This window comes from Thalassotalea castellviae (assembly GCF_031846185.1).
GTDB lineage: Bacteria > Pseudomonadota > Gammaproteobacteria > Enterobacterales > Alteromonadaceae > Thalassotalea_H > Thalassotalea_H castellviae.
Genome location: NZ_JAVRIF010000008.1, coordinates 1 through 190,265, shown reverse-complemented (window position 1 = coordinate 190,265; position 190,265 = coordinate 1). Strand labels below are relative to the sequence as shown.

Annotated in this window: 170 protein-coding genes, 1 tRNA gene and 5 pseudogenes; 80 read left to right on the top strand and 96 right to left on the bottom strand. The window is 37.0% G+C overall.

What is annotated here, in order from left to right; all coding sequences use genetic code 11:
- Window positions 1-184: hypothetical protein (locus tag RM573_RS14255; protein ID WP_311583452.1), on the top strand; the 184-nt coding region annotated here is incomplete at its 5' end.
- Window positions 185-286: 102 nt separating this feature from the next.
- On the opposite strand, the gene pssA is transcribed toward RM573_RS14255, so the two are convergent.
- Window positions 287-1,111, bottom strand: coding sequence for a CDP-diacylglycerol--serine O-phosphatidyltransferase (gene pssA, locus RM573_RS14250; protein WP_311583450.1), 825 nt, complete (start codon window positions 1,109-1,111; stop codon window positions 287-289).
- Between the two features lie 180 nt (window positions 1,112-1,291).
- Here pssA and RM573_RS14245 point away from each other — a divergent pair, with 180 nt between their 5' ends.
- A complete protein-coding gene (locus tag RM573_RS14245) occupies window positions 1,292-1,702 on the top strand; it encodes a DUF4124 domain-containing protein (RefSeq protein ID WP_311583447.1) in 411 nt (136 codons plus the stop codon).
- 61 nt (window positions 1,703-1,763) lie between these two features.
- Here RM573_RS14245 and rpsO read toward each other — a convergent pair whose 3' ends face one another.
- The 6 genes from rpsO to rimP form a co-directional block, all read right to left on the bottom strand.
- A complete protein-coding gene (gene rpsO / locus RM573_RS14240) occupies window positions 1,764-2,033 on the bottom strand; it encodes a 30S ribosomal protein S15 (RefSeq protein WP_303452325.1) in 270 nt (89 codons plus the stop codon).
- Window positions 2,034-2,165: 132 nt separating this feature from the next.
- Window positions 2,166-3,113: a tRNA pseudouridine(55) synthase TruB gene (truB, locus tag RM573_RS14235; protein ID WP_311583442.1), complete on the bottom strand. Its 948-nt coding sequence runs from the start codon at window positions 3,111-3,113 to the stop codon at window positions 2,166-2,168.
- 4 nt (window positions 3,114-3,117) lie between these two features.
- A complete protein-coding gene (rbfA, locus tag RM573_RS14230) occupies window positions 3,118-3,519 on the bottom strand; it encodes a 30S ribosome-binding factor RbfA (RefSeq protein ID WP_311583439.1) in 402 nt (133 codons plus the stop codon).
- Between the two features lie 169 nt (window positions 3,520-3,688).
- The gene (infB, locus tag RM573_RS14225; RefSeq protein WP_311583436.1) at window positions 3,689-6,370 is read right to left on the bottom strand and encodes a translation initiation factor IF-2; all 2,682 of its coding nucleotides are present in this window, start codon (window positions 6,368-6,370) and stop codon (window positions 3,689-3,691) included.
- Between the two features lie 22 nt (window positions 6,371-6,392).
- Window positions 6,393-7,886: a transcription termination factor NusA gene (gene nusA / locus RM573_RS14220; protein WP_311583433.1), complete on the bottom strand. Its 1,494-nt coding sequence runs from the start codon at window positions 7,884-7,886 to the stop codon at window positions 6,393-6,395.
- A 37-nt stretch (window positions 7,887-7,923) separates the two neighbouring features.
- Window positions 7,924-8,385 (bottom strand): ribosome maturation factor RimP, encoded by a 462-nt coding sequence (gene rimP / locus RM573_RS14215; protein WP_311583431.1) that lies wholly within the window; start codon window positions 8,383-8,385, stop codon window positions 7,924-7,926.
- A 556-nt stretch (window positions 8,386-8,941) separates the two neighbouring features.
- Here rimP and RM573_RS14210 point away from each other — a divergent pair.
- The 8 genes from RM573_RS14210 (at window position 8,942) to nth (ending at window position 17,493) form a co-directional block, all read left to right on the top strand.
- Window positions 8,942-10,813, top strand: a complete 1,872-nt coding sequence (locus RM573_RS14210; RefSeq protein WP_311583428.1) for an EAL domain-containing protein — start codon at window positions 8,942-8,944, stop codon at window positions 10,811-10,813.
- Window positions 10,814-11,139: 326 nt separating this feature from the next.
- Entirely contained in the window at window positions 11,140-11,721 is a 582-nt protein-coding gene (gene rsxA / locus RM573_RS14205; RefSeq protein WP_311583425.1) for an electron transport complex subunit RsxA, read from the top strand.
- Complete coding sequence (gene rsxB / locus RM573_RS14200) at window positions 11,721-12,299, top strand: electron transport complex subunit RsxB (RefSeq protein WP_311583422.1); 579 nt, start codon at window positions 11,721-11,723, stop codon at window positions 12,297-12,299. The genes rsxA and rsxB overlap by 1 nt, the downstream gene beginning before the upstream one ends.
- Window positions 12,300-14,393 carry an electron transport complex subunit RsxC gene (rsxC, locus tag RM573_RS14195; protein WP_311583419.1) on the top strand — a complete coding sequence of 698 codons (2,094 nt, stop codon included), beginning with the start codon at window positions 12,300-12,302 and terminating at the stop codon, window positions 14,391-14,393.
- Between the two features lie 2 nt (window positions 14,394-14,395).
- The gene (gene rsxD, locus RM573_RS14190) at window positions 14,396-15,445 is read left to right on the top strand and encodes an electron transport complex subunit RsxD (RefSeq protein ID WP_311583416.1); all 1,050 of its coding nucleotides are present in this window, start codon (window positions 14,396-14,398) and stop codon (window positions 15,443-15,445) included.
- 8 nt (window positions 15,446-15,453) lie between these two features.
- A complete protein-coding gene (gene rsxG / locus RM573_RS14185; RefSeq protein ID WP_311583472.1) occupies window positions 15,454-16,092 on the top strand; it encodes an electron transport complex subunit RsxG in 639 nt (212 codons plus the stop codon).
- Between the two features lie 3 nt (window positions 16,093-16,095).
- Window positions 16,096-16,800, top strand: a complete 705-nt coding sequence (locus tag RM573_RS14180; protein ID WP_311583413.1) for an electron transport complex subunit E — start codon at window positions 16,096-16,098, stop codon at window positions 16,798-16,800.
- Between the two features lie 60 nt (window positions 16,801-16,860).
- The gene (gene nth, locus RM573_RS14175) at window positions 16,861-17,493 is read left to right on the top strand and encodes an endonuclease III (protein ID WP_311583409.1); all 633 of its coding nucleotides are present in this window, start codon (window positions 16,861-16,863) and stop codon (window positions 17,491-17,493) included.
- Between the two features lie 90 nt (window positions 17,494-17,583).
- Here the strand turns inward: nth and map are convergent, their stop codons facing one another.
- Both map and RM573_RS14165 read right to left on the bottom strand, forming a co-directional pair.
- Window positions 17,584-18,357 carry a type I methionyl aminopeptidase gene (gene map / locus RM573_RS14170; protein WP_311583406.1) on the bottom strand — a complete coding sequence of 258 codons (774 nt, stop codon included), beginning with the start codon at window positions 18,355-18,357 and terminating at the stop codon, window positions 17,584-17,586.
- The gene (locus tag RM573_RS14165; protein ID WP_311583403.1) at window positions 18,350-18,556 is read right to left on the bottom strand and encodes a ParD-like family protein; all 207 of its coding nucleotides are present in this window, start codon (window positions 18,554-18,556) and stop codon (window positions 18,350-18,352) included. The genes map and RM573_RS14165 overlap by 8 nt, the downstream gene beginning before the upstream one ends.
- 140 nt (window positions 18,557-18,696) lie before the next feature.
- Between RM573_RS14165 and RM573_RS14160 the strand changes: the two are divergent.
- Window positions 18,697-18,933: pseudogene (locus tag RM573_RS14160) on the top strand (endonuclease III); the annotation flags it as partial.
- A gap of 87 nt (window positions 18,934-19,020) precedes the next feature.
- Here the strand turns inward: RM573_RS14160 and RM573_RS14155 are convergent.
- Window positions 19,021-21,339, bottom strand: coding sequence for a CocE/NonD family hydrolase (locus tag RM573_RS14155; protein WP_311583400.1), 2,319 nt, complete (start codon window positions 21,337-21,339; stop codon window positions 19,021-19,023).
- 145 nt (window positions 21,340-21,484) lie between these two features.
- On the opposite strand from RM573_RS14155, the gene RM573_RS14150 reads away from it, so the two are divergent.
- Both RM573_RS14150 and RM573_RS14145 read left to right on the top strand, forming a co-directional pair.
- Window positions 21,485-23,536, top strand: coding sequence for a winged helix-turn-helix domain-containing protein (locus RM573_RS14150; protein ID WP_311583397.1), 2,052 nt, complete (start codon window positions 21,485-21,487; stop codon window positions 23,534-23,536).
- Between the two features lie 38 nt (window positions 23,537-23,574).
- A pseudogene (locus tag RM573_RS14145) lies at window positions 23,575-23,811 on the top strand (endonuclease III); the annotation flags it as partial.
- Window positions 23,812-23,877: 66 nt separating this feature from the next.
- Here the strand turns inward: RM573_RS14145 and RM573_RS14140 are convergent.
- From RM573_RS14140 to RM573_RS14125, 4 genes are all read right to left on the bottom strand, one after another.
- On the bottom strand, window positions 23,878-24,675 hold the full coding sequence (locus RM573_RS14140; RefSeq protein ID WP_311583394.1) for a formyl transferase: 798 nt from the start codon (window positions 24,673-24,675) through the stop codon (window positions 23,878-23,880).
- Between the two features lie 323 nt (window positions 24,676-24,998).
- Window positions 24,999-25,295, bottom strand: a complete 297-nt coding sequence (locus RM573_RS14135; protein ID WP_311583391.1) for a hypothetical protein — start codon at window positions 25,293-25,295, stop codon at window positions 24,999-25,001.
- Window positions 25,296-25,330: 35 nt separating this feature from the next.
- The gene (locus tag RM573_RS14130) at window positions 25,331-25,861 is read right to left on the bottom strand and encodes an RNA polymerase sigma factor (protein WP_311583389.1); all 531 of its coding nucleotides are present in this window, start codon (window positions 25,859-25,861) and stop codon (window positions 25,331-25,333) included.
- 15 nt (window positions 25,862-25,876) lie between these two features.
- On the bottom strand, window positions 25,877-26,227 hold the full coding sequence (locus RM573_RS14125) for a DUF6249 domain-containing protein (protein ID WP_311583386.1): 351 nt from the start codon (window positions 26,225-26,227) through the stop codon (window positions 25,877-25,879).
- A 247-nt stretch (window positions 26,228-26,474) separates the two neighbouring features.
- Here RM573_RS14125 and RM573_RS14120 point away from each other — a divergent pair, with 247 nt between their 5' ends.
- The gene (locus RM573_RS14120) at window positions 26,475-27,548 is read left to right on the top strand and encodes a serine hydrolase domain-containing protein (RefSeq protein WP_311583383.1); all 1,074 of its coding nucleotides are present in this window, start codon (window positions 26,475-26,477) and stop codon (window positions 27,546-27,548) included.
- A gap of 398 nt (window positions 27,549-27,946) precedes the next feature.
- Here RM573_RS14120 and RM573_RS14115 read toward each other — a convergent pair whose 3' ends face one another.
- The gene (locus RM573_RS14115; RefSeq protein WP_311583380.1) at window positions 27,947-29,143 is read right to left on the bottom strand and encodes an alpha/beta hydrolase; all 1,197 of its coding nucleotides are present in this window, start codon (window positions 29,141-29,143) and stop codon (window positions 27,947-27,949) included.
- Window positions 29,144-29,328: 185 nt separating this feature from the next.
- Here RM573_RS14115 and RM573_RS14110 point away from each other — a divergent pair.
- Window positions 29,329-29,497 (top strand): annotated as a pseudogene (locus tag RM573_RS14110) (endonuclease III); the annotation flags it as partial.
- 91 nt (window positions 29,498-29,588) lie between these two features.
- Here RM573_RS14110 and RM573_RS14105 read toward each other — a convergent pair.
- Both RM573_RS14105 and RM573_RS14100 read right to left on the bottom strand, forming a co-directional pair.
- The gene (locus tag RM573_RS14105) at window positions 29,589-31,802 is read right to left on the bottom strand and encodes a prolyl oligopeptidase family serine peptidase (protein WP_311583377.1); all 2,214 of its coding nucleotides are present in this window, start codon (window positions 31,800-31,802) and stop codon (window positions 29,589-29,591) included.
- A 638-nt stretch (window positions 31,803-32,440) separates the two neighbouring features.
- Complete coding sequence (locus tag RM573_RS14100) at window positions 32,441-34,510, bottom strand: S9 family peptidase (RefSeq protein WP_311583374.1); 2,070 nt, start codon at window positions 34,508-34,510, stop codon at window positions 32,441-32,443.
- A gap of 344 nt (window positions 34,511-34,854) precedes the next feature.
- Here RM573_RS14100 and RM573_RS14095 point away from each other — a divergent pair, with 344 nt between their 5' ends.
- Window positions 34,855-35,913: a helix-turn-helix domain-containing protein gene (locus tag RM573_RS14095; protein WP_311583372.1), complete on the top strand. Its 1,059-nt coding sequence runs from the start codon at window positions 34,855-34,857 to the stop codon at window positions 35,911-35,913.
- A gap of 84 nt (window positions 35,914-35,997) precedes the next feature.
- Complete coding sequence (locus RM573_RS14090; RefSeq protein WP_311583370.1) at window positions 35,998-37,275, top strand: serine hydrolase domain-containing protein; 1,278 nt, start codon at window positions 35,998-36,000, stop codon at window positions 37,273-37,275.
- Window positions 37,276-37,693: 418 nt separating this feature from the next.
- Here the strand turns inward: RM573_RS14090 and RM573_RS14085 are convergent, their stop codons facing one another.
- The 3 genes from RM573_RS14085 to RM573_RS14075 form a co-directional block, all read right to left on the bottom strand.
- Window positions 37,694-38,500 (bottom strand): SDR family NAD(P)-dependent oxidoreductase, encoded by an 807-nt coding sequence (locus tag RM573_RS14085; protein ID WP_311583367.1) that lies wholly within the window; start codon window positions 38,498-38,500, stop codon window positions 37,694-37,696.
- A gap of 124 nt (window positions 38,501-38,624) precedes the next feature.
- Complete coding sequence (locus RM573_RS14080) at window positions 38,625-39,344, bottom strand: DUF4437 domain-containing protein (RefSeq protein ID WP_432280244.1); 720 nt, start codon at window positions 39,342-39,344, stop codon at window positions 38,625-38,627.
- Window positions 39,345-39,533: 189 nt separating this feature from the next.
- Entirely contained in the window at window positions 39,534-40,520 is a 987-nt protein-coding gene (locus RM573_RS14075) for a zinc-dependent alcohol dehydrogenase family protein (RefSeq protein WP_311583365.1), read from the bottom strand.
- 111 nt (window positions 40,521-40,631) lie between these two features.
- Between RM573_RS14075 and RM573_RS14070 the strand changes: the two genes are divergently transcribed.
- From RM573_RS14070 to RM573_RS14060, 3 genes and pseudogenes are all read left to right on the top strand, one after another.
- The gene (locus RM573_RS14070; RefSeq protein WP_311583363.1) at window positions 40,632-41,546 is read left to right on the top strand and encodes a LysR family transcriptional regulator; all 915 of its coding nucleotides are present in this window, start codon (window positions 40,632-40,634) and stop codon (window positions 41,544-41,546) included.
- A gap of 188 nt (window positions 41,547-41,734) precedes the next feature.
- A pseudogene (locus RM573_RS14065) lies at window positions 41,735-41,869 on the top strand (hypothetical protein); the annotation flags it as partial.
- 202 nt (window positions 41,870-42,071) lie between these two features.
- Window positions 42,072-43,178, top strand: coding sequence for an SPM autocatalytic domain-containing protein (locus RM573_RS14060; RefSeq protein WP_311583361.1), 1,107 nt, complete (start codon window positions 42,072-42,074; stop codon window positions 43,176-43,178).
- Between the two features lie 70 nt (window positions 43,179-43,248).
- Here RM573_RS14060 and RM573_RS14055 read toward each other — a convergent pair whose 3' ends face one another.
- Complete coding sequence (locus RM573_RS14055) at window positions 43,249-44,145, bottom strand: LysR family transcriptional regulator ArgP (RefSeq protein WP_311583359.1); 897 nt, start codon at window positions 44,143-44,145, stop codon at window positions 43,249-43,251.
- Between the two features lie 128 nt (window positions 44,146-44,273).
- Between RM573_RS14055 and RM573_RS14050 the strand changes: the two genes are divergently transcribed.
- Entirely contained in the window at window positions 44,274-44,870 is a 597-nt protein-coding gene (locus tag RM573_RS14050) for a LysE/ArgO family amino acid transporter (RefSeq protein ID WP_311583356.1), read from the top strand.
- Between the two features lie 343 nt (window positions 44,871-45,213).
- On the opposite strand, the gene RM573_RS14045 is transcribed toward RM573_RS14050, so the two are convergent.
- A complete protein-coding gene (locus RM573_RS14045) occupies window positions 45,214-45,846 on the bottom strand; it encodes a hypothetical protein (RefSeq protein ID WP_311583351.1) in 633 nt (210 codons plus the stop codon).
- Between the two features lie 386 nt (window positions 45,847-46,232).
- Here RM573_RS14045 and RM573_RS14040 point away from each other — a divergent pair, with 386 nt between their 5' ends.
- From RM573_RS14040 to RM573_RS14010, 7 genes are all read left to right on the top strand, one after another.
- Window positions 46,233-46,718 (top strand): Hsp20 family protein, encoded by a 486-nt coding sequence (locus tag RM573_RS14040; protein WP_311583467.1) that lies wholly within the window; start codon window positions 46,233-46,235, stop codon window positions 46,716-46,718.
- A gap of 312 nt (window positions 46,719-47,030) precedes the next feature.
- Window positions 47,031-47,981 (top strand): ABC transporter ATP-binding protein, encoded by a 951-nt coding sequence (locus tag RM573_RS14035; protein WP_311583348.1) that lies wholly within the window; start codon window positions 47,031-47,033, stop codon window positions 47,979-47,981.
- Entirely contained in the window at window positions 47,971-50,880 is a 2,910-nt protein-coding gene (locus RM573_RS14030; RefSeq protein ID WP_311583345.1) for a Gldg family protein, read from the top strand. Before RM573_RS14035 ends, RM573_RS14030 begins: the two co-directional genes overlap by 11 nt.
- 12 nt (window positions 50,881-50,892) lie before the next feature.
- Window positions 50,893-51,825, top strand: a complete 933-nt coding sequence (locus RM573_RS14025) for a DUF4340 domain-containing protein (protein WP_311583342.1) — start codon at window positions 50,893-50,895, stop codon at window positions 51,823-51,825.
- Window positions 51,826-51,960: 135 nt separating this feature from the next.
- Window positions 51,961-52,245, top strand: coding sequence for a hypothetical protein (locus RM573_RS14020; protein ID WP_311583339.1), 285 nt, complete (start codon window positions 51,961-51,963; stop codon window positions 52,243-52,245).
- Window positions 52,246-52,262: 17 nt separating this feature from the next.
- Window positions 52,263-53,120 carry an RNA polymerase factor sigma-32 gene (locus RM573_RS14015; protein ID WP_311583336.1) on the top strand — a complete coding sequence of 286 codons (858 nt, stop codon included), beginning with the start codon at window positions 52,263-52,265 and terminating at the stop codon, window positions 53,118-53,120.
- A 242-nt stretch (window positions 53,121-53,362) separates the two neighbouring features.
- Window positions 53,363-53,782 (top strand): VOC family protein, encoded by a 420-nt coding sequence (locus tag RM573_RS14010; protein WP_311583465.1) that lies wholly within the window; start codon window positions 53,363-53,365, stop codon window positions 53,780-53,782.
- Between the two features lie 265 nt (window positions 53,783-54,047).
- Here RM573_RS14010 and RM573_RS14005 read toward each other — a convergent pair whose 3' ends face one another.
- Entirely contained in the window at window positions 54,048-56,135 is a 2,088-nt protein-coding gene (locus tag RM573_RS14005) for a fused MFS/spermidine synthase (RefSeq protein WP_311583333.1), read from the bottom strand.
- A gap of 229 nt (window positions 56,136-56,364) precedes the next feature.
- On the opposite strand from RM573_RS14005, the gene RM573_RS14000 reads away from it, so the two are divergent.
- Window positions 56,365-56,604 carry an RNA recognition motif domain-containing protein gene (locus RM573_RS14000; protein ID WP_311583330.1) on the top strand — a complete coding sequence of 80 codons (240 nt, stop codon included), beginning with the start codon at window positions 56,365-56,367 and terminating at the stop codon, window positions 56,602-56,604.
- 104 nt (window positions 56,605-56,708) lie between these two features.
- Here the strand turns inward: RM573_RS14000 and RM573_RS13995 are convergent, their stop codons facing one another.
- From RM573_RS13995 to RM573_RS13975, 5 genes are all read right to left on the bottom strand, one after another.
- On the bottom strand, window positions 56,709-57,041 hold the full coding sequence (locus tag RM573_RS13995; RefSeq protein ID WP_311583328.1) for a PBPRA1643 family SWIM/SEC-C metal-binding motif protein: 333 nt from the start codon (window positions 57,039-57,041) through the stop codon (window positions 56,709-56,711).
- 125 nt (window positions 57,042-57,166) lie between these two features.
- Complete coding sequence (locus tag RM573_RS13990) at window positions 57,167-58,129, bottom strand: adenosylmethionine decarboxylase (RefSeq protein ID WP_311583326.1); 963 nt, start codon at window positions 58,127-58,129, stop codon at window positions 57,167-57,169.
- Window positions 58,130-58,404: 275 nt separating this feature from the next.
- Window positions 58,405-58,530, bottom strand: coding sequence for a hypothetical protein (locus tag RM573_RS13985; protein ID WP_311583324.1), 126 nt, complete (start codon window positions 58,528-58,530; stop codon window positions 58,405-58,407).
- 142 nt (window positions 58,531-58,672) lie between these two features.
- A complete protein-coding gene (locus RM573_RS13980; RefSeq protein ID WP_311583322.1) occupies window positions 58,673-59,578 on the bottom strand; it encodes a hydrogen peroxide-inducible genes activator in 906 nt (301 codons plus the stop codon).
- Window positions 59,579-59,816: 238 nt separating this feature from the next.
- A complete protein-coding gene (locus tag RM573_RS13975; protein ID WP_311583320.1) occupies window positions 59,817-61,250 on the bottom strand; it encodes a catalase in 1,434 nt (477 codons plus the stop codon).
- Window positions 61,251-61,523: 273 nt separating this feature from the next.
- Here RM573_RS13975 and ahpC point away from each other — a divergent pair, with 273 nt between their 5' ends.
- A complete protein-coding gene (ahpC, locus tag RM573_RS13970) occupies window positions 61,524-62,087 on the top strand; it encodes an alkyl hydroperoxide reductase subunit C (RefSeq protein WP_311583318.1) in 564 nt (187 codons plus the stop codon).
- 108 nt (window positions 62,088-62,195) lie between these two features.
- Window positions 62,196-63,761, top strand: coding sequence for an alkyl hydroperoxide reductase subunit F (gene ahpF / locus RM573_RS13965; protein WP_311583315.1), 1,566 nt, complete (start codon window positions 62,196-62,198; stop codon window positions 63,759-63,761).
- A gap of 282 nt (window positions 63,762-64,043) precedes the next feature.
- Here the strand turns inward: ahpF and RM573_RS13960 are convergent, their stop codons facing one another.
- Window positions 64,044-66,110: a winged helix-turn-helix domain-containing protein gene (locus RM573_RS13960; RefSeq protein WP_311583312.1), complete on the bottom strand. Its 2,067-nt coding sequence runs from the start codon at window positions 66,108-66,110 to the stop codon at window positions 64,044-64,046.
- A gap of 118 nt (window positions 66,111-66,228) precedes the next feature.
- Here RM573_RS13960 and RM573_RS13955 point away from each other — a divergent pair, with 118 nt between their 5' ends.
- The gene (locus tag RM573_RS13955) at window positions 66,229-67,575 is read left to right on the top strand and encodes an FG-GAP repeat domain-containing protein (protein WP_311583309.1); all 1,347 of its coding nucleotides are present in this window, start codon (window positions 66,229-66,231) and stop codon (window positions 67,573-67,575) included.
- Window positions 67,576-67,741: 166 nt separating this feature from the next.
- On the opposite strand, the gene RM573_RS13950 is transcribed toward RM573_RS13955, so the two are convergent.
- Complete coding sequence (locus RM573_RS13950) at window positions 67,742-68,326, bottom strand: helix-turn-helix domain-containing protein (RefSeq protein ID WP_311583462.1); 585 nt, start codon at window positions 68,324-68,326, stop codon at window positions 67,742-67,744.
- A gap of 576 nt (window positions 68,327-68,902) precedes the next feature.
- On the opposite strand from RM573_RS13950, the gene RM573_RS13945 reads away from it, so the two are divergent.
- Both RM573_RS13945 and RM573_RS13940 read left to right on the top strand, forming a co-directional pair.
- The gene (locus RM573_RS13945; RefSeq protein ID WP_311583306.1) at window positions 68,903-71,701 is read left to right on the top strand and encodes a TonB-dependent receptor; all 2,799 of its coding nucleotides are present in this window, start codon (window positions 68,903-68,905) and stop codon (window positions 71,699-71,701) included.
- Window positions 71,702-71,757: 56 nt separating this feature from the next.
- The gene (locus tag RM573_RS13940; protein WP_311583303.1) at window positions 71,758-73,092 is read left to right on the top strand and encodes a metallophosphoesterase; all 1,335 of its coding nucleotides are present in this window, start codon (window positions 71,758-71,760) and stop codon (window positions 73,090-73,092) included.
- 106 nt (window positions 73,093-73,198) lie between these two features.
- Here the strand turns inward: RM573_RS13940 and fdx are convergent, their stop codons facing one another.
- The 13 genes and pseudogenes from fdx to trmJ form a co-directional block, all read right to left on the bottom strand.
- Complete coding sequence (gene fdx, locus RM573_RS13935) at window positions 73,199-73,537, bottom strand: ISC system 2Fe-2S type ferredoxin (protein WP_303452445.1); 339 nt, start codon at window positions 73,535-73,537, stop codon at window positions 73,199-73,201.
- 53 nt (window positions 73,538-73,590) lie between these two features.
- The gene (gene hscA, locus RM573_RS13930; RefSeq protein WP_311583300.1) at window positions 73,591-75,465 is read right to left on the bottom strand and encodes a Fe-S protein assembly chaperone HscA; all 1,875 of its coding nucleotides are present in this window, start codon (window positions 75,463-75,465) and stop codon (window positions 73,591-73,593) included.
- 34 nt (window positions 75,466-75,499) lie between these two features.
- Complete coding sequence (gene hscB / locus RM573_RS13925; protein WP_311583297.1) at window positions 75,500-76,027, bottom strand: co-chaperone HscB; 528 nt, start codon at window positions 76,025-76,027, stop codon at window positions 75,500-75,502.
- A 46-nt stretch (window positions 76,028-76,073) separates the two neighbouring features.
- The gene (iscA, locus tag RM573_RS13920; protein ID WP_311583294.1) at window positions 76,074-76,397 is read right to left on the bottom strand and encodes an iron-sulfur cluster assembly protein IscA; all 324 of its coding nucleotides are present in this window, start codon (window positions 76,395-76,397) and stop codon (window positions 76,074-76,076) included.
- 12 nt (window positions 76,398-76,409) lie between these two features.
- Window positions 76,410-76,793: a Fe-S cluster assembly scaffold IscU gene (gene iscU, locus RM573_RS13915; RefSeq protein ID WP_311583291.1), complete on the bottom strand. Its 384-nt coding sequence runs from the start codon at window positions 76,791-76,793 to the stop codon at window positions 76,410-76,412.
- A gap of 87 nt (window positions 76,794-76,880) precedes the next feature.
- On the bottom strand, window positions 76,881-78,095 hold the full coding sequence (locus RM573_RS13910) for an IscS subfamily cysteine desulfurase (protein ID WP_311583289.1): 1,215 nt from the start codon (window positions 78,093-78,095) through the stop codon (window positions 76,881-76,883).
- Window positions 78,096-78,131: 36 nt separating this feature from the next.
- Window positions 78,132-78,638 carry a Fe-S cluster assembly transcriptional regulator IscR gene (iscR, locus tag RM573_RS13905; RefSeq protein WP_303452458.1) on the bottom strand — a complete coding sequence of 169 codons (507 nt, stop codon included), beginning with the start codon at window positions 78,636-78,638 and terminating at the stop codon, window positions 78,132-78,134.
- Window positions 78,639-78,791: 153 nt separating this feature from the next.
- Window positions 78,792-79,835, bottom strand: a complete 1,044-nt coding sequence (locus RM573_RS13900; protein WP_311583285.1) for a 2Fe-2S iron-sulfur cluster-binding protein — start codon at window positions 79,833-79,835, stop codon at window positions 78,792-78,794.
- Window positions 79,835-80,566: a PepSY domain-containing protein gene (locus RM573_RS13895; protein ID WP_311583282.1), complete on the bottom strand. Its 732-nt coding sequence runs from the start codon at window positions 80,564-80,566 to the stop codon at window positions 79,835-79,837. Before RM573_RS13895 ends, RM573_RS13900 begins: the two co-directional genes overlap by 1 nt.
- Before the next feature lie 68 nt (window positions 80,567-80,634).
- Window positions 80,635-82,248 (bottom strand): annotated as a pseudogene (locus tag RM573_RS13890) (efflux RND transporter permease subunit); the annotation flags it as partial.
- Window positions 82,249-82,382: 134 nt separating this feature from the next.
- The gene (locus tag RM573_RS13885) at window positions 82,383-82,832 is read right to left on the bottom strand and encodes a hypothetical protein (protein WP_311583279.1); all 450 of its coding nucleotides are present in this window, start codon (window positions 82,830-82,832) and stop codon (window positions 82,383-82,385) included.
- Between the two features lie 182 nt (window positions 82,833-83,014).
- Window positions 83,015-83,824: a serine O-acetyltransferase gene (gene cysE, locus RM573_RS13880; protein ID WP_311583277.1), complete on the bottom strand. Its 810-nt coding sequence runs from the start codon at window positions 83,822-83,824 to the stop codon at window positions 83,015-83,017.
- 15 nt (window positions 83,825-83,839) lie between these two features.
- Window positions 83,840-84,601 carry a tRNA (cytosine(32)/uridine(32)-2'-O)-methyltransferase TrmJ gene (trmJ, locus tag RM573_RS13875; protein WP_311583275.1) on the bottom strand — a complete coding sequence of 254 codons (762 nt, stop codon included), beginning with the start codon at window positions 84,599-84,601 and terminating at the stop codon, window positions 83,840-83,842.
- Between the two features lie 379 nt (window positions 84,602-84,980).
- Here trmJ and suhB point away from each other — a divergent pair, with 379 nt between their 5' ends.
- The 5 genes from suhB to RM573_RS13850 all read left to right on the top strand — a co-directional run bounded on the left by suhB (window position 84,981) and on the right by RM573_RS13850 (window position 89,349).
- A complete protein-coding gene (gene suhB / locus RM573_RS13870) occupies window positions 84,981-85,784 on the top strand; it encodes an inositol-1-monophosphatase (protein ID WP_311583273.1) in 804 nt (267 codons plus the stop codon).
- 250 nt (window positions 85,785-86,034) lie between these two features.
- Complete coding sequence (gene cobA / locus RM573_RS13865) at window positions 86,035-86,826, top strand: uroporphyrinogen-III C-methyltransferase (RefSeq protein WP_311583271.1); 792 nt, start codon at window positions 86,035-86,037, stop codon at window positions 86,824-86,826.
- 198 nt (window positions 86,827-87,024) lie between these two features.
- Window positions 87,025-87,750, top strand: coding sequence for an SDR family NAD(P)-dependent oxidoreductase (locus RM573_RS13860; RefSeq protein ID WP_311583269.1), 726 nt, complete (start codon window positions 87,025-87,027; stop codon window positions 87,748-87,750).
- A gap of 22 nt (window positions 87,751-87,772) precedes the next feature.
- On the top strand, window positions 87,773-88,687 hold the full coding sequence (locus tag RM573_RS13855) for an amidohydrolase family protein (protein WP_311583267.1): 915 nt from the start codon (window positions 87,773-87,775) through the stop codon (window positions 88,685-88,687).
- A 203-nt stretch (window positions 88,688-88,890) separates the two neighbouring features.
- Complete coding sequence (locus tag RM573_RS13850; protein WP_311583265.1) at window positions 88,891-89,349, top strand: Lrp/AsnC family transcriptional regulator; 459 nt, start codon at window positions 88,891-88,893, stop codon at window positions 89,347-89,349.
- Window positions 89,350-89,525: 176 nt separating this feature from the next.
- Here the strand turns inward: RM573_RS13850 and RM573_RS13845 are convergent, their stop codons facing one another.
- The 3 genes from RM573_RS13845 to RM573_RS13835 form a co-directional block, all read right to left on the bottom strand.
- Entirely contained in the window at window positions 89,526-90,710 is a 1,185-nt protein-coding gene (locus RM573_RS13845; protein WP_311583263.1) for a mandelate racemase/muconate lactonizing enzyme family protein, read from the bottom strand.
- Window positions 90,711-90,775: 65 nt separating this feature from the next.
- Entirely contained in the window at window positions 90,776-91,546 is a 771-nt protein-coding gene (locus RM573_RS13840; RefSeq protein WP_311583261.1) for a class II aldolase/adducin family protein, read from the bottom strand.
- Window positions 91,547-91,691: 145 nt separating this feature from the next.
- Complete coding sequence (locus RM573_RS13835; protein WP_311583259.1) at window positions 91,692-91,868, bottom strand: hypothetical protein; 177 nt, start codon at window positions 91,866-91,868, stop codon at window positions 91,692-91,694.
- Between the two features lie 98 nt (window positions 91,869-91,966).
- On the opposite strand from RM573_RS13835, the gene RM573_RS13830 reads away from it, so the two are divergent.
- From RM573_RS13830 to RM573_RS13820, 3 genes are read left to right on the top strand one after another with little or no spacing between them, the layout of a single operon-like run.
- Window positions 91,967-93,196 carry a threonine/serine exporter family protein gene (locus tag RM573_RS13830; RefSeq protein ID WP_311583257.1) on the top strand — a complete coding sequence of 410 codons (1,230 nt, stop codon included), beginning with the start codon at window positions 91,967-91,969 and terminating at the stop codon, window positions 93,194-93,196.
- A gap of 8 nt (window positions 93,197-93,204) precedes the next feature.
- Complete coding sequence (locus RM573_RS13825) at window positions 93,205-93,852, top strand: TetR/AcrR family transcriptional regulator (RefSeq protein ID WP_311583252.1); 648 nt, start codon at window positions 93,205-93,207, stop codon at window positions 93,850-93,852.
- A gap of 21 nt (window positions 93,853-93,873) precedes the next feature.
- Window positions 93,874-94,482, top strand: coding sequence for a PilZ domain-containing protein (locus RM573_RS13820; RefSeq protein WP_311583249.1), 609 nt, complete (start codon window positions 93,874-93,876; stop codon window positions 94,480-94,482).
- 74 nt (window positions 94,483-94,556) lie between these two features.
- Here RM573_RS13820 and RM573_RS13815 read toward each other — a convergent pair whose 3' ends face one another.
- Window positions 94,557-95,723, bottom strand: a complete 1,167-nt coding sequence (locus tag RM573_RS13815) for a methyl-accepting chemotaxis protein (RefSeq protein WP_311583246.1) — start codon at window positions 95,721-95,723, stop codon at window positions 94,557-94,559.
- 286 nt (window positions 95,724-96,009) lie between these two features.
- Between RM573_RS13815 and RM573_RS13810 the strand changes: the two genes are divergently transcribed.
- Both RM573_RS13810 and RM573_RS13805 read left to right on the top strand, forming a co-directional pair.
- Entirely contained in the window at window positions 96,010-96,177 is a 168-nt protein-coding gene (locus tag RM573_RS13810; protein WP_311583244.1) for a DUF2897 family protein, read from the top strand.
- Window positions 96,178-96,746: 569 nt separating this feature from the next.
- Window positions 96,747-99,725 (top strand): TonB-dependent receptor, encoded by a 2,979-nt coding sequence (locus tag RM573_RS13805; RefSeq protein ID WP_311583241.1) that lies wholly within the window; start codon window positions 96,747-96,749, stop codon window positions 99,723-99,725.
- A 132-nt stretch (window positions 99,726-99,857) separates the two neighbouring features.
- Here the strand turns inward: RM573_RS13805 and RM573_RS13800 are convergent, their stop codons facing one another.
- A complete protein-coding gene (locus RM573_RS13800) occupies window positions 99,858-100,136 on the bottom strand; it encodes a peptidylprolyl isomerase (protein ID WP_311583239.1) in 279 nt (92 codons plus the stop codon).
- A 161-nt stretch (window positions 100,137-100,297) separates the two neighbouring features.
- Here RM573_RS13800 and can point away from each other — a divergent pair, with 161 nt between their 5' ends.
- The gene (gene can, locus RM573_RS13795) at window positions 100,298-100,900 is read left to right on the top strand and encodes a carbonate dehydratase (protein ID WP_311583236.1); all 603 of its coding nucleotides are present in this window, start codon (window positions 100,298-100,300) and stop codon (window positions 100,898-100,900) included.
- A gap of 95 nt (window positions 100,901-100,995) precedes the next feature.
- Here can and hppD read toward each other — a convergent pair whose 3' ends face one another.
- From hppD to RM573_RS13775, 4 genes are all read right to left on the bottom strand, one after another.
- Complete coding sequence (gene hppD, locus RM573_RS13790) at window positions 100,996-102,039, bottom strand: 4-hydroxyphenylpyruvate dioxygenase (protein WP_311583234.1); 1,044 nt, start codon at window positions 102,037-102,039, stop codon at window positions 100,996-100,998.
- Between the two features lie 213 nt (window positions 102,040-102,252).
- Window positions 102,253-103,995 carry a Na+/H+ antiporter NhaC family protein gene (locus tag RM573_RS13785; protein ID WP_311583231.1) on the bottom strand — a complete coding sequence of 581 codons (1,743 nt, stop codon included), beginning with the start codon at window positions 103,993-103,995 and terminating at the stop codon, window positions 102,253-102,255.
- Between the two features lie 87 nt (window positions 103,996-104,082).
- Window positions 104,083-104,589, bottom strand: a complete 507-nt coding sequence (locus RM573_RS13780; protein ID WP_311583228.1) for a permease prefix domain 1-containing protein — start codon at window positions 104,587-104,589, stop codon at window positions 104,083-104,085.
- Window positions 104,579-104,917, bottom strand: coding sequence for a PadR family transcriptional regulator (locus RM573_RS13775; RefSeq protein WP_311583226.1), 339 nt, complete (start codon window positions 104,915-104,917; stop codon window positions 104,579-104,581). Before RM573_RS13775 ends, RM573_RS13780 begins: the two co-directional genes overlap by 11 nt.
- A 202-nt stretch (window positions 104,918-105,119) precedes the next feature.
- Between RM573_RS13775 and RM573_RS13770 the strand changes: the two genes are divergently transcribed.
- On the top strand, window positions 105,120-105,851 hold the full coding sequence (locus tag RM573_RS13770; protein ID WP_311583223.1) for a transporter substrate-binding domain-containing protein: 732 nt from the start codon (window positions 105,120-105,122) through the stop codon (window positions 105,849-105,851).
- Window positions 105,852-105,889: 38 nt separating this feature from the next.
- A complete protein-coding gene (locus tag RM573_RS13765; protein WP_311583220.1) occupies window positions 105,890-106,528 on the top strand; it encodes a sulfotransferase in 639 nt (212 codons plus the stop codon).
- Window positions 106,529-106,550: 22 nt separating this feature from the next.
- Here RM573_RS13765 and RM573_RS13760 read toward each other — a convergent pair whose 3' ends face one another.
- The 3 genes from RM573_RS13760 to RM573_RS13750 form a co-directional block, all read right to left on the bottom strand.
- Complete coding sequence (locus tag RM573_RS13760) at window positions 106,551-107,522, bottom strand: magnesium transporter CorA family protein (RefSeq protein ID WP_311583217.1); 972 nt, start codon at window positions 107,520-107,522, stop codon at window positions 106,551-106,553.
- Window positions 107,523-107,670: 148 nt separating this feature from the next.
- Window positions 107,671-109,017: a M24 family metallopeptidase gene (locus RM573_RS13755; RefSeq protein ID WP_311583214.1), complete on the bottom strand. Its 1,347-nt coding sequence runs from the start codon at window positions 109,015-109,017 to the stop codon at window positions 107,671-107,673.
- Window positions 109,018-109,070: 53 nt separating this feature from the next.
- Window positions 109,071-109,697, bottom strand: coding sequence for a hypothetical protein (locus RM573_RS13750; protein WP_311583212.1), 627 nt, complete (start codon window positions 109,695-109,697; stop codon window positions 109,071-109,073).
- Window positions 109,698-109,890: 193 nt separating this feature from the next.
- Here RM573_RS13750 and RM573_RS13745 point away from each other — a divergent pair, with 193 nt between their 5' ends.
- Complete coding sequence (locus tag RM573_RS13745) at window positions 109,891-111,066, top strand: HD-GYP domain-containing protein (protein ID WP_311583210.1); 1,176 nt, start codon at window positions 109,891-109,893, stop codon at window positions 111,064-111,066.
- 97 nt (window positions 111,067-111,163) lie between these two features.
- On the opposite strand, the gene secF is transcribed toward RM573_RS13745, so the two are convergent.
- The 5 genes from secF to queA form a co-directional block, all read right to left on the bottom strand.
- Window positions 111,164-112,111 carry a protein translocase subunit SecF gene (secF, locus tag RM573_RS13740; protein WP_311583208.1) on the bottom strand — a complete coding sequence of 316 codons (948 nt, stop codon included), beginning with the start codon at window positions 112,109-112,111 and terminating at the stop codon, window positions 111,164-111,166.
- An 11-nt stretch (window positions 112,112-112,122) separates the two neighbouring features.
- On the bottom strand, window positions 112,123-113,970 hold the full coding sequence (secD, locus tag RM573_RS13735) for a protein translocase subunit SecD (protein WP_311583206.1): 1,848 nt from the start codon (window positions 113,968-113,970) through the stop codon (window positions 112,123-112,125).
- Between the two features lie 85 nt (window positions 113,971-114,055).
- Window positions 114,056-114,391 carry a preprotein translocase subunit YajC gene (gene yajC, locus RM573_RS13730; RefSeq protein ID WP_311583203.1) on the bottom strand — a complete coding sequence of 112 codons (336 nt, stop codon included), beginning with the start codon at window positions 114,389-114,391 and terminating at the stop codon, window positions 114,056-114,058.
- 74 nt (window positions 114,392-114,465) lie between these two features.
- Window positions 114,466-115,599, bottom strand: a complete 1,134-nt coding sequence (gene tgt, locus RM573_RS13725; RefSeq protein WP_311583458.1) for a tRNA guanosine(34) transglycosylase Tgt — start codon at window positions 115,597-115,599, stop codon at window positions 114,466-114,468.
- Window positions 115,600-115,683: 84 nt separating this feature from the next.
- Window positions 115,684-116,730: a tRNA preQ1(34) S-adenosylmethionine ribosyltransferase-isomerase QueA gene (queA, locus tag RM573_RS13720; protein WP_311583200.1), complete on the bottom strand. Its 1,047-nt coding sequence runs from the start codon at window positions 116,728-116,730 to the stop codon at window positions 115,684-115,686.
- A 346-nt stretch (window positions 116,731-117,076) separates the two neighbouring features.
- Here queA and aceK point away from each other — a divergent pair, with 346 nt between their 5' ends.
- The 4 genes from aceK (at window position 117,077) to rimI (ending at window position 120,021) form a co-directional block, all read left to right on the top strand.
- Entirely contained in the window at window positions 117,077-118,825 is a 1,749-nt protein-coding gene (gene aceK, locus RM573_RS13715) for a bifunctional isocitrate dehydrogenase kinase/phosphatase (RefSeq protein ID WP_311583197.1), read from the top strand.
- Window positions 118,826-118,910: 85 nt separating this feature from the next.
- Window positions 118,911-118,987: transfer RNA gene (locus tag RM573_RS13710), tRNA-Trp, on the top strand.
- A gap of 202 nt (window positions 118,988-119,189) precedes the next feature.
- A complete protein-coding gene (locus RM573_RS13705; RefSeq protein ID WP_311583194.1) occupies window positions 119,190-119,570 on the top strand; it encodes a DNA polymerase III subunit psi in 381 nt (126 codons plus the stop codon).
- A 7-nt stretch (window positions 119,571-119,577) separates the two neighbouring features.
- A complete protein-coding gene (gene rimI / locus RM573_RS13700) occupies window positions 119,578-120,021 on the top strand; it encodes a ribosomal protein S18-alanine N-acetyltransferase (RefSeq protein WP_311583191.1) in 444 nt (147 codons plus the stop codon).
- A 74-nt stretch (window positions 120,022-120,095) separates the two neighbouring features.
- Here rimI and RM573_RS13695 read toward each other — a convergent pair whose 3' ends face one another.
- The gene (locus RM573_RS13695; protein WP_311583188.1) at window positions 120,096-121,352 is read right to left on the bottom strand and encodes a M56 family metallopeptidase; all 1,257 of its coding nucleotides are present in this window, start codon (window positions 121,350-121,352) and stop codon (window positions 120,096-120,098) included.
- Complete coding sequence (locus RM573_RS13690; RefSeq protein WP_311583186.1) at window positions 121,345-121,743, bottom strand: BlaI/MecI/CopY family transcriptional regulator; 399 nt, start codon at window positions 121,741-121,743, stop codon at window positions 121,345-121,347. Before RM573_RS13690 ends, RM573_RS13695 begins: the two co-directional genes overlap by 8 nt.
- A 245-nt stretch (window positions 121,744-121,988) precedes the next feature.
- Between RM573_RS13690 and prfC the strand changes: the two genes are divergently transcribed.
- From prfC to RM573_RS13670, 4 genes are all read left to right on the top strand, one after another.
- Window positions 121,989-123,569 (top strand): peptide chain release factor 3, encoded by a 1,581-nt coding sequence (gene prfC / locus RM573_RS13685; protein ID WP_311583183.1) that lies wholly within the window; start codon window positions 121,989-121,991, stop codon window positions 123,567-123,569.
- A gap of 222 nt (window positions 123,570-123,791) precedes the next feature.
- Window positions 123,792-125,546 (top strand): arginine--tRNA ligase, encoded by a 1,755-nt coding sequence (gene argS, locus RM573_RS13680; protein ID WP_311583181.1) that lies wholly within the window; start codon window positions 123,792-123,794, stop codon window positions 125,544-125,546.
- A gap of 268 nt (window positions 125,547-125,814) precedes the next feature.
- Window positions 125,815-126,933 carry an HDOD domain-containing protein gene (locus RM573_RS13675; protein ID WP_311583178.1) on the top strand — a complete coding sequence of 373 codons (1,119 nt, stop codon included), beginning with the start codon at window positions 125,815-125,817 and terminating at the stop codon, window positions 126,931-126,933.
- Between the two features lie 86 nt (window positions 126,934-127,019).
- Window positions 127,020-127,817: a TatD family hydrolase gene (locus RM573_RS13670; RefSeq protein WP_311583176.1), complete on the top strand. Its 798-nt coding sequence runs from the start codon at window positions 127,020-127,022 to the stop codon at window positions 127,815-127,817.
- Here RM573_RS13670 and RM573_RS13665 read toward each other — a convergent pair.
- A complete protein-coding gene (locus RM573_RS13665; protein WP_311583173.1) occupies window positions 127,806-128,429 on the bottom strand; it encodes an AhpA/YtjB family protein in 624 nt (207 codons plus the stop codon). The two genes, RM573_RS13670 and RM573_RS13665, sit on opposite strands and share 12 nt — an antisense overlap.
- A 129-nt stretch (window positions 128,430-128,558) precedes the next feature.
- Here RM573_RS13665 and serB point away from each other — a divergent pair, with 129 nt between their 5' ends.
- Window positions 128,559-129,620 carry a phosphoserine phosphatase SerB gene (gene serB / locus RM573_RS13660; RefSeq protein WP_311583170.1) on the top strand — a complete coding sequence of 354 codons (1,062 nt, stop codon included), beginning with the start codon at window positions 128,559-128,561 and terminating at the stop codon, window positions 129,618-129,620.
- 54 nt (window positions 129,621-129,674) lie between these two features.
- Here serB and RM573_RS13655 read toward each other — a convergent pair whose 3' ends face one another.
- On the bottom strand, window positions 129,675-132,128 hold the full coding sequence (locus tag RM573_RS13655; protein WP_311583167.1) for a PilZ domain-containing protein: 2,454 nt from the start codon (window positions 132,126-132,128) through the stop codon (window positions 129,675-129,677).
- 141 nt (window positions 132,129-132,269) lie between these two features.
- Here RM573_RS13655 and radA point away from each other — a divergent pair, with 141 nt between their 5' ends.
- Window positions 132,270-133,631: a DNA repair protein RadA gene (gene radA, locus RM573_RS13650; protein WP_311583164.1), complete on the top strand. Its 1,362-nt coding sequence runs from the start codon at window positions 132,270-132,272 to the stop codon at window positions 133,629-133,631.
- A 34-nt stretch (window positions 133,632-133,665) separates the two neighbouring features.
- Here the strand turns inward: radA and metH are convergent, their stop codons facing one another.
- From metH to recA, 3 genes are all read right to left on the bottom strand, one after another.
- Window positions 133,666-137,364 carry a methionine synthase gene (metH, locus tag RM573_RS13645; RefSeq protein ID WP_311583161.1) on the bottom strand — a complete coding sequence of 1,233 codons (3,699 nt, stop codon included), beginning with the start codon at window positions 137,362-137,364 and terminating at the stop codon, window positions 133,666-133,668.
- Between the two features lie 57 nt (window positions 137,365-137,421).
- A complete protein-coding gene (locus RM573_RS13640; protein WP_311583158.1) occupies window positions 137,422-138,369 on the bottom strand; it encodes a homoserine O-succinyltransferase in 948 nt (315 codons plus the stop codon).
- A gap of 320 nt (window positions 138,370-138,689) precedes the next feature.
- Window positions 138,690-139,718 (bottom strand): recombinase RecA, encoded by a 1,029-nt coding sequence (gene recA / locus RM573_RS13635; protein ID WP_311583155.1) that lies wholly within the window; start codon window positions 139,716-139,718, stop codon window positions 138,690-138,692.
- 463 nt (window positions 139,719-140,181) lie between these two features.
- Between recA and RM573_RS13630 the strand changes: the two genes are divergently transcribed.
- Together RM573_RS13630 and RM573_RS13625 are read left to right on the top strand one after the other, a co-directional pair.
- The gene (locus RM573_RS13630) at window positions 140,182-140,820 is read left to right on the top strand and encodes an MlaC/ttg2D family ABC transporter substrate-binding protein (RefSeq protein ID WP_311583152.1); all 639 of its coding nucleotides are present in this window, start codon (window positions 140,182-140,184) and stop codon (window positions 140,818-140,820) included.
- A 9-nt stretch (window positions 140,821-140,829) separates the two neighbouring features.
- The gene (locus RM573_RS13625; RefSeq protein ID WP_311583149.1) at window positions 140,830-141,684 is read left to right on the top strand and encodes a mechanosensitive ion channel family protein; all 855 of its coding nucleotides are present in this window, start codon (window positions 140,830-140,832) and stop codon (window positions 141,682-141,684) included.
- A gap of 82 nt (window positions 141,685-141,766) precedes the next feature.
- Here the strand turns inward: RM573_RS13625 and RM573_RS13620 are convergent, their stop codons facing one another.
- The 4 genes from RM573_RS13620 to rimK are packed head-to-tail and all read right to left on the bottom strand — an operon-like array spanning window position 141,767 to window position 145,052.
- Window positions 141,767-142,645 (bottom strand): mechanosensitive ion channel family protein, encoded by an 879-nt coding sequence (locus RM573_RS13620; protein ID WP_311583145.1) that lies wholly within the window; start codon window positions 142,643-142,645, stop codon window positions 141,767-141,769.
- Between the two features lie 12 nt (window positions 142,646-142,657).
- Window positions 142,658-143,095, bottom strand: coding sequence for an ATP-dependent zinc protease family protein (locus RM573_RS13615; protein ID WP_311583142.1), 438 nt, complete (start codon window positions 143,093-143,095; stop codon window positions 142,658-142,660).
- 8 nt (window positions 143,096-143,103) lie between these two features.
- Window positions 143,104-144,129 carry a succinylglutamate desuccinylase/aspartoacylase family protein gene (locus RM573_RS13610; protein ID WP_311583139.1) on the bottom strand — a complete coding sequence of 342 codons (1,026 nt, stop codon included), beginning with the start codon at window positions 144,127-144,129 and terminating at the stop codon, window positions 143,104-143,106.
- A 17-nt stretch (window positions 144,130-144,146) separates the two neighbouring features.
- Entirely contained in the window at window positions 144,147-145,052 is a 906-nt protein-coding gene (rimK, locus tag RM573_RS13605; RefSeq protein WP_311583133.1) for a 30S ribosomal protein S6--L-glutamate ligase, read from the bottom strand.
- Window positions 145,053-145,202: 150 nt separating this feature from the next.
- Here rimK and RM573_RS13600 point away from each other — a divergent pair, with 150 nt between their 5' ends.
- Complete coding sequence (locus RM573_RS13600) at window positions 145,203-146,051, top strand: LysR family transcriptional regulator (protein ID WP_311583127.1); 849 nt, start codon at window positions 145,203-145,205, stop codon at window positions 146,049-146,051.
- Between the two features lie 659 nt (window positions 146,052-146,710).
- Here the strand turns inward: RM573_RS13600 and RM573_RS13595 are convergent.
- Window positions 146,711-147,007, bottom strand: coding sequence for a hypothetical protein (locus RM573_RS13595; protein WP_311583121.1), 297 nt, complete (start codon window positions 147,005-147,007; stop codon window positions 146,711-146,713).
- A gap of 3 nt (window positions 147,008-147,010) precedes the next feature.
- Window positions 147,011-147,226 carry a hypothetical protein gene (locus RM573_RS13590; protein WP_311583118.1) on the bottom strand — a complete coding sequence of 72 codons (216 nt, stop codon included), beginning with the start codon at window positions 147,224-147,226 and terminating at the stop codon, window positions 147,011-147,013.
- Between the two features lie 457 nt (window positions 147,227-147,683).
- On the opposite strand from RM573_RS13590, the gene mutS reads away from it, so the two are divergent.
- Window positions 147,684-150,236, top strand: a complete 2,553-nt coding sequence (mutS, locus tag RM573_RS13585) for a DNA mismatch repair protein MutS (protein WP_311583455.1) — start codon at window positions 147,684-147,686, stop codon at window positions 150,234-150,236.
- 108 nt (window positions 150,237-150,344) lie between these two features.
- Here mutS and rpoS read toward each other — a convergent pair whose 3' ends face one another.
- The 10 genes from rpoS to RM573_RS13535 form a co-directional block, all read right to left on the bottom strand.
- A complete protein-coding gene (gene rpoS, locus RM573_RS13580) occupies window positions 150,345-151,265 on the bottom strand; it encodes an RNA polymerase sigma factor RpoS (RefSeq protein ID WP_311583112.1) in 921 nt (306 codons plus the stop codon).
- Window positions 151,266-151,344: 79 nt separating this feature from the next.
- Window positions 151,345-152,166 (bottom strand): peptidoglycan DD-metalloendopeptidase family protein, encoded by an 822-nt coding sequence (locus tag RM573_RS13575; protein WP_311583105.1) that lies wholly within the window; start codon window positions 152,164-152,166, stop codon window positions 151,345-151,347.
- Between the two features lie 38 nt (window positions 152,167-152,204).
- Window positions 152,205-152,783 (bottom strand): YqaA family protein, encoded by a 579-nt coding sequence (locus RM573_RS13570; RefSeq protein ID WP_311583099.1) that lies wholly within the window; start codon window positions 152,781-152,783, stop codon window positions 152,205-152,207.
- Window positions 152,780-153,442 (bottom strand): protein-L-isoaspartate(D-aspartate) O-methyltransferase, encoded by a 663-nt coding sequence (locus RM573_RS13565; protein ID WP_311583092.1) that lies wholly within the window; start codon window positions 153,440-153,442, stop codon window positions 152,780-152,782. Before RM573_RS13565 ends, RM573_RS13570 begins: the two co-directional genes overlap by 4 nt.
- Before the next feature lie 10 nt (window positions 153,443-153,452).
- Complete coding sequence (gene surE / locus RM573_RS13560; RefSeq protein WP_311583086.1) at window positions 153,453-154,205, bottom strand: 5'/3'-nucleotidase SurE; 753 nt, start codon at window positions 154,203-154,205, stop codon at window positions 153,453-153,455.
- Between the two features lie 3 nt (window positions 154,206-154,208).
- A complete protein-coding gene (truD, locus tag RM573_RS13555; RefSeq protein ID WP_311583082.1) occupies window positions 154,209-155,258 on the bottom strand; it encodes a tRNA pseudouridine(13) synthase TruD in 1,050 nt (349 codons plus the stop codon).
- Window position 155,259: 1 nt separating this feature from the next.
- Entirely contained in the window at window positions 155,260-155,781 is a 522-nt protein-coding gene (gene ispF / locus RM573_RS13550) for a 2-C-methyl-D-erythritol 2,4-cyclodiphosphate synthase (protein ID WP_311583079.1), read from the bottom strand.
- Window positions 155,778-156,503, bottom strand: a complete 726-nt coding sequence (gene ispD, locus RM573_RS13545; protein WP_311583076.1) for a 2-C-methyl-D-erythritol 4-phosphate cytidylyltransferase — start codon at window positions 156,501-156,503, stop codon at window positions 155,778-155,780. The genes ispF and ispD overlap by 4 nt, the downstream gene beginning before the upstream one ends.
- Window positions 156,504-156,512: 9 nt before the next feature.
- Window positions 156,513-156,806 carry a cell division protein FtsB gene (ftsB, locus tag RM573_RS13540; protein WP_311583073.1) on the bottom strand — a complete coding sequence of 98 codons (294 nt, stop codon included), beginning with the start codon at window positions 156,804-156,806 and terminating at the stop codon, window positions 156,513-156,515.
- 102 nt (window positions 156,807-156,908) lie between these two features.
- Window positions 156,909-157,538, bottom strand: coding sequence for a hypothetical protein (locus RM573_RS13535; protein ID WP_311583070.1), 630 nt, complete (start codon window positions 157,536-157,538; stop codon window positions 156,909-156,911).
- A 207-nt stretch (window positions 157,539-157,745) separates the two neighbouring features.
- Here RM573_RS13535 and RM573_RS13530 point away from each other — a divergent pair, with 207 nt between their 5' ends.
- Window positions 157,746-158,645, top strand: coding sequence for a mechanosensitive ion channel family protein (locus RM573_RS13530; protein WP_311583067.1), 900 nt, complete (start codon window positions 157,746-157,748; stop codon window positions 158,643-158,645).
- A 229-nt stretch (window positions 158,646-158,874) separates the two neighbouring features.
- Here the strand turns inward: RM573_RS13530 and eno are convergent, their stop codons facing one another.
- Together eno and pyrG are read right to left on the bottom strand one after the other, a co-directional pair.
- Window positions 158,875-160,173, bottom strand: coding sequence for a phosphopyruvate hydratase (gene eno / locus RM573_RS13525; protein WP_311583064.1), 1,299 nt, complete (start codon window positions 160,171-160,173; stop codon window positions 158,875-158,877).
- A 95-nt stretch (window positions 160,174-160,268) separates the two neighbouring features.
- On the bottom strand, window positions 160,269-161,906 hold the full coding sequence (gene pyrG / locus RM573_RS13520; protein ID WP_311583062.1) for a CTP synthase: 1,638 nt from the start codon (window positions 161,904-161,906) through the stop codon (window positions 160,269-160,271).
- Window positions 161,907-162,165: 259 nt separating this feature from the next.
- Between pyrG and RM573_RS13515 the strand changes: the two genes are divergently transcribed.
- Window positions 162,166-162,759: a DUF4202 domain-containing protein gene (locus tag RM573_RS13515; RefSeq protein ID WP_311583058.1), complete on the top strand. Its 594-nt coding sequence runs from the start codon at window positions 162,166-162,168 to the stop codon at window positions 162,757-162,759.
- A 65-nt stretch (window positions 162,760-162,824) separates the two neighbouring features.
- On the opposite strand, the gene RM573_RS13510 is transcribed toward RM573_RS13515, so the two are convergent.
- From RM573_RS13510 to RM573_RS13500, 3 genes are all read right to left on the bottom strand, one after another.
- Complete coding sequence (locus RM573_RS13510; protein ID WP_311583055.1) at window positions 162,825-163,184, bottom strand: YbaN family protein; 360 nt, start codon at window positions 163,182-163,184, stop codon at window positions 162,825-162,827.
- A 151-nt stretch (window positions 163,185-163,335) separates the two neighbouring features.
- On the bottom strand, window positions 163,336-164,481 hold the full coding sequence (locus RM573_RS13505; protein ID WP_311583052.1) for a metallophosphoesterase: 1,146 nt from the start codon (window positions 164,479-164,481) through the stop codon (window positions 163,336-163,338).
- Between the two features lie 76 nt (window positions 164,482-164,557).
- Window positions 164,558-167,611, bottom strand: a complete 3,054-nt coding sequence (locus RM573_RS13500; protein WP_311583049.1) for a TonB-dependent receptor domain-containing protein — start codon at window positions 167,609-167,611, stop codon at window positions 164,558-164,560.
- Window positions 167,612-168,056: 445 nt separating this feature from the next.
- Between RM573_RS13500 and RM573_RS13495 the strand changes: the two genes are divergently transcribed.
- The gene (locus RM573_RS13495) at window positions 168,057-170,165 is read left to right on the top strand and encodes a winged helix-turn-helix domain-containing protein (RefSeq protein WP_311583047.1); all 2,109 of its coding nucleotides are present in this window, start codon (window positions 168,057-168,059) and stop codon (window positions 170,163-170,165) included.
- A 128-nt stretch (window positions 170,166-170,293) separates the two neighbouring features.
- On the opposite strand, the gene RM573_RS13490 is transcribed toward RM573_RS13495, so the two are convergent.
- Window positions 170,294-171,298 (bottom strand): ABC transporter permease, encoded by a 1,005-nt coding sequence (locus RM573_RS13490; protein ID WP_311583044.1) that lies wholly within the window; start codon window positions 171,296-171,298, stop codon window positions 170,294-170,296.
- Window position 171,299: 1 nt separating this feature from the next.
- A complete protein-coding gene (locus tag RM573_RS13485) occupies window positions 171,300-172,184 on the bottom strand; it encodes an ABC transporter ATP-binding protein (RefSeq protein WP_311583041.1) in 885 nt (294 codons plus the stop codon).
- Window positions 172,185-172,463: 279 nt separating this feature from the next.
- On the opposite strand from RM573_RS13485, the gene RM573_RS13480 reads away from it, so the two are divergent.
- Both RM573_RS13480 and RM573_RS13475 read left to right on the top strand, forming a co-directional pair.
- A complete protein-coding gene (locus RM573_RS13480) occupies window positions 172,464-172,646 on the top strand; it encodes a hypothetical protein (RefSeq protein WP_311583039.1) in 183 nt (60 codons plus the stop codon).
- A 17-nt stretch (window positions 172,647-172,663) separates the two neighbouring features.
- Window positions 172,664-172,873, top strand: coding sequence for a hypothetical protein (locus RM573_RS13475; protein WP_311583037.1), 210 nt, complete (start codon window positions 172,664-172,666; stop codon window positions 172,871-172,873).
- Between the two features lie 57 nt (window positions 172,874-172,930).
- Here RM573_RS13475 and RM573_RS13470 read toward each other — a convergent pair whose 3' ends face one another.
- A complete protein-coding gene (locus RM573_RS13470) occupies window positions 172,931-175,165 on the bottom strand; it encodes a tRNA(Met) cytidine acetyltransferase TmcA domain-containing protein (RefSeq protein ID WP_311583034.1) in 2,235 nt (744 codons plus the stop codon).
- A 190-nt stretch (window positions 175,166-175,355) separates the two neighbouring features.
- Between RM573_RS13470 and napE the strand changes: the two genes are divergently transcribed.
- The 11 genes from napE (at window position 175,356) to rnk (ending at window position 182,989) form a co-directional block, all read left to right on the top strand.
- Entirely contained in the window at window positions 175,356-175,517 is a 162-nt protein-coding gene (gene napE, locus RM573_RS13465) for a periplasmic nitrate reductase, NapE protein (protein ID WP_311583032.1), read from the top strand.
- Between the two features lie 27 nt (window positions 175,518-175,544).
- On the top strand, window positions 175,545-176,081 hold the full coding sequence (napF, locus tag RM573_RS13460) for a ferredoxin-type protein NapF (protein ID WP_311583029.1): 537 nt from the start codon (window positions 175,545-175,547) through the stop codon (window positions 176,079-176,081).
- Entirely contained in the window at window positions 176,074-176,370 is a 297-nt protein-coding gene (locus RM573_RS13455) for a chaperone NapD (RefSeq protein WP_311583027.1), read from the top strand. Before napF ends, RM573_RS13455 begins: the two co-directional genes overlap by 8 nt.
- A gap of 11 nt (window positions 176,371-176,381) precedes the next feature.
- Window positions 176,382-178,880 (top strand): nitrate reductase catalytic subunit NapA, encoded by a 2,499-nt coding sequence (napA, locus tag RM573_RS13450; RefSeq protein ID WP_311583024.1) that lies wholly within the window; start codon window positions 176,382-176,384, stop codon window positions 178,878-178,880.
- 9 nt (window positions 178,881-178,889) lie between these two features.
- Window positions 178,890-179,369, top strand: a complete 480-nt coding sequence (locus RM573_RS13445) for a nitrate reductase cytochrome c-type subunit (RefSeq protein WP_311583020.1) — start codon at window positions 178,890-178,892, stop codon at window positions 179,367-179,369.
- 9 nt (window positions 179,370-179,378) lie between these two features.
- Window positions 179,379-179,966 (top strand): cytochrome c3 family protein, encoded by a 588-nt coding sequence (locus RM573_RS13440; protein ID WP_311583017.1) that lies wholly within the window; start codon window positions 179,379-179,381, stop codon window positions 179,964-179,966.
- A gap of 134 nt (window positions 179,967-180,100) precedes the next feature.
- The gene (locus RM573_RS13435; protein WP_311583014.1) at window positions 180,101-180,274 is read left to right on the top strand and encodes a PA3496 family putative envelope integrity protein; all 174 of its coding nucleotides are present in this window, start codon (window positions 180,101-180,103) and stop codon (window positions 180,272-180,274) included.
- Between the two features lie 177 nt (window positions 180,275-180,451).
- Window positions 180,452-181,105, top strand: a complete 654-nt coding sequence (pdxH, locus tag RM573_RS13430) for a pyridoxamine 5'-phosphate oxidase (RefSeq protein WP_311583012.1) — start codon at window positions 180,452-180,454, stop codon at window positions 181,103-181,105.
- A 97-nt stretch (window positions 181,106-181,202) separates the two neighbouring features.
- A complete protein-coding gene (locus RM573_RS13425; RefSeq protein WP_311583009.1) occupies window positions 181,203-181,946 on the top strand; it encodes a transporter substrate-binding domain-containing protein in 744 nt (247 codons plus the stop codon).
- Window positions 181,947-182,354: 408 nt separating this feature from the next.
- Window positions 182,355-182,582: a hypothetical protein gene (locus RM573_RS13420; protein WP_311583007.1), complete on the top strand. Its 228-nt coding sequence runs from the start codon at window positions 182,355-182,357 to the stop codon at window positions 182,580-182,582.
- A 38-nt stretch (window positions 182,583-182,620) separates the two neighbouring features.
- Entirely contained in the window at window positions 182,621-182,989 is a 369-nt protein-coding gene (gene rnk, locus RM573_RS13415; protein ID WP_311583004.1) for a nucleoside diphosphate kinase regulator, read from the top strand.
- 85 nt (window positions 182,990-183,074) lie between these two features.
- Here rnk and RM573_RS13410 read toward each other — a convergent pair whose 3' ends face one another.
- Complete coding sequence (locus RM573_RS13410) at window positions 183,075-183,914, bottom strand: LysR family transcriptional regulator (protein WP_311583001.1); 840 nt, start codon at window positions 183,912-183,914, stop codon at window positions 183,075-183,077.
- A gap of 154 nt (window positions 183,915-184,068) precedes the next feature.
- Here RM573_RS13410 and RM573_RS13405 point away from each other — a divergent pair, with 154 nt between their 5' ends.
- Entirely contained in the window at window positions 184,069-184,296 is a 228-nt protein-coding gene (locus RM573_RS13405) for a hypothetical protein (RefSeq protein WP_311582999.1), read from the top strand.
- Window positions 184,293-185,246, top strand: coding sequence for an HPP family protein (locus RM573_RS13400; RefSeq protein WP_311582996.1), 954 nt, complete (start codon window positions 184,293-184,295; stop codon window positions 185,244-185,246). Before RM573_RS13405 ends, RM573_RS13400 begins: the two co-directional genes overlap by 4 nt.
- A 108-nt stretch (window positions 185,247-185,354) precedes the next feature.
- Here the strand turns inward: RM573_RS13400 and RM573_RS13395 are convergent, their stop codons facing one another.
- The 4 genes from RM573_RS13395 to RM573_RS13380 form a co-directional block, all read right to left on the bottom strand.
- On the bottom strand, window positions 185,355-186,485 hold the full coding sequence (locus tag RM573_RS13395; protein WP_311582994.1) for a sodium ion-translocating decarboxylase subunit beta: 1,131 nt from the start codon (window positions 186,483-186,485) through the stop codon (window positions 185,355-185,357).
- Between the two features lie 9 nt (window positions 186,486-186,494).
- Entirely contained in the window at window positions 186,495-188,267 is a 1,773-nt protein-coding gene (oadA, locus tag RM573_RS13390) for a sodium-extruding oxaloacetate decarboxylase subunit alpha (protein ID WP_311582991.1), read from the bottom strand.
- Window positions 188,268-188,279: 12 nt separating this feature from the next.
- On the bottom strand, window positions 188,280-188,552 hold the full coding sequence (locus RM573_RS13385) for an OadG family transporter subunit (protein ID WP_311582989.1): 273 nt from the start codon (window positions 188,550-188,552) through the stop codon (window positions 188,280-188,282).
- A gap of 520 nt (window positions 188,553-189,072) precedes the next feature.
- Window positions 189,073-189,495 carry a BLUF domain-containing protein gene (locus RM573_RS13380; protein ID WP_311582986.1) on the bottom strand — a complete coding sequence of 141 codons (423 nt, stop codon included), beginning with the start codon at window positions 189,493-189,495 and terminating at the stop codon, window positions 189,073-189,075.
- Window positions 189,496-190,265: the final 770 nt, after the last annotated feature.

The window sequence follows — 190,265 nt, the reverse complement described above, 5'->3', positions numbered from 1 at the left end:
TCTGATTTTCTCAAAAATGTTTTTAAACGTTATGTTCAAGGTTTTGCTATCAAACGTGACAACCAAACCACTTAAAACTCGCTTCTCAGGTCTCCCTGAAGAAGTGGAGCGCATTTTAGGGATTTCTGCGCTCAGGTCAAGCCTTTTTTTGTCGATTATTGAAAAGAAAAGGTTGAATGATTAAAAATAGTACAATTTGTGTTTTTTTACTAATTTAAAAATGAAAAAAGAGTACTTATTAGTACTCTTTTTTCGATATAACCTGAGAGAAGAATAGTAAGTAATATTATTTTTCTTTTTCTGAATCTATTTTATCTACATTCTCTTCATTTTTTGTTGACGTAAATTCTGCATCTTCATCATCGCCTACTACATGTTCCAGCTTTAACTTTTTAACCGTCCTTATTGTTGTAAATGGACCTGAAGATGCATATAGAACAAAAATGACAGTTAATAGTTCCGCTGGACTAGCAGCAACAATAACGAACACTAACACAATCAATAATACGACGATAAAATTAACCTTACCTTTCCAATCTACATCCTTAAAGCTGTTATATCTAAAATTGCTCACCATTAATAAGCCACTTACAATGGTAATAACGCCCATTACGATACCAAAATCTTGGCCATTTAATTGATATTCAGTTCCTAGCCAAACTAAGCTTGCAATAACACCAGCTGCTGCCGGACTTGCTAATCCTTGGAAATACCTTTTATCTGCAACGCCAACTTGGGTATTAAATCTTGCAAGCCTTAACGCCGCTGCCGCAACAAACACAAATGCCGCCAACCAACCAAATTTTCCCATACCAGATAAAGCCCAATTATAAACGACAAGTCCTGGGGCTATGCCAAATGAAACCATATCAGCCATACTGTCGTATTCTGCACCGAATTCACTTTGAGTGTTTGTCATTCTTGCTACGCGACCATCAAGTCCATCAAATATCATCGCAATAAAAATGGCGATTGAAGCACTTTCAAAATGACCATTCATTGATGATACAACAGCAAAAAAACCAGAGAATAAACCAGCTGTTGTTAATAAGTTAGGCAATAAATAAATACCGCGTGTAGGTGTTTGCTCAGATGAGTTTTTATTTAGCATATAAGAATTTTTTCGTAAAAATAAAGGCGTAATCTATCATACCTATTATTAGTTCGCATATAAAAAGTGATGTAATCATCATGAAATCAATCAGAATATTTGTAAACTTGCAATTGACTTGTTATAAGTTCTATATAGGTAATTATTTTCAATAATGAAAATTACAATCAGGTAATTTGTATGATGATTCAAAAATTTACATTAGGATTTTTTCTGTTTAGCTCGTTCGCTTATAGTATGGCAGAAAATGTTATCGTTTACCGATGGGTTGATAGTAATAATGTTGTTCACTTTAGTCAGCATCAACCAAAACATGATAACTATACCGAAATCTCTATGTCAAATACGGTTAAAGCTAAAACAGACGAAAAAGCTGATTCAGCCGATGAGAAGCCTGAGGCACCTATTGAGATCGCTGCAACGCCAAATAAATGTGAAGAAGCAAAAGCCAATGTCGAAACATTAAAAGGCTTCGATAAAATTCAATACACCAATGCGAAGGGTGAATTACAAGTATTGACCGCTCAAGAAAAAGTACAACAGTTAGCAATTAATGAAAAACAAGTAGAAGTATTTTGTGGGGTTAATTAGTTTTCAATCTTTATAACGAAAAAAAGAGCCGAAAGGCTCTTTTTTTTTAGGAAACTATCGATTAACGACGTAAGCCTAATTTACCGATTAACGTTGTGTAACGCTCAACGTTTTTACCTTTCAAGTAATCAAGTAATTTACGACGTTGACTTACCATGCGTAATAAACCACGACGTGAGTGATGATCATGGATGTGCTCTTGGAAGTGACCTTGAAGGTGATTAATTTGCGTAGTTAATAAAGCAACTTGTACTTCAGGTGAACCTGTATCACCTTCTTTTTGAGCGTATTCTGCAACGATTGCAGCTTTTTCTGTAGCATTTAAAGACATTTTTTAATCCTTAGTGTGAAATACCTAATTGGTATTAATAATAATCCCATCTGCCAAACACTAATTCAGCGAGGATGGTAAAAGAGCGCGTATTCTAGCAACATATCTAACGAATGCAATAGATTTATAGATTTATTGTGCATCTACTACCGTTATACGTTTGGGAGCAACAAGTCCATCATCATCAATCATACCGACACCGATAAAATCATCACTATCCATATCGCCGATATACACTTGTACCATGCCTTCTAACGGTGAGTTTTCAGCCTTAACAGGATTACCGTGTCGTAAAAAGTTCGCTGACATCTCATCTACATATACTTTAGGAATACCATCACATGCGGTATTCATAGGTAATAATAACGGGTCTAATAATGTTGAGGGTGAAATATTTTGCTCATTTGCTTGTTCAAGTAAAGCTTCAAGTCGCTCCATAGTCACCATTTTATCAGTTGGATAATTTCCAACTGCGCTTCGGTGTAGTTGAGCAACATATGCGCCACAGCCAAGTAATTCACCTAAATCATCAACGATAGTACGAATATAGGTGCCTTTAGAGACGTGAATATCTAAATCTACTTCATCATTTTCAAATCGTAACAAGCTAAGGTGATAAACCGTAATATCTCTAGACTCTCTTGGAACTTCGATACCTTCCCGAGCATATTTATATAAAGGCTGTCCCTGATATTTTAACGCCGAATACATTGAAGGTACTTGTTTTGTCGTACCTCGAAAGTGTTCCAGTGCATCCGCTAATTGTTCAGCTGAAATATTAACGGGTTTATTACTAACAACTTCACCATCAGCATCGCTAGTGGTCGTTCTAATCCCCAACTTGGCCGTCACGAGGTAGCGCTTATCTGTATCGAGTAAAAATTGAGAAAACTTGGTTCCTTCGCCCAAGCAAATTGGAAGCATGCCGGTGGCTAACGGATCTAAAGCACCTGTATGTCCTGCTTTTTGGGCAAAATAAAGCCTTTTTACTTTTTGTAAGGCACTATTTGACGACATTTCATATGGCTTATCTAATAATAAAACGCCATTAATTGGACGACCTTTTCTACGCTTAGCCATTTACTTATTCTGCTCCTGGCTCTACATCAACGTCGCTTTCATGATTTTTCTCATCTTCAGCAATCGCTTTATCTACTAAGTTACCCATTCGGACACCTTCAACCATCGATTTGTCATACACAAAACGTAACTCAGGCATAATTCGAGCTTTAATACGCTTGGCTAATAACGTACGTATATAACTTGCAGCGTCATTTAAAATTTTAACTGACTCATCAACATTTTGACCTTCTAAGGTAAAAAAAGTAACAAATATTTTGGCGTAAGCTAAATCACGAGTAATCTCTACAGCATTAACCGTCACCATACCTAAACGAGGATCTTTCACTTCACGCTGAATGATCATCGCTATTTCTTTTTGGATTTCTTGACCGACTCTGTCGGTACGAGCAAATTCTCTTGCCATTTATTTCTCCTAACAAAAACGGAGGCCAAGCCTCCATTTCTAATATTCTTCTGATCCTGTTGTGCTGATTTAAAATAAGTAACTTGAAATTAAAGCTGGTTTTACAAAGTCTTATAGACTGACTTTGTTCAACCAACAATAAATTAAAGTCAAATACACTAAATAGAACTTACAGTGAGCGCTGAACTTCTACCGTTTCGAAAACTTCGATTTGGTCACCAACGCGAACATCATTATAGTTCTTAACGCCGATACCACACTCAGTATCTTTACGCACTTCTTGAACATCATCTTTAAAGCGACGTAATGACTCAAGTTCACCTTCATAAATAACCACGTTTTCACGTAGAACACGAATAGGTGCAGAACGTTTGATAATACCTTCAGTAACCATACAACCAGCGATAGCACCAATTTTCGGAGACTTAAACACATCACGTACTTGAGCAAGACCAATAATTTCTTGTTTAAACTCAGGCGCAAGCATACCACTCATTGCTTGTTTAACTTCATCAATCAAAGCATAGATAACGCTGTAGTAACGTAAATCAATTTTCTCTGATTCGATAATTTTACGAGCAGCAGCATCAGCACGCACATTAAAACCAACCACAATAGCATTTGAAGCGGCCGCTAATGTAGCGTCTGTTTCAGTAATTCCACCAACACCTGAACCGATAATTTTAACTTTAACTTCATCCGTTGAAAGTTTAACTAACGAATCAGAAATCGCTTCTAAAGAACCTTGAACATCTGATTTAAGTACAACATTTACTTCAGAAATATCGCCTTCAGCCATGTTTGCAAACATGTTTTCAAGTTTAGACTTCTGCTGACGAGCAAGTTTAACATCGCGGAATTTACCTTGACGATATAAAGCTACTTCGCGCGCTTTCTTCTCATCTTTAACAACTGTCGCTTCATCACCTGATTGTGGTACACCACTTAATCCAAGGATTTCAACTGGAATTGAAGGGCCTGCAGATTGAATCGCTTTACCATTTTCATCACGCATGGCACGAACACGACCATATTCTAATCCACAAAGTACGATATCACCTTGATTCAACGTACCTTCTTGAACAAGTACCGTTGCAACCGGACCACGACCTTTATCTAATTTAGATTCAACAACAACACCACTTGCCATTTTATCAACAACAGCAGTAAGCTCTAGTACTTCTGATTGTAATAAAATTGAGTCAAGTAACTCGTCAATACCTAAACCAGTTTTCGCTGAAACGTGACAGAATTGAACATCACCGCCCCAGTCTTCTGGGATAACATCATGTTGAGATAATTCAGTTTTAACACGATCTGGGTCTGCCGTTTCTTTATCCATTTTGTTAACAGCAATAATAATTGGTGCTTCAGATGCTTTTGCATGTTGAATCGCTTCAATTGTTTGCGGCATAACACCATCGTCAGCAGCAACAACAATGATTACAATATCTGTTGCTTTAGCACCACGAGAACGCATAGCGGTAAACGCAGCATGGCCTGGAGTATCTAAGAAAGTGATCATGCCATGACCTGTTTCTACATGGTAAGCACCAATATGCTGTGTAATACCACCCGCTTCGCCATCAGCAACTTTTGCTTTACGAATATGGTCAAGTAATGATGTTTTACCATGATCAACGTGACCCATGATAGTTACAACAGGCGCACGAGTGATAGCATCACCGGCATCGCCGCGATCAGAAAGTACCGCTTCTTCTAGCGCATTTTCTTTCACTAACACCACTTCACGACCCATTTCCTCAGCAACGAGTGCAGCGGTTTCTTGGTCAATAACTTGGTTAATAGTCGCCATAGCGCCCATTTTGAACATAGTTTTTACAACTTCAGCGCCTTTTACAGACATTTTATTAGCTAATTCAGCCACTGAAATTGTTTCGCCGATGCGAACTTCATTCATCTTCGCTTCTACAGGTTTAGTAAAACCATGTTTTAAGCTTTGCGGAGCAGATAATGTTTGTTTACCTTTACCACCACGACCGCCTTTAGCATTGCGATCTTGTTGATTATTCTTTTTCTTACGACGGCGACGTCCACCTTCATCGGCAGAGTCAACTTTATCTTCCGCTTCTTGAGCGTATTTAGAAGACGTTAAATGAACAACTTCTTTTTCTTTCGCTTTACGTTCCGCTTCTTGTGCTTTCCAACGAGCTTCGTTTTCTTCGGCAAGTTTGCGTGCAGCTTCAGCAGATTCTTTCGCTTCTGCCTCAATTTTTGCAGCCGCTTCTGCTTCTTGTTGAAGGCGTAAAGCTTTTGCTTCATCACTTTCCGCAGCTTTCACTGGTGTTTGTTGAGCTTCTTCAATATTTTTAGCTTTCGCTTGAGCAGCTTGTTTTGCTTTAGCTTCAGCTTCTGCTTTAGCCTGAGCTTTACGCTCTGCTTCGGCTTCGGCTCTTGCTGCAGCAGCAGCTTTTGCATTCTCGGCTTCTTTTGCTTCTGCAATGGCTTTAGCTTCGGCTTCAGCTTTCGCTTTTGCTGCGGCTTCTTCTGCGGCTTTCGCTTCAGCTTCGGCCATTTGTTGCTCTTCTAATTCACTACGTTTAACGTAAGTACGTTTTTTACGCACTTCTACTTGAACTGATTTAGCTTTACTTCCACTACCCATAGTCAACGTAGATTTTTTCTTCCGGCTTAACGTCATCTTGCTTGGTTTAGCAGATGAGTCATCACCGTGTTGTTTTTTAAGATGTTCAAGAAGAGACTCTTTCTCTTCTTGCGATACAGAATCCGATGCACTTTTCGTTACACCAATATCTGCCAATTGCCCAACCAATCTATCGACCGGTGCGCCTATTTCATTGGCAAGTTCTTCTACTGTTACAGATGCCATCTATTTTGTACTCCCGGTGCTATTACTCTTCATTAAACCAACATATATTACGCGCAGCCATAATAAGCTCGCCTGCTTTGGTTTCATCTAACTCTTCAATATCTGAAATTTCATCAACACCTTGCTCAGCTAAATCTTCGAGAGTAATAACTCCTCGACTTGCTAAAACAAATGCCAAATGTCGCTCTAAACCTTCTAAATTTAATAAATCTTCAGCAGGTTCGGCGTTCTCTAATGATTCTTCACTTGCTAATGCTTTAGTGGTTAATGCTGCTTTTGCACGTTCACGAAGCTCTTCAACAATATCTTCATCCATACCATCAATATCTAATAATTCAGATGCAGGTACGTAAGCTATTTCTTCAAGTGAAGTAAATCCTTCTTCGGCTAGCAATAAGGCAAAGTCTTCATCGATATCTAATTTTTCCGTAAATAACGATAAAACTTTGTCATTTTCAGCTTGATGTTTTTCATTCATATCAGCAACAGTCATAACGTTTAGTTCCCAGCCAGTTAATTGACTAGCTAAACGAACGTTTTGACCACTACGGCCGATCGCCATAGCAAGGTTGCCTTCTTCAACAGCAATATCCATAGTGCCTTTGTCTTCATCAACGATGATTGAAGCAACTTCAGCTGGTGCCATTGCATTGATAACATATTGTGCTGGATTATCATCATATAAAACGATATCTACACGCTCGCCACCTAATTCTCCTGATACAGCTTGTACGCGAGAACCTCGCATACCAACACAAGCGCCTACAGGATCAATGCGTTTGTCGTTTGATTTCACGGCAATTTTCGCTCTAGAACCTGGGTCACGTGCTGCACCTTTGATTTCTAGCATTTCTTCGCCAATCTCTGGAACTTCAACACGAAATAGCTCAATCAGCATTTCTGGTTTTGTACGAGACACAAACAATTGCGCGCCGCGTGCTTCTGGCTTAATCACATAAAGCAAACCACGTACACGATCACCTGGTCGGAATACTTCACGTGGTAATAAATCATCACGATAAATAATTGCTTCCGCATTATTGCCTAGATCAAGAATGACACTTTCACGGCTCGCTTTTTTCACAACACCAGTGATTAATTCACCAACTTGATCTTGATAAGCATCAATTATTAATGCACGTTCGGCTTCGCGTATTTTTTGTACAATTACTTGTTTTGCCGTTTGCGTGGTTACACGGTCAAATTTAACCGATTCAATTTGTTCTTCAACATAATCACCAACCACTAAATCAGGTTGATCATATTGAGCAGCCGATAAACTCATTTCTGCAAATGGGTTTTCTGTTTCAGCATCATCGGCAACCACTAACCAACGTCTAAACGTATCAAATTCGCCTGTTTTACGGTCAATACAAACACGTACAACAATATCCCCTTCATACTTCTTCTTCGTGGCAGTTTCTAATGCAGTTTCCATCGCTTCAAAAATACTTTCACGAGGTAATGCTTTTTCGTTAGATACAGCATCTACTACCAGTAATATTTCCTTACTCATGCTACTTAGCCTTTAATATTCGTTATAATTCAATACACTATTTTTCAAAATTATGAACAAGATTGCCCTTGTCAACATTACTGAAAACAAGTTCATATTCTTCATTATCTACCGTTACTATTAACATATCGTTTTCAACAGCATTTAATATGCCTTTGAATTTGCGACGTCCATTTAACGGTAGAGATAATCTGATGTTCACTGTTTCACCTACCACTGCTTGATAGTGAGCTAGAGAGAATAGAGGTCTGTCTAAACCAGGAGATGAAACTTCTAAATTGTATTCAGTACTAATTGGATCTTCTACATCAAGCAGTGCACTTACTTGACGACTAACCTCAGCACAATTATCAACATCAATGCCATTTTCATGGTCGATAAAAAGACGAAGTATCGAGTGTTTACCCGCACTAACGAACTCTATACCTAATAATTCAACACCAACCTCTTCTACAGCTGGTCGTAACATGTCTGTTAATTTATGTTCAAATTTAGCCAATCAACTTCTCCAATTCCAATATATCTGGATACAAAAAAAGGGCATATAGCCCAGCGAAAACACATGCTGTCAGGTACCTTTTCAAGGTACAAAAAAACCCCATATCGGGGCCTATTTTCACTGAACCCGCAATGTGTATTATTTCAAATAACAATGTATTTAATTTGAAATAATGAACCGAAACAATAATAAGAGACTACAAATCTTTGTAATAACTTTCAGTGAAATACTGCCACGGAATAAAACGAGTAAATTATATAGCGCTAAGACAAGAATCGCAAGTACCTATCTACGATTACTTCGTTTAATTAGGTTACAAAAAACAGAAAAACAAGCCTTCGTTTGTAAATAGATTGATTAAGAAGATAAATTACGAATTAACAGTTGCTTAGTATTGCTATTTTATTCATGCTATAGCATTGATTAATGATTTATTAACCTAACATCTCAATTATTCTAGTAAGCTGTTATTTACAACACATCGACTATAATTGATTGAGTAATAGATAAGTTTGTCTCATCTATTAGTATGTTTTAATTAGTTTTAGGGTTTTTTATGTATACATACTCGCAGTTGATCTCACGAAATATGATCAGCACCGCAATTTTAAGTATTATTTTTATTGTCGTTGCTTTTTTCATTACTTCTGAGCAAGTTTTACTTCAACAAAAAAAACAGCATGACTTAATTAAGCTCTATTTAGCCCATAGTTCTGCTGAGAATATAGAGTCACTCTCGAAAAAAATAATGCAAAATCAACGATTTTCATTTTTTAAAGTGACTAATGCTGAAAATAACATTATTTTTGAGTCTACCTCTAAAAGCGATATTATATCCAACTTGCTTACCCCTAAAGCGACAACACAAAAAATATCACCGCAAGGTTTTATCGTTTCTTTGCAAACCAATGCATCAAATTATGCACATTATTTACTTGTCGTTTGTGCAACCATGTTAATTTTATCGTTAATTTTTGTCTTTATCGCCGGTAAATTTAGTATTAACCGTTATAAAAACATTATCAGTAGTATTAATAAGCAAATTAAAAATGAACTCACTCATGTATTAAATAATACCGATAAAACTGAAGACGAAGATATTTTTGACTTACCTGAATTAAATGCAGGTATCAGTGAAATTAAAAACCAAATAAATAGTCATATCTCCGATGCTGGCGCTTTAGAAAAAGAAGCATTTATTGAACCACTTACTCAATTAGAAAATCGTTCTCGATTCGTTCAATTTTTTGAAACTAAAAGTGAATCAATTGATTTTGGTGTCCTTACAATAACCCGTTGTTCTGAACTACAAACGATTAATCAAATTCATGGCTATACCGAAGGTGATAATTATATTTGTAAAGTCGCAGATATAATGAAAACAGCTTCGGCAAAATTTCAAGCTGCAAAGATTTTTAGATTAAACAGTTCAGATTTTGCTACGGTTTTACCCAATACAACCTTAAAAGATGCAGAAAATTACGCAAAAGAATTAACGAATCAATTTAATAAGTATCAACAATCATCAGACCTAGATTCTGTAGGTTATACGGGTTTAGTTAGTTTTAAGAGTGACAATCCGCTTGGTGAGTTATTAGCATTAGCAGATACTGGTATTAGTGTGGCGCAAACCCAACAAATAAACTCTTGGTACTCTCAAACTGATAGTAGTATTTTAGAAAGTTCTAGCGCTAGCTATGGTAATCAAAACTGGCGCCAAGAAATTGATAATGTAATAAAATACAACCGTTTAACTTTACTTATTCAACACATTAAACCAACCAGTAGAAACACTAAAACCTATAATGAAGTGCTAGCAAGGTTTTTAAACGTTAATGACGAGATGCTACCGACTGCCTCGTTCATTGCTATGGCCGAAAAACTAGACAAAATAGTTGCCATTGATCGGATGATCATTGAAAAAGTGATCGCTGAAATAAAAGATAAAAACTTACATGATCAGCAATTTGGAATTAATGTCAGTTCGCGTACTATTCATGATGAACAGTTCTTAATTTGGTTAGAAAGAAAATTATTGCGTGATCCTGCAATTAGCAAAAACCTTATCTTTGAAATTACTGAGTTTGGCTTACAACAAAATATTAAAACCAGTAAACGCTTTATCGATATGATCCATCGTGCTGGTTCAAGAGTCACGGTAGAACGATTTGGTGTAGGTTTAACCTCATTTAAATTTTTCAGGGATCTAAAACCTGATTACATAAAAATGGACAGCACTTATACTCGAGATATTGATGAAGATAAAAACAATCAATACTTTTTACGCTTAATGGTAGATTTAGCGCATAGATTAAGTATTACTGTATTAGCTGAAAGTGTTGAAAGTCAGGAAGAAATTTTTACTTTAGAAAAACTATTTATAGATGGTTGCCAAGGTTTTCATATTGGTAAACCAGAACCCTTGTAAAACATAACAATGGTTCAAATATCGAAAGTTTCGATCTATAAAGAAACGTAAGTGCACTAATCATAATCCCTTACGTTTCTTTTCAATTAACCTCAAATATATCTTTCCCAGTCAATCGACACATCAATCAAACAAAACTGAGCTATACACTGTTTAAACTCAGTAATAGCAAACAATTCGATGATGATTCGTAAAACAATCATGACAAAGGCTCACTCACAGCGATACTTGTTGCATATGCAATAATAATTTTTCAATAGATCGGTTGTTATCTTGCGAATAAAATCGGATAATAAGGCTAACTTATTCATTATTATTAAATTAGCATGACTGATTACCTATTATTATTAGTGGGCACAGTATTAGTTAACAACTTCGTGCTTGTGAAGTTTCTCGGTTTATGCCCGTTCATGGGTGTGTCCTCTAAAACAGAAACCGCCATAGGCATGTCATATGCAACTACGTTTGTTATGACCTTAGCTTCACTATTAAGCTACCTAGTAAAAACCTACGTTCTATCCCCTTTAGGGCTTGATTACCTAACTACAATGACATTTATTTTAGTCATTGCTGTTGTTGTACAATTTACTGAGATGGTCGTGCATAAAACTAGCGCAAACTTATATCGTTCACTGGGAATATTTTTACCGCTAATTACGACAAATTGTGCTGTGTTAGGTGTCGCTTTGTTAAACATGTATGAACAACATAACTTTTTAGAATCCATTATTTATGGCTTCAGCGCCGCACTTGGCTTTTCGTTAGTATTAATCATGTTTTCAGCTATGCGCGAAAAGCTCGCGAATACAGACGTACCTACGCCATTTAAAGGGTCGGCAATCGCGATGATCACAGCAGGTTTAATGTCTCTTGCATTTATGGGCTTCACTGGGTTGGTTAAGTTTTAATGACAATAATTATTGCTATTTTAGTTATCGGCGCTATCGGTTTAGTCTTTGGTGCCTTACTTGGTTATGCATCAGTAAGGTTTAAAGTGGAAGGCGACCCGCTAGCTGAACAAATTGACGCTTTGTTGCCACAGACACAATGTGGCCAATGTGGATACCCAGGCTGCAAACCATATGCAGAAGCGGTTGCAAATGGCGAAGCCATCAATAAATGCGCGCCTGGTGGTGATGACACGATTAAAAAAATCGCTGATTTGATGGGAGTTGAAGTGCAACCATTAGATGGCAATCACGAAACAGATAACACCCCGAAAGTCGCCTTTATCATTGAGGAAGACTGTATCGGCTGTACGAAATGCATTCAAGCCTGTCCGGTAGATGCCATTATCGGCGCAACAAAACAAATGCATACAGTAATTATTGATGAGTGCACAGGTTGTGATTTATGTGTAGCACCTTGCCCTGTTGATTGTATTGAAATGCGTCCTATTCGCCAAACAACTCGAAATTGGCAATGGGATTTAAATACTATTCCTGTCGTAGAATTAGATGCAACACCACAAGGGAAAGAGGTTTAAGTGGAATCTGTCATTGAACGCATAGAAAAAGGGCAATTTTGGAAGTTTCATGGTGGCATTCACCCCCCTGAAATGAAATTTCTCACATCTAATAAACCGATTCTCCAACTTCCGATCCCTGAAAAACTCGTAATACCGATTCAACAACACATTGGTGAAGCGGGCGAATTACTGGTAAACGTGGGCGACATTGTACTCAAAGGACAAGCCCTTACACGTTCGACCCTTCCCTTATCGGTACCTGTACATGCACCAACAAGTGGGAAAATTGCAGCCATCGAAAATGCTACCATTGCCCACCCATCTGGTTTAGAAGAGTTATGTATAACATTAATTCCTGACGGTGAAGACAAATGGCGTGAACGTACTATATGTCCTGAGTATCAACAATTATCAAAACCTGACATTATTGAAAAAATCAGTAATGCAGGAATTTCAGGGATGGGAGGCGCAGGCTTTCCTACACATATAAAAGTAAGCACTAAATCGCAAATCAATTATTTAATTATTAACGCCTCTGAATGTGAACCTTACATTACAGCAGATGACTTGTTAGTTAGAGAACATAGTTCAGCGATTCTTGACGGGATAAACATTCTTGATCACTTACTTGAACCGGCCTTTATCCTCATTGGTATTGAAGATAATAAACCAGAGGCTATACAAGCACTACAAAACGCGACTAAAGACATTGATAAAATAAAAGTCTGTGTTTTACCCACTCAATACCCTGTAGGCGGTGAAAAACAATTAATCATGGCATTAACAGGTACCGAAGTTCCATCAGGTGTACTACCAACAACCTTAGGTATTGTGATGCAAAATATAGCAACTTGCTTTGCCATTGCCGATGCCGTGATTCATGACACTCCACTCATAAAACGAGTAGTCACAGTGAGTGGTCAAGCATTAGCAAAACCTCAAAATGTTTGGGCATTATTAGGAACTCCCGTAGAATTTTTGTTGGATGAGTGTGGTTATCCGCAACAAGCAAAGAAGCATATTATTATGGGCGGCCCTATGATGGGATTTAGCCTGCCAAATAATCAAGTGCCGATTGTAAAAACCACTAATTGTATTTTAGCGCCGAGTGAAGAAGAAATTCCTAATGACAACCAAGAAGTAGAGTGTATTCGTTGCGGGCAATGTGCAGAAGTGTGTCCTAGCCAGTTGCTACCTCAAGAGCTGCAATGGAGTGCTAAAGCGAAAGATCATCAACAACTTAATACATTAAACTTATTTGATTGCATTGAATGCGGTGCATGTGCGTATGTATGTCCAAGCCATATCCCGTTAGTACATTATTATCGTGTTGCAAAGGCTGAAATTCGTCAGCAACATTTACTTGATTTAAAAGCAGAAAAAGCAAAAGTTCGTTTTGAAGCGCGTAAATTACGATTAGAACGAGAAAAATTAGCGCGAGAAGAAAAACATAAGAAAGCGGCTGCAGCGCGCAAAGCTCGCATGAATTCCGGTACCCCAGAAGCAAATAATGAAAAGTCGGCAGTTGCTGCAGCCTTAGCTAGGGTGAAAGCGAAAAAAGCGCAAGCAAATGCCCAGCCCGCTAACGAAAATGTTGAAAACTCAACCGACAGTTCAGAAAAAAAATCTCAAGTGGCCGCGGCCATAGCTAGGGCAAAAGCGAAAAAGCAAGCAGCAAAAAATAATCTTTCTGTCTCTGAAACACTACCCGATGAAATTAAAGCGGATACCGTTGTAGGTAATAGTGAAGATAAGAGTGATATAGACCCTGTAGAAGCGAAAAAAGCTAAAATTGCCGCTGCAGTTGCTAAAGCAAAAGCCAAAAAATTAGCCGTAGACCAAACAACAGTGACTACATCAAAGTCAGATAATACGGTTGATGTATCTCCCGCGGAAGCTAAAAAAGCTAAAATTGCCGCTGCGGTTGCCAAAGCGAAAGCCAAAAAACAACAAGCCGAGCTAAAAAGTGAATCATTAGCTCCAGCAAATAACACGTTAAAAAATGCCAAACAAGATGAATCAGTAAATGATGCAGCTACTGATAAAAAAGCCCGTATAGCCGCAGCAGTTGCCAAAGCTAAAGCCAAAAAACAACAAGCAGAGTCAAAATAAAAATGGCCTATTGGATCGCAAGTTCTCCTCATAATCACCTGCAAAGCAAAACATCAGCATTAATGCGTTTGGTGATATATGCCACTATTCCCGGCATCCTTACTCAATGGTATTTTTTTGGGTGGGGCAACATTATCCATATCAGTTTGGCCATTGCGACAGCTTTGCTAACAGAATTTACCGTTTTATCATTAAGAGAAAAAAAGGTTAGTGAGCAGCTCTTTGATGGTAGCGCTATTTTAACGGCTATATTGCTCGGCATCAGTTTGCCAGCTCTAGCACCATGGTGGATTTCGGTCATTGGAAGTATATTTGCCATTGCAATCGTGAAACAGCTTTATGGCGGTATTGGTTTAAACCCGTTTAACCCTGCAATGGCAGGATATGTCATGCTATTAATATCTTTCCCTGTTCAAATGACCTCTTGGCAACCTCCACTTGAATTAATGTCTGTGCCTTTAGATTTCATCAATACTTTATCGGTTATTTTTACTAACTATACCTACGATGGTTATTCAGTCGAACAGTTACGCACTCATATCGATGGTCATACGATGGCAACGCCATTGGATACTGTAAAAACGAGTTTGACCTTAGGGTTAACGATCAATGAAAGCATGAATAATATTGTTATTGGCGAATATTTTGGTGTCGGCTGGCAGTCAATCAATTTAGCGTTTTTACTCGGTGGTATCTTTTTATTATTTAAAAAAGCGATTCCGTTAGTTACGCCATTGAGTTTTTTAGGTAGCTTATTTATTTGTTCATTTATTGCTTTTTTAATTAGCCCTGATAGTAACGCATCAACACTATTTCACTGGTTTAATGGGGCATGTATGTTAGGCGCCTTTTTTATTCTTACCGATCCTGTTTCAGGGGCAACCAGTGTTAAAGGTCGTATAATTTTTGGCGCGTTAGCTGGCTTCTTGGTCTTTATCATTCGCAAATTTGGTGGTTATCCGGATGCCGTCGCCTTTGCTGTATTGTTATGTAATATGTCGGCGCCTTTAATCGATCAATACACTCGACCTCGCACTTACGGACATAAATAGGAATCATGATGCGAAATACTATTGAAAAGAACGCCAAATTACTCGCTCTTTTTGCCGTAGCCTGTACTGCGCTGATTGCTTTTGTCAATTTTTTAACAAAAGACAAAATTAAAGAACAAGAACAACAGCAACTTATTTCTACTTTATCCAGTATTATTGATCCAAACAGTCATAATAATTCCATTAGTCAAACATGTATTATTATTAAAGATACGCAATTAGGTGAAGAGCCACAAAAAGCCTATTTAGCAACAAATAATAATACCCCTATCGCCGCAGCAATAACTACGACTGCGCCTGATGGATACAACGGTAATATATTTTTATTAGTCGCCATAAACATAGACGGTTCAATTAGTGGTGTTCGTACCATTAAACATCAAGAAACCCCAGGCTTAGGTGATAAAGTGGAATTACGAAAAAGTCAGTGGATTTTAAGTTTTAACGGTAAACAGATCCTCGACGAAAATGATAACCGTTGGGGAGTAGCTAAAGACGGCGGCATGTTTGATCAATTTACCGGTGCCACAATTACCCCACGTGCCGTAGTGAATGCCGTGAAAAGAACCACCAACTATTTTAACCAACATAAAGCTGAGCTGTTTAACACCGCAGCAAATTGTTCAGCAAATGCTGAGATCGGATAAGTCATGAAACTATCAGACGAATACAAAGAACTCACCTGGCAGGGATTATGGAAAAACAATCCCGGCTTAGTGCAACTATTAGGTTTGTGTCCATTACTTGCAGTGACTTCAACAGTTACAAACGCATTAGGCTTAGGTCTTGCGACTATGTTTGTCTTAGTTTGCTCAAATGCTACCGTGTCAGCTATTCAACAATGGGTACCTAAAGAAATACGTATTCCTATTTTTGTTTTAATTATTGCCGCTTTTGTTACCTGTGTTCAATTATTGATGAATGCATTTACTTATGGGCTTTATCAATCTTTAGGCATTTTCCTCCCCCTTATCGTTACCAATTGCGCTATCATTGGTCGTGCAGAAGCCTATGCCTCTAAAAACCCTTTAAAACAGGCGAGTTTTGACGGTTTTATGATGGGTTTAGGTTTTTTATTAGTACTAATAGTATTAGGCGGTATTCGAGAAATATTAGGGCAAGGAACGCTATTTGACGGCGCAGACTTATTACTCGGCGAGTGGGCAAGTGTATTAAGAATCGAAGTATTTCAATTAGATAATCAATTTTTATTAGCCATACTCCCCCCTGGTGCATTTATCGCGATGGGCTTTTTGATTGCAGCTAAAAATAAAATTGATGCTAAATTAGCAGAAAAAGCCCCCAAACAAGCAGACGCTCAAATAGAGCGTGTTCGAGTAAACTTTGACAGTTAAGTGGTTATAACAAGTAAAGAAATTATATAACTGCCTAACTTAATTAATAAAAAAATAAAAATGAATAAAGAAAAACGCTTAGAAATATTAACTCGCTTACGCGATGATAATCCGCATCCAACGACTGAATTAAACTTTTCAAGTCCCTTTGAATTACTCATTGCGGTATTATTATCCGCCCAAGCAACCGATGTGGGTGTTAATAAAGCTACGGCTAAACTTTATCCTGTTGCCAATACCCCTCAAGCTATACTTGATTTAGGTTTAGACGGATTAAAATCTTATATCAAAACAATAGGTTTATTTAACACCAAAGCTGTTAATACGATAAAAACCTGCCAAATGTTAGTCGACTTACATGGTGGTGAAGTCCCAGAAGATAGAGCAGCACTAGAAGCATTACCTGGCGTAGGCCGAAAAACCGCAAACGTTGTACTGAATACCGCTTTTGGCTGGCCCACCATAGCCGTTGACACTCATATATTCCGTGTAAGCAACCGCACTAAATTAGCCATGGGCAAAAACGTTGATCTAGTAGAGCAAAAACTTTTAAAAGTAGTACCTGCTGAATTCAAAGTAGACGTGCATCACTGGCTTATTCTTCATGGTCGTTATACTTGTGTTGCCCGTAAACCTCGTTGTGGTGCCTGTATCATTGAAGACTTGTGTGAGTTCAAGGATAAAACTGAATAGCCAAACGCAACTATTTAGTAACAACTAACTCTAACGATAACTATGACAACCATTCAGACTTTAATTATTGTCTGTATTTAAAATCAAACGTCAAAAGCGTTCATTATCTCTAAGTGTAAGCACTTCAAAGCCGTCAGAGGTAACCAAAACTGTATGTTCCCATTGAGCAGATAACTTTTTGTCTCGAGTAACCACTGTCCAGCCATCTTTTTTGGTTTTGGTTTTGTAAGATCCTTGATTGATCATCGGCTCAATAGTAAAAGTCATACCTTCTTTTAAGGTAATTCCAGAATCAGGTTTACCATAATGTAAAATTTGAGGCGCTTCATGCATTTCCCTACCAATACCATGCCCACAATAATCTTTTACGACACTGTAACCATGCTTTTCAACGTGACTCTGTATAGCATGCCCAATATCCCCTATTGTTGAGTTAGGTTTTACTGTCTGTATACCCTTCCACATAGCTTCATAAGTAACATCGACCAATTTTTTAGCGATAGGCGCTACCTTACCAATACAATACATTTTACTACTATCAGATATAAATCCATTCTTTTCTAAAGTGACATCAATATTAACAATATCGCCGTTCTTTAGTTTTTTCGCAACAGAAGGTACGCCATGGCAAACAACCTCATTTATTGATGAATTTAAAACGTATTGGTAACCATATTGTCCTTTGCTTGCTGGTCGAGCGTTCAACTTACTAACAATTATGTCTTCGACAAAATCATTAATTTCAAGCGTTGATTTACCAACTTCAACAAATCTGTCTAACTCATCAAAAACAGCCGCGAGTAATCGGCCAGATTCACGCATGAGCGAAATTTCTTCCCCTGTTTTAATATTGATATTATTCATTGATAAGTTTCATGGTTTCAATATTTTGATTTTTCTTTTCTCGTTCAATAATTTGCTCGTATGTCATCGTTGGATTTTGCTCTGCAACCCGGCCAATCTTCATCCAAAACTCTGCTTGAGAGTTGATTGAACGTTCCATTACTGTGCTGTTTTTCCGAACTTCCTCATGAAGTTCATCTGAAATTTTTACTATGCCCATAGCTAACCCCTAAAGATATATTTCATTACATTTTATAGCATATCATAACAAAACATACACAATAAAGTTTTCTGAATAGCAAGTTGAATAAAACACATTAATTGTGGCTATTCTATCTACCTTAATTATCTATTGACTAGCCTACCATCGCCGTGGACACCCACATTTTTAGAGTTTCCAACCGTACTAAACTAGCCATGGGTAAAAACGTTGATCTAGTAGAAAAAAAGCTACTAAAAGTAGTACCTGCTGAATTTAAGGTTGACGTGCACCATTGGCTAATTCTTCACGGTCGCTATACTTGTGTTGCCCGCAAGCCCCGTTGTGGGGCTTGTATTATTGAATATTTGTGTGAGTTCAAGGATAAAACTGAATAAAAACGAGAATATGTTAGTTCATGCTAACCGAATGAGTTTATTCAGTTAGCAGGATTTTCACATTTAACACAGATCAAACGTGATTGTTTAAATTTCTTTAACCCAAGGTTTTAGGGGTAAATTAATTTGTGACGATAAATACCATTTCAATTTCATTGGTTTGCCGACATCTAACAGTGTTTCATGGTTAACCAGTTTTCCAGAGCCTAAGTTAACTTGCGCTTCGACATTCTTATTTACATTTAATACAAGGACTATTTTACTGCCCTTTTCAATCAGCTTAGACGTAAAGCGTGCATTAACTATTGGAACACGTCGTTTAACATTTGGCGTTAATAAACGTCTTGTACTCATATCGTCAGCATAACTCGCTCGACTTCGATAATTGTTTAAGTGGAAAGCATTTCCATCCGCGGTGACTTCATAGAAATTAAACCCGATATCCACGTCTTTCTTATTGACGGCTATGTCAAAAAAACCTGAAATTGCTCCGGTGAGTTCCATATCTTGTTTAAACACTGGCGTTTCTATTTGAATACCTCCTTGTTTGTTTATTTGCTCACTAATTACCGGCCATTGCGAGCGGTTACGTTGTTCACTTCTGTCGCTCATATCTACCGTTTGCTCTATGTAATGATTCGCGTGTGAAGAAGGCGTTTGTGCTAACAAATAATTTTGCGCTGTGTCCGGTTTATTTGTTTGAATATAAAAGCTTAAGTGTCGTTGGTTGAGCACTTGTAACGAGTCTGAAAAACGCCATTCGTTTGCCCCCATGATTTGATAGTTCACTTTATTTTGCACTAGCTTGGGTTTTGTTTTGCCTTTCAAAATATGATCAAACCATGCAAATGTAATTTCTTCAGTGTCTTTTTCTAAAGCGACAGGATCAAGTTCATAGTTACTGTGATGAGAACGAGGTTTCCCTTGTGCTGACCCATGATTATAAGGACCAATTAACAGTGCGTGATTAGCATTTTCATTATATTTATAGTGCTCATGCATATAATGTAAGGCTGAGATCTGGCCTCCTTCAAAATAGCCAGTAATGCTTAGTACAGGTATGTTGATGTGTTTGTAGTCGTCCTGATGAGGAACCATTTTTTGATAGTAAGGAGCGTCTTCTGGGTGTGCTAACCATTTTTGCAGCCACGGACTTGGTTTATTGGCTATTTTGTCAATATCGACGAAAGGACGGCCGCTACTATAGAGTTCATTGATAATGTTATTTGTTCTTTGCCAGTCACTATAAATGCTGTTATCAACGGTTTTGTTGTTGGTAACATACAATGGCCACTCGAAATTTCCAGTCAATGCAATGTTGTTTTCATAAGGGAGGCCGGTTATCAAATTTGCAGCGACATATGGCGCCATTGCTTTTAGACCTTTCGGCATATGTTTTGCCGTCGCCCATTGCGTAAAACCGTTATAGCTGCCACCGTACATAACAACGTTACCATCGCTCCAAACTTGCTCAGTGATCCAATTGATCAGTTGTGATGCATCTTCTCCTTCGTGCTCCCACGGCACGATGTCGTTATTGCTCGAACGCTTTCCTCGAGAATTGGCAACTATACCAATATAACCATGTGCAGCGGCATGCATGGCAGCTTTGATGTGTGCGGTTTCATCTGCATAGATGGTGTATTGCAAGGCGGTACTGTTAGGCTTGGTTTGACCTCGACTTCTGACAATCGTAGTAGAAATTTCAATACCATTTTTTAATTTCACAAGTACATCCGGTTGAATGACAAATCGGTCCTGTTGTTCCAATTGTACAATGTCGTTCACAATAGGAATGATGGCGTCGAGGACCTGATATAAGTGATAATTAACCGCAAGGTTTATCATGTCACCTCGAGTCAACAATGATTTTTTTTGCAGCTGTTTAAAGATGTTTAAAACATATTCTTTGGCGTTCGAAACCGACCAACCAAGTGCAAGCGACAATTGAACAAACCCTTCATCATTCAAATGTTCAAACTTACTTTTAATTAAATCATTGGCTTTATTTACAAAACTTTCTTTAGTTGACTTTTGACCATTTAAGGCAAGGCGAGTTTGATGAAAAAATTGGTAATGAGAATATTCCAACGTATTTTGTTGTCGCCTAATAGCACTCGATATTTTGTCAACATCTTCTCGTAGTGAAAACAATGCAATTTTGCTAAACATGCTTTGTTGGTTTATTTCTTTCTCTTTTAGGCTTTGTGCAAAAGACGATAAATCGCTCTTAATGTCATCAGATGTCAAAAGTGCAAGTTGTCCAGATTCGCTGCTTAAATCAGCCTTGGAAATAATGTTGGAGATAGGGTATGTCTGTTCATCTGCTGCATAGGTATTTGGCATAAATTTTAGTAATATAATAACTGAATAAATCGCTATAGATGTTAAACTTATTTTTTTCATTTGTGCTTCCTTTGTATAGTTTTCATCGCGGATGGTTTCACTCTATAGAGGCAAAAAGATAAAGTCCTGACAAAGAGGTGAATCGTTATGACTTTTTGTGACAACCTTTATTTTAAAGGGCTACGTAATAGGTATATGGATAGGTATGCGTTGGAAAATTGAAGGTTTTGAGTTTAGCGAACAGCATCAAACGTTACACAATGAACAAAATATGGTTCGAATAGAACCTATGGTGGGTGAGCTTTTAACTTATTTTTGCCGCCATCCATATCAAGTTATTAGTAAACAACAGCTATTAGATAATGTTTGGCATGGTCGCTACGTCAGTGACAATACAGTAAGTAAATTGATCACTAAACTGAGAAAAGTACTACAAGATGACGCTCGAAACCCTCAATTTATTGTAACAATACCTAAACGGGGCTACCGATTTATAGCGTCTGCCACGCAATTAACAGATTCTACTGACTTTCTTACCAAACAAGATATTTCTTATCCTAAGAGATGGTTTGACAAGCGAGTCCAACTTTTATTATTACCCTTAATTTTTGCTTCATTATTTTGGTTTTATTTTTCAGACCACTCTCCCACTAATACTTTTATTTCAGCCAAGGCCGTCACAACAGATATCGGCAGCGAGTATTTTCCTAGCTTTGCGCAGGACGGTATTCGCTTCGCTTATATGAATAATGATGGGGAAAAATTTAAACTGTTCGTAAAAAACATCTTTTCTGGTGAGCAAGTTGAAATCAATCACGGAGAAGAAAACGGAGTCGGCCCAGGCAGTTGGAATGATAAAGGCACAAAACTTGTTTATCTGGTTGGTTCCCCCGAAAAATGTCAGTATTTTATTCGCGAGTTTGATGGTTTAGTAATGTCTAAACCTACATTAATACATACCTGCAAAGCTGGCAGCTATGGCGCTATAAAATTCACCCATGACGATAATATTGTCATTTTCTCTGAATCTCCAGGGTTGAATAAACCTTACTCGCTTTATTCACTGGATATTAATTCCGGTCAAACTCGATGGTTGCCGCAGCCCGATTTACATTTAAATGGTAACAGTCAATTTGACCTTCATCCTACTGAGAACAAACTGCTTATATCATCGCCGAATCAACAACAATGGGAGGGGTTTTATCAACTCGACTTAGAGACACAGCAATTAACCTTATTGTTCAAACTAAATGCCTATATTTGTTGTGGTATCTGGTCGCATGATGGCAAACACGTTGTCATGATGGGTGAACATCCAGCTCGTGAAATTGTGCAATATTCTCTAAACGGCAGCGATAAAACAATTCTGTTTACGAGTTCACAACAATTACATCGGCCAGAAAGACACAGTAATGGTGTTGATTATGCGTTTTCAGTATTTGAGCATGATGTAAATGTTGATGAATATAAGATCTCTGAAGATAAAACACAGTCCATACTAAATGATACCTTCGATGAAAGACTCGCAGTATTATCACCTAGCACAAAACAAGTGGCATATATCAGCTTAACCACAGGTAACGAAGAGCTTTGGTTGTATGATCGTGAGACAAAAAAGAAGAAAAAAATCACCCAGTTTGCTGATGGTCGACACTATATCGATTTAACTTGGTCCCCAAAGGAACAAAGCATTGCTGGAGTTACTTTAAATTCTATTCACGTAATTAACACAACCACTGGTGAGACAAAAGTACTGCCGTTACCAGAAAAAGAATTTAGAGGTGTATCTTTTAAATCCCTCAACATAATAAGCTTTAGCATAAAACTCGATTCAAACTGGCAAGTGGTTGAATTTAATTTAGACGACAATTCAATGAAACGAATTGACTCGAAATGGCGAAGCATTCAATACACTTCTACAACAGACAATTGGCTTTGGAATGATCAAGACGGAAATTGGTATCATGGCGAAGATGCAACACCTTTATTGTTGCCTAAACATAACGTAAATCCTTTTTATGGAAGGCAATTTAACGTCAAAAAAAGTGAAAATCGCGTTGCGTTTTACGACCCTATCGAGAGCAAAATAAATATTTACGATATCGAGTCTGATAAGACTGTCACCACTTTATATAACCAAGTTGGGCATTTTTCACTTGTTGGTGATGTTGTTTTATTTAGTAAAAATTCGTCAAAAATTAACGAGAGTGATATTTATCAAACCTATAACAATAGCCCTAAACAAACATGGAATTAATAGAAAAGGTTGATCTACCTTTATTATCTTTTAGCTGACCTACCATCGCCGTGGACACCCATATTTTTAGAGTTTCCAACCGTACTAAACTAGCCATGGGTAAAAACGTTGATCTAGTAGAAAAAAAGCTACTAAAAGTAGTACCTGCTGAATTTAAGGTTGACGTGCACCATTGGCTAATTCTTCACGGTCGCTATACTTGTGGTGCTCGCAAGCCCCGTTGTGGTGCTTGTATTATTGAAGACTTGTGTGAGTTTAAGGATAAGACTAAATAATTTTAAGTCACTGCTGAGCGAATTAAAGTGGCATGACTAACTCGGCTTGATCGTGAGTTAATAAGCTTACAAATAGTTTTTTCTTATAAAACATAGCAGTTCTTGCTCATCAACCAATTTCAAACCTTGCTGTTCAAATACGGTTAACTCTTCGTTTGTAGGGAAGGTAAAATAAGCATTATCTTTAGGTTGAGCTAACTTCAACACTTTCTTATCCTGCGCAATAGATGTAATTGTATCAAAGACATCGACAACGCCCTGTTTATATAACTCAAGGACATGCCAAAGATAGGATTTATTGGACTGTACATCTAACGTTGAAATTTTTATTATTTTCCCAGTATCAATACTTCCATCATCGATTGTGTGTAGTGTGGTTCCTATTTTTTCATCGCCATTAAGCAAAGCCCAAAAAGTGGCCATAACCCCACGATATTGAGGCAAAATTCCCGAGTGAAGATTTAACACCCCTTTAATTGGAATATTAATACAGTCCTCTTTTAAAATTCCTCCATAACGGATTGAAACGATTAAATCAGGGGCAAGATCTTTTATTCTCGAGATAGTTTTTGGTGTATTTATGTCATTGACTTCAAGTAACTCGGAAGCTAAGTAAGGTTGAAAACTTTCAAACCCTTTCAACTTATCGATTTTTTTACCTGAAAACAATGGGCTTAATAATTGATTAAATAAATCTTGTTCAAAAAACTTAAGTCGACTCAATTGTTCAGGTAAAACACGCTTTTTACCAACTTTCCCTGAAAGCCAAAGATGTACTTTATGCGCACCGATTAATTTAGGTATTAATAAATTTAATGCAAAATTGCTTGCTAAGTCTCTATTTGAAAGAATTAATATGTTCAATGATTGATACCTAATTTAAGTACAGTTAACTTAAAACAATTGTTTTAAATTGACACTAATATTTTCAATAGTTCGCGTAAACACAAAGAGGAATGCAGCGAAATTATTATGCTAAGCAGCATGGCTATGAAAGTCTACCTTTTTAAAATTTCCATTCGCATTCAGTTAGCTATGCTAATTAAATTTTCATACAACAATTAAAAGCTAAAACTGCTATTTCAATGTGAAAGTGCTTAGCAATACCTTATCGCATATTAACCATTACATTGTATTGCGAATTTAATACTAATTGGCCTACATTCTCTTGAAAGCAATTTCACTAATTAAAAATTTTCATTGCTTATCCAAGCAAAAAATCCCAGCACAACAAGTGAAAAAATAGTAATAATATAAGGTGATAATGCGGCTAAATCATGAAAGTAAACGAATTCTTGATTAATACTGCCAATTAATGGAATAGCCAAAGAGCAAGCTAACAGTATGGCGACAATCATCACTTTTAAACGAAACTTATTTTTTGCTTTAATATTGTTGATAATGTTATCAACAAATTGCTGATCAACTAAGCGTGTATGGTATTGTAATAACGAATTTAAAAAGGAGTCATCGTTAGTATTCATGGTGTTTCCTTTATCTTTGTTAGCAGAACTTTATTTTAAAATGATTTTTGTTGATGGACTTTATCCATTAACTTCTGTTTTCCTCTGTTGATATGTGATTTCACAGTACCTAAAGGAAATTCGGTTATTGTCGATATTTCTTGATGACTCATTCCAGCGCTAACAGATAATGTAATGCAAGTCCGCTCTGCGACATCTAAAAAGGTCATTAACCGTTCAATCATCAAGTCCTTTTCTATATCTTCAACCTTTGCTTCTAGCATAGAAAAATCAAAACCATCTACTTCATATTGATGGTAAATTTTTTGCTTATATTTTAAAAAGCAGTTGTAAGCAATTTTATGAGCCCAAGTACTAAAAGAAGACTGGCCTAAAAAAGTATCTAATTTTTGATATATTCTTAAAAAAGCTTCTTGTGCAATATCATCTGCTGCCGCTTGTTCTCCAGCAGTCAACCGTCGTAGAAACTGACGTATTGCACCTTGATATTTGTTAATAAGGGTAGCAAATGCATGTTGATCACCATCACAAATGATTCGAGCAATAAGTACGTTGTCATCTACCATGGTAAATGATTCTTTCTATTCGGCATCTTGATTCATTTTCCAGCAAAGTAGAAAAGCAACTCCTAATAAGAAAGGAAAAAGACCAATCGCAAGCCCCAATCGTGCTTCATAAACGACTACCCCTGAAAAAACACACGCCACCCCAATACTTATCAACGCTAAGCCACGTCGTAAATCGATGATTTTTTGTGATTTGAATGTGCCTAGTTTTTCTAATATCTCAGGTGTGATATTTACTTCTTTATCTAATAACTGTCGAATAGTTTGCTGAACTTCCTTTTTATTCTTACTCCCGACAATAACATTGACAATAACCATAATGGTTAAACAAATAGCTCCTGAAATTGGGATCCATAAATCAGACATACTTTTCTCACTTTCGTTAATTTTTAAGAAATCAATACTACTTAGATACGATGATAATCAAATTTAGATGCAGATTAGTATTTTTTATTTTAGTTATTACTGTGCTTGCTTATTTCCCCTCGCCTATCGTATTTACTTTAATAGAATACAAAGCTGAAAAATAAACATCTCATAATGTTGCATCCAAATTTTATTCTCTTGGTATCAAAGTAACAATCAAATCAATTTTAATTAAAGAGGATAAAGCATGATTTCAAACAAAATATTTAAACTAGCACTTGTTGCTATGACATTAATTTTTTTGCAAGGCAGTGCGGTTGCAAACACAGAGGAAGTAGTAACTAAAGTAGACAAATTATTAAATGAAAAATTTCAATCGAACGACGCCGGCGCTGTTTTCTTAGTTGCTAAAGGTGGTAAGCCAATTTATAGAAAAGCATTTGGTAAAGCTAACCTTGAGTTAAATGTTGACATGAAACCTGAAAATGTATTCCAAATAGGCTCGATGACCAAACAATTTACAGCACTAAGCATATTGATGTTGCACGAACAAGAAAAGTTAAACGTAAATGATAACATTGCAAAATATTTACCGCATTACCCTAATGGTGAAAACATTACTTTGCATCACCTTTTGACGCACACATCAGGAATAAAAGATTATACTAAAATGAAAACATTATGGAGTGTAGCAAAAAAGGCTCACTCACCTGAAGAATTGGTAGATTTCTTCAAAAATGAACCCGTTGATTTTAGCCCAGGAGAACATTTTAAGTATAACAATTCAGGATATGCACTTTTAGGCCGTATTATTGAAATTGTTTCTGCTGAAACATATGAAAACTTTGTTGAAAAAAAGATATTTAAAACTCTAGGAATGAAAAACTCTAGATATGCTAATGACAGAGAAATAATAAAAAATAGAGCTTACGGTTACCATTACAAAGCACAATACACGAACAGAATGATGGTCAGTTTAACTCTTCCGTATTCGTCAGGCTCATTAATGTCGACAGCAGATGATATGTTAATTTGGCAACAAGCTATTAATAATAACCAACTAGTAAAGCAAAACACGATAATTATGGCTTTTAGTAAATATAAGTTAAATAATGGGGAGCCAATTTCTTATGGTTATGGCTGGCATTTAAAAGACATTAATAATGTATCAATAAGAGAACATGGTGGCAGTATATTTGGCTTCAAATCAATGGGAGTTTATATTCCAAGCCTAAACGTTTATGTTATTGGACTCACTAACTGCGACTGTAATTCTCCAACTCAAATAACCAGAGATATTGCGGCACTGTTTATAGAATAACAAATTAAAGATGAACACCTTTTTATAAAAAATAGCACGTCAAAAATTATCGATGTTGATATCTCGTTGGTGCTTAAATCAGTTCAATGTTCCAAACTTTGTTTAGATATTTTTCTTTAAGCTGCCCGAGCATAGCAGTAAACGCTATCGCCCGCGTTTCAAACCACATGAAGCTTACCCTAGGTAAAACGTCAATCTGTACGAGCAAAAGCGACTTAAAGTTGGGCGAACAAAATTAAAGGGGGCGTTTACCACTGGCTGATACTACTTGGTTGTTACACTACCCCCACCTGCAAACCACGCTGTGATTCATGTATTACCCAAAGGTTGATGTGAGTGTAAAAACAATACAGAGTAAAACCCTATCAATCCATTTAAAACTATTGGTAAGTTAGTTTTCAACGTTGAGTGGGGAATAACCAATTCAAGGCAATTGGGAGCCGTCTTGACCAATCAAGTTCACAGTGTCGTCCCAATTTATCTTTTACCATTCTCAACTGATCTCTGTCATAACCTGCGTTCAAAAACGAATCGTATAACTCTTCAATTAATGCAAAAGATCCATACTCAACTTCACCTACATCAAAATATAATTTTGTTTTATTACTTTCCTTTAATCCCTTAACGGCATTGATTAAGTTGCTTTGTTCAGCGTTTAATGTAGCTTGAGCTTCCGCGGTGGAAAACGAGAAAGCAGGAGAAAATGCAGCCACTTTCCCAAACGATTCTCCATGCAAAATGCCAGCATACAAAGCCATAAGGCCACCTAAGGAGCTACCTAACAGTGCTGTGTTTTCAGCAGCTTTTAACGTTCTATAATTTTGATCTATGTATGGTTTCAGTTCATCTAGAATAAAGCGAATAGTTTTCTCACCTAAGCCTTCATAACTATTCCCCATGTAATTAACACTATCCCAAGGATTATATTCTTGCCATCTCTGGGGCCCATTGGCAATCCCTACAATAATTACATCTAGTGGCATAGAAGTAACAATTTCATCGACCCGCCATTCGTAACTATAAGACAGTGATTCACTAAACAAGTTTTGTCCATCAAGCATGTAAACGACTGGATAATGTTTTTTCATACTTTCTCGATAATTATCAGGTAGGTAGATAAAAATATCTCCTGTCCGGTCGAGTAGCGTCATTGGAAAATCAGTTACCGTCACTAAATCACCGACGACAGTTCGAGGCGGGATTATGTTACTTTCTTTCGCCCACCCGAAGAACTCAGGTATAAATCTAGACTCCTGGATTGGATCAACAATAAAACCACAAGTAAACGGCTTACCAAACTCGGTAGAAATTGGATTCTGCCAATCGCCATTTTTATAAAAGTTAAAGTATGTATAACTTCCGTCATGGGGGAGGTTAAATTGATAATGTTTCTCAATATCTTGCCACTTCATTTTAGAAGTACCAGTCAACTGCCATTGATTGAAAGTGCCTGATAATTCAACGTTATAGGGCAAAATTGCTTCGGTTGGAGATTTTAAAATGACCGTTAAAGGTTTGCTAGACTCAGCTCCAAGTAGCGAGAATGATACGAGACAAAGATAAAGCGATACATAGATTCTTTTTTGTATTGGCATAGTTTTGTTTGTATTGTGCAAAGGTAATTTTTCTTACTTTAACCTAATGCAAGATGTTGAACTTATGAATTCGTATGCAATTACTTATTTTAACTCATCAAGCTAATTAACTTTATCATTGTTCTACATTAATTATCTTTCGGCTGACCAACAATAGCAGTCGCCCTCACATCTCCCGCGTCTAAAACCGTCCCACGTTTACTATGCGTAAAAACGTCGATCTGGTCGAGTTAATCTCCGTAAAGTTGTACCTGCTGAGTTTAAAGTCAATGTACATCATTGGCTTTTTTGCACGGGCGATATAACTGCGTGGCCCGCAAACCTAAATATGGTGTTTGTAATATTGAAGGCTAATGTGAATATAAAAATAAAAAAGAGTAACAAGTTTTACTTGTTACTCTTATCATCTCGTTTGGCCCAACTTTTTATAACAACTAAACTCGCCTTAGTCAGCGAGTTTTTGCATAAGATAAGTGTGCTGAAGCGCTAAACGTTTAGCGGTTTCTTTTAAATTAGCGGCGGCACTGTGACCACCGTCAATATTCTCGTAATACAAGAAGTCATGACCTAAATCTTCCATACGTTTAGCAACTTTACGAGCATGCGCTGGGTGTACTCTGTCATCTTTGGTTGAAGTGACAAAAAAGACTTCTGGATACTGACCTGCAGGGTCGATGTTATGGTAAGGTGAAATTTGGCGCAAGAAGGCGCCTTCAACGTCATCCTCAGGATTGCCATATTCCCCCATCCACGACGCACCTGCTAACATTTTGTGATAGCGCATCATATCGAGTAAAGGTACTGCACAAATAATAGCGTTAAATAAGTCAGGGCGTTGAGTGAGCATAACCCCCATCAGTAAACCACCATTCGAGCCACCTTCAATGCCTAAATGCTTAGGACTGGTGATGCCTTTTTCAATGAGGCTTTCAGCCACCGCAATAAAGTCATCATAAATGCGCTGACGATTGGTTTTAAGCCCGGCTTGATGCCATTTAGGTCCGTATTCCCCTCCACCACGAATGTTGGCAAGCACATACACTCCGCCCTTTTCTAACCAGAGTTTTCCTCTGAGTGCTGAATAACTAGGATTAAGAGAAACTTCAAAGCCGCCATATCCATAAAGCAATGTTGGATTCTTAGCGTCCATCGCGACGTTTTTATCTCGAACAACAAAATAAGGAACTTGAGTACCATCTGAACTCGTCGTGAAAAACTGTTCAGATATCATTGTGCTCGCATCAAACCAAGCTGGCAGTCCTTTTGCTTTTGCCTTTTCGCCACTTGCCGTATTATAAGTCCAAAGCGTATCTGGCGTTAAAAAACTCTCTGAACTAATAAACGCAACATCTTCTTTATCATTAGTTGAACCAATCGATACCGTGCCATTAGCTGGAAAATCTAACTTTTCAGAGCGCCATTGGCCATCAACAAAATCAAATGCAAATGCGGCACTCGTTACGTCTTCAGATATTGAAAGTAGCAGTTTGCTTTTAGTCGTACCGACATTGTAAAGCGATGATTTTGCATCTGGGCTAAACACTAGGGTAACAGTTTCAATGCTACCGTCTTGCATGAAATCATGGATATCGAAACTCACTAAATCACCGGTTTTAAAATCACGCCAGTCTTCATTCAGTTGGATGAGCATTTGGTCTTTGAATAAGCCGTGTGTGTTATTTTTTTCAGGAAGGGGCATAATAACAGGAGCTTGCGGTTGACCGTCTTTCATCGGTACCCACTCTAAAATAGAGTCGTAAAAAGTAAGCGAGCGCGCATTGATGATTTCACGCGAGCCATCTGCCAATTCAATGACACTGCCCCAGTAGCCAACATCTTGTTGCTCCCCTTGGCCAATTTTTTGCGCTTCGGATAAAGGTGTGCCGCGTTTCCAAAGTTTAGCAATCATAGGATAGCCGCTATCAGTCATGGTGTTGTCACCAAAATTAACACCTATTACGGCGTGATTTTCATCAAGCCAAGACATTGTGCCTTTGGACTCCTCAGTCACAAATCCATCTTTTACCCAGTTCTTACTTACCGTATTAAATTCGCGGCGCACAACGGCGTCTTTTCCGCCATCAGACAAATTAACAATACAACGTTTATAATCTGGACCAAGGCAGCTATTGCCTTTGTAAACCCAATTCTTGTTTTCATCTTTTGCGAGCTTGTCAAAATCTAGTACCGTTTCCCATTTGGTATTTTTGGACAAATAGCTTTCGAGTGAACTCTTGCGCCAAACACCGCGAACATGAGTTTCATCTTGCCAAAAATTATGTACCTCACCGCCTCGGTATGACACATAGGGGATTTTGTCTTTCGAGTTAAGAATTTCTAATGCTTCTGTCTGCATCGTGTCAAAACGAGGATCCGACATAAGCTTCTCTAAGCTACGAGCATTCCATTTATTGACGTCTTGAAGGGCTTTTTCACCCAAGACTTCTTCTAAGTAAAGATGATCATTGTCTGTTTGGCCGGGTGTTTTATAATCAATATGTTTGTATCTCACTTTGCTTATAGTCTCTTGTGTAGCAGATGGTGCTGTCGCTTGTTCATTTTGTACTTGGTTTTTATCGTTGGAACATGCGGAGAGCCCCACGAGAGAAAAGCCTAAAGCAAGCCCTAACGTGGTAACTCTAGCGATTGAAATTGACATCTTATAGTCCTTAATTTGACGATTTTTATTTTTATAATTGCTCAGTTTAGTTTGAACCTAACAAAGATACAAGAAACTGCTGATTTGGCGCTTTGAAGAAGAAACAAGGTTTGGTTTTCTAGTGCTAACCTCTGATAATAAAAGAAAAAACGATCATTTTCGATCTTTTCCAACCACTTATTTGTCATACATTCAACGAGGCAGACACAGGACTATCTCGCTTATTAGTAGCGTAGCTGATCATAGCGGAAACACTCAAACCGGCCGTGTTTTAAACCACATGAAGTTATCATAAGTAAATTGTCTTTTATGACGAGCTAAGCGACTTAAAGTCGGGCGAACAAAGTTTAAAGTAGAGGCTCACTACTTTCTAATACTAGACGGTTATTACACGGGGCCCGCCTGAAAAACCACGCTGCGGCTCGTGTATTATTAAAGACTAGAGTGAGAAATAAAATAAAGTACTCGAAGGACGATTGGTTAATAACGGACGTTAAAAATACGATTAGGTTTAACGGATATATTATTTTTAAATTCCCGAAGTTAGTGTATCTGATATCAATATTTACCTGATTTTAAAAAGTAAAAAGCCCCAATTCTAAAACAGTAAACAGGGGCTTTTTCAAGAAAACTAATGCCTAGTCTTCAGTGTTTGTCTCGTCTTTGTACTTATCAAACCAAGCTAAAATATAGCCAATTTTACGTGCAAGGTTTGAAGGTTTCGCCGCGATACCGTGGTAAGCTCCTTGAATACGAACCAATGAGCTTTCTACACCTTGTAACCGCAATGCACCATAATACTGTTCACTTTCAGACATAGGAGTACGAACATCTAATTCACCTGTAAGTACCATTGTTGGTGTTTTTACATTGCCAACGAGTGATAACGGAGACCGGTTCCAATATTGTTCGTAATCGTTCCACGGTAAATCTGTGAACCAATATTTACTCATATAAGCATAAATATCAGATGCGCCTATCATACTTATCCAGTTTATTACCGGTTTAGCTACAACCGAAGCTTTAAATCGGTCAGTTTTACCAATAATCCAAGACGTTAACGTACCACCGCCTGAGCCACCTGTTACAAATAAGTTCGACTCATCTATATAGCCTTTGGCAATCGTAGCATCAACCATATCCATAAGATCGTTATAATCTTGTGAGGGGTAATTTTTATCAATTAAATTAGCAAACTCTTCACCTTGAGACGTAGAGCCTCGTGGGTTGCCGTATAAAACTACATATCCTGCAGCAGCCATTAATTGTACTTCTGTTGAGTAACCTGGGCCATATGCCGTGTGTGGGCCACCATGTATTTCTAAAATTAATGGATATTTTTTCGTTGGATCAAAATTTGGTGGTGTTACTATCCAAGCTTGGAGTTCTCTCTTATCAACACTGCTTTTCAATGTCATTAATTCTGGTTTGTTTACTAACTTGTGATCAAATACATCACCATTTAAGTCAGTAAGCTGTATTGTTTTACCCTTTCTATTCACTATTGCTAGATCAGCTGGGCGATCTCCCTGCGAAGCAGTATACACAACACTACCTTTAGGTGTGACATCGTAATGACCGGATGTATATGGACGACCTAAATTGGTGCCACCTAAGTTACTTGTTTTAGTTGAAATTTTACCGGATAAACTTACATAGGCTACATTTTTCTTACCCATATCATCATAACTGAAATATAAGCCTTTACCGTTATCTGCCCATTTAACCACTCCAACAGAGCGATCTAAGTTTTTAGTGAGATTTTCAATATTAGAGCCATCAGAAGCCATAACGTATAATTGGCTTAGTTGATTAGATTTACCGTTATCTTCATTTCCAACAAACGCTATTTTCTTACCATTTGGACTTAATTGAGGACTATGCTCTGGACCAGTCATATTGGTTAATTGAGTAACTTTTAACGTATTTATGTCAATACTAAACAGGTCACTATTAAGCATATCAAACTCGGCATCTTCCTTGGTGTTTGCTGCAATAATTAACTGCCGGCCATTTTTAGCCCATGTCATGGTCCCTGCATGATCGTGTGCGCCTTGGGTAATTTGCCTAGGTGTTCCACCAATGGTAGGCACAACATACACTTGCATGTTGCCTGGGCGTTTCATCCCCATGCCATCACGCTGAAAATTAGTTTGATCGATATATTGAGCGCTTTCTGCCCACTTCGCGTCTTTTGGCTTAAAATCTAAATTAAATAAAGGTTTGGATTTAGTTGGTGTAAACATTGAAAAGGCCAAATATTTACCATCCGGTGAAAAGCTCATACTGCTAGGGCTCATAGAAACATCTGTTACGCGAGTAGTGCTGTTTGATGCTAAGTCTTTCAAATACACTTGAACCTTACCTTCTTTACTCGAAAGATAAGCCAGTTTAGTACCATCAGGTGAAAAGACGGGGCTAAAATGATTTTTACTATCAGAAAGAATAGGTAGATGACTACTACCATCCAGTGCTACCGACCATAAGTTACGTCGCACTGAGTCCGTCATAATATCCATACTTCGACGCTCGTAAACAACGTGTTTACCATCAGGTGTGACAACCGGATTAGCCGCATATTCAAGGTTAAAGACATCTTTCAAAGATAATGTATTGCTTGTTGCTTCATGCGCAAAAGTTGTATGGCTGGCAAATAACGCACTAAATAACAGCGGTATCGATGATTTAATTAAATAGTTTTTATTCATGATAAGTTTATCTCTTATTGTTTTAATTAGATAAAAATTTAAAAGCTGGATTAAACATAGCTTATTCAAGGATATAAGCACCATGTTTTTAATGTAGATAGCCAACTTTACAAGGTGAATTGCATGAAATAATGGTTGAGTGCCTAGCGAGCACCACGTAGTTAATCGCTCAATAGTTTCACTAAGGCCTAAGTAAACCTCATGGTAAAATGCAAAGTTCAAGCTTGGGAGATGTCATTATGTCCTCATGATAGTCATTTAGACATACACTATTAAACTTTAACTCTTACTTTGAATCTGACAAAATGCAGATATTAACTTCTTGTTAAAAATAATAATAAACATTGGAAATTACACTCTCAAACATTCAAATCATTGAACTCTTCTTTAGGTTTTGTGCCGTTGGTCAGCTTGGATTACTCATCGTTTTTTTAATTAAAAAATATCCCTTGTTACCTTTGCCACAAATCGGGTTAATCGTTTGTTTAATATCATATATTCTCTTAACAACCCCCATTGAAAATGTTCACTTTGGCAGTTTGCGTAACATTTTATTGCTGGGCACTGACTTAATCCCATTAGCCGTCCTATGGTTTACTTTAGATAAGTTAAAAATAAACTTTAAATTGTTCCAACAAGCCAAGTGGTTATTACTGCTTATATCAATGTGGCTACTCACCCTAATGTACGTATTCTTGATCTTGAAAGGACGTAGTATTTTGCATGACATGAATCATGCAGTAGGCATTGTGGTGTTACTTTGGGTTATTTATATTTGTCTTTCAGAATACATTGATGATCTGGACAATCGTCGACGAAACACTCGCTTATTATTAGTTGCGTTTTGCTGCTTTTACATGATTGGACTCGTGTCATTTGAATTTATATTTCAAAACATTCGAGACACTACTGCCTTTGGCCTGACTAATGCTTTTATTATTTTTTTATTAGTCAGTGTAATTGCATCAAATCTTCTAATACCTAGAGCGTCAACGCTTTCTAAAAACAAGATGTTAAAGAATAGTTTAGCTCCTGAGATAACTAAGAATGAAGATCAGCAAACTCTCGAATCAGTGCAACTTACCTCCTTAAAGAATTTAATGGATGAAGGGGTGTTTTTGCAGCAAGAATTGACAATTGGAAAACTGGCAAACATGTTAGCACTACCACAGCATCAACTTCGTCAGCTAATTAATCAACAACTTGGTTTTAGTAATTTCTCACATTATTTAAATAGTTATCGTATTCCGTGGGTATGTAAACAACTTCAAAAAAACTCCAAAAAACACATACCGATACTTACCTTAGCTCTAGAAGCTGGATATGGATCAATTGCCCCCTTTAACCGTGCTTTTAAAGTACAAACAGGTTTAACACCCAAACAATATCGTGATCAATTTTAAAAATGATCAGCATTTTTTATTTTCGATAAGACGTAGTAGCAACAAAAACATTTAATGGACCCTTCATTCATTTAAGGAGTTGCTATGAAAAAAGCATTGTTCATTTTATTCATTTTTATATTGCTACCACTATTGTATACAAGCTGGCCTATTTATCAGGGTATGGCCTTTCGTGGCATGTTGCCCATGATAGGTTTTAACTACATTACTTGGCCTACGGAGCAACCTACAAGCAATAAAGTGTTAGATATTAGATTCAAGGAAGTCGCAAATCAAGCGATAGAATTGCTGTCCTTGCAACAACAAAAAATTGCGGCTCCTGGCTATACAGCAGCGGTAGCTCTAGATGGTAAATTAATTTGGGCAGGTAGCGTTGGCTGGGCGGATATTACTAATAAAATTGCGATGACGACTGACACTCAACTAAGAATTGGCAGTACATCCAAAGCATTAACTGCAACTGGTCTCGCCCGTCTAGTTGACCGCGGCCAACTTAACTTAGACCAGCCTTTAAGTGATTATTTTGATGTAATACCGAATCGACACTGGGCAAATATTACTGCAAGGCAACTGGCATCTCACAGCGCAGGTATTCCACATTACGGAGACAACACCGAAACCTTTGGTATATTAGAAACATTAAGTGCTCAAACGCATTTTAAAGATCCTCTTGAAGCCATCACAATATTTGATGAAAGTGACATGCTTTTTGAGCCTGGAGAACAATTTAGTTATTCATCATTTGGCACTGTTTTACTCAGCGCATTAATGCAAATCAAAGCAAAAGTGACTTATCAAACCTATATGCAACAAGCAGTATTCAAGCCGCTAGCCATGAACTCAACGTTTACCGAAACACCACATAAAACAAGCAATAAACTTGCGACATTTTATTGGCAAGACAAAAACCAACCTCAACGATTAAAAGTTTGGTATGACGTTGATTTAAGTCACCGTTTAGCAGGAGGCGGCTGGGTATCAACGTCCAAAGACTTAGTAAAATTAGGGCAAGGTTTTATGAATAATGACTTTATTTCAGCAGAAACCAGAGCCACCTTTTGGACGCCGCAAAAAATCAACAATGGTGAAATAAACCCGCAAAAATATGGCATAGGCTGGCGCATTCATCAACTTGATTTATGCGATGGCTACCAACCGCTTAGTTTCATTCATCATGGTGGTGTATCCGCTGGAGCACAAAGCTTTTTAATGATTATTCCGGAGTATCAATTGTCAATATCGGTTAATGCTAATATCAGAACTGAAGTATTCTCAGATTTTGCTAGTGTTTCCTATGAACTAACTAAACTATTCATTGATGCAATAGAAAAACAAAAAACAATAGATACCTTCATCCCATAAATTAATCATTAAAATTACCACACAACAGCAAAGTTGACACTACAGAAGCCATTAGGACTTCGCAAAATGAGCCCACAAAGAGAGAGTGAAACCTTATTCTTGCAAATGTGAAATGGAAATCTGTACTGTCAACTTTCTATTGCCTATTTCAGGCTCTCAATAACAGGTGAAAATCTGGTTTTCTGAGTTTCCAATAACGTAATTATCGCGAAAACTTGCAGGCTAGAATAATATAAAAGAAAAAATTACAGGACTTTACTTTAATGAAAGTCACGTACCATTTTGCATAGCAGATGTTTCGATGAAGCTTATGGTTCGAGTTAAAACCGCAGTCATCTATATCTGTTCATTTATATATTATATGAGGCGTTAAATAAGCCTGTTGATTTTGACGCTCCACATCCTATTAAACAAAAAGCTATCGTTTTACATTTGTTACGACCATAAGTGCAGCCATGAGTTGTTCACATTTAGCTGGATCTTCGGCTTCTTTGTGAGGTGACGAAAATTGTTGAGCGTCATTATCGAAATACTTACCTGACGCGTTTAGAAATTCCGCAGAGTTCACTGCTTCAACTAATATATTTGCGCCAATACTTAAATCATTTCCTGCTAAGCCAAACCCTTCTTTAACCATTTTACTCGCTAATAACGATCCTGGATTTACGGCCACGATCACTTGGTTACTTTTTAATGATTTAGCCATTTCTTGTGACCAAACAGTAAGAGCTAACTTACTTTGCGCGTAAGCTTGAAAATCATCATCAATGACGTGCTTACCCAACAATGCATCTATATTAACAGGGGCTTGCGCAGCCGATGATAAATTAACCACTCGAGCATTTTCAGATAATAAAGGCGTTAAATGTTTAGTGATAATGTAGGGAGCAATTGTATTCACCATAAATCTGACATCTAAACCGTCATCGGTGATCGTGTTGCCTGTTTTGAACACCCCCGCATTATTGATAATTGCGTCTAAATACTCATGTTCAATTTTTATTTTGAATGTTAACTCATTTACATCACTAAACAATGATAAATCGGCTTGATAACTGTCTATTTGATTACCGCCACTCATTTCCTTTAGTAACTGAATTGTCTGTTGAAGCTTTAGTGGGTTTCGTCCATGAATTAATAAATGATGGCCTTGAGACGCTAATATTTTCGCAGTTTCTAAACCTATTCCATCGGTAGCACCGGTAATTAATATTTTTTTCATCATCTTTTCACTCCCTATTTATCAATAAATTAAGCGTTATTACTAACAGTGCCTGCTCGTATATTCAATTTGCATAACATTCGATAAGCACATGTATCTCATATAAAATAACAACGAAATACACTAGCTATTTAATTAATCTTTCAGATACAAAGTTAAATTCTCCATTGCTCCTGACGTAGATAATAGTCTCTTTTGCAGTTTTTATATTATGGACAAATGTATCACTAGAACTAAAGTAGCTACTGCTTCTTAAGCTTTTCACTTGACTGGTTTCTTTCGAAATATAATCAACGTCTCCTTGAATGATCACTGCTCGAAACTCTGAAGCTGTTGTGGAAATTTTATATTTTTCATTCTTAGCTAACTTTATAAGATAACCAGCAGAATTCGTTACTTTAATATTTTGCCAAAGATATGAAATGGCAATATTTTCACCATCAATGAATGATGAGTCATTTTGTTTAAGCCAAACCAAATTAGAGGTGTGTAAATTAATAGGACGTTCGCCATTATCAAATTTTTGATCTTGAGACTTTACTAAATAAGGACCACTATCAATTTCAAGATATATTAAATTTGTTTCGCCATCAGCTGCTGTAATATGGTTTTCTCCTGCTGGCTGAGTCCAAAAAGATGCAGTAGGAAGCCACATGTTTTCAGCCTTAGGATCATCGTTATGCATTAATCCATCAATCACAATCCCGCGGTATGAGATATTATGAATATGAGGCGGAGATGAAAATCCTTTGTTGAATTTCACTAACATACCTGTGGCAACATTTTTTGTTCTATCGCCCCATAAATCTGCTGCCCCAGGACTTTTATCACCACGCAGTGGATTCAAATATCCCCAGTTAATATCTTCTGAAGATTTTACTTCTGAATTTTTATTTTGATTATTCGCAAAACTAAAAAAGGAAATATAAAAACAATAAAACTTATCAGAAATCTTGAAATAGAAAACATAATCAACCTCTTACATTAATATAATAAGAGATGCCTACTCGACACCTCTTAAAACAAACATTTATCACTAGACGGATACAACAACTTTACCGATTGCTGCACCACTTTCTAGGTGTGCATGCGCATCGCCAACTTCTTCCAGAGAGAATGTCTTGTCATCAAGAATTGGCGTTAGCTTTCCTGCTTCAACAATATTTGCGAGTTGTTTTAATATATGTGCATGTTCTTCGCGTTTCACATTGTGCAACATAGGAATTAACATAAACACGACATGAAGCGATAAGCCTTTAAAGTGAGCAACGGATAAATCTATATTTACCATAGCAACCGTTGAAGCCACTTGACCATTCAATGCGGCAGCCTCAAAAGATTGGAGCATATTTTCACCACCTACCGAATCAAAAACGATATCAAAGCCATGGCCTGATGTATGCTTTTCAACATAATCAACGACTGATTCTGTTTTATAGTTGATAGATTTCGCACCTAATTTTTCGATTAAAGTAGTTTGCTTATCTCCTCCACCTGTAGAAAAAACCTCGGCACCAAAGTATTTTGCTAATTGAAGCGCCACATGACCGACACCACCAGAACCACCATGTACTAAGACTTTTTGACCTTCTGTTATGCCAGCACGTTGCAGTCCTTCATAGGCGGTAATTCCTACTAACGGTAATGCAGCTGCTTGTTCCATGGTTAAATTTTTAGGCTTTAATGCAATTAACTTAGTATCAGCGACCATATATTCAGCCAATGTACCAGGTAAATCAGCTAAACCACCTGCACAGCCATAAACTTCATCGCCAACGTTATATTCATTCACGCCCTCTCCAACGGCCTGGATAATACCAGCGAAATCCATACCCAAAATAGCAGGAGCAGGCGGAGACAGTGGTAACTCTTCACCCATTTGTCTGATCATTGTATCCACAGTATTAACACTGGTTGCTTTAATGTTGATCAAAACATGGCCAGGCTTAACTTCAGGTTTAGCAACATCAACAAGCTCAAAATTTTCAGTACCACCAAATTGATTAATAATCATCGCTTTCATCATTTTCTCCATAATATTTTTAAGTTCTTCTGAATTGAAACCATTATATAACTTGGTTAATAAGTTGATAATTGCTATAAATATATAATCACTTTATAGTTTTTATTGATAATGAATATTCAACATTTAGAATTGTTTGTCCGGATTTCCTCTACTCTTAACATTAGTACCGCTGGCGCCGAGTTAGGCTTGTCACCAGCGGTAGCCAGTAGCCATGTGAATAAACTGGAAGAAAAATTAGGGGTAAGATTAATTCATCGAACAACACGAAAAGTGTCATTAACAGAAGAAGGTCAAGCATTTTTACATCATGCCGAAGACGTATTATCAAGTGTCGAAGCAGCAAAAGCCTCAGTAGGTGCCGGTAGCTCATCTCCCATGGGAACTCTTCGCATTGCAGCTCCAGCATCGTTTGGCCGAATGCATTTAGTGCCGGCGCTTGCTCAATTTATGCAAAACTTTCCTCATTTAAAAATTGATCTAAAGCTATCAGATACTATTGTAGATTTAGTCGAAGGCGGTTTTGATATCGCTATTCGTAATTCTGAATTAAAAGATTCTAGTCTAATTGCTAGAAAATTAACCACTGATAAACGTATATTATGCGCTTCGCCGAAATATATTGCCGAGTTTGGCATGCCAGAAACACCTTATGATTTAAAAAATCATAACTGTATTACGCTAATGGGGTTAGATAATTGGACGTTCCAACAGAAAAAAGAAACCTTTACTATAAAAGTAAAAGGTAACTTTAGAACTGATAACGGAGAAGCAATAAGGGATGGATGTGTAAAGGGTTTAGGAATAACCGTAAACTCAACATGGAGTGCTTATCAGCAACTGTTAAATGGAGAATTAGTAGAAGTTTTACCTGATTACCCATTACTATCTCAAACCGCTATTTGGGCGGTATACCCAAGTTCTAGACAACTTGCTCCAAAAGTTAGAGCCTTTATAGACTACTTAACTGAACATTTTAATGAAAAGCCTTACTGGGACCAAGATTTAGAGAGTTTTTTTCATTAAATATTTGAGTTGAATAGCCCTTAATGCAGTGATCAAATCAGTAAAAAATCACTTTATACTGCGATTCAATCAATCTCGATAAACCTTTGCTTTAGCGTTTTACAATTAAATGAAATGCCTACTTACTGTGGTACGGGTTGCTAATTTAGCTGAATCATTAGATTTTTATATCAATAAATCGTTTTGGTATGGTATTTATAAAGTCACCGGATGATGTCTCAATTGAGCTACTGCAAAAAGGAGAAGCATTAGCGCCACAAGAGCCTTGGATAAATATGGGAATATCAGGATCTGATACTTTCTTCTTCATAATCATTAAGTAAACAACACTTCAAATGAAGTAGGCATAGTTGATATTTTGACAATTATCGCTATGTCTCTAAATTTTGGTTCACTGTTCAAAAAAACACCTACAGTTTAAATTTTTCCCGCCGATAATAAAATAATAAACTCTATCGTTCGAGTTTTTGACAATTTGCCGTAAAGCCAAAACTCGGCCGTGTTCATATTACATGGAGGCAAGTCATGTCGGTAAATTCAACAGCTATTACCACTAAATCAATTAATCAACATGCTCAATATCAGCAAACTTTCGCTCATAGCAGAAAACTTACCGTACTTGATAAGCCAACGGCGTCTGAATCAAAACAAGCGCCTTTTTCAGATTTACAAAGTGTCAGCGTAATCAATCAAGCACTCATGATTCAAATTAAAGATGACACGAATAAAATGTTGTCGAATCCCCCTTCAAAAAATGAAACCCAGCCAACTGACACCTACGACCGCCCTTTAACCCCTAAAGTAGAGTTATTGAAAATTATTTTAGAAGGATATTTTGGTAAAGAATTCGGTGAATTATTTAGTGAGCTCGATTTTCAACCAAACAATGAATCAGAAAGTACTGTTCAAGATCCTAATCAAGAGAATAACGTTAACAGCAGTGAGAGTGAACAAGTTAACATCGACGGCATACCATTTTACTCAAGTGATTTATTAAAAGTAGAACAATGGCAGCACCGAAGCCAAAGTTTAAATTATCAAATGAATGGCGAATTTAATATAAATGGCCAACATCTAAAAATGGATTACTCATTTGCTATTTCAACTGAACAAACTAGCTATAGTTCAATTGAAATGACAGCAGCCGCCTTAAAAGATCCACTCGTCGTGCAATTTGGAAAACGATCAATTGGAGAAATTAAAGACCATCATTCTTTTGATATTAACCGAGATGGTAACTTAGATAATCTACCTGTTTTTTCGGGAGATGTTGGTTATTTAGTGTATGACAAAAATCAAAACTTAAAAGCCGATGATGGCAGCGAATTATTTGGTCCTCAAACAGGACATGGCTTTAATGAGCTTGCAGAACTAGACAGTAATGGAAATGGCTTTATAGACAACGAAGATGAAGTATTTGAACACCTTTATTTATGGCAACCTGAAAAGAGTAACAACATGCTATCGTTATCCGACGCAAATATCCTGGCAATTAATACATCTGCCATCGATACTCCTTTTTCATTTTACGATACCCAAGGCAATATTATGGCAGAAATGCGACGCTCAAGCTTTGCGATCAGTACTGATGGTGTAGGAAAAGGGGTTCATCAAATTGATGTGAGAATTTAATCAATTCTGTACTTTTGCTGAGATAAATTCACATGATACTGAACTGATTAAAGAAATATTTACCTTCAACTTAAGCCAAAGTTTCAAGCTTATTTGAGGCAACTTTAATGGCGAAATTTCGCAGCGATTTCAGCTGCGGACTCTCTGTCTGCCAATAATGCCAATACAAGGGAACATCAATAAAATAGCCAGGCACTAAATCAATCAATTCACCTTGTTCAATAGCATCACCTAGTTGTAATGTCGGTAAAAGCCCATAACCTAACCCCGCAATCATCGCTTGTTTAAAGCCTTCTGATGAAGGACAAATATGGGTATATTTTGGCACTGACTTGTTCAATTCATTGAGTAATTGATGCTGCAACTTGTCATGCTCGTCATACACTAAACAAGGTAATTCAGTAAGTTGTTCAACGGATGTGATGTTATGGCGTTTAACAAAATTTGGGCTAGCAATCACTTTATACCTAAAAGCCCCTAAAGCACTGACTAAGCCACCATTTATCGGTTCTTCATTAGAGCAAATACAAACCATCACTTCGCCCGCCTTCATCCTTTTCAACGCGATAGATTGATCTTCGGCAATTATTTCAAAGCGAAAGTCACAAACTTTTTCTGCCTTGGGTAGCATTAATGCTTCAGGTAACCAAGTGGCTAACGAATCAGCATTAGCAGCTAATTTCACGGTTAACGGTGAGTCTTGTAAATTTTCGTCAGCTAAAGAGCGAATGCTTAAGGCCACTTCAAGTTGGCGAACTTGTTGTAAGTGATTTAATAACCTTTTACCGATTGCTGTAGGTTTTGGTGGTTGTTTACGAATTAAAACCGGTTCGCCAATCATTGACTCTAATTGATGAATTCGCCGACTTACCGCCGATTGGGTGATAAATAACTTTTTCGCCGCTTTTTCAAAACCTTTTTCACTCACTATGGCCGCTAAAGCGTCGAGCAGTTGATAATCAATCATGAGTATTTCTCATATATCATTACTTTTATTCATTGTACTTATATCAATTTTATATTTAAGCTGCAAACTTTAAAAAATAACTAAATCATATTTTTTACCAAAAACTTGAAATAAAGGATTGAAAAATAATGTCATTTTTTACCGGTATGATGCTGGGGCTAAGTTTAATCATTGCTATTGGAGCACAAAATATTTGGGTTTTAAGTCAGTGTATGGCGGGAGCGAATCGTTTAGTTATCGGAATCGTTTGTATTATTTGTGATACGAGCTTAATTCTTATTGGCGTTTACGCGGCGAGTGAACTACAACAATGGTTACCTGAATTTATTCCTTTATTTACTTGGGGAGGAATAGTTTTTTTACTGTATTTAGCTTATGGGTCATTATCTCGTTCAATAAAAGGCACTTCAGGGTTGCAGTTAAAAACATCTCTTAAAGTAACTTGGTGGAAAACGGCACTTGCTGCTTTAGCCATTAGCTTATTAAACCCACATGTCTACCTAGATACCGTAGTATTACTTGGCAGTATTGGCGCACTACAACCGGATCCCACCTTATTTGCGCTTGGCGCTTGTTTAGGATCAATTATTTGGTTTACTAGCCTTGTCGGCTTTGCGCCTAAATTAAAAGTGATACTTAACTCACCTGCACGCTGGCGAATCTTTGACTTTGGCATTGCATCATTACTGATTATTGTCGCTGCACAACTCTTTTTAATGGCATAAATTACAAAGCTTTATATTTCAACACCGACAATAAATGACTACAGTTATCGCTCTAAACAACCGTATTAGTATTCGTTGAGCTCGAGATTCGAGGCGATTTTTTAACAGGCCTATCAAGTAAAGCCTGGTTATTGTTCAACCAAAGCCATTACGTATAGTAGCCATTTTCTGTTAGCGCTTTGGGTTTAAAATAGACGAGCTGTTTATCGCTTTGCTGTGCTAAAGCACCCTGCGCGAATTTAAAGTGAGCACAGTTTATCTTCTTGATACTAAGACAAATGTATTCCCTTTAATATTAACACTTTTGCCATTGCTCTTTACTAAATAGTGCTTCTTTACTGTTTTAGGAAAGACTTAAGAAACGTTTAGACATCAACATAACAATTCCGGTAAATAACAACCAAACACTATCAGGGCTAGGTACAGTTTGTTGATTTACCGGACTCCATACCGCCCATACTTGTCTTTGTGGATTAGGGGTATTAGGTTGAAAATGATCTACAGGGATCATATCAAAATGATCATCAGGAAATGGATTACCAGCGGAAAACGCATCAGGTATTGAATCCGCATAATTAACCGCAACACTTGCTCCAATGTTACCGGGTGTATGTGTTCGAAAGGCAGTAAAAATCCAACATGTATCATTGTCAGTATCTTTGCAGCCAAACGTTAATTCAGGCATAGTATCATAATCACCCAACAAAACCTGATCAAGGAGCGCCGCTGAAAACAGAGCTTTATTTCCATCATTAACGGGCCCAAAGTCATAGCCTCCTCCAGGTTGTTCGAAGAGTTGACGACCTGTCAAATCTGAAAAACGTACATTGTATAGGTTTCCATCAACAACAATATTATCAGCGCCAATGAGTAAATTATCAGTATTAACTATTAATGAGGCGTAAACATGAGATGCGATGAATTGACTACTTAGAAAAATAAAGATAGATGTCATTTTTTTCAATGAAAGGTACATGATAAATCCCTCTTAGTTATTTAACTCGAAATAAGCATAGGCCATACCAATGCTAAAATATAACCAGTATTCAAACCATTACTAGTTGTCGAGATTTCTCATTTATTCAAACTGTAAATTAACCTGACACTTCTCATTCATAATAACGGGTCACATAAGACTTCACGCCACACAATATATCTCGCATTTAACTAGAGTGCCCTTTCCACTTTTTATATACAAAAGAGCATAAAAGTTATAATTTTTATTTAAATCTAAACTAAAAATCTTGCTTGAAATTATTCTCACAATCCCTAATTAAATGATCGTAGCTAGGTTGTCTTTTATAGAGATCTTGCTCCAACTAATTGTCTAAATTTTATGTTGCTTCCAATGGAGGATATATGATGAATTCAGTCGATTTAACCCCTTTATATCGCAATAGTGTTGGTTTTGATCGTTTTGCGTCTATGCTCGATAGCGCACTAACATCTGATACAACAATCAGCAGTTACCCCCCTTACGATATCGAAGTAATAGAGGATAACCGGTACGCTATTACTTTAGCCGTTGCTGGGTTTTCTCAAGATGAGCTCGACATCCAAGTTGAAAAAGGTGTGCTAACCGTTCGTGGTGATAAAAATTCTAAGGATAAGCACAAATACCTTTATCACGGCATCGCAAATAGAACATTTGAACGTAAATTCAACTTAGCTGACTATGTTGAAATAACAAACGCCAAATTAGCAGATGGACTATTAACGATAGATCTTATTAAAGAGATTCCTGAAGCAATGAAACCTAAAAAGATAGCCATTAACCAACAAACAACTGCGATAGAACACAAAGTAGAGGAAGAACAAAAAGCCACTAAAACAGATAAAGCGGCTTAACACAGCAAGGGTGTACTCGTTACACCCTTCTATTTTCATAACCAAATGATTATTAGCACTTTTATGTAAAAAAAACGTTATTTTACAGAGTCATTAAAAAATTTGTTTTTAAACTTGAAGTTTTATTTTTCGCCCATATCAAAAAAATCAACTCGTTTCGTACATGTTTTTTGGGAATATTCCCGGTAAATTAGGAGACTATAAACAATGTATTTTTCGATTTTCAAAAACGCACTTAACCTAGCGCATTTACCGCTATTTCTGGCATTTTATATTCATAAAATTATTAATCTATAACTCTTGGAGAACACTATGCTAAATGTGAGCAATTTAACTCGCAGCTATGGCAGTTTTGTCGCAGTAGATGACGTGAGTTTTACTATCAAAAAAGGCGAAATTATTGGTTTACTTGGCCATAACGGTGCAGGAAAAACCACGATTATGAAAATGATCAGTGGATACTTAGAAGCAAACGCTGGCGAAGTTTCTTTAAATGGGATATCGCTGAAATCGCAAACAAAATTATTACAACAGCAACTCGGCTACTTACCTGAGAACTTACCTGTTTACCCGGAAATGACTGTAGCAGAATACTTAGATTATGCCGCTGACTTAAAAGGAATGAAGGCTAATGTTAAAATTGCTGAAATAAAAAGAGCTATCCAAGCGACTGATTTATCAGCAAAATTACTTGCACCTATTGAAACCTTATCGCGTGGTTATAAACAACGTGTCGGTGTTGCTCAAGCTATTTTAGGTCGTCCAAAATTATTAATATTAGATGAGCCAACAAATGGCTTAGATCCTGAACAAACCCAGCATATGCGAGCTCTCATCAAAGAAATAGCTAAAGATGCCACAGTTATATTATCGACTCATATAATGCAAGAAGTGAATGCATTATGTGACCGTGTCTTGATCCTAAAGTCTGGTCGCTTAGTGCTCAATGAAAAATTAGCAGCCTTACAGCACAGCCTGCATATTACCGTGAAAACTGATTACAAAAATAAACAAAATCTCGAAAAAATTTCAGGTATTAAGCAAGTTAAAAGTTGCGGAGAAAACACCCTTTTTATAACAATCTCAAAACAAGAATTTGCTCAAAATATTTGCAGCGACATTAGCAAAACTATCATTGAAGCAGGTGCGAGACTGTTCGAAATTTATCCTCAAAAACGTGATTTAGAAACGGTTTTCAATCAAATAAATAGTAATGAGTACAATCAAAAAGAGTCAGATGAGGGGGTAGAAAATGCAGCCTAATCATACAGCTAAGTTTAATGCGAAACGCATTGCTCAAAAAGAAATTGCTTTATTTTTTGCATCACCGATAGCGTACCTTTTTATTGGGGCGTTTATTGCTATTACCCTTTTTATTTTTTTCTGGGGAGAGTCTTTTTTTTCTAGAAATATTGCAGACGTTCGCCCCATGTTTGAATGGATGCCATTATTACTCATTTTCTTGTGTTCAACTTTAACCATGAAACTTTGGAGTGAAGAAAGAAGGAGCGGCACGATAGAATATGTGCATACGCAATCAGTCCCGTTGTGGCACTTTGTCTTGGGGAAATTTTTAGGGTGTGTATCGTTACTCAGCATCGCTATGATCATGACTTTACCTTTACCTATAACCGTTAGTATTTTAGCAGAACTCGACTGGGGACCAGTAATTTCAGGTTATTTAGCCGTATTACTACTTGGTAGTGCCTATATCGCAATTGGCTTAGCCGTTTCCGCAAGAAATGATAATCAAATTGTCAGTTTAATCACCGCTTGCTTTATTGGTGGCTTGTTTTACTTTATAGGTAGCTCAGCTTTCACTGACTTTTTTGGCCATCAAAGTGCCGAATTCTTTCGCCAGTTAGGCACAGGTTCTCGTTTTGAAGACATCACACGTGGCGTGTTAGATGTTCGAGATCTGTATTATTATATTTCTTTAACTCTCGTTTTTTTAGCGCTCAATACTTATTTTCTTGAGCAAGAGAGATGGGCGATCAACACCAAACAAAAAATACATAAAAGTCGTTATCATCAACATTGGCAAATGATCACTGCTTTATTAGTGATAAATTTATTATCTGCTAATTTATGGTTAAGCCAATTACCTCAATTACGACTTGATACAACGGCAGGCAAACAGTATTCAATTTCAGAAACTACCGAAAGTTACCTTGCACAATTACAAGAACCGATGTTAATTCGTGGCTATTTTAGTCAAAAAACACACCGCCTACTCGCCCCCTTAGTTCCTCAAGTGAAAGATTTGCTGGAAGAATATGAAGTAGCTGCAAAGGGTCGCGTAAGAGTTGAGTTTATAGATCCTATACAACACCCTGAATTAGAAGAAGAAGCAAATAGTAAATTTGCTATTAAGCCTGTGCCATTTCAAGTGGCAGATCGCTACCAAGCGTCAATTGTCAGCTCATACTTTAATATACTCGTGCAATATGGAGATGAATATAAAGTGCTTGGCTTTAGAGATTTAATTGAAGTAAATGCCAGAGCAGAGTCTGATGTAGAGGTACTTTTACGTAATCCTGAACACGATATTACCAGAGCCATTAAAACAGTTCTGCACGGTTATCAAAGTGCAGGAAACTTGTTTGACAATGTAAAACAAGCACTGACTTTTACCGGCTATATTTCAGCCGCTGAAAAATTACCTAAACAACTGGTTGAATTTAAAACCCGCATTGAAGAACAATTAAGCAAGATAAAGGAAAAATCAGAGAATAAATTACACGTACAATTTATCGAACCTGAAAAAAATGGTGGTGAAGTTGCACAAAAAATAGCTGAAGATTATGGCTTTCAACCGATGGCAACAAGCTTATTTTCAAACCAAGCATTTTATTTTTATTTGACGCTTTCTGCAGGAGACAAACTCGTTCAAATATCGCTTGATGACTTTAGTGATGCTAGCTTTGAAAAAAATATTGATGCCGCAATTAAACGATTTGCCACCGGCTTTACTAAAAATGTAGCACTAGTGACGCCTCCCTCTTCGTCTTATGGCATGTCACAAGCAAACTTTAATCAACTAGAGCGTATGCTTGGCACAGAATTGAACGTGATAAATGAAGACTTAACCGATGGTTCAGTTTCAGGAGAAGCCGATGTATTAATGTTAGTTTCGCCAAAATTATTGGATGAAAAACAATTATTTGCCGTTGATCAATTCTTAATGAAAGGTGGTACTGTGATCGCCGCTACCTCCCCTTTTAGTGCAAATTTCACTGGAGGCGGTTTGTCAATGGCTTCCCATAAAAGCGGTCTTGAAGAATGGTTAAGTCATCATGGTTTAACTATCGAAAACAGTCTTGTACTAGATGCAAATAATACTGCGTTTCCAATTCCTGTAACTCGGAGTGTTGGAGGCTTTCAAATTCAAGAAATGCGTATGATAGATTATCCCTATTTCATCGATATTAGAGATGGGTTAAATCAAGAAATTTTGATCACGTCTGAATTACCGCAACTGACCGTGCCCTGGGCTTCACCAATAAGCATTGCCGAGCAAAACAAAGACATTACATTCACTTCACTGCTGACAAGCTCAAACAATGCTTGGACTTCAACGTCATTAGATATCATGCCGAAAGTGAACCAAAGTGGTGAAACGTCTTATCCTTCTCAAGGCAAGACAGGCAAGCAAACTTTAGGGGTAATTGCTCAAGGTAAGTTTACTTCTTATTTTGCTGATAAAGAATCACCTTTACTGGCTTCGCTATCAGAAAAGGTTGAAACAGAACAACAAAAAAATGAATCAGAAAACTCAACCGAGGAGTCGTCAAAACTTGATGTTAGTAGCGTCATTAAACACGCGCCAGACAGTGCCCGTATCATCTTAATTAGTGCTAATGATTTTGTACAAGATCAAGTATTACAATTAACCGGCGGTGCAAGTCAACATGATTATCTCAATAGCTTACAACTTTTAGTCAATAGTATTGACTGGTCATTGGAAGATAGAGGCTTAATGAGTATTCGCTCTCGAGGAAATTTTAATCGAACCTTGCCGCCAATGGATCATAACGAACAACTCTTTTGGGAATACAGTAACTATGTTATCGCATTTGCGATGTTAGCAGGAATTGCATTGTGGCACCGACAACGAAATAAACGTAAACAGCGTTATTATTTAACTTGGTTAGCGCAATAGGAGATTTTAACTATGAACAAGCACATCCCCCTATTATCGGCCTTTTTTGTTTTACAGCTCGTCATTGCAGGTTTTTTGTTTTCAGCTAATTCTGCGATGGATGAAGTTATCGAGCAAAAGCCTTTATTAACCATCAATACTGATGCAATCAAAAAAATTAAAATTATCGAAGATGATGAGCAACTTACTTTTATTCAAAAGGATAATCAATGGCAGCTTGATGGATATTCTGCACTTGTATTACAAAAAAATAAGTTAAGTGCATTAACGTCTGAGTTAGCAAACCTTCACGTTTCTTGGCCCGTAACCAGAACCACAAGTAGCCATGAGCGCTTTAACCTTACGCAAGATAATGTTGAGAAACAGGTGATCTTTTCAGATGACAATGGCAATGAACAGGTGCTACTTTTAGGTAAATCTCCTAGTTATAAACAACTTTATGTTCGTGATGTAACAGACAACGATGTTTACTCAATTAAATTTAGTACTTATCAACTCTCTAGTGATGTGAATAACTGGTTTGATAGATCAATGTTATCAATTGATAGCATCAATAAAATTAGCCATAGCCAAGTAAACCTAGCAAAAACGGACGAAGGGTGGCAATTATTGCCCCCTTCTACGCTGGATAAGCAACAAGCTTTAGATACAACATCCATTGAAAACTTTATTAATCAACTGACTAGTTTATCGGTAACTGGCTTAGCCTCTGAGACATTGCAAGCTACCAATACTTTAACAGTGCACAACGATCAAGATGAAAAATTTGTTTATAGTTTTGCTGAAAATTCCGATAATTATTTTGTCAAACGTGATGACATTGACTATTGGTTTACTTTGCCAAAATTCAAATTTGAACAAATTGCACAATTGTCTTTAAACCAATTTACTTTAGCAAAAAATAGCGATGGGGAGGACAAGGCAACCACTTTATCAGACGAATAAAGGTCACAAGTAAATAGGGGAAGCAGTAACACACTTCCCCCTTTAATATTTAAAATATCTAGATTAATCAATTGTGGCTTTTTCAAGCACAATAAATTGAACATAATTTTATATTGCTTAATGTGAGGATATATCATGACTTCAATCTACAAACCATTAATCAAATTTATATTCATCTCAATAACTTTGATCACAGGCTTTGCATTTTCAGCGTTTTCAACGGTAAAACAAAGTCAAACAGATTATCACAAGGTGAAAAACCGTATGACCGAGCAAAATAGCCATACGAAAGCACAACTACATTTCCAGCCAAAATCAAGATATGGCAAAAAATTACAACGCGATTTAAATAGGTTAATGCCTGGGAGTAAACAGTTTACCCCACGCTTTCTTAACTACGTGTTAACTGACAAAAAATAACAACAGGAGGTGAAATTATGTCTATTCATTTACCTATTTCATTGCAAAGTTCAGGAAGTTTTGACGCTTATTTAAATTATGTTAATAGCTTACCTTTGCTTAATGAGCAGCAAGAAAAAGATTTATTTTTAGAGTACCAAGAAAACAGTGATTTACAGGCAGCACAAAAAATAGTGTTGTCACATTTAAGATTTGTTGCTCACATTGCCAGAAGTTATAAAGGTTACGGTTTACCACTAGAAGACTTAGTTCAAGAAGGCACGATAGGATTAATGAAATCGGTGAAAAAATTCAACCTCGACTTCGGTGTCAGGCTTTCAAGTTTTGCCATTCATTACATCAAAGCAGAGATCCAAGAGTACGTCATACGCAACTGGCGACTCGTTAAAGCTACCACGACAAAAGCGAAACGGAAATTATTTTTTAATTTACGTAGGCTAAAAGCAAAAACGCAATGGTTGACTCACCAAGATAAACAACAAATTGCGCATAAACTCGACGTTGACGAAGCGGATATAGATGATATGGAAAGCCATTTTTCCCAATCAGATATTTATGTAAATTCATTAGCCGCTCACGATGACGAAGCAGCTGTTAATTCGACAGAGGCGTTTTTTGAAGATAAATCTGAACATTTTACCTCCCGCCTTAGCCAAAAAGAATTTAATGATAAAGCGATAGGTAAAATTAAAGAAATTATTAAAAACCTAGATGAACGCACACAGGATATTATCGTCAATAGATGGTTAGGAATAGAGAAGCTACCACACAAACATTTCGCTGAAAAATACGGCGTATCACAAGAAAGAATTAGACAAATTGAAGAAAAAGCCTTGGCTTTAATTAAGCAGAAAATTAGCTTATTCGATGCTTAGCTTAAAAAATGCAGAGGCTAATCTGGCCTCTGAGCAATTTTTAATAATTAAGAACATTCAATTAGGTTTGATTAGATTTGCTTTGGTTTTTTTAGCAAAAAACATAATTAGCCGATTATTGTTTCTATTTGGCAAGAGAATGATTACCTAGAGAAAAATAATCTTTATAATGAACAGATTAATCAAGGCGATAAACATTAATCATCGTCTTACTCAACGTATGAATTTAAAAGAGGCTTATGATGAAATTCCTACATACTATGGTACGTGTTGCTAATTTAGATGAATCATTAGATTTTTATATTAATAAATTAGGGCTAATTGAAACTAGTCGCCGAGACGTTCCTCAAGGTAAATTCACCTTGATCTTTTTAGCCACCGAAAAAGGCGCCCCTGAAATTGAGCTAACTTACAATTGGGATTCATCAGAAGAATACACCAGCGGAAGAAATTTTGGTCATTTAGCGTTTGAAGTAGATAACATATATAACCTTTGTGAAAACTTACAGTCGCAAGGTGTCACTATAAACCGCCCACCACGTTGTGGTCATATGGCTTTTATAAAATCACCGGATGGTGTATCAATTGAGCTTCTGCAAAAAGGAGAAGCATTAGCACCACAAGAACCTTGGTTAAGTATGGAAAATACTGGTACTTGGTAATTTAGAAGCACAATTAACACTGGCATGTGAATCAACAACGAATAGAAAATTAGCATGAAAATTTATTTTTATTTCATCACGTCTAATTTTCTTTCAGCGACTATAATGGCGAAATTTCGCGGCGATTTTAGCTGCGGACTTTTTGATTGCCAATCATGGCAATACAAAGGAATATCCATAAAATAGCCTGCCGCGAAGTCAATCAATTCGACTTTTTCAATTATAGCGGAACAACTCTTTTGAATGACATAAATTGCAAAGCTTTTTATTTTAACACCGACAATAAATGACTAAAATCATCGCTCCAAACAACCGTATTAGTATTCGTTGTGATCGGAGTTCGATACGATTTTGTAACAGGATTATCAAGTAAGGACTGGTTATCGGTCAACCAAACCCATTGCGTATCATGACCATTTTCTGTTTGCGCTTTGGTTTTAAAGTAGGCGAGCTGTTTATCGCTTTGCTGTGCTAAACCTTGCATTAACGGTAATAAATTTAAATGGGTGTTAGAAATATGTACGGCGATGACACCGTTAGGAGCTAAATGCTGCCAATATAATTGCATCGACTCAACTGTTAATAAATGTTGGGGAATACTGTCGCCAGAAAAAGCATCTATCACTAATACATCAAAGTTTCCTGTGCTTTGTGCTTTTAATTCTTTCGATAATGAAACTCGACCGTCGCCAATGACTATTTCAACATCAGCTTTGGAATCGGTTAAATAACTAAAGTATTCTCTTGCTGCATGAACAACCGCAGGGTTTAATTCATAAAAACGATACCTATCACCTTTATTACCATAAGCGGCGAGCGTACCCGCTCCTAAACCGATAAACCCAACATTTAAAGACTGCTGATTTTGTTTATTAATCAAACTTAATTGTTCAAGTACGATAGCGACGCCAGTATTTTCACGGTAATAACTCATTGGTATATGAGCTGCACCAGGCATCAAGGATTGCGTACCGTGCGAGGTTGTGCCATCTATTAATCGGCGTTCTTTTTGGCCATCAACGTTTACATCTTTAACGCTTAAAATACCGTAAAAATTACGCTCACTATGAACATCTGTTTTTATATATAACTGATTTAATTGCCATAGCGCCACACCACAAAGTATCGCGAGAGAAAAACTGATAATAGATAATTTATCAAGGTGTTTGTTTTCACTAAAAACAGCACATGAAAACAAGACAAATAAACTAACGATAGCCAGTGGAAACTCTAAAAATTGTGTAAATATATTCTGTGCAACAAACGCCACTAAAACACTGCCAAGGAAGCCACCAAATGCCATCGTTAAATAATAGAAAGTAAGTTTAGCAACATCGGGTTTAAGACGCGCTAATTCGCCGTGACAAAGCATGCAGGCTGAAAATAAAATGCTTGAATAAATAACAACTTGCGAAGTGATATCAAACTGTGAGCCAATGAAAAACATAAATAATGCGATAAAAGCCGTTAAAATAAATAACGCAAACCAATACCAACGAACATACCATTTAGGGCTATGAAAACTAATAATAAAACTGAGTAGATATAAGCTCAGCGGTAAAATCCATAAAAATGGCACAGGAGGAACATTCTGGGTCAATGCATTAGTGGTAGACACCAATAACACAACACCAAGAGTTGAAAAACCTAGCCATAACAATGGCATGATTTGAGAATACTTATTGGTACGATTTGCTTCAGTTTTATTTATAACTTCAGATTCATTAGTAATTTCTGATGTATTAATATTTTTCGACTGATGAATTAATGGCTTTATTTTCAACAATAACACCGACATTATCACCGCATAAATAAAGTACATTACCGACCAATAAAACGATTGTTGCTCCCCAGTAAAAAACGGCTCTATTAAAAAAGGGAAACTTAATAAAGCAATTAAAGAGGCTAAATTGGATAACGAATAAAGCTTATATGGCAGCTTTTTTTCATTCACTAAACTAAACCAATGCTGCACCAATGGCCCCGTTGAAGACAGCATGAAATAAGGTAAACCAATAGCAGTTGCTAACAACAGCAATACATTCATTAACGGCAGATTTTCAGTATTCGAGATTGCAGAAACCGCGTCTAAAGATGAAACACCTATTGGTAACAACCATAAACTTATCAGCAATAATGCAACATGTAATATAGCTTGTTTTTTAAAGTCACCAATTTTTGATAATAAATGGGCGTATAAATAACCGAGCAATAAGAAGGCTTGGAAGAATAATAAACACGCCGTCCAAACAGCAGCACCGCCACCAAAATATGGCAAAATAACTTTAGCGATTAATGGTTGAACTTGAAAAAGTAAAAAAGCGCCAATGAAAATAGCGATGAAAAAAAGCATATATAACCAGAGAAATAAAACGAAGTCGTTATTTAAAAGCAATTGATTGTATAAATCAAAATTTTATCGAAGTCTTTGAACTTTAATTTTTTTTCGCCTCTCAATTTAACTTCGACTCCATAAACTGTTTTAACGCACTCACCTATTTAACATGTTTTTCAAGGAATCACTTGGTCTAAAGGCAATAACTTGCGACAATAGACAATTATTCTATACCCTATGGTTAATCATGAAACTTTTAGTTCGCAACCTTTCACGCTCAACAACAGAACAAGAAATACGTATTTTATTTTCAGCTCATGGCGAAGTGAACGAATGCACTTTAGTATTAGACCAAGCAACAGGTAAATCAAAAGGTTTTGGTTTTGTTGTCATGCCTAATGAAAATGAAGCGAATGCCGCATTAGCTGCTTTGCATGAAACGAGAGTTGCCAAGAACAGGATCAGAGTAAAAGTTGCCCAAGACTAACCTTCATTTTGTGAGCCTAAAGTATATTGTTTAAGTTTTGAGATTGCTTGTAAGTTAGGTGGAGTCAATAATAATTGCTCACACCTAACAATTTTCGTCGCTATTTATCCACAACACTTTTTATATTTCTTACCACTGCCGCATGAACACGGCGCATTTCGCTCTGGAACTTTATCAAAACGTTGCGTTGTTGGTTTATTTAACACCGCATCTAATTCTAGAATATTTTCTTCTTCATTTTCGTTAACCGTGATCTGGCCATGTAAAGCCTGCTCTAATAAAATGGTTTCAATTTCTACTTTACGTTGTTCAGACGGCACACTTAATTGTAACGGTTTAGCTTCGCTACCCAGTTTTACGTTACGCTTTGGGCTATAACCACTTTTTCCATATTTGCCCATAACATCTATGGTGCCTTTAAAAAAGAATTTTGACATAACGTGTTCCTAAAGAAGTTTAGGTGAATTAAAATTGGCGCGATGTTACCAGTTTCTTGCCTCGAAAGCGAAGTTGTAACCATAGCTGGGCTGACGATTTTAAAATTATTCAGGAAAGACTGTCTTTAAATAACTTGGATTTTCCCGTTAATGTCTAACCTTATTGGAGAAGTGTATTGTGTTTTTGGCGTGATAAAGTTTGTAAAAAATACATGATTGCCGTTATCAAGTATTTTACTAACAAGCGAGTTACTCACATAGTTTTCACTGATGTTTTCTGCAATTTTTTCAACAAAATGATGATCATTAAAGCCTAATAAATCGAAAGATGCAGGGCTTAAGATTTCAATTATTTTAGGTGCTAAAGAAACCAAATCAAGACTTGATTCAATACTCACGTAACTACTATCCGTTTGTGGGGTAATATGAATGGTAAAATAATCTTTGTCACTGATCGCATTTAAAGAATAACCATAAGGGTCAAAAACAAAATCATCAAGTTGAAAGTCAGGTAATAATTCATCGACACAGAAAAAAGCTCTTACATCGCTTGCAGTTAAACCTTTGTTAGTCAGAAACTTAGAAGCGGATTCTCCAATTTGATAAGCTAATAATTCATAAGAGATGTCATCAGGCGGCACTTGATATTGATTATCTTGATGAAAAACATAATTATGATGGCTATACATTTCGCCAAATCGATAAGCTTTACCTTTAACATATTTAGATAATAACTCAATATCATCACTAAATGAGCTTAATTGCGCATTCGAATAATATTCATTTTTACGCTGATACGTCACATGCAAGATATCTTTTGCATTGATATGTTTAATAAAATACTCGATGGAATAAACTAATTGAGTGATACCACAAGTTAAAATTAAAAAACGATCTTCCCATATAAACAAACTTGATTCAGAAAGGATAAAGGCTTTACAGTTTTCATTTTTAATCGATGACAACACTTTTGCATTACAACAGGCGACGAGCTGAAGCCAAAAATCATCGCTTATATCGTTAAGAAGCGAAAAGCTGTTTTTGTTGATCACTACTTCAGCTTTTTTTTCAGAGCCTTCAAAAAACATAAGAAATCCTTAGAACAGTCGACATCCGTTTAATCCCGCAAAGTAAAGCGGTGCGTTTTTCACTGTTGATAACGTCATTTAAGCTTGAGAAAGAATGCCCGTACTTTATAAAAATAATCGCAAATGACAAAGTTTTATTTTCACTATTTAACAATAAAACTTAGACCATGAAGGTTAAATACTGAACCTTGTACTTTGCGACTAGTTTTTTCTTATCTTTTTTCTTTTTTTCAGAGTCGATAAATGTTTATCGACATATGTTTTCTGTTTGTAGCTTAACGACAAAGTTGATCACCATAGTAATTATCCGCGTAATTACACGCTTTCGTATCATGATTAACTAAGGTTTTGGTTTCATTAATTTGTAAAAGTGTTTTGATCTGGTTTATCAATTTTTTCATTTTTGTGTCCTCATGAATTAACTAAAATAATGTTAAGTAAATTAAGTGCAATTCAACTTAATTAAGCCTTATCATGAAGCCAACACAACAATAAGTATATTTGATTAACTTGATATTATTAATCAATAAAATAGATTGACAATTACTCGATACACTTTTTGATTAATTCTTTATGAAAAATTTCTTTGAGCAAAGTGATTTCATTGGTTCTTATATAATTTGGTCGAATGATTAGTGCGATGGTTCGATGTGGGCCAGGCTCATTTAAGTGAACCGCTCTCAGTTCAGACTCACTATAAATTAATTGATCAAGCGCCATTTGTGGTACTAACGTAGTACCGAGTTTACCCGCCACCATTTGAATTAAAGTATGTAAACTAGCTGAATCAAAATCTGAGTCTTGCTTTTTGTTCTGTAAACTACACGCAGCCAATGCATGATCTTTCAAACAATGCCCGTCTTTCAGTAACATCAACTTTTCAACTTCTAATTCTTCACTCGTGATCTCTTGTAACTGACTAGGACACTCATCTTTATGGCTCACCCAATAAAAATCTTCCTGCCAAAACTCAAAACTCATCAAGCCATCAATTGAAAAAGGCAAGGCTAAAATAGCCGCGTCTATATCACCATTTCTAACCATATCAACCAAGATATGAGACTGTTCCTCTAAAATTTTTAATTTAAACGCTGGATAATTTTTACGCATTTCAGGTAATACTTTTGGCAACAAATATGGCCCAATTGTTGGAATCACACCAATGGTCATCGCATTAGAAAAAGGCTGTTGATCAGCACTGGCAAGCTGAAGCAATTCATCTACTTCTAATTTAACGCGTTTAGCTTTACTTAGAATTACTTGTCCTTCATCAGTAACCAATACTTTCTTATTATTGCGTTCAAATATCGTCATACCTAACTGTTTTTCTAGTTCAGTAATTGCAGTACTTAAGGCTGATTGAGAAACATTGCAAGCTTCAGCTGCTTTTTTAAAATGCAAGGTTTTCTCCACAGCTAGTGCGTAATGAAGCTGTTTTAGTGAGATCATCTTTTTCTACAACCTTTTCTATAATTAGTTTTATTGAACATGAATAACATTCTAATAAATTATCTAGTACATTGTTATCAGAATATTCATTAACCTGAATTAGGGTTAATGAATGTTAATTTATTTACAGTAAATATTAACTTAGCCTAACGCATGGAGAAGTTAAATCAGCAGTTAAGCGATAATTGCTATCGCTTAACTGCTTGATAGAAATAAAGAAGGGAAATTAGTTATGTGATTACATGCCTAACGCAGCTTTCACACCTGCACCGTAGGCACTATCTGCAGCACTACAATGTTTAATATGTCGCAGTTTAATATCGTCAGGTACGTCAGCCATTGACGCGGCAGTATTATTAAATAATGCTTGCTGTTGTTCTGGGCTCATCAAGCGAAATAAATCGCCGGCTTGTGAAAAGTAGTCATCATCTTCGCGATGATCCCAATGTGCAGCAGCTCCGTCTAATGCTAATGGAGGCTCAGAAAAGTCAGGCTGTTCCGCCCACTCTCCTTGGCTATTTGGCTCATAACCAATTGTTGCACCATGATTCCCATCAGTACGCATTTGACCATCTCTATGATAACTATGTACCGGACAACGCGCGGCATTGACAGGGATATGATTATGATTAACCCCCAGGCGATAACGCTGAGCATCACCATATGAAAATAATCGACCTTGCAGCATTTTATCAGGTGAAAAACCAATACCAGGTACAATATTGCCTGGGTTAAAGGCCGCTTGCTCTACATCTGCGAAGTAATTTTCAGGGTTACGATTTAATTCCATTACGCCAACCTCGATTAATGGATAATCTTTATGAGGCCACACTTTCGTTAAATCAAAAGGATTATATGCCACTTTAGCTGCGTCAGCTTCTGGCATCACTTGAACTTTTAATATCCATTGAGGAAAATTGCTATTTTCAATCGCATCAAATAAATCTTTTTGATGGCTTTCTCTATCTTTACCAACAAGTGCCTCTGCTTCAGCATCTGTTAAGTTTTTGATGCCTTGCTGAGTCACTAAATGAAATTTCACCCAAAAGCGTTCATTATCTGCATTGATAAAACTGAAGGTATGGCTACCAAAACCATGCATATGACGATAGCTCGCTGGAATACCGCGATCACTCATCACAATTGTTACTTGATGTAATGCTTCTGGTAACGATGTCCAAAAATCCCAGTTATTCGTGGCACTACGCAAATTCGTTTTTGGATCGCGTTTTACCGCATGATTTAAATCAGGGAATTTCAGTGGATCTCGCAAGAAAAATACGGGGGTATTGTTACCTACTAAATCCCAATTTCCTTCTTCGGTATAAAACTTAACCGCAAACCCCCGAATATCACGTTCAGCATCGGCGGCGCCACGTTCACCGGCAACTGTACTAAAACGAGTAAACAACTCTGTTTCTTTGCCGATTTCTGAAAATATTTTCGCTCGTGTATATTGAGTTATATCTTGGGTTACAGTGAATTTACCAAATGCCGCAGAGCCTTTTGCATGCATTCGTCTTTCAGGTATGACTTCACGATCAAAATGCGCAAGTTTCTCTAAAAACCAAACATCTTGTAAAAGTTGTGGGCCTCGCTTTCCTGCTGTCATCACATCTTGGTTATGGGCAACCGGGCATCCTGCTGCCGTTGTTAATTTTTTATTTGTCATTGATTAAATCCTTATTTATGTCGTCATTAACTCATTACTTGCTGCTTCTAGCGTCTATTAGTCAAATATAAGTCATCTTTATTGAGATTTATGACCTACTTTCATTGTAGTTAAATAATCAAAAATCAATATTCTATTTTCCAGAACATTGAATTCAATTTAATCAAATTTACCTAACTCAAGCGTACATTTAATATACCTCCATCGAAAGCAAAAACGCTTTCAATACTGAAAACTTAACAAGTTATATTTAAACAAAAGAGGAAAAACATCATGGCTCAAATAGGCAAATTAATCCCAGAATTTACAGCTCAAGCATTTCATAACGGTGAGTTCGTTGAAGTAACTTCTGAAAGTGTAAAAGGTAAATGGTCAATCTTTTTATTCTACCCTGCTGACTTTACTTTTGTATGTCCGACAGAGTTAGAAGATATGGCAAATCAATACGCAGAGTTACAAGAATTAGGGGTTGAAGTTTACGCCGTATCAACTGATACACATTTTTCACATAAAGCATGGCATGATTCTTCAGAAGCGATTGGTAAAATTAAATTCCCAATGATTGGCGACCAAACTGGCAACATTACTCGCGGTTTTGACGTCATGATTGAAGAAGACCATATGGCTCACCGCGGTACTTTCTTAGCAGATCCAGACGGCGTTATTCAAGTTGCTCACATTCACGCAGGTGGCATTGGTCGAAGTGCAAAAGACATGGTTCGTAATGTTAAAGCAGCACAATATGTTCGTGAAAATGACGGTGAAGTATGTCCTGCAGCTTGGGAACAAGGTGAAGCAACATTAACACCTAGCTTAGATTTAGTAGGAAAAATCTAAGTTTAAACACCTAAATTTATACAACTCTCCTTTGTATTGGCGAGAATAGGAAAGTCCTTTCTCGCCTTTTTTATCCATAGTTCACTAGACAATATAGGCGGTAATACTATGTTAAGTAACGATATTTTAAACGCATTAAAAACATATACTCAAAATATGACTAACAAGGTAGCACTAGTTCTGCAAACTGGTGAACACGAAAAACGAGCAGAGTTAGTCAAATTTTTAACACAATTAACGTCCGTATCAGACAATTTAACTCTGATTGAACGGGATGAAAATTTACGCAGTCCCATTACTTTTTATTTAGAAGTTGACGAAAAAAACAATGGTATTCACTTTTCAGGCATTCCCAGTGGTCATGAATTTAACTCGTTAGTTCTCGCCATCTTACATGCTTCAGGTACTGAACATAAACTCGATAAGACCTTGAGTAATATGGTGAAGAAAATTAAAGAGCCATTGCATTTTGAAGTGTTTATTTCATTAAGCTGCCATAACTGTCCAGACGTTGTGCAATCGTTAAATCAGTTTGCTTTATTAAATGAAAACATTAGCAGCGAAATGATCGACGGCGGTTTATTTCAAGAATTAGTCAGCGAGAGAAACATTCAAGGTGTGCCAAGTGTTTACTTAAACGGTGAATTATTTGCCAATGGTAAAATTGACACCGCGCAACTCGTTGATAAGTTAATTCAACGTTTCCCTTATATAGTTGGTGGTGATGATACAGAAGCATTACCGCTACAAGATGTTACCATTATTGGTGGTGGTCCAGCTGGTATTGCATCAGCTATATATGCCGCACGTAAAGGCTTGAACGTTACTATGATCGCTGACCGTATTGGCGGACAAGTGAAAGATACCGTTGGCATTGAGAACTTAATTTCGGTTCCGAAAACTACCGGCTCAGAATTAACCGGTAATATGCAAGCGCATCTAAGTGATTACGAAGTCACTATCAAAGAATTTTTACGCGTAGATAAAATTGAAAAATCAGCTGAGAACCCAAAATCGCCGAAAAAATTACATCTTTCAAGTGGTGAAGTGATTGAAACGAAAACTATTATTGTGGCTACTGGGGCAAAATGGCGTGAGCTGGGCGTGCCGGGCGAAAAAGAAAATGTGGGTTCAGGTGTCGCTTATTGTCCACATTGTGATGGCCCATTCTTTAAAGGCAAAGACGTAGCTGTAGTAGGCGGCGGAAATTCAGGCATTGAAGCAGCGTTAGACTTAGCTGGTATGGTAAATCATGTCACCGTCTTTGAATTTTTGCCAAGTTTAAAAGCGGATCAAGTGTTGGTTGAAAAAGCCGAAGCACATGAAAAAATTACCATTATCAAAAATGTCGCAACGAAAGAGGTTATCGCAGAAAACGGTAAAGTAAGTGCTATTGCCTATGAAGATCGTGAAACAGGCGAAATAAAGCAAAAAGCGTTATCAGGGATTTTTGTGCAAATAGGCTTATTGCCTAATAGTGACTTTTTAAATGGTGTGGTTGAGCGCACGCAATATGGTGAAGTGATCATTGATGAAAAATGTCAAACCACAGAGCCTGGCATATTTGCTGCTGGAGATGTTACAACTGTGCCGTATAAGCAAATCGTCATTGCTATGGGTGAAGGATCAAAAGCGTCATTATCAGCTTTTGATTATATTATTCGCGAAAGTTAATGATATTGATAAAAGAATGACATTTCAGCTCACATTTAACCGAGTAGATATGCTCATAATAAAAAAGAGTAATAACAATTAAGTTATTACTCTTTTTTAGTTATTGATAAACTAACAGCTCATTGAGAATTAAATACGTGAAAACGATACTTTATCAACTGTTAAATCATGTTCATTTTTCGACAGCCAACGTAACCCTTCACCGTTTACTTCTCCGTAAATTAGTGAGTGAAAAATTAAATCGTTTCAAAACCGTATGTAATAGCGAGTATTTATTTTAAATTACTGTAAATAAATTAATTTACTGTTCATTTTACTAAAGCGGTCGAAAATCACACCAATTTCTTCACCTTTAGTTATATCGGTTACATAAATATCATTGGGTAATTCAGTGTGTACTTTTAACGTTTGATCAATAAACGAATACTGCTTTAAAACCGTTTTATTATCCAGTGTGCCGATATAGTAGAAAGTCTCATCAATCACCTTTAATGTATTTGGTCTAATTCCTTTAATGTCTTCTAATGGAATCTTAAACATTACATCCACTTGACCTTCTTTTGATTTACGCATTAGTTGAGCTTTTTCCATATCTCCATAATATAAATAGTTTCCATCGACACTTTCCTGTGCAATAGCTCCTGCGTTTAATAGTATTTTTTCTTTCTCAAAAGTGAGGACATTAAATTTGTAAATGTTATATTGTTCGTCTTCATAAGTACTAAAATAAATAAACTTTTCATCATAAGACCATGACAATAAAAAAATTTTATTTGGTAGTAGTAACCTTTTAATTTCTTTTTCACCAGACAAATCAAACAAGGTTAATTCTGATTTAAGTTTAGTCCTAGCAACAAACGCTAAGGTGTTTCCCTGGGGCCCGATAATAGGACGATCTATCATATTTGCTTTTATATTCGTTACTCGCTCGACGTTTCCACCATCAAATTTCCAAATATCGTATAAACCATTTCGGTTGGACGAGAAATACAGCGTTTTATTTTTTGGCGAATAAAATGCATTCATATCAATTAAAGAACTATTTACCTTATCCATTTTCGGGATATCAATATTTCCAACACGTTCAATATTAATAGTTCGACTGTTATTTTTATAAATGAGACTTTGTTGATTTAATGGGCTAGTAACTAACATCGGAGTATGATCAGGAAGAGAATTTACTGCGGTTTCAATTTTATAATTATTAACATTGAAGCTCCAAAGCCCTTTTTGACCAGCCAACTCACCTGCAACCCATAACGATTTCTCATCTTTTAAAGACATTCCATATAGCCGACTAAACTTCTTTGTAATCAATTGAAATGCTTTTTTATTCATATCATAGCGATATAAATGAGTAATGCCATCAGACACAGTTGCAGCAACAAAAAGCGTATTAAGATCTTTAAATAATAATAAGTGTGGATTAGCTGTTTCGGGTAATTCAATAGTAGTAGCTAGCTTGTGTTGACTGTTTAAATCTATTTGCTTTAACTGAATTCGATTATTAGTTAAAACAGATAAAAATAACTGCTGAGATTCTAACGATAGTGCTAACGATATAATCATATTATTGGCGGTATATAACGTTGATTTCTCGTTGGTCGCAATATTGTGCTCAACAACTTCACATTTTAAACGCTGCGGACATTTTACATAATACCAACTTTGTGAATTTGCTAACCATAAAGGCAGCTTAAAGGATGATCCGGTATTAATGACTGTTTGCTTATGAGAATCAATGTCTAAAAGTGTTAATTCATTGTATCGCTCTTTGAAATGAGACTTTTTGGTGAATAGCAGACTTTTGCCATCTGGAGAAATTGCTGGTGAATCAGCAAACACATCAATATCCGTTAAAAAACTTGTTTGTGAAGGAAAACTTGTAGATTTAGTCGGTATGTCTTGAAACCAATAAAACAACGCAATTAGAATTGCAATTAAAACGCCCCACACTACTGTATTCTTATAATCGATTGGTGGTGTGCTAGAAACAGCATTTTCCGTTACTGACGGTCTTTTGATTTCTGATAGATCATAAATAAAACAATAGCCTTTTCGAGCAATAGTTTCTATATATCTAGGTTGTTTAGGGTCGTCTTTTAGTATTTTGCGTAATTCAAAAATTGCTCGTGTGACAACTTCTAAGCCAGTAACAGTATTTGGCCATAATGTTTCTGCTATTTGCTCTCTACTAACAACTTCACCTTTATTTGCAATTAAATAGCAAAGAACGGCCATTATTTTAGGCTCAACTTTACATTCTTTGCCATCAACAACTAGCTTATTATGTTCAGGCAAGACTAAATAAGGCCCTAATTCAAATTTCTCCCCACCAACAAAGGCCACGCAACCACCTGATTATTATATAAAAATAAATACCTAATAACTTCATTATAACAAGATTATGACTTCATATTCTAATAATAATATAAACAACCTGATTTTAATTAAACAGGTAATCAGAATGAAAACATACCGAAGAACACTTTCAGCATTGACGTCATTAATACTTTTGACTTCAACGCTTTCACACGCTATTGAGATAAAATTAACGATAGAAGGCGATGGCGAAGTTAAAGCTATAGAATCTGCAGAAGTTTGTAGCGAAAGCTGTACTTTAACCAACAGTTTACCTGTTAACACGCTATCACCCGTCGCTAAAACCGGCTCAAGTTTTACTGGTTGGACAGGTCAAAGCTGTGACTCAGGCAATGAAGTATTATGGAGTGATGATTCGACACAATTGACGTTAGCTGCTGGCGGTGCAAAAACAATAAAAACCGGCGACCTTAACAACGACAATTTTGATGACTTTATTACCATTAGTTTATTTAACGGCGTGATCACATCAAATATTAGTCAAGGGAACGGTGAATTCGATAAAGTTACTATTGATGACGATCGACGATATCCAACCGCTTTAGATCTAGCTGATTATGATAATGATGGAGATTTAGACCTTTATGTAGCAGAGTTTGGTAAAGGTGTACTTAATGTTTTTCTTAATAATGGCCAAGGTCAATTTACCTTTTTAAAAGACATCAAAGTTTCAAACATAAAGCCCTATTCATTCAAAGTATTAGATAAAAATAATGATGGTAAAAAGGACATTCTGATTTCATCTTTCAAAGCCAATATTAAAGAAGATTTATGGGTATTAGTTAACAGTATTGAAGATGCAAAAACGCAATGGTATATCAATACAGGTGAGGACTATATTGCTGAAGAAGTAATATCTGATTTAGCCAGCATGACAATAGACGCTTACCAAAAAGAGGGAGAAACTTACATTGTTGCAGCAGAAATTATTAATGAAACTGTCACTTATTATCATCAAGGAAAAGCAACGGTAATTGCTACTGGTAGAGGGGCTTACGGGGCTGCTTTCGGCGATATTGATAGAGATGGTAATATGGATGTGTTATCAGCGCATTACAGCCCTTCTGTATTATATCTAATGTACGGGAAAGATGACGGTAGCTTTAGTGATGCTAACTTGGTTACCACCGCTGACGATGGATTAACCGCTACTTCTTTCGGTGATTATAACAATGATGGTTTTATTGATATGGCAACCAGTGTGTTTAATGAAAAAGTATTCTTTTACTTGGCAACACAAAGCTATAAAGATTGTGTTATCTCAACAGATGCTAACATTACATTAACAGCAAACTTTACAGAAGGGACTACCAGTACCCCAGTAGTTGAACCAACTCCAACTACACCAACGGCTAAATCGGGAAGCGGTGGTGGAGGTAGCTTCTCTTTTCTTATATTGATGATGGGATTAATACTCAGGGTTAAAAAGTAAACAGGTAACGAGCCTTTAAAAAAAAGGTGAACTTTTCCCTACAAAAGAAGGGTAATAACATTACTGTTATTACCCTTGTTAAATTTTTACTGTGTTCTCGATAAGTACCTGTTCATCTAGCTTAATCATTAAAAACTCAATAGCAAATTTACTAAGTTATATAACACTATAAAGCCTGTTTAATTTCGTTTGGCGTAAGTCCTGTCCAACGCTTAAATGAACGGCGAAAATTAGTTAAATCTGAAAAGTGTAATTCACTCGCCACTTTTTCATTATTGTAACCTTGTTCGGTAAGTTGAAAAATAGCTTGTTGTTGTCGAAATAAATCTAATAAATTTTGATAACTTGTATGATGATTCGCTAATTTTCTTTTCAACGTTGCAGGACTAACGCTTAAACCTAAAGCTATTTTTTCGAGTGTAACTTCTTTATTTTGTGCTAAATACTGCCCTATCGTTTGATAAACGTATTGAATAATTCCAACTGAAAAACCACTTCGATCTACTTGATTCAAATGATAGCGTTTAATAGCTTGATTACTTTCTGTAAATGGCTTTCTCATAATATTTTCTGGTAATGATAGTTGCAAGCCACAATGATTTTTGACAATTGTAGGCACGATAAAAGAGCCAATATGAGGAGTAAATCGATACGCTTGTTCAAAGTAAGCTTGGTATTGTTCAATATGTTCAGGTTGTGAATAAGGAAATTTGTCACTCGACCTGCTGGCCTGCTCAATAACGTAAAGCACAACCAAATAAAAGTCATTAACGTGATCCCTCCTTCGCCAATCGCATCAAGTAAATCTAATTCCATCACATTTTTTGACATGCCTACAGAAAACACCCCGACAACTACAAGAGTAATCATGGTGAAAAAAATAAAAAATAATGTTTTATGTAAGGGAAGAAAAGTAAAATTCATCTAATTGTTTCACATTGCTGACTCTTATCATTAGCTTAAGAGTCGTTCACTATCAATAAAAGGGTCATATTAGCTCACCTAAGTGACAGTTTTTTTACTGTTCGAGAACCATTTTCTCCTTCGCTTATGTATTCACTGGCTTTAAAGAAGTTTATCTTTATTTTTAGCCGGGTTTAATCAGCTCATTCATATCAAAATCTTCCGTTAAAAAGCATAAACCCCACCTGATTGTCACTGACGAATTAATTCTGAAATATTTTTGTCATCTGCTTTCGTTATTGTCTCCGCCAATAAATTTCACCGACACTAACATTGAATTAACACTTGAATTTACACAGACATTTTTCAGGTAAATCATCAAGCTAATCAGTGTTACAACTATTAATGAAACTGAGTATTAACAATGAAAAAAAATCACACTTGGAAAAATTTTCAACGTACGGCCATTGCTATCGCGTGCAGTGCGACTTTATATTCGGGCAATATTTATGCTCAAGAACAAACATTTAATGGCCGCATTACCGATTCGTCAAACACGGTATACTTTGAAGGCGCTAAAATAGAAATTAAAGAACTTGGCATCAGTGTTATCTCGTCACGTGATGGGTCTTTTCGTTTTCCACAACTAGCGGAAGGTGAATACACCATTGAAATAACGTATGTTGGTGTTCCAAAAGTAACCCATAAAATTGTCGTTGCGGCTAACCAAAATACCGCACAGTCATTTGTTATTGGTGAGCGCAGCGAAGCACTCGATAACATCATAGTTTATGGCCAAAGAGCTGGACAAGCGGGCACCATTAATCGTCAAAAAAATGCAAACAAGCTAATGTCTATTGTCAGTGCAGACACCATTGGTCAATCACCGGATCAAAATGCTGCAGAAGCATTACAACGATTGCCTGGTTTGTCTATTCAACGCGATCAAGGGGAAGGACGTTTTGTCGCTATTCGCGGTATTGACCCTAATTTTAATAATGTCACGATCAACGGAGTGAACGTACCTTCACCAGAATCAGGTGTGCGTAGTGTCGCAATGGATGTTATACCATCAGAGTTAATACAAAGTTTAGAAGTCAGTAAAACCGTTACGCCAGATATGGATGCCAGTGCGGTCGGTGGTTCAATTGAAGTAAAAAGCTTAAGTGCCTTTGACCGTCAAGGTCGAAGTTATAGCGCCACTATTCAAGGCTCATATAATGAATTAATGCAAGACACTAGCCCTAAATTATCTGGCAGTTTCACCGATATTTTTGACTTATCATCAGGTGCACAACTTGGCGTTGCAACTGCTTTTTCATGGTTTGAGAGAAAGTTTGGCTCTCATAATATGGAAGCTGGCGGTGGCTGGGCTGAATTTGAATACGAAGATAACGCAACAGGTGATGATGTAGAAGCCTTTTCTACCGAAGAAATTGAACAACGCCACTACCAAATTACTCGAGAACGATTAGGCGCAGCATTAAATTTTGATTTACATACCTCAACCACAGATAAGTATTTCCTAAGAACTTTATATAGTAAATTTTCAGATGATGAATTTCGCTCTCGTAATACCTACAAGTTTGATTCAGGAGCAATAGACCTGACAAGTTATAGTGATAATTCAGCACACTTTATTAACGCCGAAATGGAGCGTGATACAAAAGACAGATACGAAGAGCAAAAAATTCTATCATTAGTCTTAGGTGGTGAAAATTTAATCAATCAATGGTTTGTCGAATACGACATTAGTTATTCAAAGTCTTCCGAGAATGAACCTGATTACGTTGAAGCCGTATTTGTTGGTGAAGAACTTGACCTTGGCTATAACGCAACAGGTCCTATCCCTCAATTAACTCAGTCAAGTGCTGCACATGATTTAAATAACTTTGCAATGGATGAAGTTGTTTATGAAAACAACTTGTCTGAAGATGAATCGATGAGTATAAAAATTGATTTATCACACGAGTTCGTTTGGCAAAATCACAATGGTGAATTTAAGTTTGGTTTAAAGCATCAGGCTCGGGATAAATTTACACGAATAGAAGCGACAGTATTTGATGGAGGCTTTGACGATATTACCGCGCAGAAATTCGCTGCACCATCTCCAGAATACAACTTAGGTAATTTTGGCCCAAGCATTAATGAAACATCTTTAAGAAGCTTCGTTTTTACCAACAAAAATGCATTTGAGATAAATGATTTAGACTCTTCAATCGACAGTAATGGTGGCTCATATACCAGTGAAGAAAACATCAGCGCGGCTTACGCTATGGTTACGTTAGACATTGATAACTGGCAAATCGTTACAGGATTACGCTATGAAAATACCCGATTTGAAACCTCGGGAAATCGCGTTGAACTAATCGCTGATGAAGTCAATGACGATGAAAGCGTTGCAATTTCACCTTGGCAAGTGACTAAAGATTACGATCATTTATCGCCAAGTTTAAATATTAAATATACGCCATCAGATAAATTTGTGGCTCGCTTTGCCTATACACAAACCATTGCTCGACCAACTTTTGAGGATTCTGCAGCATTTCAATTAATTGAAAGCGAAGTGACAGAAGATGATGGTGTAATTGAAACAGAGCGCAAAGCTGAGGTAGGTAATCCTGAATTAAATCCTTACGAATCAAGCAATTTTGATTTATCCCTTGAATATTATCCGGGTAATATTGGTGTGCTTTCTGCCGGCTTATTCCATAAAAATATCAGCAACTATATTGTATTAACTGAGGTACAAGATAATGGTCAATGGGATGGATTTGAAGAAGTGATACAACCTATCAATGGCGGTGAAGCGTCCTTGGCAGGTTTAGAATTAGCATGGACTAAAAACTTTGATTCTGGGGTATTTATCAGTGCAAATAGCACTTTCATTGATACCGATGAAGATTTACCAAACCAAGCTGATACGGTTGGTAACCTTATGTTAGGTTATGAGAATAATAAGTTTAGTGCTCGTTTCAGTACTTCATATCGAAGTGAAAGCTTTCAATTTCTAGAAGGTGATAATGCTGTCTATGAAGATACTCACACTCAAATTGACTTCACGGCTAAATATTACATTAATGACACAATGCAAGTTTACTTTAACGCAGTGAACTTAACCGATGAGCCTATGTATCTTTACCATGGTAGTACTCGCTATAACTATCAATATGAGGAATACGGCTCTTCATTCGAACTCGGTTTTACCATTAATTCACTTTAAAAACGTATAACGGCAAGGTGTTAGCTTTCGCGCACCTTGTACCATTTGAGAATCTCATGAAATTATTAAAATACTCGTCAATAACGACATTAATATTAGTCACTGTTGCTTGCCAACAAGTTAATACTCAATCAACACTTGCAAACCAAGCTGAAAACAATTTTCACAACTCGTCTGAAAACATTAACTTTTTAGCCTTTGGAGATGGAGGTTACAGTGTTGACTATCCTAAGAAAAAACACATTGAAAACCCACTAAATAAAACTCAGTTTATCGCAAAGGAAAAACAAGATTGGTTAGAAGATTATCGTCCAATTACTGAATTTGACCATGCACCTATCCATGTTTACCCTGAAAGTGGTATAGCGACTGAAGCGAGTGGCGCTATTCCAGTAGGCCAAGCAATGGCAGATTTGTGCCGCCAGCGTGATTGTGAATTTGGCATTCAACTCGGTGATAACATTTACCCTGATGGCGCCGATGCAGACGATGGCAAAGACGATCAAAAACGCATGGACGATTTGATTCTTGGTCCTTTATTACCGTTATTTGAGCAAACACCAGAATTAGTGGTTTATTCAGCGCTAGGCAATCACGATTGGAAAACTTCAAGAAAAGGTATTGCCTTACAAACAGAGTGGATGACCAAGCAAAAAAATTTCCATATGGATAAACAAGGTTACTATCGCTATACCAAAGGAGAGCCAGGTAACGAGGTAGAGTTTTTTGTCTTAGACACTAACATGTTGTTAGCTGGACAGACTTTTTATGAAGTGCCATTAAACCCCGATGGGAGTGAAGGCAAATTAGATATTGCTTTAAAAGCAGGTACCGCTGAGTTAGAAGTTCATGAAAAGCATGAAGGCCCTCAAAATAATGAAGATAAAATACAACTTCAATGGTTAAAAGAAGGTTTAGCTAATTCAACTGCGAAATGGAAAATTGTGTATGGTCACCATATTTTATGGTCGATAGGTGGGACAAAATATAGTGAAGGACATGTATTACGTAAACTCATCATGCCAACCCTTTGTCAATATGCAGATGCCTATATTGCTGGTCATGAACATGATTTAGAGCTACTTACCGACGATTGTTCTTTATATCCTGAATCGAAAAGTGCTGAGCCACTGCCCCTTATTATTAGTGGAGCAGCATCGAAAATGCGCGGAAAACATACGCCATTTGCAAATTATCAAGAAAAAACCTACCCGCAGTATGAATTACTTTGGTCAAAAAGTTTTACTTGGGGTTTCTCGCATATCAATATCGACAACGTAAATGATCAGCTTAATGTTGAATTTTTTACCACACCACGCGATGGACATGGAAAATTAACACCTGAATATCGTCATACATTTTCTCGTAGGGTAGCAAAAAATATTGAATAATATTGGCGAGGTTTAATTAATCTACTCTTTAATCAATATGACCAAACAAGGGTAATAACATCACTGTTATTACCCTTGTTAATTTTTCAAAATTAATCTCTGAAGTTTAGTGGTTTTCAGAAACCATATTCACGGTATATTTTGGAATTTCAACTACAAGATCTTCATTGGCAACACGCGCTTGGCAACTTAAACGAGAATCAGGCTCTAAGCCCCATGCTTTGTCTAATAAATCATCTTCAAGTTCATCGCTTTCTTCAAGTGAATCAAAACCTTCGCGAATAATGACATGACAAGTAGTACAAGCACATACTTTTTCACAAGCATGCTCTAAGTCGATATCATTTTTCAAGACAACGTTTAATACGCTTTCACCAGTTTCAGCTTCTAAAACTGCACCATCAGGGCAAAGCTCTTCATGAGGTAATACTATAATTTTTGGCATCTTAATCTCTTTAAACTTTTCTTATCTTTCAGTAAATTCAATCAATTTGTTCGTTATATATCATCAACGGTTTGACCGGATAATGCAGTACGAATAGAAGCGTCCATTCGTCTTTCAGCAAAAGCGCCTGTATGATGATTTAACGCTTCAATTGTTTTCTCAATTTCATCAGCATTGTCACCTTGACTTGCTTTTGCTAACGCTGAAATGGCCTCATTAATGATAGTAAGCTCCTCCGACGTTAATAAATGGCTATCGGCTGCTAATGCTGACTGAATAGACTCAATAACTCTTGCCGCTTCAACTTGTTGCTCTTTTAACATACGAGCTTGCATGTCTTGAGCAGCGTTAGTCATTGAAGCTTTTAACATGCTGGTTATTTCATCTTCAGCTAAACCAAATGAAGGTTTAACTTCAATACTCGCTTCAATGCCAGTGGACTTTTCCATCGCCGATACTTCTAATAAACCATCGGCATCGACTTTAAACGTCACCCGAATATGAGCCGCGCCGGCCGCCATTGCAGGAATACCACGTAATTCAAAACGAGCGAGTGAGCGACAATCGTCAACTAATTCGCGTTCACCTTGTAAAACATGAATCGCCATTGCGGTTTGACCATCTTTAAAAGTGGTAAATTCTTGTGCTTTAGCGACAGGAATCGTGGTATTTCTTGCGATAACCTTTTCAACTAAGCCGCCCATGGTTTCTAGCCCAAGTGATAAAGGAATAACATCCAGTAATAACATGTCACTGTCAGGCTTATTGCCAGCAAGGATATCCGCTTGAATAGCAGCACCAATCGCCACAACTTTATCAGGGTCAATTGATGTTAAAGGCGTTTTATTAAAATATTTTTCTGTTTCAGCCCGCACCAAAGGCACTCGTGTTGAACCACCTACCATCACAACTTCATTAACATCACTAATAGTGACCTCAGCATCTTTTAATGCACGACGACAAGCGCGAAGCGTTTTAGCAACTAAAGGTTTGATCAATTGTTCAAACTGAGTTTTAGTGACTTCGCCTGACCATTGCTGTTCATTCGCTAAAGACAGATTTAGTTGAAAGGTATCTTGAGTGGTTAATGCTTCTTTTGCTTTACAAGCTTGATCAAGTAATTGACGTTCAATTGATGTCGATAAAGGTCGAGTAAGTCCTGCTTGCTCAATAATATGATCAACCAGTGCAACATCAAAATCATCGCCGCCTAAAGCTGAGTCACCACCGGTAGCTAACACTTCAAAAACACCTTTATTTAATCGGAGTATCGAAATATCAAAGGTACCACCACCTAAATCATAAACGGCGATAATCCCCTCTTGCTGACCTTGTTGCTCTTTATCTAATCCATAAGCAACCGCCGCAGCCGTAGGCTCACTTAATAAACGTAACACATTGACGCCAGCAAGTTTTGCCGCATCTTTTGTACTTTGACGTTGAGCATCATCAAAATAAGCAGGTACAGTGATCACAACACCGGTAAGCTCACCACCTAATGCCTGTTGGGCTCGCTCTGATAAAGCTTTTAGAATTTCAGCAGAGACTTGAACAGGGTTGATTTCTCCTGTACGAGTCACAAAACTTGGATGGTTTTCATCACCACAAAAATCATAGGGCAAGGAATGATATTTACTTTTAATATCCGTTAAAGAACGCCCAATCAGACGCTTGGCAGAAACAATGGTATTTTCAGGATCGACAATCGCGAGTTCTTTCGCTTTTTTGCCGACAATAATTTCAGAGGATTGATAACTCACAACGGAAGGAAGTATATCCTGCCCTTCACTATCTGTAATAGTTTCAGGCAGACCGCTTTTCACTGTAGCTACCAGTGAATTTGTAGTGCCTAAATCGATTCCTACGGCAAGTCGGTGTTCATGAGGGACAGTGCTTTGACCCGGTTCTGCAATTTGTAATAACGCCATGTGGGGCTCGTAATGTCAAAAATGGATGAAAAGATTAATCGTCAAATAACTGTTCTTCTAAACGATCTAATTCTAGGTGAAGTTTTTGATAAAACTTTAATTTTCGTAAATTTTCACAAGCGACTTTATTGGCGCTTTCTGTGTTTTCTTCGAGTGATACTTGCATCGCTTTAAACAGTTGTTGAAATTCAGTATCTAAAACCTGATGAGCTTCAAAAACAGCGGAATCGGTATCATCAGCAAACTTTATTTCAGCTAACATTTCCCGTAATTCCATTTGACGCATCAAAAACATATTATCACTAAAAGTCATTTGCTCACTGGGTAATTCAACACCGCGCAAGCTTAATATATATTCAGCACGTTTAATTGGATTTTTTAGCGTTTCGTAAGCATCGTTTACCGCTGTCGATTTTTTAACAGCAAGCATTTGATCTTGATTTGACGCATGGGTAAAACGATCTGGATGGACACTTTTTTGAATCGCTTGAAAACGTTCTGATAACTGTTTTAAATCAAGAGAAAACGATATATCTAAGCCAAAAATTTCAAAATAGTTCACAACTAAAACCTAATAAGACAACTGAGACAATTTTTGATGGCGGCGATTATACATTAAAGCTTTCGCCGCAACCACATTCGCCCTTTGCGTTTGGATTTGTGAATTTAAAGCCTTCGTTTAAGCCTTCTTTGACAAAATCTAATTCGATGCCATCAAGGTACACAAGGCTTTTGCCATCAATAATGATATTGACATCATCAATTGAAAACATAGTATCGTCTTCATTAAGCTCATCAACAAATTCAAGGACATAAGCTAGACCAGAACAACCGGTGGTTTTTATACCTAAACGTAAACCAAGTCCTTTACCTCTATTCTCAATAAAGCTTTTTACTCGATCTGACGCAGCAGGCGTCATTGTTACACTCATTTAACGCCCTACCTATGAATCGTGCTTGGTACGATAATCTTCAATTGCTGCTTTAATGGCATCTTCCGCTAAAATTGAACAATGAATTTTTACCGGAGGTAAAGCAAGTTCTTCAGCGATCGCTGTGTTTTTAATTTCACCAGCTTCGTCAATTGATTTACCTTTAACCCATTCAGTAACTAATGAGCTAGAAGCAATAGCGGAACCACAACCATAGGTTTTAAATTTGGCATCTTCAATAATACCAGCGTCGCTGATTTTCAATTGTAACTTCATAACATCGCCACATGCAGGTGCGCCTACCATGCCGGTTGCTACATTGGGATCATTTTTGTCCATTGAACCAACATTACGTGGGTTTTCATAATGGTCGATTACTTTTTCACTATAAGCCATATTATTCTCCTACTTTTTAGCAGCAACTGAGTACTGCTAAAAATTAAATTTACTAAAATATCAAACAATTATTAATAATGAGACCGCTTAGTGCGCCGCCCATTCAATTGAGTCTAAATCAATACCGTCTTTAAACATTTCCCAAAGAGGTGACATGTCACGTAAATGACCGATTGATTTTTGAATAATTTCAATTGCGTAATCAATTTCTTCTTCTGTGGTAAAACGGCCGAAGCTGAATCGAATTGAACTATGTGCCATTTCATCATTTAAGCCTAACGCACGTAACACATATGATGGCTCTAAACTTGCTGATGTACATGCTGAACCAGATGAAACAGCTAAGTCTTTTAATGCCATGATTAAAGATTCACCTTCAACAAAGTTAAAGCTGACATTTAAATTACCAGGATAGCGCTTCTCAGCATCACCATTGATAAACACTTGTTCCATATTACTTAAACCCGCCCATAAACGGTCACGCATTTTCGTAACATGTGCAATGTCTTGTGCCATTTCTTCTTTAGCGATGCGGCAAGCTTCACCCATACCAACAATTTGATGAGTTGCTAATGTACCACTGCGCATACCGCGCTCATGACCACCACCATGCATTTGTGCTTCTAAACGAATACGAGGTTTACGACGAACATATAAAGCACCAATACCTTTAGGGCCATACATTTTATGTGCAGAAATAGATAACAAATCAACTTTTAGCGCTTGCATATCAATGTGAATTTTACCCACACTTTGTGCAGCATCGACATGGAAAACAATTTTACGAGCACGACACATTTCACCAATTTCAGCGATATCTTGGATAACACCAATTTCGTTATTTACATGCATAATACTCACTAAAACCGTGTCATCACGCATAGCCGCTTCAAGCTTGTTTAAATCGATAAGGCCATTTTCTTCAGGATCTAAGTAAGTGACTTCAAAACCTTGACGCTCTAGCTCACGACACGTATCTAAAACAGCTTTATGTTCTGTTTTACATGTAATGATGTGTTTGCCTTTTTTGCTGTAAAAGTTGGCAACACCTTTAATCGCTAAATTATCAGATTCAGAAGCACCTGAAGTAAAAACAATTTCACGCGGGTCTGCGTTAATTAATTCGGCAATTTGGTTACGCGCAATATCAACCGCTTCTTCGGCTTGCCAACCAAATTTATGCGAACGGGAGGCTGGGTTGCCATAAAAACCGTCAGTGGTCATGTATTGCATCATTTTCTCAGCAACACGTTTATCTACCGGTGTTGTTGCTGAATAATCAAAATATATAGGAAGCTTCATTTGGCTAACTTTCTCCAACTCAATAAAATTACTGCGCTAGCAGTCATGTACTATATTTGTGGTTGCGATTAAGGTTTCTAAAGTATGTTTTGACTCTGCTTTTTTTTGCAGACTGTCTTGTCTTTTCGAAACCATTTTAACATTTCTTTGTTCAACGAGCTCAGACAAAGTAATGCCTTGTAAAAAATCTTCAATTCTTTGGCTTAACCCTTCCCATAGAGAGTGGGTTAAGCATTGTTTGCCTGATTGACAGTCACCAGTACCACCACATTTGGTCGCATTGACGCTTTCATCAACGGCACTAATGACATCTGCAACTGCTATTTTTGCTGAGCATCGACCTAAACGGTAACCACCGCCAGGACCACGAATACTATTAACAAGACCGTGTTTACGTAATCGTGAAAATAATTGCTCTAAATAAGATAGGGAAATACCTTGACGATCAGAAATATCAGCTAAAGAAACAGGACCTGTAGACGCATGTATAGCAACATCAAGCATTGCTGTAACTGCATATCGACCTTTAGATGTTAATTTCATGAATAACCCCTGTTAAATTGCCGCGCAATTTTACATAACCCTACAAAATAGTCAATTGAATACCTGACTACTATACTCAAGTATTCTAATCGTATTCGAGTAATAACTCAAGTAATACCTTAGTAAAATACTCAAGTATTATTCATGGCGCTTTTAATTAATAATCGTGATTGTTTGAGTGTCTGCTAAAAATTGCTGACACGATAGCCGATAGCCTTTTTTTAACTGGGCATTTGAGAGTTTTTCACGCTCTGCGTCGGAGATAGATGACATTGACGACAATAATATTAAACAACTACCACAGGTACCACCGCCACCACACACTGAAGGGATTTCGATATTATTTTTTGTTAAACCATCAAGTAAATTAGTTTTATCGTTTAAAGTTATCTCGCTAATGATTTGCTGATTTTTATTGAGTAGCTTCACTTTTCGTTTTTTCGAAAACAAATCAATTTGATATTGACCATTAAAGCCTAGTTGGATTGTCCAAATAATGCCCGTTAACGATAACCATAAGGTAATAAATGCAAATAATAGGATTTGAATATTATTAAAACTTCCTTCTTTGCCATAATCCATAAAGTGCAACATAAAGAAAAAGTCAGCAAAACGTTTATCATCATTACTGTGTCCGATAAGCCGACCGCTGCCTGTTTCAATATATATACTGGTATTTAATGCATCGTCATAATTGACTCGCCATATGGCATTTTGTTCTTTCGGAAAATCTTCATTGCCATTTTCAAGTAATGTAACTTGGATTACTTGGCCTGGCCCGTTATAACTAGCTGAAGCGAGTTTTTCAGCCAATTTTGCATCAACCACAATTGCTTCACCGGTATACGCGTTTATAATGCTGTAATGATTGGAAAAATGTGAATAAAGCGCCCGATTATGATTAATCAAATAAACCGGTTGCGTGAGTAAATGGCTTAAGTTGATTGCAACAATAGTATTAGCTTGTTTATGTTGTTCACTTTGACTTATCTCATTTTTTTGTTTGAGCAGTTCCTTTGGCTCTATTAGTCGCTCAGCGTCAAGGTTCACGGATGCTGACTGAGCGACGAGATAGTGAGTGCCTTTCGCTTTGTTATGATCCATTAAATTAAAATAGAAACCAGAACCAAGCCAAATCAGTACTTGTAAGCCAACAATTAATGACGCCCATTTATGAATTTTTTTAATTACAGACATTATCGGCTGCTCTTATTTAATACACGATAGTACACTAAAATCACTCCGCTTAAGCCAGCAAAAATGCCGAAAAAAGCAAACGTAAACAGCAATGTATTGTCAACTTCACTGTCTTGATAATCCATCACATGAAAACGAAAGATCCAGTCAAACAAACGCCAAAACTCATGTCGTTTGCCCACGATTTTTCCTGAAGTAGCTGAAACATAAAGTATTGGTGATGCAAAATCATCAAAACTTATTTGCCAAGCGGGTAAAGCACTCGATCGTAATTCAAAAGGAGGGTTTTCGGTAATCAACAACACGCTATAAATATGACCATCGCCCGTATATTCCTGTTGTGCAACAGCTAACGCAGTATTTTTCGCAATAGGAGATAACAATTTACCGGTATTCGCATCAAGCAAAACATTGTCATCATCGAGCTTAAATCGATAAACTGGTTTGGCTAAAAAACTTGAAAGCTCAAGCTCTTTAGCCTCAGGATATAACCTATATAGCTCTTTAATAGAAAAATTTACATCAACATCATCAAGATTAACTTGTTGATTTTTAATTAAAGTATCGCCGTGTATATAATCAATATTGAAAAAGACCATATAGGCACCGGTTACCGACCAAATGACAAATTGTATACCCAAAAATAGCATCAGCCATTTATGGGTTTTACGTACTGCTTTTAGCAAACTAAAAGGAGGTTTTATAGTTGTTTTTATCGCTTTATGTTGCATGTTTATATCTTTTATCGTTTTACATGGCAAATCGTTTAATTATCAATGGCTCAACAAAAATATTTAGCTTATTTTTTCACCGACAACTGACCTTTTCGCCATAAGAAATACACCGCAGGCAATACTAACAAAGTTAAAAATACGGCACTTGCCATGCCGCCAACCATAGGTGCTGCAATACGACTCATGACTTCTGAACCTGTCCCTGTGCCATATAAAATGGGAAGTAAGCCAATAATAATCGTTGCAACTGTCATCATAATAGGACGAACTCGCATCCCCGCCCCTTGAATAATAGCGTTCGTTAGCTCTGTGTGGTTAAACTCTCGCTGCTGCTGTTCACATTGATTTTTAGCCTGTGAGTATGCCTGATTTAAATACACCAACATAATCACACCTATTTCAACAGACACTCCTGCTAAGGCAATAAATCCGACACTTACCGCCACAGAAAAATTAAACCCTTCTAAATATAACAGCCAAACACCACCGATCATTGCTAAAGGTAAGGTTCCCATAATAATCGCCACTTCCATAAAGTTTCTAAAACTTAAATAAAGTAAAACAATGATTATTGCTAGAGTTAAAGGCAAGACAAATTTTAGCTTTTCTTTTGCTCTTTCCATATATTCATATTGTCCTGCCCAAGTGAGTGAATAACCCGCTGGTAATGACAGCTCTTTCGCAAGTTTTTCTTTCGCTTTCGCCACATAACTGCCGACATCAATATTTTCAATATCGATGTATATCCAACCATTAATGCGAGCATTCTCACTCTTGATCCCCGGAGGGCCTTCTTCAATATAAACCTTAGCAACATCTGCTAATGCTATTCTTTGCCCTGTTTTAGTCACGATGGGAAGTAACTTTAATTGCTCGGGTGAATCTCGATAGTCTTGAGGATATCGTAAATTAATGGGATATCGTTCTAGCCCTTCGACCGTTTGTGCAACATTAAGCCCACCTATCGCTGTTGCTACGACTTGTTGAACATCTGAAATATTAAGACCATAACGAGCTGCCTTTTTTCTATTAATGTCGACTTTTATATAGCGCCCTCCGGCGACACGTTCAGAATAAACAGAGGCCGTCCCTTCGAAATCTTTCAGTAACCCTTCAATTTCTAACCCTATCCCTTGAATAACGCTAATATCACTGCCAGCAACTTTAATTCCAACAGGGGTTTTAATACCTGTCGCGAGCATGTCTATTCGAGTTTTAATAGGCATTACCCACGCATTAGTCACACCAGGAAATTTAACTATCGCATCTAACTCTTGAGTTAAGCTTTCAGATGTCACACCTTCTCGCCATTGTGATAATGGTTTTAGTTGAATAAAGGTTTCGATCATCGTCAAAGGTGCTGGGTCTGTCGCCGTTTCAGCACGACCTACTTTACCAAAAACGGTATCGACTTCAGGAATTGTGCTAATGAGTTTATTTGTTTGTTGCAATAACTCGCGCGCTTTACCAATTGAAATCCCAGGGTACGTCGTTGGCATATACATCAAGTCACCTTCATCAAGTGGCGGGATAAATTCACTACCTATCTTATTAACCGGCATAAATCCAAGCCAAGTGATTATCAAAGCAGCAATTAAAGTAAGCTTTGGAAAACGTAAGACCGTTTTTAAAAAAGGCATGTAGCTTACGATCAATAGCCGATTAATTGGGTTTTGCCTTATTTCATTTAACTTTTTGTAAAAAATCAAATGGTTTTCAAGTTAAAAATTTTTGAAATTATGCTTTCTACAACTTAGTTAACATGCGTAGATAAGTTGTAAAGCATGAACGGTGAAAAATGGACAGATCTGTCCTAGGCTAGTCGGCGGATAGGGGGTTTAAATAAATAATTTAAATGTTGTGATTGCAGTGAAGAGACAATAAATAGTATTTTTGATTGAATAACTTGGTTTGCAAATATAAAACCTGTCGAGTGATTCATTAGGTTGCTGTAGCTACAACTGGCCATTTCGCAATTACAGCTGTCGTCACAGCAATTTTCTTTTGAATTATCGCTCTTCTTATCATCAACTGAAGTCATCATCATATGTTGACTGTGATCCATCATTGGATAAGTATTATTACTAGTTCGGGATTGATTATCTTTAAATTGATTTGTCACTGGCGCCGTATTTAAATGAGTAAATGAACCATTGGCCATCATTATCTGAGAGCACGAACTGACAGCCGTCGCAGATACTTGCAGCAAAAAAAGCACAAGTATTGCAAAAGTAACCGCTTTATTCAGTATTGAATGCATCACAATAAATTCAATTTGTCCTGTTTAGATAATTTCAAATCGTTATGATTAACCGTTTACTTGAATTGGCTATTTGCTCTCACATAATTAACATTGATGAGATTATGCTTTGTCGCATTAAAAATCAACGTTTGATCGTGAAATTAAAATCATAAACCCTTAAAGATTGACCTGAATTTCAAGTATTATATTTCAGGATCAAACGACTCAACATGTGATTGACGTCTTTTCGCTGCGGCTTTTTCATCTTCATCAAATTCACCAACACGCAACTCAGGTAAAGCTTCTTGGCATACTTCACCACCAAGTTGATTAATTTCCTTGCAAAGCACAGCAACTTTATTATCCATTAAGTGCATATGATCAAGTAAGCGACCGATGGCTTTTGCCACCGGATCAGGATTATCAGCTGACACCGCATAAGCATCAAAACCATATTTTTTCGCAACTTCTTCTCGTTGCTCAGAGGCATCATTTGATTTATTTGGATTAACAATACGTCCCGGAATACCTACGGCAGTAGCACCGGCTGGTAAATCTTTCACCACAACAGAATTTGATCCGACTTTACCGCCTTTACCAATAGTGATTGGTCCTAAGACTTGCGCACCAGCACCAATCACAACATTGTCTTCTAAAGTAGGATGACGTTTACCACCATTCCAACTCACACCACCTAATGTCACACCATGGTATATGGTAACATCGTTACCTATTTCAGCCGTTTCGCCAATCACAATACCCATTCCGTGATCAATAAAAAAGCGGCGACCTAAAGTGGCACCAGGATGAATTTCAACCCCCGTTAACCAACGAGAAAATGTTGATAATAAACGAGCAATTAACTTCCAATTATTACGCCACAATTTATTGCTTAACCGATGGATCCAAATAGCGTGCATGCCAGGGTAATTGGTCAACACTTCAAAGGTATTTCGAGCTGCAGGATCTCTATCAAAGACACTTTTAATATCTTCTTTGATACGGCTAAACATAATATTTCCTATTTTTTATTGTTGATTGCGTTTTGCTGACTTTTCAACGGAAGACAACATTCCACGCCACATTTTAACTTCTTTACTATCAGGTCTTGCGCGATTAATAAATCGTCTTAACTTTGTCATCACTAAACCTGGGTGACTCGGCACGATAAACCCCGTTACTTTTAATGCTTGCTCAAAATGTTCAAACATTCGTTCTGTTTCTTCGACAACAGGATACTGTTCATCGTCAGTTTTTTCGTTAGCTTTGCTGTTAAACTGCGCTTGTTCTTGTGCTTTTTCATTAGCCAAAAATGCCATACGTACTTCATAACTTAACGTTTGTACTGCCATCGCTAAATTTAACGAGCTATATTCTGGATTCGCCGGAATTTGCACATGAAAATGACAAAGCTGTAATTCATCATTGGTTAAACCACTACTTTCACGACCAAAAACTAAAGCAACCGGATAATCGCTCACCTCAGAAATTAATTTTTCACCACACTCTCTAGGATCTAACATTGGCCAAGGTAAAGTGCGTGAACGCGCACTGGTGCCAACCACTAAGCCACAATCAGAAATTGCTTCTTCTAACGTACTAACCACTTTCGCATTGGCTAAAACATCTGTTGCCCCTGCCGCAAGCGCTTGTGCTTGGCCATTAGGCATTTCAATAGGATCAACCAAAACTAATTGGCTTAATCCCATAGTTTTCATTGCCCTAGCGGCAGAGCCGATATTTCGGCAATCAGATGTGTTTACTAACACAATACGAACTGAATCTAACATGATGCTATTGTCTCTCTTTGGCAATAAGTTAACTAACGATTAACTCACTGTCTGGTAACGGCCTTAACGGCTAAAAATGCCGACAATATTAACACAGAACAATATCCTTGTGCTGAGAAAAAATCATCTGATTTTTTGTTTTTTGCTAGTGCAAATAATTCTGATTAAGTCTTTAAATGTATAAGAAACATTCTGTTACTTTAGCTTTTAACTTTCGAAAAATACGCTATAACTAGAGACAAGTTTAATTTCGAGTGAATACTAACAATTAGATTCGCTTAAATATAAGAATTTTGTTACACTACGCGCCGCTAATTTCTGAGTGGAGAAATTAGGTCTCGTTCTTTTACAAAGTTGTTAAAATTATTAAGGTGATAGTATGCATCCTATGCTAAATATTGCTGTGCGCGCTGCGCGTACTGCAGGTAACGTAATTACTCGTGCTTTCGAGCAAGCTGATAAAGTTGAAATTGAATCGAAAGGTACAAACGATTTTGTCACCAATGTTGATATTTCTGCTGAACAAGCAATTGTTGAAACGATCCGTAAGTCATACCCAGAACATACTATTATCGGTGAAGAGACCGGTCAACACGAAGGTGCTGACAACGATTACCAATGGATTATTGATCCCCTTGATGGCACAACAAACTTTGTAAAAGGCATCCCTCATTTTGCCGTTTCAATTGCATTAAAAGTAAAAGGTAAGCTTGACCAAGCAGTTATTTATGATCCTATTCGCGGCGAATTATTTACTGCTAGCCGTGGAAAAGGCGCCCAATTAAACGGCTTTCGTATTCGTGTAAAGCAAAATAAAGAGTTAACCGGTGCAATTTTAGCCACGGGTTTCCCGTTTAAAAAGAAACAACATATGACTGCTTATATGAGTATGTTTCAAGCTTTATTTGAAAAAACATCTGATATGCGTCGTGCCGGCTCTGCCGCTCTTGACTTAGCTTACGTTGCTGCAGGTCGTGTTGACGGCTTCTTTGAAATAGGCTTAAAGCCTTGGGATACAGCAGCAGGTGAATTATTAGTGATTGAAGCAGGTGGTTTGGTGACTGATTTTACCGGTGGTCATAACCATACTCAATCAGGCAATATCGTAGCAAGTAGCCCTGGTTTATTAAAAGAAATTTTAAAAGATATTCGCCCTCACTTAGGCGAAGCTTTAAGTAAGTAAAATTATTGTAAGCTTTTAAATGGTCTCACAATAATATTTTGAAAAAGGTATGTAGTTGTTCTGCATGCCTTTTTTGTTACTTCAAACCCCTTTAAAATCCACAGTTTTCATTCCATTAGCAAAAATCACTACCGAAAAACTAAAGCATAACTAAGAAATAAATTATCTATCTGAAGAATAAAATACAATGGATAACCTTACTGTTACTCGCTAATATAGAACTCCCGTCCAATGATTAAAGATGTTGACAATGTATTTACCTTCCTCTGCAAAGCAAACTTTCGTTAAAGGCGAAGTTGCCCTTGTTGGAACTGGGCCTGGTGATCCAGACTTATTAACATTACAAGCCTATCGTTTTATACAACAAGCAGACATTGTGATTTATGATCGTTTAGTCAGCAAAGAAATTATGGCATTGGTTGATGAATCCGCTGAAAGAATTTATGTTGGTAAAAAACAAGCACAGCACCGTGTCCCGCAAGAAGGTATCAATCAATTATTAGTTGATCATGCCAAGTTATCCAAAAAGGTAGTGCGTTTAAAGGGAGGCGACCCATTTGTTTTTGGTCGTGGCGGTGAAGAAGCCCAATTTCTTTTAGCAAATAATGTCGCCTGTCATATTGTTCCAGGGATGACAGCGGCATCAGCGTGTACAAGCTATGTTGGTATTCCACTTACCCACCGACAAGTATCACAAAGCTGTACCTTTATCACAGGACACGTGAAAGACTGTGGCGAGTTAGATTTACCATGGCATTCATTAAAAGATGAAAAACAAACGGTTGTTTTTTATATGGGTATAAAAAGTTTACCCATGATCACAAAACGGTTAATTGAAGCCGGACGTAGCGCGAATACTCCCGCAGCTCTAATTCATAAAGGTACAACCCCTGAACAAAAAGTGTATCATGGAAATTTAGAGTCGCTAGAAGCTATGGTTGAAGAATACCAAATCAAGCCACCTACTTTGATTGTTATTGGCGATGTTGTACAAACATTTGATGAAGGTCAATTAGCGGGTATTGGTTATTTAGCGCCTTAGCCGCCTTAACTTTAAATAAGCTATCGAACAAAACTTCCCTTCAACAAACCGCGAACATATCCACTGATATTCCCCCTTTAAAAAAGTTCTATGGGTACGAACTTTTTTACATTCAACACAGTAGTATTTCCCTTAAACGAACTAGCCGAATAGCCAGCTATTGGTTATGATGTTCAAAACTTTGTAATTGAATTTATTATGAAAAAAAACTGTATAGTCACAGGTGGTAGCTCTGGCATTGGACTGAGTATCGTCAAACTTTTTCTCGATAATCATTATCGTGTTTTTAATTTAGATATAACCTTATCTGAATTTGGTGAATTTAGAGCATGCGATGTCACCAACGAAAAGCAAGTTACCGATATAATCAAAGAAATCAGTGCTGAATATGTCATAGATGTCTTTATTTCAAATGCAGGAGTCCATTTTTCTGGCACCATTGAAGACACATCAGCCGATGAATTTGAACGGGTGTTTAATATTAATGTTAAAGGAGCATATTCGGCGATAAAAGCAGTTTTGCCAAATATGAAATCCAATAATAATGGTGCGATTATTTTAATGTCATCTGATCAAGCCTTAATCGCAAAACATAACTCTTTTGCTTATAACCTGAGTAAAACGGCTCTTGCATCCATGGCTAAAACTACCGCGCTTGATTATGCTCAATTTAATATTCGAGCCAATGCAGTTTGCCCAGGCACCATTGAAACCCCACTTTATCATCAAGCCATTGACAATTACTGCCAGCGTTCAGGTGCCGATAAAGACAATATTCATGCTGAAGAAGCTGCTTTGCAACCACTCGGCCGCTTAGGTCAGCCAGAAGAAGTAGCCGAATTAGTGCTATTTTTAGCCTCAGATAAAGCAAAGTTTATTACCGGAAGTCTGCAAGTAATAGACGGCGGCTATACGGCTCAATAACTAGATAACTAGATAACTAACTATGACAACTATTAACGTTATCGACTCTCATCTTCATCTGTTTGATCTTGAACAAGGTGAGTATTATTGGTTAAAACCCGATAAGCCACCATTTTGGCCAGACAAACATCTTATCCAAAAAAATTTCACTGAACAGGAGTTACGATTAAATAAAGAGTTTACACTCGCTGGCTTTGTACATATTGAAGCGGGTTTTAATAATCAACAACCTTGGCGAGAAATTTCATGGTTAGAGTCACACTGCCAACAACCTTTTCGATCAATTGCTGGCATAGACTTAACACTTGAAAATGAAGCCTTCGCTGGTGTTATAAGTAAAATTAAAAGCTATAGCTCAGTGGTAGGCGTTAGGGATATTTTAGACGATAGCGCTGTTGAGTATTTATCCTGTCAACGCGTTAAAAACAATCTAAAACATGTAGCGGATCAGCAATTAATTTTTGAAGTTCAGATGCCGTTAATCCATGAAGTTTCGGTTAATTTGTTACTCGACATACTTAAAAACACGCCAAATTTACAGATAATCATCAATCATGCAGGTTTTCCCCCAACATGTTATGTTAGTGAGCACGCCCAAACTAAGCAGCAAGTACAACTCAACCCGCAAAAAATAGCGTGGCAACATTGGCAAACTTCAATAGAAAAATTAAGCTTATCAAAGCAATGCACCATTAAATGCTCTGGATTTGAAATGATCAATCGCCAGTATCAATCATCATGGCAATTAGCAATTATTAACACTTGTGTTGAGTGTTTTGGTATCAACCGTGTGATGTTGGCCAGTAACTTTCCTCTGTGCTTATTGTCGCAAAGCTACCAAGAGTATTGGCAAAGTCTAATTGATAATCAATCTTTCACTCAAGACGAGCTAAATAGCTTATGTTATCTAAATGCCAAACGCATCTACCAATTCTAGCGAACGTTTTTATCAATTGTACCAATAGTCACTCCCTATCAAAAGCTATGCTCCTCAGCAGCCATTTAGTCATTATGATGATCGTCCAAAACATTCAGGTGTAAATATATTTCTTGAAAATTGCAAAATAATAGAACAATATTCTACAACAAATTGTTTAGATAACATTTTAATTCAACAATACTGAACCATTGAGAAGCACTATGGACGACTTTGACAAAAAAATTCTACAAATATTACAACATGACTGTACACGATCAGTGAGCGATATTGCCGATCAAATCGGTTTATCAACAACGCCATGTTGGCGACGGATTCAAGCAATGGAAAAAAGTGGTATCATCAAAGGCCGCGTAGCCTTAGCAGATCCAGAAAAACTCAACGTTGGACTCACCGTTTTTGTGATGATAAAAACCAATCAACATAATCCCGACTGGCTGAATGATTTTAGTCAGATTTCTGAGGACTTCCCTGAAATCAGCGAATTTTATCGAATGAGTGGTGAGGTAGACTACTTACTACGCGTGGTGGTTTCAGATATGAAAGCTTATGACGCGTTTTATAAAAAATTAATTACCCAAGCAAGTTTTGCTGATATTAGCTCAAGTTTCGCCATGGAGGAAATTAAATATTCAACCGCCTTACCTGTAGATTACGTATAAGCTTTGTTAAAAACTAATCCATAAAAAACAGCGGTTATTGTTGAATAAATTTAATTAAACAACATATGAATGTGTTAAATATCTCGATTAAAGTCTTTATAGAAAAATGAAAATGGGTAACAACTTACCCATTTATCTTTCCATGATACCTAATTATCAGAAATAAGCAGAAACGTTTATTTCAATGCTTTTACCGTAACATTAGGTGAACGATAGACAATTTCATCGTTTAGTTCTATGCCAATACCCGGTACTTCAGTTACTTCGAAAAAGCCGTTTATCGGTTGAGGATCTTGAATACATAGTTCTCGATTCCAGGCTTTTGTTGCATAGGTATGATGTTCATGAATTAAAAAGTTAGGTATCGCTGTTTCTAAATGTAATGAGGCCGCAGTTGCCACGGGACCTCCACAGACATGAGCTTGAATGCGAATATCATAGACATCAGCATAGTCACAGACTTTTTTCGCCTCGGTGAAGCCGCCACATAAACCAACATCTGGTTGTAAAACATCAATACTTTGATCTTCAAAATACGGACGAACATCCCATCGATGATATAAACGTTCGCCACCTGCGATAGGTACATTGACGTTATCAGCAACTTTTTTATGAACTTTCGAATTTAAATAATTCACCGGCTCTTCGTACATCATACAGCCTACTTCTTCGATCACTTCACCCATTTGAATCGCCGAAGCTGCGCCCATTAATGAATGAGATTCGAAAATAATATCAACATCTTCACCTACCGCATTTCTTATTGCTCGCAGCCTGTCACCGAATAAACGCATTTGCGGTTTAGTGAATAATTTTGTCCGATCAAATGAAGATGTGCCATCTAGGTTGTAAACAATAGGATCCACTTTTACCGCATCATATCCTTCTGCGACGGCTTTTAATGCCGCTTGTGCATATTCTTCAGGTTGAAATAACTTCTTAATTTCAACGTCCCAATCAAATTGTAACTGGCTGGCATACGTACGTAACTTATCATTAACTTTACCGCCCAGTAATTGATATACAGGCACACCTAAAGCTTTACCTTTAATGTCCCAAAGTGCAGTATCAATAGCGCTCATCGCAGAATATAAAACGGGTCCACCGCCTAATCCCCAAAAGCTTTCACGCAACATTTTCGACCATAACAGCTCAGTATTAAATGGATTAAATCCTATCAAAACTGCTTCTGAAATTTCTTTGATCATCGCAGCAGCAGCGCTGTGTCCCCAATCATAGGCAAGGCCAGCCTCACCAACCCCACTTATGCCTTGATCGGTATGAATACGAATAAAAACAGGGTTCCATGGTGGTCTGTCAGGACAGTCAATATCGAATATTTCTACGTGAGTAATTTTCATTAATAACACTCTTTTTAAAATTAGGTTTTAAATTGCAACTAAATTGCTTTTGTAAATGGATTACCTTAATCAGCGAAGGAAGGATCATGACGATAAATACGACGTAACATAGCAGGCCAAGATTTTTGACCGCCAGTTAATCCCGTATGAACAACACTTGCTTGCGCTTTTATGCCATCAACAATTTTTTGCGGGGCATAAACAGGTTCCATCCCTGTTGACATTATTTGTAATTGTACTTGGCATGCACGAGTTAAATCGTACATGTGCATAAAGGCATCACCAATTGTTTCACCTAAGGTTAATGCTCCATGATTACGTAACAACATAAAATTACTGTCGCCTAAATCATTTTGTAAACGCAGTTTTTCATCTTCATTAACCGCTAAACCTTCATAATCGTGATAACTCAACGATGCAAGCGCAAACATCGCATATTGACTCAAGGGTAATAAACCTTCAGTTAAACTTGCAACCGCGATGGTTTCATTTGTATGTAAATGAAATACGCATTGTGCTTCATGGCGTGCTTGGTGAACGGCGCTATGTATTGTAAAACCTGCGGGGTTGATCTCAAAAGGACATTCAGGGTCAATAATATTGCCGTCAATATCAATTTTCACTAGGTTTGAAGCAGTGATTTCGTCAAAAGTAAGTCCAAAAGCATTGATCAAAATATGATCTGAGTTCGGGATCCTTGCTGAAATATGCGTATAAATTAAATCATCCCAACCTTGCATAGCAACTAACCGGTAGCAGGCGGCTAAATCAATCCGCGTCTGCCACTCTTGTGCTGATACTTTGTTTTTCAAATTTAATTTCGGGAGCTCAAGCATGCCTGTTCCTTTCTCAGCGTATCAGGAGTGGTGAAGTAGTTATGTCGCATTTTAATCAAGCTTAGTTTTGAATAAAAGCAGGTTATCATCACTTTTTAATCTAAGTAAGCCTGAAAGATTTATTGGTGACATACTTTTGCGTCAATTATTCAAATGCCAACTTAGCAATAGCGATAATAATTAACGCAAAAACTAATATTCGTGTCCATTTTGAATATTTGACTTGTTCTTGTTCTTCCATTGGTTTGCCAAATCGCTCACCTAATATCACCATCAATATTACCGCTAAAAAGACTAAACCTAAAATAACTAATAGTGTCATAATAAAATAACTTTATTTGATAAAAGTAAAAGTTAACATAGAATATCAAATAGTTAACCGATAACCTATTTTCGTCTATGAAAGACGAGGAAAATGTAATGACAGAACATGATGACTTTATAGAAAAACGACGATTTATTATTCGTCTGGGAAAAGCATTACATAAATTTGGTACGCCAGCCTATCGATTAGAAACTCACTTACAAAGTATTTCTCAATCATTAGGCTTACAGGCCAGTTTTGTTATTACACCAACGTCGTTAACCTTTATATTGATGGACGACGATGATAATCAAAATTATAACCATATTCTTCGAGTAGCGCCTGGTGATATCGACTTAGGCGCACTAGCACGCACCGATGAATTAGTTGATGAGGTTTGTTCTGGCCAACGCAGTTTGTCTGAAGCAATCGTTCGTTTAGATGAAATTGCAAATAAACCTAACCCTTATGGTCGCATCTTAACCTTTTTTGCTTTCGCCGCTTCAAGTGGTGCCTTTGCCATGTTAATGCGTACCAGTTGGAATGATGTATTTTGGTCGACTATTTTAGGCTCGCTAGTTTGCTTGTTTGTTTTTTGGTCTGAACGCTCAAAACGGGTAACGGAAATGTTAGAACCGTTGTCAGCCTTAACATGTGCTTTTTTAGCTTCAGGGATCACCTTAATTGATCCGACTGTAAACGCGCCTTTGATTATTTTATCGAGTATTATCGCATTTATTCCCGGACTGGCACTTACTTTAGGTTTATCAGAGCTGGCTGCCCGAAACTTGATGGCTGGCACGGCTCGGATTATGGATGCCGTTATGGTTTTATTTAAACTCTATTTTGGTGCCGTGTTAGGCATTGCCTTAGGTCAAAAAATATGGGGAGAAGTAGAATATATTGTGCCACATATTATGCCCGAGTGGACCTCATGGGCTGCTGTTACAACGTTATCAATTAGCTTAGTGATATTATTTAAAGCAAGAAAAAAAGATGCTCCTTGGGGAATTATTTCGGGCTATGTGGCATTTGGTGCCAGTATTTGGGGAGGCATGCATTTAGGTATTGCATTAGGTGCATTTGTTGGCGCCTGTGCTTTAGGTATTTATAGCAATGTATTCTCTCGTATAATGAATCTACCATCGAGTATTGTAAAACTATTAGGATTAGTCGTTTTAGTCCCAGGAAGTAAAGTGTATATTGGTTTAAATACCGCAATTTCAGGACAAGAGATGATTGGCAACAGTGCAGATATTGGCTCACAGACTTTTTTAATTTTTATGTCATTAGTCGCAGGACTTATCTTCGCAAATGTCATTTTTCCACCTAGAAAGATGTTATAAAACCACCGATGGCTTCAACACAGAAAAATAAAGTTAACCCCAAAGATAAAGTCTCATATCACCATGGCGACCTTTATAGCTCGTTATTAAAAATAGCGACAAAGATGTTAAATGAACAAGGAATAAACAGCCTTTCATTACGTAAAATCGCTGAAAATGTTGGTGTATCTAGAACGGCAGCATATCATCACTTTAAAGATAAAAATGATTTATTATGTGCCATTGCCGCGCAAGGTTTTAATCAATGGCAAAAGCACGCTGAAAAAATATTTACCGATGACTCACTTTCAAAAGAACAACAATATCGTGACTTTGTATATGGCTATATACATTTTGCCACCAATAACCCAAACTTATACGATTTAATGTTTGGTCGTACTATTTGGAAAGATCATGGTAGCAACGAAACATTAAGACATGCGGCTTTTCCCAGCTTTGATTTTCAAGTAAAAATGACCAAACACTGGCAGCAGATGGCTTTACTACCTAGTAGTGAATCGTCATTACGTTTAGCGCAAGTTATTTGGGGAACTTTACATGGTATTGCTAAGTTAATGATTGACGGTATTTATACAGATAACTCAAGTGTTGATGAAATGTGTGAATGTGCGGTGAATTTATTTTTATCAACAGCACAATCATCGAGTCATTCATAAAAATGAATCAAAGGAATCCCCATGGACAGCAATAATCCATTAACTAAACTTGAGCAATTTAATGAGTTTTTTACCATTGAATATGATTTTAGTGTCAATGTTACTTTGCTTGATAAAGAAAAAAACTATGATTACCAGAGCTTTATTAATCACATGCCTACTCCGTTCAAAATGGCAAGTGACATGGCCACTTTAGATCAGGCTGCACTTAGACCGCTTCAAGCATTAAGTGGCGTTGCTGGTCAACTTGTTGAATATCTAAATCATCAAGCCCAAAAGATTGATCTATTGATGGGGTACATTTTAAGTCAACAAGTCGAAGAAGCGCACCAATATCAAGGGTTAACTTTTGGCGGTGGAGGGATTACTTTTTCAAGTGAGACCACATTTCAATTAGAAGACTATCTTGAACTGAAAATTTTTATTCAAGATGATAACTGTGCGGTTTATTGTTTTGGTGAAATTATCGAAATAGAGCTCAATCAAAGCATCCCAGTGTATAAAGTTATATTTCACTTTATTCGAGATGAAGACAGGGAATTATTAGTGAGAGCCAGTTTACATAAACAATCAGAACAATTAAAAGCATTGGCTAAAAAGCGTCAGCAATCTTCAATCGATCCAGATTAATTTGTGCTGGAAATCGCCCATAAAAAAAGAGCTAGTGATAGCTCTTTTTTCGTAACATTTTAACTTAAAAAATGTTAAACACAAATTCTATTAAGGGTTGTATCAACTTCTTCTGCCGTTGCTTTTTGCTGTTCTGCGTGCTCTGCAACTATCGTTAAACCTTTATTAATATCTTGGCTTAATGACACAACTGCCGCCATATTATCGTTAATTGAAGCAGTAGATTGTTGTTGCTGTTCAGTACCACTGGCAATTTGTGATGTTAAGGTATTTACCTCAGTAAATACTTGGCCAATTTTTCCTAGTGCTTCAACAACTTCTTCAGATTGTTGTAAGCTATCTTGCGTTAAGTTTTCGCCTTTAGCGATAGCATTTACCGCATTGGTCGATTTTTCTTGTAGCCCTTCAACCATAGATTGAATTTCAACGGTAGACTCTTGTGTTCTATGCGCTAACGCTCTAACTTCATCAGCAACAACAGCAAAACCTCGACCTTGTTCTCCTGCTCGAGCAGCTTCAATTGCGGCATTTAATGCTAATAAATTTGTTTGGTCAGCTATTCCACGTATAACATCAAGTACGCTACCAATACGCGAACACTCTTCTTGTAATAATGCGAGTTCGTTGGCCATCTCGGTTACTTCATTGGCGAAGGCTGCAATGGTTTCTTGACTTGTGTTAGAGGCTGACGTTCCTTGTTGCAACAGGCTTAATACTTCATTAGAGGTGTCACTCACTTGAGCTGCACCTTGAGATAACGTTGTAGATGTTGAAGCTATTTCATCAATCGAAGAGGCCATCTGTTCAATTTGCTCTGCTGATTGATCAACGATAATGACAGAATCACTGATTTGACTGGTTAAAAAGCCTGCGCCTTGTCTTAACGAGTCCGATTCTTGCCTTATATCTTTTATAACATCGGCTAAGTTAGCGATAAATAAACTGAGCTCATTAACAACCCCAGCAAAGTCATCACTCTGTTCATCTTTAAGCGGTTCAGGAGGCGCCTGATCAACACTGATCACTAAATCTAAATAATGTTTTAAGTTCTCGATGCGTTTACTTAAAAATTGGGTTGAAAAGAAAAAACTCGCACTTACCTGAGCAATAACTAATACCAGCAATAAAGTAATAACACTGCCCTTGTTCATGTCTTGTGCAAACAGCACTACAAATAAAAGAGCAAGCACTCCTATTACAGCAGTAGGAAGTAATAATTTAATATGTAATCGATTGAACATAATCCATCCAATTTAGTCTTGTAGAATATTATTTTTCTTAAATAAATATAACCGAAATCAGCCAATATTTACTCTATTACATAAAGTTACAGATAATTAGCCGAATTTGCGACATATTTTTGCAAATTAACGGATAATTTAATCGCTTTTAAAGACTTAGTGACACACTAATAAATCAATAGTTAAAGAAGCCGTCAACTGTATCGTCTCACAAAACAACCGTAGACGAGGGAAACTTCTCTTAGTAACATACCCTATTCGACTTATCTGATCCGTGAGCACCAAAATGAATATAACCATACTTTTACTTATTTTTTGTTGTCTCGCTGTTGTGATCGGTTCAATTATGACGATCAGAAAGTCAGCCAAGAAATTTATCTTAACCGATGCACAAAAGAAAAAGATTCAGCAAAGAGAAAGTGAACAACAACAAAAAGATAAACGTCAAAAATAACCCACTTTTATCTCTGTAATAATAAGCACGATTTTTCTCTAAAACTCTGTTTTTCTGCCTTTGTTACACTTCTTACAATTCTTACATTTTATATATGAATTACATTAACTTAGCATTGTAACCTTAAATGTACAGCATGAATTACAATCGCAAACCCTTGTTTTATATAGGCAAATATAAAAACATCGCTATATGCATTTTTTATCGGTTTAGTTGAAACATATAAATACACACAAAAACACACTATAAACTACTGTTTTAAAAGAATAAATCATAAAACAATCAAAAAACACTCATCTTGAGCCATCACTGTGTCTTCCTTGAAACACTCTCCGCAACAATCAAAACCAACATACTGATTTATATATACTTATTGACTTTCTTTAGGTGTTTCAACATGTAACAAAAACGTTAAAACCCTGTGATGTCGGTTTGAATAAAAATTGCAGTTAAGTTTAGTATCTCATTCGACTCAAAATGTCGAAGAAAATAAAACTTACAAGGTGGGTTTCAAAAATTTGCTTTGTGAAAAGCCACAAAAATCACTTGAGTGATTCAGGGAGAATAAAATGAAAAGTTCAAATACAAATTATTTGAAAACTTTTAAACGTTCATTAACCGCCGTTGCCATTTCGACGGTTATTGGCATGTCATCTGCTTCAGCAGAAGATGTACGAGGTGTTGTATCTTTAACTCAAGGTACAGCTGAAGGTATTACTGTAAAAGCGGTCAATTTAGAGACAGGTACTACACGACGAATTAGTTTAAGTGATGACGGTAGTTATCGACTAGCGAAATTGCCTTCAGGTCCTTATGAAGTAACAGTATCTAAAGGAAATACCGTACTTGCTCTCGAAAAAGTAAGAGTCTCATTAGGTAAAAATACGATAACTAACTTTGAAGTTGCTGCTCCAGATAGCGATGTTGAAGTAATTCAAGTTGTTGCTTCTACGGTAGCAACCGTTGATTTAACCTCTTCAGATTCAGGTTTAACCATTGGTGAAGCTGATATCGATGTCATGCCAATTGCTCGTAACATCACTGCAGTTGCTTTATTAGCGCCTGGTGTTGTCAAAGGTGATACTACCTTTGGTAATGCAGCATCTTTTGGTGGTTCATCTGTTGCAGAAAATATTTGTTACATCAATGGTATGGAAGTTACTAATACTCGTAATGGTTTAGGGTGTGGTCAGCTACCGTTTGATTTTTATAAGGAATTTCAGGTGAAAACAGGTGGTTATTCTGCCCGTTATGGTAGAGCGACCGGTGGTGCGATTAATGCAACCGCAAAAAGTGGTACTAATAAATGGGAATTTGGTGCAAGAGCGACTTACACTCCTGACTCATGGAGAAGCGACAACGAACAGATGTCACGTGCGAATGGCGGCACAGGTACTGGCTATCGTAATGATGCAATTAACAAGCAAACTGACAAAGAAATTACCTTGTCAGTAGGCGGTCCAATTATTGAAGATACCTTGTTTTTCTATGCAATGGTGAATCCTAAAGATTCAACACGTACATATGGATGGCAGCCATCTTTTTGGAATCATTACCTTGCTGATAACCAAGTGCGCGATCGTGAAAGTCAAGATGATGTTTTTTGGGGCGCTACCGTTGATTGGGATATCAGTGAAAACCATCGTTTAAGTTATTTTGGTTATTCAAATAAAACAGAGTCAATAGAAACAATTTACGCTTATGATGATGTTTTGACTGCTCAAAGAGGGGATGAAATAGGTGCTAACAAACGATTACGTGGTGGCGAAACGCATAGCATCAGTTACACGGGTTACATTACTGATGATCTAATTATTTCAGCATTGTATGGTACAATCGATGCAGATTATGAAACAAGCCCAACAGAAACTATTTGTCCACAAGTAAATGATGCACGTTCTCCGGCTCCTGCTGTTCTTGCTACAGGTTGCGGTCAAGGTGGTACGTTTGGTGAAAATACCGATAGTAATACACAATATTCATTTGATATAGAGTATGCATTTGGCGATCATACGATCACTGCGGGTTACGAGTTGCAAGAGCGTGATACAACACGTATATCAAAACCATCAGGCGGTCATAGTTACACATATTATACATTAGGTGCTGGCGCTAGCATTCAAGGCCTGAACGGTGTGTTATTTACTAACAATTCTGATACCCCTCAAGAGTATGTACGTGATCGTATATTTTCTGGTGGCGGTGGTTTCACAAGTGACATTGAAGCATATTTTATTGAAGATAAATGGGAAGCTACTGAAGATTTAACATTAAGTATTGGTTTCCGCGTTGATTCTTTTGAGAACTATGGTGTTACAGGTAATACATTAACTCAGTTCACGACTGATGTTGCGCCCCGTTTAGGTTTATCTTGGGATCCAACAGGTAATGGCGAAAGTAAAATATTTGCTACTGCAGGTCAATATTATTTACCGATTGCGAATAATACTATTTTCAGAGCTGCTTCAGGAGTAGATGACAGGACAACACACTATACTTTTACCGGTATTAATTCGGCTGATGGTACGCCAATCGGTGCTGCGCCAGTAAATGGAAGTGAAGCGAATTCTCAAGTAGTTAACTCAACTCCACAACCTCCGACAAAAGATACTTTCCAAGCTGCAGAAGCTGAACCGTTTTCTAAAGTAGAATATATTATCGGGTATGAAGGTATGCTAGATGATGAGTATTCTGTTTTAGTTAAAGGTACTTATCGTTTTGTTGAGACGGCACTTGATGATTACTGTGGGGCTTATGCAAATGCTTATTGTATGATGCTGAACCCTGGAAGTGATGCTTCAATCTACCTTGATGCAGATGGCGATGGCTTCCGTGATAATAGTACACTGACAACATTTGATAATGACACAACGATTCAATTACCTGAAGGAATAAACAAGTACTACGGTTTAGAAACTACGATTCGTTATCAAGGTGAAAAACTAAACTGGTCAGCTAACTGGACATGGTCACATAGCTACGGAAACTTTGAAGGTGCGGTTAAATCAGATAATGGTCAGCAAGATGCTGGTTTAACAACTGATTTCGATTTCCCAGCATTGATGGATGGTGCTTATGGTAATTTACCAAATGACCGCCGCCATGTATTTAAGTTCTACGGTAGCTATGAAGTGATGGAAGACTTAGTACTTGGTTGGAATTCGACACTATCAAGTGGTCGTCCTCGCGGTATACAAGGTGGTAGCTATTGGAGTACAGATGGTGATTTATATGGTAGCTACGGTGATACTTATTATATAACCCAAGATGATGGTTCATTAGATTATTTCCCTCGTGGAAGTAATGGTACAACTTCTTGGACTTTCAATGTAGATTTATCAGCTAACTATAGTTTCGAGGTCAATGACATCGACATGTTATTGACATTAGATATCTATAATGTGCTCGATAACGATGCTGCAACAACTGTTGTTGATAACTATGAAGGCATAGGCTGGGCTGCTGGTGGACGTAACCAGTTCTATGGTGCAGCCAAAACTTGGCAAACTCCAAGATTTGCAACATTAGGATTAGAAGTAAGTTTTTAATAAGTTAAATTTTAAAACCTAAGAATAAAAAACCGGTTAATATGATTAACCGGTTTTTTTCTTTGAGGTTATTTTAATTAAAATTAGCAGCCTTTAGCAATTACTCTTAGATATGAAATCCAGTTAAGATTATTAATTACGATAAATAGTTTGAATTAAATGATAACCAAAACGTGTTTTAACTGGGCCATGAATGGTTAACACTTCTTTTTTAAACACTACATCATCAAATGCTTTGACCATTTGACCTTTTTTAAACTCTCCTAAATCGCCACCTTTCTTCTTTGAAGGACAAGTCGAGAATTTTTTCGCCATTTGGCCAAAGTCACTACCCTTTGCAATTTTATCTTTAATTTCTTGAGCTTGTTTTGCGGTTTTGACTAAGATATGTCGTGCACACGCTGTTGCCATTTTCACTCCTAAATTCTCGTTTATTTTTTAGATCTCTTACTATTTTAAAGCAATTTCCCAATGAGTTCATAATTTCTAGACGAGAAAACACATTGTTATTTTACAATCGGAACCTTTTTGACATAAAATGTCAAAATACATTATTTCTTAGTAGGTTTTCCATGAAAGTAATCGAGCATTTATTTAAAAACAACCGCGACTGGGCTGAAAAAATCAACCAAGAAGATCCTAATTTTTTTCAATCTTTGTCTGAACAACAAAACCCAGAATACTTATGGATCGGTTGCTCAGACTCACGCGTTCCCGCGAATGAATTATTAGGCATGCAACCGGGTGAGGTTTTTGTACACCGTAATATTGCTAACCAAGTAATTCACACTGATTTAAATTGTCTTTCTGTTATTCAATATGCGGTTGAAATTTTACAGGTAAAGCACATTATCGTTTGTGGCCATTATGGTTGTGGTGGCGTGCAAGCTTCTTTAGACACGGAAAGCTATGGCTTAATTGATAACTGGTTAAGACATATCAAAGACGTTTATCGTTTTCACAAAGCAAAACTTGATGACATCACCGATAATACCGAAAAAGTAAACACGTTATGTGAGCTCAATGTCATTGAACAAGTCGCCAATGTTTCTAATACCACTATTTTACAAAACGCTTGGCAGAAGAACCAAGATATTAAAGTCCATGGTTTTGTTTATAATTTGCATGACGGAATATTAAAGGATCTTAACGTGACCAGCCCAAAACAAAATTAAACTCGTGCTATTATTTAGTTTCTGACATAAAAAATCCCGCAATAGCTTGCGGGATTTTTTATTTTTTAAAGATGTATAATTATTGTATTAAATAATTATAAAACACCACGTTCCATTTGATTCAATTCGATAGACTTAAACAAAGCCGTAAAGTTACCTTCACCAAAACCTTGGTCGTCTACACGTTGGATCATTTCAATAAAAATAGGACCAAAGATATTTTTAGTGAAAATTTGTAATAAATATGAGTTTTCTTTTTGACTATCCACTAATACTTGATGTTCACGGATGCGTTGATGATCTTCCTTTACCCATGGAATACGATCAAATACATCATCGTAATATTCTGGAACAATATTTAAAGTATCAATAATATCTTTATCAAGCTTATCTAACGAGCCTAATAAATCTTTCGAAATAAAAGCTAAATGTTGTACACCTGGACCATTATATTCATCTAAATATTCATCTATTTGATTGTTCTTTTTACCTTTACCTTCATTGATAGGTAAACAGAAAGTGCCACAAGGTGATTGTAAAGCATAGGAAACGAGCGCTGTTTTTTCGCCTTTAATATCAAAATAGCGAACATCAGAAAAGCCAAAGATATCTTTATAAAAATTTGACCAATATTCCATGGTACCTTGATGAACATTGTTTGTTAAATGATCAACGCGTAAAAACCCTTTCTCCTCTTTGAGTACAGGCTCAGCGATATCTTCAAAATCATCTTCGTAGATAGAGCCTTCAGCACCAAATTTATCGATAAAATAAATGAGGCTATCACCAATGCCATAAATAGCAGGATAAGGCAGTTTATTATCAGCATTCTCAGCAGATTTTGCGCCACGTTTAACGGCTTCTTCAAAAGCAAAATCGGCATCATCCACTCTCCAGCCCATAGAACAAATGGCAGGGCCATGGCTCTTTGCAAACTCTTTAGAAAAACCGGCTTGTTCATTATTTAATAAAAAATGAATATCATTTTGATTAAAATAATCAATATCGCGTCCTTTAAACTTTTTAGTTTTAGAAAAACCAAAGCCGTAAAAAGCATTTTCCATAAAGTCAGAATCTGGTGACGCGTACTCAGTAAATTCAATACCACGTAAATTTAACGGGTTAGCTAGTTCAGTCATGTCTATCTCTCTTTAACATCGATAAAGTTATTATCACCATGTTAAATAAGAAGAGAAAGCTTCCAGAAAAGAGAGTACGGCATGCTTACGTAAAACTTTATGTACGAATAAATCGCTCAATAAAGATTCGACTCAAAGCAAGCTCAATCAATGCCTGCACAACAGATGTAAACATATTGTTACGCCGGATTTTATCGCGTGTTAATTTAACCATTATGCAAAGAAATAAACACAAGCTGTCCATAGCAATGCTGCCGTTGCTGCGGCAAATGTTGCCGGTACAATTTGTGATTTAACATGATCCATTAAATCGCAACCTGTTGTCATAGAACTTAAAATGGTTGTATCTGAAATAGGTGAGCATTGATCCCCATAAACACTACCATTTAATACCGTGGCAAAGCATACCATCATAAATATTTCGGGATTAGCGAGCCCTTGTGACTGGCAAACCGCCCAAGCTAACGGCATAGCTAATGGAAAAGCAATCGCGTATGTTCCCCAACTTGTCCCTGTGGAAAATGCAATGACCATGGTAATTAGCTGCAATATTACCGGCAGTGTCCAAAACGGTAATTGCTCACCAAGTTGAGACACTAAATATAAACCACCGCCAATTTCTTTACTGATAGTTCCTATGATAACGGCCAACATTAAAATAACCGATGCCACCACAACCCCTTTTAAACCGTTACCAAAACCATCAATTAAATCCATTAATGACATCCCTTTGCCTAACGCTATAAAAGCAGAAAGCAATAGTGCGGCGCCAAATGCCCAGTTAATTTTGGGTGATTCAAAGACAACAAAAGTAATAACGGCTGTCGCAACTAAAGTAATTAAAGGAAGAATAAACTCTAAATGATGGGAGTGATAACCTTTAGGTACTTCACAACGTTGTAATTCTTTGGCGCTTAATGGTTTAGCATTAGGAGCATCTAACTCGCCTGTAGTGAGAGCGCGATGTTGGGCAGCACGAATACGTTTGCCGGCAAACGTTGTGATATTTAAACTTAATAGCAAGGTACCTAATACCGCTAATATGCCATAAAAACTGAAAGGAACACTTGAAAAGAAGAACGCGATACGATCAGACTCAGTTGCTAAAAATGAGACACCTGGAACAAAAATAAGGGCTTGCACGTACGCAGGCCATGCATTAAAAGCAATAACGGCCGCAATAGGTGACGCCGTTGAATCAACGATATAACTCATTTCTTCATGACTTACCTTGGCTTTATCCGCGAGAGGCCTTACTGTTGTACCCACTAAAACAGTACTCATTGTTCCCCCTTGAAAAAACAATATCCCCATAAACCATGAAATTAACTTGGCTGATCTTGGCCCTTTAACATAATTTTCTGTCATATAGTGTGCAAACGCTTGTGCTGCACCCGTTTTGGACCATATACCGAGCAATCCTCCTAACAACCACAAGTAAAGCAATAGCAATCCCGCAGCCCCCTGACTGGCGAGATTGGGAATAATGACACTGTCAGTGAGATCATAATTACCAAGCATCAAAGCTCCCACCACTATGCCTCCAAATAAGGCTGTTAACGGCTCTCGAGTGATCAAACATAAAGCGATGGTAATAAACGCTGGTAATAACGACCAGAACCCATAATGAAACGCAGGTTTTAATAAAAATAACGATTGGCTATCATCCATGACCCACTGCTGTTTCAATGTTGGCGCTTGGTTAAGTTGATTTAAATGTTGCTGGTTTAAGGGTGACGACTGATATGGAACAACCTGATTGATTTCTATTTCTTGTCCGTTATAAATATAGGCATCTTTACCTTGCGAGGTTTGAAATATCTCATATACATAGCGCTGTTCTAACCAAGTTTTATCAATAGAATGATGAATATATATCGCCAGTGAAAAACCTGTTATAAAAATTAGCAGGGCCAAACGGTTAAGGTTTGTAAATAAAGTAAAATTTGAAAACATTAAAAGTCCTATGCTCTTAGAGGCATTTACAGAAAAAACACATCAAACTTTAAAAGCTATGAATGTTTATTTTATTAAACCTAACAGTTAACTAAACCATTGAGAAATTTTACTTTTTATATAGCGGCATTCTTTAGCAAAACTGTCAGTTTTCAATGAAATAATATTAGCGACGCTTAAGGGTATTAACACAATAAAGATTAAAGACATCGCTTGCTCTTTCTCTTCAATCATTATACTAGTCCCTATTATTGCGGCTGCCCATAAAATAGATTGTTGAATAACCGCCGATTTAATACTCATGGTTTCTCTTGCATGATCCCCTACGGTGCCATATTCAAAAGCAGATAATTTCTGAAAAAAAGTGCGGTTTTTTTCATATTCATTGGATAAGGTTTCTACCTCACCCATTTTCGCTATTGCCAGTTTAAACGCAGTTTTATCGTCTTGACCTTGTGCCTGGAAAGATTCAATCTGGCAATATAAGTGATCTTTAAGTTCTTCTATATTCTTACTTTTAATACTGTCATGACATAAAACCAACTCACACCACTGTTGAACGGCTTTGCTTAAATCAAAATGATTACTGCTCATTGCTCTCTCCCATTAACTTTTCAAGCATAGTATTTAGTTGTTGCCAATTTATCCGTTGCTGTAAAAGCTCTTCCTTACCTAAGGCGGTTAAATGGTAATACTTTCTTTTACGGCCGGTATCACTTGTTCCCCAAATGGCTTCAATAAATTCCTTCTTTTGCAAACGATGTAAAATCGGATATAACATGCCATCAGCCCATTCCATCTCACCATTAGACAAGGCCTTAACTTTTTGGATAATTGCATAGCCATAACTTTCACCTTGATTTAACACGGCTAAAACCAATGGTGTGGTTGATGCGGCAACAAAATCTTTGGAGTACTTCATCGACAACTCAATACATAGAACTATAAGGTATAAATATACATAGCATTTCTATGTAAGTAAAGTAACACTGTTAAATAACAGACTTATTTTTCCTTCATTTCTCCAGTAAAAACTGAAGAAAGAACTATTAGTTTAGTTAACTTTAGCTATAATCATTTTGTTCATGGCTATTCAAAGAAGATTGAAATTGTATCTGTTGTTAATGAAAATCCCCTTTGCCCTCTTTTTGCTATTTAGCTCTAGTAGCCTTGTCGCAAAAACAACAATTGAGTTATATGTTTATTTTGATAAGCCCCCTTTTATTGTCGATAAAAAAGATAGGGTAGGCTTAAGTTATGACTTTGCTGCTGCGCTTAACCAACACTCTAAAACATATCATTATGTTATCGTTCAAATGCCAAAACCTAGAATATTAACGGAGGATAATATACGCAGTGCGGTTTTATGGACTAACCCTGCTTGGGTTGATGATATTCCAATGAATAAATATGACTGGATTTTAGATTTAATTCCTGAGCGAGAACTCTATATTACGCACGACAAAAACATGAATTATCAAGATATTAGCTCATTACATAATAAAACTATCGCGACAGTCAGAAACTATACCTACTTCAATTTAGAAAAACTTTTTAAAAATAACCTCGCTATTCGTACTAATGTACATAATGAAAAAGCGGTGACATTAATGCTGCTGTATAAACGTGCCGAAATTGGCGTTGTCGGTCTGCAAACCTTTGAGTATTTTAAACGAACCATTCCTGATATTAATGATAATTTAAAAATATTAACGGGGTATAACAAAGCATTTCAGCGTAGTATTTTAATCAGTAAATCGACCCCACAACTTAAACAAGATATTGAAGCCTGGTTTAACTCAGCCAAAGGAAAATCAGAATGGTTAGCGTTAAAAACAAAATGGTTACTGCATTAACCCAAACAAAATTAATTTTATTGTAAGTAAAACATTAGATGACAACTCAAAAAACTTTTATCATAGGTTTGCCCAGAACCGGCACCACTAGCATTTGTAGTAAATGTTTAGATTTAGGTTTTAAAGTTTCTCATACTGCCTATACACAAAAAACATTCGAGCAGGCAGATGTAATTGCTGATACACCTGTTTTTACTGATTATCAACAACTTGATAAGTATTACCCGAATAGCAAGTTTATCTATTTAGAAAGAGAGTTAAATGTATGGTTACCATCAATTAGACAACTATTACAACGCATGTTCCATAACATCACCCGAGATGATGGTGGCTTTAACCCATACTTAAAAAGATGTTATCAACAAGTATTCTCTCCTTTTACCTTAGAAAATATACTCCAAGATGATTTCTTAATTGATTGCTATAAAACACATAAAAATGAAGTGCTAAATTATTTTCTACAACGTGAGAACGATTTGTTGGTGTTAAACATTAGTCAGGCTGAAAGCCTAAACCAGTTACAAGCATTTTTCGGTTTAAATAAAACGGCTGAAAGCTTCGAAAAATTAAACTGTGGTGGCAAAGTGACGGCTTGGAAAGATATAAAACATCCATTAAAAGTAGAGTCTACCCACAACGGCCGGATCTCTACTTTAGATTATTTACAACTAGATTAGTTTTAATTAGTAACTAATTAATTTATAACCATTTCTTACGTTTAAATAAAATCACTAACCCTACTGAAATAGTTAACATCACGCCTAATAAAATAAAGTAACCGTTCTTCACCTTTAACTCAGGAATATGTTCAAAATTCATCCCGTAAATTCCAGCTAAAAAGGTTAACGGCACAAATAATGCGGTAATAACCGTTAAAATCCGCATCGTGGCATTTAATTGATGAGAAGTAATCGACATGTAGCCATCAACAAGATCGCCACAAATATCATAATACATTTGAGAAAGGCTTAATAACCTATCTAAACGCTCTCTTAAATCATTAACCGTATGGATTTCTTTTGCGGTAATTAATGAGGTTTCTTCATCTTCCAGCAACGTATTTAAAGTATTTCCAATGGCAAGGTGATAATTAAAAGTACGTCTAATTTTAACCAACTGGGAGCGATAACTGGTGATTTCTCGCATCATTTGATCATTGCCACTTGATTGAAATTGATCTTCAATTTTTTCTAACTTGCTCTCAAAAGAAAACAACTGTTTTAAATAATTGCCACAACTGCTATGAAAAATCATCAGCGCTAAATGCATAGGACTACGTTTTAAGTGTTTTTCACTGGCGACATTAAATAAGGCATTGATCGCAATTGAGCTTTGAGTGTGGCAAGTAATTAATATTCGATGCCCTACAAACATACTAATTTGCAAGTTTTCAAAATTTAAATTTTCATCATTAGCGACAAAGCCTCGATACAATAAAAATATATAGTCATTAAAGGCTTCAACTTTTGGTGGATGTCTATCCCTTTGAGTATCTAAAATGGCTAACGGATGACAACCAAACTCTTCGAGTATTCGCTTTTCTTTTGCTTTGTCTAAACCTTCAAGATCAAGCCATAAAAAAGCACTGTCATTGTCTTTCCATTGCTGAATAAGAGTTTCATCGCCTAATTCAGCTGATGAGGTGGGCGATATTAACAGAGATTTGATCATTCACGTTTACCTTATAGAAAACATCTTAATTGTTGTCAGTTAGGGTTGGCTTTTTAAATAAACTAACCAACGTCCATTAGTTTTACTTTGTTCTTAATGTCACGAAAATTCAACAAAATTAATCAAACTCAATGTAATAATATCTATTTTAATGCTGAATAATATGCAAACTCGTTTGTCTTTCATCAAGGTACTGTACATTTTCTCCATTAAAAAACGCGTTCTCTTCGAGCATGATACGAATTTCTTTGTTCCAACCTTTTAAAAAAACAGTATTATTTAATTCTATTGAATAGGCAGTATTGGCATGTAAAGGGTGATCACCACTGCCTGATACACCTTGCTGAGCATCCCACATACCAATTGTAGTTCCGGCTCCGTGGCCATGAAACCCAATGGGATGGGTATAAATGGTTGGCGTTAATCCTTGCGCGATGGCTTGCGCTCTCGACTTTTTAAGTACTTCGTTACCACTGCGCCCTACTTTAAAATTATTAGTAAGAATATCTTGCAGCTTATTACCTAAAGTAAACGCAGAAATTAGCTCTTCTGGCGCTTGTTCTTCATTCTCTTTTAATACATAAGCATGTTGCTGAATATCAGTATTTAAACGTAAATAGTGAATACCAAAATCTACATGCAATAAATCTCCTGGAACAATAATATTTGTTTGATAGCCATTGGTAAAACTATCGACATGATCAAATTTCTTGTTTTCTTTTCGTTGAATACTAACACTAGGGTGAAACCAAGTTTGTAATCGTAATTGACGTACTTGATCTCTAAACCACCAAACCAGATCATCAGTCGTCGTTTTGCCAACTTCAATAACTTTATTTGAAAAACCAAGCGCAATAATATCGTGCGTTAATGCCACCATATTTTCATATACGGCCATTTCATTTGGAATACGTTGTTCTAACCAGGCGACTCCTAGCTGCTCAGCAGAGACAATTCGTGTTTGATATTGTTTGGGTAAAACAGCGAATAGTTTTTCCTTATCTGTCGCTGTCATGCCGTCTGCGTGTGCCCAATGCTGAGATTGATTTATCGCAATGGTTTTAGGATCATATTGTTTGATTAAAGCTAATAATGCTTGCCATTGATCTGGGTTTGCCGTTTTGTCCCAAGCTTTTTTGAAGAGTTCACCAATTTTATAAGGGGCAATTGCATAGGCACTGACCGTTTTATCTTGGTTTTTAGCAAATACCAGCATAGTGGTGCGGCGCGCTGATAACCATTCTGCTGGTAAAAGTGTTTTTAAGATTGGGTCTTCGTTATATTCACGGCTGATCATCAACCAAAAATCGATACCCGAATCATCCATGAGTTTTGGTAATAACTGCTCAACTCTTTCACGGGTATTATTATTGATAAAGCTTGCTCTTTGCTTCATTGTCAAAATAGTAGCGTTATCAAAGTTCATATTATCGGAAGTTTTACCAATAAAACTCATTAACATTAACGCCATAACAATGATAAATTTAATGCGCATATAACACCTCTTTATTCCCTTAATTAAACTACTCAACTATTAAATTGATTGGATTATTTTACTGTGTCATTTTCAGGAGCACTCTCTTTTTCCGTTTGCGCTTTAACAGATTCGATTGGCAGTTTCTTTTTCATATAGGCAATACTTTCAACGGGAATGACAATCGCTTCATTTAAATCAAGATCATAGAAAAAAGAAAAACGGCTTGAAGAGCCTAAAAATGCAAGCTTTTGTTCATCCTTATCGTTTGGTAATAACGCACTGTAATCATCGAAATTGCCAGCTTTTATTTTTAACGTATTATCAATGGCTAAATTTTTCACAAAAATCACCGTTATCACAATAATTGCTAAACAAAAAAGAATGGGATCTGAATATTTAGGTTTCATGGTTCTTTCAACAAATCGACCATAACCATTAAACTTTTTCCTTGCCCATAGCTCCAGTTTAAATGATAACAGATAAAATATTACCCAAAATACAAACACAACTATCGATAACGGCTCAAGTATAGATGCGAGTAAATAGTCACTTAGATCAGCAAATTTTAATATTTCAATACCAAATTCGGCATAATAAAAATAGCTATAAATAACCCCTATGATAGTGACAATAAAATAACAAATAGATAAAAGTAATGTTGGATGTTCTTTAGCGTAAACGCGAAGTAAATTATTCATAATTTTTTATTTTTATTGATTAACTTAACAATACTATAACGAAGATATTGCCAACGAAACATTAAAGTAACTTAAATTAATCAGCCAAGAATAGTCAATACTTCGCAAACCAGAAAAAATGCGCTAAAGTTGTCCAATAAAAATATATAGGTCAATGCCAAATAAAAATAATAAAAAGGCTATAATTCTTAATATGCTTAAAGACTTAACAATTGATGAACTAAAAGTAGGAATGTTTGTTAAAGACATTTTCCTCAAAGATAGTGATCATAAAGTAAAAAATCAGGGAGTGGTTAATTCAGCAAGAACCATTGAGCTTCTAAAAAAGCAAGGTGTGGTTCGTGTTGTCATTGATTGTGAACAATCGAATTTTCCAGAAGATGAACCTGATCCAACCGTTGCACAGGATAACGATAATACGGATGTTGAAGAAACTTCTTTAACAGATGAGTTCGAACGATCCTGTGATATCTACCAGCAATCGGCTGAAAACGTAAAAGAGTTGATGTTAAATATATCTTCAGCTAAGCCTTTATCAATGGAGGCTATGACTGTTCTTGCGGGTGAAATTACCAATTCTATTACCCGAAATGAACATGCCATGACCATACTCACCCGTATACGTGAAAAATCTAACTATCAATGGGAACATGCCATTAATTGTGCGGTGCTCATCTGTGGCTTTTCTATCTATCTTGGATTTAAAAAAAATACCGTTCAAGAGTTAACGTTAGGGGCATTAATTCATGACTTAGGCACAGCAAAAGTTTCTAGAACCATCTTAGAAAAACAAGAAAAATTAACTAAAAACGAAATGTCTGTCGTTCAAAAACATGTACTTTGGGGCATGGAAATGTCAAAAAGAGAGGGATATTCTAGCCCAATCTTGACCGATATGTTGGTAAATCATCATGAAAGACTTGACGGCTCAGGTTATCCGCGTGGTATAGCCGGTGATAAAATATCAAAGCTTTCTCGTATTACTGCTATCGTTGATGTTTACGATGCCATGACTGCCGATAAACCTTATAAAAAAGCAATGCTACCTCAAGCTGTTTTTCGTCATTTACTGAACGAAAAGAAGAAATTTGATGCGGATATTGTTCAGCAATTTATCAAATACCTCGGCATACATCCTGTCGGCTCCTTAGTTGAATTATCCAACGAAAAAATAGCCATTGTGATTGAAGGCAATAGAACGGATCCGCTTAAGCCTAAAATAAAAGTCATCTATAGCCTTAAACTAAATAGCTATACTAAACCCGTTGAATTTGACTTAACTCAGGAAGAATTCGTAATTATCAATTCAATTAAAGCCAGTGATTATCAAATCAACCTAAATAAAACCATTCGAGATATTGTCACATAGACAATTGCGGGAATTTTCAATCATTACTCTGAAAATATCGCCATAAAAAAGCCAATTACAGACTGTAATTGGCTTTTTAATCAAACAAAAAATAATGTTATGGCATCATCATTTCTTGATCTGCACCCTCTTTTTCAATAACTTCTGGGATCAAGTCTTCTTTCGACACCCCTAGAGCAAGCGCAACCGCACTAGCAACATATATTGATGAATAGGTACCAATAAACACACCAAATAATAATGCAGTAGCAAAGCCATGAATAAGCGCCCCACCTTGATAAAATAAAGCAAATAATACTAACAAAGTGGTAATTGAAGTAATAAAAGTTCGGCTTAAGGTTTGCGTTAAAGAAATATTAATAATTTCTGCTGGACCACCATCACGAATTTTTCTGAAGTTTTCGCGAATACGGTCTGAAACAACAATAGTATCATTTAATGAATAGCCTATTACCGCTAAAATAGCCGCTAATACGGTTAGATCAAACTCTAACCTTAAAAAGGAAAATAAACCTAACGTTAATAACACATCGTGAAATAAGGCAAATACCGAACCTAATGCAAAACGCCATTCAAAACGAAACGCGACATACACCAAAATACAAATAAGAGCCGTAAGCATGGCTAAACCACCTTGCTCGGTTAATTCATCACCGACACTTGAACCAACAAATTCGATACGGCGCATGACTAACTCTTGTCCCGTGCCTTCTTTTAGAATCGATAAAATTTGGTTACCTAACATTTCAGCTTTAATGTCTTCACGTTGCGCTAAACGAATAACAACATCACGTGAACTACCATACAGTTGTACAACGGCATCATCAAAACCATTACTGTCCATAACTTGACGAATAGTATTTAAGTCGGCTGCTTGCTCAAAACCTACTTCAATTAAGGTTCCACCGGTAAAGTCTAAACCAAAATTTAATTTATTAACCACTAATGAGGTCATCGCGGCTAACATTAATACCACACTAAACACCATCGCAAATTTGCGATAATGCATAAAATTAACGGTTTCTTTCAATTTTAATAATTGCATAATTTGATCACCTATATTGAAAGCTTGTCAAGACGTTTACCGCCCCACACTGAGTTAACGATAGTTCGCGTACCGATAATGGCAGTAAACATTGATGTGATAATACCAATCGATAATGTGATAGCAAAACCTTTAATCGGTCCAGTACCCACTGCATATAAAATTATCGCTGCAATTAACGTGGTGATATTCGCATCAAGAATGGTTGAAAATGCCGCATCATACCCTTGATGAATCGCTTGTTGAACTGATTTACCTTCACGAAGCTCTTCTCTTATCCGTTCGAAAATCAATACGTTAGCATCAACCGCCATACCTACCGTTAAGACAATACCTGCCATACCTGGTAAGGTTAACGTCGCGCCCGGAATTAAAGAAATAACACCAACAATTAACACTAAGTTTGCCGTCAATGCTAAGTTTGCTACCACACCAAAAGCGCGGTAATAAAACAACATAAAGATAAAGACAAGGGCAAATCCGCCCATGATCGCTTGAAAGCCTAATTGTACGTTTTCAGCACCAAGCGTTGGCCCAACTGTACGTTCTTCAACAATACGAATAGGAGCAATAAGCGCACCGGCTCTAAGAAGTAACGCTAGGTTGTGAGCTTCAGCTTGCGAACCCGAGCCTGTAATTCTAAAGGTTTTACCTAAGCGGCCTTGGATCGTAGCAACACTGATGATTTCTTCGATTTTTTCATAAACAATATTCCCTTGAGCATCAAGGCGATCTGTTGGTTTAAATTCAATAAAAACCGTGGCCATTGGCTTACCAATATTATTTTTAGTCGCATTTGACCATTTACTGCCACCTGGAGAATCAAGCGTAATATTGACTTGAGGGCGAGAATATTCATCAAAACTAGAACCAGCATCAACAATATGATCACCGGTTAACATCACGCGTTTTTTCAATAATGATGGGCGACCATCCCGGTCGTATAATAATTGAGAACTTGAAGGTACACGGCCATTTAAGGCAGCACTTAAATCACCATCACTGTCGACCATTCTAAATTCAATAGTTGCCGTAGCACTTAAAATTTCTTTCGCTTTAGCTGTGTCTTGAACACCTGGTAACTCAATAATAATATTCTTTTGACCTTGGCGTTGAACTAATGGTTCTGCAACCCCTAATTCATTCACACGATTACGAATAATGGTAATATTTTGTTGTAAAGCGTACTCTCTAATTTCTTTGAGTTTCTGCTCTGTCATTGAAGCAGACAATGTCATTTTGTCACTATTTTCTTCAAACAGTAAATCACGGTATCGCTTTGATAAGAAAGATTCGGCAAGATCAACGTCTTCAGCATTTCTAAATTGAATCTCAATTGCAGAGCCAACTTCTTTTACCGTTCGATAGCGAATATTTTCACCACGTAAATCAGTACGGAAATCACCAATCATACCATCCGTAGCTTTAGCGATTGCTTCATCCATATTCACTTCCATGGTAAAGCTTACGCCACCGCTTAAATCTAAACCTAGCTTCATAGGAACACCGCCTACACTCGCTAACCAATCAGGCGTGTTTGGCGTAAGGTTTAAGGCAACTGAATATTTATCACCAAGATTTGATTCTAATAAATCACGCGCTTTAAGCTGATTTTCAGTATCAGTAAATTTTGTTAAAATTTGACCGTTCTCGAAAGTGATTTTTGAATAATCAATCCCTTCTTTAGTCAATTGTGACTTAATAGTGTCAAGTGTTGTCGCATTTGCTTCTACGCCCCGTAAACCTGACACTTGTACTGCTGGAGATTCACCGTAAATATTAGGTAACGCATAAAGCGCACCTATTGCTACGACAAATAGCACCAACAATTTTTTCCATAATGGAGAGTGGTTTAACACAATGTCATCCTATTTTTATCAATGGCTACTTCATATTTTTCATCACGAGTATCATTTCATTTTCTCAACCCGTGAATCAATCATATTATAAGTTTTTCATAGTACCTTTAGGCAAAACCGCATTAACTGCAGCTTTTTGAACAGTGACTTCAGTACCTTCTGCAATGCTGATAACAATAAAGTCTTTATCATCTGACACTTTCATTATTTTACCAACAATACCGCCTTGCGTTAGCACTTCATCACCTTTAGAAAGTGCTGACATTAAACCTTTGTGCTCTTTTACACGCTTAGCTTGTGGACGATAAATCATGAAATAAAATACAAAACCAAACACCAATAACATGATAACCATTTCCATACCGCCACCCTGAGGTGCTGGTGCCGCTGCAGCATGTGCTTGACTAATAAATAAACTCATAATTTTCCTCTTATACTTCTTCTATTAAATGATAATTTTTATGATTAATTGGGCCTTTCAAAGCCAATTAATCGCTAAACTTGTTCACTTCCTGCCGCTAAAGGCGGGACAGGTAAGTCACGCAAGGCATAAAATGTTTCTACATATTCCGTTAACTTACCTTGCTCGATAGCATCACGCAATTCTTTCATAATACGCTGATAAAAACGTAAATTATGTAACGTGTTCAATTGTGAACCCAAAATTTCATTACACTTATCTAAATGGTGTAAATAAGCACGTGAATAATTTTTACAGGTATAACAATCACATTCTGCATCTAAAGGACTGGTATCAGTTTTATGTCGTGCATTTCGAATTTTTAACACGCCATTGGTCACAAATAAATGACCATTACGGGCGTTTCGTGTTGGCATGACACAATCAAACATGTCGATACCGCGACGCACACCTTCCACTAAGTCTTCAGGTTTGCCTACTCCCATGAGATATCGGGGCTTATTCTCAGGGATCAAGGGGGTGGTATGATCTAAAATTCTTACCATATCCTCTTTTGGTTCGCCTACCGATAAACCACCGATTGCATAACCATCAAAATCAATCGCTTTTAAACCTTCGACTGAAATTTCACGTAAATCTTCATACATGCCACCTTGCACTATACCAAATAACGCATTGGGGTTTTCTTGGTGAGCATCTTTAGAACGTTGCGCCCAACGTAATGAAAGCTCCATTGAATCTTTTGATTCTTGATGAGTAGCAGGATAAGGCGTACATTCATCGAAAATCATCACGATATCAGAGTCTAATTTACGCTGAACTTCCATCGAACGTTCAGGCGTTAACATAATTTTTTCACCATTGACTGGAGAGCTAAACTTAACACCTTCTTCGGTGATCTTACGCATTTTACCTAAACTAAAAACTTGAAAGCCGCCTGAATCAGTTAAAATAGGTTTATTCCAATTAATAAACTCATGTAAACCGCCATGCTGTTCAACAATATCAGTGCCAGGACGAAGCATTAAATGAAAGGTATTTCCTAAGATAATTTCAGCACCAATATCTTCAACTTCTTCTGTTTTCATGCCTTTCACTGTGCCATAAGTTCCTACTGGCATAAAAGCTGGAGTTTCAACCGTGCCACGAGCAAAGGTTAAACGTCCTCTTCTCGCTTTACCATCTTTGGTAATTAAATCAAACTTCATTGCTTTAACGGGTAATTTTTCTGTCATTATAAATTCCTCAACCAACTAGCGAAACAGGCCAGCGGTTTAGTTTAATCGTATCGTTTAGTTAGTTTTTTTGGTTAGCAGCATGGCATCACCATAACTAAAAAAACGATACTTTTCGGCAACAGCATGTTGATAAGCTGTCATGATATTTTCGTAGCCAGCAAATGCGCTCACTAACATTAATAGGGTTGATTCTGATAAATGAAAATTAGTGATTAAAGCGTCAATCACTTCAAATTGATAACCAGGGGTGATAAAAATATCCGTGTCACCATAAAATTCTTGCAATGGCTGACCGTTTTTAATCGACGATTTTGCCGCACTTTCAATCGACCTAACCGAAGTAGTACCAACAGCAATAACACGTTTTCCGTTGGCTTTAGTTTCAGTAATTTGTTCGACCACTTCTGCTGGTACTTCAACATACTCAGCGTGCATTATATGGTCGGCAATGTCATCAACGCGAACCGGCTGAAAAGTGCCTGCCCCGACATGTAAGGTAACAAAGGCAAAATTCACCCCTTTTTCGCTAAGCTTAGCTAATAACGCATCATCAAAATGTAAACCGGCCGTTGGCGCCGCAACGGCACCGGGTTTTTCATTATAAACGGTTTGATAACGTTCTTTATCGCTCTGTTCATCGGGACGATCAATATAAGGAGGTAATGGCATGTGTCCGACGTCTTCAAGCACTTGCAATACATTGTCTTGTGAATGTATTTCTAATTCAAATAAAGCGCCATGCCTTGCCACCATAGTTGCATTTACTTTATTTTCAAGCAATAACTTAGTATTTACTTTCGGCGACTTGCTTGCGCGAATATGAGCTAAAAATCGTTTATCATCAAGCAAGCGTTCAACTAAAACTTCCACTTTTCCGCCACTTTCTTTTTGACCAAATAATCGCGCAGGGATGACTCGGGTATTATTAAAAACCAATAAATCTCCTTGATTTACTTGGTTTAATATTTCAGTAAAGGTGGTATCTGTAATCTCACCACTATTGCCATCAAGGGTCATCAAGCGACTCGATGATCTATTTTCTTTAGGGTAACGAGCAATAAGCTCTTCGGGTAAATTGAAGGAAAAGTCGGCAACACGCATGATATTTTAGGAATATTTACTCAGTGAAAAACCGCGTAATTTTAGTGTTCATAGCAACGAATAGCAAGTAAAACCGCGTTAACCGTGAAGCTAATTATCACTATAAGTTTACTACTGTGGATCTATTGGTTAATTGGTTAATTGGTTAATTGGTTAATTGGTTAATTGGTTCGTTATTTTAAAATGACTAACTTAGTGGTTACAGTACTGTTAGGTTCTTTAACGTTACTCTCTTGCCTTATAATGCTGAGTATCACTGAGATCAATATTGACCATTGATATAAAATATCTGTCTTGCCCCTATTTGTATCGTATGCTGAATAAAAGTTTTTCATGATGATGTGCTATGAATGATTATAATTTAACGCAAACCTATGCCATTGCTAAGACCATTTTAAATGGTTTTGAGCGACATATTTTTTTATTTAGTGCCATCACACGATCGGCAAAAGAGCGTTTTGAAAACTGCCAATGGCAAGCTATTCATAAAGCAGCAAAAGAGCGAACCGACTACTTTGATAAGCGAGTCATTGAAACCCTTAATACGATAAAAAAAGATTTTGGTATCGAATTATTAGATAAAAAACTTTGGCAAAACATCAAAAACTGTTATGTCGAATTACTGTTAAATCATCCACAAGCTGAATTAGCAGAAAGTTTTTATAACTCAGTGTTTTGTCATCTTTTTGAACGAAAATATTATCATAACGATTTTATTTTCGTGGAAGCGAGCGATCTCACCGAACAGCAAATATCTGCCGCTCAAATTTATACTCGCTACCACCCTGCGGAAAAAGGGTTAAGTAAAACCATCACTCATATCATCAGAAAAGCGAGTTTTTCGGCGCGATTTTCTCACCCTAAAAAAGAATTTAGCGCATTAGTTCGAGCATTTATCAAAAAGCCTCAATTAGCAAAATTCCCCCTTGATGCGCTTAAACTCGATATTCTCAACTTTACTTTTTACCGCAATAAAGGTGCCTATATCATCGGTAGAGTCATTTCTCCAGATGGTGAAACCCCTTTTATCGTCGCCATAGTGAATGACGAAAAAACAGGCTTGCATTTAGATGCACTGCTAACAGAGCCAGAAAATATGGCGGTAGTTTTTGGCTTTGCACGTTCGTACTTTTTTGTTGATTGTTTTTACCCACAAGCCCTAGTTAACTTTTTACAAGGCTTGATCCCCCATAAAACCCGAGCAGATTTATATTCAGCTATTGGCTTTCATAAACAAGGTAAAACGCAATTTTATCGTGATTTTTTACATCATTTAGCTAGCAGTAATGATCAATTTCAATTAGCTGACGGAATCAAAGGCATGGTGATGTCTGTTTTCACACTTCCTTCTTACCCTTATGTTTTTAAAATTATTAAAGACAAGTTCGCACCAAGTAAGAAAATGACGAAAAAAGATGTCAAAGCAAAATATCGCTTAGTGAAATTACACGACAGAGTCGGTCGAATGGCTGACACCATGGAATACTCGGAAGTTGCTTTTCCAAAAGCTCGCTTTTCCCAAGCCCTTCTTGATGAACTTATGTTAGTTGCACCTTCAATTATCCGATTTGAAGAGGAACTTATTATTATTCAGCATTTATATATTGAACGTAGAATGACCCCTTTAAATATATATTTAGCCGATGCATCGGATGAAAAAATAGATGAAGCAATGTTTGGTTATGGAGAAGCAATCAAACAACTCATTGCAGCTGATATTTTTCCCGGAGATATGTTATTAAAAAACTTTGGCGTTACCCGACATGGCAGAGTAATTTTTTATGATTATGATGAGATCACTTACATGAATGAAGTAAATTTCAGGGTAATACCTGAGCCAGTTACCGAAGAGCAAATATTTGCGGCAGAGCCATGGTATTCAGTTGCTCCTGGTGATGTTTTTCCAGAAGAGTTAGCAACCTTTGCTTTAGCAAATCCTAAATACCGCAAGGCATTTTTAAAGCACCACAGTGAATTGCTCGATGCCAAATACTGGCAAAAACACCAACAAAATATTGCTCAAGGCGTCATCGAGAATGTTTATCCTTATCCTCAAGAGTTAAAATTAAGTCAAAACGAACTAAGTTTACGATAATTGCATATTTATTAGCCGAACAGTATAAAATTAGAATTTAGCGCTTTACCTTTGTAATTGCTTGGGTATAATTCGTCTCCGTTGCAGGGGTGTAGTTCCAATTGGTAGAACAGCGGTCTCCAAAACCGACGGTTGGGAGTTCGAATCTCTCCACCCCTGCCATTTTCTTCCCAAATTATTTCTATCTATTCAGCTATTGTTCTTATCATTAAGTTATAAACATTTATTAATTTAAAGCCTTCAAACCAGCGGTATTACATTGCTGCCCTTTTATGAAATTCCGTGAGCAAATACCACTTAACAAGTAGCTTTTTGCTATTTATACTGCGATGATAACTAAACACATCTTAATGACAGAACGCTAATGACTATCACCACAAGACAATTCAATCACTTAAAAGCGATGGGGATTACCTTGTGGCAACGTAAAAATCTTAAGCAAACTTCAAGTGAAGTTAAAGAAGAGTCTACTCGCAATATTACCGGTGATTTTTCTGCCAATGAAATTAACAAGCTAACAATATTTCAAGATATTTTACATGCACTGTCTATTAAACCTGATGATATATCGTGGCAAAAGTCTCACCTCGATTTAGGACTATTTAATTGGCAATTTACCGATAATGCTAATATTCGCTTTGAAAAAGCGACACTTATTACACCGAGTTTAGACAAAATAGCTCAGTCACCGGTAGCGAAAAAACAACTTTGGCAAACCTTTATCCAACATAACTTAAATCCTTAAAACTGCTATGTCGCTTACATTTTTACCTATTACCCTTAACGATGTTGGCACACTTATGCCGATTGAAAACGATTGCCATTCACACCCTTGGAGTGAGAAAACCTTTAAAAGCTGTATTGGGGATCGCTATTTCGGTCATTATTTAAAAGACAAAGAGCATATCATTGGCTTTTATATTGGCGAATATATTCTGGGTGAAGCGACATTAATGGATATTTGCATTTCGCCATCCTACCAAGGTAATGGCTATGGAAAGCACATCCTCAATTTTTTTACCAACGAAGCTAAATCACTCGGCGCCGAAAAACTGCATTTAGAAGTAAGAGCAAAAAACATCTCCGCCTTAATGATGTACATTAACGATGGCTATGCTGAAATAGCACGACGCACGGGGTACTACCCTAGCGCAATTGGCTATGAAGATGCGATTGTGATGACAAAGTCGATATAAATTCGTTTTCAGTTATTTATTGCAGTAAAAATTAAAGCTTTTCAAAATGAAAAGCTTTTAAGTCGAAAATGTTGTTACTGAGTCACCCTAATTTTTTCAATAAGATTAACATCTTTGAAAGTCGAGTCAGGTCCCATTCTAAAATCAAGCTGTACGAGTTGATTTTTATGATACTCACCAGTTGCTTCATATTTCCATTGCTTGAGTGCCGTCATTGCTACACGATCAAACACGTAAGCAGGAACACCATCCATGACTTCAACATTTTTTACTTCTCCTTCCCCATTAATATCAAACTTTAATACCACAGCACCTTCTATTTCCTCTTCTACAGCTTTAAGCGGATATTTAGGTTCAACACGATAAGTTGGCATGGCTTCTTTTTTAACGGCAGGTGGTGTCCTGTGTTTCTGTGTGTTGTTGCCATCACCAATATTGCCGGCATAGCTAAGTCCTGATAATAATGTAATCGATAAGACTGACGCTAAAGCTAAGCTTAATTTTGATGCTTTAGTGTGGGTTTTAATATGTTTTATGCGTTCAAACATGATCTCTTTATCTCCATATTTCTTAAAAGAAAGCTGAGCAAAAGCAAGTGGCGGCGATGTTTCTGCTGCTACTAGCAATGCTCTGCTGTAGTTGATCCTGCTCGCTAATTGTTTTCGCGCCAAAACAATTTGATCACAGGAAAGTTCTTGGTCACGGCGAAAGCGAAAATACGCTAACCATACCAAGGGGTGAAACCAAAATAGCGCTAAAAACATAAATGCTATTAAGTTCCAATAAATGTCATTGCGATCAAAATGACAAATTTCGTGTTCCAGAATCAATTTTTGCTGCTCATCGTTATACAAAGCAGTAAATTCTTCTGGTAGTAATAATTTTTGATTAATAACCCCAACAATCATTGGGCTATATGCGTGTGCACTTTGATACACAGGTAGATTAAGCGGTAATTTAACCGGTAATTGATTTGGGTCTAATCGAGTTAACGCCGTTTTGTTTAAGAATTGAAAATGTGAAATCAACCAATAAATGAGCATTAATGTACTGATTAAAATCCAGCATGATATTAACCATTCAACGGTAAATTGCTGTTGAAATGTTTGAGTTGGAACAACAATGAATTGCTGTATCTTATCATCAGCAAAGTGATTATTAGCCTCCCAAGATAATGGCAAACTATAAAAAAATAGTCCTATTGGTACGCATAGCCATAATAAATAAACTTTTGTTGGGCCTAACCTTTTTAGTAAAAGGCGATGAGATATTAAGATGATTGATAAAATAATGGTTAAAGGTGCAAACCAAGTAATAAGTAAATCAATCATTTTCTTTCTCCTGATTTTCTTGCTCCCACGCCGAAATTATTTGTTTAAGTTCGTCGATGTCATCTTTCTCTAGATTTTTATGCTTAGCAAATCCAGCAATTAACGGAGAAACCCGCCCACTAAACATGCGTTCAATCAGACTCTGACTTTCAGATTGCGTATAGGCTTCTCGTTCTACTATTGGATGATACAAGTAACACCTTTTTTCTTTTTCAAAACCGATCGCTTCTTTTTTCACTAATCGATTTAGCAATGTTTTAACCGTTTTATCATGCCACTGCTTTTTCAGATTTAAACGCTCAATAATTTCATTAGCTGTCGCTGGGTGCTTCTTCCAGAGCACATCTAAAACTTCAAATTCTGCATTACTAATATCTACACTGCTTTGCATCTTTATTGCCTTATGTATTAACTTAAAATCTGAATCACAAATAACACAAATCGATTACAAGCGTAATCACAAGTAAGAATTACACTTGTAATCATGATTGTCAAATAATTATCGCTTTAATTTTTTTAGATAAAAAAATTTAAAGCAAAGTACAGATTATTGCTGCCTTAAACGCTTGTTTTCGATATAATGTTGCGCTTTAAAAATTCGCTATTCATTTATTATTTTATAAACAGGTATTTTGCATGTCGCTACAACAGCAGGAAGTCGACCTAAGACGCACCTTTGCTATTATCTCGCATCCCGATGCAGGTAAAACAACCATCACTGAAAAAGTATTACTTTTCGGTCAAGCTTTACAAAAAGCGGGAACGGTAAAAGGGAAGAAATCAGGGCAACATGCAAAGTCAGATTGGATGGAAATGGAAAAAGATCGTGGTATTTCAATTACCACATCTGTGATGCAATTTCCTTACGCCGACTGTCTTGTAAACCTTTTAGATACCCCTGGCCATGAAGACTTCTCGGAAGATACTTATCGTACGCTGACCGCGGTTGACTCTTGTTTAATGGTAATTGACGTAGCGAAAGGTGTTGAAGCCAGAACCATTAAATTAATGGAAGTTACGCGCTTAAGAGATACACCAATTATTACTTTTATGAATAAAATGGACCGCGATGTGCGTGATCCCATGGAAGTCATGGATGAAGTCGAAGACGTATTAAAAATAAAATGTGCGCCGATTACTTGGCCTATTGGCATGGGTAAAGAATTTAAAGGTGTTTATAACATTTTAACCGACGAAACGTTTCTGTATCAATCAGGCCAAGGCCACACTATTCAAGAAAAACGAGTAATCAAAGGTTTAGACAACCCAGAGCTTGATACTGCCATTGGTCACTATGCCGATGACTTACGCGAAGAATTAGAATTAGTTATTGGCGCATCGCACGAATTTGATTTAGACGAATTCTTAGCAGGCGAGTTAACACCGGTATTCTTTGGTACCGCGCTCGGTAACTTTGGTGTAGATCATATGCTTGATGGCCTAACTAGATGGGCACCCAAACCATTACCACGCAAAACGGATACGCGAGAAGTAAAAGCTGAAGAAGAAAAATTCTCAGGTTTTGTCTTTAAAATTCAAGCGAATATGGATCCAAAACATCGTGACCGTATCGCATTCATGCGTATTTGTTCAGGCAAATATGAAAAAGGCATGAAAATGCGCCAAGTGCGTATCGGCAAAGACGTAAAAATAGCCGATGCCGTTACTTTTATGGCGGGGGATCGTTCAAACGTTGAGCAAGCCTTTGCTGGTGATATTATAGGGTTACATAACCACGGTAGTATTCAAATTGGTGATACTTTTACCGCAGGTGAAGACATGAAGTTTAGTGGTATTCCAAACTTTGCTCCCGAAATGTTCCGTCGAATTCGTTTACGCGACCCGCTAAAAGCGAAGCAATTACAAAAAGGTTTGATTCAGCTTTCTGAAGAAGGTGCCGTACAAGTATTTAGACCTTTAATGAACAACGATATGATTGTTGGCGCGGTTGGTGTGCTGCAATTTGAAGTAGTGGTGCAACGTTTAAAAACAGAATACAACGTTGACGCGATTTACGAACCTATTAGCGTAGCAACAGCACGATGGTGTACTTGTGATGATGAGCGCACATTAGAGCAATTTCAGAAGAAGGCATTTGATAACTTAGCCTTAGATGGTGGTGATAATTTAACTTATATTGCGCCGACTATGGTTAATTTAAATTTGGCACAAGAGCGTCATCCCGATATTGAGTTCCATCAGACACGAGAGCACTAATTTTGGCGGCATATATTTCGTTTTAGCGGCATTGTTTTCGCTTTTTCATTTGTCACTTAGTACACTAAGCTCCTCATGAAAAAGCTCAACGGCTTTGCTAAAGCTCAACGGCTTTGCTAAAGCTCAACTATTGTGCCAAAACGCCTATTGAAATAGCTAAATACAGCTTTATAAAGATTATTTAGATCAAGTTATTACTTGATCACAAAAAGAGTTAATGAAATGAATATTAAACAACTACTTTCAGAAAAAGTGCTAACAGCCATGGTTCAAGCGGGTTTACCTGAAGATACTAATCCTGCATTAAGTATTTCTAACCGTGCCAATTTTGGTGATTATCAAGCAAACGGGGTAATGGGTGCGGCGAAAAAGCTAAAAACGAATCCTCGTGAACTGGCGACTAAAGTGGTTGAACACTTAAACCTTGATGGAATAGCTGAAAAAGTCGAACTAGCAGGCCCAGGCTTTATTAATATTCACTTAGACAAAACATGGTTAGCGGCTCAGTTATCTGCTATTGCAAACGACGAAAAACTAGGTGTTTCGCAACGAACAACCGGGACAGAAGACAATCCTCAAAATGTTGTTGTTGACTACTCTGCACCTAACCTCGCCAAAGAAATGCACGTAGGACACTTACGCTCTACCATTATTGGTGATGCGGTAGTTCGCGCCCTTGAGTTTCGAGGAGATAAGGTCATTCGTCAAAATCACATGGGAGATTGGGGCACGCAATTTGGGATGCTACTTGCTCATTTAAGCGACAAACTTCAAGCCAATGAAGTCGCTGAAACCGCCCTTGCTGATTTAGAAAATTTTTATCGAGAAGCCAAAGTCCGTTTTGATAATGAAGAAGGTTTTGCTGATAGAGCTCGTGACTATGTTGTTAAACTTCAAGGTGGTGACGCCGATTGTGCCGTGTTATGGCAACAATTTATTGATATTTCTATCACACACAGTGAAGAAATTTACCACAAATTAAATGTTACCCTCACCCGTGACGATATCATGGGCGAAAGTGCCTATAACCCTGATCTGCCTAAAGTGATTGATGAATTATTAGCAAAGAAAATTGCGGTTGAAGACCAAGGAGCAAGAGTGGTCTTTATTGACGAAATGGCAAATAAAGATGGTGAACCTTCTGTATTTATTGTGCAAAAGTCAGGTGGCGGATATTTATATGCAACCACCGATTTATCCGCTTGTCGTTATAGAAGTAATGAATTAAAAGCAGACCGAATTATAATTTTCACAGATGCAAGACAAGCGCTCCATTTTAAACAAGTTGAAATAGTCGCCCGTAAAGCCGGCTTTTTACCTGAGCATGTAGGTTATGATCATTGCCCGTTTGGTATGATGATGGGGGATGATGGTAAGCCATTTAAAACCCGTACTGGTGGCACAATCAAGTTAGCAGAATTATTAGACGAGGCAGTTGTTCGTGCTAAAGACGTGATCGCTGAGAAAAACCCCGATTATTCTGATGAAAAACTTACTGAAGTGGCACAAAAAGTAGGTATCGGCGCGGTTAAATTTGCTGATTTATCAAAAAATAGAACCAGTGATTATATCTTTAACTGGAAAACCATGTTGAGCTTTGAAGGTGCAACCGCTCCCTATTTACAGTATGCCTATTCTCGTATTCAAAGTATTTTCTCTAAAGCTGGGGTTAATCAGCAACAATTTGAACAGCACTTTGCCATTGTTGAGCCTCAAGAAAAAGCTTTAGCGTTAAAGTTATTACAGTTAGAAGATGTTATTGATGCGGTTATAAATGAATGTACACCAAATTTATTATGTAACTACCTTTATGAATTAGCGAGCTTATATATGAGTTTTTACGAAGCTTGCCCAATTCTAAAAGACGGTATTGATGAACAAGTAAAACAATCACGTTTAGCTTTATGTGCACAAATATCGAAAACCCTAAAACAAGGGTTAGATATTTTAGGTATCGAAGTAATGGAACGGATGTAATAGCCATTCATATTTTATTTTCGACTGAGAACGGCATTAGCGTACTGAAACTAAAAAGCACGTAACTGTTGACGTATCAGCTTGCTTAAAAGTTTTAAAAAGCCGTGTTAACAAATTAGTTGACGACTTATTAATTCTGTCGAGGATAAATAATCACGTTAATGAAAACATAGCCCAACATTTTTAGATTACTGCTGAGAGACTTAATCTAATTAACTTGCTATAAAGGTTGAACTACAACTCATTAGTTCATAGTGAAGGAATTTTAATGAAAGTTTTGCTTATTGATAATAAAAGTAAATCATTAACTCACCTTAATGATTTGCTCAAACAGCAACTTTGCCAAACCGCGAGCGTCACAGACCCACTTACTGGTTTAAAGCTATTACAAAAGCATAACTTTGATGTTGTGATTGTTGCTGACAATCTTGAAAAAACATCTGTGATCAACTTATTAAAAGCCATCACGATAAAATTTCCTAAACTAATTCGCATCGCACACATTCATGAAGATATTGCTCAAATAAATCATTATGCGCATTATGTCTTTATACCTCCTGTCGAGCCCATTAGCGTGATAAATACCGTATTATCTTTTCAAGGAAATCATAAAAAAATAACCAAAGAGATAATTGTTAAATCAGTCGCTAAAGTTAAAGCATTACCTAGCCCGCCAAGGGTATATATGCAGTTAAATGCTATTTTAAAAAATGCCAATACCGATTCTGATAAAATTGCCGATATTATTACTCAAGATCCCGCATTAGCAGCTAAGGTGATTCAGTCGGCCAATAATATTTTTGGTCAAACAGATAAGCCTTTATCTTCAATTGCAGAAGCCATTACCAAGCTTGGCGTAGATACCTTAAGCTGTATTGTGATGACCGCTGAAATGTTTTCATACCAGCCAGATATTCCAAACTTTTCCTTATTAGACGAACAAACGCATTGTTTAGCTACTGCCCGCTTTGCGGCTTCATTAGTCTCTGTAGAGTTAAAACAAGATACTTTATTAGCCGGTTTATTACATGATATTGGTAAGTTAGTGTTGTTTGAAATCGATAAAGCACTCACGTTAAAATATTTTGCAAATAACGCCAGAACGTCGGATGCAATTGAACTCGAAGAAAAGATATTTTCGACAGATCATACGCAAATTGGTGCTTATTTGCTGCATACTTGGAGCTTCCCTTATTATTTAATCGATGCCGTTTTAAAACATCATCAACCTAAAGAGCTTCTGAATAAGGAAATAGGAATAAGCCAAGCGGTATATCTTGCTAATTGTTTACTAGAAGAAAAAGATGTCGATGATGCATTTTTACAGCACTTTAACTTAGTTGAAAAAATTGATCGGTTAAAACAAAAAGCGCTTAGATTTAAATAACATAACCAGTTAACTCATAACTTATGTGGCAATATAAAAAGTACCGTTAAGTTGTTTGCACGTGACTGGCTAACGTGGAGAAAGTAATGAAACATTTTACTGATAGTCATTGTCACATTGACTTCTCTGAATTTGATGAAAATCGTCAACAATTGTTATCTCTGTGTTATGCCGCCAATATCAAAAAAATAATTGTCCCTGCCGTTTCACCATCAACATGGCAATCCCTACTAAATATTGCTAAAAACAATCAAACACCGTGTCAACTGTTGCCCTGTTTGGGCATTCACCCTTGGTATTTAAATGGATTAACTCACGATCATTTATCACAATTGGATGACGCCATAGCCAGCAATAGACAGCAACTGATAGCCATAGGTGAAACAGGTTTAGATGGTGTTATAGCGAAAGAGCAAGATAACTTGACGCTGCAGCAAAGCTTTTTTGAATTTCATATACAAATGGCCAATAAATATTCATTACCATTAATTGTTCATCATCGCCGTACGCATCAAGAAATATTACAGCAGCTAAAATCTACCCCTGTAGAAAAAAATGGGATTATCCACGCATTTTCAGGCAGTTATCAGCAAGGTAAAGCGTATATTGATTTAGGTTTTAAATTAGGAATAGGAGGGACTATCACTTACCCGAGAGCAGAAAAAACAATAAAAGCCGTGAAACGATTTCCTGTTGATGCGTTGGTATTAGAAACCGATGCTCCAGCCATGCCATTATTTGGTATGCAAGGACAAGCTAACAGTCCTTTAAATTTGAGCATTATTTTTGACAAATTAGCCGAAATTCGTCAAGCGCCAAAACAGCAATTATCCGAAGCGATTGAAAGTAATATCAATCGCTTATTTGACGACTCACGAATGTAAGCGAAAACCCTGGCGACTAAAACGATTTAACCCTCGAGTTAAAAAGAACCCCACCACTACAGCTAAAATCATCATTAAACGCACCAGATCAAAGTGCTCCGCAGATTGTAATTCAATGTCTTTAGTTAACGAGTGATTCGCAACGGTAAATCGAATATAACCCTGTAAATCATCTAGATAAACTTCTTCAACAAAAGTTGAGTATTTATCGCTACGATCGGCTTTATGAATAGAAATACCATACAAGTCATTTATCGTAGAATATTCTTGTGAAGCAATAAGCAACATTCCCGTTTGGTCGTAATAACTGAGTTCTTTTATCCATGGTGCATTGGCAATTTCATCAAAATACTGTTGGATATTTTCACGATTATTGTTTGGTTGATTTTTTAAAAGTATTTCTGTTGCTTTAGTGATTTGCGACAAATACTGCTGACTGATCTGGTTAAAATGTTTGGTGGTTGATTGTTGATTATTACCATAACTAAATACCCAAAGATTCATTAAAACAATGATCAAAAAAATAGCTATAGCTAATTGCATAATTTTATTATAAATCGGCGATATTTTAGGGTATAAAGGCTGTTCGGTATGTGTCATCAATTGTGTCATAGAGCCGTGTTAAACTTTCAACTTACTTTACACTATAGAAGGTTCTGTTGAAGTTTTAAATATCGGCTGTTAATAAAGTTAATTTTCGGCTCAAAAATTCTACTATCTAACTATTTAAAAGGCTTAATTGTGTCAATTGCTGTTAACGAAATTTCATTAAACCATCTAAAAACGCTTACCTTGGCTGATTATATTTCACTAACACAACCGTCTGAAATTTTTCCTATCACTTGCCAGATCACGGAAACAACTTTTAGGCTTGCTAAACAATGTCGTGTTAACAGTCACGATCAAATTTCTACCAGCATTACTTCGAAGCCGACTAAATCTGAAATTGAGTTGGTGTTATTTAGTGAAACAAGCTTTCAACAATTGTTAACCATTACTCAACAATGTCACGTTGAAATAACCGCGATCACCGCGATAAATCACCGTAATGCTTTGGTCAGTTATCGTTTTTCCGTTCATTGTGAAAATATTGACGAAGCAAAAGCACAATTAGCCAGTATCGCATTAACCGAAAAAATAGAGGCTGCGTTAATTAAAAACGCACCTAAACTTCACCAAGCCGGTGTATTAGTGATGGATATGGATTCCACCACAATAGAAATTGAATGTATTGATGAAATAGCCTTATTAGCGGGAGTTGGTGAAGAAGTTGCCGCGGTAACAGAACAAGCCATGCAAGGTGAATTAGACTTTGCGCAAAGTCTTCACCAAAGGGTGTCAAAACTTGCCGGTTCACCAGAAAGTATCTTAGCTGAAGTGGCTAAAAATATCCCTTTAATGAATGGCTTAGAAAAACTAATTGCTGAACTAAAACAATACCATTGGCGTATTGCGATAGCCTCTGGTGGTTTTACTTATTTTGCGGATCATTTAAAAGACATGCTGAATTTAGATGCTGCTCACGCGAATGTGTTAGAAATTGTTGATAACACCTTAACGGGCAAGGTACTGGGTAATGTTGTGGATGCTCAAGCAAAAGCAGACTGTTTATTATCATTACAACAACAATATCAACTACCCTTTCAACAAACGGTTGCTATGGGCGATGGTGCAAATGATTTAGTGATGATGAATGCGGCTCATTTTGGGGTCGCTTTCCATGCAAAACCTATCGTTTTAAAACAAGCTGACAGCGCAATTAACTTTAGCGGTTTAGATTGTTTGCTTCATTGGTTAGCATAAGACACGAGCGAACAGTTAAATTTCATTTTTAACTGTTCGCAATTTAATTGCTGATCAATCATCAATTAAATGAAAACGCATCATAGCTTCTTGAGTAATATCAAAAACTTGTACAACTCCCGCAACACTCCAAATTTCTTGTTCTAATTGCTTACCTCTATGTATCGCATAAGAGCTAATGTAACTAAGTTCTGGATTTAAATACTGCATATCTGGATCATCAGTGCGAGAAACGACAACTTTAATACAGAAGAATTCGCCACGTTTTAGGGCATTTTTAATAAATATTTTTTTCAGCTTATCGGTTTGCAACTCTTCATCAAGTTTCGTGGTGACCGCTTTATCAACCATCTCATTTTCAGGGTTAATTGCGATATATAAAATATCAGAAACCGGTCTGTCTCCTGCTTGTAACTTCTTTAATGTAGTATTCATCAAGCTAGTCGCTTGCATATTACTCAATAAAGGGTACAAGTTATAATGATGATTTCTATCACTTAATTGCTTACAGTAAGAAAGAATTCGCGAGTTTTTATTATTCGTAGTTACAGCTTCAATTTTATATCTGCTACCACTTGTTTGGATCATTAAAGCGACCGTTTGCAAACTAGCGCTATAAATATTACGTAACGCTTTTGCCAAGCCAGGACTTAACATGGCATATTCATCAGGCGTTAGCTTTTCACGATTCTTTTGAATTAACGCTTTAAAAAATGCACGGCCGATATGCTGATGTTTTTCAACAAAGACCCGCAAATTGATTATAGTTTTAGAAGTGTTTACCCGCATCACTTCATAAGGAAGACTTTGTAAGTCAAACGATGAAGTAATTTTTTGTAATTGTGGGAAAGTAATATTTACAACATCTCCTCTTTTAAGCAATGAGCTTTTATCTAATGCAATTTTCAACCCTGACGTTGAGAAGTCTTGAGAAATGCCTTGTGAAATGACCCCATCAGCGTCTACAACTATAGCCGTTTTATAGACAAAACGAGGCTCTTGTCGTTGATTATTATAATTGATACCAACATCATCGACATTGACACTTTCAACTAAACGTTTATGACCAAAATTTTTAAGTTTATTGGTATTAATATTATCAAAGGGTAACGCTTGATAAAAAGCGTGTATTTCTTTATTGGTAATATTTGTTGCGGTAATAATTGCCGTTAACCTCGACAGTGACTCTTTTACATCGTCTGAAGCTGGAATATTCAAATATTCATCTTTTTTCGCAATGGTATTCGACAACGTTAGTGGTGAGTCGGCGTATTCACTATTTAGCGCAAGATAATTTAGTTGGGTTATGGCAAAGCTTTCTTTTGACGCAGCAAACCCTAAATATTGCCTCATAAAATCGGCATCTTCATCTAATTGCACATTGTCCGCAGTATAAAAGTACATTTTGCCCTGGCTGACATGAATAAAGCTATACACCAAGACAGACTTACCTAACATAGCTGCTTTTTTAATTCTTAAAAAACGATCTTGAGTCACTAAATAACTCAAGGTCGATTGTCTTTTTTCATCTTGCCAGTATTGAAAAATATTTTGATTATTATGACAAGTTAATGCAAAACGAGGCGCCAGTTTCCCTTGTACATCTTCAATAAAAATGGGTAACTCATTAGACTTTGGCAAAGCAAATTGTTCGAAACTTCGAGACTGTAACGCTTTGATAGTATTATCTAAATTAATTTTATAACGACGCTTATTACCTTGAATATAGCCTTTTAAAAACTGTTTGAAACCATCTTTTTCTTCAGGTGATGTATATACTCGACTTACACCAACTAATTGGAGGCCTTCAATAATCTGAATATTACGTACTTCATAGGTAAACTTTTCTTTTTTATCAAACTGAAACTCACCTTCAAGACCAGAAAATCGAATGGTAATTATTTGGCGTATTTTTATGTTCTCGACAGAGTTGAAACGAAACTTACAGCCATTAACACTAATATCAGAACACGTCCCTTCGACCATTTTATCATCTGAAAAATGAACCTGAAGGGCTATGGCGAAATTCATACGCTCTTCAGAACGATTAAAATAAGGACCAAAGCTAAAAAGTTGTGCTGGATATTGTGATTTTTCAAATACCTTGGCTGGTTTTACAGTTACATTCGGCGTTTTAATTTGATTTTTTTCATTTTGATAAATAACTCGGAAGTTATTTTCGGTATTCATTACCGCTTCATAGACACCGAAAGTATAGCCTTGATAATCGGCAAATGACTCTTCAAAAACTCGAATAGCAATATCATCAAGGTAATGTGTTCTTCCTTCATGATCAAAAGCACGGCATTCACCGTCGACATGTCCTCTTAAATCAATCAAGCGAGTACAAGGGTTAGCCAAACGTTTTAATTCCATTTTCAACAAAAAACGTTCGGTTTTCGGAATGTTCTTTGTGACATGAGAAAACTCAGCTTCAAAATCCTTTGATAATACTTTTCCTCGAAAGTCATCGATAATAGTTTGATATTTTGAAAAATTATTAGTCATTCAAGCTTCTATTTCATTACAATAGTGGAAATTAAAAATGTTATATTTAAGTAAAATCATTATAAATTGATTATCTTAAATGTCATCTCATTATATTTTAGTATAACAATAAGCAATAACCATACCCTTAAAAGGTAAAAAATGGCAAAAAACAAAACAGCATTTGTCTGCACAGACTGCGGAGCCGAACATTCACGTTGGCTAGGACAATGTAATGAATGCAAAGCTTGGAATACTATTTCTGAATTTAGACAAGCAAAACTACCAACAAGATCGAGTAATTTATCTGGTTTTTCAGGCATGGTCGGTACAGAAGTTCAAACTCTTGACACTATTGATCTTGCTGAATTGCCTAGATTTTCATCTGGCTTTTCTGAATTTGATCGGGTGCTTGGCGGAGGCATTGTACCCGGCAGCGCTATTTTAATTGGTGGCGAACCTGGTGCAGGTAAAAGTACACTATTACTTCAAACCATGTGTGACTTATCAGAGCAAATGTCAGCATTGTACATTACCGGTGAGGAATCTCTTCAACAAGTTGCCATGCGGGCAAAACGTTTAGGGCTCAAAGCAGACTCATTAAAATTGTTATCTGAAACCAGTGTAGAAAATATTTGTCATATTGCAGAGAAAGAAAAACCGAAAATTATCGTGATTGACTCAATTCAAGTGATGCACATGGCTGATATTCAATCAGCACCAGGCAGTGTGTCGCAAGTACGAGAAGCCGCCGCTTTTTTAACTCGCTTTGCCAAACAACACCACGTTGCAATGATTTTAGTCGGTCATGTGACAAAGGATGGCAGCTTAGCCGGGCCGAAAGTATTAGAGCATTGTATTGATTGCTCTATCATGCTTGAAGGTAGTACAGATTCGCGATATAGAACACTACGTGGCAATAAGAACCGTTTTGGTGCCGTTAACGAGTTAGGTGTTTTTGCGATGACAGGCACAGGTTTAAAAGAAGTAAAAAACCCTTCGGCAATATTTTTATCACGCGGTGAAGAAAACACCCCGGGTAGTATTGTTATGGTCTTATGGGAAGGCACTCGGCCTTTACTGGTTGAGATTCAAGCATTAGTCGATCATTCAGCATTAGGTAACCCAAGACGTGTTGCGGTTGGCGCCGATCAAAATAGACTATCAATGCTATTAGCTATTTTGCATCGCCATGGTGGTTTACAAATGAACGACCAAGATGTTTTTGTTAACGTGGTTGGTGGCGTTAAAGTTGCAGAAACGAGTGTCGACTTAGCCTTGATTTTAGCGTTAGTGTCAAGCTTTAGAGATCGTGCATTACCTCAAGATTTAGTGGTATTTGGTGAAGTAGGGTTATCAGGCGAAATCCGTCCGGTTCCAAGTGGTCAAGAACGGATTAATGAAGCCGCTAAACATGGCTTTAAACGCGCAATCGTTCCATTTAATAATATGCCAAAAGAAAAAATATCCGGTATGGAAGTAATTGGAGTGAAAAAACTTAGCGAAGCATTAGATGTTATTTAATTAACAGCTAATGCTTCAAAAACGTTCATTGGGTTTATTCAGGTTCATAATCCAAATTAGCGGATAACCAACGTTCGGCTTGCGGTAATGTCATTTCTTTACGCGTTGCGTAATCAATCACTTGGTCTTTTTTCAACTTGGCAACCGCAAAATACTTGCTGTCTGGATGAGCAAAATACCAGCCGCTTACGGCAGCACCTGGCCACATTGCAAAACTTGAAGTTAACTTCATGCCGATATTTTTTTCAACATCGAGTAATTCCCACAATAAGCCTTTTTCGGTATGCTCTGGACAAGCTGGATAACCGGGTGCTGGACGAATACCTTGATATTTTTCACGAATTAAATCGTCATTTGCAAAAGACTCTTCTGGCGCATATCCCCAATATTCTTTACGTATTTTTTCATGAAGATATTCAGCACTCGCCTCTGCTAACCTATCGGCCACAGCTTTAATTAAGATACTGTTGTAATCATCAAACTGAGCGTCAAAAGCTTTCACTAATTCATCACAACCAAAACCAGCTGAAACGGCAAAAGCTCCCATATAATCTTTTATGCCAGACGCTTCATCAGCAACATAATCAGCCAAACAACGATTAAACTGCCCTGATGGCTTTTTACTTTGTTGACGAAGTTGATGCAGTTTCATCAATGGTTCTTCACGTTCATCATTAGAAAATACGACTAAATCGTCTTGTTTACGATGAGCAGGGAATAAACCAAAGACGGCTTTAGCTGTTAGTTTTTTATTGTTTATTACATCGTCAATCAACGCATTAGCGTCATTAAATAATTTCGTTGCTTCTTCACCAATCACGTCATGTTTTAAAATAAGTGGATATTTACCTGATAACTGCCAAGTCATGAAAAATGGCGTCCAATCGATATAATTTCTCACCACATTTAAATCAAGTTCATCTAAAACAGTAATCCCTAATTTGTTGGGTACTTTAGGCGTGTATTGCTCAAAACTTAATGGAAAAGCATTGGCACGGGCTTCCTCTAATGAAATTAAACTCGAACGAGGACCTTTTTTGTAATGACGTTCACGGACACGATCATATTCATCTTTTTGACGATCGATAAAAGCTTGGCGTTTATCTCCATCTTCAGAGATTAGTGTGCTGACCACGGATACCGAGCGCGAAGCATTGGGCACATAAACCACAGGATGTTCATATTTCGGTTCAATTTTTACCGCCGTGTGAGCTTTAGACGTTGTCGCTCCCCCTATCAGTAAAGGTAAGTTTAAATCTAAGCGTTTCATTTCTTTGGCAACATGCACCATTTCATCAAGTGATGGGGTTATCAAACCAGATAAACCAATAATATCGACATTCTCTTCTTTGGCGACGCGTAAAATATCTTCACAGGACACCATGACCCCTAAGTCGATAATATCGTAGTTATTACATTGTAAGACTACGCCAACAATGTTTTTACCAATATCGTGAACATCACCTTTAACTGTAGCAAGTAACACTTTACCGTTAGATTTTACTTCAGTTTTTTCCGCTTCAATAAACGGGTTTAAGTGGGCAACGGCTTGCTTCATAACCCGAGCAGATTTCACCACTTGCGGTAAAAACATTTCCCCTGCACCAAATAAATCACCAACAACATTCATGCCATCCATTAATGGCCCCTCAATGACATCTAATGGTCTAACGGCTTCAAGACGTGCGGCTTCTGTATCTTCAATTATAAATTCATTGATACCTTTTACTAATGAATACTCTAAGCGCTTATTAACCGGTAACTCTCGCCATGCTAGATCGGTTTTATTACTTTGATTGCCCGCTTGTCCGCGATAAGTTTCAGCCACATCAAGTAAGCGCTCTGTGGCACCGTCGTCACTGTTTTGAATAACGTCTTCAACCGCAATGCGCAAGTCATCTGGAATATCAGAATAAATGGCCAACTGACCAGCGTTAACAATCCCCATGTCCATACCATTTTTAATGGCATGATATAAAAACACTGCATGTATCGCCTCTCGAACGGGGTTATTTCCACGAAAAGAAAATGATACGTTTGATACGCCACCAGAAATCATCGCATATGGCAGGTTCTTTTTAATATCAGCGACCGCGTCAATAAAGTCTACCGCGTAATTATTGTGTTCATCAATACCGGTAGCGACCGCAAAAATATTGGGATCAAAGATAATATCTTCTGCAGGAAAACCGATTTCATCGACAAGAATATGGTATGCACGCTTACAAATTTCATATTTTCTTTCGCGAGTATCTGCTTGCCCTACTTCATCAAATGCCATGACGATAACGGCAGCACCATAACGGCGCAATAGCTCTGCTTGGCTGCGAAAGTTTTCTTCACCTTCTTTTAAACTGATCGAATTAACGATGCCCTTGCCCTGTATACACTTAAGGCCTTCTTCTAAAATATCCCATTTAGAAGAATCAAGCATCACAGGCACTTTGGCAATATCGGGCTCACCCGCAATTAAATTTAGAAATCGGATCATGGCCGCTTTTGAATCGAGCATGCCTTCATCCATATTGATATCGATTATTTGCGCGCCATTTTCAACTTGCTGTAAAGCAACCGCTATTGCTTGATCATAATTTTCTTCAGTGATAAGTCGTTTAAAAATTGCCGAACCGGTAACGTTAGTTCTTTCACCCACATTCACAAACAAAGTATTTTCATCAATAGTCAGTGCTTCTAAACCTGATAATCGACAAGCAATTTTTCGAGGTTCCACTTTACGAGGTGCAATATTTGCAACCGAATCAGCCATACCTTTGATATGCTCTGGGGTTGTACCGCAACAGCCACCGATAATATTCAAAAATCCTGAATCGGCCCACTCGGCAACATGAGTATTCATGTCATCAACACTAAAGTCATATTCGCCAAAGGCATTTGGTAGCCCGGCATTGGGGTGAGCCGAAACCGCACAATCAGAAATTCGACTTAATTCAGCAACATATTGCCTTAATTCAACAGGGCCAAGTGCACAATTTAAACCAAAAGAAATAGGTTTAGCATGGCGAAGTGAATTATAAAAAGCTTCGGTTGTTTGTCCTGATAATGTACGGCCTGAGGCATCTGTAATAGTGCCTGAAATCATTACGGGTAAACGAATATTTAACGATTCGAAAACCGTTTCAACAGCAAAAATAGCAGCTTTGGCATTTAACGTATCAAAAATCGTTTCAATTAATATTAAATCACTTCCCCCTTCAATTAACGCTTTTGTCGACTCAATATAAGCCTCCTTTAGTTGATCAAAGGTGACATTACGAAACGCCGGATCATTCACATCTGGTGAAATTGAACAGGTTCTGTTTGTTGGCCCTAATACACCGGCGACAAAACGCGGTTTATCTGGATTTTTTGCCGTATATTCATCTGCGACTTGCCGAGCTATTTTGGCAGCCTCTAAATTAATCTCGGCGCTGTACGCTTCCATGTCGTAATCAGCCATGGCAATAGTCGTTGCATTGAAAGTATTCGTTTCAAGTATATCAGCACCCGCTTCGAGGTATTCAGCATGAATGGCTTTAATCACATCAGGTTGAGTCAGCACTAACATGTCATTATTGCCTTTCACATCTAAATGCCAATCAGAGAACTTCTCGCCACGGTAATCTTGCTCTTCAAATTTATACGCTTGAATCATAGTTCCCATAGCACCATCAAGAATTAAAATACGTTGGGCTAATTGTTGTTCAAAATTTTCAAACGATGCTGATTTCTTCATACTACTCTCAATTTGTTCTAATAAGAAAAACGACGTTAATACTGTAATTAAATGTGTTTAAACTTGGTTTTCCGGCTGTCTTGCTCGTATATTCGACGCATCTAACAAATAAGGTGTTATTTGATAGACATAATAGTTGAGCCAATTGGTAAATAATAAACTGCCATGACTACGCCACGAACTATGCGGTATTTTGTTGACATCATTATTCGGATAATAATTTTCAGGCATAACAGCGTTTTCGTCAGCATTTAAATCACGATGGTATTCTTCATCTAATGTCGTTGCATCGTATTCTGGATGGCCTGTTAAATAGACTTGCTGCTTGTTTTTGCTTGCCACCACATAAACCCCCGCTTCTTCTGACTCTGCGATAATTTTTAGTTCCGAGACACTTAAATAATCAGCTTTATCAATATAACCATAGCGAGAATGCGGTACATTAAAAAACTCTTCAAAGCCTCGCGTTAACTGCTCTTTTGGATCAACAGGGCTGTGTTGATAAACACCTGATAGTTTTTTCTTTCGTAAATGGCGATTCAAGCCATAATGATGATATAAAGCCGCATGCGCCGCCCAACAAGAAAACATAGTTGATGTGACATTATTTTCTGCCCAATCAAAAACTTCACATATTTTATCCCAAAAGGTTACTTTTTCGTATTCTAGCAACGCTAAAGGCGCGCCTGTAATAATTAACCCGTCATATTGCGTGTCTTTAATATCATCAAATAAACAATAAAAGTTATCTAAATGCTCTTTCGGGGTATGCTTTGACTCATTGGCATGTATACGGACAAAATCAATATTTATCTGTAATGGAGTATTCGACAACATCCTTAAAATTTGCACTTCTGTTTCAATTTTATTCGGCATTAAATTTAAAATCGCTACTTTCATCGGGCGTATATCTTGATTAGCCGCACGATGCTCCGACATGACGAAGATATTTTCTTTATCTAATACCGATAAAGCCGGTAATTCATTAGGGATTTTAATGGGCATAAAAAGTACCTACAACACTGACATTCAACATAACATTTAGCGAATAAACTCGTGTGCATATTTCATACACACAGTATAGACACTACTGTGCCTTTTAACTTTAGCTATGTCAACTTCTAAACGTATAGACGTCTAAATGATTTTGTTAATTCTTATAACTTTTTCATTGCTCATTTATTTATCTAAGTATTTAACTAGCATATTCACCTTTTTATAAGATGAAACCGTGCAACATCTTGATTAACCGATAAAAAAACCATCACAGTTGTGATGGTTTTTCTAGATTGATTTTGAGTTTTTAAAGCAATTGTTTCTACTTATTACTCAGTAACCGCTTCTTCTTTTTCAACGTTATCAGTTGCTTTTGTTAATAATAACTCTCTTAAGCGACCGTCGAGTTCTTTGGCAACTTCTGGCTTTTCAGTTAAATACTTGGTCGCATTTGCTTTACCTTGACCAATACGGTCGCCATTGTAGCTATACCAAGAACCAGCCTTTTCAACCATTTTATGTTGTACGCCTAAATCAATTAACTCACCTAAGCTGTTAATACCTTCACCGTATAATATTTGGAATTCAACTTGTTTAAATGGTGGAGCAATTTTATTTTTCACAACTTTAACGCGTGTTTCGTTACCAACAATTTCATCACCTGCTTTAACCGCACCGATTCGACGAATATCTAAACGTACTGAAGCGTAGAATTTTAATGCATTACCACCCGTGGTTGTTTCTGGAGATCCAAACATTACACCAATTTTCATACGAATTTGGTTAATGAAAATCATCATAGTATTCGATTGCTTCAAGTTACCCGTAAGCTTACGCATAGCTTGAGAAAGCATGCGAGCTTGTAGGCCCATGTGTGAATCCCCCATATCGCCTTCAATCTCAGCTTTAGGAGTAAGGGCAGCAACAGAGTCGACCACAATAACGTCAACCGCACCAGAACGAGTTAACATGTCACAAATTTCTAACGCCTGTTCACCCGTATCTGGCTGAGACACTAATAATTCATTAATGTTTACGCCAAGTTTTTCAGCATAAATAGGGTCAAGCGCATGTTCAGCATCAACAAACGCACAAACTTTACCATTACGTTGAGCTTCGGCGATAACTTCCAACGTCAGGGTGGTTTTACCACTTGATTCAGGGCCATAAATCTCAACAACTCGACCCATTGGTAAACCACCAGCACCTAGCGCAATATCTAATCCAAGTGAACCAGTAGAAATGGTTTCTACATCCATACTGCGGTTTTCACCCAGCTTCATAATTGAGCCTTTACCAAACTGACGTTCTATTTGGCTGAGTGCTGCAGATAGTGCTTTTTCTTTGTTATCGTCCATTTCGTGCTCCACAATTTATATCTAAAAACTAACTTATGTGACGAAGTATACTGTATGGTCGTACAGTATCAAGCTTTTTTACAATTATTTTTATTTCTTTACTAAAAATAAAAAACGGAGACTTTTAATTCATTGTTTTTATTGTATAATTCAGACGTTAATAACTTTTAAAGTTTTCAAGGTAAAAAGTTACTATTTCATTTTTAGTTGAATTTTTTTGTTTGTACAGTAGATTTATCATGCTGTTAACCAGTAAAAAGATAAATGTTTTATCATCACAAAACAACAGACTCAAAACTCATCAGTTTTAACGAATTTAAAAAAGTATTTGTCAGCAATTCATTAAAACTTATTATCCGCTAATCAATTTTTTTGATTGATATAAACAATTTATTGCGCTTGCCTGTTTTCAATTTCCCCATACAATCACCGCACTTGTTAGTACTGGCTAAATAAAAATAAAATGAAAAATTCCACTGAAAAAAACATCAATATTTTCGTCTTGATATTTATATTATTAACGTTTTTAATTTCTTCTTTCGTATTAGCGAATGACAACTTACCGGAAGAAAAAGTAAAAAATGTTTTTACAAATATTGAAACCGCGCTGATCCCATTAAAAAATGCCGACCAACTATCACGTAGTAATATTCGCGAAGTATTGAAGCAATATTTATTGCCCGAAGTAAGTACGCAATATTTTAGTCATAAAGTCTTAGGGCTTCATTTAGCTAAATTATCTCCAGAGCAAAAAGAAGCATTCCGAACTGAATTAACCAATCAATTAATCGATACTTACAGCCATTTATTGAGTAAGTATAATAACGAAGCAATTAATATTGGTAAAAGTTCAATTTCGAAAAGCGGTAAAGTGGCTATGGTGAATATGACAATTATTGGTAAAAATAAAACCAATAAAGCCTTAGTAAAACTGATTAAATTGCACGATGAAACTTGGTTATTTTATGATATTGTGGTCGAAGGTATTAGCATGCTGGAATCTAAACAAAAAGAAATTAATTCAAGTTTCAACAAATTAGGGCCAGAGCAAACGTTATTACAACTACAAAATAATTCATCACTCAGCAATAAAAGGGTTTAAAAATTTTACATGGACTTATGGTTTAACATTAGTAATTTAACGGCATTAACACCCAATTTTTTTAACAATAAGTTCGTGATCACTTTACTGTGTGTTAGTGCTTTTTATTTATTGAAATTTCTATTAGTAAAGGTGATCAAAAAGAAGTCTAAACACGATAAAAGATTACAAATTAATATCGTTAATAATATTTATACCGTTTTAATGATCGTCTTGATCTTTAATATTTGGTCGGAAGAAATTCAAAAGTTTGCCTTTTCCATTGCCGCTTTTATTGTTGCCATTGTTTTAGCAACTCGTGAGTTTATTCAATGCTTCATTGGCTTTGTTTATATTTTATCGAGTCGACCATTTAGGATTAGTGACTGGATTCAAGTAGGTAATTATTTTGGTGAAGTACACTCAACAGACTGGGCAAAACTGACTTTATTAGAAGTAGATAAAGACAGTTATCAATATACGGGTAAAACACTTTATTTACCGAATAGTCAGCTGATTACTTCTGTGATTAAAAACCTCAATTTTTTAAAGCGCTATGCGATGCACCATTTCACTATTGTAAGAGATGATAGTGTCAATCCATTTGAGTTTATTGATCAATTATATGAAAAAGCAAACGTGTATTGTGCAGACTTTAAAGATGTTGCGATGCGATATAATCAGCTTATTGAAAATCGCTTAGATATCAACATTGCAGGTCCAGAGCCACATATTCAAGTCGCTACTTCTGATATTGGTGATACGCAAGTATTCTTTACCGTTTTTTGCCCCACAGAAACGGCATTAGAAATAGAGCAAAAACTCACAGCTGATTTTATGCGTTTATGGTTTGAACAGAAAAGTAAAATAGCCATCGAAAAATAAAAACTATTCTTGATCAATGGAAGTAATAACCACTTACTTCCATTTTCATGCTTTACGGTTGATATTCTTTAAAGTTTTTCATTTAACTTTTTAGATTATCGTCTTGCTTGATAAGCGTTAAAGAGCCATCTAGATGAACATCTCGTTGAGGGAACGCAACAACCACTTGATGTTGTTCAAACAATTCATCTAAAGTAAAACGAATATTACTGCGAGTAACTCGCAAGCCACCTTCAACTTTAGAATTTATCCAAAAATTGACTTCAAAAATTAAGGCGTTATCACCAAAATCTTCGAAGCTAACGACTGGTTTAGGATCTGTTAATACTTCGTTTTGAGCTAAGGTTGCCTCTAAAATCAAATCAGCCACTAACTTTGCTTTGCTACCATAAGCAACGCCAACACGAACACTCGTTCGTACTAAGCTGTCTTTAAGTGTCCAGTTGACAACTGTATTTTCGAGTAACTTGCTGTTAGGAATTAATAAATGTACGCCATCAACTCGTCTGATCCGTGTTGATCGAGTATTGATCTCTTCTACTACCCCTTTGGCATTTTCAACTTCTAAGAAATCACCAATACGAATCGGTTGCTCCCACATTAAGATCCAACCGCTGATAAAGTTATTAATAATGTTTTGCGCACCAAAACCAAAACCAATAGCAATAGCACCAGATAAAAAAGCAAAGGCAGCAATAGGAACATTAATAAGATCAAGTGTGGTAATAAATAAAATGGTTATCGCTGTTACGTATAAAACACGTTGCAATAGGTGAATAAGGTTAGGATCTGTTTTTTTAGTTGTTAAACGATGTGTAACAAATCTTGCCGTCCATTTAGTGAGTACTAACCCAACGTAAATAATGAGGGGAATTAATAATAATTCCCCTAAAGAAATAGGTTGTTCAGAAATAGTAAAAATAGGTGTCGCTAATATCGTTTTAATGTTAGCAAAATTCATATGTTCCCCTTTTTACGTTTTCATCGCTAAGAAAACCTGTGATGGATCAACCAGAAATTTATTTCCAATCGCTTCTCGGCCAAACAACATTAAATAACTCATATCAGAACGGTCAGTTAACGTAATCTCAATAGACCATTTTTCACTGCCAAGCACAACAGGCGTGCGTATAACATAACGTTGCTCAGTGTTGCCATTCGATGATTTTACTTTTCTAATATCACTAATCGGCGCTGTACAATGAACAATGGTATCAACGTTATAGGCGTCAGGGTGAATATCAAAACTAACACACCGTTTACCATTTTTAGTCACTTTAGTTATATTATCAACATGTAATGAAGAAGTTTTTGCACCGGTATCTACCCTAACTTGTAAATCATCTATCGCAAGTTCAGGTAAAGCAATCGATTCTAAACAACCAATAATTATTTTATTTTCCGCACTCATACTCATTCCTAAATATCGTTATGCTCTGGTAATAACTGTTCTTGTACATTTTCAATATGCTCGGCAATTTCTTCGTCATCTTCACTAAAGTAAGCAACATGAAACATTGCTTCACCTTCTTGTACTAACGGAATATTTTGCTTGCCAATTAAAATACCTGAACGCGTTGCTATTACACAATCAAGCACTTCACCATAAGGACTGCCTATTTCGGCTAACACTTGCCCTTGGGTGATTTGATCTCCCAATTCAACTACGTTATGCACTATACCACTCGCATTTGCCCTAACCCATTGGCTTCCATTGGCAATAAAAGGAACGATTTTCTTACGTTTTGTGGCACTGCTTTTTCGTTTCATGCCTAAATGTTGTAATACATTTAAAATGCCTTTCATGCCGGCACGAATAGAAAACTCATCAAACCTTAACGCTTCTCCTGCTTCGTACAATAATATTTTCGTTTCATTTTTAATGGCCGATTCACGTAATGAGCCATCAACTAAATTAGAATTTAATACCACAGGTACCGCAAACACTTCAGCTAATTCTTTAGTTTCAGCATCAAGCATATTCGCACGTATTTGTGGTAAGTTTGAACGATGTATCGCTCCCGTATGTAAATCAATCCCATAATCACAATGTTTGACAATTTCATTTAGAAATATATGTGCAACTCGCCCCGCCAATGAACCTTTTGCTGAGCCTGGAAAGCAACGATTTAAGTCGCGTCTATCAGGCATATAGCGGCTTTGATTTACTACGCCATAAACATTCACCATAGGTACCGCAATCACAGTCCCTTTAATAATTTTAAATTTATTTTGGTTAATTAAACGCCTGATGATCTCAATACCATTGAGCTCGTCACCATGTACCGCAGCACTCACAAAAATAGTAGGACCTGGTTTCTTTGCCCGAATAATATGCACAGGTAAAGAAACATCAGCATCGGTATATAATTTGGCAACCGGCAATTTAATTTTCTTTTGTTCACCGGGTAAAATTTCAAATTCACCTATACGTAAAACATCCATCACACTTTTTCCTAAAGTTAACCATTACCGCGTGTTTGCGTTTTATTGGGTTTAGCGTTTTTTTCTAAAAACTGAAAAACCATACTTGCAACGTCTTTACCTGTTGCTTTTTCAATTCCTTCTAAACCAGGAGATGAATTAACTTCCATCACCATAGGGCCACTTTGCGAACGTAACAAATCAACACCACACATATTTAAACCCATCGCTTTAGCAGCGTTTACCGCAGTTTCACGTTCTTCTTTTGATAATTTCACTATTTCAGCAGAGCCACCACGATGTAGGTTAGAACGAAACTCTCCTTCTGCACCTTGACGTTTCATGGCCGCGACAACTTTACCACCGATCACTAAACAACGAATATCTGCGCCGCCTGCTTCTTTAACAAACTCTTGCACTAAAATGTTTGCTTTCAAGCCCATAAATGCTTCGATAATTGATTCAGCGGCTTTAGCGGTATCAGCCAAAACCACACCAATGCCTTGAGTGCCTTCTAGCAATTTAATCACCACAGGAGCACCACCAACATTTTTAATCAAGTCTTTAATATTATCAGGCTTGCTAGCAAAACCGGTACGGGGCAAACCAATGCCTTTTCTTGATAATAGCTGCAACGAACGTAATTTATCGCGCGATCGACTAATAGCAACAGACTCATTGATATTAAAGGTACCCATCATTTCAAACTGTCTTGCAACCGCAGTACCATAAAATGTCACTGAAGCACCAATACGTGGGATAATGGCATCGTACATTGGTAACTCTTTCCCATGATAGCGTACGCGAGAACGAGCACTAGTGATATCCATATAACAATGCAAGGTATCGATAATATCAACCTCATGCCCGAGTGCTTCGCCGGCTTCTTTTAAGCGACGAGTTGAATATAAATTTTCATTTCTTGATAAAATAGCCACTTTCATAATAATTCCTTACCTTCCACTTGAACCTTTTAATAATTTAAAAGGTGTAAATATTTAAGGTGAGTGTATAGTGAAGAATTCAAACATTAAAACGCTATATTTTTATGGGTTCAATCAAAAAAATTGATTAGAAGCGTTTTCGGATAATTTATGAAAATAGAGTTATTAAAAACCTTTTTAGAAGTCAGTAGAACACTTCACTTTAGAATTGCCTCAGAAAATCTATACATTACACAGTCGGCCGTGAGCGCTCGAATAAAACTACTTGAGGAAGATTTAGGCGTCTTATTATTCGACCGTAGTCAAAAGCATTTAAAGTTAACCTCGGAAGGAAACAGGCTGATCAAGCACGCCAATGAAATGATTTTCATGTGGCAAAAAACGAAACAAGATGTTGGTTTAGCGGACAGTGGTGCGCACCAGCTGGTGATTGGCTCGATGATGTCGATTTGGGATATTGTCTTACAAGATTGGCTAAAAAAAATTCATCGTAATTTCGACGAAATTAACTTATTAACAAATACCTATTCGCCCAATGAATTAAGAAAAGGCATTTTAAGTCGAGTGATTGATATTGCATTTTTATTTGAACAGCCTTTTGTTGAAGATTTAATCACCGAAAAAGTCGCTTCAGTGCCTTTACATTTAGTGACTACAGAGCCGAATGAAAAGAAAGAGCCATTCTCCTTAGATAACTACATTATGGTAGATTACGGTGAAGCAGTAAATGCTCAACACTTACGAGAATTTCAAGACGCACCACCGGCAAAACATCATATGAGCCAACCCAGAATTGCCCTCAATTTTTTGTTAGATGCCGGTGGCAGTGCTTATCTGCCAAGACAGATGACCTTTGAATATATCGCACGTAATAAATTGTTTTTAGTAGAAGATGCTCCCGTTTATTCAAGGGAGATTTTTGCCGCGTATTTAGCTAAAAGTCAAAAGAAAGAAATCATTGAAGATGTGTTACAGCTATTTCCGTCTGTTTCTATTTAGGCAAGATTTCATTTTAATACATGCTTGTGTTGATGGTTAACAATCTGGCATTAGCTATACTAATAAGACTGCTCGAAACAAGTAATAGGCTAGCAAGTACGGTTTGAAAAAATTTAAATTTCATTATATGGGCCTTTTTAATCAATGCCCCCAAAAGCAAAGATGAGTGATTGATATGATTAGATTTATTGTTTAAACCTTTTATTGCACTATATACCAACTAATAAAACAATAAATTACAATGCTTTACGCTATACCCTTCTGATTAATCATTTAAACTGTAAGAATTAGCTGACACTTAGCTCTTAAGTTAGTGAACAAAACCATTAAATTATTGCTTGATTTGAAAACACCTTAATCACCGATATATTTAGCAATAATCAAAAGTAAATTTATTCATTATGACTACAATGACTTTGTCACAGTTGCGACTTTTTATGCCGACAAATATTATTTGTATTAGCCAACTTTTATCAAATTCTCATGTTGAGCTTTTAAGATGAAACCTTGATTAAGCCGAAAGTTATTCTTGAAATAAAGTAACTCAAATTAGTCAGCCCACTTTGTTGATTTAAACAACTATTTACTAAGTTAAATAGTTATTATTTTAAAATGAGCTAAAAAATTTGAGTTAAGTAAAACGTTCCTAAAAGACTGAGTTAGTTAACGTTAATAGGAATATCGTCAACCTTAGGTAATACGCTAATAGGTTGATAATCACTCATCTCTAACTCATCATTAATACAAGTAATTAAGTAATCATTCATATCAATTTCAGCAATTTCATCTTCTTCCGCATCTTTTTTACATTGCATCAGTAAACTAATAACATAATCGGTGTCGGCAACTAATTGCGATAATTCCATTTCTTCACTGTTGGCAAAATTTAACGGAACAAATAACGCCGCTATCACTACTAATATTTTCTTCATCGCTATTACTCTTGTGTTAAACATAGGTTACATATCCCAATAGTCACTAAACGAATTTAGTTGTTTATTAAGCACTTTTGCTTCACATAACGAATCTAATCGCTGTCTAATACGATCCCTTTGCTTGGCAGATTTTCTTGTCATAGTTTTTTGTGTAGAACTATAAGCAATTTCATAACCTGCAATACCTGAGTCGAATTCGTCATTGATTGTTTCTGTTTCATCATATGTATCAATAATCATTTCTTTACCTTATAAAAATAATCATCATTGGATTTTCGAGTAAATAATGTGCCGAAAATATAAAATAGAAAAGCGAAATATTTTCGTTTTATCAATCAAAAAAATTGATTGAACAATAGAGGGGGATTTAATTTATTACTTAAAAGCTTACTTAATATTGCGCCGAGATCCGAAAAGTAATCTGATTAGTTTATGTAACCTTGAAGTTAATTTATTTTACTATTCGCACCGATTGCCATAGCAGAAATATTTTTATATCAGTATCATTAAGAGACACTAAGAAAGTCCCAAAGATAAGGACTTATCTTTAAACATTAATTGACAACGACAATAAAAAAAATCGACGTTAGTATTTTACCTTAACGAACATTCGAGCGATTTCGAACGTTCTATTTTCACTAACTTAAACGGCGTTGGTTTGAGTCATTCAAATTTAAATAAAAAGCACAATAAAAACATGACAGATTTATCACAACACACCCCTATGATGCGCCAATACTTAACTATAAAGGCGGAATTCCCTAATATTCTTGTTTTTTATCGTATGGGGGATTTTTATGAATTATTCTTTGATGATGCAAAAAAAGCCGCAGATTTATTAGATATATCACTGACCGCACGTGGAAAAACAGGCGGCAACGCTATTCCAATGGCTGGCGTGCCTTATCATGCTGTCGAAAATTATTTGGCAAAGTTAGTTCAATTAGGTGAGTCTGTTGCAATATGCGAGCAAGTCGGCGATCCCGCAACCAGTAAAGGGCCTGTAGAGCGAAAAGTAATGCGAATTGTCACCCCCGGCACGGTCAGTGATGAAGCGTTATTAACAGACAAACAAGATAACTTATTGGTTTCTATTTATGAAAACAAAGAAGGTTTTGGCTTAGCTTACCTTGATATGACCAGTGGTCGCTTTGTCGTTTGCCAACCAACAACTCGTGAACAACTTCAAGCAGAATTACAGCGACTATCTCCAGCAGAGCTTTTATACCCAGAAACTTTTGATGCATTTTCTGTGATTGATGGAATGAAAGGCTTACGTCGTCGACCCGATTGGGAGTTTGATATACAAACGGCTCATACCATTTTAAATAAGCAATTTGGTACTAAAGAATTATCAGGCTTTGGTATTGATGAACAACATATTGGTTTATGTGCTGCCGGTTGTTTAATGCAATATGTTCAAGATGCACAACGTAGTGCTTTGCCTCACATCCGCTCTATTATCGCTGAATCGGCCCAATCAGGTGTGATTTTAGATGCCGCAACTAGACGCAATTTAGAATTAACGAAAAACTTACAAGGCACGAGCGAAAATACTTTAGCGGCTATTCTTGATAAATCAGCCACCGCCATGGGCTCTCGATTATTGAAACGATGGATACATTTTCCTTTACGCGATTTAACAGCGTTAAACGCTCGCCAAAATGCGATTGCTGAAATTTTATCTCGCGATATGCAAGAAGAATTGTTTCAACAACTTAAACAAATTGGTGATATTGAAAGAATTGTCGCTCGCATTGCTTTACGTTCAGCACGCCCTAGAGATTTTGCCCGACTAAGAAATGCTTTATTTCAACTTCCTCATTTACAAGCACTTATCCAAAGTCGCGATAACCAGCATTTAGCAACCTTAGCCAAACATACTTTGCCGATAGATACACTAGCAGATTTACTAGACGAAGCCATTGTTGAAAATCCGCCTGTGCTTATTAGAGATGGTGGCGTCATTGCAAAGGGATATCATAGCGAGCTTGATACGCTACGTGACTTAAGTGACGGTGCAACAGAATTTTTAGCACAACTAGAAGCCCGTGAAAAAGAAAGAACGGGTATTCAAACCTTAAAAGTTGGTTATAACAAGGTACATGGTTTTTATATTGAAATAAGCCGCAGTAGCTCTCACCAAGTTCCTGATGATTATATTCGTCGACAAACGTTAAAAAATAACGAGCGTTTTATTACCAATGAATTAAAGCAACATGAAGAAAAAGTGTTAACGGCGCAAAGTAAATTTTTAGCGCTTGAAAAACGCCTGTATGATGAACTATTTGATCAAGTGCTCCCTCACTTAGAAAAGCTGCAAAACTTGGCACAATCAATTGCGCAATTAGATGTGTTAAATACCTTTGCTGAACGTGCTGAAACCCTAAACTATGTGAAGCCCGAATTAGTGATAGAAAGCGGCATAGATATAGAAGCGGGTCGCCACCCTGTGGTGGAGCAAATGACAGAAGAGGCTTTTATCGCCAACCCAGTTGTATTAACAGAACAGCGAAAAATGTTGATCATCACTGGGCCAAATATGGGGGGGAAATCTACTTATATGCGACAAACGGCATTAATTGTTTTGCTTGCTCACATTGGTTGTTATGTACCAGCAAGTGCGGCAAAAATAGGCTTAGTAGATAGAATTTTTACCCGTATTGGCGCGTCTGATGATCTCGCGAGTGGCCGTTCAACCTTTATGGTTGAAATGACTGAAACCGCTAATATTTTACATAATGCGACCAACAAAAGTTTAGTACTATTAGATGAAATTGGCCGTGGAACAAGCACTTACGATGGGCTTTCATTAGCTTGGGCTTGTGCTGAGATGCTCGCACTTAAAACGAAAGCTTTCACTCTTTTTGCCAGTCATTATTTTGAGCTGACGTTATTGGCTGAGCAAATAGATAGCTTAGCCAATGTACATTTAGACGCCTTAGAGCATGGAGAAAAAATTATTTTCATGCATGCCGTGCAAGAAGGTGCTGCAAGTAAAAGTTTTGGCTTGCAAGTCGCGCAGTTAGCGGGTGTACCCAGAGCCGTTATTCAACGCGCAAAACAACGTTTGACTGAGCTTGAAAACCAACAAGCACCGTCAATTTCGCCTGCTGAACAAGCGTTTGAACAATTGGCATTAATAGATAATAACCATCCTGTGATCAATGATTTAAATGCGATAGATGTGAATGAGTTAAGCCCTAAACAAGCACTTGATTTACTTTTTCAACTAAAAGAAAAACTATAAGTATGTATCCATACTGCTAAAAAGAAAGTACAAAAAAACCAGCTTTTAGCTGGTTTTTCTTATTTTAATGGTTGTTTTACTATCGATATTTTTCAAACATTGATTTATCTAAGCTTGAAACAAGGCCTCAATTGATAAGTCTTGTGCGCTTAGAATATCACGTAAACGTTTTAACGCTTCTACTTGTATTTGGCGAACGCGCTCTCTAGTTAAACCAATTTCAACACCAACATCTTCTAATGTTGCAGCTTCATAACCGAGTAAGCCAAAGCGTCTTGCTAGTACCTCTCGCTGTTTAGAGTTCAACTCATTTAACCAATGAACAATATTATTTTTAATATCGTCGTTTTGTAAATTACCTTCTGGGCCTCTTGCTTTTTCATCAGGGATCACATCAAGCAATACTTTATCTGACTCACCGCCAAAAGGCGTATCAACCGATGCGATACGTTCATTTAATCGCAGCATTTTTGTGACACTTTCAACAGGCACATCAAGCTCTTGTGCAATATCTTCAGCGGTAGGTTCATGATCGAGTTTTTGTACTAACTCGCGTGCAGTACGCAAATATATATTTAATTCTTTAACAACATGGATGGGTAATCGAATCGTGCGTGTTTGATTCATAATGGCACGTTCAATGGTTTGACGTATCCACCAGGTTGCGTAGGTTGAGAATCGAAAGCCGCGTTCAGGGTCAAATTTTTCAACCGCGCGAATTAAGCCTAAATTACCTTCTTCAATAAGGTCTAATAAGGGTAAGCCTCGATTATTATAACGACGTGCAATTTTTACGACTAAACGTAGATTACTCTCAATCATACGTTTTCTTGAGGGTTCGTCACCTTTTAAGGCAAGACGAGAAAAGTATACTTCTTCTTCTGCAGTTAAGAGTGGAGAAAAACCAATTTCACCTAGGTACAACTGAGTTGCATCTAAGTTTGATGGCGCATCATCCTGAATTTTAGTATCAACATCCTTTTTTTCGATAGTTGCTTTAACTTTTTTTAGTTCTTTTTCTATGCCCATGCCATTTCTCCCGTCATTAGCAAAGCTGAAATTACTGATTAAATATTCACGTTAGCTCCAATTATTAATAGTATTGTTGTTATCTTCTCGGAAGGTATTTTAACGGATTAACAGATTTTCCACGAAAGCGAACTTCAAAATGAAGCATGACTCTTTCCGCGTCAGTATCACCCATCTTTGCTATAACTTGCCCGGCTTTTACAGCTTGCTGTTCCTTGACCAAAATGTGATCGTTATGAGCATAAGCGCTTAAATAATCATCGTTATGTTTAACAATAACTAACTTGCCATATCCTCTTAACACATCACCAGCATAAACCACCCTGCCATCAGCTGCTGCTTTTACCGGTTCATTACGGCTACCTGCGATGTCTATTCCTTTATTACCTTGTTTTCTCGTTGAAAATTTAGCAATAATTTTACCATTTACAGGCCACACCCAACGTTTTACTTTTTGTGAGAATGAACCTTTTTTACTTAAAGGCTTTTTGACTATTTTTTGCCCTCTCGTAACTTCACCATACTCCTGCTTTTTATTTGTTGCAATAGGTTTTTTTACCACTATTTGAGGTTGTTTTTGTATACTTTCACGGGAGGGTTTATTTTTACTAGCTTTAGCTAATCTAGGAGACAAAAATATTTTTTGTCCGGGAAATATTTGATAAGGCGCAGGAATATTATTTAGTTGTGCTATCGTTCTAACGTCTAAGCCCGCTCGCCAAGAGATAGAATATAAAGTTTCACCTTTTTTAACTATATATTCAGTAGCTTTTAAGCTGTTTTTAATTTTTTTACTTAGCGGTAATTGTGCATTTACGTCAACTACAGGGGCAGGCGTATGTCTTGAAGAACAACCAACAATAAACAAAATCAACATTAGAATAACTATTCTAAAAAACACGTATCCCCTTAACCCTTTGTTTTCTTGATAATCACTATTTATCGTAATATAAAATACAAAATAACAATTAAGCCAACAACCAACCAGCCTAAAACATCAACCCACTTTCGTAAACTTTTTTCCATACGTTCGCCGCCATAATGTATCACTCCTGCCACTAAAAAAAAGCGCATGCCACGACCAATAGCAGAAACCAAAAGAAAAGGTAAAAAAGCCATTTGTAAAAAGCCGGCGCTGACAGTGAATACTTTATAAGGCACAGGTGAAAAGCCCGCTATAAATACCACCCAAACACCCCAATCATTAAACCAAAGCACCGCTTGATCGAAGGTTGCTTGTTTACCCCATTCAGTGATTAACGGTTGTATCCAAGGTTCAAACATATAAAACCCCAGTGCATATCCCGCAATACCACCAAATACTGACGCTATAGTAGTAATACTTGCATATAACCAAGCTTTCTTAGGCTTAGCTAAAACCATAGGAGCTAACAAAACATCTGGTGGAATAGGAAAAAATACCGATTCAGCAAAGGTGAGTATCGCCAATATTTTAGGGGCTAATTTATGCTCCGCCCATTTTAATGTCCATTCGTATAGCCAAGAAAATATTTTCATTGCACGGCTCCAGGAACTAGAGGAACAAAACGAACAGCTTCAATTTGACGTTCGTCATAATTATCGCCACGACGAGTAATAATTTTTAATATTTGCGTTTCTTCACCCACTGGAATGACTAAACGTCCTCCATCAGCAAGTTGTTCTAGCAAAGCTTTTGGTATATCAGAAGGAGCGGCAGTGACGATGATCGCTTGAAACGGTGCTTTAGATTTCCACCCTTGCCATCCGTCACCATGTTTCATTGAAATATTATGTAAGTCCATGGCTTGCAAGCGACGCTTTGCTTGAAACTGTAATGATTTTATTCGTTCAACAGAAAAGACTTTTGGGGTTAATTGCGCCAATATAGAGGTTTGATAACCTGAGCCTGTGCCAATTTCAAGGATACTTTCTGGCGTGCCATCAGCTAATAATAACTCTGACATTTTCGCAACAATGTAAGGCTGAGAGATGGTTTGTCCCTGGCCAATCGGCAATGCCGTATTATCATATGCTTTATGCGCCAGTATTTCGGGGATAAACACATGTCTTGGACTACGAGCGATAGCTTGCAAAACTTGTTGGTTAACAATGCCTTCAGCATATAACTTTTGTGCCAGTATTTCTCCACTGCGGGTTGATTTTCCGCCGGTACGACTTCCTACTCTGACATTCATTTTATTATTCTCATATTGTAAAATCGCTGATCCATTCTGTAATTGTTGCCATGCTTTTATAGGCTGTCATATCGATAGTTAACGGAGTGATAGAGGCATAACCTTCACTTATCGCATGAAAATCAGTGCCCTCACCGGCATCTAATTCGGCACCTAAAGAGCCATACCAATAAATATCTCTTTTCCAAGGATCTTGAGTGGATCTCATAGTTTCGGCTTTATGACGATGCCCTAAGCGAGTCACTTTCACTCCTTTGAGTGCTTCAAGAGTAATATTGGGGACATTAATATTGATTATTTGATCACTCGGTAAAGGGTGTAATTTTAATCGCTGAATAAATTTAGCCGCCACAATAGCCGCTGTTTGATAATAACTTTCATCTTTACCTGCTAAAGATACTGCGACTGCTGGCATCCCCATATGTCGACCTTCAGTTGCGGCCGCGACAGTTCCAGAGTACAAGGTATCATCACCTAAATTAGCCCCGCGGTTTATACCTGCTACCACTAAATCAGGTAATGGATCCATCAGTTGGCTGATTGCTAAATGAACGGAGTCTGTGGGTGTGCCATTCACAGAAATAAAACCATTGTCTAATTTTTCTGCACGCAATGGGTTCATTAACGTCAATGAGTTACTTGCACCGCTACAGTTTCTGTCAGGTGCAACCACGGTTACATCTGCAAATTTACTTAGCTCTTGATATAACACTTTGATGCCTGGTGCATGCACACCGTCATCATTACTTAATAATATTCTCATAATTTATCCAATGCGTGAGCCAACTCGTGCAGTTAAATCTTTATAAACAAGTAACTCTCTTAATATCGTGGTAGCAAAACAACCTGCCGCCAAAGTAAATGTTAACGTGGCACATTTTTCCGCTTCATTAGTTGTGATTGCGCCATCTTTTGCTAATAAGCGAATACGTCGTCTTTCTTGTTTCAAACCAAATTTCGCTAGTCCGTGACAAAAGTCAGCATGACTTTCAAGCAATGATTCTTCCAATGTATAAGGATTTCCAGACGTCATTAACTGCCCTGTTCCCCATAATGGCGCAGTGATATCAACATCTTTTTCGATAAAACGTTGTTCAATAATGTCATCAATAGCTTCAAGTAAAAAAACCGATTGGCTACCAGCAAGCATTAATACATCACCCGTTTGCAGTTTATCAAAAGTATTGTTTTCAATACGCTTTGCAATAATGTGATTAAAAAGCAGCGAACGGGCGGCTGAAAGATACATGCCCCGTTTTTTCTTATCTTTTACTTTTTGCCCCGCAAACAAAGCGATTGCTCTTTCAATATTTCCGCCATCAATACCAAAGCGTTGTTCACCAAAATAATTTGGTACACCAAATGCCGTAACAGCATGCCACCGGCGTTGTAATTCATTAATATCTGAGACATTTCTTAAGGTGATTTCGAAACGATTACCACTTAACGAGCCGATGCGAAGCTTTTTATTATGTCGGGCATAGTCAATAATTTCTACGCCATCAATAGATAAATCAGATAAGTCGAATGCTTGTTTTCCTGGAAGATGAATACCAAACCATTGTTCGGTAACCGCAAAACGATCCTTAAGCCCAGCATAACTGACGAGGTTTTCTTTTACGGAAAAATATTTGGCTAATTGTTTGGCGACAAATCCTGTATTTTGCCCTGTTTTTCTAAGATGTATAAATAAATGCTCACCTTCCCCACATGGAGAGAAAGGTAGCTGTTCAAAGACTTTGAAGTCGCTTTCACTGCTACGTAAATCACCCGTGACAGTTGGTTTGCCATAAAGATAATCAAAAGTCGGTAACATCTTATTGACTCACCTTAACATGACCATTTTCAGTCTTTTCGTTTGATAATTTATTTTCTGTCAATAACACAACCGCATGCACCGAGATACCTTGTTTTTTGCCGACATAACCTAATTTTTCAGTGGTAGTTGCTTTCACGTTTATTTGATCTAAGTTGCAATGTAAATCTTCCGCTAAACAAGTTCGCATGGCGAAAAGGTGTGGCGCTATTTTAGGGGCTTGCGCCACAATTGTGATATCAGCGTTGCCAAGTTCATAACCTTTTTCTTCCATTAATCCAACTACATGCCGTAGTAAAATTCGACTAGAAATATTTTCATATTGACCATCGGTATCAGGAAAATGATTACCGATATCGGCTAAACACAACGCGCCTAATATGGCATCGCATAAGGCGTGAATAGCAACATCTCCGTCTGAATGAGCAATAAAACCATAGTCGAAAGGAATTTCTACGCCGGCTAAAACAATAGGACCTTGCCCACCAAATTTATGGACATCAAAACCATGACCTATTCTCATTGCATTTCCTGTATATTTTGGTTGTCTTTCGATTGCTTATTCAAAATAAATTCTGCTAAAGCTAAATCATCGGGTTGGGTAATTTTTATATTTTCACTACTGCTGGAGATCAATTGGCTTACTTCACCGGTAAACTCAATGGCAGAGGCCTCATCGGTAATGATCGCCTGAGCTGAAAGTGCTCGTTCTATCGCGGCTTTTAATTGAAGCGTTGGATACATTTGAGGGGTTAATGCATGCCAGAGATTTTCACGGTCGATCGTTTGTTCAATAACACCATTGCAGCCTTGTTTCATGGTATCTCGCACAGGGCTAGCTAAAATACCGCCTTTATCATTCGACAAACAAGCTTCAATTAAATGATTTAAATCATTTAACGTTAAACAAGGGCGAGCCGCGTCGTGCACTAATACCCAAGGAAATTCATGCGGGTCAATCACCGCTAAACCAGCTAAAACAGAATCAACCCGCTCTTTGCCACCATCAACAACCATAACCTTGCTATTTTCTGAGAGCCTAGTTTCTGAAAAGTATTCATCCTCATGACTCAGCGCAATAATAATCTTTTTAATCATTGGGTGTGAAGATAAACGCGAAACAGTATGTTCTAAAATGCTTTTTTGATTTATTTTTAAATATTGCTTGGGACAATTGGCCTTCATGCGTTTGCCAACCCCTGCCGCGGGAACGACAACAACCAAAGGAATTTTCTTAGAAGGCATATTGTCGTGTTAACCCTTTTTATGCTTTTTTTTATTGGGAATAATGCGAAAGAATGTTTCTCCGCTTTTAATCATGCCTAATTCATTTCGAGCACGTTCTTCAATCGCGTCACTGCCAGACTTTAAATCATCGGTATCGGCATAGAGTAATTTATTTCGTTGACGTAATTTGTCGTTATCTATCTTTTGTCGAGCAACTTCATCTTCAAGCGATAAGTAATCGGGCACACTATTTTTTCCGAACCACAGTCGGTATTGTAATAACACTAAAAATATCAGCAATACAATAGTAATAACGCGCATATTATTGAAAATAGATCTTTTAAAAACGATAGATTAAAAGGCTATTATAAAAGGCTACTCGCTGGTGTAAATACAAATCACGCTTTATTGTATTTCAAGATCCTAAACATGAGCGGGTTGCTTGAAGTTTCGCCAATTAATTGCACATGAAAGTAATAATTCTCGCAGGGTTGGCATATGCGGGTTTACTTTTTGATCATTCACCCAGCTATGGCCCGTACAAGCTGCTGTCATTACTCGTTTATTCGGTTTTAACAGCCGGTTTGTTTGAAGAGATTGGTTATTTTGTTCATGATTTTTGTCAAGGTAAAACCAGCCATGAACATTGGTTCTAATTCTATTGTTATTTTTATCGATACGATCAATGGAGTCTAAAACAATAAATGATTCATGCTCTATTGGGATCACTAAGCCATGCGTTAATTCAGTCGATAAATACCATTGGTTCACGCTGTCAATATCTTGACCGTTAAGCGGCATATGTCCGGCCTGCTTTGCCGACCAACTGGCATTTTGCACATCAATAGTCAGGGGAGTTTTTGCTTGAAACATTAAATGAGCGGTTCGTTTAATATAATAGGGTAAACTTTTTAAACGTCCTTGAAAAACTTGCAAAGAGTGAATTTCACTATGAGCTAAAAGCATAATTTCACGTTCATATAAGGCATTACAAAGCTCAGCAAAGTCTGCTGTTTTGGTATCATCTTGCCATAGTGAAACTTGCTCAGTCATAAAATATTGGTTATTTTTTATTAGCTTATTGCCTAAGGCTTAAGCATACTGCATTGTCTATTAAAATTCACCAAAGAAGTTTATCAAAGCAAGTCTTAAAGTCATTTATCAACAAAAAAGTTACTGAAATTCAAATTCCCCTTAGCATTGTTTAAAAAAAACAATACACTATATCGTAAATCCTCAAAAAATAGAGCAATACTGTCAATGTTTAGTGAAACAGAGAGTGAAACGGCAAATAAAACCTTAAACGCCAAATCTTTAGATCCTGCCGCCTTATTAAAAGATGAGATAGACCAAGTAAGTTATTTTTACAATCTTATTATCGATTTTTTCTCCAATTATAGCTTTCAGTTAATTGGCGCCCTTATCATTTTTATTCTCGGTTACATTGTTGCGGGTAAAATCGCTAACTTTGTTTTGCGCTTATGCCAACGTCATAACCTTGATACTACGTTAAGCCATTTTTTATCAAATACCACTAAAATGCTGATTGTTATTATGATCAGCATTATGGCACTTGGAAAATTAGGCATTAGTGTTACCCCATTTATCGCCGCAATAGGTGCTGTTTCTCTAGGTGCTGGTTTAGCATTACAAGGCCTATTAGCGAATTACGCTGCTGGTTTTAATATTATATTAATTAGGCCTTTCGTGGTTGGCGATACGATTACAGTGCAAGGTAGAACAGGAATCGTGACAGAAGTTTTATTGGCCTACACCATTTTATATGATGAAGATAATGTAAAAATCACCATCCCAAATAAACATATTGTTGGTGAAATACTGTCGAACTCCAATGGTGACTCATTATTAGAATTAACCATAGGTATTGCTTATAAAGAAGATCCGATTAAAACCATTGCATTACTTGAAGACGTTATTAAAGATCTAAAAATTGCCAGTAGTTCAAGAGAGCCGCAAATAGGAATTGGTGAATTTGCTGACAGTTCAATCAATATTGATCTACGTATTTGGACGCCAACCGAAAACCTTTATGCGTCGAAATACAGTGCAAACAAGGCAATATATTCAGCTCTACAAGCCGCGAATATAGAAATTCCATTCCCACAACGAGATGTACATTTAATTGCGAATGATAGTTAGAAAAGCATGAAGTAAATCGGAAAATGAACTAGTACTCTCGTTCCTATTATTTCATTGATTTAGAAAACAAAAAACCACTCAAATGAGTGGTTTTTTTATTTTACAGCATCAACTGTAATGATATAAATTGAAGATAATTCGTTTTAGAGCAAAGCGCTCACACGGAGCTGACGATAGTCAGTGAGTATGAGCAATGCAGCTATAAGATGAATTAGCAATAATTTATCCGTTACTGGCCTTTAACTTCTGATAGGCCGTTAAATATGGCTTTGTCACCTAAGAATTCTTCAATACGTAATAACTGGTTGTACTTAGACACACGATCAGAACGACATAAAGAACCTGTCTTAATTTGGCCAGCAGCAGTACCAACCGCTAAATCCGCAATAGTGGCATCTTCTGTCTCGCCTGAACGATGAGAGATAACAGCAGTAAAGCCAGCATCTTTAGCCATTTTAATAGCCGCTAACGTTTCAGTTAGAGATCCAATTTGGTTGAATTTGATTAAGATAGAGTTACCAATACCTTGCTCAATACCACGGGCTAAAATCTTAGTGTTGGTCACGAATAAGTCATCACCCACGATTTGAACTTTGTCACCAATTAATTTAGTTTGGTAAGCAAAACCATCCCAATCTGACTCGTCTAAGCCATCTTCAATTGAAACAATTGGGTACTGTTCACAAAGTGTTGCTAAGAAGTCAGAGAATTCATTCGCGGTGAATTGTTTGCCTTCACCCGTTAAGTCGTAAATACCTTTGTCTGCATCGTAAAATTCAGAAGCTGCACAATCCATCGCTAACGTTACGTCTTTACCTAATACGTAACCCGCTGCTTCAACTGCTTCTTTGATCACCGCTAATGCATCAGCGTTAGATTCTAAGTTCGGTGCAAAACCACCTTCATCACCAACCGCTGTGTTCATGCCTTTTGCTGATAATACTTTCTTAAGTGCGTGGAAAATTTCAGCGCCCATACGTAATGCTTCTTTAAAACTATCAGCACCAACAGGTTGGATCATAAACTCTTGTATATCAACATTATTATCAGCGTGTTCACCACCATTGATAATATTCATCATTGGTAAAGGTAAAGAGTAAACACCAGATGTGCCGTTTAAGTCAGCGATATGTTCGAATAACTGTACGTGCTTAGCGTTTGCTGCTGCTTTAGCTACCGCTAAAGAAACCGCTAAAATAGCGTTAGCACCAAACTTTTCTTTATTTTCTGTGCCATCTAAATCGATCATGATCTGATCTACTTTAGCTTGAGCTAGGGCATCTTGACCAATTAACGCAGGCGCAATGCTGTCATTAACTGCGGCAACCGCTTTTAAAACACCTTTACCTAAATAACGTGCTTTATCACCATCACGTAATTCTAGTGCTTCACGTGAACCCGTTGATGCACCTGAAGGAGCAGCAGCGCGGCCCCATGCACCTGACTCTAAATATACATCGGCTTCTATTGTCGGGTTACCACGAGAATCCATGATTTCACGTGCAATAATTTTACTAATATTTGACATTATATTTCCTTTAAACGTTACGTTTACGTAAACTTCTAAATTAACTCTAAAAATGAAAACCGTAGCTCTAGGCTACGGTTTTAGTTATTTTTATTTTAGTTTGATTGCTGTTTTTGATGTTCAAACGAGGCAGCAACAAAACTTTCAAATAATGGGTGTCCATCGCGAGGAGTTGAATTAAACTCAGGATGGAATTGCCCAGCAATAAACCAAGGATGATCTGGGATCTCAATCACCTCAACTAAGGTTTTATCCGTAGATAAACCGGAGAATACTAAGCCAGCGTTACTTAATTGCTCACGGTAGTTATTATTTACCTCAAAACGATGGCGGTGTCTCTCATAAATTGTTTCACTACCATATACGTTATACGCATGGGTACCTTTCACAATGTGACACAACTGCGAACCTAAACGCATGGTTCCACCTAAATCAGAATTTTCACAGCGGTATTCGATTTGGCCTTCTTCATCTAACCATTCATTAATTAAACCAACAACGGGATGCGGTGTATCCGCTTTAAATTCGGTACTGTGTGCATCGGTTAATCCTGCCACGTTTCGTGCATATTCAATTAACGCGACTTGCATGCCTAAACAAATACCTAAATAAGGGACTTTATTTTCACGGGCATATTGTGCGGCTAAAATTTTACCTTCGACACCACGTTCGCCAAAACCACCTGGAACAAGTATCGCGTCTAGTTCATCTAAGAGTCCAACACCTTTTACTTCAATATCTTGAGAATCAACATATTTAATATTTACCGCAACCTGGTTTTTCAAACCAGCGTGTTTTAGTGCTTCATTTACTGACTTATAAGCATCTGGAAGTTCAATGTATTTACCAACCATACCAATAGTAATTTCACCCTTAGGGTTAGCTTCTTGGTAGAGCACTTTTTCCCATTCAGATAAATCAGCTTCAGGTACATCTAAACCAAAACGTTTCACAACAATTTCATCCGTCCCTTGCGATTTTAACATCGCTGGAATTTTATAAATGCTGTCAACATCACGCATCGATACGACGGCTTTTTCTTCTACGTTAGTAAATAATGCTATTTTTCCTCGTTCAGCGTTAGGGATCACGCGGTCTGAACGACACACTAAAATGTCTGGCAAAATACCAATCGAACGTAAATCTTTTACTGAATGTTGCGTTGGTTTCGTTTTGATTTCACCTGCGGCAGCCAAGAAAGGCACTAAAGTTAAATGCATAAACATGGCACGATCACGACCAACTTCTAACGCTAATTGACGAATCGCTTCCATAAATGGCTGTGATTCCATATCACCAACGGTTCCGCCTATTTCTACCATGGCGATGTCGTAACCCTCGGCACCTTCAACAACACGACGTTTAATATCATTAGTAATATGAGGAATAACTTGAATAGTTGCCCCCAAAAATTCACCTTTTCGCTCGCGTGCTAAAATATCTTGATAAATACGGCCAGAAGTAAAGTTATTTAACTTAGTCATTTTGGTACGAATAAAACGTTCGTAATGACCTAAATCTAGATCTGTTTCAGCACCATCTTCAGTAACAAATACTTCACCATGTTGAATAGGGCTCATGGTGCCTGGGTCAACATTTATATAGGGGTCAAGTTTAAGCATAGTAACCTTAAGGCCACGAGCTTCGAGAATTGCCGCAAGTGATGCAGCAGCAATACCTTTACCAAGAGACGATACAACGCCACCGGTTACAAAAATATATCTAGTTGTCATGTGATACCAAATGTCAGGGGAAACAGAATTTTTATATAAACTTGTTATGTTAGTTTAGCGTTGTTTAAGATAAACACACCTCACTAACAGGACGGGAAAACATTATACTTAATATAGGGCAAAACGACAATACGATCTGACGATCAATCTGCACAATTATTTTGCAATGATTTCGTGCGATTTTAATTAAGTAAGATCATTGAAAAAACCATTAAAGTCATTACTATATTATTATCACCTCATGTAAAAACTCACTCTTATGACTACGCCATTGCAAAAGGTTATAGCCGCCATTGACGCGATTAACCAAGAAGATCCCAATTTCACTGTTATTAATAATCAACAACAGCCAAAAGAATTAATTTATGGCCAATACATGTCGGCTTGTTTAAATCAGTATTGGCCAAATTCAAATGAACACCTACAAATTGCGGTTAGAGCACAACACATTAAACGTTGGCATTTGCAACGCGCTGAATATCCTACGGGTAAACAAGGGTATTTAACATGGCGAAAAGAATTAGGTAAGTTTCATGCAGAAACTACTAAACAGTTGATGCTCGAAAATGGCTATGATGAAGAATCAGCTGAAAAAACGGCTTGTATCATTCGTAAAGAAAAATTAAAAACAAACCCTGATAGTCAAACTTTAGAAGATGTCGCTTGCTTAGTGTTTCTACAATATTATTTCGATGAATTTGCCGCCAAATATACCGCAGTTAATAATGAAGAGAAAATCATCCGTATCGTGCAATTAACGTGGAAAAAAATGTCAGAAAGAGGCCATGAAATTGCGCTGTCGTTAACCTTGCCTGATCATTTAGCGGCATTAGTTAATAAAGCTTTGGCTTAATAAGGCGATGAGTAATTGCTAATAAAAACTTAAGAGAATGCATACCAAGCGTTCGTAAAGCGTTATTAATTCTCTCCTTTTGCCAAAGGCAAACGGGCAACAAAAATAAAAGGAAATGCGACAAGTATCACCACAAAGATGCGAAGATAATGACTGTCTAACAACCAACAAGAATAACTGACACCTAATACCATAGTTATCAGCGAAACAATTTTTGCTCGTTTGGGAATTGAACGCGATTCTTGCCAATGAAAAATCATTGGACCAAAGGTTTTATTATTCAGAAGTTTTTGGTGTAAGTGCGGCGATGACTTAGCAAAGCATCCCGCCGCTACCAATAAAAATGGTGTTGTGGGTAAAACAGGTAGGACAACACCTAATCCTGCTAAGCCAACAAAAAAGATACCGACAACCCTTAAAAACATGTCACCTTAACTCAATCAATCATACACGGGTATATTTTATCGCTTAGCTAAGGCAAGTACAAATGAGTTTACCGGCCAAAAAACATTTCGTTTTACACCGTGTATTTATGTGATTGGTATTTTTTATGTATTTCTCGTTTTTGCTAGATGTTTAATGTAACGGCAGTTTTTCACCTGTTAATGCACCACGCCATTTTTTGTCACCCGCAACAAACAATAATTCGCCATATTTGCCTTTCTTTATACTTGAGTCTATCGCGATAACTTTACCTTGATGCCTTGTTTCGACTTGTTTTTGCGATGTATGACCAACGACTAAATAATCTATGTCGAAATGTGCAAGTAACAAATCAATTTCTTGCGGACTAGCACCATTGTCTTTAAAGTAACCACGATACCAAATAGGCCCGTCAGATTTATGTAAATACTCCCCCCAGCCATCACGTGGAGTCGATAATTCATCCATAACCAGATTATCCTTAAATACTTGGTTAATCGCTGTTAAAGATCTTTTTTCTTTAGCAAGTGAAGGATGAAATCCGCCATGAGCAAATAACATATTATTAATTTTTACTAAGACGGGTTTTGTACGTAACCAATCGCCTAACACGGTCCCTTTACCATAGAGCTTTTCAAACGGTTGATTGAGTTTTTCAGCTACTTCAACATATTTAGGATGTAAATAACGTAAATCGCCATTTAAAACCATGACTTCATGGTTGCCCAATAATAAATGTAACTTACCACCTGCAAGTTCCGCTTCTTTTTCTAAACGATATAAAAACCATAATATTTCAGTCACTTTATCACCACGATCAAATACATCTCCGGTAATAACAAAATGGCCATTTCCAAATGCCCAGTGACCTTCTGCATCAATCACTCGGTTGTTCGTTAACAAGGTATTCATTACGCCATATTGACCATGAAAATCACTTGTAGCGACTACGTTAAATTTACCTTGATAGGTTAATACTGACTGTTCTTTAAAATGAATTCTGTCAATCACCACATCTGTAGCACAATGATGGAACAATTGTTTATGGTGCGCATTTTCAATAAATTGATTCTCTACCGTCAGATTTTCAATTTTTCCATTACATAACCAAAATGCTTGCAACTTTTCAGGCGTATTAAAAATATAAGGTCCGTCGTTGAACTGTTTTTCTAGTAAAGGCTCAGTATTTCTTCCTACTTTTGTTTGTGACGGTTCGAGATTTTCAGCGCGACAACTAATAAGTAGGCTCAACGAAATAACCGTATGCAACATCCATAGAAAATATTTTTTAAATAACATAAAACAATCCAAATCACTGTTATACAATCCCTTTGAATTTACGACACTTCCTTGTGTCTATTTAACCTAAAACAAGTTAAAACTTAACTTCTGCACCTAAATAGGCAAAACGACCAACACTACTACCATAACCACTATAATAATGACCTCGGCCACTTAAGCTAAACGAGCCTTGGTTATTAAATATGTTATTTATACCACCCGACAATCGAACTTCTGCTCCACTGTCAGTATCCATAGTATAAGAAACAGAAATGCTATGCTTTACGTAAGAGGCTATTTCGTTAAATGCTAAAGCTTCTGGATTTTCGATACAATCTGCACTTCCTGCTGCACAATTTTCATCATTAGCAGCCATATCATCAAGCCAGCTTTCTTTGTCATCTTTATCCACGGTAATAGCTGCTTTATATTTTGTACTCCAACGCACTCGCCACGCATCTTTATACCAAGTTAATGAAGCAGAGCCTTGTGTATCAAAAATATCTTCGTTGTAATAGCCTACATAATCAGTGGTTTCTAAACCGTCTGGCGATTGTACGGTTTTTTCCCAATCGATAACATGCGTCCAATCAGTTTTAAACTTGATACGGCCATTTTCATTTAAGTCGTAGGCATATTCTAAAGCGAAATCAACTCCGCTTGTGCTTATTTCATCCACGTTATAATTTCGTTGCATGATTTCAATTAATGCACCGTCTTCATCACGTTTTAAGTCATTACAAAATGAGTTGCTGCCATTTTTTTCATCCCAAGCTAATGAAGAGTCATAACAATATCTCATGATGTCTTCATTTGAATAACTCGATAAAGCATCTTCAATGGCAATATCGTAATAATCAACAGCAATACGTAAACCTTCAGCAAATGCAGGTGCTAAGGTTACCCCAAGGGTAAAGGTGTCTGCACTTTCTTCTATCAGATTTTCATTGCCAACACTTGGCGAGTAATTATTATCACTTTCATCAAATTCACCATCAACTAAGATAGCAGCTGCTATCGAAGGTTCTTTACGACAATTATCATGTCCTTCGTCAGTCGAAGTTGCGGTTGTGCCGTAACAAATATCCGTGAAAGAGTCATAATCGCCGGCCGGTGGCGATAATAAATCGTCAATAGAAGGCGCGCGTTGTGCTCTCGCCCAATTTGCACGAATAGCATAACCTTCAACGATTTCCCATACTAAGCCTGTTTTGTAACTTTCAACTAAATCTGTTCCTGACCAACTATAATCAGCAAAACGTGCCGACACTTCAGCGGTTAAGCTTTTAGCGCCAGCAACGTTTTTCAATAATGGAAAAGCCGCTTCAGCAAAAACTTCTTTAACGGTTACTTCACCAGAATATTGAGGAACGTAATTGAACGTAATGCCACCTTCAGTTGCACCACCACCGGTTTTAACATCTTGTGAATCTTCACGCCATTCAAACCCAAAAGCGGTGGCCACTGGTCCTGCTGGCATTTCAAATAAATCACCCGCCATATAACCTGTGATCGTTAATTGCTCAACGGTGGTATCAATGGTTGGGTTGGCACGAATATAATCGGCAACTTCAGGAGTAATAGAGCCTTCGCCAAATAAATTCATCGGTAAACAACCGTTTGCCCTTGCTTGTTCGTCAGCACATTGAATAGTGACCCCATCTTCGGCATATTCAGCATCTAAAGCATAAGCCGCTTTAATGGTGTTGATTTCATTACCGCGTAATTGTTCTTGGGTAAATCGGCCGTAACCTACAGAGACATCCCAATCCCAATCGCCATCAAATACAGTCCCTTGTAAACCGGCCCAAGAACGAATTGTGTTACGTTCATTGTCAGTAAAAATTTGGCCAACTTCAGCAAAATTTCTATCCCATTTGATGGTGCTTCCACCGCCAGCGGCTATTTCAGCTGGCACATAAGGGTTATCTCGAGAAATACGCCCCATAACCACTTCACCAAATTCGCCAGTCGTGGCATCAAAAGTAATCACTTTATCACTTTCATCTTCGCTTTCTGGCGCTTTATTATTAAAGGATTTATTTAAGCTGTGTTGAACTTGCGCATAAAAAGAAATGTCATCGGTTAATTCGAAATCTATTTTAATCGCCGTATTTAATCCCTCATCAGGCACCTTAAGTTGCACAAACTGATCGGTATCAATTCCGTATTGCTCTTCTACCCAATCATCACGTAAGGTTTGTCCGTCATACCAAAAACCACCAACACTGCCTGAACCTTCATGAAAAACCCCGCCTGGTATTGCGTCATTTAATCCACGCCAGTCAGCAGGTGAAATGTCTCTCATACATTGACCGTCTTTAGGTTCAGCGGAAGTGATCATCGCGTTACACATTCTTTCGTCATCATAAAAATGTGATTCTTGTTGCTGCGCTCTTTTGCGATCTGCGTAAGTGAGTCCGTATTGTTTATCATAAGAAGAACTGGCATAAATATAACCTCGACCATTAGCAAATTCAGTGCCGTAGCTAAAGTCTAAAGAAAACTCTTTGGCACCGCCTTCAAGGCTTTCACCGCCGCGTGCTTTAAATTCAAAACCTTCTTTGTCTTGTTGAGTGATAATATTAACGACACCCGCGATAGCATCTGAGCCATAAGCGGCTGACGCGCCACCGGTGATCACTTCAACCCTTTGCACCATACCCGTTGGAATAGTAGACAAACTTACCGAGTTACTGCCATGACTATTTGAAACGACACGGCGACCATCGATTAATGTTAGCGTTCTACTCGAACCCAAGTTACGCAAGTTGATGGTTGAAAGGCCAGTAGCGGTAATATTTGATTGAGTATTCGTATTACTGCTGCTTTCTGAAATTTGTGGTAATTCGTCCACTAAAATTTCTGACAATGAACCTAAGCCCGTATCTTCAATACCATCTTTACTCATAATAGCTAATGGTGTTGCCACGCTAAAACTATCACGTCTTAAGCGAGATCCTGTCACCGTAATTTTTTCTGTGGTCTCTTCTTTTTGTACATTTTCAACAGGGGTTGATGATGCTTGAGCTTGTCGTGATATTTCGTTAACGGCCTGTGCATTATTAGCAAAGGTCGTTGCCGACATTGTCATTGCTGAACTTATAATTGCGGTTTGTACAGCAACCGTGATAAGTGATTTATTCATTATGTTTCCCATTCATGTTTTGCACTTTGGCATTTTTTATAATGTTTTTATCTACAACTTTTTCGAGAAATATCAATTCATAGACAGATCAATGACACTTTCGAATCAGTACTGAGCAATAAGTAAATTATTGACAATGACTTTTCTAAGTAAAATCGTGATAAAGTACAATCGGTGGGAACTCTTTTATATATCTATTCAATATCTATTTGATTTTTAATCAACAAAATCAATAACTAAAAATAAAATCTTCCGTAATATTCGCTCGGTTAACAATTATTTTTATTTACATTTTTTTCTACATATATTGCTAATATTTCATTGTACCTAAAGACTGAAATAGCTATGATTTAGCCATTAATAAACTTCCTAAAAATAATAATGCTAAGGCACTTTTTTACATATTATGAAATTTGACCAAGCATTTATGATTGGAACATGCAAAGTGATTCCAATTGAATACGCGATAAAATTTGAAGACCATTCAAAGCAATCAATTCAACCAAAGTTTATTGAAGTACTTTGTTATCTTGCCAAGCATTTTCCACGTGTCATTCCTCGTGAGGAGCTTATAGAAAATGTGTGGGCGGGCAATAGTTATGTAGGCGAGAAAGCTTTAACTAATGCTATTTGGCATTTAAGGCAAAGTTTAAAAGGCAGTAACAACGAAGATGAAACTATTGAAACCATTAGAAAAGTTGGTTATCGATTATTAGTTGCTCCTCAGTACATTGACAACAATGCTGACGATAACGCCCCAGTGAGTTCTCAGGATAATTATCTTAGCACGTTGACTCAACCAAAAAGCCTAGTATTTGCCTGTGTCGTATTCCTTGTTTTAGGTTTGATGTTTAGCTTATTTAAAACGCCTCAAAATTTTGATCAAGCAGTGATTAAACAAATTACTAAAAGTCCCGGCAGTGAGCTTTTTCCTTCGCCATCTCCTGACGGCACGCAAGTGGTTTTTAAATGGCTGACTGATAAACACAACAGTAATTTATATATCAAAGATCGCAATAACCCTCAGTTATCACCAAAACAATTAACCTTTGGTAACGCCTATGTCGGTCATTCAGTTTGGAGTAATGACGGGCAATATTTATACTTTTCACGAAAAGACAAAAGTAATGATAGTTGCCAAGTGATCCAGTTAAAAGTTTTAACTCAGCAAGAAAAACCGATTGTCGACTGTCCCACCAAAGGGGGTTATTATTACTTAGATATTTCTCCTGACGATAATACCTTAGCATTTCATGGCTACCGAGAACCAGCAGATGAAAGTGGTATTTATTTCATCGATTTAACTAACAATGAAAGTCAGCCTGTACGCTTTTCCTGTAGTAATAATTGCGACTATAAAGAGCGTGATTTTGCTTTTTCGCCAGACGGTAAAAGTATTGCCGTTACCCGACGAATCAATAGATTTAATGAAAATATTTATTTAGTCAATTTAGCGACCAAAGAATTGGAGCAATTAACAAAAGGTGAAGAAGATATAGTTGGCTTAACTTGGCATCCAGATGGCGAAAAATTGGTTTTTGGTGCACAACGAGCAGATATACGCCGAGGATATGTGTTAGATATAAATTCTAAAGCTATTAGCAACTTTCAATTTGAGGGGTTTAGTTACCCTGCTTTTGCCAGAAAGAGTAAAGAATTGTTTTATCAACAACGCTATGAAAAATATTATTTAGCCAGTTTACCATTAGGTAACAATGTTGCTTCTAGCCCTTTCCCTATTATAGAGTCCGAGTTTAGTCATCTAGATCCCCATTATTCGACTAAGCAGGATCGTATTGCCTATGCCTCAAATGAATCTGGTTTTTACGAATTATGGATTTCAGATACACAAGGGTTAAATAGACAACAATTAACGTTTTTAAAACAGACCATTCGTTATCCTAGATGGTCGCATTCTGGCGACAAAATCGCTTTTCTTGGTCCCGTAGAATCAGACAAAGCTGATAAAATATATATTTATGATTTAACCACTAACACGTTATCCATTGTGCCAAGTATGCACCAAATTCATAATCGCCCAACTTGGTCGTGGGATGATAATGCTATTATTTCAGCCGTTTATGAAAAAGAATACGTTGATTTGCATTATATAAATATAGTAACGGGTGATAGCACCCGACTATCAAATGATGGTAGTCGTTTCGGTATCATGACGTCACCGACAACCCTTCTTTATACGGGTGAACGCAAAGGTTTATGGCAATTAGAATTAGCTTTCGAGAACCAAAAATTATTCAATAATTATGCAAATAACCAGCCTTTGAATAAGGTAAGCGGTAAAATATTTAAAACGACTTACACGTGGGATCACACCGAACAAGGCGTATATTTTCATCAAAAATACGATAAACACCATCAAATATCGTTTTATAACTATGCTGAGCAACAAAGCACGCCAATCTTGAGGTTACCAAGAAGTACGCTGAGAACCAGTACAACCTTAAGTAAAATAGCCAAGAATAATGAACTTTTATTTTCTCGAGCGTATTCTCCTCAAGCTGATATTAAATCCTTGAGTCACCCTTTGTTATAACGTGAACTGATTAATAGAAACTCGAGCAGTCAGAGTGCCAATGTTAACACTCTGTCCTCTAAGCACCTGACGGATAATAATTAACTCAGATAATTAACTAGCGCCTATGAACATAAGGTTTAAGTCAATTACCTTTCGGTATTCCAATTAAATAAGTACGCGCCTAAGACTAAAAATATTGCTGACATAATTGCTAAGACACCTAAGTGGTAGCTAATATCGGCTAGGCTAGCTCCCTCTGTAATTATTTTACGCGCACCAGCAACTAAATGAGTGAGCGGTAAGAAATCAGCTATCGTTTTGAGTGCATCCGGTGCTCCTTCTAAACTAAACCAAACGCCAGAAAGTATCATCATCGGCCACGAGGCTAAATTGAGTAACCCCCCTATTAATTCTTCACTTTTACTTCGACATGCCACCAATAAACCTAAAGTGATCAAGCTAAATGCCCCTAATAGACCGACAATAAATAAATCCAAGTAACTGCCGAGCATGTAAAAATCAAAAAAGAAATTACAACCAATGTACACCACAGATGAAGTAAACATTACGATAAAAGCACGAGAAAGCAATTGTGCACTGACAAACTCAAAAGCAGAGAGCGGTGTTGCTTTTAAACGCTTTAATACTGAATTTTTACGATAACGAACAATGACATAGCCGACACCGAAAAGGCAACCAAACATCATATTCATCCCTAATACACCAGGTAAAACCCAATCAACATAACGAATTTTTTTACCTTCAGAAGTTAGTTGTTGAAAATTTTGATGAGTCGCTAGAAATATTTTCTCGACTAGATAACCATTAGGTGATTGTTGATTCACCCAATATTGCTGTGTTGAAAAATCAATCAGCATATCTAAACTATGCTGCGATAATTTTGTTTTAGCTAACGCTTTATCTTGATAATCAACAAAACTAATAAATTTAGTGTCTAAAAAAGAAGATTGTGCCGAAGATAAATTCATTACCCCAACTTTATATGCAGCTTTGCCATCCCCAGAGAAAACAAATGACATACCGACCAACAATAAAATAGGAAATGCTAAGCTCCAGCCTAATGAAGATTTATCACGAAAAAATTCAATATTTCGCGCTTTCACAACAGCTAAAAAACGTTTGAAATTCATATTATTCCCTCAAAGAATGGCCGGTTAGTTTTAAAAATAAATCATCTAAATTGGCAGATTTTACGTGTAAGCCTTCCAGTGAAACTTGCTCTTGCATTAATAATGCTAATGTCGATTCTACTTGAGTTGTGGTGATTTCGACTCGTTCGCCAATAACTTGCCATTGATGCTTTTCAATTAAATCAGCCTTAACTTGCACCAAAGGTAAATAGATAAAAACATCAGAAAAATGCTTATCTAATAAGTGATGCGGTGTACCACTTTCGATAATTTTACCTTTGTCCATGATCACAACTTCATCACATAATTGTTCCGCTTCATCCATATAATGGGTGGTTAGCACAACCGTTTTATTACGTGCTTTAATATTCTTGATCAACTTCCAAAAATTTCGACGCGCTTGTGGATCTAACCCTGTGGTGGGTTCATCAAGAAACACTATTTCCGGATCATTTATCAGCGCAAGTGCGAGTAATAATCGTTGTCGCTGTCCTCCCGATAACAACCGATTATCTCGATCAAGAAAGTCGCCTAAATCGCATAACTCAATTAATTGCTCGTGAGATAAAGTATGCTGATAAAAAGCGGTGAATAAATCTAGCGTTTCTTTGACCGTTAAAAAATCTTGTAAAGCAGTATTTTGAAACTGAATGCCTATTTGTTGAGAAATATCGGCATGAATTGGTTTGCCATAATACTCAACAAATCCCGACGATGGTTGAATAATACCTTCCATTATTTCAATTGTTGTGGTTTTGCCAGCACCGTTTGGCCCTAACAATCCAAAACATTGCCCCTTTTCTATCGTAAAATCGATACCGTCAACCGCATTCACATCATTATAAATTTTAGTTAACTCTTTTACTTCAATGACTGTTGTCGTCAAAGGTAACTCCTTTTTGGCCTTAACAATTATCAGAAATGGTAACCTGCAAATTGCCAAATTAATACACTGTTGACTGAATAAATAAAAAAGCAGGGGAAATCACTGTGATAAGTATTCAATATCTTAATTTTCACTGATCCTACTGATGTTTTTCGTTTACTTATCACTAATCATTCACTTTTTACGCTATTGATAATAATTATCATTTGCATTCAGGTGGTTTATGACTTAACCTAAACTAACATTTATCAATCAAGTAAAATAAATGGAGTGTTGAAAATGTTAATGAACCACACCAATATTGACCAAAATTTAGCACAGGTTGCATTACCGACAAATGTCCTAGAGAAGCTAATATCACTCGGTATCGTTCATGGTGATCAATGTCGTTGTTTAAATAAAGTCGCCAAGCAAGTGATCTGGCAAACTTTATTGAACAACAGCGCCCATATTGCACGATAAGTTAAAAGGAATCTAAAATGGAAAAGTCTACTTCGACATTAAAGTCTTTTGAAAATTGGTTGCAAATTTTAATGAATACTTACCAATGCCACCCAAGTCATGGTTTAGCACAGGTGATAAATTATTACCTAGTACGAATTATTCATGATGAAGAGATAAAATGTGATCATCGTAAACTAATGAAATATTGTTCGATGAAAAAATTTTGGCATTGGCGCAGTGCTTAGTAAACACTCTCAGTTTTTTATCAGTATAAAAATACCACTTCGTTAAAGGCTTACGTTTTAAAGTTTTTGAACTACGTAATTCACGCCGCCGATGATTGTATTATTTAATTCTTTTTTACCTGTTAAATCAAACTCTTGGCAAATACTCTCGATGCTTTGTTTTTGTATTAATCGTTTGATTAAAATTTCAATTAAACGCTGTTTTTCAGCATCATCATGCAAACTATTGTTTAAGTTAGTCGCAAGAAAGTGAATCAACTGGACATGCAGACTATAACTACAGTTATCAAATAAACTCTTTCTCGTGATAAAATTTTCAATCACTTGTCGATCATAATCAGTGAACAAAGGTAAATTTTCTGTCGGCCATTGCTGAATAAGCTCAATGATCACTTGCGCGCTGATATTTTGATATTGTTCGTTGAGCAAATAAGTAAAACTTCGATAAAACCGCTGTTGTAATTGAGCGACTAAATCATCTGCTTTAGTATTTAACGCTTGTAAATACATACTGGAATGCTCGCCGCTGGCTTTATCCACTGAAAAACCTAAACGCACTAATTTATAATGAGCTTTGTGCCAAAAACGTAATAAAGCTTCATTAGCGCCGAAACTCGTGCCAAGCATATCAATGTGGTTTTGCTCAGCATAATGTTTTACATGGCTTAAAAGCTTTAAACCTAAGCCTAGTTGTTGAACACAGGGCAATACGGCAATGCGCATGATACGTAAATACTGAAAATCAAATGCCGTTGAGCAATGATTATGCAAAAATAAAGACTGCGGTAAAAATTGATTTTTTAACCGGAGTTTAGCGTTTGCTACCTGACTTATTTCGTGCTCTTCAGCGCCGCCTTCTTTAACCGTCAACGCAACGGCAACTATTTTCTGTTTAAATTCTAAGACAAATAAACGCAGTGCTTTATTATTTAACAATAGCTTTAAATCACTTGGCGAAGTTTGATAATGCGCGGTAATTAATACCGAAAAAATTTGCTGTAATAAGCTTTCATCTGCCATTAATTGTTGTTGTTCAATACAACTAAACACCGCATCTTGGCTGTTAAAATTTTCTTGTAACCTATGTTTCAGATCGGTTAATTCAATGGCTTGTTTATTACCAGCCTTGTTTTCAATAAAAGGCTCTTCAAGGTTACGACTCTTTAATAAAAACGCATCAAAAACAAAAGACTCTAAAGGATCATTTTCCGCCCAACGAATAGGTTGATTGATATGATATTGATTAAAATAAGGCGTTTTTTCAATTAAGAGCTGAGTGAATTTCACAGCAAAACCACGACCTGCTCCTTCATAACCATGTTGTGTTGAAGAAAAAACAACACGAGGGTAAACATCAACTAGTTGCGACAATATATAAACGGGGATTGCCGCGGCTTCATCTATTAATAATAACTGTGCTTGAGGCTTTTCTTTGATCAGCACATCAACTGCAATATATTCAACCCTATGATGATGATAAATAAACCTGTTTTGGATACATTCGCCTTCCGGGCATGATTGTTGTAGTTGTTGAAAAAAAATAGCTAAAGCATTGCTATGAGGCGCCGTAATAATAAATTTTTGCGGCGCTTGGTTACGCTTTTCAGCCATGATTAACTTAGCAACGGCAATTGCCAACGCAGAAGATTTTCCTCTACCACGGTCTGCTGTTAATAATAGCGGACGTTTACGATGCCCTAAAGCTACTTTTTCAATCGCATTCACTGCACATTGTTGTTGAACAGTCTTACAGCCATTTTCTAGCGACGAACATTTTGGTTCTTGTTCGAAATTTAGCTGTTCATTACTATTATCTTGTTGCTCAACAATCACCGGTAAATCATTATCTGTTTGAGAGAGAACAAAGCTAAACGTATCATTTTTGGCTTTGGTTAATATGCGTTGTACAAATAAATTTTCACTTTCAAGTGCTTGCGCTTGGGTGCAACACCAAATCATCACACCGCCTGCGACTATAGTGCCAGAAAGTGCGGCAAATGCATCTGGGTGAAAATCAGGGTCATTAAATAATACAAGCTCATTTTCTCGGCCTAACTGATGTCTAAAGTTAGCAATAACTTCATTTTCATCATCAATGAGCGCTTTGCCAAAGGTGATAGCACATCTAGGCGCTAAACTGCCAACCTCTTGAGATAGTTGCTCAATCATGGTGCCATAAACCTCACTTGCCCAAGCAATATCACCTTGTAAAACGATTAAGCTTCTTTGCCTATTTTTACGCAATTGTTGAGTTAAGGTTTTAAACCAATAACGAATGTCTGATTGACTCACTATGCTGCTTAATTTTCAAAAAGATAGTTTGATTCTAACAAGCATTTTACTAAATCGAAACTATACTAAATATCATTCAATTAGTTGAAGCTTAAATAATAACTAAAGGCTAACAACCTTGATCTAAATCAATATAGTGAATCACGATAATAGAGACAATGAAACCTCTACAAAAAGTAAGGATTTATTCATGACTGAACACAGCTCGCCAGAGCAAATTAAAAAATATGAAAAAAATACTTTCGTCTTTCTAGCTGTTTTTCTTGCGCCTATCCTTTCCATCATCATTGTAGGTGGATTTGGTTTTATGATTTGGATCAGCCAAATGCTGTTTGGCCCGCCAACCTCTTAGTAACTCGACCAAGTATTAACTATATCTATGACTCAACCATTAGAAAACCCTAGCAGAAGAAGATTATTCCGCGGAAAGGTTACCAAACAACCTTCACTGCCTCGTTTACCATGGATAATCAACGAAAATACATTCACTGAACTATGTAATCAATGTGATGACTGCATCTTAGTATGTGAATCTAACCTTATTAAAAAAGATGAATTAGGTTTTCCATTTGTAGACTTTTCTACCGATGAATGTACTTTCTGCGGCAAATGCCAAGAAGTCTGTCAAAAACCGCTATTTCTTGATAAAAACACTATTGAATCTAACCAGACCCAACCTTGGCCAGGCACGATAACAATTAACCAAAAATGTTTAGCACAGAACCAAATTATGTGCCAAAGCTGCCAAGATGTTTGCGAACCTCGCGCCATATCATTTAGTTACAAAACATCAAGCATTGCAGAGCCAACGATTAATTTAGCCGATTGTAATCAATGTGGTGCATGTATTTCTACCTGTCCACAACAAGCAATTACATTAGATTTAGCAAACAATATTGAGGTGGTTCATGACTGAAAATATTTTGCACATTGACAAAAATTCAACAAATAAACAGCAACCTTGTGAATATCATGTCGCCAGCTTTGTAGCTCATGCGATTAAAAAAAATATCACACAAGTGACAGAAGAAATAACTTGCACTGAGGGTGCTGAAATACATGCAGTGAGTGAAGAAGGAAAAATTGTCTTTACCCTAGAAGCCTCTAGCCAAAAGAAAATAGGCTTCTTAATTGACCAGTTAAAACATCATGTCGGGTTATTAAGTTTATCCCCGATATATCATCAATTTCTAACAGAAGAATAATAGGTACCAATATGACTATTAATCGCCGAGAATTTATAAAAGCTAATGCTGTTGCCGCGGCTGCTGCGGTTGCCGGAGTATCTATCCCAGCTAATGCCACCAACCTTATTACCAGTAGTGATGTCACTAAATTAAAGTGGGATAAAGCGCCTTGTCGTTTTTGTGGAACAGGTTGTAGCGTTAATGTTGGCGTAATGGATGGTAAAGTCGTTGCCACCCATGGCGATATAAAATCGCCTGTAAATAAAGGTCTTAACTGTATTAAAGGTTATTTCCTTTCAAAAATTATGTACGGCAAAGACAGATTAACTACCCCGCTACTCCGTATGAAAAACGGTAAGTTTGACAAAGAAGGTGATTTCACGCCAATAACTTGGGATGCGGCTTTCGATATTATGGCGGAAAAAACCAAGCAAACCTTAAAAGAAAAAGGCCCAACCGGCATTGGTATGTTTGGCTCTGGTCAATGGACGGTATTTGAAGGTTACGCGGCATCAAAATTAATGAAAGCTGGTTTTAGATCCAACAACATCGACCCAAATGCTCGTCATTGTATGGCATCAGCTGTTGGTGGTTTTATGCGTACTTTTGGTATTGATGAACCAATGGGTTGTTATGATGATATTGAAGCAACGGATGCAATGGTGCTTTGGGGTTCAAATATGGCCGAAATGCACCCTATTTTATGGACACGTATTACCGACCGCCGCTTAAGTGCACCACATGTTAAAGTTGCCGTACTATCAACGTTTGCACATCGTAGTTCAGATCTTGCTGACAACAGTATGATCTTCACCCCACAAACTGATTTGGCGATTCTTAACTTTATTGCCCATTACATTATAAAAACCAACCGAGTTAATAAAGATTTTGTTAACAAACATACCAATTTTAGGTTAGGTAATACAGACATTGGCTATGGTTTACGCCCAGAACACCACCTCGAGAAAAAAGCCAAAAACAATGGTAAAACTGCCGGTGGTTCTTCGCCAATAAACTTTGAACAATACGCAGAATTTGTAAGTACGTATACCGCAGAATACACTTCAAAGTTATCAGGCGTTCCGGTAGATAACTTAAATGCGTTAGCAGAACTATACGCAGATCCTAAAACCAAAGTTTGTTCATTTTGGACCATGGGTTTTAACCAACATACACGTGGTGTTTGGGCGAATAACCTTGTTTATAATATTCATTTATTAACAGGAAAAATATCAACACCTGGTAATAGCCCATTTTCATTAACCGGCCAACCTTCGGCATGTGGTACGGCTCGTGAAGTAGGAACATTCTCGCATCGTTTACCTGCAGATATGGTTGTGAATAATAAAAAACATCGCGACTTGTCTGAAAAATTATGGAAAATTCCTACGGGGACCATACCACCTAAGCCGGGTTATCATGCGGTGCTACAAAACCGTAAATTAAAAGATGGTGAGTTAAATTTCTATTGGTCTATGTGTAACAACAATATGCAAGCCGCCGCTAACCTTAATGAAGAAGCGTATCCTGGTTATCGTAACCCTAAAAACTTTGTCGTTGTATCAGACCCTTATCCAACCGTTACTGCACAAGCCGCAGATCTTATTTTACCAACGGCAATGTGGGTCGAAAAAGAAGGCGTATATGGTAATGCAGAACGAAGAACTCAAGCTTGGTATCAAATGGTAGAAGCGCCAGAAGGAGCTAAATCAGATTTATGGCAGTTAGTGGAGTTTTCAAAACGCTTTAGAATTGAAGAAGTGTGGCCCAAAGAACTTCTTGATAAAAACCCTACATACAAAGGTAAATCAATGTATGAGGTGTTATATAAAAATGGCCAAGTGAATAAGTTTTCTATTAACCAAGTTCCAACAGATAGATTAAATGATGAAGCGAGACATTTTGGCTTTTACATTCAAAAGGGCTTATTTGAAGAATACGCAAGTTTTGGCCGAGGAAAAGCACACGATTTAGCCGATTACGACAGATATCACGAAGAGCGTGGCTTACGATGGCCTGTTGTTGACGGCAAAGAAACCCTAAGACGTTTTAAAGAAGGCTCAGATCCGTATGTTGAAGCAGGTAGAGATTTTCAATTTTATGGAAAAAAAGACGGCAAAGCCATTATATTCGCCTTGCCATATGAGCCACCTGCAGAGTCACCCGATGCAGAATTTGATATGTGGTTATCAACGGGACGGGTATTAGAGCATTGGCATTCAGGCTCAATGACACAACGAGTACCAGAATTATACAAAGCAGTACCTGACGCGCTGGTCTATATGCACCCTGATGACGCTAAAAATCGAGGCATGCGCCGTGGTGATTTAGTGAAAATAGTGTCACGTCGTGGTGAAGTCCAAACTCGCATAGAAACCCGTGGCCGCAATAAGCCGCCAAAGGGCTTAGTATATATGCCTTGGTTTGACGCCAGTCGATTAGTGAATAAAGTTACCTTGGATGCCACTGATCCCTTATCAAAGCAAACTGACTTCAAAAAATGTGCTGTGAAAGTTGTAAAGGTATAGGAGAAATTTATGAAAACTATGATGAATCATTTAGTCAAAACACTTGTCCTTTTAACGCTTTTCACTAGCTCTGTAATAGCTGCCGAAAAACATGTCGCGACATTACGTGGTGAGGTCAACATTGATACTCAAACGACACCTTCGGCGATTGCAAATACAGTCAATAAAGATATTAAACAAGGAAGGAATTATCCAATGCAGCCTCCGGTTATCCCTCATAAAATTAGAAATTATGAGGTTAATCTCAATTCTAATAAGTGTATGTCTTGTCACAGTAGAAATCGTACAGAAGAGTCTCAGGCTCCTATGGTGAGTGTTACGCATTACATGGATAGAGATGGCAACTTCTTGGCTGAAATATCACCAAGACGTTATTTTTGTAACCAATGTCATGCTCCTCAAAAAGACGTAGAGCCTTTAGTAGAAAATACCTTTGTTGATATGCACACATTAATGAAATCAAAAGTAAATACTAAGAATGAGCATTAGGAGTCTCCGATGAAAGAAATAATAAAAATAGGATGGCAAACGCTGAAAAAACCCAGTGCATATTTCAGTTTAGGCTTTTTAGTCATTGGTGGTTTTATTGCTGGGGTTATTTTTTGGGGTGGTTTTAATACCGCACTTGAAGCAACCAATACCGAAGAGTTTTGTATCAGTTGTCATGAAATGGAAAACAATGTTTATGAAGAGTTAAAAACCACCATTCATTTTTCAAACCGTTCAGGTGTAAGAGCAACTTGCCCTGATTGTCATGTTCCGCATAAATGGACAGATAAAATAGCGCGTAAAATGCAAGCTTCTAAAGAAGTGTGGGGGAAAATTTTTGGTACCATCAATACACGCGATAAGTTTCTTGCTCACCGTAAAAGACTTGCTCAAAATGAATGGACCCGGTTAAAAGCGAACGACTCATTAGAATGTCGAAATTGTCATAACTTTGATTATATGGACTTTACCGCACAAAGCACCAGAGCGTCACAACAACATTCTACCTCGCTTGCCGATGGTGAAAAAACCTGTATCGACTGCCATAAAGGGATTGCACATCAACTACCTGATATGAAAGGGGTAGAGGGCTGGTAAATTTATTTACCATGATTATCAAGCCAGCATTTGCTGGCTTTTTTTATGAAAATAAAATAGTTAAAAAGATTTGAAAATTTAATATTTCTTGCCTATGTTACAAAATATGATGAGTCATGAATTAGGCACCCATTATGTCAGATGAAATTTCCGAGAATATTAGTAGTAGTCATGTTGATATTGATGCAGATTTAACGGTTGACGTTAAAGACTCTGAGGTTAAAGACGCTAGCATTCGTCAACGTATTGATGACTTATTAGAACAAAAACGGTTAAAAGCGCTGTTAGACGACAGTGAAGATTGGTAAATATCATATTAGACCCAAGGCAATATCACTGTAATACGCCTGTGCTTTAGCTTGGCTAAATACAATTAACTTCTAATTTATTCCTTGTTGATTAAGGTTAACCTCACGATAAATGATTTTCGCTGCAAAAATTTCCTGTTAGAATTAAACCACTCCATTATTTAAATTTGATTAACAATGACATTCCTTGAAAAACTTCGTTGCCTATTAACTTTTGGTCAAGGTGTTGCTCTACCTGCCCCCGAAATATTAGCGACAACGTCACCCTTTGAATTATTTCAACAATGGTTTGATGATGCGAACAAATCTGGCATCTTACTTCCTGAAGCTATGTCAGTAAGTTCATGTAATGAAAACGGTCAACCTAGCTCTCGTATGGTGTTGTTAAAATCTTTTAATGAAGATGGCTTCGTCTTTTATACCAATTACGATAGTAGAAAAAGTATCGAGTTAGGTAGTAATAATAAGGTGGCGTTATTATTTCACTGGAATGTTTTACAACGACAAGTACGCATTGAAGGAACCGTTGAAAAAACCAGTCAGCAACAGTCTGAAGATTACTTCCATAGTCGTGATCGTGGCAGCCAAATTGGTGCCTGGGCTTCAAAACAAAGTCAAAAACTTAAACATGACAACGAACTGAAACAACGATTTGAAAAATATCAACAAAAGTTTTCGGGCAGCGAGATCCCACTGCCAGATTTCTGGGGTGGTTTAAGAGTAAAACCTCATTACATAGAGTTTTGGCAAGGGAGAGCAAGTCGTTTACATGACCGTATTTGTTTTGAAAAACATAATGATAACTGGCAATGGTTTAAGCGTCATCCTTAAATGAAGTGTTAAATAGATAGCAGCTTTATTATTTTTATGGTTTAATTTTAAACTATCTACATACACATGATATGACAGATATACACTGGATTCATTTTTGACGCTTCTGAAATATTACATTATTGCCCTGTTATGTATCACACCTTTAACGGCGAATGCTCAAAACGTTATAGTTGGGCTTGAGCCTTTCCCCCCCTTTATTAATGAAGATGGCTCGGGCTTTGCCATCGAAATGTTTAATGCTTTAACACAACAATCAGACCTTAACTTTGAATTTAATTTAATGACTTGGGGTCGAGCTAAAAGAGAATTAAAGTCTCATCATGTTGATCTAATAGGCATTAGTCCTAAAAATAATGAAACTGCTGATTATTATCAGTACGCGAAGGAACTTGATTGGTCATTTATTGCCACCGTCGATCTTTTCTCTAAAGAAAAAAGTAATTTAATATTAGAGAACCTCCCGAATAAAAGTATTGGCACGCTTATCGGTAATGCTGATTTTTTTGCTGAACTGTCTAATATCCCTCGAAATAAGTTTGTTGAAATCAGTAACCTTAAGCAACTGGTTAAAATGATGGATAAAGGGCGCATTAAAACGGTAATATTCGATAGAATATCCATGATGTCGACCATTAAAAAACTAAAATTAGCCAATATTCATTATCGAGAGTTAATGAAAATACCGGCAACTTTTGCGGTAAAAAATACCCCCGACGGTCTGCAATTACAAAAGAAGCTCGATAACTTGATGAGCACTAAAAACATTGAAAAATATCAAGAAAAATTATCCCTATACAACAAATTACCACCAACAGGGATTGTTAACATTCTTGATTAGTTCTGTACTATTTACGTTATCATTAAGTTTACATAAGTCGACGATTAAATAATTATTACAAGAAAATCACGAACGTTCGAAACAGTACCACACAGAATTAACACCTATGATATTGATAAAACTTGCACTTCACACCTGAGTAGGGCTGTGCTAGATTTATCGTATGCAAACCATCACTTTAATAAAGAAGAAAGTTTATTTATCTGCCCCTCTGACGGTGTGGATAAGTCCTGTTTGTATCTTTCCCAATTAAGGGCGATTAAGTGCCATTATGCTTAATCGTCCAAGTTAAATTCAAATGATAAAAGTTTTATCAACCCAATTACCTTGTTGTTTTCTTTTTATCGATTTCACAAAGTAATTTTAAGTATATATTGCCATTAATTTGATCAACATTGAGCACACAATATGCAAAATAATTTTTGGAGTTACCTCCTAGAAACCACAGAGTTTATTGAATCTTCTGATCAAAAAATCAGCTTAGTTCAACTAGAAGCTCGTCTTAAAAATATTGGTTTTTTATATGAAAAAACCTTTGATCCTGCCGACGATTTTGAAGCATATGTTGCATTAAAATTAATTAATACCATTTCACAAACGATTCAAAATAATACGGTAGCTGAAAATGCCATCTAAGTTTTGAATATACAATGATACCGCCGAGGAGGTTACCTATGAAACCACCAAAAATAACGATTTGCAGTAAAGATTACGATGATCTTTATGACTTATTAGAAAATGAAAAAGATGAATCCTCTTTTAAATTATTAAGAGATGAATTAAACCGCGCCCATATTGTCAATTTTAATGAATTGCCCAGCAATGTTGTTAGGATGAATTCAACCGTAAAATTTACGGTTCAAGACAATCAAGAGTGCTTTTCATTAAAGCTGGTGTATCCACAAGAAGTTAAAAACACTGGGACTATCTCAATTTTATCACCTGTTGGCAGCGCTTTGCTCGGGCTATCAATTGGTCAAGAAATAGAATGGCCACTTATTCACGGCCAAAAAACCGTCGTCCATATTGACGCCATACATTAACTTGCAAACCACCAGTTTACTTATTGTTTAATCAGGGTTTAAGCTTTACTGATAAAGAAAGCTTAAACCGTTATTCTGACACGCTTTAAAACCATTCGTTTTCATCTTCTAGCACTTGAATAAAAATTTTCTTGATCTCTGTGAGATTGATGTCTTTATTGGCATATTGCAATAAATATACTGGATAGGAAAATTCTGGCGCATTAGGCGTAAATTCAAGCGTGCCCTCTTGCACATGTCGATTAATCACACGAGTACGAAAATAGCCACTACCACCACTTTTAAGCATGAGCTGCAAAGCTACAGGGCCTAAACTAATTGAAATTTTACTCCGAGCAAGTTCCGGTAAAGCTTGATCATGAAGGCGTTTGAACTCATCCCCCCAATCCACATAAAGATACGGCGAAGGCTGCTCAACCGACTGAACACGGACCAGTTTTTCATCTAATAAATGTTCAACAATGGTGCGTGAGCTATATTCAGGTTGATGGACTAACGCGACGTCTAAACCACCAGATCGAACTTTCTCATTTAATTGCTTTTTATCACCTACTTCAATGGTTATAGCTAACTCAGCTGCCTCTTTATTTAACAATGTAAGTAAAGCTGCTGCGATGGGATTCCATAACGTTAGATCAACGCCAATCGCCAAACTATTGTTAGCCGTATCAGGTAACGGCAAATCCCTTCTCGCCGCATCCCATGTTTGCACCACTTGCCTTGCATAAGATTTAAAGTGCTCACCATTTTTTGTCAGTACCGCACCACTTTTATTTCGGGTAAATAACGTGCAATTTAATGCATTTTCTAACGATTTAATACGCGCGGTGATCGTCGTTTGCGTCACATTAAGTGTGTCGGCTGCTGCACCAAAGGTGCCCAATTCACAAATAGTAAGAAATGTTTTTCCAACGATATAATCCATACTCACCCTTTAATATCAAAATTATAAATAATAAATCCACTTATTATTCATTATACATAAAGCATTGAATTGATATACCCTCTTCGCACCAAATTTGTGCTTACGAGTCGAAATGGCGCACCAATAATTTTTATACGTTGTACAAGAGATAAAGATGAATACCCCCTCACCAAGCAAATTATTAAAAATCGCGAATTCATTAATGCTGCTCACTGCAATAATCACCGCAATAGCAGTATATTTTGTTTACGGTATTGAAGAAAAGTTAACCATGGTTCAACTCATTGGGGGTCATATTACCATTATGATCATGCCTGCCCTTTTTAAACTTTCTTATGTTTTACGGTTAATTAGTTTAAGAAGTGCAGGAATAGCAGAATGAAGATAAATAAATTAATGAATGAGTGCCGTCTATTTTTAGGTATTCAGACGATCACCCCCTCTATAAAGGAAGTATTTGTAGCCTCCTTGACGGCATTAATTGCAACATTTTGTATTTTTTGCTTGTCAAAAACATTGCTCAGTCAGTTAAATGTAGCGACAGAAGCTTATATTCTAATATCAATTGCCGCTACCTCAGTGTTGGTTTTTGTAGTTCCGCATGGCGTATTGTCACAACCTTGGCAAGTAATAGGTGGTCATTTAATTAGCGCGGTCATCGGGGTATTATGCTTTAAATATTTTGGTGATAACATCCGTATAGCAGCAGCACTTGCAGTATCGCTTTCTATCATGGCAATGATACTTTTTCGTTGCGTTCATCCCCCTGGAGGCGCTACAGCGCTCGCTGCTGTTATCGGTGGTGATGCAATCCATCAGTTAGGCTTTTTCTATGTGCTAGTGCCAACCTTATTAAACTCACTGCTAATTGTGTTTGCGGCAACCTTGTTTAATTATCCTTTTCAATGGCGTCGTTATCCATCTCATTTGTTTTATAAAAACAATTTAACGACTGAGATTTCTCCTGGTGATAGGAAAAATGAGATCACTACGGAAGATTTTTTAAAATCTATTCATGAGCATGCCTCATTTATTGATGTGACGGATGAAGGTTGGATTGAAATTTTTGAAAATGCTAAAAGACACGCTGAACTTGATGATGTTCATCCTGCTCATATTGAGGCCGGCTGTTCCTACAGTAATGGTAAAATAGGTAAAGCTTGGGAGGTCAGATGTGTCGAGTCAATCGTAGGTAAGAACATTGTTAAGTACAATATAGAAGCAGGTGTGAATATTGGCTTTTCAGGGCAATGTTCCGTAAAGAAGTTTATTCAATGGTCAAAGTTTAAAGCAGAAAAAAATGATACCGGTATTTGGGGAAGAGTCGCGTAAGCTTTCTTCACAAAAATTTGTTACTTTCACCTTAACTACAAAAAAACGCCACTTTAACAGTGGCGTTTTATATTTTATGAGAGTGTTTTATCAAGTAATTGCTTAACGTTAACCAACTAAGGCTAATAAAATACCCGCAGCAACTGCCGAGCCTAAGACACCAGCAACGTTTGGTCCCATGGCATGCATTAATAAGAAGTTGTGAGGGTTTGACTCTAATCCAACCTTATTGGCAACTCGTGCCGCCATTGGTACCGCAGAAACTCCTGCTGCGCCAATGAGTGGATTAACTTTCTCTTTACTCACCTTATTCATCAATTTCGCCATTAATACCCCAGATGCGGTACCAATGGAGAATGCCACTGCACCTAACGCTAAAATACCTAAGGTTTCCACATTTAAGAATGCTTCAGCACTTAATTTTGAACCAACACCTAAACCTAAAAAGATAGTCACGATATTGATCAATTCATTTTGAGCAGTTGAACTTAAGCGATCAACAACACCAGACTCTTTCATCAAGTTACCTAAACAAAACATACCAACAAGCGGCGTTGCTGCAGGTAAAAAGAAAATTGTCATCAACAACACACCTAACGGGAAAATGACCTTTTCAATTTTAGTCACATGACGTAACTGCGCCATCTCAATTTTACGTTCGTCTTCAGTCGTTAACGCACGCATTATAGGGGGTTGAATAATAGGTACTAACGCCATGTATGAATATGCCGCCACAGCAATTGCACCGAGTAACTCAGGCGCTAATTTAGAGGCTAAAAATATCGCCGTAGGGCCATCGGCTCCACCAATAATAGCAATGGCAGAAGCATCTTTTAACGTAAATTCAAAACCTGGAATGGCGTTTAATGCAATAGCGCCAAATAGGGTTGCAAAAATACCAAATTGAGCTGATGCGCCTAATAACAATGTTTTGGGGTTAGCAATTAAAGCGCCGAAATCGGTCATTGCGCCAACGCCCATAAAAATAAGTAATGGGAAAATCCCCGTATCGATGCCTACATAATAAATATAGTGTAATAAACCGCCAACCTCTGAAAAGCCAGCGACAGGAATATTCGTTAAAATAGCACCAAAACCCATAGGTAATAGTAATAACGGTTCAAAGTTTTTTGCAATTGCTAAGAATAATAAACCACAACCCACGAGCATCATGATCACTTGGCCTAACTCAAAGTTAGCTAAGCCAGTTGACATCCACAATATATGTAACGATTCCATCAGTGCACCCTATGCCATACTTAACAAAATATCGCCAACAGTGACTGAGTCACCTTCTCTGACGTTAATAGAAACAATTTCACCACTACTTACCGCGCGAATTTCTGTTTCCATTTTCATCGCTTCCATGACAATAACGACATCACCGGCTTCGACATGATCACCCTCATTGGCTAACACTTTAAAAATATTACCAGCAAGCGGGGCATTTAACGTTTCATCAGCACTAACAGAGGCTGATTGTTGCGTTTCAGAATCAACAGAAGCCGACACTGAGTTAACACTGCCACTTGGACCAACAACGACTTCATAAACCTTACCATCAACACTCACTGAATAATTTTCTGTTGCTCCTTTAGCTTGACTAGCAGCAGGCGTAACTTTCATATCATCTTTTGAAGGTACTGGTTCAAAAGCATCAGGGTTATTGCGATTTTCTAAGAATTTCAAACCAATTTGAGGGAATAATGCATAAGTTAGTACATCATCAATCACATCATCGGCTAAAGTAATATTTTTCTCTTTAGCGAGAGTATTTAATTCCGCCGTTAAATTATCCATCTCAGGTGAAATTAAATCAGCTGGGCGACAAGTTATCGCTTCTTTTCCATCTAATACACGCGCTTGAAGCTCTGCATTCACTTCTGAAGCAGTGGCGCCATATTCACCTTTTAATACACCTGCGGTTTCTTTGGTAATTGATTTATAGCGCTCACCCGTTAATACGTTTAATACCGCTTGCGTTCCAACAATTTGAGAAGTTGGTGTGACTAAAGGAATATTACCTAAATCTTTACGTACTCGCGGGATCTCTTGTAATACATCATCAAATTTATCAGCAGCACCCTGCTCTTTTAACTGCCCTTCCATATTTGTTAACATGCCACCTGGTACTTGTGCAGATAAAATGCGCGCATCAATCCCTTTCAAACTGCCTTCAAACTTGGCATATTTTTCACGAACTTCTCGAAAGTATGTTGCCACTTCAGCAAGTTTCTCAGTGTCTAATCCAGCATCACGATCTGTACCTTCAACAATAGAAGCAATTGTTTCTGTTGGTGAATGACCGTAGGTTTGACTCATTGAAGAAATAGAAGTATCAATGACATCAATATCCGCATCAATCGCTTTCATATGAGTAGCAACACTTAAGCCTGTCGTTGCATGACAATGAAGCGCAATAGGTAAAGAAACGGTTTCTTTTAATTTGCCAATCAACTCTTGGCCGTCGTAAGGTTTTAATAAACCAGACATATCTTTGATACAAATTGAATGAGCCCCCATATCTTCCAGTTGCTTGGCCATGGTTAACCAACCTTCAAGCGTATGAACAGGACTTTCGGTATAACTTAGTGTTCCTTGTGCATGAGCACCAACTTTTACTGCTGATTTAATTGCTGTTTCTAAATTACGTACGTCGTTCATCGCATCAAAAATACGAAAAACATCAACACCATTGATATGTGCTCGTTCTACAAATTTCTCTACCACATCATCAGCATAATGGCGATATCCTAAAATATTTTGGCCGCGGAAAAGCATTTGCTGTTTCGTTTTCGGCATAGCCTTTTTTAACGCGCGAATTCGTTCCCAAGGATCTTCGCCTAAATAACGAATACATGAATCAAAGGTTGCACCACCCCAAGATTCAATAGACCAGTAACCAATTTCATCTAATACTGGAGCTATCGGTAACATATCTTCCAAACGAAGACGGGTAGCCAATAATGACTGATGACCGTCTCTTAAGACAACTTCTGTGATACCTAAAGGCTTTGACATGTGAGGATGCTCCTATTTATTTTTACTATGTTGTTGACGATATTGTGAGACAGCAGAACTAATAGCCGCCACAACAGGAGGTGCAATCCCCCCTTTATCAACGTTAGTTTTATTTGTTTTGCGTTGAGGTTTTGATTGAATAATAGGATCTGGAAATTTGATCGCTAGTTTTAAGAGCACTTTATTGATAAAAATGATCAATAGTCCTAAAAAAGCAAAAACAAATACCATTCCGGCTAACATTAAAGTACCAGCTTCAATAAATAACTGCGTTAAGTTATCCATGATTTATCTCAATCTATAAAAATGATGGAATTAGAATAATCACTCCAATCACTAAAAAGCAAATGAATTTTCGCCGTTTCAGAAAAAAAAATTCAAGTCAATAGTTAATCAGGCAAATAAAAGCAAATTATTCAAATTTTTTTAATAAAAATTCACTTTTTAGTTATAAAAACAGATATTGTATACAATTACGCAATCAGTAAAATCGCTATATAAAACGGTATAATGCAATATTGTATACAATCATACTTTAATAATAGCTACTGAATACACCTTGAATATTTATCATTTACAACCGTGGATAAAATCAAATAATGCGCTTTATTTGGTCGAGAAGTGATTAAATTATAATACCCCACAACAATTAATCTTGATGATTTTAGAAAGAAGCTAATCTCGATGTTAGTTTTATAAAACTAGCAGCAGTTTATCCATAATGTTAACAATCAAACTAACTTTTCATGCTAATCGTAATTTTGATGTATATTTATCAAGTTAATCATTAAAACAGTTGACGAGGTTACGAGTCAGTACAAACCTTAAAGCTATTTAATAAACTCAATACTCTATTTTTTTCAAGTTCGAGATGAGATTTACTTTCTCTTGTCATCAAAAAATTTGAAAATCCATTCATCATTTGTGGAGGAATATCATCAATAGTCTTAAAGCCCATTGACCAGCTGGGAAAACTTCTTTTTTCAATATGTTTTCTTTGTAGAACAGAATTTAGCGTATTTCTCTCATCTTTTAAAATTGATTGATATATGTCATCAACTACCACTTCGTCTCCTTCAAGCACCTGCATGAAGTTTTCTTTAGCATATAGCAATAATCCAGTGACATTACACTTTTCATTTTTAATTCTAGATTGTTGTAAAAGTTCGAATAAGTCCTTCTCACTCATCTCTCTAGTTGCGCAGCTAATATAAATTAATTGAATCATTTAATTCCCTAATAATTCATTAAAATAATTAAAATTGATAGTAACACTCACTTTATTCACTTGTTAAGAATAAGCGTAAGGAAAATACGAAGCAAATATAGATAATTTAACTTTTTAAAACAGAAAAATAATGAAAGTTCATAGAAAGAGGATTAGATACAAAAAAGCCCCTGTAAATAGGGGCTTTAGTGCTAATGTGGCGGACGCGGCAAGAGTCGAACCTGCGACCGGAAAGGGTTAGCTTCGTAGCCACTAAACTTTTGATAAGGCATCACAATGAAGTGGAGGCAGCACCGAACATTGCACTGTTTCTATCTATAACATTAGCTCATGCAACAAATTCAAGACGAAAAAAAACCAACCCGAAAGTTGGTTTCTCTAGCAAAGCTAATGTGGCGGACGCGGCAGGAGTCGAACCTGCGACCGGAAAGGGTTAGCTTCGTAGCCACTAAACTTTTGATAAGGCATCACAATGAAGTGGTGGTAGCACCGATCATTGCACTGTTTCTTTCTATAACATTAGCTCATACAACAAATTCAAAACGAAAAAAACCAACCCGAAAGTTGGTTTTCTCTAGCAAAGCTAATTTGGCGGACGCGGCAGGAGTCGAACCTGCGACCGGTAAGGGATAGCTTCGTAGCCACTAAACTTTTGATAAGGCTTGACAATTAAGTGGAGGCTGCACCTATCATTGCATTGCTTCTATCTATAACATTAGCTCATACAACAAATTCAAGACGAAAAAAAACCAACCCGAAAGTTGGTTTCT

Excerpts from the sequence above, each read along its gene's own strand:
- pssA (WP_311583450.1), bottom strand. The coding sequence starts at position 1,111 with ATGCTAAATAAAAACTCATCTGAGCAAACACCTACACGCGGTATTTAT.
- RM573_RS14245 (WP_311583447.1), top strand. The coding sequence starts at position 1,292 with ATGATGATTCAAAAATTTACATTAGGATTTTTTCTGTTTAGCTCGTTC.
- rpsO (WP_303452325.1), bottom strand. The coding sequence starts at position 2,033 with ATGTCTTTAAATGCTACAGAAAAAGCTGCAATCGTTGCAGAATACGCT.
- truB (WP_311583442.1), bottom strand. The coding sequence starts at position 3,113 with ATGGCTAAGCGTAGAAAAGGTCGTCCAATTAATGGCGTTTTATTATTA.
- rbfA (WP_311583439.1), bottom strand. The coding sequence starts at position 3,519 with ATGGCAAGAGAATTTGCTCGTACCGACAGAGTCGGTCAAGAAATCCAA.
- infB (WP_311583436.1), bottom strand. The coding sequence starts at position 6,370 with ATGGCATCTGTAACAGTAGAAGAACTTGCCAATGAAATAGGCGCACCG.
- nusA (WP_311583433.1), bottom strand. The coding sequence starts at position 7,886 with ATGAGTAAGGAAATATTACTGGTAGTAGATGCTGTATCTAACGAAAAA.
- RM573_RS14210 (WP_311583428.1), top strand. The coding sequence starts at position 8,942 with ATGTATACATACTCGCAGTTGATCTCACGAAATATGATCAGCACCGCA.
- rsxA (WP_311583425.1), top strand. The coding sequence starts at position 11,140 with ATGACTGATTACCTATTATTATTAGTGGGCACAGTATTAGTTAACAAC.
- rsxB (WP_311583422.1), top strand. The coding sequence starts at position 11,721 with ATGACAATAATTATTGCTATTTTAGTTATCGGCGCTATCGGTTTAGTC.
- rsxD (WP_311583416.1), top strand. The coding sequence starts at position 14,396 with ATGGCCTATTGGATCGCAAGTTCTCCTCATAATCACCTGCAAAGCAAA.
- rsxG (WP_311583472.1), top strand. The coding sequence starts at position 15,454 with ATGCGAAATACTATTGAAAAGAACGCCAAATTACTCGCTCTTTTTGCC.
- RM573_RS14180 (WP_311583413.1), top strand. The coding sequence starts at position 16,096 with ATGAAACTATCAGACGAATACAAAGAACTCACCTGGCAGGGATTATGG.
- nth (WP_311583409.1), top strand. The coding sequence starts at position 16,861 with ATGAATAAAGAAAAACGCTTAGAAATATTAACTCGCTTACGCGATGAT.
- map (WP_311583406.1), bottom strand. The coding sequence starts at position 18,357 with ATGAATAATATCAATATTAAAACAGGGGAAGAAATTTCGCTCATGCGT.
- RM573_RS14165 (WP_311583403.1), bottom strand. The coding sequence starts at position 18,556 with ATGGGCATAGTAAAAATTTCAGATGAACTTCATGAGGAAGTTCGGAAA.
- RM573_RS14155 (WP_311583400.1), bottom strand. The coding sequence starts at position 21,339 with ATGAAAAAAATAAGTTTAACATCTATAGCGATTTATTCAGTTATTATA.
- RM573_RS14150 (WP_311583397.1), top strand. The coding sequence starts at position 21,485 with ATGCGTTGGAAAATTGAAGGTTTTGAGTTTAGCGAACAGCATCAAACG.
- RM573_RS14135 (WP_311583391.1), bottom strand. The coding sequence starts at position 25,295 with ATGAATACTAACGATGACTCCTTTTTAAATTCGTTATTACAATACCAT.
- RM573_RS14130 (WP_311583389.1), bottom strand. The coding sequence starts at position 25,861 with ATGGTAGATGACAACGTACTTATTGCTCGAATCATTTGTGATGGTGAT.
- RM573_RS14125 (WP_311583386.1), bottom strand. The coding sequence starts at position 26,227 with ATGTCTGATTTATGGATCCCAATTTCAGGAGCTATTTGTTTAACCATT.
- RM573_RS14120 (WP_311583383.1), top strand. The coding sequence starts at position 26,475 with ATGATTTCAAACAAAATATTTAAACTAGCACTTGTTGCTATGACATTA.
- RM573_RS14115 (WP_311583380.1), bottom strand. The coding sequence starts at position 29,143 with ATGCCAATACAAAAAAGAATCTATGTATCGCTTTATCTTTGTCTCGTA.
- RM573_RS14105 (WP_311583377.1), bottom strand. The coding sequence starts at position 31,802 with ATGTCAATTTCAATCGCTAGAGTTACCACGTTAGGGCTTGCTTTAGGC.
- RM573_RS14100 (WP_311583374.1), bottom strand. The coding sequence starts at position 34,510 with ATGAATAAAAACTATTTAATTAAATCATCGATACCGCTGTTATTTAGT.
- RM573_RS14090 (WP_311583370.1), top strand. The coding sequence starts at position 35,998 with ATGAAAAAAGCATTGTTCATTTTATTCATTTTTATATTGCTACCACTA.
- RM573_RS14085 (WP_311583367.1), bottom strand. The coding sequence starts at position 38,500 with ATGATGAAAAAAATATTAATTACCGGTGCTACCGATGGAATAGGTTTA.
- RM573_RS14075 (WP_311583365.1), bottom strand. The coding sequence starts at position 40,520 with ATGAAAGCGATGATTATTAATCAATTTGGTGGTACTGAAAATTTTGAG.
- RM573_RS14070 (WP_311583363.1), top strand. The coding sequence starts at position 40,632 with ATGAATATTCAACATTTAGAATTGTTTGTCCGGATTTCCTCTACTCTT.
- RM573_RS14060 (WP_311583361.1), top strand. The coding sequence starts at position 42,072 with ATGTCGGTAAATTCAACAGCTATTACCACTAAATCAATTAATCAACAT.
- RM573_RS14055 (WP_311583359.1), bottom strand. The coding sequence starts at position 44,145 with ATGATTGATTATCAACTGCTCGACGCTTTAGCGGCCATAGTGAGTGAA.
- RM573_RS14050 (WP_311583356.1), top strand. The coding sequence starts at position 44,274 with ATGTCATTTTTTACCGGTATGATGCTGGGGCTAAGTTTAATCATTGCT.
- RM573_RS14045 (WP_311583351.1), bottom strand. The coding sequence starts at position 45,846 with ATGTACCTTTCATTGAAAAAAATGACATCTATCTTTATTTTTCTAAGT.
- RM573_RS14040 (WP_311583467.1), top strand. The coding sequence starts at position 46,233 with ATGAATTCAGTCGATTTAACCCCTTTATATCGCAATAGTGTTGGTTTT.
- RM573_RS14035 (WP_311583348.1), top strand. The coding sequence starts at position 47,031 with ATGCTAAATGTGAGCAATTTAACTCGCAGCTATGGCAGTTTTGTCGCA.
- RM573_RS14030 (WP_311583345.1), top strand. The coding sequence starts at position 47,971 with ATGCAGCCTAATCATACAGCTAAGTTTAATGCGAAACGCATTGCTCAA.
- RM573_RS14025 (WP_311583342.1), top strand. The coding sequence starts at position 50,893 with ATGAACAAGCACATCCCCCTATTATCGGCCTTTTTTGTTTTACAGCTC.
- RM573_RS14020 (WP_311583339.1), top strand. The coding sequence starts at position 51,961 with ATGACTTCAATCTACAAACCATTAATCAAATTTATATTCATCTCAATA.
- RM573_RS14015 (WP_311583336.1), top strand. The coding sequence starts at position 52,263 with ATGTCTATTCATTTACCTATTTCATTGCAAAGTTCAGGAAGTTTTGAC.
- RM573_RS14010 (WP_311583465.1), top strand. The coding sequence starts at position 53,363 with ATGAAATTCCTACATACTATGGTACGTGTTGCTAATTTAGATGAATCA.
- RM573_RS14005 (WP_311583333.1), bottom strand. The coding sequence starts at position 56,135 with ATGCTTTTTTTCATCGCTATTTTCATTGGCGCTTTTTTACTTTTTCAA.
- RM573_RS14000 (WP_311583330.1), top strand. The coding sequence starts at position 56,365 with ATGAAACTTTTAGTTCGCAACCTTTCACGCTCAACAACAGAACAAGAA.
- RM573_RS13995 (WP_311583328.1), bottom strand. The coding sequence starts at position 57,041 with ATGTCAAAATTCTTTTTTAAAGGCACCATAGATGTTATGGGCAAATAT.
- RM573_RS13990 (WP_311583326.1), bottom strand. The coding sequence starts at position 58,129 with ATGTTTTTTGAAGGCTCTGAAAAAAAAGCTGAAGTAGTGATCAACAAA.
- RM573_RS13985 (WP_311583324.1), bottom strand. The coding sequence starts at position 58,530 with ATGAAAAAATTGATAAACCAGATCAAAACACTTTTACAAATTAATGAA.
- RM573_RS13980 (WP_311583322.1), bottom strand. The coding sequence starts at position 59,578 with ATGATCTCACTAAAACAGCTTCATTACGCACTAGCTGTGGAGAAAACC.
- RM573_RS13975 (WP_311583320.1), bottom strand. The coding sequence starts at position 61,250 with ATGACAAATAAAAAATTAACAACGGCAGCAGGATGCCCGGTTGCCCAT.
- ahpC (WP_311583318.1), top strand. The coding sequence starts at position 61,524 with ATGGCTCAAATAGGCAAATTAATCCCAGAATTTACAGCTCAAGCATTT.
- ahpF (WP_311583315.1), top strand. The coding sequence starts at position 62,196 with ATGTTAAGTAACGATATTTTAAACGCATTAAAAACATATACTCAAAAT.
- RM573_RS13955 (WP_311583309.1), top strand. The coding sequence starts at position 66,229 with ATGAAAACATACCGAAGAACACTTTCAGCATTGACGTCATTAATACTT.
- RM573_RS13945 (WP_311583306.1), top strand. The coding sequence starts at position 68,903 with ATGAAAAAAAATCACACTTGGAAAAATTTTCAACGTACGGCCATTGCT.
- RM573_RS13940 (WP_311583303.1), top strand. The coding sequence starts at position 71,758 with ATGAAATTATTAAAATACTCGTCAATAACGACATTAATATTAGTCACT.
- fdx (WP_303452445.1), bottom strand. The coding sequence starts at position 73,537 with ATGCCAAAAATTATAGTATTACCTCATGAAGAGCTTTGCCCTGATGGT.
- hscA (WP_311583300.1), bottom strand. The coding sequence starts at position 75,465 with ATGGCGTTATTACAAATTGCAGAACCGGGTCAAAGCACTGTCCCTCAT.
- iscA (WP_311583294.1), bottom strand. The coding sequence starts at position 76,397 with ATGAGTGTAACAATGACGCCTGCTGCGTCAGATCGAGTAAAAAGCTTT.
- iscU (WP_311583291.1), bottom strand. The coding sequence starts at position 76,793 with ATGGCTTATAGTGAAAAAGTAATCGACCATTATGAAAACCCACGTAAT.
- RM573_RS13910 (WP_311583289.1), bottom strand. The coding sequence starts at position 78,095 with ATGAAGCTTCCTATATATTTTGATTATTCAGCAACAACACCGGTAGAT.
- iscR (WP_303452458.1), bottom strand. The coding sequence starts at position 78,638 with ATGAAATTAACATCTAAAGGTCGATATGCAGTTACAGCAATGCTTGAT.
- RM573_RS13900 (WP_311583285.1), bottom strand. The coding sequence starts at position 79,835 with ATGTCTGTAATTAAAAAAATTCATAAATGGGCGTCATTAATTGTTGGC.
- RM573_RS13895 (WP_311583282.1), bottom strand. The coding sequence starts at position 80,566 with ATGCAACATAAAGCGATAAAAACAACTATAAAACCTCCTTTTAGTTTG.
- cysE (WP_311583277.1), bottom strand. The coding sequence starts at position 83,824 with ATGTTTAGCCGTATCAAAGAAGATATTAAAAGTGTCTTTGATAGAGAT.
- trmJ (WP_311583275.1), bottom strand. The coding sequence starts at position 84,601 with ATGTTAGATTCAGTTCGTATTGTGTTAGTAAACACATCTGATTGCCGA.
- suhB (WP_311583273.1), top strand. The coding sequence starts at position 84,981 with ATGCATCCTATGCTAAATATTGCTGTGCGCGCTGCGCGTACTGCAGGT.
- cobA (WP_311583271.1), top strand. The coding sequence starts at position 86,035 with ATGTATTTACCTTCCTCTGCAAAGCAAACTTTCGTTAAAGGCGAAGTT.
- RM573_RS13860 (WP_311583269.1), top strand. The coding sequence starts at position 87,025 with ATGAAAAAAAACTGTATAGTCACAGGTGGTAGCTCTGGCATTGGACTG.
- RM573_RS13855 (WP_311583267.1), top strand. The coding sequence starts at position 87,773 with ATGACAACTATTAACGTTATCGACTCTCATCTTCATCTGTTTGATCTT.
- RM573_RS13850 (WP_311583265.1), top strand. The coding sequence starts at position 88,891 with ATGGACGACTTTGACAAAAAAATTCTACAAATATTACAACATGACTGT.
- RM573_RS13845 (WP_311583263.1), bottom strand. The coding sequence starts at position 90,710 with ATGAAAATTACTCACGTAGAAATATTCGATATTGACTGTCCTGACAGA.
- RM573_RS13840 (WP_311583261.1), bottom strand. The coding sequence starts at position 91,546 with ATGCTTGAGCTCCCGAAATTAAATTTGAAAAACAAAGTATCAGCACAA.
- RM573_RS13835 (WP_311583259.1), bottom strand. The coding sequence starts at position 91,868 with ATGACACTATTAGTTATTTTAGGTTTAGTCTTTTTAGCGGTAATATTG.
- RM573_RS13830 (WP_311583257.1), top strand. The coding sequence starts at position 91,967 with ATGACAGAACATGATGACTTTATAGAAAAACGACGATTTATTATTCGT.
- RM573_RS13825 (WP_311583252.1), top strand. The coding sequence starts at position 93,205 with ATGGCTTCAACACAGAAAAATAAAGTTAACCCCAAAGATAAAGTCTCA.
- RM573_RS13820 (WP_311583249.1), top strand. The coding sequence starts at position 93,874 with ATGGACAGCAATAATCCATTAACTAAACTTGAGCAATTTAATGAGTTT.
- RM573_RS13815 (WP_311583246.1), bottom strand. The coding sequence starts at position 95,723 with ATGTTCAATCGATTACATATTAAATTATTACTTCCTACTGCTGTAATA.
- RM573_RS13810 (WP_311583244.1), top strand. The coding sequence starts at position 96,010 with ATGAATATAACCATACTTTTACTTATTTTTTGTTGTCTCGCTGTTGTG.
- RM573_RS13805 (WP_311583241.1), top strand. The coding sequence starts at position 96,747 with ATGAAAAGTTCAAATACAAATTATTTGAAAACTTTTAAACGTTCATTA.
- RM573_RS13800 (WP_311583239.1), bottom strand. The coding sequence starts at position 100,136 with ATGGCAACAGCGTGTGCACGACATATCTTAGTCAAAACCGCAAAACAA.
- can (WP_311583236.1), top strand. The coding sequence starts at position 100,298 with ATGAAAGTAATCGAGCATTTATTTAAAAACAACCGCGACTGGGCTGAA.
- hppD (WP_311583234.1), bottom strand. The coding sequence starts at position 102,039 with ATGACTGAACTAGCTAACCCGTTAAATTTACGTGGTATTGAATTTACT.
- RM573_RS13785 (WP_311583231.1), bottom strand. The coding sequence starts at position 103,995 with ATGTTTTCAAATTTTACTTTATTTACAAACCTTAACCGTTTGGCCCTG.
- RM573_RS13780 (WP_311583228.1), bottom strand. The coding sequence starts at position 104,589 with ATGAGCAGTAATCATTTTGATTTAAGCAAAGCCGTTCAACAGTGGTGT.
- RM573_RS13775 (WP_311583226.1), bottom strand. The coding sequence starts at position 104,917 with ATGAAGTACTCCAAAGATTTTGTTGCCGCATCAACCACACCATTGGTT.
- RM573_RS13770 (WP_311583223.1), top strand. The coding sequence starts at position 105,120 with ATGAAAATCCCCTTTGCCCTCTTTTTGCTATTTAGCTCTAGTAGCCTT.
- RM573_RS13765 (WP_311583220.1), top strand. The coding sequence starts at position 105,890 with ATGACAACTCAAAAAACTTTTATCATAGGTTTGCCCAGAACCGGCACC.
- RM573_RS13760 (WP_311583217.1), bottom strand. The coding sequence starts at position 107,522 with ATGATCAAATCTCTGTTAATATCGCCCACCTCATCAGCTGAATTAGGC.
- RM573_RS13755 (WP_311583214.1), bottom strand. The coding sequence starts at position 109,017 with ATGCGCATTAAATTTATCATTGTTATGGCGTTAATGTTAATGAGTTTT.
- RM573_RS13750 (WP_311583212.1), bottom strand. The coding sequence starts at position 109,697 with ATGAATAATTTACTTCGCGTTTACGCTAAAGAACATCCAACATTACTT.
- RM573_RS13745 (WP_311583210.1), top strand. The coding sequence starts at position 109,891 with ATGCTTAAAGACTTAACAATTGATGAACTAAAAGTAGGAATGTTTGTT.
- secF (WP_311583208.1), bottom strand. The coding sequence starts at position 112,111 with ATGCAATTATTAAAATTGAAAGAAACCGTTAATTTTATGCATTATCGC.
- yajC (WP_311583203.1), bottom strand. The coding sequence starts at position 114,391 with ATGAGTTTATTTATTAGTCAAGCACATGCTGCAGCGGCACCAGCACCT.
- tgt (WP_311583458.1), bottom strand. The coding sequence starts at position 115,599 with ATGAAGTTTGATTTAATTACCAAAGATGGTAAAGCGAGAAGAGGACGT.
- queA (WP_311583200.1), bottom strand. The coding sequence starts at position 116,730 with ATGCGTGTTGCCGACTTTTCCTTCAATTTACCCGAAGAGCTTATTGCT.
- aceK (WP_311583197.1), top strand. The coding sequence starts at position 117,077 with ATGAATGATTATAATTTAACGCAAACCTATGCCATTGCTAAGACCATT.
- RM573_RS13705 (WP_311583194.1), top strand. The coding sequence starts at position 119,190 with ATGACTATCACCACAAGACAATTCAATCACTTAAAAGCGATGGGGATT.
- rimI (WP_311583191.1), top strand. The coding sequence starts at position 119,578 with ATGTCGCTTACATTTTTACCTATTACCCTTAACGATGTTGGCACACTT.
- RM573_RS13695 (WP_311583188.1), bottom strand. The coding sequence starts at position 121,352 with ATGATTGATTTACTTATTACTTGGTTTGCACCTTTAACCATTATTTTA.
- RM573_RS13690 (WP_311583186.1), bottom strand. The coding sequence starts at position 121,743 with ATGCAAAGCAGTGTAGATATTAGTAATGCAGAATTTGAAGTTTTAGAT.
- prfC (WP_311583183.1), top strand. The coding sequence starts at position 121,989 with ATGTCGCTACAACAGCAGGAAGTCGACCTAAGACGCACCTTTGCTATT.
- argS (WP_311583181.1), top strand. The coding sequence starts at position 123,792 with ATGAATATTAAACAACTACTTTCAGAAAAAGTGCTAACAGCCATGGTT.
- RM573_RS13675 (WP_311583178.1), top strand. The coding sequence starts at position 125,815 with ATGAAAGTTTTGCTTATTGATAATAAAAGTAAATCATTAACTCACCTT.
- RM573_RS13670 (WP_311583176.1), top strand. The coding sequence starts at position 127,020 with ATGAAACATTTTACTGATAGTCATTGTCACATTGACTTCTCTGAATTT.
- RM573_RS13665 (WP_311583173.1), bottom strand. The coding sequence starts at position 128,429 with ATGACACAATTGATGACACATACCGAACAGCCTTTATACCCTAAAATA.
- RM573_RS13655 (WP_311583167.1), bottom strand. The coding sequence starts at position 132,128 with ATGACTAATAATTTTTCAAAATATCAAACTATTATCGATGACTTTCGA.
- radA (WP_311583164.1), top strand. The coding sequence starts at position 132,270 with ATGGCAAAAAACAAAACAGCATTTGTCTGCACAGACTGCGGAGCCGAA.
- metH (WP_311583161.1), bottom strand. The coding sequence starts at position 137,364 with ATGAAGAAATCAGCATCGTTTGAAAATTTTGAACAACAATTAGCCCAA.
- RM573_RS13640 (WP_311583158.1), bottom strand. The coding sequence starts at position 138,369 with ATGCCCATTAAAATCCCTAATGAATTACCGGCTTTATCGGTATTAGAT.
- recA (WP_311583155.1), bottom strand. The coding sequence starts at position 139,718 with ATGGACGATAACAAAGAAAAAGCACTATCTGCAGCACTCAGCCAAATA.
- RM573_RS13630 (WP_311583152.1), top strand. The coding sequence starts at position 140,182 with ATGAAAAATTCCACTGAAAAAAACATCAATATTTTCGTCTTGATATTT.
- RM573_RS13625 (WP_311583149.1), top strand. The coding sequence starts at position 140,830 with ATGGACTTATGGTTTAACATTAGTAATTTAACGGCATTAACACCCAAT.
- RM573_RS13620 (WP_311583145.1), bottom strand. The coding sequence starts at position 142,645 with ATGAATTTTGCTAACATTAAAACGATATTAGCGACACCTATTTTTACT.
- RM573_RS13615 (WP_311583142.1), bottom strand. The coding sequence starts at position 143,095 with ATGAGTGCGGAAAATAAAATAATTATTGGTTGTTTAGAATCGATTGCT.
- RM573_RS13610 (WP_311583139.1), bottom strand. The coding sequence starts at position 144,129 with ATGGATGTTTTACGTATAGGTGAATTTGAAATTTTACCCGGTGAACAA.
- rimK (WP_311583133.1), bottom strand. The coding sequence starts at position 145,052 with ATGAAAGTGGCTATTTTATCAAGAAATGAAAATTTATATTCAACTCGT.
- RM573_RS13600 (WP_311583127.1), top strand. The coding sequence starts at position 145,203 with ATGAAAATAGAGTTATTAAAAACCTTTTTAGAAGTCAGTAGAACACTT.
- RM573_RS13595 (WP_311583121.1), bottom strand. The coding sequence starts at position 147,007 with ATGTTTAACACAAGAGTAATAGCGATGAAGAAAATATTAGTAGTGATA.
- RM573_RS13590 (WP_311583118.1), bottom strand. The coding sequence starts at position 147,226 with ATGATTATTGATACATATGATGAAACAGAAACAATCAATGACGAATTC.
- mutS (WP_311583455.1), top strand. The coding sequence starts at position 147,684 with ATGACAGATTTATCACAACACACCCCTATGATGCGCCAATACTTAACT.
- rpoS (WP_311583112.1), bottom strand. The coding sequence starts at position 151,265 with ATGGGCATAGAAAAAGAACTAAAAAAAGTTAAAGCAACTATCGAAAAA.
- RM573_RS13570 (WP_311583099.1), bottom strand. The coding sequence starts at position 152,783 with ATGAAAATATTTTCTTGGCTATACGAATGGACATTAAAATGGGCGGAG.
- RM573_RS13565 (WP_311583092.1), bottom strand. The coding sequence starts at position 153,442 with ATGAATGTCAGAGTAGGAAGTCGTACCGGCGGAAAATCAACCCGCAGT.
- surE (WP_311583086.1), bottom strand. The coding sequence starts at position 154,205 with ATGAGAATATTATTAAGTAATGATGACGGTGTGCATGCACCAGGCATC.
- truD (WP_311583082.1), bottom strand. The coding sequence starts at position 155,258 with ATGTTACCGACTTTTGATTATCTTTATGGCAAACCAACTGTCACGGGT.
- ispF (WP_311583079.1), bottom strand. The coding sequence starts at position 155,781 with ATGAGAATAGGTCATGGTTTTGATGTCCATAAATTTGGTGGGCAAGGT.
- ispD (WP_311583076.1), bottom strand. The coding sequence starts at position 156,503 with ATGCCTTCTAAGAAAATTCCTTTGGTTGTTGTCGTTCCCGCGGCAGGG.
- ftsB (WP_311583073.1), bottom strand. The coding sequence starts at position 156,806 with ATGCGCGTTATTACTATTGTATTGCTGATATTTTTAGTGTTATTACAA.
- RM573_RS13535 (WP_311583070.1), bottom strand. The coding sequence starts at position 157,538 with ATGACTGAGCAAGTTTCACTATGGCAAGATGATACCAAAACAGCAGAC.
- RM573_RS13530 (WP_311583067.1), top strand. The coding sequence starts at position 157,746 with ATGTTTAGTGAAACAGAGAGTGAAACGGCAAATAAAACCTTAAACGCC.
- eno (WP_311583064.1), bottom strand. The coding sequence starts at position 160,173 with ATGTCAAATATTAGTAAAATTATTGCACGTGAAATCATGGATTCTCGT.
- pyrG (WP_311583062.1), bottom strand. The coding sequence starts at position 161,906 with ATGACAACTAGATATATTTTTGTAACCGGTGGCGTTGTATCGTCTCTT.
- RM573_RS13515 (WP_311583058.1), top strand. The coding sequence starts at position 162,166 with ATGACTACGCCATTGCAAAAGGTTATAGCCGCCATTGACGCGATTAAC.
- RM573_RS13510 (WP_311583055.1), bottom strand. The coding sequence starts at position 163,184 with ATGTTTTTAAGGGTTGTCGGTATCTTTTTTGTTGGCTTAGCAGGATTA.
- RM573_RS13505 (WP_311583052.1), bottom strand. The coding sequence starts at position 164,481 with ATGTTATTTAAAAAATATTTTCTATGGATGTTGCATACGGTTATTTCG.
- RM573_RS13500 (WP_311583049.1), bottom strand. The coding sequence starts at position 167,611 with ATGAATAAATCACTTATCACGGTTGCTGTACAAACCGCAATTATAAGT.
- RM573_RS13490 (WP_311583044.1), bottom strand. The coding sequence starts at position 171,298 with ATGAATTTCAAACGTTTTTTAGCTGTTGTGAAAGCGCGAAATATTGAA.
- RM573_RS13480 (WP_311583039.1), top strand. The coding sequence starts at position 172,464 with ATGTTAATGAACCACACCAATATTGACCAAAATTTAGCACAGGTTGCA.
- RM573_RS13475 (WP_311583037.1), top strand. The coding sequence starts at position 172,664 with ATGGAAAAGTCTACTTCGACATTAAAGTCTTTTGAAAATTGGTTGCAA.
- napE (WP_311583032.1), top strand. The coding sequence starts at position 175,356 with ATGACTGAACACAGCTCGCCAGAGCAAATTAAAAAATATGAAAAAAAT.
- napF (WP_311583029.1), top strand. The coding sequence starts at position 175,545 with ATGACTCAACCATTAGAAAACCCTAGCAGAAGAAGATTATTCCGCGGA.
- RM573_RS13455 (WP_311583027.1), top strand. The coding sequence starts at position 176,074 with ATGACTGAAAATATTTTGCACATTGACAAAAATTCAACAAATAAACAG.
- napA (WP_311583024.1), top strand. The coding sequence starts at position 176,382 with ATGACTATTAATCGCCGAGAATTTATAAAAGCTAATGCTGTTGCCGCG.
- RM573_RS13445 (WP_311583020.1), top strand. The coding sequence starts at position 178,890 with ATGAAAACTATGATGAATCATTTAGTCAAAACACTTGTCCTTTTAACG.
- RM573_RS13440 (WP_311583017.1), top strand. The coding sequence starts at position 179,379 with ATGAAAGAAATAATAAAAATAGGATGGCAAACGCTGAAAAAACCCAGT.
- RM573_RS13435 (WP_311583014.1), top strand. The coding sequence starts at position 180,101 with ATGTCAGATGAAATTTCCGAGAATATTAGTAGTAGTCATGTTGATATT.
- pdxH (WP_311583012.1), top strand. The coding sequence starts at position 180,452 with ATGACATTCCTTGAAAAACTTCGTTGCCTATTAACTTTTGGTCAAGGT.
- RM573_RS13420 (WP_311583007.1), top strand. The coding sequence starts at position 182,355 with ATGCAAAATAATTTTTGGAGTTACCTCCTAGAAACCACAGAGTTTATT.
- rnk (WP_311583004.1), top strand. The coding sequence starts at position 182,621 with ATGAAACCACCAAAAATAACGATTTGCAGTAAAGATTACGATGATCTT.
- RM573_RS13410 (WP_311583001.1), bottom strand. The coding sequence starts at position 183,914 with ATGGATTATATCGTTGGAAAAACATTTCTTACTATTTGTGAATTGGGC.
- RM573_RS13405 (WP_311582999.1), top strand. The coding sequence starts at position 184,069 with ATGAATACCCCCTCACCAAGCAAATTATTAAAAATCGCGAATTCATTA.
- RM573_RS13400 (WP_311582996.1), top strand. The coding sequence starts at position 184,293 with ATGAAGATAAATAAATTAATGAATGAGTGCCGTCTATTTTTAGGTATT.
- RM573_RS13395 (WP_311582994.1), bottom strand. The coding sequence starts at position 186,485 with ATGGAATCGTTACATATATTGTGGATGTCAACTGGCTTAGCTAACTTT.
- oadA (WP_311582991.1), bottom strand. The coding sequence starts at position 188,267 with ATGTCAAAGCCTTTAGGTATCACAGAAGTTGTCTTAAGAGACGGTCAT.
- RM573_RS13385 (WP_311582989.1), bottom strand. The coding sequence starts at position 188,552 with ATGGATAACTTAACGCAGTTATTTATTGAAGCTGGTACTTTAATGTTA.
- RM573_RS13380 (WP_311582986.1), bottom strand. The coding sequence starts at position 189,495 with ATGATTCAATTAATTTATATTAGCTGCGCAACTAGAGAGATGAGTGAG.